The organism is Microbacterium sp. W4I4, assembly GCF_030816235.1.
Classification (GTDB): domain Bacteria; phylum Actinomycetota; class Actinomycetes; order Actinomycetales; family Microbacteriaceae; genus Microbacterium.
On sequence record NZ_JAUSXT010000001.1, the window covers coordinates 57,388 to 285,425 of the forward strand.

The following is a 228,038-nucleotide window of genomic DNA, read 5'->3' on the forward strand; positions in this document are numbered from 1 at the left end:
TCGACCGCGATGACGTCTATCTCACCAACGCCGTCAAGCACTTCCGCTTCGAGCGGCGCGGCAAGCGGCGGATACACGAGAAGCCAGGCGTGGCCCACATCGAGGCATGCAGTCCGTGGCTGGACGCCGAACTCTTCACCGTGCGTCCGAAGGTGGTCGTCGCTCTGGGCGCGACAGCGGCGCGCGCACTGCTGCACCGCACCGTGCGCATCGGCGAGATCCGCGGCACCGTGATCGAGGCCGCCGACAGTCGCGGCATCCCGCTGGTGGTGACGGTGCATCCGTCGAGCCTGTTGCGGCTGCGGGATCGCGCGGAGCGGGAGGCCGCCTTCCGCGCGTTCGTCGACGATCTGGAACGCGCCGTCGAGGTCGCCGGCTGAGGGGCGATGCCGCCCGGCCCGGGCTCAGGCGGCCGGGCCCGGCTCAGGTCGCGGTGAGCGCGCGGCCGGCGTGCACGAGTGCCGCCAGCGCGTCCCTGACTCGGCAGCGCGCGTCGTAGCTGTCGCCGGGCAGAGCGCGGAGTGCGGCGATGTCCTCGGCTGCGAGCCCGTCGCGCGACGCTTCACGGACGAGGTCGTCCTTCGTCGCGGGGTACTCCATATCGGTAATGAAGCGTTCGAGAGCGGAGACTGCGGTCGTCTTCATGTCATTCCTTCCGACGGGGCGGAGGACGGTGGGGCGCTCGGGGCGCCCCACCGTCGGTCACGCGACGATCGACTCCCGGTGCTCGGCGGACTCCACCGCGATCTTGCGCGGCTTCGCGCGCTCGCTCACCGGGATGACCACCGACAGCACGCCGTTCTCGTAGGACGCGCTGATGGCGTCGAGGTCGACGCCGTCGCCGAGCGTGAACTGCCGCAGGAAGGAGCCCGTGCCGCGCTCGCGCGTCAGCCAGCGCGCGCCGTCGCCGGTGTCTGCGGTGCGCTGAGCGCGAAGAGTCAGCTGACTGCCGTCCACGTCGACGTCGATCGATCCGGGGTCCACACCGGGCAGATCGGCATGCAGCACATAGCGCTCTCCATCACGGAAGAGGTCGACCGGCATGAGGCGGGGAGACCGAACGGAATCCAGCACGCTCGCAGCAAAACGATCAAGCTGGCTGATCGGATCGAATGTCATTCCCATGGTGTGCTCCTCTCGTTCGGCCCGAAGAACGGGCTCAGATGTAAGATGCAGGTTATCTGCATCGGTTGGTGTAGATTTGTTATAGATCAAATTGTGGATCTTTGCAACCCGCTGTCACGAGAGGTCTCAGACGTGGTAGAACCCGACAACCGGACTCCGCTCTACGGAATCGCCGTCGCAGCCCAGCTGGTCGACATGCCCGAGGCGACGCTGCGTCTCTTCGAACGCCGCGGCCTGCTCAGTCCGTCCCGCAGTGAGGGAGGAACCCGGCGGTACAGCGAAGGCGACATCCAGCGACTGCGCCGCGTCGGCCGGTTGCGGGACGAGGGAATGAACCTCGCAGGAATCGGCCGCCTGCTCGAGCTGGAGGACGAGAACGCCGGGTTGCGTGTGGAGCTCGCGGCCGAGCGACGAGGACCGGAGTCCTGAACGACACCGCCTCGATCAGTGCTCGCGGAGCATCTTGATCAGCTCATCCTTCTTCTTGTCGGAGTAGCCCTCGATGCCGAGCTCTTTCGCACGATCGCGCAGTTCGTCGACCGTGCGGTCCTCGTAGTCCTCGGCTTCGCCACCGCGGTGGCCGACCGCCGAACGACCGTCGCGGGCGGCCGCGTTGGAGATGCGGGCTGCCTTCTCCTTCGAGTTGCCCTCGTCGCGGAGCTTCTCGTAGAGCTCCTCGTCCTTGAGTTCCGGCTGGTCGGGCATGATTGCCTCCTCGAGTCATCGGATGCCGCGGTCTGCGGCGATCGTGAAGCTACCCGCGATCGCGCTGCACACCAACACCCTTGACACCCGCAATGGGGCGACCTAGCCGCAGCTCAGGCCCAGGAAGCCTCTGAGACGTGCGGCGGATGCACCCCGGCGTCGTATACGCGGACCCATTCCACGTCGACGGCCAACACGGCGAAACCCTCGTCGAGAGCGCGAGAGCCGGGGAAGCGGTCGCTGTACGACTCGCCCAGTCGCCACCGCTCCTCATCGCGGGTGATGCGGGCGCGTCCCTCCAGCTGCACGGTGACGTCCGCCCCCGTGACGGCGACGGCGATGCGCGGCCGCTGCCCGATGTTGGACACCTTGCGCGAGCCTGAAGTCGCATCGAACACCAGGACCCCGTCGTCGGTCGCGGTCAGGCCCACGAAGGCGGCCTGCGGCTCGCCATCGGGTCCCACCGTGGCGACCACCCCGTCGCCGCAGGTGCGGACGAAGTGCGCGACGGCGGACCGGTCTGCGGCATCGATGCTCATGATCCGACGTTACGCGCGTCGCTGGGCGATCGCGAGAGTGGAATCATCCCGCCGGACGGGCCCGCTCCCAGCCGGCGACGTCGCCTGGCACCACGCGGAAGAGCGGATGCGGCGCGGGTTCGGCGACGCGCCAGCGCTCGGCATCCGACGGACTGCGCGCCTGCAGCTTGACGCCCAGATGAGTCCACTCGAGCGCCATCTGGCCGACCGTGACGGTCATGCTCGCGGCGGGAGCAGCGGGTGACAGGATGCGCGAGCGGTCGAAGCGGTAGCCGCGGGTGTCGGCCTCGTCCGCGACGCCGACGAGGTACGCGCCGACCGCCGCGAGCGGATCGGGCTGGGCGCGGAACCGCTCCAGCTGCGGATGCTGCCGGTAGCCGCGCGTGCGCCCGGCCAGCACCGCCTGCGCCAGCAGGGCCTCCCGCCAGCAGGCGACCAGAGCCGCGCGATCCAGGTGCTGCGGATGCAGCGACCAGATCCTCACGCCTGTCGACCCTCGACGGGCTCGGGTTCGGTCTCGGACGCAGCCGCCTCGTCGACCTCGCGACGGCCAAGACTCGGACGACTGAGGCGCGAGGGCCACCAGATGGCGCGACCGATGTCGTGGCTCAATGCCGGCACGAGCAGCGAGCGCACCACGAACGTGTCCAGCAGCACGCCGAAGGCGACGATGAAGGCGATCTGCACCAGGAACAGGATGGGGATCACCGACAGCGCGGCGAACGTCGCGGCCAGCACGAGCCCGGCCGAGGTGATGACCCCGCCCGTCACGGCGAGTCCGCGCAGAATGCCCTCGCGCGTGCCGTGCCGCTTCGACTCCTCGCGCACCCGTGTCATCAGGAAGATGTTGTAGTCGATGCCCAGCGCGACGAGGAACACGAAGCCGAACAGCGGCACGGCAGGATCCGCACCCGGGAACCGGAAGACGCCGTTGAACACCAGCGCCGCGACTCCCAGTGCGGAGCCGAACGACAGCACTGTGGTGAGGATGAGCAGCACCGGTGCGAGAACCGCTCGCAGCAGCAGCATGAGGATCACGAAGATCACCACGAGGATGACCGGGATGATGAGGTTCCGGTCGTGGATCGAGGCCGTGTTGGTGTCGATCGACGTTGCCGTGACACCGCCGACGAGCGCATCCATGTCCTCCAGTTCGCCGCGCAGAGTGTTCACCGTGCTCTCCGCGTCGGCGGAGTCGGCGGCTGAGGCGAGCGTGCCCTGCAGCAGGACGCGTCCGTCGACGACCGTCGGCTCGGGCGCGGGGGTTCCGGGAGGACCGAACGCCTTGACGCCGTCCTCGTCGATGGGCGCGGTGCCCGATGCGGAGTCGGATGCCGTCACCGAGACCGCATCGATGCCGTCGTCGCCGAGCAGCACGTTCGCGGCATCCTGCATCCGCGACTCGTCCACCAGCACGTAGACCGGGCTGCCGGAACCACCCGGGAAGTGGTCGCCGAGCACGGCCTGACCGTCCCGCGCCTCGGACTGGCCGAGCACCAGATCGGACTGCGGGATGCCGCTGGCCTGCAGCTGCACGACACCCGCGGCGGCGATCGCCAGCACCACCGTGGTGGAGATCCAGATCATTCGAGGACGACGGCGCACCAGGCGGGCCAGTCGCGGCCAGGCGCCCCGTCCGTCGAGCGGGTTCTCATCGGCGGCGTGCGCGGGTTCGAACGTCGGGCGGCGCGGCCAGAACACGGCGCGTCCGAAGAGGCCCAGCAATGCCGGGAGCAGTGTGAGCGCGGAGAGCATGGCGAAGACGATGCCGATGGCCGCGACCGGACCGAGCGTGCTGTTGGACTTCAGATCGCTGAGCAGAAGACACAGCAGTCCTGCGATCACCGTCCCTCCTGAGGCGAGGATGGGCTCGAAGGAGCCCTTCCACGCGGCGCGGATCGCCGTCCATCTGTCCTCGGTGAGGCGCAGCTCCTCGCGGTAGCGCGCGACCAGGAGCAGCGAGTAGTCGGTGGCGGCGCCGATCACCAGGATGAACAGGATGCCCTGGGTCTGCCCGCTGAGCAGCAGGATGTCGAGCTTTGCCGCCCACCAGACCACCAGCAGTGCCACGCACAGGGCGAACAGACTGGTGCTGAGCACCACCACCGGCAGCAGCAGCGACCGGTACACGATCACCAGGATCACGAGCACGGCGAGCAGGGCGACCAGCAGCAGGATGCCGTCGATGCCCGCGAAGCCGGCAATGAGGTCGGCGGTGAATCCGGCGGGTCCCGTGATGTGCACGGTGACTCCGTCCGGTACGGCGTCGCGCAGATCGGAGGAGAGCGCGGAGGAGACCTCGCCGACGTCGGCATCCGCGTCGATGGGTACGAACGCCTGCGCCGCGAGACCGTCCTCGGAGACGATCACGGGGGAGGTGTCATCCTTCACGCCCTCCGCGGTGACCGCGTCGTCCAGCGCCGTGCTGAGCTTCTCCTTCAGCGCGTCATCGATGGTCGCATCCGATTCGAAGACGACCACGGCGGGCAGCGAGTCCGCGCCGAGGAAATCGCCGAGCGCCTTCTGCACCTCGGTGGCCTGCGCCGAGTCGGGCAGGTAGGCGGTGCGGTCGTTGGAGGAGACCTCGTCGATCTTGCCGAACAGCGGCCCGCCGAGCCCGGCTCCCGCCAGCCACAGCAGAATCAGCAGGACGGACAGGAGCGTGCGTGGCCAGGTTCGGCGGGTGTTCTCAGTGCGACGCGACATGCTGGCCTTTCCGGAAGAATCTATAGAGAAGCGTATTGCTAGCCAAGCGAGAAAGCAACGAGGCGTGAGTTCGCTATGATGACGACATGGGTGAGGATCAGGACGTCTCGGTGTACGACGTCGACTCCAGCGATCCTCAGCAGATCCTCATCGATCGCACCGGAATGGCTGCTCCTGACATCCGTCAGATCAGCGAGCTGATGGCGGCGCTGGGGCAGCTCCGCGAAGCCGAGGAGCACCTCTCCGAGGCCTCCCGGCGCTACATGCGGCTCAATGAGACCGACATGCGGGCGCTGCACTATCTGATCGTGTGCGCCCACCAGAACTTCATCGCGACCCCGGGCGGCATCTCGCATCATCTGCGAATATCGTCGGCATCGACCACCAAGCTCCTGGACCGACTCGAACGCGGAGGGCACATCATCCGCGCGCCTCACCCGACCGACCGGCGGGCGCTCGCGATCTCCATCACCCCGGAGACGCACCAGGCGGCGATGGAGACGGTGGGACGCCAGCAGGCCAAGCGCTTCTATGCGGCCGCACGCCTCACCCCGGCGGAACGCGATGTCGTCATCCGCTTCGTCCGGGACATGGCGCAGGAGATCGCGCCCGGAGATGAGCCCTGGGCGCAGCCCACGGAGGAGTGACGATCCCGCCCGCCGGCACTCAACCGTGCCTAGAGTGTGGTCATGGACAAGAAGCGACCGGGGGAGCCCGAGCGGCCGGCGGCCGTCGAGGCCGAGGAGGCGCTGCGCGATGCCGACACCGCGGTCGACGCGGCCAAGGCCGAGGCGCGGCGCTGGGGAGGCTCCGACAAGAAGCCCACCGAGCCGAAGGATCGCTTCTGGTGAGTTGGATTCCGGTGACCGAACCCGCCCGTCGGCGTGAACTGCTCACGGCGGCGGTCGGGCGCGCCCATGCCGCGAAGGCGTCGGCGGAGCGCCGCGAACTCGCGGTCCCCGAGACGGATCAGGGCGAGATCTGGACGACCGAGGACGGCGCCACGATCGTCTGGGCGATGCCCGACGAGTACCGGATCGTGCTGGCTGATCTGCTCACGCACGAGACCGACCCCGCGGCGGTGTGGCGCCTGCTCGAGGAGCTCGCGGGAGAGGCCGGCTGGTCGGGGGCCTGGAGTGTCAGCGCCTATGCGGGCCAGGGCAGGGTGGCGGCGCTCGTCGGGGCCGCGCGCGCCACGCGCGTGGCGACGAAGATGCGTGTCGCCGTGGCCGGCGTCCCTGCACCTGAGGGCATCCGGCTGCATCCGATGGGCGACGCGGACTACTCGGCCTTCCGGGCCGTCGCCGACGAGGAGTACGCGCAGGAGCGATTCGATTCGGGCTCGGAGCCGACGATCGAGGCCGCCCGACGCGTCGCGGAGGAGCAGATGTTCGAACTGCTGCCGGAGGGCCCGCGGACACCGGGCCACAGGCTGTGGGTCGTGCGCGATCGCGACGATCGGCGAGCGGGCATGCTGTGGGTGCATTTCGGCGAGGGTGTGGCGTTCATCTACGACATCGCCATGGACGAGGACCGCCGCGGGCAGGGTCTGGGCACGCAGACCCTGCGTGCGGCCGCCGAGGAGACGGCGCGCGCCGGAGCGGACGTGTTGGCGCTGAACGTCTTCGGCAGCAACGAGAACGCGCGACGGCTGTACACACGCGAGGGCTACCGGGAGACCGAGACGATCTGGTCCGTGCCGATCGTGGCGCGCTGACCAGGGCATCCGCGTGTCACCGGAAGTCCCGCGAACGGTGCGCGAGGCCGGTGCGCAGGTCCTCGAAGGCATCCGCCAGCACGTTCGCGACGCCCTCGGGTGAGCGCTCCAGGATGCCGCGGACGATGAGTGCTGGGGAGTCGCGGGCGACCCGCCGGTAGCGGGCCCATACGCCCGTCGTGCAGATCACGTTCACCAGCCCGTGCTCGTCCTCCAGGTTCAGGAAGGTGACGCCGCTGGCCGTGGCCGGCCGCTGCCGGTGGGTGACGACGCCGGCCACCTCGATGCGCCGTCCCTCCTCGTGGCTGCGCAGGTCGGCCGAGGTCAGCACCCCGCGCTCGGTCAGCGCGGCGCGCAGGTGCGCCATCGGGTGGTCGTCGGTGGACACCCCGGTGGCCCAGAGATCCGCGGCCAGCCGTTCGTACCCGCTCTGATCCGCGAACAGCGGCGGCTGCACGGCCACGGCCGTGCCGGGCAGGAAGCGCGCGCGGTCCTCGGCGGCGGCTCCCGCCAGCCAGATCCCCTCGCGCCTGCTCAGGCCCAGGCACTCGAACGCCCCGGCGGTGGCCAGCGCCTCCAGCTGGCTCGCGGTGGCATCCGTGCGCCGCACCAGATCGTGCAGGTCGCGGAACGGCCCCTGCTCGTCCCGTGTGGAGACGATCCGCTCGGCCAGCTTCGCACCGATCCCGCGGATGCCGCTGAGCCCCAGCCGCACGGCGAACCGGCCGTCGCGGCGGTGCGCGGCCGACTCGTCGGGCGCTGTGCGGTCGAACGCGCCCACCGGCGGCTGCGGCACGAGCAGGCAGGAGTCCAGGCCGGTGGGTTCCGTGCCGTCTTCCATCCGCTCCAGGCCGTCCAGGGTTGCGGAGGCGTGCAGGTCCGGTCGCAGCACCTGCACGCCGTGATGGCGGGCGTCGGAGGTGAGCGAGGACGCCGAGTAGAACCCCATCGGCTGAGAGCGCAGCAGCCCCGCCAGGAACGCCGCCGGGTAGTGCAGCTTCAGCCAGGAGCTGGCGTAGACGAGCAGCGCGAAGGACAGCGAGTGCGACTCGGCGAACCCGAAGTTCGAGAACGCCTGGATCTGCGCGTAGATGCGGTCGGACATCTCCTCGCTCAGGCCCTTCTCGCGCATCCCGGTGTACAGGGACTCCCGGATCTTGTCGATCTTCTCCAGCCCGCGCTTGGAGCCCATCGCCCGGCGCAGCAGATCGGCCTCGTCGGCGGTGCAGTCGCCGAGCACCGTCGCCATCTGGATCAGCTGCTCCTGGAAGACCGGGATGCCCAGGGTGCGCTCCAGCACCGGCTCGAGCACCGGATGTGCATAGGTCACCGTGTCCTGGCCCAGCTTGCGCCGCACGAACGGGTGCACCGCCCCGCCCTGGATGGGTCCGGGGCGGATCAGCGCGATCTGGATGGCCAGCTCGTAGAACTCCCGCGGCTGCAGGCGCGGCAGCAGCCCCATCTGCGCGCGGGACTCCACCTGGAACACCCCGATGGAATCGGCCCGGCAGAGCATGTCGTACACCGCGGCCTCCTCCTTGGGGATGCCGTCCAGCGTCCACACCTCGCCCGTCGTCTCTTCGATCAGATCGAAGCAGTGCCGCAGTGCCGACAGCATCCCGAGCCCCAGCAGGTCGAACTTCACCAGGCCCATCCAGGCGGCGTCGTCCTTGTCCCACTGGATGACCGTGCGGTCCTGCATGCGGGCGTGCTCCACCGGCACCACCTCGCCGACCGGCTGGGCGGTGAGCACCATCCCGCCGGAGTGGATGCCGAGGTGCCGCGGCGCCTTCAGCAGCTCGCCCGCGTACGTCAGCACGTCGGCGGGGATGTCATTGCCCTCCGCGGCCTCGATCCCCGCGCCCCAGCCGTCGACCTGCTTCGACCAGGCGTCCTGCTGACCGGGGGAGTGCCCCAGCGCCCTGGCCATGTCGCGCACGGCGTTCTTCGGCCGGTACTGGATGACGTTCGCCACCTGCGCCGCGCGCTCGCGGCCGTAGGTGCGGTAGACCCACTGGATGATCTCCTCACGACGGCTGGAGTCGAAGTCCACATCGATGTCCGGCTCCTCGTTGCGGGTGGTGGCGAGGAAGCGTTCGAACGGCAGGCCGTACAGGATCGGATCGACCGCGGTGATGCCCAGCAGGTAGCAGACCGCGCTCGCCGCGGCCGATCCGCGACCCTGACAGAGGATGCCGCGGCGCCTGGCCTCTTCGACGATGCCGTGCACGATGAGGAAGTAGCCGGGGAAGTCCTTCTCGGCGATGACGTTCAGCTCGCGCTCGATGCGGCGGCGCCCCGCGTCGTCGATGCGCGGGTACTTGGCCGGGACCGCCGCCCAGACCAGCGCGCGCAGATGACTCATCGGCGTCTCGCCCGCCGGCACCTCCTGCTGCGGCAGGGCGGGTTTGGCCCTGCGCAGCGGGAAGGCGCTCTCGGCGGCGATGCGCAGCCCGTTCGAGATCGCGCCGGGATAGCGGCGGAACCGCGCGGTCATCTCGGCGCCGCTGCGCAGGTGCGCGGCGGCATGCACGGGCAGCCAGCCGTCCAGGTCGTCCATGCTGCGGGTGGCCCGCACCGCGGCGATGGCCTCGGCGAGTCCCGCCTTCTCGGGCGTCGCATAGTGCACGTTGCCTGTCGCGACGACCGGCAGGTGCAGTTCTCCGGCGAGGCGTGCGAGAGCGTCGTTGCGGCGACTGTCCAGCGGGTCGCCGTGATCGAGCAGCTCGACGGCCACCCTGTCCTGCCCGAACAGGTCGACCAGCCGGCGCAGCGGCGTGCCGGGATCGCCCTGGTCCAGTCCGCGGCGCACACCGCCCTTGCGGCATCCGGTCAGGATCGTCCAGTGCCCTCCGGCGCTGGCGACCAGATCGTCCAGGTCGTAGCGCGGTCGTCCCTTCTCGCCGCCGCGCAGCTGGGCGCGGGTGATGGCCCCGGCCAGCCGGTGATACCCCTCCACACCGTCCGCCAGCACGAGCAGATGCTCGCCCACCGGGTCGGGAGTGCCCGTGCGGCCCAGCCCCTTCGACAGGCTCAGGCCCTTCGACAGGCTTAGGGACCCATCAGCAGGCTCGCCGAGCGACAGCTCCGCGCCGAAGACGGTCTGCACGCCGGTGAGCTCGGCGGCCTCGGCGAAGCGCGCCGCACCGTAGAAGCCGTCGTGGTCGGTGATCGCCAGTGCCGTCAGCCCCAGACCCTCGGCCTCGGCCAGCAGGTCGTCGGGGGAGGAGGCCCCGTCGAGGAAGGAGTACGACGAGTGCGCGTGCAGCTCGGCGTAGGGCACCGCGTCCTCGGGGCGTACGACGGCGGGCCGGGATGCCGGCGGCCGGTGCCTGCTCAACGGGGTGGGCGTCTCGCGATGCGCGGCGGGCTCGGCGGATGCCGGTATCGGATCCGCCAGTGCTGGATCGGTGGGGGCGCTCAGCGTCCGCGCCAGCTGGGACCAGGGCAGCTTCGGGTTGTCGAAGCCCATCAGCGGTACCGCCCCTCGGCCCACCAGCCGTCATCGGAGTGCAGCACCAGCCAGGCGCGGTGCTGGGCGTCCAGCAGCTGGAAGCGATGTCCCGATCGGCTGCGCGCGGCATCCCAGCGGTGCTCGTGCACGGGCCAGGGGCCGGCCCAGCCGATCACCTCGCTGTCGTCGATGAGAGCGGGCGGATGCGGCATCTCGCCGCGCTCGCCGATGACGACGGCAGCGCCCTCGGCATCCGTCACCCGCACCGGGCGCAGGGGAACGAAGATCTCGGCGGGCAGCGGATCCGGCAGGCTCCCCGGCCAGGGCTGGGCGGGGTCGCGCTCCATGACCGGACGCTCGCCCCACGGCGTCATCACCTGCCGATCGGCGAGCAGACGGCCGCCCGACACAGCGGCGGTCGTGACGGCCATGTGCCCGAGCATCGTCTGCACCCGCGAGACGGCATGGTGCAGGCGCTCATCCGTCCCGGAGCCGAACAGGCCGATCTGGTGATGCGCGGCATCGTCCACCGCCACCGGGACGATGCGCACGGCGACGATCCCACGGAAGGCGTGCGCGGCATCGGCATCCTCCCCGGACTGCGCCGCCCGCGCGGACTCCGCCGCGAGCGCCTCGAGCTGCCAGCGGACCCGGTCGACGAGGTCGCCCTCGTCGAAGCAGGTCGGATGCAGCCAGGTGCGCGAGGACACCGCCCCGTCGTCGTCGGTGAGGTCGATGCGCACCTCGGTGCACACCACGGAGGCGTCGGCGAGGGCGAGCATCACGGCATCCGCCGTCTGCCGCACGGCGAAGGCGATCTGATCGGACTGCCCCAGCGGCGTCTCGAAGGCGGCCTCCCTGGCCAGCTGCGGGTCGGGAGGACGCGGGGTCAGCGGCCGGGAATCCGCGCCGCGGGTGAGGGCGTGCAGACGCGCGCCGTGCTCGCCGAAGCGCTCCCGCACCGCCGTGGTCTCCAGTGCGGCGAACTCGCCGAGCGTGGTGATCCCCAGTCGGCGCAGCAGATCCGCCAGCTCCGGCTCGCCGAGCACCTGCAGGGGCAGCGGGGCCAGGAACGCCCTGGCCTCGCGTGAGGGGATCACCGACCAGGCGTGCTCCGCCGTGGTCGCGCGCGCGGCCAGCTCGGCGGTGAACATCCCGTCGGCGACGCCGATCCGCGTCTCGGCGTACCCGGCCTCGGCGAGGATGCCGCGCAGCGCGGCGGCGGCTCCCTCCTCGCCCCCGTGATAGCGCGAGATGCCGCGGGAGCGGAGCGCGGCGAGCCCCGGACGCAGCAGGTGCACGCCGGGAGCATGCTCCTCGATCAGACGCAGCACGGGCAGGAAGGCCCGCTCATCCTGCGAAGGGTCGTGCGGCAGCATCCGCAGCGACGGCATCCTGCTCTGCGCGAGTCGGCGGCGCTGGCCGACGCGCACGCCGTGCGCCCGTGCGGATTCCGTGCAGGCGGTGACGACCCCGCCGTGCACGAGGGCAGTGGGCGGATGCGGCGGGGCGGCGCCCAGTGCCGCACGCAGCGGCCAATCCGGAAACCACAGCACGTGCATCCGCACGGGTTCTGCGGCATCCACGCTGGCATCCATCACGCCACCGCCCAGCGCGGGTAGGCGGGCTCGGACCCTTCGACGAGCTCAGGGGCCCAATCCTTCGCGGTCACCGGAGCCGCCTCGATCGCTCCGAGCCCACCGGGCAGCTGCACCCGCAGGCTCTGCGGGCGCGGAGTCGACCGGGTCTGGGCGGTGAGCGTCACCGTGCGCTCCGACAGCAGTCCCCAGCCCTCGCCGAGACCCTCCCAGTGCGGATCGTGCAGGCTGATCAGCCCTTCGCTCTGCGGCCAGGTCGACGTGGTCAGCACCGTGCAGCCGCGGTCGCGCAACCGCGCGGCCAGCCTGGCGGCATCCGCATCGCGCACCGACGTGCCGGGATGGACCGCGATCAGCGGCACCACCTCGGCCAGCGCGGAGACCACCGCCAGCCAGCGCTCGGCGGGCGCGGGCACCAGGATCAGCCGCGACAGGTCGATGCCGAAGCCCGCGGCCGCCTCCAGCCCGAGGGTGGGCATGCCCACGGCGGCGCACCAGCTGCCGCGCTGCGAGACGGCGCTCATCAGTGCGAAGATCAGACTCGGCGAGGGGGAGACCGAGTACACCGCTCCGGTCTGCAGGCCGCGCTCGGGCAGCAGATCCTGCAGCACGGGATGCAGCGGCAGCGTCGCATCGTCGCTGCGACGACGCTGCATGCGCCCGATCTCCCGGCGCAGGCGGAGGATGTCCCCCGCCCGCTCATCGGCGGGGGAGAGCGCCGCGATCGTTCCGATCCCCATGCATCCATCCTCGAAGAAATATTCGAATAATTCAAGTCCACTTCGAAGACTAGATCGCACATCCGACATCGAGAGTGCGCGGTGCGGGCTAGGCTGGAAGGATGCAGATCGAGTTCGAGAGCGAGGTCACGCTCTGGGATGCCCGGACGGAATCCTGGTTCTTCGCGACGCTGCCCGAGGAGCTCTCCGGCGAGATCCGCGAGCTGCCCAGTCCGCGGCGCGGCTTCGGCTCGCTGCGGGTGCAGGCGCGGATCGGGCTCACGGTCTGGACGACCTCGATCTTCTTCAGCGGATCCGCGTTCGTGCTGCCGCTGAAGAAGCAGGTGCGCCAGGCGCAGGGGATCGCGGCGGGGGACGTCATCACGGTGGATCTCGACATCCTCGACGTGTGAGGGTCTCTGCGCCCGAGGTTATCCACAGCCCTCCGCGGAAGGTGCGGGCTTTCGCCTAGCCTGCGATCATGACCCTTCACGCCGTCGCCGTGCTGATCGTGCACCTGGCGCTGGTCGCGGTGGGGGTGTGGCTGATCGTCGTCGACGCCCGCACGCACCGGCTGCCGAATCGCATCGTGCTGCCGACGCTCGGCGCCCTGATCGTGCTGGTGATCGTCGAGGCACTGGCGACGGCGGATGCCGGGCGGATGCTGCGCGCCCTTCTGGGAGCGCTCGTCCTCGGGGCCTTCTACGCGGCGATGCACCTGGCGTCCCGGCAGGGGATGGGCGGTGGAGACGTGAAACTCGCCGCCGTGATCGGCCTGGTGCTGGCCTGGCACGGCTGGTGGACCCTGCTGCTGGGGGCGGCTGCGGCCTTCCTGCTCGGGGCGCTCTTCGCACTGGTGCTCATGCTCCTGAAGAAGGCGAACCGGTCCACGCGGATCGCGTTCGGGCCGTGGATGATCCTCGGCGCGGTCCTTGCGATCTCGATGACATGACATCGGACGGCATGCGATCCCGACGGCGTCGACGCGGAGGGCTAGGGTGAGCACATGGCACTCGCACGACTTCACGGCGGCCCGCTCGACGGGCAGATCATTCCGCTCGACGATGAGACGCGGGACTCTCTGATCCTGCCCTACAGCGAGACTCAGCTCAGGTATCGGCGCGAGGGCGACGCGTCGAACACGGGCGCGCACGACGGGCCGACCCAGGTGGCGTTCCGCTTCATCGAGTCCGAGGACGACATCTCGCCGAATGCGAACCAGAACCACGACGGCTGAGCAGGTGGCGACCGATCCCACGGCATCCGGCGACCCGCAGCGCACCTTCGAGGTCGAGCGCAAGTACGACGCCGATGCCGACACGTCTCTGCCGGACTGGGGGAGCGTCCCCGGGGTGACCGCGGTGAGCGAGGGAGAGCCTCGCGAACTGGACGCCCGCTACCTGGACACCGCACAACGGACCCTGGCGCTGAACGGCGTCGCGCTGCGTCGTCGCACGGGCGGACCCGACGCCGGCTGGCACATCAAGGGACCTCGACAGGGCGACGGCCGGCTCGAGCTCGGCTGGCCGCTGGATGACGACGACCGGATGCCGGATGCCGTCGCGGCGACGGTCGCGCAGTGGACCGCCGAGGAGCTGCATCCGATCGCCCGCATCGAGAACTCCCGCACGGCCTACCAGCTGAGCGGCGCGCAGGGCGTGATCGCCGAATTCGTCGACGACCGGGTGCGTGCGACCGACCTGGGCAGCGGCATCCGCCGGGAATGGCGCGAGTGGGAGATGGAGCTGGGGCCCGCGGCCCCGGTCGATGACGCGGGGCGCGAGGAGTTCTTCGCCGCCGTCGAGCGGGCCGTGCTCGCCGCCGGTGGTCGTCCGCCGTCCTCCGGCTCGAAGCTGGCGCGCGCGCTCGGGCTCTGAGCCCGGATCCTCAGGACGCCTCGCAGAACAGGGGTGCTTCGCAGAGCGGACCCCACGGGCGCAAGCCCCTTCCGCCGGAGTGCGGCGGATGGTGGAATGACCGCATGGGCCCCACCGTGCAGCTTCGTTCCCTGCAGACCATCGTCCCCGACGTCCCGCTCGATCAGGAGACCGTGCGCGACGTCTTCGCCGGGCAGCCCGAGCTGAGCAGGCTGGCCAAGCGCCTGGTGACCGCATCGTTCAACGGATCGGGGATCGAGACGCGGCACACGGTGCTCGAGGAGCTCTCGCTGGATGCCGAGACCTCCACGCCGCTGTTCTACGACCGGGCCAGCGGCGAGCTGCTGGCGCCGGGCACCAAGGCGCGCAACGAGATCTACATCCGCGAGGCGGACCGGCTCTTCATCGAGGTCGCCCGTCGTGCGCTCGACGCCGATCCCGACCTCACCGCGGCCGATGTGACGCATGTCGTCACCGTCTCCTGCACGGGCTTCCACGCCCCAGGGCCCGACTTCGAGATCGTGCGGGCACTGGGGATGTCCGATTCCGTGGAGCGCTACCACCTGGGATTCATGGGCTGCTACGCCGCGATGCCGGCGCTGCGCGCCGCCCGGCAGTTCTGCCTCGCCGACCCGGATGCCGTGGTGCTCGTCGTGAGCGTGGAGCTGTGCACGCTGCACCTGCGCTCCGCGGAGGATCCCGACATGATCATCGCCTCGTCGCTGTTCTCCGACGGCGCGGCCGCGGGCCTGGTCACGGCGCGATCCTTCGACTCGGCGGCACCCGCGTTCAGCCTGGACCGCTTCCGCACGGCGATCGCGCTCGAGGGCGAGAAGGACATGGCCTGGACGATCGGCGACAGCGGGTTCGAGATGGTGCTGTCCACGGCCGTTCCGCAGATCATCGGCGAGAGCATCCGCGCCGCGCTGCGCCCGCTGTGGAGCGACGACGACAAGCTGGCAGCCGCGTTCGACGACGACCGTATCGGGGAACCGGTGGCGCACTGGGCCATCCATCCCGGCGGACGCAGCATCCTCGACCGGGTGCAGGAGCGCCTGCGCCTCAGCGACGAGCAGCTGCATCCCGCCCGCGAGATCCTGCGGGAGTACGGCAACATGTCCAGCGCGACGGTGCTGTTCGTGCTGCGTCACATCCTCGAGAGCGCCGAGGCCCGTTCGGGCGACCGGGTCGCGGCGATGGCCTTCGGCCCTGGTCTGACCGCCGAGAGCGCCATGCTCACCGTGCTGACTCCCGGAGCATGATCCCGGATCTGACGGCACGTGCGGTCGGCGCGCGGGAGTTGATGGACGAGCCCGACGCGGATCAGGCCATGCTCGATCGCACCTACGCGCTCTTCCCGCTCGTCAACGCGGTGGTGTCCGGCTGGCGCGGCGTGTACCGGCGCGACATCCGCCCGCTCGCCCGCCGGAGGAGGCTACGCGTGCTCGACATCGGCGCCGGCGGGGGAGACCTGACCCGGTTGATCGCCCGGCGGCTGCACCGGGACGGCTGCGATGCGCAGGTGACGGGGCTGGACGTCGATCCACGCGCGGTCCGCTGGGCGTCCGCGCAGGACGGTCCGCCCGGCCTGCGCTGGCGGTGCGCGTCCACCTCCGATCTGGTCGCGGAGGGTGAGGTCTTCGATCTCGTGATCTCCAACCACGTGCTGCATCACCTGACACCGGGCCTGCTCTCGGACGTGCTGTCCGACTCGCTCCGTCTGCGCGCGCCGGGCGGAGCCGTGCTGCACGGCGACATCGCCCGCAGTCGCACCGCGTACGCGCTGTTCGCGGCGGCGACCCTGCCGCTGGCCCGCACCGTGCTGGCCGGTTCGTTCATCCGGCCGGACGGGCTCACCAGCATCCGTCGCTCCTTCACCGCCGACGAGCTGGCAGTCGCCGCCGGAGACGGCTGGAGCGTCGAACAGCGGATGCCGTCCCGCCTGCTGCTGCGCGCCCGCGACCTGCATCCGGAGAAGAGCGATGCCTGACGCGATCATCGCCGGCGCGGGTCCGGTCGGGCTGCTCCTCGGCTGCCTGCTCGCCGGCCGTGGCGCGGAGGTGCTCATCATCGAGAGGCGACGCGGAGCGGACGAGCGCTCCCGCGCCATCGGCATCCATCCGCCCGGGCTCGCGGCTCTCGATGCCGCGGGGATCGGTGCGGCGGTGCGTGCCGAGGCCGTCGCGCTCGATGGCGGCGAGGTGCACGCCCGAGGGCGGATGCTGGCCGCCGTGCCCTTCGGAGCCGCACGCCCGGTGCTGACCCTGGCGCAGCACCGCACGGACGCCCTGCTGCGTGCCCGGCTGCACGCGCTCGGCGGCACGATCCGGTCCGGCACCGCCGTCGTCGGATTCCGGGACGAGGGCTCCCGCGTGCGCGTGCGCACGACCGACGGGGAGCTGCCGACACCGTTCCTCGTCGTCGCGGACGGCGTGCGCAGCGCACTGCGGCGGGCCGCGGGCGTCGGCTGGATCCGTCGGGGCCGTTCCGCGCACTACGCGATGATCGACATCCCGGATCCGGGGGAGGACCGACTGGCGCGCATCCACTGCGAACCCGGGGGCCTGGTGGAGTCGTTCCCGCTGCCTGCGGGACAGCGTCGATGGGTGATTCGCCGGACGGACGGCGGTGACGCGGTGACGTCTGAGGTCTTCGCCGAGGCGATCCTGGCCCGTACGGACATCGGCATCCGCATCCCGGACGGCCTGGCGCCTACGGCGTTCACCGCCGCGCAGCACCGAGCCGACCACCTGGCTCGGGGGAGGGTCGCTCTGCTCGGCGACGCCGCGCACGAGGTCAGCCCGATCGGCGGGCAGGGCATGAACCTCGGCTGGGCGGATGCCGTGATGCTCGCGCCGCTGCTGATCGACGGTCTGCACGGCACAACGGTCGATCTGCGGGGCTATGCACGTCGTGCATCCGCACGCGCCGCCGGAGCGCAGCGCCGCTCCGCGTTCTACATGGACATGGGCTCGCCCGCGTCACGACCGGCGCAGCGTGCCAGGGAGGTCGCCATCCGCGCGCTCGGATCGGTGCCGCTGCGCGAGCGTGCGGCCGCACTGGTCACCATGGGAGGCCTGTGAGCCGGAACGACGAGAGCCCGGTCCGTGCGGACCGGGCTCTCGTTCTGTGTCTGTCGTATGTCAGAGGCTGAGCGAGCTCACATGTTGATCATGTGGCCGGCGAGGCCGTGGAAGCCCTCCTGCAGCGCCTCCGACAGCGTCGGGTGGGTGTGCACGTTGCGGGCGGCCTCGAGTGCCGTCAGATCCCACTTCTGCGCCAGCGTGAGCTCGGGCAGAAGCTCGGAGACATCCGGTCCGATCAGGTGACCGCCGATGAGCTCCAGGTGCTCGGCATCCGCGATCAGCTTGACGAAGCCGACCGGCTCGCCGAGGCCGTTCGCCTTGCCGTTCGCACTGAACGGGAACTTCGCGACCTTGATCTCGCGTCCCTCGGCCCTGGCCTGCTCCTCGGTGAGACCGAAGCTGGCCACCTGCGGCTGGCAGAACGTGGCGCGCGGCATCATCCGGTAGTCGCCCAGCGTCTGCGTCTCGGCGCCCGCGATGGTCTCGGCGGCGACGACGCCCTGGGCCTCTGCGACGTGCGCCAGCTGCAGCTTGGCGGTCACATCGCCGATGGCGTAGATGCCCTCGACGTTCGTGCGCATGTGGTCGTCGATGTCGATCGCACCGCGCTCGGTGAGCTTCACGCCCGTCTTGTCGAGACCGAAGCCCTCGATGTTCGGCGCGAAGCCGACCGACATGAGCACCTTGCCCGCGTCGAGCTCGCCGGCCTTGCCGTCGCGGGTCTCGTACGTGATGTGCACCGAGGAGCCGTTGTCGGTCACGGTCTTGACCGCGGTCGAGGTGAGGATGTCGACGCCGAGCTTCTTGTACTGGCGCTGGATCTCCTTGGAGACCTCGACGTCCTCGTTCGGCAGCGCACGGTCGAGGAACTCGATGATCGTGACCTTCACGCCGTAGTTCACCAGAACGTACGCGAACTCCATCCCGATGGCACCGGCGCCGACGATCGCGATCGACTCGGGCAGCTCGCGGGCGAGGATCTGCTCCTCGTAGGTGACCACGTTCTCGCTCAGCTGCACGCCCGGCAGCAGACGCACGGCGGAACCCGTGGCGATGATGGCGTTGTCGAAGGTGACCTCTTCGGTCGTGCCGTCCGACTTGGCGACCGAGATGGCCTTGGGTCCCGTGAAGGTTCCGCGACCGTCGTACTCGGTCACCTTGTTCTTCTTCATCAGGAAGTGGATGCCCTTGACGTGGGTCTCCGAGACCTTGCGGCTGCGGTCGAACGCGGCGCCGAAGTCGAAGTGCACATCACCCGAGATGCCGAAGAACTCGGCCTTGTGGGTGAACGTGTGCGCGACCTCCGCGTTCTTGAGGAGCGACTTGGAGGGAATGCACCCGACGTTCAGGCACACACCGCCCCAGTACTTCTCCTCGATGATCGCGGTGGACAGGCCGAGCTGGGCGCTGCGGACGGCGGCGACGTATCCGCCAGGGCCCGCGCCGAGGATGACGACATCGTAATGTGGCATGCGTAAAGCCTATCCTCTGCGCGAGGGCGCGAGCCGTCCGCCGATGACGAAGAACAGGCAGATCGGCCTCCCGAGCACCCGACCCGATCAGATAGGCTGAAGGACCGGAGGAGGGAGAACCGTGACAGATGACAGCACGATCGGCGCCGGAGGCGCGATCCACCGCAGCGGTGAGCAGCGGCACGATGCGACACAGACGTTCGGTCACGAATCGGACCTCTCCTTCGTGCCCTTCGGCGCAGACCTGACCGAGACCGAGAGCGCGGCGATCGCCGCGCTGCCGTCCGGCTCCGCACTCCTGCTGGTTCGCGCCGGCGCACTCGCCGGCGCCCGCTATCTGCTCGACGCGGACGTGACGACGGTGGGTCGTCACCCCGAGGCCGACATCTTCTTCGACGACGTGACGGTGTCGCGTCGTCACGCCGAGATCACGCGATCCGGCTCGGTCTTCGAGATCATCGACCAGCGTTCGCTGAACGGCACCTACGTCGATGGCGAGCGCGTGGACCGCAGCGAGCTGAAGAACGGCTACGAGCTGCGCATCGGCAAGTTCCGGATGAACTTCTTCGCCTCCCCGATCGACCTGGCGAACAACTGATGCCGGCGGCTGGTGCCGCCCGCGAGCGCTCCGCGCCCAAAGGGCTTCTCAGCATCGGGCAGGTCCTCGCCCGTCTCACGCCGGAGTTCCCCCAGTTGACCTCCAGCAAGCTGCGCTTCCTCGAGGTGCAGGGGATCGTCAGCCCGTCGCGCACGGAGTCCGGCTACCGCAAGTTCTCGGCATCCGACCTGGATCGGCTGCGCACCGCGCTCACCCTGCAGCGCGACCACTATCTTCCGCTCAGCGTCATCCGCGAGCAGCTGGACGAGGCCGAGGCGAAGGGGGAGGGCTGGGGCGACATCGCTCCTCCTTCGATCACCCCGCCCCCGCGGCGTCATCGCCGCGACGAACTGATCGCCCGCACCGGCGCCACGCCGCAGCTGCTGAACGACGCGATCAGCGCCGGTCTCATCGCGGCGTCCGAGCATTACTCCGAGCAGGCGTCGTCCCTGCTGGCGGGCCTCGTCACGCTTGCGCGGCACGGCATCGAGCCACGGCACCTGCGGAGCCTCCGTCAGAACGCCGAGCGCGAGGCCGCGCTGATCGAATCCGCGCTGTCCACGCTGCTGCGTCGCACCGATGCCGCATCTCGCGGACGTGCCGCAGAGCTCGCCCCGGAACTGGCCACGCACATCGACGAGGTGCGCAGCCTGATGGTGCGTCAGGCACTGGATCGAGCCCTTTCGTAACGAACGGGTTGCGACACACCTTCCCGACGGTGCGGATGTCATTGCCGGGTCGGGGGTGCTGCTCTAGCGTTGAGGTAATCGTTCAGGGAGAGGACAACGCATGAATGCGGATGAGCTGACAGGCGACCCGCGGTTCGTCACCGAACTCCTCTTCACCGACGGGCTTCCCGCGATGGACGACGAGGTCGGCTATCGCGGTGCGGTGGCCGCGCGCGCGGCAGGCATCACCTACCGCCAACTGGACTACTGGGCGCGCACCGAGCTCGTGGTTCCCACGGTCCGCGGCGCATCCGGCTCTGGATCGCAGCGGCTCTACGGCTTCCGCGACATCCTCGTCCTCAAGCTCGTCAAGCGGCTGCTGGACACCGGCATCTCGCTGCAGCAGATCCGGACCGCTGTCGAGCAGCTGCGCGTCGCAGGCATCCGTGATCTCGCCGGAACGACGCTGATGAGCGATGGCGCATCCGTCTACCTGTGCACCTCGAACGACGAGGTCATCGACCTGGTCAGCCGCGGGCAGGGCGTCTTCGGCATCGCCGTGGGCAAGGTCCTGCGCGAGGTCGAGTCCACGCTCGTCGACTTCGACTCGACTGCACCTGACCCGGTGGACGAGCTCGCGGCGCATCGCTCCAAGCGCACCGCCTGATCCCCACGCCCACTCAAGGCATCGCTTCGCGCTGCCTTGAGCCTCTGGGCGCGGGGCCCCCTGTTGCGGAACCGACCGTAGCCGCGACGCCACTCGAAAGAAGAAGCCGCACCCGAGGGTGCGGCTTTCTCGTCTGTGCATCTCGGCTGTGCGCGACCTCAGGCCTGAGCGCCGGTCTCCGGAACGGCCACGCGGCCGGCGCGGATGATGCGATCCAGCAGGAGGTCGAAATCGGCGGCCAGCTCCTGAGCGGAGTCGCCGGGCCAGATGTGCAGCGGCTTCGCCGCGCCCTGCGCCTGCTGCAGCGAGGTGCGCTCGGGCAGCTGGGGTGCCAGCACCAGCGGGCCGAACATGTCGCGCAGCTCCTTGATGCGGAACTGGTGCTCGATGGACTGCGGGCGCACCCGGTTGACCACGATGCCCAGCGGCTGAAGCCGGGGGGAGAGACCGCGGCGGATCTCCTCGATCGCGCGCAGGGCGCGGTCGGCGGCAGCGACCGAGAACAGTCCGGGCTCGGTGACGACCATGACGCGGTCACTGGCGGCCCAGGCCGTGCGGGTGAGCGCGTTCAGCGACGGGGCGCAGTCGATCAGCACGAGGTCGTACTCGCCCTCGACGGTCGCCAGCGCCTCCTCGAGCTTCCACACGTCGCGCACGCTGGGGTGCGGGCCGTCGAAGTTGATGGCGGACGGGCTGCCGATCAGCAGATCGATGGTGCCCGGGTGCACCTTCGCCCAGCCGCTGCTGGTGATCGCCTGGCGGACGATCTTCTCCTTGGGGTTCTCCAGCACGTCGGCGATGTTCAGCCTGCCGGCGATCTGGATGTCCATGCCGGTGGAGACATCCGACTGCGGGTCGAGATCGACCACGAGGGTGCGGATGCCGCGGGCGAAGGCGGCGGAAGCGAGACCGAGAGTCACGGTCGTCTTCCCGACGCCTCCTTTGAGGGAGCTGACGCTGAGTACGTGCACGTCGTACACGTTACCGTGCCCTAGTCTGAGGGGACACTCAGCCCCCGCCTTGCGCGTTGCTGTTCGGCGCGCAACAACCTCTGAAGAGGTGTGCATGTTCCAGAAGATCCTGGTGGCCAACCGCGGTGAGATCGCGATCCGCGCATTCCGTGCGGCATACGAAGTGGGAGCGCGCACTGTCGCCGTGTTCCCCTACGAGGACCGCGGCTCCCTGCATCGGCTGAAGGCCGACGAGGCCTACGAGATCGGCGAGCGCGGGCACCCCGTGCAGGCCTACCTGGACGTAGAGGGCATCATCAAGGTCGCCCTGGATGCCGGAGCGGACGCGATCTACCCCGGATACGGGTTCCTCTCCGAGAACCCCGATCTGGCGGAGAAGGCCGCGGCGGCCGGGATCACATTCATCGGGCCGCCCTCGCACGTGTTGGAGATGGCGGGCAACAAGGTCGAGGCCAAGAGGCACGCCATCGAGGCCGGCGTGCCCGTGCTGCGCTCGACCGATGCATCCGATGACATCGACGCGCTGGTCGCCCAATCCGATGAGATCGGCTTCCCGCTGTTCGCGAAGGCCGTCGCCGGCGGCGGCGGACGAGGCATGCGCAAGGTCGACACCAAGGGCGATCTCGCTCCCGCGCTGGCCGAGGCGATGCGCGAAGCCGGTGCGGCGTTCGGCGACTCGCGGATGTTCCTCGAGCAGGCGGTGCTGCGGCCCCGGCACATCGAGGTGCAGATCCTCGCCGACGGGCAGGGCGACACCATCCACCTGTACGAGCGGGACTGCTCGGTGCAGCGCCGCCACCAGAAGGTCGTGGAGATCGCGCCCGCGCCGAACCTCGACGAGGGCATCCGCCGGGACATGCACCGGCACGCCATCGCCTTCGCGCGGTCGATCGGCTACCAGAACGCCGGCACGGTGGAGTTCCTGCTCGAGACCGAGGGGCCGCGCACCGGCGAGTTCGTGTTCATCGAGATGAACCCGCGCATCCAGGTCGAGCACACCGTGACCGAGGAGGTCACCGACGTCGACCTCGTACGCGCTCAGATGCAGATCGCCGCGGGCGCCACCCTCGCCGAGCTCGACCTCGAGCAGGACGACATCCGGCTGCGCGGCGCCGCGCTGCAGTGCCGCATCACCACCGAGGACCCGACGCAGGGGTTCCGCCCCGACACCGGCAAGATCACCACCTACCGCTCGCCCGGCGGCGCCGGCATCCGCCTGGACGGCGGCACCACGGCGGCCGGATCCCAGATCAGCCCGTACTTCGACTCGATGCTGTCCAAGCTCATCTGCCGCGGACGCTCCTTCGAGAGCGCCGTGTCGCGTGCGCGCCGAGCGCTCGCGGAGTTCCGCGTGCGCGGCGTCTCGACGAACATCCCGTTCCTGCAGGCCGTGCTGGACGACCCGTCCTTCGCTGCGGGCGACCTGTCGACGTCGTTCATCGACGAGCGGCCCGAGCTGCTGCGCGGGCGCGTGTCGAAGGACCGCGGCTCCAAGATCCTGAACTGGCTCGTCGACGTGACCGTCAACAAGCCGAACGGTGAGAACCCGCTGGTGCTGGATCCGTCTCACAAGCTTCCGCAGCTCGACCTGAGCCTGCCGGCTCCGGACGGCAGCCGGCAGCTGCTGCGCGAGGTCGGCCCGGCGGCGTTCGCGAAGGCCCTGCGCGACCAGGAGGCCCTGGCCGTCACCGAGACGACCTTCCGCGACGCGCACCAGTCGCTGCTCGCGACCCGGGTGCGCACGCGTGATCTGCTCGCCGTCGCACCGTACGTGGCTCGCATGACCCCGCAGCTGCTCTCCGTCGAGGCCTGGGGAGGGGCGACCTACGACGTCGCGCTGCGCTTCCTCGGCGAGGACCCCTGGGAGCGCCTGGCCGCCCTGCGGGAGGCGCTGCCGAACATCAGCATCCAGATGCTGCTGCGCGGGCGCAACACCGTCGGATACACGCCGTACCCGACGCAGGTGACCGACGCGTTCGTCCGCGAGGCCGCAGAGACCGGTGTGGACATCTTCCGCATCTTCGACGCGCTCAACGACGTGTCGCAGATGCGCCCGGCGATCGAGTCCGTGCTCGGCACCGGCACCGCCGTCGCCGAGGCCGCGCTCTGCTACACCGGCGACCTGCTCAACCCGGCCGAGGACCTGTACACGCTGGACTACTACCTGCGCCTGGCCGAGCAGATCGTCGACGCCGGCGCGCACGTGATCGGCATCAAGGACATGGCGGGCCTGCTGCGACCCGCGGCCGCAGCCAAGCTCGTCACGGCGCTGCGCGAGCGCTTCGACCAGCCGGTGCACGTGCACACGCACGACACCGCAGGCGGTCAGCTCGCGACACTGCTCGCCGCCAGTGCGGCGGGGGCGGATGCCGTGGACGTGGCCTCCGCGCCGATGTCGGGCACGACCAGCCAGCCCTCGCTGTCGGCGCTCATCGCCGCCCTCGCGCACACCGAGCGGGACACCGGGCTCGACCTGCAGGCCGCATCCGACCTGGAGCCGTACTGGGAGGCCACGCGCCGGCTGTACCGCCCGTTCGAGTCGGGCCTGCCCAGCCCCACCGGCCGCGTGTACCACCACGAGATCCCCGGCGGTCAGCTGTCCAACCTGCGCCAGCAGGCGATCGCCCTGGGGTTGGCGGATGACTTCGAGCTCATCGAGGACATGTACGCGGCGGCCGACGCGATCCTCGGCCGTGTGCCGAAGGTGACGCCCTCGTCGAAGGTGGTCGGCGACCTCGCCCTGCATCTGGCGGCCGTCAAGGCGGATCCTGCGGACTTCGCGGAGAACCCCGAGCGCTACGACATCCCGGACTCGGTCGTGGGATTCATGGCGGGGGAGCTGGGCGACCTGCCAGGCGGATGGCCGGAGCCGTTCCGCAGCAAGGTGCTTGCGGGACGCGCGTCGAAGGTGGGCATCACGCCGATCACCGACGCCCAGCAGACCGCACTGCGGGGCACCTCCGCGGAGCGCCGAGGCATGCTCAACGAGCTGCTGTTCCCCGCGCCGACCAAGATCTTCCGGCAGGGCCGCGAGGAGTTCGGCGACCTCTCGGTGCTGGACACCGCCGACTACCTCTACGGTCTCGTGCCCGGCGCCGAGCACGCGGTGGAGATCGAGCGCGGCGTGCGGCTGTACGTCGGCCTGGAGGCGATCGGCGAGGTCGATCCGAAGGGCATGCGGACGGTCATGACCACGCTGAACGGCCAGCTGCGGCCGGTGGCCGTGCGCGACAGGTCGATCACCGTCGACGTGCACGAGGTCGAGAAGGCCGACACCTCCAAGCCCGGTCAGATCGCCGCCCCGTTCTCGGGAGCGGTGACCGTGAAGATCGAGGAGGGCGACGTGGTCAAGGCCGGTGACGCCGTCGCATCCATCGAGGCCATGAAGATGGAGGCGGGCATCACGTCACCGGTGGACGGGGTCGTCGAGAGGCTCGCGATCACCGGTACCCAACAGGTCGACGCAGGCGATCTTTTGGTCGTGATACGTCCGGCGCACTAACCTTGGGCGGGCGCATGTGCGCCCGGCTTGGAGTAGTGACTGTGACCTCGAAGAACAACGTGGACCCCGACGGGGACGATTCGCTGGGGGTGCTCGACGACACCACGTCGTCCGACATCTCGGCCATCGGCCTGCTCGGCGGCACCGCGCAGGTCAGTGTTTCGCTGCCCACAGGCGGCGAGGACGACGACCTCGTGGACGATGAGGTCGTCGACGGCGAGATCATCTCTGATCTGATCATCGACACCTCAGCCGTCGCCGACGCCGACACGCTGGCGCGCATTCACCAGGATGCCTCGGAGATCATCATCGAACTGCCTGCGGAGGAACCTCAGCCGGAGACGGTCGAGGAGCCACCCGCCGAGGCAGAACTCGTGGATGAGCCGATCGTCGCGGCGACGTCCATCACGGGCACGCCCGACTCGGGCGTGGTGGATGCCGAGGTGCTGGCGGAGCCGACGGATGCTGCGGACTCGGCGGATGCTGCGGACTCGGCGGATGCAATGGCTGCCGCCGCTGCCGTGGCCGCCGCCCCGGCCGCGAAGAGCAGGCCTGCTGCGAAGGCGAAGACCGCCGCGAAGGCCAAGCCCGTCGTCAAGTCGAAGTCCGCGCCCCGGTCGACGCCCACCGCGAAGACGACGCCGAACCCCGAGACCGGGGCAGCCGCCGAGACAGAGCCTGCTGCGAAGGCAGAGCCTGCTGCGAAGTCTGAGACGGCGATCGTGCCGAAGAAGTCCGAGCGGCCTGCGGAGAGCAAGCCGGTAACAGGGTCGAAGCCGGTCGCAGTGTCGGAGCAGGTCGCGAAGAATGAGCCGGACGCGAAGCGCGAGCCGGTCGCGAAGCGCGAGCCGGTCGTGAAGGAGCCGTCCGCGGCATCCGACGCCCCGTCCAAGGCTGCGGACGCCACGCCGCCGACGCAGACCTCCGCGGAGCCCGTCATCGAGACGCAGGGACTGTCGGACCTCGAATCCGTGGTGGCCGCGGCCAAGGCGGAGCTGCGGCAGGCCATGTCCCCCGCGCCGCCCCGCATCCCAGACGCACCTCGGCCCGCCGCGGCCGAAAGACCAGAGGAGATCCGTCCCGTGGTGACGAACGACCCTGTATCCGCATCGCGCCCCGCGACCGAGCGGCAGACCGCCGAGGCCGCTCGACCCGGACTCGAGCTCACCTCGAAGCGTCTCGACGATCTCGGCGACGGAGGCCGCGAGAGCGCCGATCTGCTCACCGCGGACCGCCTGCTCGACCCCGCGCGGATGTCCAGGCCCGAGCCGGAGGGCACCTGGAGCCACCTGCTCTACACGATCTCGGGCGGGCGCATCAACGTCGGCGACGGGCGCAAGGCGCGCGAGCGCAAGCAGCTCAGCGCACGCATCGCCGCACCCATGCCGGGCAACGCCCGCTTCGTGCCGGTGCTGTCGCGCAAGGGCGGCGTGGGCAAGACCACGATCACGGCGCTGCTCGGAATGGCTCTCGCCGACGCTCGCGACGACCGCGTCATCGCTGTCGACGCCAACCCCGACCGCGGCACCCTCGCCGAGCGCATCGTGGGAAGCCACACGAAGTCCGTCCGCGACCTCGTGCGGGCGCAGCACGACATCCGCGGCTTCCACGACCTCTCCGCGCTCGTGGCGCGCGACGAGACCCGCCTCGACGTGCTCGCGTCGGACTCGGATCCGCGCGTGTCCGAGGCGTTCGGCGACGGCGACTACCGCGACGTCGCCACCGTCGCCGCGCAGTACTACTCGCTCGTCCTCACCGACTCCGGCACGGGCATCGTGCACTCGGTGATGGGCGCCACCCTCGACCTGGCCGACCAGATCGTCATCGTGTCCGGACTGAGCGTCGACGAGGCCCGACTGGCATCCGAGACCCTGACCTGGCTGGAGACCAACGGATACGCGACGCTGGCCCGCGAGGCCATCGTCGTGCTGAACCAGTCCACGCCCGGTGCCCCCCTGGTGCGCCTGAGCGAACTGGAGTCGCACTTCTCCACGCGTGCCAAGCACGTGCTGCGCGTGCCGTACGACCCGCAGATCGCGGGCGGCGGCGCCATCGACTTCGGCAACCTGCAGCCGGCGACCCGGCGTGCGGCGCGCGAGATCGCCGCGACACTGGTCGAGGGACTCCGGGCGAAGGCGGCCTGATGGCCGTCCGCGAGATCCGCCTGTACGGCGACCCCGTGCTCAGGCAGGTGTGCGCCCCCATCGAGAACATCGACGACGGCGTGCGCGCTCTGATCGCCGACCTCATCGACACCGTGCAGCTGCCCGGCCGTGCGGGGGTCGCCGCCAATCAGATCGGCGTCGCCCTGCGCGCGTTCAGCTACAACATCGATGGGGACATCGGCTACGTCATCAACCCCGTGCTGACCGAGGTGCGCGGCGAGAAGCAGCCCACCGGCGAGGGATGCCTCTCGGTGCCCGGGCTGTGGCATGACACTCTGCGTCACCCGTGGGCCCGCGTCGAGGGGATCGACCTCGACGGCGAACCGGTCGTCCTCGAGGGCGACGGGCTGCTCGCCCAGGCGCTCCAGCACGAGACCGATCACCTGGACGGCATGGTGTACCTGGGCCGTCTGGAGGGCGAGACCCGCAAGCTCGCGATGCGCGAAGTCCGCGAGAGCGACTGGTTTTAGCCCTTCGACAGGCTCAGGGACCCAGCCGTTCGACAGGCTCAAGGACCCAGCCGTTCGACAGGCTCAGAGACCCGATGGGTCGCTGAGCCTGTCGAAGCGTCAGCCCAGCGGCGTGGTGGTGGTGTGTGTCGACGCATCGTAGATCGCGGTGACCTCGTCGGCGAAGTCGTCCAGGATCACATTCCGCTTGATCGAGAGCTTGGGCGTCAGGTGCCCGCTGGCCTCGGTCCACTCGATCGGCAGGATCGTGAACTTGCGGATCGACTCGGCGCGCGAGACGCCCTTGTTGGCGCGATCGACCGCGCGCTGCACCTCGTCGCGGACGGCGGCGTTGCGACTGGCATCCGCCAGCGACATGTCGGAGGGCAGTCCGTTGTTCGCCAGCCAGGTCGGCAGCATCTCGGAGTCGAGAGTGACCAGGGCCGAGATGAACGGCTTCTGATCGCCCAGGACGACCACCTGGCCGACGATCGAGTTGGCCCGGATCGGATCCTCGAGCATTGCCGGGGCGACGTTCTTGCCGCCGGCAGTGACGATGATCTCCTTCTTGCGGCCGGTGATCGTCAGGAAGCCCTCGGAGTCGAAGCTGCCGATGTCACCGGTGCGGAACCAGCCGTCGTGGAACGCGGCCGCGGTGGCCTCCGGGTTGTTCCAGTACTCCTTGAAGACGTTGATGCCCCTGACCTCGATCTCGCCGTCCTCGTCGAGGCGGACACCCACGCCGGGCAGCGCGGGGCCGACGGTGCCGATCTTCGACTTGTCGGCGAGGTTCACTGTCGCGGGCGCGGTCGTCTCGGTGAGGCCGTAGCCCTCGAGGATCACGACGCCGAGGCTGTGGAAGAAGTGCCCGAGGCGCGCACCCAGGGGAGCGGACCCCGACACGGCGTAGGCGACGTTGCCGCCCATGGCTGCGCGCAGCTTGCTGTAGACGAGCTTGTCGAACACGGCGAACTTCACCCGCAGGCCGAAAGGAATCTTCCTGCCCTCCTCGAGCAGGGTCGAGTGCTCGACCGCCGCGGCGGCCGCGGCGCGGAAGATCTTGCCCTTGCCGCCTGCCTCGGCCTTCTGCTCGGCGGAGTTGTAGACCTTCTCGAACACGCGCGGCACGGCGAGCAGGAAGGTCGGCTTGAACGAGCCGAGTGCGGGCAGCAGGTTCCTGGTATCGGGCTGGTGACCGGTGCGCACGCCGGCGTGGATGCCGAGGATGGAGATGAACCGGGCGAAGACGTGCGCGGTGGTGATGAACAGCAGCGTCGAAGCGCCGGGCGTCGTGACGACGGCATCGAGCGACTTGGCGGAGTTGCGCGACAGCTCGACGAAGTTGCTGTGCGTCAGCACGCAGCCCTTCGGGCGGCCGGTGGAGCCGGAGGTGTAGATCAGGGTCGCGATGTCCGAACCGACCGCGAGGCTGCGGCGGCGCTGGATCTCGGCATCCTCGACCTCGGCCCCCCGCGCGGTGAGCGTGTCGATGGCACCCAGGTGCATCTGCCAGACCTCGCGCACCAGCGGCAGATCGCCGCGCACCTCGTCCACGCGGGCGAAATGCTCAGGCGATTCCACGATGAGCGCGGTCGCGCCGGAGTCCTCCATGATCCACTGGATCTGCGAGGGGGAGCTGGTCTCGTAGATCGGCACCATCACGGCCCCGGCGTAGAAGAGCGCGAAATCGACCAGCGACCACTCGTAGGTGGTGCGAGCGATGAAGCCGACCTTCTCGCCGGGCTGGATGCCGGCCGCGACGAATCCCTTCGCCAGGGCGATCACCGCCGTCTCGAAGTCCTTGGCCGTGATGTCACGCCAGCCGGAACCCTCCGGAACGGAGAAGAGCGCCAGGTTCGGCGTCTGCTGCACGCGGATGGCGAGCAGATCGGACGTGTTCGCCTCGGGGTCAGCGGGGACGATCGCAGGGACTTCGAACTGGACCACGGCAGCTCCTTCGATACCAGTCGGACGGGTTGCATCGAGTCTAGGTCATGACATCGAGTCGCATGAACAATGGAACTCGGTCGCGAAGGTGCGGCGGCGATAGACTGCCTCACGATGTTCTACTGGCTGATGAAGTACGTCGCGATCGGGCCGCTGGTCAAGGCGATCTTCCGCCCCTGGGTAGTGGGGCGGGACAACATCCCCACCACAGGTGCGGCGATCTTGGCGAGCAATCATCTCTCCTTCGCGGACTCGATCTTCCTTCCGCTCATGATCGATCGTCCGATGTCCTTCCTCGCGAAGAGCGACTACTTCACCGGCCGGGGCCTGAAGGGATGGGCGACGAAGGTGTTCATGAAGGGCACCGGTCAGATCCCCATCGATCGATCCGGGGGCAAGGCCTCCGAGGCGTCGCTGAACACCGGCCTGCAGATCCTCGGTCGTGGTGATCTGCTCGGCATCTATCCCGAGGGCACCCGCAGCCCCGACGGACGCCTCTACCGCGGTCGCACGGGAATCGCACGGATGGCGCTGGAGGCCAAGGTCCCGGTGATCCCCGTGGTGATGGTCGACACCGATACGGCGATGCCGATCGGCAGTCGCGTGCCGAACATCATGCGCGTCGGCGCCGTCATCGGCGAGCCGCTGGACTTCTCGCGCTACGCGGGCATGGAGAACGACCGCTACATCCTGCGTGCGGTCACCGACGAGATCATGATCGCCCTGCAGCGTCTGGGCGCGCAGCAGTACGACGACGTCTACGCCTCCACGGTGAAGGATCGGCTGCCGCAGAAGAGCGCGAAGCGCGCCTGATCGAGGCTCCCCGGCATGCCCGCGGCGGGCCCGTCACGCGGCATCCTGGCGGCGATTCCGGACACTAGGCTGGGTGGATGCCTCACTCGCACCCCGAACTCGACGCATGGCGCTCGCTTCCCATCAAGCAGCAGCCGCAGTGGCCGGACGCCGAGCGGGTGTCCGCAGTGTCAGGGCAGATCGCCGCACTGCCTCCGCTGGTGTTCGCCGGCGAGGTGGACAACCTGCGCACACGGCTCGCTCGCGCGGCATCCGGGAACGCGTTCCTGCTGCAGGGCGGCGACTGCGCCGAGACGTTCGCCGGGGCGACGGCCGACCAGATCCGCAACCGCATCAAGACGGTGCTGCAGATGGCGGTCGTGCTGACCTACGGTGCGTCGATGCCCATCGTGAAGATGGGACGGATGGCCGGGCAGTTCGCCAAGCCGCGCTCCAGCGACAACGAGACGCGCGGCGACGTCACCCTCCCCGCCTACCGGGGCGACATCGTCAACGGCTACGACTTCACCGAGAAGTCCCGTGAGGCCGACCCGGGCCGGCTGCTGCAGGGATACCACACCGCGGCATCCACGCTGAACCTGATCCGCGCGTTCACGCAGGGCGGCTTCGCCGACCTGCGCGAGGTGCACTCCTGGAACCGCGGCTTCGCGCAGAACCCGGCCAACCAGCGCTACGAGCGGATGGCGGCCGAGATCGACCGCGCCATCAAGTTCATGGAAGCGGCCGGCGCCGACTTCGACGAGCTCAAGCGGGTGGAATTCTTCACGGGCCACGAAGGCCTGCTGATGGACTACGAGCGCCCGATGACGCGCATCGACTCGCGCACGGAGACGCCGTACAACACCTCCGCGCACTTCCTGTGGATCGGGGAGCGCACCCGCGACCTCGACGGCGCGCATGTCGACTACTTCTCGCGCATCCGCAATCCCATCGGCGTCAAGCTCGGTCCGACGACGTCGCCCGAGACCGCACTCGCCCTGATCGACAAGCTCGACCCGAACCGCGAGCCCGGACGACTGACCTTCATCACGCGCATGGGCGCCGGCAAGATCCGCGACGCGCTGCCGCCGCTGCTGGAGGCCGTCAAGGACTCCGGTGCGACCCCGCTGTGGGTCACCGACCCGATGCACGGCAACGGCATCACCACGCCCACCGGCTACAAGACGCGTCGCTTCGACGACGTGGTCGACGAGGTGCGCGGATTCTTCGAGGCGCACCGCGCGGTGGGCACGTTCCCCGGCGGCATCCACGTCGAGCTCACCGGCGACGACGTCACCGAATGCCTGGGCGGGTCGGAGCAGATCGACGAGGCCGGCCTCGCGACGCGCTACGAGAGCCTGTGCGACCCGCGCCTGAACCACATGCAGTCGCTGGAACTCGCGTTCCTCGTGGCCGAGGAGCTCGAGAAGCGCTGAGCTGTCGCGGTCTTCCGCGTCAGCCCTTGAGCTGAATGGTCAGCTTCACGGTGCCGCCCCTGGGCAGTGTGCCGTCGCCGGGCTTCTGCGCCACCACGATGGCCATGTCCGCGAACCCCGGTAGATCGCCCCAGCCGGCATAATCGACCTTCAGTCCGACCCCTGTGATCTTGGCCTTGGCCTGGGTGAGGGTCATGTCCACGACGTTCGGCACCTCGATCGGGCGCGGCCCCTTCGACACGGTCAGCTTCACGGTGTCATCGGGGCGCCAGCTGCCACCGCCGGGGCGCTCGGTGGTCTGGGCGATCACGCTGCCCTTGGCGACCGAGTCGCTCCAGTCCTCGGGAGTGTCGCCGTCGACCTTCAGACGGGCGTCCTCGAGGATCTGCTTCGCCTCGTCGAGCGGCTTGCCGACCACGTTCGGCAGCTCACCGAGCGAGACCTGGATCAGCGCGTCGTCGTCTTCGAACAGCTCGCAGCCGTCTCCGCACGCGTACGTGTCGCCGTCTGCGCGCGGGGTGATCCGCACGTTCAGGACGAGACCCTTCTCGAGTGCGGCGAAGTACTCCTCGACGTTCTCGGCGACGTTGACGCCGTTGGCGACGAGAGTCTGCCGCGCCTTCTCCTCGGTGAGGCCGCTGAGCTTTCCCATGGTGTGCTTGGCCGGTCCGGAGGACACGATCAGCGTGACCGTGCTCTCCTTCTCGACGCGCTCGCCCTCGCCGGGGTCGGTGTCGATGACGTCGCCCTTCGGGACGTCGACGGAGGACTTCTCGGTGGAGGTCGAGGTCAGCCCCTCCGCCTTGATGGCGCTCTGCGCATCTGCGAGCGCCATACCGGCGACATGAGGCACGGCGATCAGCGAACCGGGGCCGGAGCCGAACCACCAGCCGACGCCGCCTGCCGCGACGGCCAGCAGCAGCACCAGCGACAGCAGGAGTGCTCCGCGCGCGCGCCGCGTGGCGGTGCGCCGACGCAGACGGGTGCCGTTGTCGGCACCCTCGGAAGCCGCGGGCGCCGTCGGGACGGGCAGAATCGAGGTGCTTCCGGGGAGGATCTTGGTGACCGCGCCCGAGTCGTGGTCGGATGGCGATGCCGTCATCGCGGTGGTGACGGGGGAGACCCCGAGGTCGCGCTCGATCTCGCGGAGCCGGTCGAGCATCTCCTGCGCATTCAGCGGACGGTCGTCCGGGGACTTCTCGGTCGCCCACAGCACCAGTTCGTCGAGCGGCTCGGGGACTCCGGGATTGCGGACGCTGGGACGCGGGACCTGCTCGGTGGCGTGCTGGAAGGCGATCTGCATCGGCTGCTCGCCCTTGTACGGCTGCTCGCCGACGAGCATCTCGTAGAGCATGATGCCCAGCGCGTAGATGTCGCTGCGGGCATCCGCCGTGCCGCGGGTGACCAGCTCGGGGGCGAGGTATGCGATGGTGCCCAGCAGCTGCGCGCCGGTCGCCGTGTTCGCGGTCGTGGCGCGGGCGAGCCCGAAGTCGCCGATCTTGATGCGACCGTCCTCGGCCAGCAGCACGTTCTCGGGCTTCACGTCGCGGTGCACGATCCCCGCGCGGTGCGCGGCGGACAGGCCCGAGAGGATGGCATCCATGATCATCACGGTCTGTGTGACCGTCAGACGCTTCTGCTCGCGCATGAGCTCGCGCAGCGTGATGCCTGGCAGGTACTCCATCACGAGGTACGCGAGCTCGCCGTCCTGCCCCTGATCGAAGACGTTGACGACGTGCGGGTCCGCCAGGCGGGCGGCGGAGCGGGCCTCCTGGATGAACCTGCTCTGGAAGGCGGAGTCGTCGCTCAGATGCGCGTGCATGACCTTCAGCGCGATGCGCCGCTCGAGCCGCATGTCGGTCGCGACGTAGACCGTCGCCATGCCGCCGCGGGCGATGCGCGCCCGCACACGGTACCGACCGTCGACAAGCCGCCCGATGAGAGGGTCGGCCTGCGGAGTGTTCACGGAACGAGTCTATGAATAACCGGCTGTGAGGCCCGGGAACGGCGCACCTCAGGCAGGTTTCGATCCGGTGACGAACCGCGTGTCGCCGTGTTGCCCGTCACCGCAGCGATGCCAGCCAGCTGTGCGCCTGCGTCTCCCACTGGCCGTAGCGATCCGGGTACGCCGAGACCTGCACGGCCTGTGCCGCGTCGGTGAACTTCTTCGACTGCCAGCCGGCGAGGTCCAGCAGACCTCGGCTGGCGGCGCCGTTCGGGTCGCGGGGGCCGCCGTAGAACACGCGGATGCTGCGATCGGCATCCAGGATCTGCGCGGCCGTGCCCCAGCCCTGGGTGGGTCGCTGCTGGAAGAGCCCCAGCGAGTCGCGGTCGCCGTGGTCGAGGTTGCGCATCGAGGATTCGACCATGGCCGTGGCCAGGGCGATCGCTATGCCGCGGTCGGGAACGCCGAGTTCGCGGCCCACGCGGATGATGTGCTGGGCGTGAGCGCGCTGGGTCGCGTCCAGCTTCGCGGAGCGCTGAGCCGGTGCCGGGGGAGCGAGACGCAGCGCCTGCCCGGGGTAGATGATGCTCCCGTTGCCGAGCCCGTTCGCCTGCAGGAGCGCGGCGACGCTCGTGCCGTACTTCTTCGCGATGGCGAACAGCGTGTCGCCGATGGCCACTGTGTGGGACGTCGGCGCGGAGGCAGGAGCAGGGGATGCGGCCGGCGTCGTGGTCTTCGGCACGGAGGCCGTCGCCGGTGCGGCGCCGACCTTCAGCTTCTGCCCGGGGTGGATCATGGCCGAGCCGCCGAGCCCGTTGGCCGCGATGATCTTCGCGACCGTGGTGCGGTACTTGCGGGCGATCGCGTAGACGATGTCGCCGCGCACGACGGTGTGCGTCGTGGTGCCGGCGGTCGGGGCGGACGCGGGCTTCGGGGTCGGCTTCGCCGCGGCGGGAGCCGCCGTCAGACGCAGCGTCTGGCCCGGGTAGATCACCGAGCGCCATCCGAGTCCGTTCCAGGCGAGAACATCCGCAGGGCGCAGTCCATTGCGGATCGCGATGGAGGACACGGTGTCTCCGGGGTTGACGGTATAGGTCGTGCGCGCCGCCGCCGCCAGTCGCACGGGCGCCGCCGTGTGCGGTTGCGCGCCGTTCGGGAGCATCGCGTGGACGGGAGCGGGAATCGTCCCTGCTCGCGCGGGTTCCGCGGCGTCGGCGGGGGCGGCCGTCAGGACGGTTGCCAGTGCGCCGATGACCGCGACCGGGGCCGTCATGTGTGCTGCCCGAGTGCGAGCGGAGTGATTATTCATGTCTTTCCCCCTGTTTTCCCTCAGGACACGCTGACACGGTTGTAAACGGATGTCAACAGAAGTGGCTGGTGTGACTGGAGTTGTTCGAGGGGTCGAAGCGCGCAGACAGCCCGCGCGCACACGCGCGCCGGTGGGGTGAGATAGTTGACGGGTGCCTGAGAACGTCTCCGAGAATTCCGCCTGGTTGACCATCCCCGATCTCGTCGAGGTCCTCGACGAGACCCCAGGTCGGGTGCGCCGACTGCTCGACGAGCACTATCTGATCGGCTCCCGGCGCAACGGGGTCTTCTCGGTGCCGGCGATCTTCATCGTCGACGGGCGTCCGCTGTCGTCGCTGCGCGGCACGGTCATGGCGCTGCAGGACGTCGGGTTCGACGATGACGAGGTCATCGACTGGCTGATGACCGAGGAGGAGAACCTGGGCAGGACGCCGATCGCCGCCCTGCTCGACGGTCACAAGAGCGCCGTTCGGCGCATCGCGCGCACGCTCGCCTGATCATCGATCGACTCCGATCCGCTTCGACTGTCAGGCCGAGCGACTGATCGCCGCCTGCGCCAGCGTTCGCAGGCCGATCGCGGAGGCCTCGTCGATCGCCGCGGATGCCAGTGCCAGCTCCGCCTGATCGGTGCAGTCCGAGATCATGCTCTCGATGCGCTCGACGGACCCCTGTGCTCCTGATCAGCCGCTGCAGCGAGGTGACGGTATCGGGGGACAGCTCGGGATCGCCCAGGGCGGCATCGAGCTCCGCGCGGGTCGAATCCGACAGCTGCTCGCGCGCCACGGCGATCAGCGCGGTGCGCTTGCCCTCGCGCAGATCGTCGCCGGCGGGTTTTCCCGTGACTGCGGGATCACCGAAGACGCCGAGCAGATCGTCGCGCAGCTGGAAGGCCATCCCGACCGGATGGCCGAATGCGCGCAGCGAAGCGAGCAGCGCCTCGTCCGCCCCGGCCAGGGTCGCGCCCAGCAGCAGCGGTTCCATCACGCTGTACCGCGCGGACTTCAGGGATGCCACGCGCAGGGCGCGCTCGAGCAGATCCTCCGGCGGACTGACGCTCCACGCCGATTCCTCGGTGATGTCGAGCATCTGCCCCATGGTCACGTCGCGGCGCATCCGCGCGTACTCGGCACGTGTGGCCGGCGCGTGAGGATGCTCGGAAAGCGCGTCCTCGAGCAGATCGTCGCTCCACGCGACGAGGAGATCGCCGAGCAGCACCGCGGAGGAGCGGCCGAAGGACTCGGCATCCCCATGCCAACCGGCCGAGCGGTGCGCGGCCTCCAGTGCGCGGTGGGCGGCGGGGCGGCCGCGCCGAGTGTCGGAGTTGTCGATCAGGTCGTCGTGCACGAGTGCAGCCGACTGGAAGATCTCCAGCGCCGCGCACAGCCCCCAGAGAGGCTCGAGGTCTGCGTCCTCGTCGGGCGAAGCCGCCTGCCAGCCTGCGTGACAGAAGCGCGCGCGCAGACGTTTGCCCCCGCCGAGGGTGTCCTTCGCGGCATCGACGAAGAGAGTGGATTCTGCTCCGTACTCGGCACTGTCGGCCTGCAGGGCGGTCAGGAAGGCCGCAAGACGTGAGGCGACCGCGTCGCCGACGAAGGAGGAGGGCACGATTCCCAGCCTAGATGCAGGATTCGCGTGGCGTTCGGCTAGCCGGTCGCCCTGAGCGCGGGTAGAGTGGATAGACCGAACCGAGGGGGTTGGACATGCCTCTTTCCGAACAAGAGCAGCGCATGCTCGATGAGATGGAACGCCATCTCCTCCAGCACGATGCCGACGTCGTGAGCGCGCCGTCAGGAGACCGTGCGCTCAGCTACCGCAATCTGATCTACGGCGCCCTGCTGCTGCTCGCCGGAGTCGGCGGCCTGATCGCCGCCGTCGTCGCCAGCGGCGACCTCGGAGCCACCTGGAGCATCGTCATCGGCGTCGTCGCGTTCCTCGCGATGCTCGGCGGCGCGATGCTGGCCTTCACGCCGGTTCGACGCGCCTCGCTGGACGTGCCCCCGGACGCCTCATCAGCCGGGCACAGCACGCGACCGCACGACACCTCTTTCATGGATCGCATGAACGACCGGTGGGATCGTCGACAGGACGAGCGCTGACTCAGCACATGGACTGACACGGCACCTGAACGACACAGACGCGAACTGACACAGATACGAAGCCCGGATGCTCAGCATCCGGGCTTTTTCGTGCTCTGCGGCCACGATCCTCCACTTCCCCTCCACTCTCCCTCCACCCCCGTGATCCGCGTGATCACGGGGGTTTTTCGATTCCATCCCGAGAGATCGCCGAGAATGCGAGCAACTGGTCGTAGGAAAGTGGAGCGGAGTGGAGTAAAGTGGGGCGCACCTCGAGTTGGCCGGACGAAGGGGGGTGATGGCCGATGTTGTTGGGAACGCACACACCGAAGCTCGACGACAAGGGCCGTGTCATCCTCCCCGCGAAGTTCCGTGAGGATCTTGCCGGCGGCATCGTCGTCACTCGAGGACAGGAGCGCTGCCTCTATGTGTTCAGCACGGCGGAGTTCGAGGCGATGCACGACCGCATCCGCCAGGCGCCCCTGAGCAACAAGCAGGCTCGCGACTTCCTGCGACTGTTCCTCTCCGGCGCCAGCGCCGAGATGCCCGACAGTCAGAACCGCATCACGCTTCCCGTTCACCTGCGTCAGTACGCAGGGCTCGAGAAGGAACTCGTGGTCACCGGAGTCGGCGCCCACGCCGAGATCTGGGACGCGTCCGCATGGAACGCGTACCTGGAAGGCAATGAAGAGTCCTACGCAGATCTGGAACAGGAGGTGATTCCCGGATTGTTCTGACCACGGCTGTGATGCCTCGCCGCTCCGCCCCGACACACTTCCCCGGTGCCGGGTCGAGCGGAGAGGAATCAGAGCCGGAGGTCACGGGAAAACGATCATGAGTCTCCGCGACATCCACACCCCGGTGCTCCTCGAGCGCTGCATCGAACTGCTCGCCCCCGCGCTGGTAGCCGACGGTGCCGTGCTCGTCGACGCGACCCTCGGAATGGGAGGGCACTCCGAGGCCTTCCTCGAGAGGTTCCCGAACATCCGCCTGATCGGCCTGGACCGCGACACCGACGCCCTCGGGATCGCGGGGGAGCGCCTCGCGCCATACGCCGACCGCATCAGCCTGGTGCACACCGTCTACGACGAGATCGGCCTGCATGCGCAGGGCGCATCGGCGATCCTCTTCGACCTGGGCGTCTCATCGCTGCAGCTCGACGAGGCCGACCGCGGCTTCGCGTACTCCAAGGACGCACCGCTGGACATGCGGATGGATCAGACCAAGGGGCGCACGGCGGCGACCATCCTCGCCGAGTACAGCGAGGGTCAGCTGCGCCGCATCTTCGAGCGCTACGGCGAGGAGAAGCTCGCCGGCCGCTACGCTCGCTTCATCATCGCGGCGCGCGAGAAGCAGCCGATCGAGCGCTCCGGTGAGCTCGTCGACCTGCTCATCGCCGCCACCCCCGCCGCCGTCCAGCGGGCCGGACATCCCGCGAAGCGCGTGTTCCAGGCGCTGCGCATCGAGGTCAACTCCGAGCTGAGTGTGCTGGCCGACGCCATCCCCTCGGCGATGGACGCGCTCAACGTCGGCGGCCGCATCGCCGTCATGGCCTACCAGTCGTTGGAGGACCGCCTCGTCAAGCAGGCCTTCGCCGCGGCAGCCGCCTCCACGGCTCCGGCGGGCCTCCCCGTCGAGCTGCCAGAGCACGCACCGCGATTCCGGATCCTCACCAAGGGCGCCGAGATGGCAGGAGAAGCCGAGCGTGCGGTCAACCCGCGCGCCATCCCGGTGCGCCTGCGCGCCGCCGAGAAGCTGAGGGAGACGGCATGAGCCTGACCGCCGCGCGCGTCCAGCCGCGCACCGACCCACGTCCGGCGCGGACGCGATGGCTGCGTGCCGTCACCGCCCCGGCAGCACGTAGACGCCCGAAGCTCGCCGGCGCCGTGCTCGCCGTCGGCGGTGCGCTGGCGATCGGCGCAGCCCAGATGGGAATCTCCCTCGCCTCCACCCAGGACGCCTTCGTCCTCGCCGACCTCAACAGTCAGCAGCACGAGCTGAACCTGCAGAAGCAGGCGCTGGACGACGAGCTCGTCGGCCTGAACTCCCCGCAGGCGCTGGCCAGCAAGGCCGCCGACCTGGGTCTGGTCGTGGCGGGGGCCGCCTCGTATCTGCGCCTCAGCGACGGTGCGGTGCTGGGTGCGGGTCACGGCGCGGACTGGATCTCGACCGTCGACCCGAACGGCGCGACCAAGGTCGGCAACTCCCTCATCGCGCCTCCGGTGACTCCTGCTCAGGACACGCCGGCGGCGGATGCCACCGCGCAGACCGCCGAGCCCGCCCTTCCCCCCGCGATCACCGACGGACTGCCGTCGCCGACCACCCGCTGACCCGGACAGGATGGAGCCCGCCCCGTGAGCACTCGAGCAACGCGCGGAACGAGACGGCGCACGGTCGTCGCGCTCGCGGTGATCCTGACCGTCCTGTGCGCCTTCGTCTTCCGGCTGGTCGACATCCAGGTCGTGCACGCCGACGATCACGTCGCCGAGTCGCTGGGCCAGATGAGCAGCTCCTCGACGGTCCCCGGCGCCCGAGGCGACATCGTGGACGCCAACGGGACGGTGCTCGCCCAGGGAGCGTTCGTCTACGACTCGCAGCTGGATCCCAAGCTGATCAACGACTTCGAGACCAAGCCGGCCCTGAAGAAGAAGGCGAAGATGCCCTGGTCGGAGGCCAGCGAGAGGATCGCCGAGATCGTCGGGATGACCGGAGACGAGGTCCGCGCTCTCGTGTCCGCGAAGCTGGCGGCGGATCCGACCAGCCAGTACGCGAAGCTGAAGAACGGCCTGTCGACCGATCAGTACCTCGCCCTGCGCGACCTCAAGCTCGCGTACGTCCACAGCACGGCGCGGCCCGTGCGGGTCTACCCCAACGGCGCCGTCGCGGGAAACCTCGTCGGCTTCCTGAACGGGGCGGGCAAGGCCGAGTACGGTATCGAGCGGATGCAGCAGCAGTGCCTCGCCGCGACGAGCGGCACCAACACGTACAAGCGCGGCCAGGGCGGCGTGCGCATTCCGGGCAGCGAGCGCACCGTGCCGGCCGTCGACGGCGGCACCGTGCAGCTCACGATCGACAGCGATCTCAACTGGTACCTGCAGCAGATGATCGCCGAGGAGGCGCAGCGTCAGGGAGCCATCTCGGGCAGCGTCACCGTGGTCGAAGTGAAGACCGGCAAGATCCGCGCCGCGGCCGAGTACCCCTCGGTGGATCCCAACGACATCAACGCCGTGGATCCCGAGTACTGGCGCTCCCACATCTTCTCCGACGCGCACGAGCCCGGATCGACCTTCAAGGCGGTCACCGCCGCGACCATCATCGACCAGGGCAAGGCCACCTGGTCCTCGCACGTCAGCGCGAAGTCACGCGAGAAGCTCCCCAACGGGCAGGTCATCAACGACGCGTTCCCGCATCCGCAGAACGAATACACCCTCGCAGGTGCGCTGATCGACTCCTCGAACGTGGCGCTGTCGAAGTTCGGCACGATGGTCGACCCTGTGACGCGAGCCGACTACCTCGAGCGGTTCGGCGTCGGCCACAAGACCGCGATCGGGTTCCCCGCCGAGCAGAAGGGTCAGGTCATCGACCCGGCGAAGTGGGACGCGCGGACGCTGTACACCACGACCTTCGGGCAGGCGTTCACCGTCACTCCCGCGCAGCTCGCGGGTGCATACCAGGCGCTCGGCAACAACGGGAAGAAGATCGACCTGTCGCTGGTGGAGTCCTGCACCGACGCGGACGGCACGGTGCACAAGGCGCCGGAGCCTGCGAGCGAGCAGATCATCAAGCCGGGCACGGCCAAGGAGGTACTGCGGATGCTGGAGAACGTCGCCGTGCAGGGCGGCAACGCCCGCGCCATCGAGATCCCCGGATACCGGATCGGCATCAAGACGGGCACCGCAGAGAAGGCCAACGGCCGCGGCGGGTACAAGAAGGGCATCTACTTCACGAGCATGATCGGCATCGCCCCGATCGAGGACCCGCAGTACATCGTGGAGGTCACTCTCGACGAGCCGACTAAGATCAGAAGTTCGGCAGCGAACGCCGTCGCCTTCCAGCAGGCGATGACCCAGGTGCTCAAGACCTACCGCGTCGCGCCGTCCTCGCAGCCGATGGAAGAGCTGCTTCCCAAATTCGACTAGCCGGCGCTGAGCCGCGCATGGAGATGTCACATGATCGCTCTGTCGCTCGCCGAGATCGCCGAGATCCTTCACGGTGAGCTGCGGCTGACCGGTGCGGACACCCCGGAGACTGTGGTGGACGGCTCGGTCGACACGGACTCGCGCGAGATGCGCCCCGGATCGATCTTCGTCGCCAAGCCCGGGGAGGCCACTGACGGACACCGGTTCGTCGGCGCCGCCGTCGAGGCCGGCGCGGTCCTCGCGATCGTCGAGCGTCCGGTGGACGACGCGGTCACGCAGATCGTCGTGGACGACGCCGTCGAGGCCCTCGCCGATCTCGCCCGGGAAGTCGTCGCGCTCGTACGCACGGCAGGAGACCTGCGCATCGTGGGGATCACCGGATCCAACGGCAAGACCACCACGAAGAACTTCCTCGCCCGCATCCTGCAGGACGACGGCGAGACTGTGGCGCCGGTGCGCTCCTACAACAACGAGGTCGGCGCACCGCTGACCATGCTGCGCGTGACCGAGTCGACCCGGTATCTGGTCAGCGAGTTCGGCGCAGCCGGGCCCGGCAGCATCGCCCGTCTCGCAGGGCTGGTCGAGCCGGACGTCTCCGTCGTGCTGATGGTCGGGCTCGCGCACGCCGGAGGATTCGGCGGCATCGAAGGCACCGCACGCGCCAAGTCCGAGCTGGTGCAGGCGGCCCGCCATGGCGGCGCGGCCGTGCTCAACATCGACGATCCGCGGGTCTGGGCCATGCGCGAGATCGCCGCCGAGCGCGATCTGACCGTGGTCTCCTTCGGGCAGGCCGAGGGTGCCGACGTGCGCGCCGAGGAGATCGTCGTGACCGCCTCGGGCACCTCGTGCACCATCGTGCACGACGGACAGCGGCTGGCGCTGCGCCTCCAGGTGCTCGGCGCCCACCACATCGCCAATGCCCTGGCGGCCATCGCCGCCGCGAGCGTGCTCGGCGTCTCGGCATCCGATTCCATCTCCCGTCTGGAGACGGTGCAGATCGCTGAGCGCTGGCGGATGCAGCCGATGGGCAGCGACCGCGTGCGCATCATCAACGACGCCTACAACGCCAGTCCCGACTCGATGGCCGCAGCCCTGCGCACCCTCGCGCAGATCACCGCACCGGGGGAGCGCACCGTCGCCGTCCTCGGCGCGATGAGCGAGCTCGGCGAGGCCGCGGGCGAGGAGCACGACCGCATCGGCCTGCTGGCCGTGCGACTGAACATCCAGCGCATCGTGGTCGTGGGGGCCGAAGCCCGTCGCCTGTACCTGTCGGTCGTCGGCGAGGGATCGTGGGACAGTGAAGCCGTGCATCTGCTCGATCAGGACGCCGCGTTCGAATACCTGAAGACTGAGCTGCGCGACGGCGACCGCGTACTCGTGAAGTCATCCAACTCCGTGGGGCTCCGGCATCTCGGCGATCGTCTGGGAGAATGGTTCTCGTGAGGTCCTTGCTTATGGCGACGGCGATATCGCTCGCCTTCTCGCTCTTCCTGACTCCGGTGTTCCTGAAGGGGTTCCGTCGGATCGGCTGGGGGCAGGTCATCCGCACCCCTGAGGACATCGCCAACCCGAGCCACGAGGCCAAACGCGGCACGCCCACGATGGGCGGCGTGATCTTCATCCTCGGCACGATCGTCGGCTACTTCGCCGGCACGTTCTTCGGCGGCACCACTCCTGCCTTGTCGGCGATCCTGGTGCTGTGGCTCATGGTCGGCTTCGGCGTGGTCGGCTTCATCGACGACTACATGAAGGTGCGCAGCCAGCGCAGCCTCGGTCTGTCCGGCTGGCGCAAGATCGTCGGCCAGCTCGCGGTGCTGATCCCGTTCGGCGTGGTCGCGCTGAACTTCCCGAACTCGCTCGGACAGTATCCGGCCAGCGGCTTCGTCTCCTTCTTCCGCGACATCTCCTGGCTGAACCTGTTCGCCTTCGGAGCCGTGCTCGGCTGGATCCTGTATCTGATCTGGATCTCGGTCATCGGCGTCGCGACCTCCAACAGCGTCAACCTCACCGACGGGCTGGACGGCCTCGCGGCCGGAGCCGGCGTCTTCGTCGTGGGCTCCTACGGCCTGATCGCGTTCTGGCAGTTCAAGCAGTCCTGCGTCGGCGAGGGCATGAACGCGGTGGGCTGCTACGAGGTGCGCGAGCCACTGAACCTCGCGACCGTCGCCGCGGCGTTCGCGGGCGGTCTGATCGGGTTCCTCTGGTGGAACGCGCCGAAGGCGAAGGTCTTCATGGGCGACGTGGGGTCGATGGCCATCGGCGGTGTGGTCACCGCGATGGCGATCCTCACACGCACCGAACTGCTGCTGTTCGTGATCGCCGGCATCTTCGTGCTCTCCTCGGGCTCCGTCATCCTGCAGCGGGCGTACTTCAAGATCACCCGCGGCAAGCGACTATTCCTGATGAGTCCCTTCCACCATCATCTCGAGATGCGCGGGTGGGCCGAGGTGACCATCGTCGTGCGGCTGTGGATCATCGCCGGGCTGCTGGCGGCATCCGCCGTCGGGCTCTTCTACGTGGACTGGTTCGCCCAGGCCTCGAACGGCTGACCCGTGACCACGGATCGCCTTGACACGCTGACCAGCTGGCACGCCGACTGGAGCGGGCTCCGCGTCGCGGTGCTGGGGCTGAGCGTCACCGGCTTCTCCGCCGCGGACACGCTCACCGAGCTCGGCGCCGACGTGCTGGTCCTCTCCGAAGACGCTTCGGAGGAGTACGCCCGTCTCGTGCCCGTCATCGGTGCGCGCCTCGAACTCGGCTCCCTTGCGGAGGTCCCCGACTCGCTGCGCGACTTCGCCCCCGAGGTCATCGTCGCGTCCCCGGGATTCTCACCCTCGCATCCGGTGATCGTCTGGGCGCAGCAGAACGCGATCGCGCTCTGGGGAGACGTCGAGCTCGCCTGGCGGGTACGCGACAAGGTCGTCCGCGCCGACGGCACGCCCGCCGACTGGGTGCTCATCACCGGCACCAACGGCAAGACGACGACCACCCAGATCACGGCCACGCTGCTGAACGCGGGCGGACTGCGCGCGGCCCCGTGCGGCAACATCGGCATCCCCGTGCTGGACGCGGTGCGCGACCCAGGCGGCTTCGATGTGCTCGTGGTCGAGCTCTCCAGCCATCAGCTCTGGTACATCGGACAGTCCGCGCCCGCAGGCCAGCTGGTGCCGTACGCGGCCACCTGCCTCAATCTGGCCGACGACCATCTCGTCTGGCATGGCAGCGCCGAGGAGTACCGCGCGGCCAAGGCGTTCGTGTACCGGCACACCCGCGTCGCCTGCGTCTACAACAAGTCCGACCTCGCCACCCAGCGGATGGTCGAGGAGGCGGACGTCACCGACGGCGCCCGCGCCATCGGGTTCGACCTCGGCACGCCCGGCCCGAGCGACGTGGGCGTCGTGGACGGCATCCTCGTGGACCGCGCCTTCCACGACGACCGCCGGCACAGCGCGCTGGAGCTGACCACCGTCGACGAGCTGCGCTCCGCGGGGCTCGCCGCGCCGCACGTCGTGCAGAACATCCTTGCGGCATCCGCCCTGGCCCGCTCGCTCGGCGTGGAGCCCGCGGCGATCCACGACGCGCTGCAGAGCTTCACGATGGACGCCCACCGCATTCAGATCATCGCCGAACACCGGGGCATCCGGTGGGTCGACGATTCCAAGGCGACCAACCCGCACGCCGCCGCGTCATCGCTGCGCGCCCACCCCGGTGCGATCTGGGTCGTCGGGGGAGATCTGAAGGGCGTCGACCTCAGCGAGCTCGTGTCGGATGCCGGTGCGACGGCCGGCGGCGCGATCGTCATCGGCGTCGACCGGGAGCCCGTGCTGACGGCATTCCGGCGACACGCGCCGCACGTGCCGGTCTTCGAGGTCGTCCCTGGCGACACTGAAGGGGTCATGGACCGCGTCGTGGAGCTGGCGACGGGGATGATCGACGGCGAGGGCACGGTTCTGCTGGCCCCCGCGGCGGCATCCTTCGACCAGTTCTCCAGCTACGCGGACCGGGGAGAGCGCTTCGCCCAGGCGGTGCGCGAATGGATCGGACGGGGGAGCGCGGATGACGCAGACGGCTCACCCACCGCGCACTGACGCCCGCGGTCTCGCGGCACGCGTCTCGCTCGGCAGGCTCTTCGCCCCGCCGTCCACCGAGTTCGTGATGATCGCGTCGACCGCGGTGCTGCTCACGATCTTCGGCGTGGTCATGGTGCTCTCCGCCACCAGCGCGAACCCCACCGCACCGCTGGACGCGGCGCTGAAGCAGGGGGTGTTCGCGCTCATCGGCATCCCGCTGATGATGCTCGTCAGCCGTCTGCCCATCGCGTTCTTCGGCAAGATCGCCTGGCCGGCGCTGATCCTGGCCGTGCTGTTCCAGCTGCTCGTGTTCGTGCCCGGAGTGGGTGTCTCATCGTACGGCAACCGGAACTGGATCAACCTCGCAGGCATCCAGCTGCAGCCGTCGGAGTTCCTCAAGCTCGCCCTCGCCATCTGGATCGCGTTCGTGCTGCTGCGCAAACAGAGCAAGCTCGGCACCTGGCACCAGGTCTTCATCCCCGTCGTACCGGTCTCGATCCTCGCGATCGGCACGGTGATCGCCGGCAACGACCTGGGCACCGTGATGGTGCTCGTGCTCGTCGTGCTGGGCTGCCTGTTCTTCTCCGGAGCCAAGCTGCGGCTGTTCATCCTGCCGCTGCTGCTCGGGCTGGTCGCGGTGCTGGGTTTCGCGCTGACCAGCGAGAACCGGATGAATCGCATCCTGTCTGCCTTCTTCCCCAAGGCCTGCGACCCGACCAATGAGTGCTACCAGGCCGTGCACGGCATGTGGGGGCTCGCCAACGGCGGCTTCTTCGGCGTGGGGCTGGGCAACTCGCAGGAGAAGTACTGGCTGCCCGCCGCCTCGAACGACTACATCTTCGCCATCGTCGGCGAAGAGCTCGGCATGCTCGGCTGCCTGCTCGTGCTGGCACTGTTCGGCGTGTTCGCCGTCGGAGCGTTCCACATCATCCGCAAGACGAATGATCCGTTCGTGCGCATCGCATCCGGCGGCATCGTGGTCTGGATCATCGGCCAGGCGCTGTTCAACATCGGCGTGGTGCTGCGCATCCTGCCCGTGATGGGCGTGCCGCTGCCGTTCATGTCGCAGGGCGGCACGTCCCTGCTGTCGGTGATGATCGCGTGCGGCGTGCTGCTGGCCTTCGCCCGCACCATCCCGGCCGCCGAGAAATCGTCCGCGAAGGCCTCGCCGGCCGCGAAGAGGACCGCTGGACGCCCGAGCGCAGGTCGCAAGGGTAAGGTCGCTCGGTGACCACCTATCTTCTGGCCGGTGGGGGAACCGCCGGCCACGTCAATCCGCTGCTCGCCGTCGCCGACCGTCTGCGCGAGCGCGACGGCGCCGAGGTGCTCGTGCTCGGTACGAAGGAAGGGCTCGAGTCCCGACTCGTGCCCGCCCGCGGCTACGAGCTGCTCGTCGTCGACAAGGTGCCGTTCCCGCGGCGCCCGAACCGCGCGGCCGCGGCCTTCCCGATCCGCTTCGGTCGTGCCGTGTCGCAGGCGCGCGCGCACATCCGCGCGCATGACGTGGACGTCGTCGTCGGCTTCGGCGGCTACGCGTCGGCCCCGGCGTACGTGGCGGCCCGACGCGAGAAGATCCCCTTCGTCGTGCACGAGGCCAACGCCAGGCCCGGCCTGGCCAACGTGCTCGGGGCGCGTCGCGCGGCAGCGGTCGGCGTGGCCTTCGACGGCACTCCGCTGCGCGGCGGCGAGGTCGTCGGCATGCCGCTGCGCCGCGAGGTCATGGAGTTCGACCGTGCGGCCCTGCGCGACGAGGCGGCGGCGGAGTTCGGACTGGATCCCGCGAAGCCCGTGCTGCTGGTCTTCGGCGGGTCACTGGGCGCACTGCGACTGAACAACGCGTTCGCCGATGCCTGGCAGGACGTGCTCGACGCGGGCTGGCAGCTACTGCATGTCACGGGCGAGCGCAGCGACCTGACGGCTCCGGATGCCGAGGGCTACAGCCTGCGCCGCTACGTCGACCGGATGGATCTCGCTTTCGCCCTCGCCGATCTGATCGTCTCGCGCGCCGGCTCCGCGACGGTCAGCGAGATCAGCGCCCTCGGCATGCCCGCGATATACGTGCCGTACTCGGTCGGCAACGGCGAGCAGAGGCTGAACGCCGGCTCCGCGGTGGCCGCGGGGGCGGCGATCCTGCTGGACGACGAGACCTTCGACGGCGACGTGGTGCGCAGGCAGGTCGTGCCCATGCTGGGCGACCGCGAGCGCATCGAGCGGATGACGGATGCCGCGCAGCACGTCGGCACGCGCACCGGCACCGAGAACCTGATCGGCCTCATCGATCGCGCCCTCGCGGAAAAGTAGACTGGTGAAGACATGATCAGACCCGACCTCACGCTCCCCATCCCCGAGACCATCACCTCCGCGCACTTCATCGGCATCGGCGGCTCCGGGATGAGCGGACTCGCCAGGATGTTCCTCGACGCCGGCATCCGCGTCTCCGGATCCGACCGCTCCGACAGCGAAAACCTGCGCGCCCTCGCCGCCGCCGGTGCGACCGTGCACGTCGGCCATGACGCCGCACATCTCGGCGACGCCGACACCGTGATCCACACCGGCGCCATCTGGCCCGAGAACCCTGAATTCGTCACAGCCAAGCAGCGCGGCCTGCACGTCATCCACCGCTCCCAGGCGCTGTTCTGGCTGATCGGCGGTCGCCGACTGGTCTCCATCGCCGGCGCGCACGGCAAGACGTCGTCCACCGGGATGCTGGTGACCGCGCTGCAGGCGCTGGGCGCCGACCCGAACTTCGTCAACGGCGGCGTGATCGAGCAGCTCGGCGTGTCCAGCTCCTCCGGCACGGACGAGCTGTTCGTCATCGAGGCCGACGAGTCCGACGGCACCTTCCTGCTCTACGACACCTCGATCGCCCTGATCACGAACGTCGACCCCGACCACCTGGACTTCTTCGGCTCGGAGGACGCCTTCTACGACGCCTTCGTGCGCTTCGGCGACGAGGCGAGCGAGGCCGTCGTGATCTCCAGCGACGATGCGGGCGCGCAGCGCGTGCACGCCGCACTCAGCCACCGTCGCATCATCACCTTCGGGCGCGCGGCGGATGCGGATCTGCGCGTGGAGGACATCGACACCGCCGGCGGGGTCTCCGCAACGCTCGTGCATGCCGGCGAGTCCGTGCGCATGCAGTTGGCGGTCCCCGGTGCCCACAACGCAATCAACGCCGCGGGCATCGTCGCCGTGCTGATCACCCTCGGGTACGGCCTGACCGACGCCGCGCATGCGGTGGAGGGTTTCGCCGGAACGGTGCGCCGTCTCGAGCTGCACGGCGAGGCGCGCGGCGTGCAGGTCTACGACGACTACTCGCACCACCCGACCGAGGTGCGCGCGGCCCTCGAGGCGATGCGCGGCATCACCGGGTCCGGCCGCCTGATCGCGATCCAGCAGCCGCACACCTACTCGCGCACCCAGCACATGTACCGCGAGTTCGCGGCCGTGCTCGAGGAGCTCGCAGATCACACCGTGATGCTCGACGTCTACGGTGCACGCGAAGATCCGGTGCCCGGCGTGACCGGCGAACTGGTCAGCGGCGCGTTCGCCGACCCCGCCAAGGTGCACTACGTGCCGGACTGGCAGGCGGCCGCCGATCACACCGCCGAGGTCGCCCGCGCCGGCGACGTCGTCGTCACCCTCGGCTGCGGCGACGTCTACCGGATCATCCCGCAGGTGCTCGACTCCCTCCGGCGCACGTCCGAGGACTGAGGATGCGTCGACCGGCACCGCTCCCGGCATCCGCGGAGGAGCCCGAGAAGGCTGAGACGGAGGCTCCCCGCGAGCCCCGGTCGCGGCTGTTCGGCTCGCGCGGGCCCACCGCCGAGGCGGGGCGGGCGGATGCCGATGAGCGGCCTGCCGCGGACGATCACGAGGAGCCCGTCGACGCGCACGCGGAGACCGCCGTCATCGACGACGGCTCCCTGCCGTCCGGGAAGGACGCAGCGACCCCGCTCGTGCGCAGCAGCGACGTGTGGCGCGCCGCGCGCGCCAGGCGCAAGGCGCTGCGCGCGGAGATCCGCCGCTTCACGCAGCGCTCGCGCCGTCGTCGCATCGTGGTGTGGGGTTCAGTCGGTGCCGTCCTGGCGCTCGTCCTGGGCAGCGTCATCGCCGCCTACAGCCCGCTGTTCGCGGTGGAGAAGATCACCGTCGCCGGTGCTCACGCCGTCGATGCGGCGGCCGTGCAGCAGGCGCTCGACGGGCAGATCGGCGCCCCGCTGGCCCTCGTGGACGCGAGTGCGGTCAAGTCCGCGCTGATGAAGTTCCCGATCATCGAGTCCTACGCGCTGGAGGCCCGCCCGCCGCACGACCTGCTCGTGCGGATCGTGGAGCGCACACCCGTCGGCGTCCTCCGATCCGACGCCGGCTACACGCTGGTGGATGCCGCCGGAGTGGTCCTGGCGACCACGCCCGACAAGCCCGAGGGGCAGCCGACCCTGTCCATCAAGGGGGGATCCGATTCGGCGGCCTTCCGCAGCGCGGGGCTGGTCGTGCGGTCGCTGCCCGCGCAGCTGCGCGCCCAGGTCACGAAGGTGACGGCATCCTCGGCGGACGACGTGACGCTCTCGCTGGGGGACGGGAAGACCGTCGTCTGGGGGAGCGAGGACGACTCCGTCGAGAAGGCTCTGGTGCTGGTCGCGCTGATCAGGAACGCCCCCGCATCGCGCACCTTCGACGTCTCCGCTCCGAGCGTTCCCGTCGTCCGCTGAGTCGCTTTCGCCCCCTTGGCGGCGTCGACCGGACGGGTTGTCGCGGAGATCGCCCCGACACGCCGTGTCGCTGCGCGCCCAGGCCTGGCTTGCGCTTACCGTCGATCACGAGAACGCAATACCGGGAAACAGTTTAACCCTCTCGTAGAGGTTGAAGGTTTATCCCTCGTCAGGCTCGAATAACGGAGGCCGGCCATGAGCCAGAACCAGAACTACCTCGCCGTGATCAAGGTCGTCGGCGTCGGCGGTGGCGGCGTCAACGCCGTCAACCGGATGATCGACCTCGGACTCCGCGGAGTCGAGTTCATCGCCGTGAACACCGACGCGCAGGCGCTGCTGATGAGCGACGCCGACGTGAAGCTCGACGTGGGTCGTGAGCTCACCCGAGGACTCGGCGCGGGTGCCGATCCCGAGGTCGGACGCCGCGCCGCCGAGGACCACGCCGAAGAGATCGAACAGGCGCTCACCGGCGCCGACATGGTCTTCGTCACCGCCGGAGAGGGCGGCGGCACCGGAACCGGTGGCGCGCCCGTCGTCGCCCGCATCGCGAAGTCGATCGGCGCCCTGACCATCGGCGTCGTCACCAAGCCGTTCTCCTTCGAGGGTCGTCGTCGCCAGAGCCAGGCAGAGGCCGGCGTCGCGAAGCTCAAGGAGGAGGTGGACACCCTCATCGTCGTGCCGAACGACCGTCTGCTCGAGATCAGCGACCGCGGCATCTCGATGATCGAGGCCTTCGCCACCGCCGACCAGGTGCTCCTCGCCGGTGTGCAGGGCATCACGGACCTCATCACCACCCCCGGCCTCATCAACCTCGACTTCGCCGACGTCAAGTCGGTGATGCAGGGCGCAGGCTCGGCACTGATGGGCATCGGCTCCGCCCGCGGCGCCGACCGTGCGATCAAGGCGGCCGAGCTCGCCGTCGAGTCGCCCCTGCTGGAGGCATCCATCGAGGGCGCGCACGGCGTGCTGCTGTCGATCCAGGGTGGTTCCAACCTGGGCATCTTCGAGATCCACGACGCGGCCGACCTCGTCAAGGAGGCCGCACACCCCGAGGCCAACATCATCTTCGGAACGGTCATCGACGACACCCTCGGCGACGAGGTGCGCGTCACGGTGATCGCGGCAGGCTTCGACGGGGGCTCGCCCTCGACGCGGCTCGAGCCGATGGTCGTCGAGCGCCCCGTGGCCAGCACGCTGCCCGAGGTGCGCCTCGACAGCGCGTCCGAGGACACGAGCACCGAGCAGGCGAAGCCGGTCGCTCCGGCTCCGGCTCCCGTGATGTCGAGCATCGAGCCCGCGTTCAGCGACGACAGCGACCTCGACATCCCCGAGTTCCTGAAGTAAAGGGACTCCGACGAGACCGATGACCTACGAAGACCTGGCCGCACGGCTGTCGGCGATCGACGAGCGGATCGCCGACTCCGCGCGGGCGGCCGGCCGCGATCCGGGTGAGATCACCCGGATCGTGGTCACCAAGTTCCATCCCGCGCAGCTCGTCCGCGACCTGCACGCGCTCGGGGTCGGGGAGGTCGGGGAGAACCGGCAGCAGGAGCTGACGGCGAAACGCGCGGAGCTCACCGACCTGGACCTGCGCTGGCATTTCATCGGGCAGGCGCAGACCAACAAGGCCGCGGCCATCAGGCGCGCCTCCGATGTCGTGCACTCGGTGGACCGCGCACGCCTGGCCGACTCGCTGCACCGCGCGGCGACCGACGATCGCTCCCTCGACGTCCTCGTCCAGGTCAACCTGACCGAGGACGCGGACAGAGGCGGCAGCACGCTGGCGGATGCCGAGGCGCTGGCCGAGCACGTGCTCGGCCTCGACTCGCTGCGCCTGCGCGGCGTGATGGCCGTGGCGCCTCTCGATGAGGACCCCGCATCGGCGTTCACCCGGCTGCGCGAGGTGGCGGATCGCATCCGACTGCTCGCTCCCGACGCCACCTGGATCTCCGCCGGCATGACCGGCGACTTCGCCGAGGCGATCGCCGCCGGCGCGACACACCTGCGGATCGGATCCGCAATCACAGGACCCCGCCCCGAGCGGGGTTAACCTGTGAACCAGACCAACCCGAACCGTTCGAACCGGAGGACACGATGGGTAACCCGCTGAAGAAGACCATGGTGTATCTCGGCCTCGCCGACGAGGAAGAGGTCTTCGAGGAGGACGCCGCTCAGGCTCCTGCTCGCGCACCGCGCGACCGCGTCGAGCGTGAGCGCGAAGAGCACGCCACGGCCCCCGTCACCCCGCTGCGACGCCCCACTGCGGTGCGTCAGCCCACGGCGGGTGCGGTGAACGAGATCCTCACCGTGCACCCCAAGCAGTACCGCGATGCGCAGGTCATCGCCGAGAACTTCCGCGAGGGCGTTCCGGTGATCATCAACCTGTCGCAGATGAGCGATGCGGACGCGCGGCGTCTGATCGACTTCGCGAGCGGTCTCTCGCTGGGGCTCTACGGGCGCATCGAGCGGGTCACCAGCAAGGTGTTCCTGCTCTCGCCTGAGAACATCGCGGTATCCGGCCAGGGCGGCCTCGCTCAGGCGGAGTCCGCCTCGTTCGACTCCTGACCTTGGGTGCTGTACTCAGCGTCATCGGCAGCATCGTAGAGCTGGTGCTGACGCTGTACATCTTCGTGCTCATCGCGCGTCTGGTCCTGGACTACATCCCTCTGTTCAACAGGCAGTGGCGCCCCCGGGGCGCGGGCCTGGTGCTCGCCGAGTTCGCGTACACCCTCACCGACCCGCCGATCCGGTTCTTCCGTCGGGTCGTGCCTCCGCTGCGGTTGGGCACCATTTCGTTGGATTTCGGGTTCGCACTGACCATGATCGTCGTGCTCATCCTGATCACGATCGTGCGCGCTCTGACGTGACCCACCGGACGCGTGCTCATCGCGGCGCACAGACTGGGGGGCTATGCTTGGCTCCCAGGCGCGCGCCCCGGGTACGCGTCGACTGAACACCGTGCCATCGTCTGACGACTGGCCGAAAGAACTCACCGAAAGAGGAGCCACCCATGGCACTTACCCCGGATGACGTCGTCCACAAGGAGTTCCAGCACGTCCGGTTCAAGGACGGCTTCGACCCTGAAGAGGTCGACGACTACCTCGACGAGATCGTCGTCGAATGGCGCAAGACCATCGAGGAGAACAACGAGCTGAAGGCGAAGCTCGCCGCGTTCGAGTCCGGTGAGGGTGCTGCCGCTCCGACCGCCGCAGCTCCCGTGGCCGAGGCTCCCGCAGCCCCTGTCCAGGCGGCTCCCGTCGCCGAGGCATCGGCCACCGGCACCTCTGCCGGCATCATCGAGCTCGCTCAGCGTCTGCACGACGAGCACGTCGCCGAGGGTGAGGCCAAGCGCAAGCAGCTCATCCAGGACGCCGAGTCCGAGGTGGCGCGCATCCGCACCGAGGCCGAGGCCAAGCAGCGCGAGGAATCCGCTCGTCTCGAGCGCGAGCGCAACACGCTCGAGGGCCGCATCACCGAGCTGCGCGAGTTCGAGCGCGATTACCGCGGCAAGCTCCGCGCGATGATCGAGGGCCAGCTGCGCGACCTCGACCAGAAGTCGTCGACGGACGCCACGCCCGTCTCCGCCATCGGCCTGTAGGTCACCGTTGGCAGGACGTCGTCCCCTTCGTCGGTCGGCGGCCGGTGCGATCGTTGCGGTTCTCGCAGCGGTGGTGCTGGCCGCCGATCAGTTTGTGAAGTACCTCACCGTCGAGAACCTGCCGCTGCAGGAGGCCGTCCCGGTGCTGGGGAACTTCCTCCAGCTGTTCTACATCCGCAACTCCGGCGCTGCGTTCTCCATAGGCGCCGGGATGACGTGGATCTTCACGATCGCGCTGACCATCGTCGCCGGTGTCATCATCTGGAAGACGCTGGGCGTGCGCTCCCGGCTCTGGGCGGTCGTGCTCGGCGTTCTGCTCGGCGGAGTGCTGGGCAATCTCACCGACCGGCTGCTGCGTGAGCCCGGGTTCGCGGTCGGTCACGTCGTCGACATGATCTCGATGCCGTGGATGCTGCCCGCGATCTTCAACGTGGCCGACATCTTCATCGTCACGGGGATGATCTCGGTGGCGCTGCTCGTGGTCATCGGGCTGCGGTTGGACGGCACTCGCGAGCGCGACCACGCGGCGGGCGACGCGGTGGCTCCCGAGACGGATGCTGCGACCGCCGCGTCCGCGAACGAGGCCTGAGCGTGCAGAGCCGGAGCCTGCCCGTCCCCGACGGGCTGGAGGGATCACGCGTCGACGCCGCACTGGCGAAGATGCTCGGATTCTCGCGCACGTTCGCGGCCGAGGTCGCTGAGGCGGGCGGAGTGCAGCTGGACGGTGTCCAACTGGGCAAGTCCGACCGACTGCGCGCCGGCGGCTGGCTCGAAGTGAGCTGGACGCCCCGCGAGGAGCCGCGCATCGTGCCCATCGCGGTGCCCGAGCTGGGCATCGTGCACGACGACGACGACATCGTCGTCGTCGACAAGCCCACCGGCGTGGCCGCGCACCCCTCGATCGGCTGGGAGGGCCCCACCGTGGTGGGCGCACTCGCCGCCGCGGGGTTCCGCATCGCGACGAGCGGCGCGCCCGAGCGTCAGGGCGTCGTGCATCGTCTGGACGTGGGTACCAGCGGCCTGATGGTGGTGGCGAAGACCGAGCAGGCCTACACCGCCCTCAAGCGCGCCTTCAAGGAGCGCACGGTCGAGAAGATCTATCACGCGGTCGTGCAGGGCCACCCCGACCCGCTCGCGGGCACCATCGACGCGCCGATCGGACGCCACCCGAACCATCACTGGAAGTTCGCGGTCGTGCCCGACGGCAAGCCCTCTGTCACCCACTACGAGACGCTCGAGGCGTTCCCCGGGGCGTCACTGCTGGAGATCCACCTGGAGACGGGCCGCACGCACCAGATCCGCGTGCACATGGCCGCCCACCGGCATCCGTGCGTCGGCGACCCCCTCTACGGCGCGGATCCGACGCTGTCGGCGAAGCTGGGTCTGACCCGGCAGTGGCTGCATGCGCACCGGCTGGCGTTCACGCACCCCGCGACGGGGGACTGGGTGCAGTTCGAGTCCCCATATCCCGCCGACTTCCGCCATGCGCTGGAGGTCCTCGATCCCGGGCGCGAGTTCGAGGACTGAGTTCGCGCCGCCGGTGCTCAGAGCCGGGCGCTGCGTGCGGCGGTGACCACGCCGGTCAGGGTCAGCTCGAGGAAGGCGATCAGGTCCTCAGGGCGGTGCGTGGGGGGTCGCGTCGACACATCGCCCAGCTCAGCGGCCAGCGCGACGAAAGTCTCCTCGGCGAACGCCACCCAGGACCGCAATGCCAGGCGCAGCGCGGCGCTGTCGGGCTCACCGAGCTCGATCAGCGCCTCACGCAGCCGTTCGGCGTTCGCGGCTCTCGCCTCGTCGACGAGGGCGCGCACGGTCGGGTCGCCGCTGGCGGGTCCGCGGACGAGGGAGAAGAACGTGCCGCGGTGGTCGGCGACGAAGCTCGTGATCCGCACGAGCACATCGTGCACGCGCTCCTCGGGGTCCAGTTCCGGCCGGGGGAGCGTCGCATGCAGCAGTGCATCGCGTGCGGCCTCGACGACGGCGCGCTGCATGCCCTGGCGCGTGTCGAAGTAGTGGAAAATCAGTGCGCGCGACACGCCCCCGCGTGCCGCGAGCACATCGATGGTCAGGTCATCGAGCGAATGGTCGGCGAGGAAGCTCACCCCGGCGGAGATCAGCTGAGCGCGACGTGCGTCCGGAGTGAGGCGGACGCGACGCTCGACGGACATGAGGCGATCCTATCGGCCCGTCGGTATTGACTCGGAGTCAATGAACGGTATTCTGGCTACGCGCCGATGACGACGCGAGCACTGGAGGATCGATGAAGTTCCGTAACCCGAAGAAGCTGATCACGAAGGCCACCGCCACGCACGCGGGCCGGATCACCCTGGCCGCGGTGCCCGTGGGCATCGTCGCCGCCGTCCTGATGGGCGGGGTCGCGCAGGGGCAGGTGCCCGTCTCGTTCGCCGTGTCGGGCAGCCAGTTCCAGATCAGCGCGAGCCTGCTGGACGGCACGGGCTTCTCGCAGTACGCCGGTGTCACGAAGGACACCGAGGGTGGCGAGCACTCGGTCGCCATCGCGAACATCAAGAGCGCCACGCTCGCCGACCTCTGCCAGTCGGTCGTCTCCGAGACGCCTCTCGGCAAGGTGGGCGTGCTGATCAAGGCGGGTGGCGGCGGCAACCCCGCGAGCGCCTCGGACCTGCAGATCGGCATGACGGGACTCGGGGGCGACGCCTCGTTCGGGAACATCCGCATCGGCGTCGACGCCTCGACGGTGAACACCGGCGCGAAGGGGTCGGCGGGCGACTTCGCGCAGGATGCCGACACCGTGACCATCAAGAACCTGCAGCAGACCGCGTGGAGCACCCAGGCATCCGTCTTCACCCTCACGGGCATGACGCTGGAGCTCACGGACGGATCGCAGGGATGCTTCTGAGCGAAGGCGTCATGGCATCCGAAGAGCACACCGTGACCGACGACGGGCAGATCACCGCCCACGGGCAGAAGCCGGAGCGCGCCGAATCGGCGTTCCGGACCTGGCGACGATCCCGCCCGTTCATCGGCGGAGTGCTGCTGGTGATCTCCGGGATCGAGATGTTCTTCTCGGGCCAGCTGGACTTCGGCGAACTGCACATCCAGCTCGGCATCGAAGGTCTGCAGGCGACCATCATCCCGATCCTGCTGGTGCTGCTGGGCATCCTCGCGGTCACCATGCCCGCGCACCACATCTTCTACGGTGTGGTCGCCCTCGCCGTGGCGCTGTACTCCCTGGTGGGGGTCAATCTCGGCGGCTTCATCATCGGCATGCTCCTGGGCTGCGTCGGCGGGATCCTCGTGGTGGCCTGGATGCCGAAGGGGTCACGACGGCGCTCGGCTGCGGCTGACGGCACGGATGAGGATGATTCGGATGCAGAGGGGGCCGACGCGTGAGCCGGCGCCCCACACGCTCCATCACCGCGGTCGCTGCGCTGTGCCTGCTTCTCACACCGCTCATGGTCGGTGCGGCCGCCTCCACCGCGGTGCGCCCGGCGGTGTGCATCCCGCTCCTGTGGTGCCCGAAGCCGTCGCCGACGCCCACGCCGTCGCCGACCACGTCGACTCCCGGCATCCCGCTTCCCGGCATCCCTCTTCCGACGGCCCCGGCGGTTCCCGGAGTGCCGACGCCGAGCGCCCCTGAGACGACGCAGCCCGATGAGACCGCCCCGGATGCGACGCCCGCGCCGGCCGTGCCGGATGAGGGCGCCCCGATCTTCACGAAGACGCCGGCGCAGATGTCCTCGAAGGGACTGTCGTTCACCGGTCTGAAGGGCATCAGCCTGGTGACCGTGCCGACGATCGACGGGGGCAGCATCCGTGCGCTCAAGATCAGCGCCGACACGATCACCATCACCGGCTTCGCGCTCTCCGTGCGTCCTGCCGGCGGTCCGGGCCTCGTCACGGACGCCGACACCATGACTCTGCGAGGGCACGTCTCGGTCTATCTCGGCTCGCTCACAGCGACCGCGCAGAACGGGAAGTCGCTCACCATCGGGGCGGACACACCGCCGTCGCTGGATGATGTGGAGCCCGGGCTGCTGCACGTGGACATGGGCCTGGTCGGCACGATCGCCGACTCGATCTCCTACACGAACACCGATCAGCGCATCGTCGCTGCGAAGTGATGCGACCGGGCCCCGTCAGCTCTTGACGCGTCCGCCGCGGAAGTGCGCGGGATCGTCCTCGGCGAGCGCGAGGGCGATCTTGCGCACGTGCGCATCGTCGACCACATCCATCATCTGGGCGAGGTCGTAGAACCCGACCTCGCTGAGTTCTCCGTCGGCCGGATGCGGCTCTCCCGACACCCAGGTGCAGCGGAAGGCGATGTCGATGTAGTCGACCTGGTCGCCGTTGACGTAAGTGATGCGCGGCAGCTGCTGCACCGATGCCAGCCGGTCGACGGAGACCACGACGCCGGCCTCCTCGAGACACTCCCGAGCCGCGGCGTCCGCCGGCTCCTCGCCGGGCTCGACGATGCCGGCGATCGTCTGCCAGGCTCCGTTGTCGGCCCGCTTGCCGAGCAGAACCTTCTGGTCGCGGAACACCACGGCTGTGGCGCCGACGAGGGGGAGCGGTGCATGCCCGATGTGCTCGCGCAGGGCGATGACGAAGTCCGGAGTGGCCATGAGTCGAGCGTAATCGGCGAGGAGGCGCGGGCCGGATGGCACTCGCCAAGCGCGCACGATTCTGGTTCTCTGAAAGAAAGCGTGAACCGAATCCCCGCGCAGAGGCAATACCCAGTGTGAGCACAGACAGCGAGATCATCGAGCGGTCGATCGAGGATCCGGAGGCGTTCTCCGGCATCTTCGAGCGGCATGTCCGCCCGGTCGGCGGCTACATCCGGCGCCGGCTGGGCGGTGAGTCCGTGGACGACGTCCTCAGCGAGACCTTTCTCGTGGCGTTCCGCAAGCGCTCGTCGTACGATCTCACCGCGCACAGCGCGCTGCCGTGGCTGCTGGGGATCGCGACCAGACTGATCCGCTCGCATCGGGGGATGGAGGCCAGGCACTGGCGGAATGTGCAGGCTTCGGCTGCAGTCAGCGAGGAGCACGATCCGGAGTCGCCCTACGCGGCCTCTGAGCGGCGGCTCGATTCGGCGGCATCGCTGCGTCAGATGGGCCCTCGGATCGCGGCGCTGTCGCCGCGGGACAGGGACACGCTGCTGCTGTACGCCTGGGCGGATCTGACGTATGAGCAGACCGCCGATGCGCTCGGGGTTCCCGTCGGCACGGTGCGCTCCCGTCTGAATCGCGTGCGTCGCAAGCTCGCGCCGGAGGGCGCGCAGACCACACGGCTGACCTGGATGGCGAAGGTGGAGAGATGATCATGGATGTTCTCGAGAGTGTGCGCACCGGCGCACCGGATGCTGAGATCGACGACGCGACGGTCGCGAAGGCCAGACACCGTCTGATGAGCGAGATCTCGGGAAGGGTCTCGGAGACGCGGGCGCCCCGGCGCAGGCGCACGCGGAGCACCGTGCGCTGGACGGTGGGACTGGTCGGTGCAGGCGCGGCGGTCGCCGCCGGCGCGGTCGTGATCACGAACCTGCTCCCGACGGAACCCGGCACCCCCGGCGTGCCGCCCGGGCTGATGCCCCAGCCGGCATCCGCCTCGGAGCTGCTGGAGCAGGCGGCGGATCGTGTCGCATCCAGCGGTGGCGCGGTGCCGGCTGCGGGGCAGTTCCTGCGGATCGAGGAGACGGACTCCTTCCTGCAGTTCTCGATCCCGGATGCCGCGACGGGGGAACTCACGCCGATGGGCAACCGCGCGAACGCGGAGGCCGCGTTCACGACCGAGCACACCACCGCGCTGTACGTACCTGCGGATCGGGAGGACGAATGGGTCTGGGATCTGCGCGACCCGTGGACGGTCGGGCAGACGTGGGGCGAGGACGCCGCGGCGGCGGTGAAGGTCTGGCAGCGGCTGGAACAGGACGGCAGCAGCACCCCGCAGGTATGGCGCCTGCCCGGCGGACGGGATCCGCAGAGCACGGAGACCCCGGATGCGACGCTGGACGGGCGGGAGCTGTTCGAGCAGATGCCCCGCGAGCCGCAGGCGCTGCTGGACTGGTTCCGGGAACGCAGCGGTCTCACCGGCGCCGAGGCGGATGCGGCGGCGGTGTGGAGCATGAGCAGCACGCTCAGCTCGTCGCTGGCGCCCGCCGATCTGCGCGCCGCGATGTTCGACGCACTGGCGCTCGTCAAAGGCATGCAGGTCGATGACCCGGAGGCCGACCAGGTCACCTTCACCTACTCGGCGACCGGCGCCGACTGGGTCAGGACGACGACTTTCACACTCGACACGGAGCGGTCGCTGATCACAGAACTCAGCGACGTCTCCCTGCCCGCGGGTGCTTCGATCGTGCCGGATGACGTGCCGGACGAGCATCGGATCGTGCGGGTGTCGATCGTCGACGAGGCGCCGTGACGGCAGCGGCACCCCTCCCTCGAGTCCCGGCACCGGTCCCCGGTGTCGGGACTGCCTCGTAGACTCGAAGCATGGCATCCGACTCCTTCGTGCACCTGCATGTCCACAGCGAATACTCCATGCTGGACGGTGCCGCGAAGATCTCCGCGATGACCCAGGCCGCGGCCGATTACGGGATGCCGGCGATCGCCGTCACCGACCACGGCAACACCTTCGCGGCCTTCGAGTTCTACAACGCGGCGCGCTCCGCAGGGGTCAAACCCATCATCGGCCTCGAGGCGTACGTCACCCCGGGCACGCACCGCAGCGACAAGTCCCGTGTGGCGTGGGGATCTCCGGATCAGAAGAGCGACGACGTCTCCGGCTCCGGCGCGTACACCCACATGACGATGTGGAGCCAGACGACGCAGGGGATGCACAATCTCTTCCGGCTCAGCTCTCTCTCCAGCCTCGAGGGCTACTACTTCAAGCCGCGCATGGACCGCGAGCTGCTGCAGACCTACGGCCAGGGCCTGATCGCCACCACGGGCTGCCCGTCCGGCGAGATCCAGACGCGCCTGCGCCTCGGCCAGTACGACGCGGCGCGGGCCGCGGCCGCGGAGTTCCAGGACATCTTCGGCAGGGAGAACTACTTCGCCGAGATCATGGACCACGGCCTCTCGATCGAGCGGGCGGGTCATCACCGACCTCATCAAGCTGTCCAAGGATCTGAACATCCCGCTCGTCGCCACCAACGACTCGCACTACACGCACCAGCACGAGGCCGATGCCCACGAGGCGCTGCTGTGCGTCCAGTCCGGCTCGACCATGGACGACCCGAACCGGTTCAAGTTCGACGGCGACGGCTACTACATCAAGACTGCGCAGGAGATGCGCCAGCTCTTCCGCGACCACCCGGAGGCGTGCGACAACACGCTGCTGATCGCCGAGCGCTGCGAGGTCGAGTTCGACACCTCGGCGAACTACATGCCGCGCTTCCCCGTGCCGGACGGCGAGACCGAGGACAGCTGGCTCGTCAAAGAGGTCGAGAAGGGTCTGCACTACCGCTACCCGGCCGGAATCCCCGACGCGGTGCGCAAGCGTGCCGAGTACGAGGTCGGTATCATCTTGCAGATGGGCTTCCCCGGCTACTTCCTCGTCGTCGCCGACTTCATCAACTGGGCCAAGGACAACGGCATCCGCGTCGGACCCGGCCGTGGTTCCGGTGCCGGCTCCATGGTCGCGTACGCGATGAAGATCACCGACCTCGACCCGATCGAGCACGGTCTCATCTTCGAGCGGTTCCTGAACCCGGATCGCGTCTCGATGCCCGACTTCGACGTCGACTTCGATGACCGGCGCCGCGGCGAGGTCATCGACTACGTCACCGACAAGTACGGCTCCGAGCGCGTCGCGCAGATCGTCACCTACGGCACGATCAAGTCGAAGCAGGCGCTGAAGGACGCCGGTCGTGTGCTGGGCTTCCCGTTCAGCATGGGAGACCGGCTCACCAAGGCCATGCCGCCCGCAGTCATGGGCAAGGACATGCCGCTCAGCGGCATGTACGACAGCGCCCACCCGCGGTACAAGGAGGCCAGCGAGTTCCGGGCGTTCATCGACACCGACCCCGAGGCGAAGACGGTCTTCGACCGCGCGCTCGGGCTCGAGGGTCTGAAGCGCCAGTGGGGTGTGCACGCCGCCGGTGTGATCATGTCCTCGCATCCGCTGCTCGACATCGTGCCGATCATGAAGCGCGAGCAGGACGGCCAGATCGTCACGCAGTTCGACTACCCGTCCTGCGAATCGCTCGGCCTGATCAAGATGGACTTCCTGGGGCTGCGCAACCTCACGATCATCTCCGACGCACTGGACAACATCCGCACCAACCGCGGCGAGGAGCTCGACCTCGAGCACCTCGCGCTGGACGACCGCCCGGCGTACGACCTGCTCACCCGGGGCGACACCCTCGGCGTGTTCCAGCTCGACGGCGGGCCCATGCGCTCACTGCTGCGCCTGATGAAGCCGGACAACTTCGAGGACATCTCCGCCGTCATCGCCCTGTACCGGCCGGGCCCGATGGGCGCGAACTCGCACACGAACTACGCACTGCGCAAGAACGGCCTGCAGGAGATCTCGGCGATCCATCCCGAACTCGAGGAACCCCTGCGCGACATCCTGGACGGCTCCTATGGCCTGATCATCTACCAGGAGCAGGTCATGGCCATCGCGCAGAAGGTGGCGGGGTTCAGCCTCGGACAGGCAGACATCCTGCGCCGTGCGATGGGAAAGAAGAAGAAGTCCGAGCTGGACAAGCAGTACGAGGGCTTCCACCAGGGCATGCTCGATCGCGGCTACGGCGAAGCAGCGGTCAAGGCTCTGTGGGACATCCTGCTCCCCTTCTCGGACTACGCGTTCAACAAAGCGCACTCCGCCGCCTACGGCCTCGTCTCGTACTGGACCGCGTACCTGAAGGCGCACTATCCGGCCGAGTACATGGCAGCGCTGCTCACCAGCGTCGGCGACTCCAAGGACAAGATGGCCATCTACCTCAACGAGTGCCGCCGCATGGGCATCAAGGTGCTGCCGCCGGACGTCTCGGAATCGATCAACTTCTTCGCGGCCGTCGGCGAGGACATCCGCTTCGGTCTCGGCGCGGTCCGCAACGTGGGTAGCAACGTGGTCGACGGGATCATCGCCTCGCGCACCGAGGGCCCGTTCACGTCGTTCCACGACTTCCTGAACCGGGTGCCGCTGCACGTCGCCAACAAGCGCACCGTGGAGTCGCTGATCAAGGCGGGCGCATTCGACTCGCTGGGCGACACGCGTCGCGCCCTGATGGAGATCCATGAGGATGCCGCGGAGGCAGCCGTCGATCGCAAGCGGAACGAGGCGCAGGGCGCCATCGGATTCGACTTCGACAGCCTCTACGACGGCACGGAGGAGGCACCGCCGGCGAAGGTGCCAGACCGACCCGAGTGGATCAAGAAGGACAAGCTCGCCTTCGAACGCGAGATGCTCGGACTGTACGTCTCGGATCACCCGCTGGCGGGCCTCGAGGTGCCGCTGGCCAAGCACGCCTCGATCTCGATCAACGACCTGCTCACCTCGGAGGACCTGCAGGACGGCGATCAGGTGACCGTCGCCGGTCTGGTCACCAGCGTCCAGCACCGCGTCGCGAAGGCCAGCGGCAACCCCTACGGCATGATCACCGTCGAGGACTTCAACGGCGAGGTGACCGTCATGTTCATGGGCAAGACGTACACCGAGTTCCAGCACACTCTCCAGCAGGACGCGATCCTGGCCGTGCGGGGTCGCGTGTCGCGTCGAGACGATGGGATGAACCTGCACGCCCAGTCGACTTTCGCCCCGGACATCGGCTCCTTCGATGCCGCCGGCCCCCTCGCTCTGCTGGTCGCGGAGCAGCGGGCGACCGAACGAGTGATGCTCGATCTCGCGGACGTACTGCGTCGGCATGCGGGGGAGACCGAAGTGCTGCTGCGCGTGCATCGCGGGGGATCGGCGAAGGTCTTCGAGGTGCCGATGCCGGTGAAGGTCTCGGCGGATCTGTTCGGCGACCTCAAGTCGCTCCTCGGACCCACCTGCCTGGGCTAGCCGGTTCACGCGACGACACCTCCCACCGTACGTTCCGGCCGAATCGGTAGTATCGGGACTCGCGTGCACGTGCGACAGCGCACACGCGACAGCGACGAAAGGACTGCTCGATGAGCACCGAACAGACGAGCGCCGGCTCGGGCGACGCGCCCGAGCGGAGCATCATCGGCTTCGTGCCCGAGTTGCGCGTCGACGGCGACGCCACCGGAGGCACGGACCCGACGGCAGACGAAGCCTCGAAGACCGACGAATCGTCCGAGTCGACTCGGACGGACTCCGCCGATTCCGACGCGGCCACGGACCCCACCGATTCCGCCATCGACACCGAGTCCGACACCGATTCCGCCGCGGACACCGATTCCGCCATCGACGACGACGCGGTCTACTACGAGGACCAGGTCGAACCGGAGTACGGCATCCTCGGCTTCACGCTTCGCGAACTGGTGATCGTCGGCGCCTGGGCGCTGATGTTCATCGTCTCGTTCTTCCCCGTCTTCGGCGGAGGAGCATCCGTGTGGACCAGCGGAATCGACTGGCTCCTGACGGTCGGCGCCCCGACCGCCGCGGTCTTCCTCGTCGTGCTGCGCCGGTTCTCACCGGAGGGTATCCGGCGTGTCGGGTCGCTGGGCATCGACCAGTTCGCCTCCGTCGCCGCATCGGTAGCCGCGGTGGCCTGGGCCCAGGTGCTCTGGCACCAGGTTTCGGCAAGCGTCTCCTTGGGAGCCTTCCTGGTCGGCTGGGTGCCGATCGTCGCCGTGATCGGCGCACTGGCGCTGGTCGTGGCGACCGTCTTCGCCCCGCTGATCCCGCGTCTGCGCGAGGACTTCGAGGGGCGCCTGGAGACTCTCGCGCACCGCAACGCCGATCCGGTTCGCCCGGTGATCCGCCGCCCTCGACCGACTCCGCCGGCGCCCGCACCTTCTGTCGAAGGGGAACCCGACACGCTCGATCCGACTGCGGACTCCGGTCCCGAGATCGACGCGTCTGCTCCGCAGGCGGAGGCCGCCGCGGTCGTGGAGGATGACACGGACCAGGACGAGGATGCCGACGCCACCCGTGTGATCGACGTGAGCCCGCTGGTCGAGGCCCCGGACTCCGAGGCACGCCAGGAGGGCACCTCCTACACCGATCCGATCGGCGCACTCCACGAGATCTTCGAATCGAACGGGACGGTCGTTCCCGGGTCGAGCGAGGAGGAGGACCACGGGCCCGGCGACACGACTCACTCCCGAGGCGAGGCCGAGGCGCTGCTGCGCCGCAACCGCAGCGAGCACCCTCGCCCGGTGGACCCCGACGCGCAGCCGTTCTGGATCCTCGCGAGCACGGAGCGCGATGTCCTCGACGAGCGCGGCCAGCCGCTGTACCGCATCGGCCCGAGCGCCTGGACCCTGGTCATCGAGGACCGCGACGGCGCCTACGTCGTACGCCATGACGACGGCCGCATCGGCTACCTCCACGACCTCACCGACATCACGAAGGGCTGACACGTGCGCACCATCGATCTCCGAGGCCGCCGTCTCACACCGGCGGACATGCTCGCGGCCGTCCCCAGGGCGACCGCGGCGCGCGCCGAGGCCCTCGCCGCGGCGACGCAGATCGTCGACGACGTCCGCACCCACGGCGTGACAGCCCTGCGCGAGCAGGCGGAGCGCTTCGATCACGTGACGGATCACGCGATCAGGGTGCCGGCCGAGCACCTCGCGGAGGCGGCGGCATCCGTCGACCCCGAGGTGAGCGCGGCGCTCCAGGCTGCGATCGACCGCGTGCGCCGTGGGTCCGCAGCTCAGGTTCCGACCCCGCAGACCACGGAGATCGAGCCCGGTGCGCGCATCACCCAGCGCTGGCAGCCGGTCACCCGCGCGGGCGTCTACATCCCCGGCGGCAAGGCGCCGCTGGCATCCAGCGTCGTCATGAACGTGGTCCCCGCGCAGGTCGCCGGCGTCACGAGCATCGCCCTCGCATCCCCGCCGCAGGCCGGCCACGACGGCCGGGTGCACCCCACCATCCTCGCGGCCGCAGCACTGCTCGGCATCGACGAGGTGTACGCGATCGGCGGCGCCGGTGCCATCGGAGCGCTCGCATACGGCGTGGCGGAACTGGGCCTGGATCCGGTCGACGTCGTCTCAGGGCCGGGCAACAACTACGTCGCCTCCGCGAAGCGCGCGGTCGCCGGCGTCGTGGGCACCGATTCGGAGGCCGGCGCGACCGAGATCCTCGTGGTGGCCGACGCGCACGCCGACGCGGACCTCATCGCCGCGGACCTCATCAGCCAGGCGGAGCACGACGAACAGGCATCCGCCGTGCTCGTCACCGACGATCCCGAGCTCGCCGAGCGGGTCCTCGCCCGTGTCGCAGACCGTGCGTCAGCGACCACCCACGCCGAACGCGTGGCGGCGGCCCTCGCCGGACCGCAGTCCGCGATCATCCTCGTCGAGGACCGGGCGATGGCCGAGGCGTTCAGCAACGCCTACGCTCCCGAGCACCTGGAACTGCACCTGACCGATGCTGCGGATGCCGCGGAGCGCTTCACCAGCGCCGGCGCGGTCTTCGTGGGAGATCAGACGCCCGTGAGCCTCGGCGACTACATGGCGGGCAGCAACCACGTGCTGCCGACCGGGGGACAGGCCCGCTACGCGGCAGGACTCGGTGCCTACACCTTCCTGCGCCCGCAGCAGGTGATCCAGTACGACCACGCGGCCCTCGCCCGTGCGCGCGCCGGGGTCGTCGCGCTCTCGAACGCCGAGATCCTTCCCGCGCACGGCGACGCCGTGCAGGCGCGGTTCGCGTCGCAGGAGACCGGACGTTCAGGTGGCACGGAGGTCGCCGAGTAGGCTGGGCGATCATGCACTGCCCCTTCTGCCGGCATCCGGATTCCCGCGTCATCGATTCGCGCACCAGCGACGACGGTCTCTCGATCCGTCGCCGACGGCAGTGCCCGGAGTGCGGCGGACGCTTCTCGACGACCGAGACCGCGAGTCTCATGGTGATCAAACGTTCCGGGGTGCTCGAGTCGTTCAGCCGCGACAAGGTGATCTCCGGCGTGCGCAAGGCCTGCCAGGGACGTCCCGTCACGGATGCCGATCTGGCGGTCCTCGCCCAGAAGGTCGAGGAGGCCGTGCGGCAGACCGGCGTGTCTCAACTGGACACCAACGAGATCGGTCTGGCGATCCTCGGACCGCTCCGTGAGCTGGACGAGGTCGCGTACCTGCGCTTCGCGAGCGTCTACCAGGAGTTCGACTCGCTGGACGACTTCGAGCGCTCGATCAGCGAGCTGCGCGCGGACCACGCGAAGTCGGGAACGGAATCCGCCGACCGCTAATCTGGTCAGTGATGTATCCCCTCCTCTTTCGCCAGGCCCTCTCGCGCCTCGATCCCGAGTTCGCCCACCACGCCGCGATGGCGGTCATCCGCGTGCTCGGTGTGCCACCGTTCTCGTGGGCGGCGCGGGCGCTCACCGCACCCACGCCCGAGCAGAGCGTGCGGGCGCTGGGTCTGACCTTCCCCTCGCCCTTCGGCGTCGCGGCGGGCTTCGACAAGAACGCCGTGGGCGTGCGCGGACTCGACGCGCTCGGATTCGGGCACATCGAGGTCGGCACGGTCACGGCCATCCCGCAGGAGGGCAACCCGAAGCCGCGGCTGTTCCGACTGGTCGCCGACCGCGCCGTGATCAACCGGATGGGTTTCAACAACGACGGCGCCGAGGCCGCAGCGCGCCGGGTGACGGCGCTGCGCCGCCGTGCACCGCGCGCCGTGATCGGCGTGAACATCGGCAAGAGCCGTGTCGTCGCCGTCGAGGATGCCATCGGCGACTACGTCGCCTCCGCCACCCGCCTCGCCCCCCTCGCCGACTATCTCGCCGTCAACGTCTCCTCACCCAACACGCCCGGTCTTCGCGGACTGCAGGCGGTGGAGACCCTCGCGCCGCTGCTGCGCGCGGTGAAGGACGCCGCCGGCTCGACTCCGCTGCTGGTGAAGATCGCCCCCGACCTGCCGGACGACGAGATCACGGGCATCGCCCGTCTCGCCGTCGAGGAGGGGCTGTCCGGCATCATCACGCACAACACGACGATCTCGCGCGAGGGCCTGCTGACCGACGATGCCGTCGTCGAGGCCGCCGGCGCCGGAGGGCTCTCCGGCGCACCACTGAAGGAGCGGGCGCGCGACGTGCTCGCCGTCGTGAGGGCCGCCGTGCCGGCCGACTTCTGCGTGATCGCCGTGGGCGGCGTGGAGACGGCGGAAGACGTGCAGCGGCTGCTGGACGGCGGCGCGACCCTCGTGCAGGGCTACACGGCGTTCCTGTACCGCGGTCCGCTCTGGGCGCGCCAGATCAACCGCGGCCTGCGGCGGCGCTGAGCATCCGCAGGCCGGAAGTCCCGCAGGGATGCCCGCCGGGGATCAGGCGGGGTACTGACCGCGCTTGACCTGCGGCTTCGGCAGACGCATGAACCGCATCTGCAGCGCCCGCATCGCGGCGTACCAGCCCAGACCGCGCTCGCGCCGCTCGGCTCCGAACTTCGCGGCGGTCTTGCGCTTGACGCGCGCGCTGAGCAGCACCATGTCGAGGATCGCGATCAGCAGGTACGCCCACAGCGCGGCCATCGCCCAGAGCTGGATGTTCGGCACCGGGACGAGGTTCAGCAGGATGACGAGCAGCATGGCGGCCATCAACCACTCGGAGATGTGCCAGCCGGCATCCACGTACTCGCGCACCCAGCGGCGCTGCGGGCCCTTGTCCCGGACGGGGAGGTACTTGTCCTCACCCATCTCCATGCCGATCCGGGCGCGCTGGCGGCGCTCCTGCAGATCCGCCTTGGCCGCGGCGCGCGCCTCCTTGGTGTTGGCGACGAGGGGGCGGCGGTTGGCCGCCTCGCGCTCGGCGCGCGTCGGCGTGGGACGTCCCTTGCCCTCGGCGGGCGTCTCGGGGGCGTCGTCGTTGGCTGCGGGAGTGGGCTTGGGCACGTTCGACCTCAGTTCGGAATCGGGTTCGCCTTAAGATTACTCGCATGACCTCGACTTCACCGTCGGCACAGCCGGCATCCGAATCCGCCGTCCTCGAGGCAGTCGCCCTCGGCATTCCTGCAGCGCTCTCCGATCTCGGCGGACTCGTGCGCATCCCCGGCATCGCCTGGCCCGCATTCGACCAGACCCAGCTGGAGCGCAGCGCCGACGCGATCGCCGGTCTCGTCCGGGACACCGGCGTCTTCGATGACGTGCAGGTGCTGCGTGCGCACGTGGACGACACCGAGGAGCTCGGCCAGCCCGCCGTCCTCGCCACCCGCGCCGCGCGCAACGGGCGGCCCACAATCCTGCTGTACGCGCACCACGACGTGCAGCCACCAGGGGACGACCTGCTCTGGGAGACGCCCCCGTTCGAGCCCACCGTGCGCGACGGACGACTGTACGGACGCGGTGCCGCAGATGACAAGGCCGGGATCATGGCCCACATCGCATCCCTGCGTGCCGTCAGCGAGGTGCTCGGCGACGACTTCGACCTCGGCGTCGCGCTGTTCATCGAGGGGGAGGAGGAGTACGGCTCCCGCTCCTTCGCCCGCTTCCTGCGCGACAACGCGGAAGCGCTGCGCGCCGACGCCATCGTGGTCGCCGATTCCGGGAACCTCGACTCCGAGACCCCCGGGCTGACCGTCTCCCTGCGAGGGAACGCCCGGTTCACCCTGCGCGTGCGCACACTCGAACACGCCTCGCACTCCGGCATGTTCGGGGGAGCGGTGCCGGATGCCGTGATGGCCGCGGTCACCCTGCTCGCCACGCTCTGGGATGCCGACGGCGCGGTCGTCGTCGAAGGGATGACGAGCCGAGCCGGCGAGACCCCCGAGTACACCGACGCGACACTGCGCGACGAAGCCGGTCTGCTGGCCGGCACGATCCCGATCGGTCGCGATGACATCCTCGGGCGCATCTGGAACAAGCCCTCCATCACGATCACCGGCATCGATGCGACCAGCGTCGCCCAGGCATCCAACACGCTGCCCCCCGAGGTCAGTGTGGTCATCAGCGCCCGTGTCGCACCGGGACAGCAGGCGAAGGACGCCTATGCGGCACTGGAGGCGCACCTGCGAGCACACGCCCCGTTCGGCGCCGAGCTCACGTTCAGCGACATCGACCTGGGCGATGGCTTCCTCGTCGACACCGCCGGCTGGGCCGTCGGGATGACACGCGGCGCGATGACGGACGGCTACGGTCGGGAATCCGTCGAGCTCGGCGTGGGCGGCTCCATCCCGTTCATCGCAGACCTCGTCCGCGAGTTCCCCGCGGCGCAGATCCTGGTCACCGGCGTGGAGGACCCGCATTCCCGCGCGCACAGCCCGAACGAATCCCTGCACCTGGAGACGTTCCGCAACGCGGTGCGCACCGAGGCGCTGCTGCTGGCGCGGATGAACGCCCGCGACTCGGATTCCTGAGCGCGACGCCGCGCACACCGGGGGCCGCCCCCATTCGTGTGCGCGGCGGTAGAATCGGCGGTGAGCAGCAGGCCGTGCTGCAGTTCTGCAAGGAGTGACATGAGCGACACCACACTGACCGAAGAGGCCATCGGCGCGCACAGCGTCTCGCTGACGGATGCCGCAGCGCAGAAGGTCAAGAGCCTTCTCGAGCAGGAGGGCCGGGACGACCTGCGTCTTCGCGTCGCCGTCCAGCCGGGCGGATGCTCGGGCCTGATCTACCAGCTCTACTTCGACGAGCGCTTCCTCGAGGGCGATGAGACCGTCGACTTCGACGGTGTCGAGGTCATCGTCGACAACATGAGCGTTCCGTACCTGGACGGCGCCTCGATCGACTTCAAGGACACCATCTCGGAGCAGGGTTTCACGATCGACAACCCCAACGCGGCAGGCAGCTGCGCATGCGGTGACAGCTTCCACTGAGTCGCCCGAGCCTGCGTGGTTGGCATGAATCACGTGTGAGGTTGCCCTAGACTTAGGGTGCTCCTGTCCGAGATCTGAAAGGTGCATCGTGCCCTCGAAACGCCGCCTTCGTTGGGCCGCACTCCCCCTGGGAGTCGCGGCAGCCGTGGCCTTGGCAGGATGTTCTGCCAATGAACTCCACGGCTTCCTCCCCGGCTTCGTGGAGGGCGCCCCCGCGGCGACGAACCAGACCGAGACCGTCGCCGGTCTGTGGGTGACCTCCTGGGTCATCCTGCTGATCGTCGGCATCATCACCTGGGGTCTGATGGGCTGGGCTCTCGTCATGTACCGCCGTCGCGCGGGGCAGACAGGCCTTCCGGTGCAGCTTCGGTACAACATGCCGATCGAGATCCTGTACACGGTCATCCCGCTGCTGCTGGTGCTGGGGCTGTTCTTCTTCACCGCCCGCGATCAGGCTGACATCGAGACGCAGTGGAAGAACCCCGACGTCGAGATCACCGCCATCGCCAAGCAGTGGTCCTGGGACTTCCAGTACGACGGTGAGAAGGCCGACAACTCCGACGCCGTCTGGACCATGGGCGTTCAGGCCGAGGCGGACGCGAACGGCGACATCGATCGCGCGAAGCTCCCCACCCTGGTGCTGCCCGTGGACAAGGACGTGACGATCCACCTGCAGTCCCGCGATGTCATCCACTCGTTCTGGATCATCGACTTCCTGTACAAGAAGGACATGTACATCGGGAAGGACAACACCTGGTCGTTCACCCCGACCCGCGTCGGCGAGTACGACGGCAAGTGCGCTGAGCTCTGCGGCGAGTACCACTCGATGATGCTGTTCAACGTGAAGGTGGTCTCGCAGGACGACTACGACGCCTACCTCCAGACCCTCGAGAACGAGGGCAACACGGGCGACATCAACGACGCCTACGATCGACTCAGTAATCTCCCGGGCACCGGCGCGAGCACCGATGCCGGGGAAGGGGAGTAAGCCATGACGACCACAGCAGATCCCACCACGACGCAGGGTGCACGCCCGACGACGATCCCGCCGCGTCAGGCCGCGCTTCTCACCTCCACCCGTGTGGAGCAGAAGGGCAACATCATCGTCAAGTGGATCACCTCCACCGACCACAAGACGATCGGGTACATGTATCTGATCGCCTCGGTGCTGTTCTTCCTTCTCGGTGGCGTGATGGCGCTCATCATCCGCGCGGAGCTGTTCGCGCCCGGCATGCAGATCGTGCCGACCAAGGAGCAGTACAACCAGCTCTTCACGATGCACGGCACGATCATGCTGCTGATGTTCGCGACGCCGCTGTTCGCCGGCTTCGCCAATGCGATCCTGCCGCTTCAGCTCGGTGCTCCTGACGTCGCGTTCCCGCGACTGAACGCGTTCGCGTTCTGGCTCTTCACTTTCGGCTCGATCATGGCCGTCGCAGGCTTCCTCACCCCGCAGGGTGCGGCGGCGTTCGGGTGGTTCGCCTACCAGCCGCTGGCCAACGCGACGTTCTCCCCGGGTGTCGGTGGAAACCTCTGGATGCTCGGACTGGGCATGTCCGGCTTCGGGACGATCCTGGGTGCGGTGAACTTCATCACCACGGTCATCACGATGCGCGCACCCGGCATGACCATGTGGCGGATGCCGATCTTCTCGTGGAACACGCTGATCACCAGCCTGCTGATCCTGATGGCGTTCCCGGTTCTGGCCGCGGCCATCCTGGCCGCAGCAGCGGACCGCGTCCTCGGCGCTCACGTCTACGACGCGGCCAACGGCGGTGTGCTCCTCTGGCAGCACCTGTTCTGGTTCTTCGGCCACCCCGAGGTGTACATCATCGCGCTGCCGTTCTTCGGCATCGTGTCGGAGATCTTCCCGGTCTTCAGCCGCAAGCCGATCTTCGGGTACAAGACCCTCGTGTACGCCACGATCTCCATCGCGGCGCTGTCGGTCTCTGTGTGGGCTCACCACATGTACGTCACCGGCGGAGTCCTGCTGCCCTTCTTCGCGCTGATGACGATGCTCATCGCGGTTCCGACGGGTGTGAAGATCTTCAACTGGATCGGCACGATGTGGCGAGGCTCGATCACGTTCGAGACGCCGATGGTGTTCTCGCTCGGCTTCCTCGTCTCGTTCGTGTTCGGTGGTCTCACCGGTGTGATCCTGGCAGCCCCGCCGCTGGACTTCCACATCAGCGACACCTACTTCGTCGTGGCGCACTTCCACTACGTCGTCTTCGGCACCGTGGTCTTCGCGATGTTCGCGGGCTTCTACTTCTGGTGGCCGAAGTGGACGGGACGGATGCTCAACGAGCGTCTGGGCTACATCCACTTCTGGATGCTGTTCATCGGCTTCCACATGACCTTCCTCGTCCAGCACTGGCTGGGTGTCGACGGCATGCCGCGTCGTTACGCCGACTATTCGACGTACGACAACTGGGAGTGGGGCAACCAGGTCTCCACCATCGGCGCCATCATCCTGGGTGCATCGATGCTGCCGTTCTTCCTGAACGTCTGGATCACCGCGCGCAAGGCGCCGAAGGTCACCGTCGACGACCCGTGGGGCTACGGGGCATCGCTCGAGTGGGCGACCTCCTGCCCGCCGCCGCGTCACAACTTCACGTCGATCCCGCGCATCCGCAGCGAGCGTCCGGCCTTCGACCTGAACCACCCCGAGGCAGCCGAGCACCCGGTGGCAGCACCAGCCGGCGCCGCAGCCGGAGAGGCGAAGTAAGCCATGCGCAGCAATATCATCCTCTGGTGGATCCTCACGGGCTTCTTCCTGATCACCGCGGCGGCGTACACGGTGTGGAACCTCTTGGACCCGTTCCACGGATACGTGGAGTGGGTGGGCACGGTCGCACTGCTGTTCGGCGCCTTCATGAGCGCCATGATCGGCGTGTACCTTCGCAAGACGTACCGCGCGCAGGGTGGAGAGCTGCCCGAGGACGTCCTGACCGCCGACATCGACGACGGGGATCCTGAGCTCGGTGAGTTCAGCCCCTGGTCCTGGTGGCCGATCATTCTCGCCGGTTCCGCCATGGTGTTCCTTCTCGGGCTCGCAGTCGGTCACTTCCTGCTTCCGATCGGACTGGCGATCTTCATCGTCGCCATCGTCGGCTGGGTGTACGAGTACTACCGCGGACACTTCGCCCGCTGATCGTCTGATCCAGAGAAGGCCCCGGAGCATCAGCTCCGGGGCCTTCTTCGTGCCCTCAGGTCAGGGACGCGTGCGAACGTGGGGGATGCCCACCAGCGGGTCGATCGGACGGCGGTGCACGCCGTCGTGGTCCTCGACGGGGTAGCCCTCGCGCGCCCAGTACTCGAAGCCGCCGATGAGCTCTCGCACCGCGTAGCCGAGCTTCGCGAACTCCAGGGCGCCCTTGGCCCCGGCATTGCATCCCGGGCTCCAGCAGTAGACCACCACCTCTGAGCCGGCGGGGATCTCCACCGGCGCGCGGTCCGCGATCTCCCGGTAGTGCATGTGCACGGCCCCGGAGATGCGTCCCTGTGCCCATGCCTCGTCGGAGCGGACGTCGACGACGGTCACGGTCTCTCCGGCCTTCAGGGCGGCGTACAGGTCGCTCGCATCGGTCTCATGGGCGAGCTTGGCTGCGAAGTAGGCGGTGCGGTCCATGGGTCTCAGGCTACGCCGCCGTCTGCGGCGGGTGACGCAGATGACGGCCCGGACGCAAGCGATGCCGTCATCTGGATCCGCCGGCCGTGCTCGAACAGGCCCAGGCGCTCCTCCACCTCGATGAGACGGCGAAGCGCCTCGGTCTCCGGCGCCGTCTCGGTGAAGCCGCACGATGCGTAGAAGGGCGCGTTCCAGGGCACGTCGGCATACGTGCGCAGGGTCATCTCCGTGTGGCCGCGTTCCGCGGCCGAGGACATCGCCGCCTGCACGAGCATCCGGCCCATCCCGCGTCGAGCGAACCGAGGGAGGACGGACACCTGCTCGAGATGGGCATGCCCGTCGAGCTCCAGGACATGCACGAAGCCGGCTATCGTGCCGCTCGACTCGGCGACCAGCAGGAAGCCAGGCGTGACGAAGCGCTCCGAGGCGGCATCCGGTGCCGGCCAATGCGACGAGCGGAACCTGTCGACGAGAAGACGGTCGGCTGCGCTCTCGATCTCCTCGATGTGCGACGCATCCGCGGCGCGTGCGGGGCGAGTACGGAAGGACACGGTTCCCAGCGTACCGATCCCGTCGAGAAGACTGAGGGCCCCGTCTGCAGCAGACGGGGCCCTCAGCCGGGGGAGTGGCGGTGTTACTCGCCGTCCTTCGACTTCTTCTTGCGCTTGTCCGCCGGCTCCTGAGCGATCACGGAGCTCGGCGTGTTCGGGGTCTCGCCGACGGTCTCGTCGACCGGAGCGAGCTGGTCCTCGGAGGTCACCCCGGCACGTGCGTGCGACTCGAGGATCTCCGCGGTCTCGATCTCGGCGTCGTGCGCCAGCGTGTGCTGCTGGTGCGCGTCGGCCTCCTCGATCTGCGCCTGGGTGAGAGGCTGCAGGCGATCTTCGAAGAACCAGCGCGAGAGAGACGAGCGCAGGTTCTCGTGCCACGGGATGCGGCCCTTGGCGTTCGGGCGCACGACCAGCGGCTGGTAGGTCTCGTAGTCGACGAGCTTCCAGCGGTCGTACACGTCGACGGGCTGGTGCACCTCGATGAACTCGCCACCGGGAAGGCGCACGATGCGGCCCGACTCGTAGCCGTGCAGCACGATCTCGCGGTCCTTCTTCTGCAGCGCGATGCAGATGCGCTTGGTGATGAAGTATCCGAGCACCGGTCCGACGAACAGCAGCGCCTGAAGGGTGTGGATCACGCCCTCCATCGTCAGCATGAAGTGCGTCGCGATGAGGTCCGACGAGGCGGCAGCCCACATGACGGCGTAGAAGACCACGCCGGCGACGCCGATGGCCGTGCGAGTGGCGGCGTTGCGCGGACGGTCGGCGATGTGGTGCTCGCGCTTGTCTCCGGTCACCCAGGCCTCGATGAAGGGGTACAGGGCGACCACGACGATGAACAGTCCGAGCACGGCGACCGGGATCAGGATGCCCAGCGAGAGCGTGAACTGACCCAGCTGCACATCCAGGTGCGGGGGAGCCAGACGCAGCGCGCCGTCCGCGAATCCGATGTACCAGTCGGGCTGCGTACCCGCGGAAACCGGGGACGGGTCGTACGGCCCGTAGTTCCAGATCGGGTTGATCTGGAAGAACGTCGCGATGAGGACGATCGTGCCGAAGGTGATGAACAGGAAGCCGCCCATCTTCGACATGTACACCGGCATCATCGGGTAGCCGACTACGTTGCTGTTCGTGCGGCCGGGGCCCGCGAACTGCGTGTGCTTGTTGATGACCATCAGCATCAGATGCAGCACGATCAGGGCGATCACCAGCAGTGGGAGCAGCAGGATGTGCAGGGTGTACAGGCGTCCGACGATGTCGCTGCCGGGGAACTCGCCGCCGAAGATGATGAACGACGTCCACGTGCCGATCAGCGGGATTCCCTTGACCATGCCGTCGATGATGCGCAGGCCGTTGCCCGAGAGCAGGTCATCGGGCAGCGAGTAGCCGGTGAAGCCCTCGGCCAGAGCCAGGATGAACAGGACGTAGCCGATCACCCAGTTCAGCTCACGCGGCTTGCGGAACGCGCCGGTGAAGTACACGCGGAGCATGTGGATGCCGATGCCGGCGACGAACACCAGAGCGGCCCAGTGATGGATCTGGCGGACCAGGAGACCACCGCGCAGGTCGAAGGAGATGTGCAGGGTCGACTCGAGAGCCGCCGACATCTCGATGCCGCGCATCGGCTCATAGGCGCCCGTGTAGTGCGTGGGCACCATCGATGCCTGGAAGAAGAACGTCAGGAACGTTCCGGACAGGAAGACGACGACGAAGCTCCACAGCGCGATCTCGCCGAGCATGAACGACCAGTGGTCAGGGAAGATCTTCCGACCGAGCTCCTTGACGAAGCCCGAGAGGCTGGTGCGCTCGTCGATGTAGTTGGCCGTGGCGCCGAGGAAGCGGCCGCCGAGCGGCTTCTCCCTCGCCTCTGCGGGCTTGGTGTCCTCGTGAAGAGTTGCGGTGCTCAATGACGCTCCCAGAAGCTCGGGCCGACGGGTTCGGTGAAGTCGCTCTTCGCGACGAGGTAGCCCTCGTCGTCGATGGCGATCGGCAGCTGCGGCAGCGGACGGGCGGCCGGTCCGAAGATGACCTTGGCGTGATCCGTGACGTCGAACTGCGACTGGTGGCAGGGGCACAGCAGGTGGTGCGTCTGCTGCTCGTACAGGGCGACGGGGCAGCCGACGTGGGTGCACACCTTGGAGTACGCGACGATGCCGTTGTACGACCAGTCCTTGCGGTCCTCGGCCTCGATCAGCTGCTCGGGACGCAGACGCATCAGCAGGACGATCGCCTTGGCCTTCTCCTCGAGCAGTCCGCCCTCGTGGCCGAGCTCCTTCAGGCCCTCGGGGATGACGTGCACGGCGGAGCCGAGCGTGACATCGGCGGCGCGGATGGGCGTGCCCTCAGGGTCGTGCACCAGGCGGGTGCCCGCCTTCCACATCGTGTGCTTGAGCAGGGTGACGGGGTCGCCCGCCTCCGGGTTCTCAGGCGTCGCGAACGGAGCGAGGCCGCGGAACAGCGTCACGCCGGGGACGATGGAGGCCACGACGGCAGCGATCATCGAGTTGCGGATCATGACGCGGCGTCCGAAGCCGGACTCCTTGTCGGCCTCGGCGAACGCCTGGACGGCCGCCTCGCGGGTCGCGTCCTTGCCGCGGGTGGGGTGGCGGTACTCGACGAACTCGTGGTCGCTCATGAGCGACTTGGACCAGTGGATAGCGCCGATGCCGATGCTCAGCAGCGCCAGGGCGATGCCCAGGCCGATGAACAGGTTGTTGTAGCGGACATCGATGAGCGAGCCGGACTCGATGGGGAACAGCATGTAGGCAGCGACCGCCCAGATGCTGCCGGCCAGCGACAGGTAGAAGAGCGTGTAGACGGTGCGCGCCGCCGCCCTCTCGGACTTCGGATCCTTGTCCGTCATCCGCTGACGGTGCGGGGGCAGTCCCGGGTCTTGTGCGGGATCGCTGACTGCGACGCCCAGCCCCGGGGAGGGCTGGTAGGCCCTTTCAAGAGCCTGCGTGTCGTCGTCGTGTGCCATGGTGCTCCTCGTACGTAACTCTTCGATGAAAGTGCGTCAGTTGGACTTCGCCGTGATCCACACGGTGAGGGCGACGAGCGCGCCGATTCCGAAGATCCAGATGAACAGGCCCTCAGAGACCGGACCCAGAGAGCCCAGCGTGAAGCCGCCGACCTGCACCTCGTTCTGCTGGAAGACCAGAGCGGCGATGATGTCGCGCTTGTCCGAGGTGCTGAGGTTCATGTCGCCGAAGACCGGCATGTTCTGCGGGCCCGTGACCATGGCCGCGTACATGTGCAGCGCACTGGTCGAGGTCAGAGCCGGGGCGTACTTGCCCTCGGTGAGCGCTCCACCGGCGGCGGCCACGTTGTGGCACATGGCGCAGTTGATGCGGAACAGCTCGGCGCCGTGCGAGAGGCTGACCTCGTCGGACGCGTTGTCGGGGTCCTTCTCGCCATCGGTGATCCAGCCGGCGGGGTACTCCGGTCCCGGAGCGACCGACTGCACGTAGGCCGCCATCGCACGGATCTGCGGCTCGGTGAACTGCGGCTTCTTCTGCGGCGCCTGCGGTCCCTGCATCTGCAGCGGCATGCGGCCGGTGGCCAGCTGGAACTCCACGGAGAGCTCGCCGACGCCGATCAGGCTCGGGCCCTCCTTGGTCCCCTGGAGGTCCATGCCGTGACAGGTGGCGCAGTTCGCGGTGAACAGCTTCTGCCCGTCCGCCGCCGTCAGCTCAGCGGCCGCGGAGGTCTGCGTGTCCGTCGTGGAGGCCATCGCGGCGGATGCTCCCGCGTACACACCGCCGGTGAGCAGCAGGCCCGCGCCGATGATGGCAGCGGCCGCGAAAGGACTGCGACGACCGCGTGAACGGTGCTTCTTCTCTCGTACCATTTCGAAAAACCGCTCCGCTCTTATTTCAGGAAGTAGATGACGAAGAACAGGACCACCCAGACGACGTCGACGAAGTGCCAGTAGTACGACACGACGATCGAGGAGGTCGCCTCCTTGTGGCGGAAGTTCTTCACGGCGTAGGCGCGGCCGATCACGAGCACGAAGGCGATGAGACCGCCGGTGACGTGCAGGGCGTGGAATCCGGTCGTGATGTAGAACGCCGAGGCATACGAGTCGGCCGAGATCGGCAGGCCCTCCGCGACCAGCTGCGCGTACTCCCACACCTGGCCGCTGACGAAGATGGCGCCGAGGATGAAGGTGAGCCAGAACCACTCGACCATGCCCCAGCCGAACAGGCGGCGACGGCCGGCGGAGTTCACCTGGCCGCGCGCGACTCGGTAGGGCTGCAGGTCCTCAGCGGCGAAGACGCCCATCTGGCAGGTGAACGAGGACGCCACCAGGATGAGGGTGTTCACGAGCGCGTAGGGCACGTTGAGCAGTTCGGTGCGGTCGGCCCAGAGCTCCGGTGAGGTGCTGCGAAGGGTGAAGTAGATCGCGAAGAGTCCCGCGAAGAACATCACCTCGCTGCCGAGCCACACGATGGTGCCGACAGCGACCGGATTGGGGCGCTTGATGGTTCTTGCCGCCGGGGCATGCGTCGCTGAGGTGGTCACAAGTCCATTATGGCCGATTCCGCGCGCCGATTCTTGCACCACCGTGGCCCGTTTCGCTGGCCGGACACTTAGGTGCGCCTAAGAATGTCCTGCGAATACGCCGGGATCCGGGGGAATTACGCAGGTCACGCCGGAAGTGCGCGACGACGCTCGCCGGACTGAGTCCTGACATCTTCCATCGGCGCCTCTCCCGCGCGCAATAGGATCGCTGTCATGATGGACTCCCCGACCTGGCCCGATCTGCTCCTCACGCTGCTCGATCGGCAGGATCTGAGCGTGTGGGAGTCGACCTGGGCCATGCGCAAGGTCATGCAGGGCGAGGTGACGCAGGCTCAGCTGGCCGCCTTCCTCGTGGCGCTGCGCGCGAAGGGCGAGACCGTCGACGAGGTCGTGGGATTCCGCGATGCGATCCTCGAGGCCGCCGTGCCCCTTCCGGTGTCCTCCGATGTCCTCGACATCGTCGGCACGGGCGGCGACCGCGTCGGCACGGTCAACGTGTCGACCACGGCGGCGATCATCATCGGCGCGACCGGCATCCCGGTCGTCAAGCACGGGAACCGCGCAGCCAGTTCGTCCTCGGGATCATCGGACGTGCTCGCCGCGCTCGGACTGAACATCTCCCTCGACCCCGCCCGCGTGGCATCCGTGCTGGACAGGACGGGGATCACGTTCGCGTGGGCTGCGGCATTCCACCCCGGGTTCAAGCACGCCGGCGCCGTGCGTTCGGAGCTGGCCGTGCCGACGGTCTTCAACGTCCTCGGTCCGCTGTGCAACCCGGCCCGAGCCGAGGCGAACGCGGTCGGAGTCGCCCGTCTCGACCGCGTGCCGCTGATCACCGGCGTGTTCCGCACCCGCGGCGCCACGGCGCTCGTGTTCCGCGGTGACGACGGTCTGGACGAGCTCACCACGACCGGTCACAGTCGGATCTGGGAGGTCGTGCGCGGCGACATCCACGAACACGACCTCGACCCTCGAGACCTCGGCATCCCGCTCGCCGATCTCGCCGACCTCATCGGCGGCTCGCCCGAGCACAACGCGCGCATCCTGCGCAGGACGCTGGAGGGCGAGAAGGGCGCGGTGCGCGACATCGTGCTGCTGAACGCCGCCGCCGGCATCGTCTCCTACGAGCTTTCGCACGATGCGACCCTCACGCAGCAGCCCATCGTCGAGCGTCTGCGCGTCGCGTACGAGCGTGCCGGCGCGGCCATCGACGACGGTCGCGCGGTCGCCAAGCTCGACGACTGGATCAGCGCCACGCAGGACACGACCGGGGCCTGATCGGCGCTCTCTCATGGATGCCGTCGCCGCGCTGCTGGAGATCGCCGGTCTGCTGGAGCGCGAGCGCGCCTCTCGGTACCGCGCCAAGGCGTTCCGGCAGGCGGCAGCCGTGCTCAGCGGTCTTCCGGAGCAGATCGTGCGGGACCCGTCGCGCCTGCGCGAGCAGAAGGGCATCGGCTCCTCGACGTTCGAGGTGATCCGGCAGGCCCAGCAGGGGCGAGTGCCCGACTACCTGGTCGAGCTGCGCGGTGTCGTGGAGCCCGAGGTGGCATCCGCACTGCGCCCGCTGCTGCGCGGGGATCTGCACAGTCACACCGACTGGTCCGATGGCACGACTTCGATCGAGACGATGGTGCAGGCCGCGCGGGAACTGGGCCACGGATACCTGGCGATCACAGACCACTCGCCGCGCCTGCGCGTGGCGCGGGGGCTGTCCGCCGAGCGGCTGCGCGAGCAGATCCCACTGGTGCGCGCGCAGTCGGGTTCGGGGCTGACGGTGCTCGCCGGCATCGAGGTCGACATCCTGGACGACGGCGGGCTGGATCAGCATCCGGACCTGCTCGCCGAGCTCGACGTCGTGGTGGCCTCCGTGCACTCCAAGCTGCGGATGGACTCGGCGCCGATGACGAGGCGGATGATCGCCGCGGTGTCGGATCCGCACGTGAATGTCCTCGGTCACTGCACGGGGCGACTCGTGCAGGGGGAGCGGGGCACGCGACCGGCATCCGAGTTCGACGCCCGAGTCGTCTTCGCGGCCTGCGCCGAGAACGGCGTCGCGGTGGAGATCAACTCCCGGCCCGAGCGACAGGATCCGCCCGACGATCTCATCGCGATCGCTCTGGAGGAGGGATGCCTGTTCTCCATCGACTCCGACGCGCACGCGCCCGGTCAGCTCTCCCTGCTCGACCATGGCGCGGTGAGAGCAGAAGCCGCCGGCGTGCCCGCGGACCGGATCGTCACCACCTGGGGGACGGACCGCCTGCGCGCGTGGGCGAAGGACTGATCAGGCGACGGATGCCAGCGCTGCGAGCGCCCGCGTCATGGAGGAGCCGAGGTTCCACTTCTCGGCGAGCGCGCCCGCGGCATCCGCTTCGGCCGGGTCCAGCGCGCGCACCCGCGTGCCCGGCGCAGTGATGTCGAGATCCGTCGCGACGCGGACCACGGTGGGTGCGACGTCCAGATAATCAGAAGCTTCGGCGAAGCGGGCGGATGCCGCCGCGCTGAGCTGTCCGCTCGCGGCCGCCTGCCGGATGCCGTCCAGATCGCCGTGCGCCAGCAGCAGCGTCGCCGCGGACTTCTCGCCCACGCCCTTCACTCCGGGCAGCCCGTCGGAGGCGTCGCCGCGCAGGGTGGCGAAGTCGGCGTACTGCGCGGGCAGCACGCCGTACTTGGCGACGAGCGTCGCATCCGTCACCATCTCCAGGTTGCTCATGCCGCGCGCGGTGTAGATGAGGCGCACGTCGCGCGCATCGTCCACGAGCTGGAACAGGTCCCGGTCGCCGGTGACGATGTCCACGGGAAGGGTGGCCTTCGTGGCGAGGGTGCCGATGACGTCGTCGGCCTCGTGCTCGGCCACGCCGATGATCGGGATGCCGACGGCGCCGAGCGCCGCGCGGATCAGCGGGATCTGCTGCGCGAGGGGATCAGGGGTCTCTTCGACATCCGGCCCGCTCTCCACCTCTTCGACCACGCGATGCGCCTTGTAGCTGGGGATGAGGTCCACGCGCCACTGCGGGCGCCAGTCGTCGTCCCAACAGGCGATGATCTCGGTCGGCTGGTACAGCGTGACGAGCTTGGCGATGATGTCGAGCAGACCGCGCACCGCGTTCACGGAGGATCCGTCCGGAGCCTTCACCTTGTCGGGCACTCCGTAGAAGGCGCGGAAGTAGAGGCTGGCGGTGTCGAGCAGCATCAGACGTTCGGTCACGGGCTCAGCCTAGACATCGAAAGCGGGACGGCGGCATCGGAGTCCCGATGGGCGGCGGAATCTGATAATCTGAAGTGTCACTTCTGGGCGAGCATCCGCATGCCTTCGTGACATCGCATTCCAATCCATTCGCCTCGGCACATCCCGGCATGCCGGCAGCCGAGGCCTGAGCTTCCATTTACAAGGACAACCCACTACATGACTAGCGCAACGACCGCCCCGGCCACCAAGCAGGTCGCGATCAACGACATCGGATCTGCTGAGGACTTCCTGGCCGCGGTCGAGAAGACCCTGAAGTTCTTCAACGACGGCGACATCATCGAGGGCACGATCGTCAAGATCGACCGCGATGAGGTTCTGCTCGACGTCGGATACAAGACCGAGGGCGTCATCCCCTCGCGTGAGCTCTCCATCAAGCACGACGTGGACCCCAACGAGGTCGTCGCCGTCGGTGACCTGGTCGAGGCACTCGTTCTCCAGAAGGAGGACAAGGAAGGCCGTCTGATCCTCTCCAAGAAGCGTGCGCAGTACGAGCGCGCCTGGGGAGACGTCGAGAAGATCAAGGAGAACGACGGCGTCGTCACCGGCACCGTCATCGAGGTCGTCAAGGGCGGTCTCATCGTCGACATCGGCCTGCGCGGCTTCCTGCCCGCCTCGCTCATCGAGCTGCGTCGTGTCCGCGACCTCACCCCCTACCTGGGTCAGGAGATCGAGGCGAAGATCCTCGAGCTGGACAAGAACCGCAACAACGTCGTCCTGAGCCGCCGCGCGCTGCTCGAGCAGACGCAGTCGGAGTCGCGCTCGAACTTCCTCAACAACCTGCACAAGGGCCAGGTCCGCAAGGGCCAGGTCTCCTCGATCGTCAACTTCGGTGCGTTCGTCGACCTGGGCGGCGTGGACGGCCTCGTGCACGTCTCCGAGCTGTCCTGGAAGCACATCGAGCACGCCAGCGAGGTCGTCGAGGTCGGCCAGGAGGTCACCGTCGAGATCCTCGAGGTGGACCTGGACCGCGAGCGCGTCTCCCTGTCGCTGAAGGCGACGCAGGAGGACCCGTGGCAGGTCTTCGCCCGTACGCACGCGATCGGCCAGATCGCAGCGGGCAAGGTCACCAAGCTCGTCCCGTTCGGTGCGTTCGTGCGCGTCGCAGACGGCATCGAGGGCCTCGTGCACATCTCGGAGCTCTCCAGCAAGCACGTCGAGCTGGCCGAGCAGGTCGTCTCGGTGGGCGAAGAGGTCTTCGTCAAGGTCATCGACATCGACCTCGAGCGTCGCCGCATCTCGCTGTCGCTCAAGCAGGCCAACGAGGCGGTCGACCCCAACGGCACCGAGTTCGACCCGGCACTGTACGGCATGCTCGCCGAGTACGACGAGAACGGCGAGTACAAGTACCCGGAGGGCTTCGACGCCGAGACCGGTGTCTGGAAGGAAGGCTTCGACACTCAGCGCGAGGCATGGGAGCAGGAGTACGCCGCTGCTCAGGCTCGCTGGGAGGCTCACAAGCTCGCTGTCGCCAAGGCCGCCGAGGCCGAGGCCGCTGCCGGAGACGATTTCGCTGCGGCGCAGTCGTTCACCAGCGACTCGGGTGCAGGCACCCTTGCCGACGACGAGGCTCTCGCGGCTCTGCGCGAGAAGCTCTCGGGCGGCAACGCGTAAGCATCACTGCAGCAGGAACGGGTCGTCGCCTTCGGGCGGCGGCCCGTTCCGCGTCTCCGGGCGAATCGACACTCGGATGACGCGCAGCGGGCGTCCACGGCTCGGTCCCGGGCGCTGCCGGCTCAGAGTCGGGCGATCTCCTGGCGCGGACGCACGGCGATGTCGGTGAGGTGCACGTCGGCGGGCGCGTCGACCACGAACCTCACGACCTCCGCGATGGATTGAGGACGGATGTACCGCTCCGAGTCATAGGCATCCGCGGGCAGCATCGCCCGCAGCATCCGGGTGTCCGTCTGACCGGGCGCGATCGTCACGACCCGGATGCGATACGGCTCCTCATCGATGCGCAGCACATCGGCCAGCCCGCGAAGGGCGTGCTTGGCGGCGGTGTAGACGGCGGACCCCGCCACGGGGCGGGTGCTCGCACCGGACCCCACGAAGACGACCGTTCCCTGCGCGGTGCGCAGCAGAGGCAGCGTCAGACGGGTCAACTCCGCGGGCGCGACGACGTCGACGTCGAAATGCGCGCGCCAGTCAGCCACAGTGGCATTCTCGACGGACAGCGGGCGGGCGATGGCCGCCGCGTGCACGAGCACGTCCAGTCGCGTCAGTCCCGCCGCGAGGCCGGCGATCGCGGACGGATCCGCGAGATCGACGGGTGCGGTCGTGCATCCGGTCTCGGCGTTCAGCGACGCGAGCGCCTGCCCGTCGCGCCCGACGGCGATCACGGTGTGCGTCGAGGACAGCGCCCGGACGATCTCGGACCCCATGCCGCCGGACGCGCCGGTGACGAGAGCGACGGGACGCTGCGCCTCGGGAGGGCGCGTTTCGGTGAGTGCGGTCATGCGGGAATCCTCCTGGGGGAATTGCGCCGGGCGCACTGCAGCACGTCGAGCGCGCTGCGCGCCACACGGTCGGTCTCACGCAGCATGGTCGGGTCGGTGCGCGGCATCGGGCTGATGATCGCGTCGTGCATCGTCTCGTCGATCGGGATGCCGGCGATGTGCACGCGCGCGTCGATGCTCCCATCACGGTGGATGAGGCGCCCACTGGCGGGATCGACGTCGAATCCGCCGGTGGCGGCGGTTCCACCCTCGCGCGTGGGGATGCGGAAGGCGCGCGCCCTCCCGGCATCCGTCAACGACCGCGTCAGCGGGTCGGCGCTGTCGTCGACGTCGTGGAAGTGCATCCACGCGTCCAGTAGCGCTTTCGCGGTGACCTTCGAGCCCCGCACCGTCGGGGACCCGGCCTGGAACGCGCCGTCTTCGACGGCCACGGTGGCCGCGGGGCCGAGGAACCGGACCAGCCCAGCCTCGATCAGCGCCAGCAGCTGACGATTGCGGAACGCGGGCGGACCCGACCCGACCGTGCCGCCGAACGCGTGCAGCAGCCGGAATCCGCTCGCGCGCGACTCCGCATCGAATCCGCCGAACGACCCGATCAGGCTCGTCGGCTGACGCGCGGAGCCGAGCGACCACAGCCCCGCCTTCAGCGGACTGTCCGCGCCGCGCTCCGCTTCCGCCAGATCGGATGCCACGAACTCCCGCACCCATGCGTCGAATGCGTCCGGGGTCGGGAAGACCCGAGGAGCGGGGAACAGCAGTTCCGCGAGTGGGAACCGATCGTCCGGATCGGCGACCACGAGGTCCGCCACCTGCTGCACGGCCCTGACCACCGCATCCAGCGGCCCATCCGGCGGCACGGCGGCCTCCGTGATGGTCCGCTGCGCCTGCTCCCAGGTGACGGTCACGGCATCCGGCCGGATGCGGTGCAGCGTCTCGTAATACGCCAGGAAGGCGTCCTTGATGACGAGCGGCCAGATCCGACGGTCGAAGTCGATGGGGCGGGGCACCGTCGCCCAGTCGACCGCGCGGAGCAGGCGCTGCGGCGAGGCGGGCGGCAACGACCCGTACAGGCTCTTCGCCCGATACGGCAGCCCGCGGTGCGAGGTGACGTGCAGCACCGGTTCCCGCCCAGAGGCGTCGTAGCGCAGGCCGCCCGGCGCGTCGACGTCGGCGATGAAGCGCCCGCCGCGGCCGATGGTGAGGAGGGCCATGGCGTCGAAGAAACCCATGCCGAGCCCGCGCACGATCACCGGCGCGCGGTCGGGGATCCGATCCAGCTGCTGCTCGACCGGATTGTCCGGGCGCACCCAGATCAGTGCGGGATCCGCCGCGGTCGCGCGCAGCAGGCGCTGCTCCTCAGCGGTGTCGCCGCGCGGCATCCACCCGGTCGCGGCGATCACGGCATCCGCGATGAGCGTCGTGCCGTCGCCGAGGATGACCGCATCCGCGCCGTCCTGCTCGCGGATTCCCACCACCCGTGCCAGGTGCGGGACGACGGTGATCGTCGGCGGCAGGGAAGCGAGTGCGTGCGCCAGGCACCAGCGGATGTACTCGCCGTACAGAGCGCGGCTGGGATGCGACTCCGGACGAAGGTCTGCCAGCTCCGCGCGGAACGACTCCGCGACATCCGGGCTGTCCCCGCCGTCGCGCACCAGCAGGCACCACTCGTACAGATTCGGCCCCGGGCGGACCGGCCCCGCCACAGTGCTCGCCTCGTCGGTGAACAGCGTCACGGCGGCGGCGAGCGTGTTCATGCACAGCTCCCGCGTCTGATCCGTGCGCCAGACGCGACCCGCGCCGATCTCGGTGTCGTCGATGAGGTGCACCACGAGCTCGCCGACGCCCTCGAACTCCGCCGCGCTCGCGCCGATGCGCTCCAGGAGCGAGACACCACGCGGCCCCGCGCCCACGATGACGAGCACGGCACGATCGGGGGAGAGCATACCTACAGGTATATCGTCGTCGCCGCGAACGCGGCTCTCGACGCCCCGCGTATGAAGCCGTGTTACGGGCGGATGCCGACCGACCCCCGGAAAGGGGAAACATGGAGCCGGGCGCGGACCGCGCCGATACACGTACCCGGGAGCATTTCATGCACAAGACGTTCAGGTTCGTCGGACTGGCAGCACTGACCGCAGTCGCGCTGGCGGTCACCGCGTGCGCGCCCGCAGATGCCGGTGCGGCCGGTGCGGGGGACGACTCGTCTCCGATCGTCTTCGGTGTGTCGGGGCCCCTGACGGGGAACCAGGCCGAGTACGGCAAGAACTGGCAGGAGGGCTTCGAGATCGCCCTCGACGAGATCAACGATGCCGGCGGTGTGAACGGCCGGCCCATCGAGCTCGACTTCCAGGACAGCCAGGGCGAGGCCAGCCAGGCGACCACCATCGCGCAGCGATTCGTGTCGGACGACTCGGTGCTCGCCGTGATCGGCGACTTCTCCTCGGCGACGTCCATGGTCGCGAGCCCCCTGTACCAGCGCGGCGGCGTGCTGCAGCTGGGCATCACGAACTCGCACCCCGATTTCACCACCACCGGCGACTACATCTTCAGCCCCAGCATCACGCAGGAGGCGGAGGCCGTCGAGATCGAGGACGCCGCGCACGAGCAGGGTTCGAAGATCGCGATATTCAACCTGAACACCGACTGGGGCAACACCGCACTCGAGATCCTCAAGGCTGAGGCGAAGAAGAACGGCGACGAGATCGTCTTCCAGGCTCCGGTGGAGGAGGCATCCACCGACTTCAAGCCGCAGCTCCTCAAGGCGCGCGACGCGAAGCCGGATGTCGTGATCTTCTACACCTACTACTCGACCACCGCGCTGCTCGTGAAGCAGGCGCAGAAGGTGGGCCTCACCGACGTGCCGTTCATCGGCGTCGGATCCAACTACTCGCAGGAGTTCCTCGAGCTGGCGGGCCCCGCCGCCGAGGGCTTCGTCGTGGACACCAGCTTCTACGACGGCTCGACGGAACCCGACGTGCAGAAGTTCGTCACCTCCTACGCGGAGAAGTTCGGTCACAAGCCCAACCTGTTCGCCGCGTACGCCTACGACGGACTGAAGCAGCTGGCCTGGGCCGCCGAGCACGCGAAGAAGCTCGATCGCGCCGGCATCCGTGATGCCCTGCGCGACGGCGAGGAGATCCCCTCGATCATCTACGGACCGTTCGCATACGCGGAGGACCGTCGCGTCGCGGCGCCGCCGTTCTCCTGGCTGACCGTCACGGACGGGGAGTTCACGCTCGCCGCGGAGTAGGCACCGGAGGCTCCGCTCGAACCCCACTGCTCGAAGGAAGTCCTGTGCTCGATCTCTTCTTGGCCGGCCTCATCAACGGCAACGCCTATGCGCTGGTCGCGCTCGGACTGTCGTTGGTGATCGGCGTGGCGAACGTCGTCAACTTCGCGCACGGTTCGCTGTTCGCCATCGGAGCGATGGTGGGCTGGTTCGTCACCTCCGCACTCGGACTGCCGCTGTGGCTGGGGGCGCTCGCCGCGGTCCTCGTCACGGCGGCGATCGGATATCTCATCAACCTCGTCGCAGTGCGCCCCTTCGCAGGCAGAGCGCCCATCGCGGCCGTGCTGTCGACCATCGCCGTGATGATCGTGCTCGACAACCTCACCCAGACGATCTTCGGCCCGCAGGTGCGGCCGTTCGACACCGGTCTGCCCGAGGTGTCGTTCACCGTCGCCGGCGTCTCGTTCGGCATCATCGATTTGATCATCCTCGGAACGACGCTCACGCTGATGGTCGTGCTCGCGCTCGGCCTGCGGTACACGAAGATCGGTCGCGCAGTGCGCGCCACCGCGCAGGACAGGGAGGCCGCGGCGCAGATGGGTGTGCCGGTCGCCCGGGTGCAGTCCCTCGCCTTCATGGTCGCCTCGGGCCTCGGGGGACTCGCCGGCGTACTGGTCGCCGCCTACTTCACCACGATCGCGCCGACGCAGGGGTTCCAGGCCGGTCTCGCCGGAATCGCCGCGGCGACCCTCGGCGGGCTCGGATCGCTCGTCGGAGCCGTCGTCGGCGGGCTGCTGCTGGGCGTGCTGGAGTCGTTCGGCGTCGGCATGTGGGGAGATCCCGCGCGCTCGCTGATCACGTTCGGCGTGCTGCTGCTCGTGCTGTGGATCCGGCCGCAGGGTCTGTTCGGTGCGCGCACCGTCGCCCGCGAGCCGCTCACCGGCACGTTCTTCGCGCAGGCGAAGCCGCTTGCGATGCGACGCTGGCAGGTCGCGGTGCTCATCGTGCTGTCGGTGATCCCCGCGATCCCCGGGCTGCTCGACGGCTACGCCTCGCAGGTCGGCGTGCAGGTGCTCGCATTCGCCATGATCGCCCTGTCGATGACGGTGATCGGCGGCGCTGCCGGGCAGCTCTCGCTCGGGCAGGCGGGCCCGGTCGCGCTCGGCGCGTACTGCGCGGCGCTGCTGACCAAGAACCTGGGCTGGTCGTTCCTGCCGTCCGCGCTCGTCGCCGGTCTGTTCGCGGCGGTGCTGGTCACGCTGCTGGCGGCACCGTCGTGGCGGCTCTCCGGGCACTACCCGGCCATCGCGACGCTGGCGACCGGCGCTGCCATCTCCGCGTTGATCCTCGTGGCCGCCCCCATCACGGGCGGCGGCAGCGGCTTCTCGCTGATCCCGCTCCCGGACGTGTTCGGCATCCAGCTCAGCAGCCCGACCGAGCTGTACGCGCTGGGACTCGGGATGCTGCTCCTGCTGGTCCTGCTCGTGCACCGGCTGGACCGTTCTCACCTCGGCCGGTACTGGCGTGCGACACGGGATGACGAGGTCGCCGCCCGCTCGGCCGGCATCGCGACACCGCAGTACACCTCGCTCGCGTTCGGGATCGGCGGGTTCATCGCGGGCGTCGCGGGCGCGTTCTGGTCGGCCGAGTTCGGATTCCTCGACCCCAAGATCTTCAGCCCGAACCTCTCCTTCCAGATCGTGATCATCGCCGTGCTCGGCAGCATGCTCCGCCCGTTCGGGGCGATCCTCGGCTCGGTGATCATGGTGGGCGGGCTCGAGCTGTTCCGTGCGGCGTCTGAGACCCGGCTGCTCGTCTACGGCATCGTGCTGCTCCTGCTCGTCCGCTTCCGGCCTCAGGGGCTGTGGACGCACCCGCTGCCGTTCGCTGCGCTGTGGCGCCGCCTGCGCGGTGCGCCGGACCGATCCGAGCACCAGGACCCGCCGACCGGCGAGGTGCCCGTGCTCGCGGGCACACTGTCCCCCGCGACGAAGGAGGCCCGCTCATGACGCGCGTGCTCGAGGTGCGGGGACTCAGCCGCTCCTTCGGCGCGGTGCGCGCCGTCGGCGGAACGGACTTCCACGTCGACGAGGGCGAAGTGGTCAGCATCATCGGCCCGAACGGCTCGGGCAAGACGACCACCATCAACCTCCTCACCGGCGAGCTCCGCCCCGATGGCGGCACCGTCCGCTACCGCGGCGAAGACGTCACCGGGCGCAGCGCCGACGTGGTGGCGCGTCGCGGCATCCGGCGCACGTTCCAGAACGGTCGGGTGTTCGCGAACGCCACGGTCGCCGAGAACGTGCTCGTCGGCCAGGTGCCCCTGGTCCGCGCCGCATCGCCCCTGCCCGGACTGCGCGGCATCCCCGTGCTGCGCTGGGTCGCGCTCGTCGCCGAGACCCTGGCCGCGGTCGTGGGCAGCCCCGCGCTGCGCCGGGAGCAGGCGGCCATGGAGGAGCGGGTCGGAGCCCAGCTCGCCCGCTTCGCGACCCGCCTCGGACCGCGCCGCGACCACGCCGCCTGGACCCTGTCGTACGCGAACCGGCGACGCACGGAGATCGCCCGGGCGCTCGCCTCCGAGCCGGGCCTGCTGCTCCTGGACGAGCCGACCGCCGGCATGAACACCGCCGAGACCGCCGAGGTCATGCATCAGCTCCTGGAGCTGAAGGCCCAGGGGCAGACGATGATCCTCGTCGAGCACAAGCTCGACCTCGTCATGACCGTCTCGGATCGCGTGGTCGTCATGGACGGCGGCGTGATCATCGCCGACGGGACGCCGGCCGAGGTGCAGAACGACGAGCGTGTGATCGCGGCGTACCTCGGCAGCCGCCGCGGGCGGACCGCCGCCGATCGAGCCGCGGATGCGGGGGAGGAGACCTCATGACTGAGCCGCTGCTGGACGTGCGCGGTGTGGATGTGCACTACGGCGAGTTCAAGGCCCTGCAGAACGTGAGCTATTCGATCGGGCAGGGCGAGATCGTCTCGCTGCTCGGCGGGAACGCGTGCGGCAAGTCGACGACGATGAAGACGATCCTGCGCCTGGTGAAACCGACTGCCGGTGAGATCCTGTTCGACGGGCGCAGCATCCTGAACGACTCGACGGCCGACGTCATCCGAGGCGGCATCGCGAGCGTTCCCGAGGCGCGTCGGGTGTTCCCGGAGATGACCGTGGAGGACAACCTCCTCGTCGGCGCGCACACGCGACGCGGCTCGACCCGCGCGCTTCGCGAGGATCTGGACGCGCAGTTCCAGCTGTTCCCCCGTCTCGCCGAGCGTCGGCGTCAGGCCGCGGGGACGCTGTCCGGCGGGGAGCAGCAGATGCTCGCATTCGCCCGCGCCCTGATGTCGCGCCCGAAGCTCATCTGCATGGATGAGCCGACCATGGGGCTCGCACCCATCATCGTCGACCAGGTGCTGGACGCCATCCAGCGCATGAACCGGGAGCTCGGCATCGCGGTGTTCATGGTCGAGCAGGCCGCCGAGCTCGCACTGTCGATCGCGCATCGCGGGTACGTGCTCGTCAACGGCGAGGTGCGGATGCAGGGCACCGCAGCCGAGCTGCTCGCCGATCCCCGCATCCGCGAGGCCTACCTGGGCGTCTCGGCCGCCTGATCCCCCTCATCCCGACCCCATCAGACAGGAGCATCCGGATGCCCACCACCGACGTCATAGACACGCTCGTCGGCATCGAGCCGGGCGACCGCCTCGACCAGCTTCGGGCGCGCCGCCCCGAAGCGCGCCAGCACGCCCAGGGCAGCTACGATGCGCTGTTCCGTCCCACGGACGACTCCGACGTCTCCCTGGTCGAGCGCGCAGTCGTCGCCGCGTTCGTCGCGCGTGTGCACGGGGAGTCAGCCGTGAGCGACTTCTACGCCGCCGAGCTGGATCGTCAGACAGCGGATGCCGAGGCAGCCGGATCCCTCATCGCCGCACTGGTTGCGGCGGAGGGCGCACGCGCGGCGGCGCCGGGGCCGTACGGCGCCTTCCACGGCGACATCGCGGGGGAGAGCACGACGGGACCGGAGTACGTCGCCGATGCCGCGCTGAAGGACCAGCTGGGCGGGCGCCTCTCCGCAGCGCTCGAGCACGCGCACCTGCTCGTCTTCCACCCCCGCGACAGTGCCAGAGAGCACCTCGGACGCCTGCTCGCGGCGGGCTGGTCGACCACCGGGATCGTCACCCTGTCGCAGCTGGTGTCGTTCCTCACTTTCCAGATCCGGGTGGTGCACGGTCTGCGCGTGCTGAACGCCGGACTCGCCGCCGAGGAAGGGACCGCACGATGACCGAGGAACTCGCCCCGCAGCCCGAGGTGACGGCGCCGCCCCGCTTCACGCAGCAGCAGCTCGACTGGCTGCCCTGGCTGCAGCCCCTCCCGGAGGACGACTTCACCGATCGGCACTACGAGGCGCTGGTGCAGCGGTCGCGGGTGAGGAACCCTTACTTCCGGCTGCTGGCGCGCGATCCCGACATCCTGCGGGAGCGCACGAAGACCGACCTCGACATCTTCTACAACACCGACGCAGGGTTGCCGCGCGCCGACCGCGAGATCGCGGCCACTGCCGCCTCGCGCGTGAATGGCTGCGTGTACTGCGCCTCGGTGCACTCCGGGTTCGCCTCGCACCACTCCAAGCGCTCCGACGACGTGCAACGTCTGCTCGACGAGGGCGTGACGGCGCGGATCGACCCGCGCTGGGATGCGATCGTGGATGCCGCCGCGGCGCTGACGGCGACGCCCCCGCGTTTCGGCGCCGCGGAACTTTCCGCGCTCGTCGATGCAGGGCTGGACGATCTCGAGGTGCTGGATGCCATCATGGCCGGGTCGTTCTTCAACTGGGCGAATCGGCTGATGCTGTCGATCGGAGAGCCCTCGCTCTGACCGGCGCTCTCCCGACGCCGTCGGCGCTTCGCGGGGCGTGCCAGGATGGACGGATGCCGCTCATCGCCCTCACCGGAGGCATCGCCTCGGGAAAGTCGACCATCGCCGCCCGCCTCGCCGAGCACGGCGCGGAGGTCGTGGACGCCGACAGGATCGTGCGGGAGGTGCAGGCCCCGGGCTCGCCCGTGCTGGCGCGCATCGAGGAGGAGTTCGGCGCGGAGGTGATCGGCGTAGACGGCGCTCTGGACCGCGCCGCTCTGGGCGCCAAGGTCTTCGGTGACGACGAGCGGCTCGCGGTGTTGAACGGCATCGTCCATCCCGCTGTGCGCGCGGAGTCTCAGCGCCGCTTCGACGCGGCGTTCGCGGCTGATCCCGACGCGGTCGTGGTCTACGACGTGCCGCTGCTCGTGGAAGCCCGTGTCGACGATCCGTGGGACCTGATCGTCGTGGCGCACGCGCCGGCATCCGAGCGTCTGCGGCGCCTGGTCGAGTTGCGCGGCATGGACGAGGCGTCGGCGCAGGCGCGGATCGACGCGCAGGTGTCGGACGACAGGCGTCTCGCGATCGCCGACGTCGTGATCGACACGGCCGGCACTCTCGAGACGACCCTCGGCCACGTGGACGAACTGTGGGAGCGGGTCAGTGCGCGCTGACCTCGCGCCTGCGCGCGTGGCGTCGTCGCAGCACGACGACGACGAGAACCACGAAGCCGATCAGGAACAGCACCGCCAGCACGGGGATGACGATCGCGGCCGCGGCGAGCAGGAACGAGGCGCCGTCCTCGACCGTGCTGAGCACGGGAGCGGCCAGCCCGCCGGTGGTGGCGTTGGCGGCCACGCGGGTGGTGGCCTTCGTGACGTGCACGACGAGCGCGACGACGACGCCGATCACGACGGGGACCCACGCGTTCGACGAGAAGAACGAGGCGGGATCATCGACGGCGAGCGTCTGCGCGCTCGCCCCGGCGCCGAAAGCGATGCCGCCGGATGCCGGACGCAGGATGCTTTGGACGACGTCGTTCAGAGAGTCGAGCGCGGGGATCTTGTCGGCGACGATCTCGAGCACGAGCAGCGCCCCGATGATCCACAGTGAGAGGTCGCTGGAGAGCCAGGACCAGCCCCCGGGGAGTTGCACGCCGGGGAGGAAGCGGTCCGCGAGTCCCAGCAGGAACAGTGGCATCCAGGCGTTGAGGCCGGCGGATGCCGCGAGGCTGGTGCCGATGATGAACTCGATCACGGCTCCAGACTAGGGGCATCCGGCCTCGGTGTCCGAGGCTCCGCCTACGCTGGAATCATGCAACCCACGCGCAGCGTCCGTCCGTTCGAGGTGATCAGCGAGTACGAGCCGGCCGGTGATCAGCCCAAGGCGATAGCCGAGCTCGCCGCACGTATCAACGCGGGTGAGACCGACGTCGTGCTGCTCGGTGCGACGGGAACCGGAAAGTCGGCGACCACGGCCTGGCTCATCGAGCAGGTGCAGCGACCGACCCTCGTGCTCGCGCACAACAAGACCCTCGCCGCGCAGCTGGCGAACGAGTTCCGCGAGCTGATGCCGAACAACGCCATCGAGTACTTCGTCTCCTACTACGACTACTACCAGCCAGAGGCGTACGTCCCGCAGACGGACACCTTCATCGAGAAGGATTCCTCGGTCAATGCCGAGGTCGAGCGGCTGCGTCACTCCACGACGAACTCGCTGCTCAGCCGTCGCGACGTCGTGGTGGTCTCGACCGTCTCCTGCATCTACGGACTCGGCGCGCCCGAGGAGTACCTGCGCGCGATGGTGGCGCTGCAGGTGGGGGAGCGGTACGACCGGGACGCGCTGATCCGGCAGTTCATCGCCATGCAGTACAACCGCAACGACGTGGACTTCTCCCGCGGCAATTTCCGTGTGCGGGGCGACACGATCGAGATCATCCCGGTGTACGAGGAGCATGCGATCCGCATCGAGCTGTTCGGCGATGAGATCGAGGCGCTGTACTCCCTGCATCCGCTCACCGGCGAGATCGTCGAGAGGCTCGACTCCGTGCCGATCTTCCCGGCGTCGCACTACGTCGCCGGCACCGACGTCATCCAGCGTTCGATCGGCACGATCGAGGCGGAGCTGGAGCAGCGCCTCGCGGAACTCGAGCGCCAGGGCAAGCTGCTCGAGGCGCAGCGGTTGCGGATGCGCACGACATTCGATCTCGAGATGCTGCAGCAGCTCGGATTCTGCTCCGGCATCGAGAACTATTCGCGGCACATGGACGGTCGCGAGGCGGGGGAGCCGCCCCACACGCTGCTGGACTTCTTCCCCGACGACTTCCTGATGGTGATCGACGAGTCGCACGTGACGGTGCCGCAGATCGGCGCCATGTACGAGGGCGATGCCTCACGCAAGCGCACGCTGGTCGAGCACGGGTTCCGGCTGCCCAGCGCGTTGGACAACCGTCCACTGCGCTGGGACGAGTTCAAGAACCGCGTCGGGCAGACCGTGTACCTGTCGGCGACCCCGGGCAAGTACGAGATGGGCATCGCCGACGGCGTGGTCGAGCAGATCATCCGCCCCACCGGCCTGGTGGACCCCCAGATCATCGTCAAGCCCTCCAAGGGGCAGATCGACGATCTGCTGGAGGAGATCCGGATCCGCGCCGCGCGCGACGAGCGCGTGCTGGTGACCACGCTCACCAAGAAGATGGCCGAGGAGCTGACGGACTTCCTCGGCGAGCACGGCGTGCGCGTGCGCTATCTGCACTCCGACGTGGACACCCTGCGCCGCGTCGAGCTGCTCACTGAGCTGCGCGCCGGTGTGTACGACGTGCTGGTCGGCATCAACCTGCTGCGTGAGGGTCTCGACCTTCCGGAGGTCTCGCTGGTGGCCATCCTGGATGCCGACAAGGAGGGATTCCTCCGCTCGGGAACCTCGCTGATCCAGACGATCGGCCGTGCCGCGCGAAACGTCTCCGGCGAGGTGCACATGTACGCCGACAACATGACGGACTCGATGACCAGGGCGATCGACGAGACCGATCGGCGTCGCGAGAAGCAGGTCGCCTACAACACCGAGCACGGCATCGATCCGCAGCCGCTGCGCAAGCGGATCGCCGACATCACCGAGGTGCTCGCGCGGGAGGCCGCCGACACCGCAGACATGCGGGCAGGGCGGAACAAGTCGGGTCGGGGCAAGTCGCCCACGCCGAACCTCCGACGCACGGGGATCGCGGCCGAGGGCGCCATGCAGCTCGAGGAGACGATCGGAGATCTGTCGGATCAGATGCTCGCGGCCGCCGCGGAGCTCAAGTTCGAGCTCGCGGCCCGGCTGCGCGACGAAGTGCAGGACCTCAAGAAGGAGCTGCGGGCCATGGAGAGGGCCGGCCACGCGTGAGTGCGTGACGGGAGGAATGCGCGATGGATGCTGAGGGGACGGAACTCGCAGATCGGGTGCGGGCGCTGCTGACGTCCGAGCCGAGCCTCGAGGAGAAGCGCATGTTCGGCTCGCGCGCCTTCATGATCAACGGGCGCATCCTGGTCGGTGCGCGAAGCGGGGGAACGCTGCTGGTCCGGCTGACCGAGGAGCACGGTGCCGCGATGCAGACGCGTCCAGGCGCCCGTATCGCGACCATGGGCGGGCGCACTATGGGGCCCAGTTGGCTGGACGTGGATGGTGCAGTGCTCGACGATGACGAGCTGATGTTCTGGATCGATGCCGCTAGGGAAGACAACGCCCCGGTCTGAGCCGGGTTCTCACGGGCACTGCATGAGCGGCTTCGGACCCTCACGGTCGAAGGTGTGCTGATTCATCGGCTTGCCGCAGAGCGGGCATGCCCGCTCTGCGCGCTCCTCGGCGCTGGGCGGGAGCGTGCTCTCGTAGGGGCCCACCGCGGCCGGGCCCGCGAATCTGATCAGCCAGGAGTTGAACCAGGCGTACAGCCCGCCCGCCTGGCGGATGCGGGCGCGCAGCGGGAGGTTCTCGGGCGTGTTCGGCATAACCCTTAGTGTACTAACTATTCGTGTATGCGTATACTCGGGGACGTGTCGACTGATGACGATCTCCTGCTGCTCGAGAACCAGCTGTGCTTCTCGATGGTCACGGCGGCGCGCAATGTCGTCTCGATCTATCGGCCGATCCTTGCGCCCCTGGGGCTGACCCACCCGCAGTACCTGGTGATGCTCGCGCTGTGGGAGCGGTCGCCGCGAGCGCTGCACGACCTGGCGGAGGACCTCGCCCTCGAACCCGCCAGCGCCTCACCACTGGTCAAGAGGCTGGAGCGTGACGGCCTGCTCGAGCGCACCCGCAGCACCGAGGACGAGCGTCGGCTCGAGATCGGCCTCACTGACAAGGGGCGTGCCCTCAGGGCCCGCGCGGTCGACGTCCCGAGGGCCGTGATGGCCAGCCTCGGCATCGACATCCCAACAGTGTCCGCACTGCGCGAGGCGCTCAAGCCGTTCTCCGGCGCCGTACCGGTCGCGTAGCGGATCCGGGGCGCGCGGTCGTCCCCCGCCGGTCGTGCTGCGAGCGAGCGCTTAGGGTGGTTGCATGACCGCGGACGCTGACGACGACACGCGGAAGTCGGCATCCGCTCCGGCGCGCACGCGGTCGTGGATGCCGGCCGGTATCGCGCTCGTCCTGTTCGTCGTGGCGATCCTCGCGGCATCCGTCGCAGGGCGGCCGAGTATCGAGGTGGGACGAAGCGACGCGGCTCCGCTGCCCCTTCCCGGTGCCGAGTCGACCCTGACCGGCACGCCGCCTCCGCCGCCCGGAGGAGAGAGACCCGACAACGCGCTGCTGATCATCGGCATGGTGCTCGCCCTGATCATCGTGAGCCTGCTGGTGATACTGCTGATCTGGACGATCCGCATGCTGATCAGAGCCTGGCGGGACCGCCCGCTGCGCCGACAGCAGGGCATCGAGGTCGACGTCGAGGTGAACGGTGCTGAGCCCGTCGGTGCGGCCGAGCCCGACGCGCCCACTGTCCGGCGGGGGATCGCGGCCGCACGCACCGCCGTCGATGCCCATGCCGACCCGAGCGATGCGATCGTCGCTGCCTGGTTGGGGTTGGAGGAGACCGCGGTCGACTCCGGAATCGGCCGCGCGCTCAGCGAGACGCAGGTGGAGTTCACACTGCGGATGCTGCTGCGCAGGCCCGGCATCGAAGAGCCCGCTCGCGACCTGCTGAGCCTCTACGAGGGCGTGCGATTCGGCGGGCGCGTCGCGGGAGAGCATGACCGCACCGCAGCAGCGCGGGCGCTGGCGCTGATCGAGGCGGGGTGGCGATGAGGATTCTGCGCACGCTGGGTCCGCCGCTCGGCATCGCCGTCCTCTTGGGCATCGCGCTCACGGCAGTGGGCATGCGGGGCGAATACGCCTGGGGCTGGGCCGTGCTCGGCGCGGCGATCATGGTCGCCGTCCGGATGATGATGCCCGATGACCCGCGGGCCGACGCACCGGGGCACGCCGAGGCAGCGGACTACGTCGGCTCCGACGTGTCGCGGCTCGCCTGGGCGATCAGCATCCGCACCGATACCGTCAACGAGGCCGTCACGCGACGCATCCGTGCCACTCTGCGCCGGCGCCTGCTGCGCCACGGCGTCGACGTCGATGACGAACTGCAGGCCGACGCCGTGAATCGGCTGCTCGGAGACGACCTCTGGGCACGGCTGACCAGTCGGCGCACCAGGATCGGCGACCTTCGCGACGCGATCGCCGCCGCGGAGCGCCTGGTGACCAGTCAGACACAGGATTCGACGAAGGAGACGTCATGAACATCCAGGAGATCGCAGAGACCGGTCATCGCATCCGCGCTGCCGTGGCGACGGCGGTCGTAGGAATGGACGATCCCCTCGAGATCGCCCTCGCGACGATCCTCGCCGGCGGCCATGTGCTGTTCGAGGACGTCCCGGGGCTGGGCAAGACCCTGGCCGCTCGCAGCCTGGCATCCGCTCTGGGGTTGTCGTTCCGGCGCCTGCAGTGCACGCCGGACATGCTCCCCGGCGACGTGACCGGCTCGTACGTCTACGCGCCCGACACCGGCGAGTTCGTGTTCCGGCCCGGCCCGATCTTCACCGGTCTGCTGCTGGCCGACGAGATCAACCGCACGACGCCGAAGACGCAGTCGGCCATGCTCGAGGCGATGGCGGAGCGGCAGGTGACCGTCGAGGGCAACAGTTTCGCGCTCGCCCCGCCGTTCCACGTGATCGCCACCGCCAATCCGATCGAATACGAGGGCACCTACGCCCTGCCCGAGGCGCAGTTGGACCGCTTCATGGTGCGCCTGTCGGTGGGCTACCTGGATCAGCAGGGCGAGACGGAGATCCTGCTCGGGCGGGCCCGCCGTCAGCAGGAGGCGACGCAGGTCGAGGCCGTCCTCGCCCCGGGCGAGCTCATCGCCCTGCAGCAGGCTGTGGAGGGCATCCACGTCGACCCCGACGTGGCGGCCTACTGCGTGGCGCTCAGCGCGGCGACCCGCAGCGCCCAGCACATCGCCGTGGGCGCTTCTCCCCGAGGCTCCCAGTCGCTGATGCTGCTCGGTCGGGCGCTGGCCGCGCTGGACGGACGCGAGTACGTGCGTCCCGATGACATCAAGCGGGTGGCGGTCCCCGTGCTCGCGCACCGGCTGACGCTGACACCGCAGGCCTGGGCGCAGGGGATCGAGCCGGCCACGCTGGTGTCGAACCTCGTCCAGACCGTCGCCGTGCCGCCGAGCGTCGCGGCGCTGCGCGGCTGACGCATGAGAACCATGGACATCGCGAGGGGCTCGTCGCGGCGGTCGAGCCCCTCGACCTACCTCGCGATCGTCGGCGCGCTCGGCGCGCTCGTCGTCGGCATCCTGCTCGCCCGTCCCGAGCTGATCGCCGTCGGTCTGCCGTTCGCGCTGTGGGCCGTGCACGCACTGGCCTCACCCGGGGGAGGGACGGTCCATGTGGACATCGCGAAGGTGGAGGACGAGGAGACGGGGCGCCTGAGCGACGACATCGTGATCCGGTCGGACTCCGAGATCGTCGAGGTGGCTGTCATCCAGGCGGAGCGCATCCGGCGCCGGGTCTTCGTGGCCGGCAGTGCGCTGCTGCACTCCCGAGTGCTCCCGCTGCACTCCGGACCCCTGACGAGCGTGGGCGTCGCGGTGCGCGGTCTGGATGCGGATGCCGGATCCCTCGGCGCCCCGCATCCGCGGATCGCCGTCACCCGCACCGTCCAGCCGGTCCTGCGCCGTCTGCCGCGGATGCCGCTGGCCCCGCGTCTGACCGGACTGCACGGTGCGCACGAGGGCAGCCGGCCTGGACAGGGCGGCGACTTCCGCGGCATCAATCCCTTCGCGCCGGGAGACGAACTGCGCCGCGTCGACTGGAAGGCCACCGCCCGTGCGGCCCGCCGCCCCGGGGAGCTTCTCGTGCGGCGGACGAACTCGCTGAGCGACGCCTCGGCGGTCATCGTGATGGACACCGCCGACGACCTGGGCGCGGTCGTCGCCACCTGGGGGAGCCCTGACGCGACCCGGAGCGGCATCACCTCCCTCGACCTCGCTCGCAGCGCGGCCCGATCCCTCGCCGCCGCGACGATCGATCAGGGCGACCGCGTGGCGTTCCACACCCTCGCCCTCGGCGGTCGGACAGTGCGCAGCGGCGGCGGTCGCCGGCACCTCGCCCGCATCGTCGCCGAGATCGCCGCGAGCGGGCGCGCGGGTGATGACGCGCGCTTCCGCCGCACACCGCCCGTGCCGCACGGTTCGATCATCTATGTGCTCTCGACCTTCTTCGATGGCGCGGCCGCCGAGATCGCGATGCGCTGGCGCGCGAGCGGGCATCGCGTGGTCGCCGTCGACACCCTTCCCGACCTTGATCGGAGCAGACTGACCACGGAGCGCAGTCTCGCGCTGGACGTGCTGCTCGCCGAGCGGCAGGACATGCTGCATCAGCTGCGCGAGGCCGCGGTGGAGACCGTGCGCTGGTCCTCGGGGATCGACGGCGCGCTGGCCGCACTCGCCAGGACGGGCGGCACGATCGCGCAGAGCGGAGCCCGGCGATGACCCGCGATGCGCGGCTCGTGATCGGTGCCGCGGTGCCCGGCGCGCTCCTGCCCGTCGCGGCGGCCGCGGTCGCGGGAGGCGCCGCCGCGCTGATCGGGATGCCCACGCTGTGGGTCGCCGTGGCGTCGGCGGCTCCACTCCTCGGCGGCATCGTCCGGATGATCGGCGGCGCCTGGATCGCGGCCGCGCTCCTCGTGATCGGTCTGGTGGCGGCCGACTCCTCGCCGTGGAGCACCGCGACCGTGATCGCCGCCGTGCACCTGCTGCAGGTGCTCGGCTCGCTCATGCTCGTCATCCCGCTGCGGTCCCGGATCGCGGTCCGCGCGCTCACGCCGACCGCCGTGCGCTTCGTGCTCGTCCAGCTGCTCTGCCAGGCGGTCGGCGTGCTCGCCTCGCTGCTGCCGACGCGGTCGGGGCTTCCCCTCGCGGCGATCGCGGGAGCCGTCTCCGCGCTGGTCTTCACCGTCCTCCTGGTACGGATGCTGCGGGCGCGGCGCGGCGGTGCGTTCTCGAAGCCTGACAGCGCTCGGGTCGCCGGCGGCTCCTCAGAGACCTGAGGGGACGGACAGCGCTTCAGCGGACGACGAGGGGATCGCGGGGATGCTGAGCGCGCCCCTTCGTGCGATGAGTTCCGCGATCCGGTCGCGGCATCCACCGCATCCGGTGCCGGCGCGGGTCTTCGCGCTCACGCCCGCCACCGTCTCCGCGCCCTCGTCGACGGCGCCCGCGATGCGCTCCACCGTCACGCCGTTGCACCAGCACACCGTCGCATCCGGCGCGAAGGGGTCACCGGCAAGTGCCTCATCGGCGTCGACGCCGTCGAGCCGGAGCAGTGCACCGCGGTCGGCGGGAAGCTCCGCACCCCGCTCGAACAGGAGGGTGAGCTCCGCTCCGGCCCGAGGCATCCCGACCGCGATGAAACCCTCGAGGATGCCGGCGCGCGTGACCATCTTGACGTAGGTCCCGCGGGCCGGGTCGAGCCACTGCGTCACCTGGCGTTCGTGACCGCAGGCGACCGCGTGCGCGTCCTCGTCCCAGGGCCCGGGGTCGACGTCGCCGCCGGCGACGACATCGACGCGCTCGGCCTTGAGAGTCACCACGGCGGGCCGGGCCTGGAGCGCCGTCGTCCCGTCCTTCTCCTCGCCGGAGAGGCGTGCCGCGAGCGCGTCCGCCTGCCTCCACCCAGGGCCGATGAGACCAGAAGGCGCTCCGGGCACGTAGCCGTCCGCGCGAGCCGAATCGTGAGCGGCAATCTGCGCGCAGTCGCCGATCGCATGGATCGCAGGGTCCGTCCAGCTCGTCAGGTCCGCGTCGACCAGAATGCCCGTCGACGCGGCGAGGCCGGCGGCGACGGCGAGTTCCACGCGTGGTGACGCCCCGACCGAGAGCAGCAGCAGATCGCCGTGCACGAGCTTGCCGTCGGCGCAGACGAGGGCATCGAACCGCGCGACGCCGTCCTCGTCCGTCCGGGTGACGATGCTCTCGGCGACGGAGTGCGCGAGCAGTTCCACCCCGGCCCCGCGCGCCGTGCGCGCCAGCATCCGCCCGCCGTCGTCGTCCAGATTGCGCCCCATCGGGACACCGCCGGTGTGGACGACGACGATGTCCGCTCCCTGCTCGCGCGCGGCAAGGGCGACCTCGAGCCCGAGCACCCCGGCGCCGAGCACCACGATCCTCCGTCGGTCGCGGACGGCGGCCGCGACCGAGGCCGCATCCGCGAGATCGCGCAGCGTCGTGACGCCGCGGGGGAGCGCGTGCTCTCCGCGGTCCAGCCGCTCCGGATGCTGTGCACGCACCAGACGGTGACGTCGAGCCTTCTCGATGCCGTACAGGGTGGGGATGTTCGCACGCGCACCGGTGGCGAGCACGAGGTGATCATAGGGAACGCGGTCGCCGCTGCTGGTGCGGACGACGCGGCCGTGCCGGTCGATCGCGATCCCCGCCTCGCCGAGTCGAACGGATGCTCCGGCTTCGACGGCATCCGCTGCGCCGGGCAGGTCCAGGCGTGCACGAGTGGCTCTGCCGACCGCGTGCTCGGCGATCAGCACGCGGTTGTACACGTCGTCGCGCTCGGCTCCCAGCACCACGAGGTCGACCCTGCCGTCGCGGACGGCGGGGAGCATCGCCTCCACGAACCGGGCTCCGACCGGGCCGAAGCCGATCACCACGACCCTCATCATGCGGGCGCCCCCGCCTTCGCCAGCGTGACGCGGGTGCGTTTGAACTCGGGCATCGCCGAGATCGGGTCGACGACCGCCTCGGTGAGCAGGTTGGCGCGCTGGCCGTCGGGAAAGTGGAACGGCAGGAACACGGTGTCGTGCCGGATGTCGGCGGTGATCTCGGCGCGAGCGCGAACGGCTCCCCGGTCGTTCGAGATCAGGACCTCGTCGTCCTCGCCGACGGCGAGGCCCGCGGCCGTCGCAGGATGCAGCTGCACGGTCAGTTCCGGGCGGGCGTCGACGAGCTCGGGAACGCGTCGTGTCTGCGCGCCGGACTGGTAGTGCTCGAGCAGCCTGCCTGTGATCAGTGTCATCCCGGGGGCGGCGATCGTGTCGCGGGCCGGTGAGACCGCGACGATGCGCGCGCGGCCGTCGTCGTGCGCGAACCTCTGCTCGAAGAGCCGGGCGGTCCCCGTGGATCCGGCGGGGTAGGGCCAGTACGCGGGCGCGCCGGTGTCGAGCAGCGCATGACTGAGACCGGAGTAGTCGGCGATGCCGCCGGCGGACGCGCGAGCGAGTTCGTCGAACACCGCAGCGGGATCCGTCGACCAGTCGCCCGGTGCGGCGAGGCGGCGGGCGAGCTCACTCATGATCCACAGCTCGCTGCGAGCGTCACCCGGAGCCTCGATCGCCTGGCGGCGACGGATCACCCGCCCCTCCAGCGAGGTCATGGTGCCCTCCTCCTCGGCCCATTGGGTGACGGGCAGCACATAATGCGCGAGGGCGGCGGTCTCGGAGAGGAAGAAGTCGCACACGACGAGAAGGTCGAGCGTGGCGAGATCCCGTGCGACGGACGCGGCGTCGGGGGCGGAGACGACGACGTTCGAACCGTGCACGAGCAGGGCCGCGACCTCGTCGCCGAGCATGCCGAGCAGCTCCATCGCGGGGACGCCCGGGCCCGGGATCGTCGATGCGTCGACGCCCCACACCTCGGCGACGTGGCTGCGGGCGTCCGGGTCGGTGATCCTGCGGTAGCCGGGCAGCTGGTCGCACTTCTGCCCGTGCTCCCGGCCGCCCTGCCCGTTGCCCTGCCCGGTGAGGGTGCCGTACCCGCCGCCGACCGTGCCGGGCAGCCCCAGAACGAGCGCGAGATTGATCGCGGCCGTCGCCGTGTCCGTGCCATCGGCGTGCTGCTCGACGCCGCGTCCGGTGAGGATGAAGGTGCGCGGTCGATCGGCGAGGCGTCTGGCGACCTCGCGCAGCCGTGCGGCGGGAACGCCGGTCACGGACTGCACGCGCTCGGGCCACCATGCCCCGACGCTGCGGTGCAGCTCCTCGATCCCGCTGGTGCGGGTCTCGAGATACTCGAGGTCCGCGAGGCCCTCGGCGAGCACCACGTGCGTGAGTCCGAGCAGCAGGATCAGATCCGTACCGGGCGCCGGCTGCACGTGCATCCCGGCGCCGTCCTCGGTGAGGCGGGCCGTCGCGGTCCGGCGCGGATCGACGACGATCAGCCCGCCGGATGCCCTGGCGCCGGAGAGGTGGCCGATCAGGGGCGGCATCGTGGCGGCGACGTTCGAGCCGAGAAGAAGGATCGTGTCCGCGTCGTCGAGGTCGGCGAGGGGGAAGGGCAGGCCCCGGTCGATGCCGAACGCGCGGTTGCCTGCGGCGGCCGCGCTCGACATGCAGAACCGGCCGTTGTAGTCGATGCGGCTCGTGCCCAGTGCGATGCGGGCGAACTTCCCGAGTTGATAGGCCTTCTCATTGGTCAGGCCGCCGCCGCCGAAGACTCCGACCGAGTCGGCGCCGCGCGTCGAGCGCAGCGTGCGCAGGCGCTCGGCGATGTCGTCCAGCGCATCGCCCCAGGGGACCGTCTCGAAGCCGTCCGCCGTGCGCCGCAGGGGAGACGTCACGCGCTCCGGATGCCGGAGCAGCTCCGCCGAGGTCCAGCCCTTCTTGCACAGCCCGCCGCGGTTGGTCGGGAAGTCGCGCGGTGCGACGTCGGCTCCGGCGTCCGTGGGCGTCAGCGTCATCGCGCACTGCAGAGCGCAGTACGGGCAGTGCGTGGCCGTCACAGCCGAGTCCCCGTACGCCGGCCCGCGCGTACGTACACGAGCGCGGTGACGGCGATCATGACGAGGTAGGCGCCGAGGAACCAGCCCAGCCCTGCTGTGTATCCGCCGGTGGTCGCCTTCGACAGGCCGAGCACCTGCGGGACCAGGAAGCCGCCGTAGGCGCCGATGGCGGAGATGACGCCGAGCGCCGCCGCCGCCTTGCGCTGCGATCCGATGTCACCGGAGGTGCGGTGCGCGTCATCGGCCCCCGCACGCCAGGAGAAGACGGTCGGGATCATGCGGTAGGTGGCGCCGTTGCCCATGCCGCTTGCCGTGAAGAGCAGCAGGAAGAGGGCCAGGAAGCCCCAGAATCCGATCAACGGGAGCATGACCATGACGACCGCGGTCAGCGCGGCCATCGCGATGAACGCGCCGAGGGTGATGACCGCTCCGCCGAACCGGTCGGCCAGCTTCCCGCCGTAGGGGCGGGCGAGCGAGCCGCACAGTGCGCCGAGGAAGGCGAGGGACAGTGTCGCGGTGCCGATGTGGAAGGACGAGAACTCCGGGAACTGGTCGACGATGAGCTTGGGGAACACACCGGCGAAGCCGATGAACGAGCCGAACGTGCCGAGGTAGAGGAACGCCAGGATCCACAGATGCGGTTCGCGCAGCGCGGCGGCGGAGGCCGCGAAGTCCGAGCGCGCAGTGGACAGGTTGTTCATGCGCAGCGCGGCCCCGACGACCGCGACGATGATGAGCGGCACCCAGACCCAGCCGGCCGCGGGGAGGGCCAGCGTGCTCGCCGCGCCGATCGTGATGACGATCGGAACGACGAACTGGGCCACTGCGGCGCCGAGGTTGCCGCCCGCGGCGTTCACTCCCAGGGCCCAGCCCTTCTCGCGCTGCGGGTAGAAGAACGTGATGTTGGACATGGAAGAGGCGAAGTTGCCTCCGCCGAGTCCAGCGAGGGCGGCAATGCCCAGCATCACCGGGAACGGCGTCTCGGGGCTGCCGACGCAGAGCGCGAGACCGATCACGGGCAGCAGCAGCAGAGCGGCCGACACGACGGTCCAGTTGCGGCCGCCGAAACGCGCGACCATGAACGTGTACGGGAAGCGCAGCGTCGCTCCGACCAGACTCGGCATCGAGATGAGCCAGAACGTCTGCCCGACATCGAACGCGAATCCCGCCGTCGGCAGCGAGATCACCACGATCGACCACAACTGCCAGACGACGAACCCGAGGAACTCCGCGAAGATCGACCAGCGCAGGTTGCGGCCCGCGATGCGGCGTCCGCCCGACTCCCACTGTCCATGGTCCTCGGCATCCCAGCCGTCGATCCAGCGTCCGGCTCTGAAGGTGAGGGCGCCGACAGCGGCGATCGGAGCCGTGCGCGGTGCTGATGCGGAGTCGATCGCGGTCATGGGTTCTCCGTTGCTCGGATGCCTGCCTGATTGATCCGAGAGTAGGAAGGCGATGTTTCCGGGGTGGTCGCCTGCCGATATCGGCGATGTAACACCGTCCTCACCGGCGCCGGGAGCGAGTGTGAGGGAAGAGCGGGCGGGGCGGCGCCGCGGCGAGGACGTCCGACCCTGACAGCGCTCTCGGCGCCAGTGTCGGTGGCCACTCATAGACTTGACCGGTGCCAATCGTTCCCGTCGCCTCGTCCGGAAAACTCAGTGTCCGCGGTGCCCGCGTGCACAATCTCAAGAACGTCGACATCGACATCCCCCGCGACTCGCTCGTCGTCTTCACGGGACTGTCGGGGTCCGGCAAGTCGAGCCTCGCGTTCGACACGATCTTCGCCGAGGGGCAGCGTCGGTACGTCGAATCGCTGAGCGCCTACGCGCGTCAGTTCCTCGGCCAGGTCGATCGGCCCGATGTCGACTTCATCGAAGGGCTCAGCCCCGCGGTGTCGATCGACCAGAAGTCGACCAACCGCAACCCGCGCTCGACCGTCGGAACGATCACCGAGATCCACGACTACATGCGCCTGCTGTGGGCGCGCATCGGCATCCCGCACTGTCCCGAGTGCGGTGAGCGCATCCAGCGCCAGACCGTCCAGCAGATCGCCGATCAGCTCATGGAGCTGCCCGAGCGCACGCGCTATCAGATCGTCGCTCCTGTCATCACGCAGAAGAAGGGCGAGTTCGCCGACCTGTTCAAGGAGCTCGGCGCCAAGGGCTACTCCCGTGCGATCGTCGACGGCGACCTGATCCAGCTGGCCGAGCCGCCGAAGCTGAAGAAGAGCTACAAGCACGACATCGCGGTCGTGGTCGACCGCCTGGTGGCATCCGACGACATCCTCGGCCGCGTCACCGACTCGGTCGAGACCGCGCTGGGCCTGGCCGGCGGCATCATGCAGGTGAACTTCGTCGACGAGTCCGGCGACGACGCCTGGCAGTCGTTCTCCGAGAAGCTGGCGTGCCCGAACGGGCACCCGATCGCCCTCACCGAGATCGAACCGCGCACCTTCTCGTTCAACGCGCCGTTCGGCGCCTGCCCGGCATGCGCCGGTCTCGGCACCCGCATGTCGGTCGACTCCGACCTGCTTCTGGGCGACGAGGAGCTGTCGATCCGCGAAGGCGCGATCCTGCCGTGGACGACGCAGGGCAAGGGGCTGTTCCAGTACTACGAGCGCCTGCTCGAGGGGCTCGCCCGCGATCTGGACTTCTCCCTGGACACGCCGTGGAACCAGCTGCACTCCGATGTCCGCGAGGCCGTGCTGCGGGGCGACGACTACAAGGTCAGCGTCAAGTGGAAGAACCGCTACGGGCGGGAGATGCGCTACACATCCGGCTTCGAGGGCGTCGTGCCCTACATCGAGCGGCAGTACCTGCAGGCCGAGTCCGACACCCAGCGCGGCCGTTGGGGCGAATACCTCCGCGAGGTGCCATGCCCGGTGTGCGACGGCGCCCGATTGAAGCCCGAGGTGCTCGCCGTGAAGGTGCACGGGCACTCCATCGCCGAGGTCTCGAGCCTGAGCCTGGCCGAAGCCAGCACGTTCATGCACACGCTCGTGCTCACCGACCGCGAGGCGAAGATCGCCGCGCAGGTTCTGCGTGAGATCCGCCTGCGTCTGGAGTTCCTGCTGCAGGTGGGGCTGGCCTACCTGAACCTCGGTCGCTCGGCGGGCTCCCTCTCCGGCGGCGAGGCCCAGCGCATTCGTCTGGCGACCCAGATCGGCTCCGGACTGACCGGTGTGCTGTACGTCCTGGACGAGCCCTCGATCGGGCTGCACCAGCGCGACAACCGCCGTCTGATCGACACGCTCGTGCGGCTGCGCGACCTCGGCAACACGCTGATCGTCGTCGAGCACGACGAGGAGACCATCGAGGCGGCCGACTGGGTCGTCGACATCGGACCCGGCGCCGGCGTCAACGGCGGATCGGTGGTGCACTCCGGGCCGTACTCCGCCCTGCTGGGGGAGACCGAGTCGATGACCGGCGACTACCTGGCGGGTCGGCGCGAGATCGTCACACCGAAGAAGCGTCGCAGGATCGACAAGAAGCGGATGCTGAGCGTCGTCGGCGCCCGCGCCAACAACCTGCAGAACGTCACGGCCGACTTCCCGCTGGGCGTGCTCACCGCGGTCACCGGGGTGAGCGGATCCGGCAAATCGTCCTTGGTGAACGACATCCTGTACCAGGTGCTCGCCGCGCGACTCAACGGAGCGCGCACCGTTCCGGGCAAGCACACCCGCGTCACCGGGCTCGACAACCTCGACAAGGTCGTGCACGTCGACCAGGCGCCCATCGGGCGCACTCCGAGGTCGAACCCGGCCACCTACACGGGAGTGTTCGACCGCATCCGGACCCTGTTCAGCGAGACCCCCGAGGCGAAGGTGCGCGGCTACCTTCCCGGCCGCTTCAGCTTCAACGTCAAGGGCGGACGCTGCGACGCATGCTCCGGCGATGGCACGATCAAGATCGAGATGAACTTCCTGCCCGACGTGTACGTGGACTGCGAGGTCTGCCACGGCAAGCGGTACAACCGCGACACCCTGAGCGTGCACTACAAGGGCAAGAACATCGCCGAGGTGCTCGAGATGCCGATCGCCGAGGCGGCCGAGTTCTTCGAGCCGATCCAGGCGATCCACCGCTACATGAAGACGCTCGTCGACGTCGGCCTCGGCTATGTGCGGCTCGGCCAGGCGGCCACCACCCTCTCCGGGGGCGAGGCGCAGCGCGTCAAGCTCGCCACCGAGCTCCAGCGCCGCAGCAACGGCGGCAGCATCTACGTGCTCGACGAGCCGACCACCGGTCTGCACTTCGAAGACGTCCGCAAGCTGCTCGAGGTGCTGAACGGACTCGTCGACAAGGGCAACACGGTGATCGTCATCGAGCACAACCTCGACGTGATCAAGTCGGCGGACTGGGTGATCGACCTGGGTCCTGAGGGCGGTTCCGGCGGCGGGGAGATCCTGGCGACGGGCACTCCCGAGCACATCGCCGCGGTCGAGGAGAGCCACACCGGCCGCTTCCTCGCCGAGGTGCTGGGCACGTCGACGGCCGGTCGGGCCCGCAAGGCGGGCTGATGGCGGACGTCCTGCCGTACAAGCCGCGCACGGGGGAGATCCCCACCGACCCCGGCGTGTACCGCTTCCGCGATGCCGAGGGGCGCGTGCTGTACGTCGGCAAGGCCAAGAATCTGCGTCAGCGCCTGTCCAACTACTTCGCACCGCTGCGCACGCTGCACGAGCGCACCCGGCGGATGGTCACCACCGCGGCATCCGTGGAATGGACGGTGGTCGCGACCGACGTCGACTCGCTGCAGCTGGAGTACATGTGGATCAAGGAGTTCGATCCGCCCTTCAACGTGCGCTACAAGGACGACAAGTCGTATCCGTTCATGGCGATCACCCTCGCCGATGAGGCGCCCCGAGTGATCGTCACGCGCAATCGGAAGATCCCCGGTGCGCGCTACTTCGGCCCGTACCCGAAGGTGTGGGCCGTGCACGACACCATCGACCTGATGATCAAGGCGTTCCCGATCCGCACCTGCAGCGACGCCAGCTATCGGCGAGCCATGCAGACCGGCAGACCGTGCTTCCCCGGTCAGATCGGCAAATGCGGCGGACCGTGCTCCATGACCGTCACGATCGAGGAGCACCGCGCGATGGTCGACGACTTCATCGCCTTCATGGCGGGCGGCGACGAGCGGTTCACGCGCGACCTGACGAAGCGGATGCAGGCGGCATCCGCAGCCATGGATTATGAGGCCGCCGCGAAGTACCGCGACAAGCTCGCGTCGATCGAGGCGGTGCTCGGCAAGAGCGCACTGGTGCTGCCCGCCGATGAGGATGCCGACCTGTTCGGCGTCGCCGAGGACGAGCTCTCCGCTGCCGTGCACCACTTCGTCATCCGCGGTGGGCGAGTGCGCGGCGTGCGCTCGCTGGCGATCGACAAGGAGCTCGACATCGCGCGCGGCGAGCTGATCGACCAGGTGCTGCAGCGGGTCTACGGCGATTCCACCGACATCCCGCGACGCGTTCTCGTTCCCGTGCTGCCGGAGGACGCCGCCGAGCTCGAGCTGTGGCTGCGGGACCGACGCGGGCGCAGGGTCGAGATCGCCGTGGCGCAGCGCGGTCAGCGCGCCGAGCTGATGCGCACGGCGACCCTGAACGCCCAGCAGGCTCTGCTTCGCCACAAGACGCGGCGCACCAGCGACTACGTGGCCCGCACGCAGGCGCTCACCGACCTGCAGGAGGCGCTCGGCATGTCCGAGGCGCCGCTGCGCATCGAGTGCTTCGACATCTCTCATCTGGGCGGGACGAACGTCGTGGCCTCGATGGTCGTCTTCGAGGACGGGCTGCCGCGCAAGGATCAGTACCGCTCGTTCAACATCGCCGAGACCACCGACGACACCGACTCGATGTACCAGGTGCTCACGCGGCGGCTCGCCCGGGTGGACTCCGCACCGGAGCCGGAGGACGAGGGCGACAGCGAGGTCATGGAGGCCGGCAAGCGCAAGCCGCGCTTCGCCTACAAGCCGCAGCTGCTGATCGTGGACGGCGGTCAGCCCCAGGTGCAGGCGGCCGCGCGCGCACTGCGCGACAGCGGGCGCACCGACATCGCCCTGTGCGGCATCGCGAAGCGGCTGGAGGAGATCTGGCTGCCCGGCGACGACTTCCCGGTGATCCTGCCGCGCACCAGCGAAGCGCTCTACCTCGTCCAGCGCCTGCGCGACGAGGCGCACCGCTTCGCGATCACGCACCAGCGCCGGCGCAGACGGCGCGACATCAACAGCGTGCTGAGCGAGATCCCGGGACTCGGGGAGTCCCGGATCAAGGCGCTGCTGCGCCACTTCGGTTCCGTGACGGCACTGCGCTCGGCAACGGTCGATCAGATCAGCGAGGTCTCCGGAATCGGCCCGACGCTGGCCTCGAGCATCCGCACGCACCTGGTGGGCGAGCAGGCCACCCCGACTGGCTAGGCTGGAGGCCGAGGAAGGGAGTCGACGATGGCGGCGGCAGATGAAGGCCAGTTCCTGATCGTGACGGGAATGTCGGGCGCGGGGCGCACGACGGCCGCGAATGCCCTCGAAGACCTCGGCTGGTACGTCGTCGACAATCTGCCTCCTCAGATCCTTCGCCCTCTGCTCGAGCTCACCGACATGGGCGCGGGCAACATGCCCAAGATCGCCGCTGTCGTCGATGTGCGCGGGCGCAGCCTGTTCGACGACTTCCCGGGCGTGGCCAGGGCGCTGAGCGCCCGCGGGGGAGTGAAGGTGCTCTTCCTGGACGCCTCCGATGATGTGCTGGTGCGTCGTTTCGAGTCCGTGCGCCGCCCGCATCCATTGCAGGGCGACGGCACGCTGCTCGACGGGATCCGCATGGAGCGGGCACGTCTGGCGCCCATCCGGGAGGCGGCCGACCTGCTCATCGACACGTCGGGCCTGAACATCCACCAGCTCGCGATGCAGGTCTCCGACATGTTCAGCGAGGAGGGCGCCGCCCGCCACCGCCTGACCCTGCTCAGCTTCGGGTTCAAATACGGGCTGCCGACGGACGTCGACCACGTCGCCGACATGCGATTCCTCCCCAACCCCTTCTGGAACGAGAAGCTGCGCGATCACACCGGGCAGCAGCAGGACGTGCGGGACTACGTGCTGTCGCGTCCAGGCGCGGCGGAGTTCCTCGACGCCTACGTGCAGATGCTGCGTCCTGTGCTCGAGGGGTATCAGCGCGAGAACAAGAGCCACTCCACCGTCGCGATCGGCTGCACGGGCGGCAAGCACCGTTCCGTCGCGATGGCGGAGGAGATCGCCCGCCGTCTCGCAGATGCACCGGGCGTCGCCGTGAACGTGCGGCATCGAGATCTCGGTCGGGAATGAGCTCCGGCCGCGGCGGTGCAGACGCCGACGGCCTTGTAAGCTGGTTCCTTGCGCCGCGATCCGGCGCGAGGATCGTGAAGGAGTCCCGTGGCATTAACGACCGACGTCAAGTCTGAGCTCGTCGGCATCCGCAACGCACCCCCGACGGTGCGTGTTGCCGAGGTGACGACCATTCTTCGTTTCGCGGGTGGGCTGCACTCCATCGCCGGCCGTGTGGCCGTCGAGGCAGAGGTGGATGCCGAGACTCTCGCCCGCCGGGTCAGCCGCGATCTCGCGGAGATCTACGGCGTGCGGCCGGAGATCGCCCAGGTGAAATCCAGCACCGCGCAGAGCGGCAGCATCAACGACGGCGTCCGCTGGGCGGTGCGCGTCATCGGCGCAGGGGAGACCCTGGCCCGTCAGACCGGACTGCTCGACGCCCGACGTCGTCCCGTGCGCGGCCTTCCCAACCGCCTCACCACCGGTGCGCCGGAGGAGCTCGCCGGCATCTGGCGCGGCGCCTTCCTCGCCGCCGGCTCACTCAGCGAGCCCGGCCGTTCGGCTGTCCTCGAGGTCTCCTGCCCGTCCGCCGAAGCCGCGATGGCCCTCGTGGGCGCCGCCCACCGGCTCGGCGTGGCGGCGAAGGCCCGTGAGGTGCGCGGCATGCAGCGCGTGGTGGTCCGTGAGGGCGAGGCGATCCGCACCATCCTCACCGCGATGGGCGCGCGGCGCACCGCGGTCACCTGGGAGGAGATGCGTCAGCGTCGCGAGGTGCGCGCGGGCGTGAACCGCCTTGTCAACTTCGACGACGCCAACCTCCGCCGCTCCGCCCAGGCGGCTGTGGCGGCCTGCGCCCGGGTCGAGCGCGCACTCGAGATCCTCGCCGACGACGTGCCGGAACACCTGCGCACCGCGGGCAACCTGCGCCTGGCGCATCGCGACGCGAGCCTGGACGAGCTCGGTCACCACGCCGACCCGCCGATGACCAAGGACGCCGTCGCCGGCCGCATCCGTCGCCTTCTCGCGATGGCCGACAAGCGTGCCCAGCAGGAGGGCATCCCGGGCACGGATGCCGCGGTACCCGCCGGACTCGACGACTAGCGATACGTCACGCGCTTCGTCACGCCGGGAAGGATCTCTCGCCCGGGCGGGTTGGCGTCAGTAGGATGTGAAAGGTCTGCTCCGCGACGCATACGGCATCGCGGAGAACGCAAGCGCCGCGGCGCGGCGCGGATTGGATGATATCGACATGGCGACATACACGCTCCCCGAGCTCCCCTACGATTTCGCGGCTCTCGAGCCCCACATCAGCGGCAAGATCATGGAGCTGCACCATGACAAGCACCACGCGGCGTACGTCGCCGGGGCGAACGCCGCGCTCGACGCACTCGCCGAGGCACGCGACAGCGGCAACCTCGCGAACGTGAACAAGCTCGAGAAGGACCTGGCCTTCAACCTCGGCGGCCACGTCAACCACTCGATCTTCTGGACGAACCTCTCCCCGAACGGCGGTGGGCAGCCTGAGGGCGAGCTCAAGACGGCGATCGACGAGTTCTTCGGCTCGTTCGAGAAGTTCCAGGCGCACTTCACCGCCGCGGCCATGGGCATCCAGGGCTCCGGCTGGGCCGTGCTCAGCTGGGACTCGATCGGCTCGCGCCTGATCATCCAGCAGATGTTCGACCAGCACGCCAACACGGCGATGGGCACCATTCCGCTGTTCCAGCTGGACATGTGGGAGCACGCCTTCTACCTGGACTACCTGAACGTGAAGGCCGATTACGTCAAGGCCGCGTGGAACATCGCCAACTGGGAGAACGTCGCGCAGCGGTTTGAAACAGCGCGCGAGAAGACCACCGGTCTGCTGGTACTGTCGTAAAAGATGGGCGTCCTGATGGGCGTTTTGCCCATCAGGACGCCGTTGTCCGCGCAATCCGCGAATTTTACGCACTTCCTTGATTAAGAACCAGGAGACTTTCGTGTCTGTCAAGATCGGTATCAACGGCTTCGGTCGTATCGGGCGAAACTTCCTTCGCGCAGCCCTCGCACAGAACGCTGACCTCGAGATCGTGGCGGTGAACGACCTCACGGACAACGCGGCTCTCGCGCACCTGCTGAAGTACGACTCCGTCGGCGGCCCCCTGGGCGTCGAGGTCTCGCACGAGGGCGACGTCATCACCGTCGCCGGCAAGGCCATCAAGGTCCTCGCGGAGCGCGACCCCGCAGCTCTGCCCTGGGGCGAGCTGGGTGTGGACATCGTCATCGAGTCGACCGGACGCTTCACCAAGGCTTCCGACGCCGGCAAGCACATCGCCGGTGGCGCCAAGAAGGTCATCATCTCGGCACCGGGCACCGACGTCGACGGCACCTTCGTGGTGGGCGTGAACGAGGACACCTACGATGCCGCGACCATGAACATCATCTCGAACGCGTCGTGCACCACGAACTGCCTCGCGCCGCTCGCCAAGGTGTTCAACGACGCCTTCGGCATCGAGCGCGGCTTCATGATGACGGCTCACGCGTACACCGCTGACCAGAACCTCCAGGACGGCCCGCACAGCGACCTCCGTCGCGCCCGCGCCGCGGCGATCAACATCGTCCCCGCATCGACCGGTGCGGCCAAGGCCATCGGCCTGGTCATGCCCGAGCTCAACGGCAAGCTGAGCGGCTCGTCGTACCGCGTGCCGGTTCCCACCGGCTCGATCGTCGACCTGACGATCATCGCCGAGCGCGACGACCTCACCGTCGACGAGATCAACGCCGTGTACCGCGAGGCAGCCGCGAGCGGTCGCCTGCAGGGCATCCTGGAGTACACCGAGGACGAGATCGTGTCGAGCGACATCCAGCTCAACCCGCACTCCTCGGTCTTCGACTCCGGTCTCACCAACGTCAGCGGCAACCTGGTCAAGGTCTCCAGCTGGTACGACAACGAGTGGGGCTACTCGAACCGCCTGGTCGACCTGACCGAGTACGTCGCCGAGCGTCTCTGATCTATGACCCTGCGCACCCTCGACTCGCTGGGGTCGCTTGAAGGCAAGCGCGTCATCGTCCGTTGTGACCTGAACGTCCCCCTTCGGGACGGCGTCATCACGGACGATGGCCGCGTTCGCGCCTCGCTGCCGACTCTGAACGCCCTCATCAATGCCGGCGCACGCGTTGTCGTGTGCTCGCACCTCGGCCGCCCCGATGGTGCGCCCGACCCGCAGTACAGTCTCGAGCCGGTCGCGCAGCGTCTGTCGGAGCTGCTCGGCAAGCCCGTCGCGTTCGCCCGCGACACGGTGGGGGAGTCCGCCCGCTCCGCCGTGGAGGCGACTGAGAACGGCGGGATCGTCGTCCTGGAGAACCTGCGGTTCAACGCGGGTGAGACCGCCAAGGACGATGCCACCCGCGAGGCCTTCGCCGCACAGCTCGCCGAGCTGGGTGATGCGCTGGTCTCCGACGGTTTCGGCGTCGTGCATCGCAAGCAGGCCAGCGTCTACGACCTGGCCGGCATCCTGCCGTCCGCGGCAGGACTGCTGATCGCGACCGAGCTGGACGTGCTGGACCGCCTGACCGAGAAGCCTGAGCAGCCGTACACCGTCGTGCTCGGCGGGTCGAAGGTCAGCGACAAGCTGGGCGTCATCGCGCACCTGCTGCCGCGCGTGGATCGTCTGCTCGTCGGCGGCGGGATGCTGTTCACGTTCCTGGCTGCCGAGGGCCATGCCGTGGCATCGAGCCTGCTCGAGAAGGACCAGCTCGACACCGTCCGCGGCTACATCGCCGAGGCGAAGGAGCGCGGCGTGGAGCTCGTGCTCCCCACCGACGTGGTCGTCGCCTCCGGTTTCGCGGCGGATGCCGATCACGAGACGGTCGCGGCGGATGCCATCGAGCAGAGCTCGTTCGGCGCCTCCGGCATCGGCCTGGACATCGGACCCGACACGGCCGCACGTTTCGCCGAGGCGATCCGCGGCTCGAAGACGGTGTTCTGGAACGGGCCGATGGGCGTGTTCGAGTTCCCCGCTTTCGCCGCGGGGACGAAGACGGTCGCGCAGGCGCTCACCGAGGTCGACGGCCTCAGCGTGGTCGGCGGCGGGGATTCCGCGGCGGCCGTGCGCCAGCTCGGATTCTCTGATGACCGGTTCGGTCACATCTCGACGGGCGGCGGGGCGAGCCTCGAGTTCCTCGAGGGCAAGAAGCTACCTGGACTGGAGGTCCTCGGATGGCAGTGAACTCTGCGGCGAAGCGGCGCACTGCGCTGATCGCGGGCAACTGGAAGATGAATCTCGATCACCTGCAGGCGGTGGCGACGGTGCAGAAGCTGCACTGGACGCTGAAGGACGCCGGTCATGAGGGCGACTCGGTGGAGGTCGCGGTCTTTCCGCCCTTCACCGACATCCGCTCGGTGCAGACGCTGATCGATGCGGACAAGATCCCGTTCGCGCTCGGTTCGCAGGATGTCTCGGCCCACGACTCCGGTGCGTACACCGGGGAGGTCTCGGGTGCGTTCCTGTCGAAGCTGGGTGTGCGCTACGCGATCATCGGCCACTCGGAGCGTCGTGAGTATCACCACGAGGGCGACGAGATCGTGGCCGCGAAGGTGAAGGCCGCGCTCAAGCACGGACTCGTTCCCGTGATCTGCGTGGGGGAGACCGCAGCGGACCTGGAGGAGTTCGGCGCAAGCGCCGTTCCCGTCGGTCAGCTGGAGAAGGCGCTCGAGGGCGTACCGGCTTCGGCCGACATCGTCGTGGCGTACGAGCCCGTCTGGGCCATCGGCTCCGGGCAGGCGGCGACTCCGCAGCAGGCTCAGGACGTCTGCGCGGTGCTCCGCGCTGTCATCGCGAAGTCGCTGGACGAGGATGCTGCTGCACGCACCCGCGTGCTCTACGGCGGATCGGTGAAGTCGGGCAACATCGCCAGCTTCATGCGCGAGCCCGATGTCGACGGCGCCCTGGTGGGTGGCGCGAGCCTCGTCGTCGACGAGTTCGCGGCGATCGTCCGCTTCGAAAAGCACGTCGGAGTGTGAGTCGGACGAGGCGCCCCGGCGCCTCGTCCTATAATCGACACCTAGGCGGGTCTTCTCAGACCCTGGCGAAAGGCTTCATCCCGTGGTGGTTCTCGAGTTTGTCCTGCAGGTCGTGCTGGGTATCAGCAGCGTCCTGCTGACGCTCCTCATCCTTCTTCACAAGGGTCGTGGCGGCGGTCTGTCCGACATGTTCGGCGGTGGCATGAACGCCGCCGTGGGCTCGTCGGGTCTTGCAGAGCGCAACCTGAACCGCTTCACGGTGGTGCTGGCGCTGGTGTGGTTCGTGGCGATCGTCGCACTCGGCCTGATCACGAAGTTCACGGTCATCTGATGGCGACCGGAGGAAACGCGATCCGCGGCACGCGGGTCGGATCAGGCCCCATGGGCGAGCAGGACCACGGATATCACGCAGATCGGGTCGCCGTGTCGTACTGGGACGGGCTCGGGAACGAGACCGTGCGGTACTTCGCCGCCGGACTCCCCGAGGAGGAGATCCCGGACACGATCGATCACCCGCACTCCGGACTTCCGGCTGGTCGCGACCAGCAGAATCCGCCGGCACTGGCCAAGCCCGAGCCCTACAAGACGCACCTCGCGTACGTGAAGGAGCGCCGCACGGACGAAGAGGCGCACCAGCTTCTCGAGGACGCCCTCACTCAGCTGCGCGAGCGCCGCGGCCAGGGCTGAACGCCTCCAGTTTGACAGGAACGCCCCCGGGATCCCCGGGGGCGTTCCTCGTGTCAGGGACGCCTGGACCGGCACCGCGAGGGACGCCTGGACCGGCACCGCGACGGGCAGACGACGAAGGCCCCGCCTCGCGGCAGGGGCCTTCGGTGATTCGGAGGGGCTGACGAGAATCGAACTCGCATCATCTGTTTGGAAGACAGAGGCTTTACCACTAAGCTACAGCCCCGAAAAATGCGCCCCGCTGAGCGAAGCACCTCATAAAGCATAGCGGACGGAGGGAGTGCTCCCGTCCGTTAGACTCGATGAGGCCGTTCCCGTGCGCGCGGGTTCAAGCCGGGGCGTAGCTCAGCTTGGTAGAGCGCCCGCTTTGGGAGCGGGAGGTCGCAGGTTCAAATCCTGTCGCCCCGACCACGGCCCCAGACTTCATGCCGCACAACTCATGCGGAAACAACAAGGAGAACACACCAGTATGGCCAACAGCACCGTCGAGAAGCTGTCCCCGACCCGCGTCAAGCTCAGCATCACGGTCACCCCTGAGGACCTCAAGTCGAGCATCGACCACGCCTATGAGCACATCGCTCAGGACGTGCAGGTCCCCGGCTTCCGCAAGGGCAAGGTTCCCGCTCGTATCATCGACCAGCGCGTCGGCCGCGGTGCGGTCATCGAGCACGCCGCGAACGAGGGTCTGGACCGTTTCTTCCGCGAGGCCGCGACCGAGCACAACCTGCGCATCGTGGGCCGCCCGGCCGCCGACATCACCCAGTGGCCGAACGAGAAGGACTTCTCCGGCGACCTGCTCGTCGACGTCGAGGTCGACGTGCGTCCCGAGATCGAGCTGCCCTCGTTCGAGGACATCACGATCACCGTCGACGCCGTCGAGACCGATGACGCCGCGATCGACACCGAGCTCGACGAACTGCGGGCCCGCTTCGGCACGCTGATCCCCGTCGACCGCCCGGCAGCGAAGGGCGACTTCGTCGAGCTCGACCTCGTCGCCACCATCGCGGATGCCGAGATCGACCGCGCCGACGGCGTGTCGTACGAGGTCGGTTCGGGCGAGCTGCTCGAAGGCATCGACGAGGCCATCGACTCGCTCACCGCCGGTGAGCAGACAACGTTCCGCTCGACCCTCGTCGGCGGCGACCACGCCGGTGAAGAGGCCGAGGTCGCTGTCACCGTCAAGGCGGTCAAGGAGCGCGAGCTCCCCGAGGCCGACGACGACTTCGCTCAGATGGCATCCGAGTTCGACACCATCGCCGAGCTGCGCAGCAGCCTGGCCGAGCGCGTCGCCCAGCAGGGCGTCTTCACGCAGAGCTCCGCCGCGCGCGACCAGCTGCTGGACACGCTCCTCGAGAAGGTGGAGATCCCCGTCCCCGCACAGCTCATCGAGGACGAGGTGCACAACCACCTCGAGAACGAGAACCGTCTCGAGGACGACGTGCACCGCGCCGAGGTCGCCGAGGCCAGCGAGAAGCAGTTCCGCACGCAGGTGCTGCTCGACACGGTCGCCGAGAACGCCGATGTGCAGGTCTCCCAGGAGGAGATGAGCCAGTACATCATCCAGTCGGCTGCGCAGTACGGCATGCCGCCGCAGGAGTTCATCGAGGCGCTGCAGACCTCGGGCCAGCTGCCCGCCCTGGTCGGCGAGATCGCCCGCAACAAGGCGCTCGCATCGGTGCTCGGCAAGGTCAAGGTCGTCGACAGCAACGGCAAGCCCGTCGACCTGTCGGAGTTCATCGGCGACGTCGACGAGGCTGACGAGGCCGAAGAGGCCCCCGCCGAGGAGAAGCCCGCCAAGAAGGTCGCTGCGAAGAAGGCTCCGGCCAAGAAGGCTCCGGCCGCGAAGGCTGCGGACAAGGCCGACGACGCCGAGAAGAAGCCGGCCGCGAAGAAGGCTCCGGCCAAGAAGGCCGCCGCGAAGAAGGACGAGGCCGAGACGGCCGAGTGATCGCGGATCATTCCCGGAGAGGGCGGATGCCGATGGCATCCGCCCTCTCCTTTTTTCTGCGACGACTCCCGCGCCGCCACGCTGATATGCCGACGGCGAACACGGGAGAAGCAGCATCCTGCCGCCGGTAGATTCGTATCACCGACACACGGAAGCAGGAGCTGACATGGCTGAACCCCTGATGGCGACGAGCGTCTTCGACAGGTTGCTGAAGGATCGCATCATCTGGCTGGGCTCTGAGGTGCGCGATGAGAACGCGAATGAGATCTGCGCGAAGATCCTCCTTCTCGCCGCCGAGGATCCCGAGAAGGACATCTACCTCTACATCAACTCACCCGGTGGCTCGATCACCGCGGGCATGGCGATCTACGACACGATGCAGTTCGTGCCGAACGATATCGTCACGGTGGGCATCGGAATGGCCGCGTCCATGGGGCAGCTGCTGCTGACCAGCGGCACCAAGGGCAAGCGCTACATCACCCCGAACGCCCGCGTGCTGCTGCACCAGCCGCACGGCGGCTTCGGCGGCACGTCCAGCGACATCCAGACGCAGGCGCAGCTCATCCTCTCGATGAAGCAGCGTCTCGCCGAGATCACGTCCGGTCAGACCGGCAAGAGCGTGGAGCAGATCAACGAGGACGGCGATCGCGATCGCTGGTTCACGGCGGCTGAAGCCCTCGAGTACGGATTCGTCGACCACATCCGCGAGCACGCCACCGACGTGCACGGCGGCGGCGGAACCGGCGCGGACCACGTGGAAAAGTAAGACAGGACGAGACACATGCACACACCCACTTTCCGCGCCGCCGGGAACCTTCCCTCCAGCCGCTACGTGCTGCCTCAGTTCGAGGAGCGCACCGCCTACGGCTTCAAGCGCCAGGACCCGTACAACAAGCTGTTCGAAGATCGCGTGATCTTCCTCGGCGTGCAGGTCGACGACGCCTCGGCCGACGACGTGATGGCGCAGCTTCTGGTCCTGGAGAGCCAGGACTCCGAGCGCGACATCACCATGTACATCAACTCGCCCGGTGGATCCTTCACCGCCATGACGGCGATCTACGACACTATGCAGTACGTGGCGCCGCAGATCCAGACCGTCGTGCTGGGCCAGGCGGCATCCGCGGCATCCGTGCTGCTCGCCGCCGGTGCACCGGGCAAGCGCCTCGCACTGCCCAACGCCCGCGTGCTCATGCACCAGCCGGCGATGGGCGAGGCTGGTCAGGGACAGGCCTCTGACATCGAGATCCAGGCCCGCGAGATCCTTCGGATGCGCACCTGGCTCGAGGAGACGATGGCCCGTCACACCGGTCAGCCGGTGGAGAAGGTGCACCGCGACATCGATCGCGACAACATCCTCTCCGCCGAGGAGGCTCGGGCGTACGGCATCGTCGACCAGGTGCTGACCTCGCGCAAGCGCATCTCCTGATCTGACGTCGAGACGAGCGGTCCGGACCATGTCCGGGCCGCTCTTCCGCGTCCTGGCCCAACGGATGCGCATCACGACCAGACGGGCTTGCTCATATGCGCACTCGCGTGCGCGCACGTCGGCAGACTCCTAAGCTGGACGCGGAAGGAGGATGCCGTGGATGACGAACTGCTGATGGTCCGTGTCGCCGAGCTCTCGTACGACGAGAACAAGACGCAGGACGAGATCGGCGCGCTTCTCGGCATCTCCCGCTGGAAGGTCGGCCGGCTGCTGGTGCAGGCTCGCGAGCGCGGCATCGTGCGCATCGAGATAGTGCACCCCCGTGCCCGTCGCCTGGGTGCGGAGCGGGCTCTCATCGAGCGCTTCGGCCTGAAGGACGCCATCGTCGTCCCCGCACCGGATGACCCCGGCGCAGTCCTGGAGCGCGTCGCACGTGCGGCGGCGGACATGCTCACCGCACTGCGTCCGGTTCCCCGAACGCTCGCAGTCAGCTGGGGTCGCACTCTGACGGCCATCGCCGATGCGCTGCCCGATGGCTGGGCGCACGGCGTGACCGTCGTGCAGGCCAACGGGGGCGTGAGCCTCAACCGCCGCTCGGGAGGTGCGGCGTCCGTCGCCGTCACCACCGCCCAGCGCGGCTCCGGACAGGCCGTCCTGCTGCCCAGCCCCGCGATCCTGGAGCGCGTCGAGACCAAGCAGGCCATCGAGTCCGATCGCACGGTCGCAGGGATCCTCGACCAGGCGGCCCATGCCGACACGCTGCTGTTCACCGCCGGACCGTGCGATCCGGGATCCGCGCATGTCGAGAACGGCTACCTGACCGTCGACGACATCGCCGAGCTCGCCCGCCGCGGAGCCGTGGGCGACGTGCTCGGCCGCTACATCGATGCGGACGGCAACATCGTCGATCCCCACCTGGACGCCCGCACCGTGGGCGTCTCCCTCGCCCAGGTGCGCTCCGCACCCCGATCCATCTTCGTCAGCGCCGGCGCCGCGAAGCACGACATCGCGCGTACAGTCGTCAGCACCGGGCTGTGCAGCGTTCTGGTGACTGACGAATCCACAGCACGAGCACTCTTGGAGGAGATGTGACGACCACAGAACTGATGCGGCGCAACGCCGTCGACGTGCTGGGCGGTGAGCCCGACGACGCGACCCTGCGCCGATTCCTGCACGGACTTCCCGGCGTCGACGCCGTGGGCCTCGAACAGCGCGCAGCGGGCCTGGGCACCCGCTCGATCAAGACCACCTCGAAGGCGTGGGCGCTCGACAAGATCATCTCGCTGATCGACCTCACCACTCTCGAGGGCTCCGACACCGCGGGCAAGGTGCGATCGCTCGTCGCGAAGGCGAAGACCCCGGATGCCTCCGACCCGACCGCCCCGCTGGTCGCGGCCGTCTGCGTGTACGGCGACATGGTCGGTCACGCCGTCGAGGCGCTGGGTGCCCTCCACGGCGACCCCGATGACGGCCGCATCTCCGTCGCCGCCGTCGCCACCGCGTTCCCGTCCGGTCGCGCCTCGATCGAGGTCAAGCTGGCGGACACGGCGGATGCCGTCGCCGCCGGAGCCGACGAGATCGACATGGTCATCGACCGCGGGGCGTTCCTGGAAGGGCGCTACGGCCTGGTCTTCGACCAGATCGCCCGGGTCAAGGAGGCCTGCCGCCGTGAGGACGGCAGCTACGCCTCGCTCAAGGTCATCATGGAGACCGGAGAGCTGAACACCTACGACAACATCAGGCGCGCGTCCTGGCTGTCGATCCTGGCCGGCGGCGACTTCATCAAGACCTCGACCGGCAAGGTGTCGCCCGCCGCGACCCTGCCCACCACGCTGCTCATGCTCGAGGCCGTGCGCGACTGGCATCGGGCGACGGGAGAGAAGATCGGCGTGAAGCCGGCCGGCGGCATCCGCTCGTCCAAGGACGCGATCAAGTACCTCGTCACCGTCGCCGAGACCGTGGGCGAGGAATGGCTCCAGCCGCACCTGTTCCGCTTCGGCGCATCGAGCCTGCTCAACGACGTGCTCCTGCAGCGCCAGAAGCTCACGACCGGCCACTACTCCGGTCCCGACTACGTGACCATCGACTAGGACCTCTGATATGTCATTCCTGGAATACGCTCCCGCACCGGAGTCGAAGGCGATCCTGAACCTCAAGGACAGCTACGGGCTGTTCATTGACGGCGAATTCGTCGACGGCTCCGGACCCTCGTTCCACACCATCTCGCCCGCGGACGAGAGCCGCATCGCCGAGATCGCCTCGGCATCCGATGAGGATGTCGACCGCGCGGTCGCCGCTGCACGCCGCGCCCACGGCAAGGTGTGGTCGAAGATGAGCGGCCGCGACCGCGGCAAGTACCTGTTCCGCATCGCCCGCCTCGTGCAGGAGCGCGCACGCGAGCTGGCCGTGGCCGAGAGCCTCGACAACGGCAAGCCGATCAAGGAGAGCCGCGACGTGGACGTGCCCCTGGTGGCCGCGTGGTTCTTCTACTACGCGGGCTGGGCCGACAAGCTCGACTACGCCGGCCTCGGCGCGAACCCCAAGGCGCTGGGCGTCGCGGGTCAGATCATCCCCTGGAACTTCCCGCTGCTCATGCTCGCGTGGAAGATCGCCCCGGCTCTCGCCGCAGGCAACACGGTCGTGCTCAAGCCCGCCGAGACCACGCCGCTGACCGCACTGATCTTCGCGGAGATCCTGCAGCAGGCCGACCTGCCCGCCGGTGTCGTGAACATCATCACCGGCGCCGGTGCGTCCGGAGCGACGCTGGTCCGCCACCCCGACGTCGACAAGGTGGCCTTCACCGGCTCCACCGGCGTCGGTCGCGACATCGCGAAGGCGATCGCGGGCACCGACAAGCGCGTCACACTCGAACTCGGCGGCAAGGCGGCGAACATCGTCTTCGATGACGCGCCGATCGACCAGGCCGTCGAGGGCATCGTGAACGGCATCTTCTTCAACCAGGGACATGTGTGCTGCGCGGGCAGCCGCCTGCTGGTGCAGGAATCGATCCACGACGAGGTCATCGACCGGCTCAAGCATCGCCTGTCCACGCTGCGTCTGGGCGACCCGCTGGACAAGAACACCGACATCGGCGCCATCAACTCGGCAGCGCAGCTGGCCCGCATCCGCGAGCTCAGCGACATCGGCGAGGCCGAGGGCGCCGAGCGCTGGACCGCCGACTGCGCCATCCCCGAGAAGGGATTCTGGTTCGCGCCGACCATCTTCACCGGTGTCGAGGCATCGCACCGCATCGCCCGCGACGAGGTGTTCGGCCCGGTGCTGTCGGTGCTGACCTTCCGCACGCCCGCCGAGGCGATCGCGAAGGCCAACAACACGCCGTACGGCCTGTCGGCCGGCATCTGGAGCGACAAGGGCTCCCGCATCCTCGCCGTGGCCGACAAGCTGCGCGCGGGTGTGGTGTGGGCGAACACCTTCAACCGCTTCGACCCGTCGAGCCCGTTCGGCGGGTACAAGGAGTCCGGCTACGGCCGCGAGGGCGGCCGACACGGCCTGACCGCATACCTGAAGGGGGCATCGGCATGAGCCAGCGATTGACTGTTCCGAAGACCTACAAGCTCGCGATCGGCGGGGCGTTCCCCCGCAGCGAGTCCGGCCGCACCTACGAGGTGCTCTCGAAGAAGGGTGCCTTCCTGGCCAACGCCGCCAAGGCGTCGCGCAAGGATGCCAGGGATGCCGTCGTCGCCGCGCGCGCGGCGGTGAAGGGCTGGTCGAGTGCCACGGCGTACAACCGCGGGCAGGTGCTGTACCGCGTCGCGGAGATCCTCGAGGGCCGCCGTGCCCAGTTCATCGATGAGATCGCCCAGCAGGAGGGCGTCAGTGCCGCCGTCGCGGGCGCGCAGGTGGATGCCGCCGTCGACCTGTGGGTCTGGTACGCCGGCTGGTGCGACAAGTACACCCAGCTCGCAGGCAACGCCAACCCGGTCGCCGGCCCCTACTTCAACATCTCCGTGCCGGAGCCGACCGGCGTCGTCGTCGTGGTCGCTCCGCAGGATTCCGCGCTGCTCGGTCTGGTGTCGGTGCTCGCACCGGCGCTGGTCACCGGCAACACGGTCGTGGCCATCGCCAGCGAGCGGTTCCCGCTCTCGGCGATCAGCTTGGCCGAGGTGCTCGCCACCAGCGATGTGCCCGGGGGTGTCGTGAACGTGCTGACCGGCTCGCCGGCCGAGATCGCACCGTGGCTCGCCTCGCACGCCGATGTCAACGCGATCGATCTCGCCGGCGCCGGCGACCTGGACTGGGTCGAGCTGGAGATCGCGGCCGCCGGTACGCTCAAGCGCGTGCTGCGCCCCGGCAAGGTCTCCAACGGTGCCGTCGAGCAGAGCCTGGATCGCATCACGGCGTTCACCGAGACGAAGACCGTGTGGCACACCAAGTCGATGCTCTGACGTGCCTCTGATGCGCGAGGGCCCGGTTCCGCTGATGGCGGACCGGGCCCTTCCTCATGCGCGCCAATACGGCCCGGTGTCGGTGCGGGCGGTTAGGCTCGATTGACGGCATAGGACCCCGCCTGGCCGCTCGCTTCGAGGAGGACGCGCATGGCACGCATCGGTGAGAGCGCTGACCTGTTCAAATGCTCTTTCTGCGGGAAGAGCCAGAAGCAGGTGCAGCAGCTGATCGCCGGCCCCGGCGTGTACATCTGCGACGAGTGCGTCGAGCTGTGCAACGAGATCATCGAGGAGCGGATGGCCGAGGCGGGCGGCGGGCCCGTCGCCGACTTCGAGCTGCCCAAGCCCCGCGAGATCTTCGCCTTCCTCGAGGAATACGTGGTCGGGCAGGACGACGCGAAGCGCTCGCTGTCCGTCGCCGTGTACAACCACTACAAGCGCGTGCGGGCACGCGGCACGATCCAGTCCGCCGAGGAGCGGGCCGAAGAGATCGAGGTCGCCAAGAGCAACATCCTCATGCTCGGCCCGACGGGAACGGGCAAGACCTATCTCGCGCAGACGCTCGCCAAGCGACTCAATGTCCCGTTCGCCGTCGCCGACGCCACCGCACTGACCGAGGCCGGCTATGTCGGCGAGGACGTCGAGAACATCCTGCTGAAGCTGCTGCAGGCGGCCGACTACGACACCAAGCGCGCCGAGACCGGCATCATCTACATCGACGAGATCGACAAGATCGCGCGCAAGGCCGAGAACCCCTCCATCACCCGTGACGTGTCGGGCGAGGGCGTGCAGCAGGCGCTGCTGAAGATCCTTGAGGGAACCGTGGCATCCGTGCCGCCGCAGGGCGGTCGCAAGCACCCGCATCAGGAGTTCCTGCAGATCGACACGACGAATGTGCTGTTCATCGTGGCCGGCGCGTTCGCCGGGCTGGAGGACATCATCTCCGCCCGTGTCGGCAAGCACGGCGTCGGCTTCGGTGCTCCGCTGCACGACAAGGGCAAGGACCTCGACCTGTTCAGCGAGGTGCTCCCCGAGGACCTGCACAAGTTCGGCCTGATCCCGGAGTTCATCGGGCGTCTGCCCGTTGTCACCTCGGTGTCTCCGCTCGACCAGGACGCGCTCATCGAGATCCTCACCGGCCCGCGCAATGCGCTGGTCAAGCAGTATCAGCGCATGTTCGAGATCGACGGCGTGCAGCTCGAGTTCGAAGAGGACGCGCTGCGTTCGATCGCCGACCTCGCCGTGCTGCGCAAGACCGGTGCCCGCGGACTGCGCGCGATCCTCGAGGACGTGCTCGGCCCGATCATGTTCGAGATCCCGTCGGCCGATGACGTCACCAAGGTCGTCGTGACCAAGGCCGCGGTCGATGAGGGCGCCCCGCCCACGATCGTCCTCGCGCGCAAGCGCAAGAGCGCCTGAGTCCACAGGTCGTCGCGGGAGCCCCTCGACGGCGATCTTCGGTCGTGCCAACATGATGCCATGAGCACTGTGCAGCACCGAGGTGCGGAGATGGGCGAGGATTCCAGCGCTGAACCTCTCGCGACACGATTGTTGGCGGCGCTCGTTTCCGCGATGGAGCTGTATTCCGTCGAACTCGGCACCCGCCACGGGCTGTACGAAGCGCTTCGCGATCTTGGACCGATCTCCAGCACTGAGCTGGCACGTGCGTGTCATGTCGATCAGCGATACCTCCGAGAGTGGCTCGAGCAGCAGGCAACCTCAGGGTTGATCGACGTGGCCGCCGCGGGCGATACCTCGACCCGTCGGTACGCGCTCAGTCAGGGACAGGCATCCGTGCTCGTAGACCCGGAGAGCCCATACGCGATGGCCGCGGCTGCGGCGTTCCTGCACGGTCTCGGCAACGCCTTCGACGCCGTCGCCGATGATTTCGTCCACGGCGACGGGGTGAGCTACGCCGCGTTCGGACCCTCGGTCCGGCACGCCATCGCAGCACTGAACCGACCGTCGTTCGCCCGCGACCTCGGAACGTGGGTCGCGGCGATGCCGGACATCGATGTACAGGAGCGCGCACAGCGAACAGTGATCATCGACGCCGGTTGCGGGACGGGATGGTCCACGCTCGCGCTCGCTCGCGAGTTCCCGATGGCGACGGTGATCGGGATGGACCTCGATGAGGAGTCCATCGCCGACGCGGAGACCCGGCTCACCCAGGTCGCCGAAACCGATGCCGCACTCGCGTCAAGGGTGCGATTCGTGCGTGCCGACGCGGGTGACCCCGTCGCACTTCATGCGATCGCACCTGACGGTGCGGCGCTCATCACCGTGTTCGAGGCGCTTCACGACATGAACAGACCAGCCGCCGTGTTGGCGGCGCTGGGGACGGCGCTTGCCGATGGCGGTGCCATTCTCGTCGGCGACGAGAAGGTGGCCGACGAGTTCACGCCGAACGGCGACCAGCTGGAGCGGCTCAATTATGCCTTCAGCGTGCTGCACTGTCTGCCCGCCACGATCGCCGAGGGGCCGGGCGAAGCCAACGGAACAGTGCTTCGACCCGCCACCGTCCGCCGGTGGGCAACGCAGGCCGGACTCAGCCGGGTCACTGATCTCGACATCGAGAACGACCTCTGGCGCTTCTACCGGATAGACCGGGGCTGAGTCGACAGCAGGTCAGTCGTCCAGACCGCGCCTCGTCAGGAGCGGGGCGATCTCGGCATCCCGGCCCCGGAAGTCGCGGTAGGCGTCCAGCGGATCCTTCGAACCACCGACTCCCAGCAGGCGCCGGCGGAAGCGGTCGCCGTTCTCGCGCGTGAGGCCTCCGTTCTCACGGAACCACTCGACGGTGTCGGCGTCGAGCACCTCGCTCCAGATGTACGAGTAGTAGCCGGCGCTGTACCCGCCCGAGAAGACGTGCGCGAAGTAGGTCGACGAGTAGCGGGTCGGCACGAGCGGGTTCGCCAGGCCGATGTCGGCCAGCGCGGATGCTTCGAACCCGGGGACGTCATCGATCGCGGCATCCGGGCCGACGCGGTGCCAGGCCTGGTCTAGCCACGCGGCGGCCAGGTACTCGCTGGTCGCATGCCCCTGGTCGAACGCCTCGGTGGCGCGCAGCCGCTCCACGATGCCGGCATCCAGCGGCTCACCGGTCTCGTGGTGGCGTGCGTAGCTGCTGAGCACCTCGCTCCACAGGATCCACATCTCGTTGACCTGGCTGGGGAACTCCACGAAGTCGCGGAACACGTTCGTGCCGGCGAAGTGCGGGTAGGTGACCCGTGCGAAGAGCCCGTGCAGGGCATGCCCGAACTCGTGGAACAGGGTGGTCACCTCGTCGAGGGTGAGCAGTGTCGGCTGCCCGTCACCGGGCTGCGAGACGTTGAGGTTGTTGACGACGACCGGCAGCGTGCCGCGCAGGGCGGACTGGCTGACGATCGGGTTCATCCACGCTCCGCCGCGCTTGGAGTCGCGGGTGTACAGATCGAGCACGTACAGTCCCACCTCCGACCCGTCTGCGTCGTGCACCTCGAACACCCGCGCGCCCGGGTGATACGCGATCAGGTCCTCGCGTTCGGTGAAGGTCACCCCGTACAGACGGCTCGCCGCGAAGAAGACCCCGTCGCGCAGCACCCGCTCGGCTTCGAACCACGGGCGCAGGGCCGCGGTGTCGATGTCGTAGCGGGCCTGTCGCACCTTCTCGGTGTAGAACGCCCAGTCATGCGCCTGCAGTGCGAACGGCTCCGGCTCGGATGCGTCGACGATCTCCTGCAGCGCCACGCGCTCCTGCTCGGCGTTGCGCGCCGACGGAACAGCCAGGTCGCGCAGCATCCGCTCCACCGCCTCGGGCGTGCCGGCGGTCTCGTCGGCCGTCACGTATGCGGCGTGCGAGGGGTAGCCGAGCAGCGCCGCGCGCTCGGCGCGCAACCGCACGATCTCGGTCAGCACGGCACCGTTGTCGTTGGCGTTCCCGCGCGATCCGCGCGACAGCGACGCCTCGAGGATGCGCCGGCGGCTCTCTCGGACGGTCAGGGAGGCCAGGTACGGGTGGCCGCTGAACAGCGGCAGGCCCACGAGGTGCTTGCCCTCCTCGCCACGATCGGATGCCGCACGGGCGGTCGCACTGAGCTCGCCCGCGGTAAGACCGTCGAGCTCCGTCACATCGTCGAAGATCACCGCGAGCTCGTTCGTGTCGGTGAGCAGGTTCTTCTCGAACGTCGTGCTCAGGGTCGACAGGCGCTTGTTCAGCTCCGTCAGGCGGGCCTTGGACTCCTCATCGAGTGCCGCTCCGGCGTGCGACATCTCGCGGAAGTGCCGCTCGACGAGGTACCGCTGCTCGGCATCCAGGTCCAGCTCGTCGAGCTGAGCGTGCACCTGCTGTACGCGCCAGTACAGCTGCGCGTCCAGCCGGATCGCGTCCTCGTGCGCGGCCATCAGCGGGGCGAGCTGCTCGTCGATCTCCTGGATCTCCGGCGTCGCATCCGCCGAGCTCACCGTGTAGAACGCGTGGGCGACCCGATCCAGCAGCTCACCGCTGCGCTCCAGCGCCACCAGCGTGTTCTCGAACGTCGGCATCGAGCGGACGACGGTGATCGCGCGCACCTCGCGCAGGTGCTCCTCGAACGCCTGCTGGAACGCCGGCAGGTAGTGCTCGGGGCGGATCGCCGCGAAATCGGGCAGTCCGTAGGGGAGCGCGGACGGGGAGAGGAGCGGGTTCGTGGCCATTCCCCGAGCCTAGGACGTGTCCGCGCACACCGCCCTCAGCTGCTCAGGCGCGCCATCACCCGCTGCAGCGACTCGATCACCTGTCGCACCGAGCGGCGGCGCAGATGCTCGGGACGCGCGAGCACGTCGATCGCGCGCAGGGTGTTGACTCCGCGCAGCGGCAGGCGCACGATGTCGCGGTCGTCCACGCTGCGCGAGGTGTAGCGGGGCAGCATTCCGATCGCATCGCCGGTCGCCACGACGGCGGCCACCGCGCCGTAGTCGTTGATCCGGTGCTGCACCTGCGCCGGCTGATTCGCGACGGCGGCGATCGCCCGCAGCACGTCGTCCGGCGAGTAGCCGATGCGGCTGGTCACCCAGCGTTCGCCCGCGACATCGGCGGGGGACAGGGAACGGCGGGAGGCGAGCGGATGCGAGGCCGCGACCGCCACATCCAGGGGCTCGCGCACCAGGGTGAGGCTGCGGATGCCGCTGCTCGGCCACGGCGCGGAGTGATCCATCCGGTGAGCCAGCACCAGGTCGTAGCGTGCCGTCAGCGCGGGGAAGTCGCTCTGCGCGACGTCCTCGTCGGTGAGATGCACGGTCGGGGCCGGCGGTGTCGCGGCGAGCTCCCGCACGAGCGCGCCGAAGAGAGCCTGGCCCACGCTGTGGAAACCGCTGAGCGTGACCGGGCCGGCGGCATCGTGCTCGAAGGCGTCCAGGGCGTTGCGGGCGGCCGCCATCGCGTCGATCGCCTCCGCTCCCGATGCCGCGAGGACCTCGCCGGCGGCGGTGAGCACCAGGGTGCGTCCCTGCTTGCGGGTCAGTGGTGTGCGGAACCCGCGCTGCAGGGCGGCGAGCTGCTGCGAGACGGCCGACGGCGTGACGCGCAGCGCCTCGGCGACGGCGGTCACGCTGCCCAGCGCCCCGAGCTCGCGGAGGATCTGCAGCTGATGGAGTTCCACGTTCCGATCCTATGTGTAAGCGATCTCTACAAGAACTGTGCAGGAAATGACGATTGCTCTACACGGTCGATTGCGGTCAGATCGAATCATGAAGGCACTTTTCAAGCCCGCCGCGGCTGCCGGGCTCGAGCTCGTCGATCGGCCCGATCCGGTCGCCGGCGCGGCTGACGTGATCATCCGGGTGCTCCGCACCGGCATCTGCGGCACGGACCTGCACATCCGCCGCTGGGACGACTGGGCGGCATCCGCGATCTCCGCCCCTCTCATCCCAGGCCATGAGTTCTACGGCGAGGTCGTGGAGATCGGCCCGCTCGTACGCGACATCGCCGTCGGCGACCGGGTCTCGGGGGAAGGGCACATCGTCTGCGGAACCTGCCGCAACTGCCGCGCGGGCCGTCGACAGATGTGCATCCGCACCATCGGGCTGGGGCTGCAGCGCGACGGCGCGTTCGCGGAGTACGTCTGCCTGCCCGCCACCAACGTCTGGGTGCACCACGACGACGTCACCCCCGAGCTGGGCGCGATCTTCGACCCGCTCGGCAACGCCGTGCACACCGCGCTGACCTACCCCCTCATCGGCGAGGACGTGCTGGTCACCGGATGCGGCCCGATCGGCCTGATGGCGATCGCCGTCGCACGGCACGCAGGCGCGCGCTTCATCACCGCGACCGACGTCAGCGCACCTCGGCTGGAGATGGCTCTCACCATGGGAGCCGATCAGATCATCGACGTCTCGCAGCACGACATCCGCGACGCACAGGTCGCCCTGGGCATGCGCGAGGGATTCGACATCGGATTCGAGATGAGCGGGGCGCCGAATGCACTCCCGGCCATGATCGACAACATGAACCACGGCGGCCGCATCGCGATGCTCGGTCTGCCGAGCTCGAGCTTCGGCATCGACTGGGGCAAGCTGGTCACGCACATGCTCACCATCAAGGGCATCTACGGTCGCGAGATGTTCGAGACCTGGAACGCCATGGGGGCGATGCTGCAGACCAGCGTCACGCTGCGCGACGCGATCAGCCGCGTCGTGGCCGACGTCCTTCCGGCGCGCGATTGGGAGAAGGGCTTCGCCGCCGCGGAGTCGGCGGGCACGGGCAAGATCATCCTCGACTGGACAGAACTGTAGAAGGCGGACCCGACATGTACACGACATTCCAGACGCATGTGGCGGACGAGCTCGCCGGCATCGAGTCGGCCGGCCTCACCAAGCACGAGCGGGGCATCCGGGGTCCGCAGAGTGCGGAGATCATCGCCGACGGCGCCGAGGTGCTGAACTTCTGCGCGAACAACTACCTGGGCCTCGCGGATGATCCGCGCATCCTGGACGCCGCGAAGACCGCGTTGGACGCGTGGGGCTACGGCATGGCCAGCGTGCGCTTCATCTGCGGCACGCAGGAGCAGCACCTGCAGCTGGAGCGCCGGCTGTCGGCATTCCTCGGCACCGAGGACGCGATCCTGTACTCCTCGTGCTTCGACGCGAACGGCGGGGTCTTCGAGACCCTGTTCTCGGCAGAGGACGCGATCATCTCGGACGAGCTGAACCACGCGTCGATCATCGACGGCATCCGCCTGTCCAAGGCCCGCCGACTGCGCTACCGCAACCGCGACATGGCCGATCTCGAGCAGCAGCTGAAGGACGCCGCCGACGCGCGCTTCCGCGTGATCGTCACGGACGGCGTGTTCTCGATGGACGGGTACATCGCGCCGCTGCAGGAGATCTGCGATCTCGCCGAGCAGTACGACGCGCTCGTCTTCGTCGACGACTCGCATGCGGTCGGCTTCATCGGCGAGAACGGCCGCGGCACGCCCGAGCTGTGCGGTGTGTCCGATCGGGTGGACATCTACACGGGCACGTTCGGCAAGGCCCTCGGCGGCGCATCCGGCGGGTATGTCGCCTCGCACCGCGACATCGTCGCGCTGCTGCGCCAGCGTTCGCGCCCGTACCTGTTCTCGAACACGCTCGCCCCGTCGATCGTCGCGGGAACCCTCACGGCGCTCGACCTGGTCGAGGGGTCAGCGGACCTGCGTGCCCGACTGCGCGAGAACGCGGCGCTGTTCCGCAGACGGATGACGGAGGAGGGCTTCGACCTGCTGCCGGGGGAGCACCCGATCGTGCCGGTGATGTTCGGCGACGCCGCCCAGACCGCCGAGATCGCGGCGGCCATGCAGAAGCACGGCGTGTACGTGACGGCCTTCAGCTTCCCGGTGGTGCCGAGGGGCCTCGCCCGCATCCGCGTGCAGCTCTCGGCAGCGCACACGGCCGAGCAGGTCGAGCGCTGCGTGGCTGCATTCGTGGCCGCCCGCGCCCTCGTGGACTGACGCCGGTCAGCTGCCCCAGTACCGGCGCCGGATCCGCGCCCAGTCATTGCCGGGCAGGTGCGGATATAGCAGTGACGCTGAGAGGCAGTACTTGCTCACCGAATGAGGACGGATGCCGGCGTGCAGCAGCATCCGGTCCAGCGCTCCAGCGCCGTCGGGTGACTTCGTCTCCACCAGCACCTCTGCCGGCCCCGAGATCCGACGTGCGCCGGACACGCTGTCGAGGTCCTGGTCGATGGTGATCCGGTGGTGCCCGTCGGTCAGGGTCGTGCGCCGGTAATCGGTCTCGAGCACGGGACGCAGCTCGCCGGCACCCATGCCGATGAGCGAGGTCACGTACCGGCGCCCATCCTGATCGAGCAATCCGAGTCGATCCGGATCATGCGGGCGGCGCTGCTTCACGGTCAGACCCCGCAGGCCCTTCGACTTGACCTCCAGGCGGCTGACGCCGGTATCGCAGTACAGCCGGGTGCGCACCTTGAAGCGATTCCTGCGCCGTTGCACGTGCTGCCGGAAGAACGTGAAATCCGGTGTGTCCAGGTACACGGTGCGATAGCGGAACGTGCGCCGGTCGCCGATCTGCAGCACCCTCAGTCCGTCCTCCGGCAGCAGCCGCGCGAGCAGGTCGCGCGGGACGAAGTACTTGCGGTCCACACGGCTCATGAGCGCGGCGGACGAGTCCAGCTCGGTCAGTGAGATCGGTGCGAGGCCCTGCACGACCTTGTCGAACGCGGTCATGCCGATACGTGGTGTCGAGCGGATGCGTCGACCGGTGCCGGTGCGGGTGCCGTTCCCCGTGCCGGCAACGGGGGCCGGGGCGGCGTCGCGAAGGGGGCGGGTGCGGGGACGCGCGCGGGCAGACCCGACTGCGGGGCGGGGGAAGCGGGCGCGGACACGAGCGAGGAGGTCTGCACGTGGTCGGGCCGCAGCGACGTGCTCTTCGCCGCCTGATAGCGGACGTCAACGACGGTCGTCTCGCGCACCAGATCCAGCTCCAGCACCTCGAAGCGCACGGATGCCGTATCGAACGTGTCGCGCAGCACCTGCTCGAGCTCGCCCTCGTCGAGATAGGCGCGATCCAGGGTCACCGTGCGTCGGCGGGCACGACGGGCGGTCCAGCGGCCGTCCACGACGAACATCGCGAGCACGATCAGCCCGGACAGCACCGGAGTGATCCACTCCGGCACGGGCCGGAGCCCGGCGATCAGGCCGAGCACGAGCGACACGAAGTAGTACGCGATCTCCTGCTGGGTGATCTGATCCGAGCGCAGGCGGATGATCGAGAGGATGCCGAAGAGCCCGATGCCCAGACCGATTCCGACCTCCACCGAGCTCAGCGCGATCGTCACCGCGAGCACACCGATGTTGAGTGCGATGTACGACAGCAGCAGGTCGCGCCGCCGGTGCCGTCGGAAGTACAGCACGTAGGCCAGGACGGTTATGGCGATGAGATCGGTGATGATGGCGATGGCCAGAGACATGTGATCCTCCTCAGATCGGCGTTGACATCAACGATTCCGGTTCCGAACGTGAGGAGGATGAGGCCCAGATGAGAGAGTTCACATGTTGGCGCGCAGCCGGTACCCGGCACCGCGCACCGTCTCGAAGCGGTCCGCGCCGAGCTTGCCCCGCAGGTAGCGGATGTACACGTCCACGACGTTGGAGCCGGGGTCGAAGTCGAACTCCCAGACCCTGCTGAGCAGCTGCTGCCGGGTGAGCACCTCGTCGGGGTGGCGCAGGAACGTCTCCAGCAGGGTGAACTCCCGGGTGGTGAGCTCCACGTCGAGGTCTCCGATGCGCGCGCGCCGGGTGCGCAGATCGAGGGTGAGATCCCCGGCCTTGAGCACGGTCGACTCCGTCGCGGAGGGCGCGGTCAGGCGCAGCCGGATGCGAGCCAGCAGCTCATCGAACGCGAACGGCTTGTGCATGTAGTCGTCTGCGCCGCCGGAGAGCCCGGCGACGGTGTCCTCGACAGCATCGCGAGCGGTGAGGATGATGATCGGGATCTCCACCCGCTCGGCACGCAGCCGGCGCAGCACGCTGAATCCATCGAGCCCGGGCAGTCCGATGTCGAGGATCATCAGATCGAACTCGCCCGAGCGGGCGAACTCCACTGCGTCATTGCCGTTCACGACGGTCTCCGACCGGAACCCGTTCGAGCGCAGGCCCTTCACGATGAAGGATGCGATGCGATCCTCGTCCTCGGCGAGCAGGATGCGATTCATGAGGGCTCCTCGACAGGGCGGACCGGCAGGTCGAGCGTGAAGGTGGCTCCGTGCCCAGGCCGGGAGTCGACGCCGACCGTGCCGCCGTGTGCCGCGGCGATGCGGGCGACGATCGCCAGCCCCAGGCCGCTGCCGGGGCGGCGGGCGCCGGACGCGCCGCGCGCGAAGCGCTCGAAGATGTGCGACTGCTCGGCATACGGGACTCCGTCGCCGCCGTCGCGCACCCAGAGCAGCAGGTGCGTCTCGTCGAGCCGCCCGCCGATCGCGATGGGATCGCCGCCGGACGTGTGCTCCACCGCATTCGAGATGAGCTGCAGGAGCGCCTGTGTGAGGCGCTGCCCGTCGGCTTGCACGATGCCCTCGGGGATCGCATCGATCGACCAGGTGCGCTCGGCCAGAGCGGAAGCCTTCGCCAGGGTCTCGACGACCAGATCGGCGACATCGACGACATCCGTCATCAGGAAGTCCGGACGCTCTGCACGCGCGAGCAGGATCAGATCGTCGACGAGGCGGGACATCCGTCGCAGCTCGTCGTCGACCAGCCGCAGCGTCTGCTCGCGTTCGGTCGGGTCCTCGCCCATCAGCTCGAGATGCCCTCGGATGACGGTGATCGGCGTGCGCAGCTCATGACCGGCGTCGTCGAGGAAGCGCCGCTGGCCGTCGAACGCGGACTGCACGCGGTCCAGCATCCCGTTGAAGGTCACCGCCAGCTGGGCGACGTCGTCCGTGCCGACGACGTCGATGCGGCGCGCGAGGTCGCTGCCGTCGATTCCGGCGGCGGTCTCCTGCACCTCACGGATCGGTGTGAGCGCCCGGCCCGCGACGAACCACCCCGCGGCTCCCGCCAGGGCGAGGGCGAACACCGCCGCGACCGCCATCGTCACGATCGTCGACCACACCTCCTGCTCCTCCGGGGCGAGGAACTCGACGACCACCAGCGCCCCCGTGACGGGATCGCCGGTGAACTCGACTGGCATCGCCGCATACATGGCGGCGCCGGCCGACGTCTCGATTCGGCCGGGATGCCGGAGCACGCAGCGCGCTCACGTCGGCGACGAACTCGGCATCCACATCGAGACGCGCGGGGGGTGAGTCCGCGCTGCGGCGATCTGCTTGCGCGTTCACCACGCTGAAGTAGGTCTCATCCTGTTCGGGCACGTTGTGCGACAGGTAAGCGGTGAGCAGCTGCTGGGTGCCGGTGAAGCCCTCGCCGCTGCTCGGGTCCACGCCTGCGGCGAAGGCGTGCAGCTTCGCGGCTTCGTGCTCGAGCTCGCTGACGGCGGATGCTTCGACCCGTGACAGCAGGACTCGGCCGGTCGAGAGCACGATCACGCACAGCGCGAGCGCGACCACCAGAAGAGTCCAGGCGAGGATGCGGGTTCGAACGGTGACGCCGCGGCGACGCTCAGTCGTCATCGTCATCCAGGTCGTCGTCGTCATCGTCGTCATCGTCTCCGGCCGGGGGTGGGGGAGCCGGGGGGACGACGGTGGCCTCGTCGGGGGCCGGTGTCGTCGTGTCGGGGGTAGGGGTGGGGGTGGAGGTTCCGGGTGCGCCGTCGTGCGGGGTGACGACGACGACGGGCCCGAGCTGCGGGTCGGGCGGTGCGAGCACCGCGTCAGCGGCCCACCATCCGCCGACCAGCAGAACGGCGCCGATCGGCACCGCGATGTAAGCCCAGCGTGCCATGACACCAGTCTTGCCGAGATCCGGCGCCGCCGCTGACAGATGAGAGATCTCTCATGCCCTCGCAGGTGCATCCACTTCTTTGCAAAGGAAAACTTGCAAAGAACTCTTTGCAAGAGTATCTTTGCATGCATGACGGAGAACGAGCGGGGACGCACGCTGGAGTCGGGTGCGCTGAAGGCACTCGCGCACCCACTGCGGGTGCGGATCTACGATCTGCTCAGCGAGCGCGGGCCTCAGACGGCCAGCACCCTCGCCCAGCTGATCGGTGAGACCTCAGGTGCCACCAGTTATCACCTGCGAGCTCTGGCCGCGCAGGATCTGATCCGAGAGGTGCCCGATCGCGGCACGGCCCGGGAGCGCTGGTGGGAGCGTCCCAAGGGGCGCATCAATCTGCCTGGTCCGGCCGACGCGACGACCCCCGCGAGCCGGGCCGCGGCGCAGATCGTCACGGCAGAGTTCATGCGGCTGCGTCATCAGGCGCTGATGGACTACCTCAACCGTTCCGAGTCCGAGCAGGCGGAGGGGTGGCAGGACGCCGGCCTCGTCATGACGACGATGCTCGACATCACGCCCGAGCAGATGGCCGAGGTCAGCCGGCAGCTCTCGGAGGTGGTGGATGCCGCGATCGAACGCTACGCCGGCCAGGAGTCCCTGCCCGGTGCCCGACGCGTCACGCTGCGCGCCGATATCTTCGACCTCCCCACCGCGGGACGCCGCACGTCGACCGACAAGGAGTGATCATGACCAGTGCAACGCTTCACCTCGCGGCCCCCACCGCGCTCGAGCGCGGGCTCACGGCCATTGCCGCGACGATCACGCGTTACGTCGACCGCCGCATGGCCCTGCGCGCCGAGCGTCGCGAGATCGCCGTCGATCTGCTTCGCGAGCAGCAGGCGCGCAAGCAGGATCCTCGAGCGCTCGACATCGCGCTGCTGTCGATGGGCTCGCGCTCGCGCTGAGCGGTCTGCCGATGGTCCGCCTCTCGTCAGCGCCCGGCCTGCAGTCGAATCCCCGCCAGCAGGAGGTCGAGGCCTCCGATGAACTGATCGCGGTCGTCGTGGCCGTCGAACTCATCGATGATGTGGTGGACGAACGGAAAGCGATCCGGATCGAGCGCGCGCCACTGCGCCGTCGCGCCGGCCATGTACTCCTCCCGGCTCACGTCCCCCGAGACGACGGCCGCAGGCGGCTCCTGCCCCAGGTCGGCGGCGGTGCCGATCACGTAGCCGACCACGGCTGAGGTCGCGTGGAAGGACTGCCGGGGCGACAGGTCAAGGCGCATCACCTGCTCGCCGATCAACTCGTACAGCTGCAGGGAGTGGACCTGTCTGGTCGTGTCGCGCAGCGCGTAGGCGCCCAACCACGGACGATCAGCGATCGCGTCGAACATGGTCATGCCGATGAGGCGAAGATCATCGATCGGGTCACCGGTGCCGACGCCGTCGACCTCCGTCAGTACGCCGCCCAGCACCGAGTCCGCCGCCAGATCGAGCAGCTCCTCGCGCCCTGAGACGTACCAGTAGACGCTGGCGACACCGCCGCCCAGCCGTGCAGCGAGGGTGCGGAAGGTCAGTCCCTGCGCACCCGACTCGTCGAGGATCGCAACGGCTCCGGCCAGAACGGACTCGAGGGAGTGGGTGGCGCGAGCACGCGATCGCGGACTGCGCGCCCGCGAGGGCGTCTCGGCTGACTGCGGGGACGATGCCATGGCTCCATCCCACCACATGGCGCGACTCGACCGGGAAGCGGCTTGCGAGTTATCGAACATTGTTCTAGTGTATCGAACGGCGTTCGAAACCGAACACTGTTCGATACCGATCCGAGGTACTCATGAGCACCGCACCCGCAGCCCCCACCCGCACCTACATGTCGCTGAAGGCTGCGTGGATACCTCTCGCCGCACTGTGCCTCGCGTTCTTCGTGGAGATGGTCGACAACACGCTGCTCTCGATCGCTCTGCCGACGATCGGGCGCGACCTCGGCGGGGATACGACCGCTCTGCAATGGATCACCGGCGCATACTCGCTCACCTTCGGCGGGCTGCTGCTCACCGCGGGATCGATCGCCGACCGCTTCGGTCGACGCCGGGTGCTGCAGATCGGCCTGGCGCTGTTCGGGCTGATCAGTCTCGCAGTGCTGCTCGTCGGCACGACCGGCGAGCTCATCGCGCTGCGCGCGGCCCTCGGTGTCGCGGCCGCCGCGATGGCGCCGATCACCAACTCCCTCGTGTTCCGGCTCTTCGACGACGACAAGCTCCGCATGCGTGCGATGACGCTGATGATCGTCGTCGGGATGTCGGGATTCGTGCTGGGACCGCTGCTCGGCGGCACGATGCTCGTGCACCTGCCGTGGCAGTGGCTGCTGATCGTCAACGCGCCGATCGCGCTGGTCGCCAGCCTCGGCGTCCACTTCGGTGTGCCGGCCGACAGCGCCGACGGACTCACGAAGGACCGGCTCGATCTGCCGGGTGCGGCGTTCAGCATCCTTACCATCGGCCTTGCGTGCTACGCGCTGACGAGTGGCGTCGAGAACGGCTGGATCTCGCCGATCACGGTCACCGTCGCCGTCGGCGCGGTGGCATCCTGCGGTCTGTTCATCCTCCGGGAGCGCCGCGCGGCATCGCCGATGCTGGACCTGTCGCTGTTCCGCGTCGGCACCGTGCGGGGGGCCGTGATCGCGCAGATCGGCACCTCGGTCGCGATGGCGGGCGTGATGTTCGCGCTCATCCTGCACTTCCAGTACGCATGGGGCTGGTCGCCGCTGCAGGCGGGACTCGCCAACCTGCCGCTCATCGCCACCATGATCCTCGCCACGCCCATCACCGAGCGGCTCATCAGCCGCTTCGGCCACCGCATCGCGTGCCTGTTCGGGGCGGTACTCCTGGCTGCAGGACTCGCGATGATGGCGTGGGCGGTCGAGCAGGACTACCTCGAGATCGCGGTGGCGATGGTGGTCATGACCATCGGCCTGCGCACCGTCATGACGATCTGCGCCGTCGCGCTGGTCGGCGCCATGCCCGAGGATCGCACCTCCATGGGGGCGGCCATGAACGATTCCGCACAGGAGGTCGGCACCAGCGTGGGCACCGCGTTCGTCGGCACGCTGATCGCCGTGCTCGTCACGACGGTCCTGCCGGACGACGCTTGGAGCCCCGAGCTGGTTGCTTCGTTCTTCCACGGCGAGCAGCTCCTGTTCGTCGTGCTCGCCGTGGCGGTGGGGCTCATCTCGAGCATCGGCGCGCTCAGTCTGACGAACGCGCACACCGCGGACGAGCACCCGGCGCCCACCCCTTCCGTCGACGTGGTGATCGACGCGAAGAGGTGAGTGCGCGGGGAGGTCAGCGCGTCGCGCCGACCGGGACCTGGGCCTCCGCCTCGACCGGCTTCGCCCGTCCCGGCAGCACGGTGCAGACGCCCACGGCGACGACGGTGAACCCGACCGCCCACCAGAAGGCGGTGTCGAAGCCGGCGGCGAGGCCGACGAGGTCGGCCGCGCCGCTCGTCGTCGCCTCGAGGATCACGGCGAGGATCGCCGTGCCGAAAGCGCCGCCCAGCTGCTGCGCGAGTCGCGTGATGATGCTCGCATGCGGCACCTGGTCGCGTTCGAGGCCGACGAAGGCGACCGACATCATCGGGATCATCAGGGTTCCCATCCCGAAGCCGCGCACCACCAGTGCCGCCATCAGCCAGACCACGTTCGTGGAGGCATCCGACACGGCGAAGGGGACGGTGGCCAGGCCCATGACGATGAAGCCGACGATCGCGACGGTGCGCGCGCCGAGCGAATCGGTCAGCCGCCCGGCGATCATGCGGCTGAGCAGTGCACCGACGCCCTGAGGGATCAGCAGCAGCGCCGCGGTGAGCACATCCGTGCCCCGGACGATCTGGAAGTAGAGCGGCAGCAGCAGCATCGATCCGTAGAGGGCGGCTCCAGAGAGGAAGAGGATCGCGCCCGAGGTCGCCACCGTCCGGCGCTTCAGCAGCCTGATATCGATCAGCGCCCCAGTGCGCCGCCGCACCTGACTGAACACGAACGCCACTGCCAGCACGACCCCGGCGATGACGGGGATCCACACGTCCAGCCGCGAGAATCCGCCGTCCTGGCTGACGTTGGAGAGCCCGTACAGGATGCCGACGAGCGCCGGCGAGATCAGGACCAGCCCCACCCAGTCCAGTGCCGGACGGCCACGGGGAGTGTCGGAAGGGAGGAATCGCCAGGCGAGCGCGAGCCCGACGAGGCAGAAGGGCACATTCACCCAGAAGATCCAGTGCCAGTCCAGCCAGGTGAGGATGAGCCCGCCGAGGGTCGGGCCGATGATGGGTCCGAGCGCGGCCGGCAGGCTGACCATCGCCATGAGGCGCCCGAGGCTCGCACCGGCGGGAACCTGCTGCACGGCGAGGGTCGCCATGAGCGGCATCATCAGGCCGCCGCCGAAGCCCTGCAGGACGCGGAACGCGATCAGACTGGGCGCGTCCCAGGCCAGGCTGCACGCGATCGAGGCGATCAGGAAGATGGTGAGCGCGATCATCCAGAGGCGTTTTCCGCCGAGCCGGGCCTGGGCCCACCCGACGATCGGGATGGCGACCCCGAGCGCGAGCAGATACGCCGTGGTCACCCACTGGATGGTACTGACCGGCACGTCGAGATCCTTCGCGAGCGTGGCCAGCGCGACGCTCATGATGGTGCCGTCGAAGATGACGGCGAGGCCCCCGGCGACCAGCACCAGAGCGGAGACGATGGCGCTGCGCGGTACCGCGGGCGCTGTGGGGGAAGTCATGCGAACTCCTTCGAATAAGATACAGACGTGTATCTACCGTTGGCGAGTGTACGCGGGCCGGATAAGATACACAAATGGATCTTGAGAAGCCGACGAAACGACGCCGCGGACAGGAACTCGAGAATGCGATCCTCGCCGCAGGCTGGGATCAGCTTGTCGAGGGCGGGTACAACGCGTTCACGATCGACGGGGTCGCCGAACGGGCGGACACCAGTCGCTCGGTGATCTACCGGCGCTGGCCCGATCGTGACGACCTCCTGGAGGCCTCGCTCACGTACGGCCTGAATCAGGGACGAGAGCTGACGCCGCCCGACACCGGGAGCCTGCGCGGCGACATGATCGAGGCGCTGCGCCGCTCCAACCGGCTGCGTGGATCCATCGCACCGCTGATGAGCGTGTTCATGGGCGCCTACTATGCCGACTCCGGCCGCACGTTCGCCGAGGTGCGAGAGCGGGCGCTCGGACCACGCGGCGGCGGTCCGCTCGACATCATCCTGGAGAGGGCCGTCGCTCGGGGGGAGGCCGATGCCGCGAAGCTCACCCCGCGGGTGAGGTCGGTCGCGGTCGACCTGTTCCGCCACGAGATGCTGATCACGGCGGCGCCGCTGTCGGACGAGGTGCTCGATGAGATCGTCGACGACGTGTTCCTGCCGCTGGTGCGACCCGACAGGACGTGACGGGAATTCTGGCTCAGTCGTCGAACGGGCGGGCGACGACCTCGCCGGATGCCGTGAGCAGGACCTCCCACCCGGCATCCAGCTCGGCCAGTGGCCGGCCTTCGAGCCAGGTGAGGGTCCAGTGCCCTGTCAGACCGCGTCCCTCGACATCGGCGATCGCCGGGCGCAGCGCTGCCGGCACGGATGCCGGCGGCTGCGTCCCGGCCGCCCAGCGGGTGCCGAGCTGCATCACTGCTCCACCGGAGCCAGCTCGATCGCCGTGACGGCCAGCTCGTCGCCCTCCACGACGGTGAGCTCCGCGATGCGACCGACTGCCCGCAGATCGTCGGCGGCCGCGCGCAGTGCATCGGCCTTGGCCGGAGGCGCCGCGATCGTCGCGCTGGAAACCGGGGTCTTCTGCGAGGCCTTGGCCTCGGTCTTGGCACGACGGATGCCGATCAGCGCAGCGCTGGCGACGGACAGCACCGCCGGGTCGCCCTCGGAGCCGAGCGGCTCCGGCCAGGAGGCGGTGTGGATCGAGCCGTCCTCGAACCAGGACCACGCCTCCTCGGTCGCGAAGGACACGATCGGGGCCAGCAGGCGCAGCAGGGTCGACAGTGCCAGGCGCAGGGCGAGCGCCGCGGAGGCCTGGCCGACATCCGTCTGGTCGTAGGCGCGCTCCTTGACGAGCTCGAGGTAGTCGTCGCAGAACGTCCAGAAGAACGCCTCGGTGACCTCCAGCGCCTTGGCCTGGTCGTAGTTCTCGTACGCGGCGGTGGCCTCGCGGGTCACGGCGTCCAGCGTCGCGAGCATCGAGGCGTCCAGCGCGTGGGTGATCTGCGCGCCCTCGGGCACGGGGAAGGAGAGCACGAACTTCGCCGCGTTGAGGATCTTGATCGCCAGGCGGCGCCCGATCTTCACCTGGGTGGGGTTCTGCGGGTCGAAGGCCGCATCCATGCCCAGTCGGCTCGATGCCGACCAGTACCGCACGGCATCCGAACCGTGCTTCTCCAGGATGTCGGCGGGGGTGACCACGTTGCCCTTGGACTTGGACATCTTCTTGCGGTCGGGGTCGACGATGAAGCCGGAGATCGCCGCGTTGCTCCACGGTGCGCGCTGGTCCTCCAGCGTCGAGCGGAGCATGGTCGAGAACAGCCAGGTGCGGATGATGTCCTGGCCCTGCGGACGCAGATCGAACGGCGCGACCAGGTTCCAGAGGTCCTTGTCGCGCTGCCAGCCGCCGGCCAGCTGCGGGGTGAGCGAGGAGGTCGCCCAGGTGTCGAAGATGTCCTGCTCGGCCACGAAGCCGCCAGGCACGCCGCGCTGCTCCTCGGTGAAGCCCGCCGGCACGTCGGTCGTCGGGTCGATGGGCAGGATGTCGTGGGCAGGGGTGAGCACGCGGTCGTAGTCGCGCTCACCGTTCTCGTCGAGGCCGTACCAGATCGGGATCGGCACGCCGAAGAAGCGCTGACGCGAGACCAGCCAGTCACCGGTGAGCCCGCCCACCCAGTTCTCGTAGCGCACCCGCATGAAGTCGGGATGCCAGGACATCTGCTTGCCGTTCTCCAGCAGCTGGTCGCGCAGCTCGGCATCGCGGGCGCCGTTGCGGATGTACCACTGGCGGGTGGAGACGATCTCCAGCGGGCGGTCGCCCTTCTCGAAGAACTTCACCGCGTGGTTGAAGGGCTTGCCGACCTCGATGAGCTCGCCCGACTCGCCCAGCAGCTCCACGATGGTCTTGCGGGCGCTGAACACGGTCTTGCCTGCCAGCTGCTCGTAGGCCGCCTTGCCGGCATCCGTCCGGATCGCCTCGGGAGCATCGGTCAGCACGCGGCCGTCCTTGCCGAGGATCGTGCGGTTGGGCAGATCCAGCTCCCGCCACCAGATGATGTCGGTCACGTCGCCGAAGGTGCAGATCATGGCGATGCCCGAGCCCTTGTCCGGCTGGGCGAGGTGGTGCGCGAGCACCGGCACCTCGACGTCGAAGACAGGAGTGCGCACGGTGGTGCCGAACGAGGCCTGGTACCGCTCGTCATCCGGGTGCGCGACCAGTGCCACGCAGGCGGCCAGCAGCTCGGGACGGGTGGTCTCGATGTGGATGTCGCCGGAGCCGTCCGTGCGGTGGAAGGCGAGGCGGTGATACGCAGCCTGCTGCTCGCGGTCTTCGAGCTCGGCCTGCGCGATCGCGGAGCGGAAGTCGATGTCCCACAGCGTCGGGGCCAGCGACTGGTACGCCTCGCCGCGGTCCAGTCCGCGCAGGAACGCCAGCTGGCTCTGCCGGATGGTGTCGTCGGAGATGGTGCGGTAGGTCTGGGTCCAGTCCACGCTGAGCCCCAGCTGGCGGAACAGCGCCTCGAACTGCTTCTCGTCCTCGATGGTCAGTTTCTCGCACAGCTCGATGAAGTTGCGGCGGCTGATGGGCAGCTGGTCGGCCGCCCGGGAGGACTTGTTGTCGCCGCCCTCGAACGGGGGCGTGAACTCGGGGTCGTAGGGGAGCGTGGGGTCGCACCGCACGCCGTAGTAGTTCTGCACGCGACGCTCGGTGGGCAGGCCGTTGTCGTCCCAGCCCATCGGGTAGAAGACGCTCTTGCCGCGCATGCGCTCGAAGCGGGCCTTGATGTCGGTGTGCGTGTACGAGAACACGTGGCCGATGTGCAGGCTGCCGGATGCCGTCGGCGGGGGAGTGTCGATCGAGTAGACGCCCTTGCGGCCGGCCTCTGCGGCGCGGATGCGGTCGAACAGAAACGTGCCCTGCTCCGACCAGCGCTCACCCCACTTCGCTTCAAGGCCTTCGAGGACGGGCTTGTCGGGGATCTGGTTCGATGCGGACGCGGCCATGTCGGTCTCCTTGAGCGATGTGTGCGGCACTGTGTGAGCGTGCCTGAGTGTGGGTTGTCCGAGAAGTCTATCGGCTGCCCCGGCGATCGGTTTTGATCGACCCCGTCCAAGAAACGCCGCTAGCATGGAGTGTTCCCCTGTTCCGCACTTTCGCGAGGTTCCCGAATGCCTTCTCTTCCCGTGCGTCTTCTCCCTCTCGCTGCGCTCGCCGCGGCATCCGCTCTGATTCTCAGCGCCTGTGCCGGTCCCGCATCCGACGGCGCGGCCGACCCTGCCGCGAACACCGATGCTGAGCTCACCTGGGCGATCGAGGGCGCCAACCTCGCCAACGGGCACATGGACCCGCAGACCAGCCAGCTGGACGTGTCGGCGATGGTGCAGCGGCAGGTGCTGGACTCCCTGGTGTTCCAGGAGGCCGACGGCTCTTTCTCGCCGTGGCTGGCCAAGAGCTGGAAGGTCTCCGATGACGGCAGGGCCTACACGTTCGAGCTGCGCGAAGACGTGACCTTCACCGACGGCACCCTGTTCGATGCCGCTGCGGTCAAGGCGAACTTCGACCGCATCGTGGATCCGAAGACCGAGTCCGCGCAGGCGGCCAGCATGCTCGGCGGCGAGCTGTACGCCGGGACGAAGGTCATCGACGACCACACCGTCGAGGTCGACTTCACCCAGCCGTACGCTCCCTTCCTGCAGGCGGCGAGCACCGCCCAGCTGGGCTTCTGGTCGCCGAAGGTGCTGGAGTCCTCGGCCGATCAGCTCAAGGCGGGCGGCCCGGACGTGTCGATCGGCACCGGTCCGTTCGCGCTCAGCGAGTACACCGCCGATCAGGAGCTCGTCTTCACCCGCAACGACGACTACGCATGGGGTCCTGACGGCGCGAAGGCTCCGAAGATCAAGACGCTGCGCGTGGAGATCCTGCCCGAGGCCTCCGTGCGCGCCGGTGTGCTGAGCTCCGGCGAGGCGCAGATCGCGAGCAATCTGCCGCCTAACGCCGTCTCCGGTCTCGGCGATGACATCACGGTCGCCTCGAAGGAGTACCCGGGCCTGCCGTACTCGCTGTTCCTCAACGAGAAGTACGGCGTCTTCGCCGACCAGAAGGTGCGCCAGGCGTTCGAGCTGTCCATCGATGTCGACGCCGCGGTCAAGCAGATCTTCTTCGGCCAGTTCCCGCGCGCGTGGAGCATCCTCGGCCCCACCACTCCCGGCTACGACAAGGCGCTCGAGGGCACGTGGGCGTTCGACGCCGACAAGGCGAACGCCCTGCTGGACGAGGCGGGCTGGACCGAGCGCGGCAAGGACGGCATCCGCGTCAAGGACGGCAAGCGCCTCTCCGCGCGCTGGATCGCCTGGACCCCGATCTCCGACGACCGCACGGCACTGGCCAACGCGATCCAGTCCGACCTGAAGAAGGTCGGCTTCGAGATCGTCCGCGAGAAGCTCGAGCCCGCCGCGTACAACGAGCAGTACGGGCCCAAGACCTACGACCTCACCGACTGGGACTTCTCCGGCGTGGATGCCGACCTGCTGCGCAGCCACCTGGGCACCGACGGCTTCCAGAACGCCTCGCAGGTCAGCGACCCGGCTGTGGACAAGCTGCTGGCCGAGGGCCTGGCGACCAGCGACACGGCCGAGCGCGCCGCGATCTACACGAAGATCCAGCAGTGGAACTCCGAGCACGTGGCCATCGTCCCGCTGTACGTCGCCTCGCAGATCACCGCCTCCGCGAAGGACGTCACGGGCCTGACCTACGACCTGTACGGCCGTCCGCTGTTCTACGACGTGAGTCTCTCCGACTGACATCCTTGTCCACGTGGCACGTCTTCTGAGCAGGGTCGCGGGGATCGCAGCATCCGCCGTCTTCGTGCTGTGGGGTGCCGCGACGCTGGCGTTCCTCGCGTTCCGGGTGATCCCCGGTGACGCCGTGTCGGTGATGCTGGGCCCGCAGGCCCAGGTCAGCGAGCAGGTCAAGGACGGCATCCGCGCGGACCTGGGGTTGGATCGTCCGCCTCTGGAGCAGTACTTCGGCTACCTCGGGGGGCTGCTGCACGGCGATCTCGGCCGCTCGTACCAGCTGCGGCTGCCGGTGACCGAGGTGATCGGACGCCAGCTCGGACCGACCCTGCAGCTGACCGCCGTGGCACTGCTGATCGCCCTCGTCCTGGCGCTCGCCGTGGCGCTGTTCGCGCGTCGCGGTGTCGCGCGGGCGCTGGTGGTCACCGTCGAGCTGATCGTGCTCTCCTCGCCGGTGTTCTGGATCGGACTCCTGCTGCTGGCGGTCTTCGCCTTCGGGTTGGGCTGGTTCCCCGTCGCGGGCTCCCGCAGTCCCGCCACGATCGTGCTGCCCGCGGTGACCCTGGCGCTGCCGGTCGCCGCGCTGATCGGGCAGGTGCTGCGCGACGGCATCGACCAGGCCGAGCGGCAGCCCTTCGCGGAGACCGTGCGAGCCCGCGGTGCCGGTTCTGCACGGGTGGTGCTGCGGCACTCGCTGCGGCACGGAGCGGCGAACACCCTCACGCTCACCGCGTACCTGGTGGGATCCCTGCTGGGCGGTGCGGTGCTCGTCGAGACCGTTTTCGCACGACCAGGGCTCGGCCGGGTCACGTTGGCCGCGATCATCAACCGGGACCTGCCCGTGGTCGCCGGGATCATCATGCTCAGCGCGCTGGTGTTCGTGGTGGTCAATGTGGCGGTCGAGCTGCTGCACCCGCTGCTGGACCCGCGACTGCGCGGGCGGACCGCGTCGTTCGGCGGGGGCATGCCGGCGATGGGGGAGCGACGATGAGGGCGCGCACCGCGGGGATGTGGGTGGCCGCAGCGTTCCTCGCCCTGGTGGCGCTCGCCGCCTTCGCGCCGGGCCTGCTGGCGTCGCAGGACCCGTTGCAGACCGATGTGCGCGCCGCCCTGCAGCCGCCGAGCGCCGCGCACCTGTTCGGCACCGACCAGTCCGGCCGGGATGTGTTCTCGCGCGTGGTGCACGGCGCCGCTCGGTCAGCGGGGATCGGGCTGCTGGCCACCGTGCTGGCCCTCGTGATCGGGCTGATCGTCGGCGCACTGTCCGGCATCGCCCCGCGACCGATCGACACGGCGACGATGCGGGTGACCGACATCCTGCTCGCGTTCCCGGAGTTCCTCGTCGCGCTGATCGTCGTGGCGGTGCTCGGCCCGGGCGGGGTGAACGTCGCGATCGCCGTGACCGTGGCCGCCGTGCCGGTGTACATCCGGCTGGCGCGTATGCAGACCCGCACGCTGCGGATCGCCGAGCACGTCGAGGCGGCGCGCATACTCGGGGTGGGGCGCCTGCGCGCGTTCACGCGGCACGTGGTGCCTGGTGTGTTCGGGGCGCTCAGTGTGCTGGCGACGATCGGGATCGGTTCGGCGATCCTGGCCGCGGCGGGACTGAGCTTCCTGGGCCTGGGACCCGCGGAGCCCGACCCGGAGTGGGGGCTGATGCTCGCGGGTGGACGCAACGTCCTGGGGCAGGCCTGGTGGATCTCGGTGTTCCCAGGGCTGGCGATCACGATGACCGTGATCAGCGCCACCGTCATCGGCCGCACTTTGCGCGCTCGCGCCGACGGGAGTGCGTCATGACCGCCGTCGACGTGCAGGAGCTGCGGGTCGAGATCGCCGGGCGCGCGGTCGTGGACGGCGTCAGCTTCACGGTCGCGCCGGGGGAGTGCGTGGCGATCGTCGGGGAATCCGGCGCGGGCAAGTCGCTCACCGCCCGTGCGCTGCTGGGGCTGCTCCCCGAGAGGGCGGTCGTGTCGGCATCCCGCCTGGAGATCGACGGAGCGGATGCCGCACGGCTGAGCGAGCTCGGCTGGCGCAGACTGCGGGGTCGATCGATCGCCCTGGTGTCCCAAGACGCCCTGGCCGCGCTGGATCCGCTGCGCCGGATCGGACGGGAAGTCGCCGAGCCCATGGAGATCCACGGGCTGCATCCCGGCGGCCGCGACGACCGGGTGCAGGAGCTGCTGACCTCGGTATCGATGCCCGACCCGGTGCGGACCGTGCAGAGTCGACCTCACGAGTTGTCGGGCGGAATGCGCCAGCGCGCACTGATCGCCTCGGCGCTCGCCGGGGAGCCGGCCGTGCTCGTGGCGGATGAGGCGACCACGGCACTGGATGCCACGGTGCAGGCGCGCATCCTCGACCTGCTGCGCTCGATCGCCGACGCGGGCACCGCCGTGGTGTTCATCAGTCATGACTTCGCCGCGGTGCGCCGGGTCGCCGACCGCGTGCTGGTGATGCGCGACGGGGTGATCGTGGAGCAGGGCGCCGTCGATGAGGTCATGCGCGCACCACGCAGCGAATACACCCGGGCGCTGGTCGCCGCCAGCACGGCCGACCTGCGTGCGCCGCGGGAGGGTGGGGCCGTTCCGCTGCTGCAGGCTCGCGGCCTGTCGGTGGCGTTCGATCGCCCCGCCGTCGTCGGAGCGAGCTTCACGCTCTCCTCCGGACGGACGCTGGGAGTCGTGGGGGAATCCGGCTCGGGCAAGACGACGCTGGCTCGGATGCTGGTGGGGGTGCAGCATCCGGATGCAGGGGAGCTGACATGGTCATCACCGCAGCGGGTGCAGCTCGTGCACCAGAACCCGCTCGGAGCCTTCGACCCGCGCTGGACGATCGCCCGCTCTCTGACCGAGGCGCTGCAGGCCGCCGGGGTGCCGCGCGAGGAACGCCCCTCTCGGGTCATCGGGCTGCTCGCCGAGGTCGGGCTGGCACCGGAGCTGGCGGGTCGGCGCGCACGTGAGCTGTCCGGAGGTCAGCGGCAGCGCGCCGCGATCGCCCGCGCGCTCGCCGCGGACCCGACCGTCCTCGTGCTCGACGAGCCGGTCTCCGCTCTCGACCCGACCGTGCGCGGCCAGGTGCTCGCGCTGCTGGATCGGCTGCAACAGGAGCGGGAGCTGACCATGGTGTTCGTCTCGCACGACCTGGCGGTGATCGCCGCGGTGTGCGACGACGTGCTGGTGATGCAGGACGGGGTGATCGTCGAGCAGGGCCCGGTGGCGGACGTGTTCGCCGCTCCCCGGCATCCGTTCACCCGGGAGCTGCTTGCGGCAGCGGGTGCGGATCAGTAGTGATAGCGGCAGGCCGCGATGCGCACCTCGTCGTCGACGAGCCGGTAGACGAGTCGGTGCTCGGCATTGATCCGTCGAGACCAGTAGCCCGAGAAGCCGTGTTTGAGTGGCTCGGGCTTTCCGATCCCCTCGTTGCCGTTGCGGACGATGTCCATGATCAGCTGGTTGATGCGCTTGAGCAGTTTGCGATCCTGAGCCTGCCACCACAGATAGTCGTCCCAGGCTTCGGGGCTGAAGGTGATCTTCATCCCAGGAGATCGCGTACGGAGCCTCCGCCGGATTCGAGCGCATCGATGGATGTGAGAAGTCGGCGGGCATTCGCCGGGCTGCGCAGAAGATACGCCGTCTCCTTGAGTGATTCGTAGTCATCGAGAGAGACGATTACGGCCGGTTCGCGACCCGCGCGCGTGATGACGATCTCCTCGCGGTCGTCGACGACACTGTCCAGAACCTCGGCATACCGGGCTCGGGAGTCGCTGTAGCTCATGGTTCTCATGACCCCTCCTCACGTTGCGTACGTATTATTGTACGTCACTTAGTACCGCTCTGGGTGAGTTCAGTCGCGCAGGGCGATGCCGGCCGCCGCCGCGAATGCCGGCGCGAGCAACTCGGCCTGACGGAAGGTGAGCGTCGTTCCCCTCAGCGAGGCAACGTCGAGGAAGGACAGCGCGTCGAGTCCGCGCAGGTCGACGTGCTCGGCGCGCAGGCCCCGGGTGTCGACCTCATCGGAACGGCTGTCGGTGAAAGCGAGGCGGGTGAGGGTCGCGCCGGGCAGGTCGAGAGCGGTGATCTGGCAGGAGCCGATGCGCACGTCGACGGCCTTCGCCGCTGCGAGGGTGAGGTAATCGATCCGCACGCCGTGCAACTCCAGCTCGCCGATGCGGGCATCGCTGAGATCGAGGGTGCCGATCCGGCCGCCGGAGATGCGCACCCGGCGAAGATTCGCCGACCGTGCAGGCAGATCTGCGATGCGCAGCTCCCGCAGCTCGACATCCATCAGGGTCGCGCCGCGCAGGTCCAGCGTGTCAGCGGTCCCGGTGAGCACGCACTGCTCGAGCGTGGAGTGGGCGAGATCCGCATTGCCGTCGAGCTCGATGCGGGAGGCGATGAGATCCGTGCTGCGCCGCGGCTGCGCGGCATCCAGACGCTCGGGCAGATCGGGTGCGGATACCAGGGGCGGGCGGAGGTCATCACTGCGTCGAGCCATGCGCTCGACTCTAGGCGAGGGCGCTGGCGCGGACGGAAAACGTCGGTGAGGGACGCCGCGCACCGACGTTTTCCATCCGGCTCGACGACTCTCGGATGGAAAGGGCTGGTTCGCCGGGCCGGGGACCTACGGTTTCCATCTTCCGGATGGGCGATGTCATCAGAAGGGCATGGCTGACCAGGAGTGCGGTGTTCGCGGACTGGCGTAGAATGGCGGGACAAGCACTGATCCGGACATCACCGGGGAGCTCTCGGAAGAACGGTCGCAGGACCCAGTAGAACCGAGCGGGGCAGGCCCGTCATCGCCGCAGTGAGAGTGGCAGCGCCGTGAGGCGCGGCACGCGAGGTGGTACCGCGGTCCGCGAGGATCGTCCTCGCAGCAGCATCCACCCACGACACTGCGAGTGCACATGACCTACCCCCGCCCCTCCGTCACTGGGACCGAGTCCTCCTTCGGCCCGGCCGCCGATTCCGTCGTCCCCAGCCCGCGATTCCCCGAGATCGAGACCGAGGTCCTCGACTTCTGGAAGAACGACGACACCTTCCGGGCATCCATCGCGCAGCGCGAGGGCGCCGACGAGTGGGTCTTCTACGACGGCCCTCCGTTCGCGAACGGTCTGCCGCACTACGGGCACCTGCTCACCGGGTACGCCAAGGATGTGTTCCCGCGCTTCCAGACCATGCTCGGCAAGAAGGTCGACCGCGTGTTCGGGTGGGACACGCACGGTCTGCCCGCTGAGCTCGAGGCCATGAAGCAGCTCGGCATCACCGAGAAGAGCGAGATCGAGGCCATGGGCATCGACGTCTTCAACGCGAAGGCGCGCGAGTCGGTGCTGGCCTACACGCACGAGTGGCAGGACTACGTCACCCGTCAGGCGCGCTGGGTGGACTTCGAGCGCGGCTACAAGACGCTGGACCTCGGCTACATGGAGAGCGTGCTGTGGGCGTTCAAGACGCTCTACGACAAGAACCTCGCCTACGAGGGCTACCGGGTGCTGCCGTACTGCTGGCGCGACGAGACCCCGCTGTCGGCGCACGAGCTGCGCATGGACGACGACGTGTACCAGGACCGTCAGGACCCGTCCGTCACGGTCACCTTCCCGCTCACCGGCGCGAAGGCCGAATCCCTCGGACTCACCGCTGTGCGCGCCCTCGCCTGGACGACCACACCGTGGACGCTGCCGACCAACCTCGCCCTCGTCGTCGGACCCGACATCGAGTACGTCGTGCTTCCGGCCGGCCCGAACGGCGCCGCCGACATCGTGGCGGGCGACGACCCCGCCGAGAGCGACGCGCACCGCTACCTGCTGGCCCGCGACCTGCTCGCCGGCTACGCCAAGGACCTCGGCTACGAGTCCGCCGAGGACGCGCTCGCCGCCGTCGACGCGACCCACCGCGGCTCCGAGCTGCAGGACGTCACCTACGACCGACTGTTCGACTACTACGCCGACACCGAGACCTGGGGCACCGAGAAGGCCTGGCGCATCCTCGTCGACGACTACGTCACCACCACCGACGGCACGGGCATCGTGCACCAGGCGCCCGCCTACGGTGAGGATGACCAGCGCGTGAGCAATGCCGCCGGCATCCCGACGATCATCTCGCTCGATGACGGTGGACGGTTCCTCTCGAACGTCACGGACGTCGCCGGTCAGCTCTGGATGGATGCCAACACGCCGCTGATCCGCCTGTTGCGGGGAGCTGGACGGATGCTGCGCGAACAGAGCTACGTGCACTCCTACCCGCACTGCTGGCGGTGCCGGAACCCCCTGATCTACAAGGCCGTCTCGAGCTGGTTCATCCGCGTGACGGACATCAAGGACGACATGCTCGCGAACAACGAGCAGATCACCTGGGTGCCCGAGAACGTCAAGCACGGCCAGTTCGGCAAATGGCTCGAGGGCGCCCGCGACTGGTCGATCAGCCGCAACCGCTACTGGGGCTCGCCGATCCCGATCTGGAAGAGCGACGACCCCGAGTACCCGCGCGTGGACGCCTACGGCTCGCTCGCCGACATGGAGCGCGACTTCGGCACGCTGCCGCGCAATCCCGAGGGCGAGGTCGACCTGCACCGGCCGTACATCGACGAGCTGACCAGGCCGAACCCCGACGACCCCACCGGCAAGAGCACCATGCGCCGCATCGAGGACGTCTTCGACGTGTGGTTCGACTCGGGCTCCATGCCCTACGCGCAGGTGCACTACCCGTTCGAGAACCAGGAGTGGTTCGACTCGCACGCGCCCGCCGACTTCATCGTCGAGTACATCGGGCAGACCCGCGGCTGGTTCTACGTCATGCACGTGCTGTCCACAGCCTTGTTCGACCGTCCCGCGTTCACCGGGGTGAGCTGCCACGGAATCGTGCTCGGCAGCGACGGCTACAAGATGTCGAAGTCGCTGCGCAACTATCCGGACGTCAGCGAGGTGCTCGACCGCGACGGCTCGGATGCCATGCGCTGGTTCCTGATGTCCAGCTCCGTGCTGCGCGGCGGCAACCTCGCCGTGACGGAGGAGGGCATCCGCGCGGGTGTGCGCGAATTCCTGCTGCCGCTGTGGAACTCCTGGTACTTCTTCGCGACGTACGCCAACGCCTCCGACGGCTACGAGGCGACCTGGCGCACGGATTCCACCGATGTGCTGGACCGCTACATCCTCGCCCGTCTCGGCGACCTCGTCCGCGAGGTGCGGGTCGATCTGGAGGGGCTGGATTCCACCACGGCATCCGCTCGCCTGCGCGACTTCGCCGAGGTGCTCACCAACTGGTACATCCGCCGTTCGCGCGACCGGTTCTGGGCGGGCGTCACCGAGGATCCGAAGAGCCGTGAGGCCTTCGACACGCTGTACACGGTGCTGGAGACCGTCGCCCGCGTGGCGGCACCCCTCGTGCCGCTGATCAGCGAGCGCATCTGGCAGGGCCTGACCGGCGGACGCAGCGTGCACCTGACCGACTGGCCGGATGCCGAGCAGTTCCCGGCCGCGGATGACCTTCTCGACGAGATGGGATGGGTCCGCGAGGTAGTGAACCTAGGACAGGCGCTCCGGAAGAGCAAGAAGCTTCGGGTGCGACTCCCGTTGCCGAAGCTGACGATCTACCGGACTCATGGTCCGGACATCAATGCCTATTACGACATCATCCGTGACGAACTCAACGTCAAGCTTGTCGAGGAGTCTGGTTCTGGTCGAGACGGCATCGATTACGACCTACGGCAGACCCTGAGCGTCAATGCACGAGCGGCTGGCCCGCGAATTGGCAAGCAGGTGCAGGATGCCATTCGGGGATCGAAAACCGGGGACTGGAGAGTTCACGGGACTGGTGTCATCGCGGGGAATGTCGAACTCGTGGAGGGAGAGTTCACTATCGAGCTGGAAGCGGCGAAGCCCGATGATGCCGTTGCATTCCTCAGCGGCGACGGCTTCATCGTGCTCGACACCGTCACCACTGCGGAGCTGGAGGCCGAGGGCCTGGCCCGTGATGCCATCCGCGTCGTGCAGGAGGCGCGCAAGAACGCGGGCCTGGATGTCAGCGACCGCATCGTGCTGGCGCTGAACGCCTCGCCGGAGAATGCCGCGGCTCTGCAGCAGCACGCCGAGCTGATCGCGGGGGAGACCCTCTCGATCGGGTTCGCCGTGCAGCCGACCGAGGGGATCGAGGACCTTCTGGCGGACGTCACGAGTCCGGGAGACGGCGTGTTCCGCAGCGGCGCGAAGGCGCTGGGCGCGAACAAGGACGCCGTCATCATCACGATCGACACGACCGCACAGGAGGGAACCGCGTGAACGACGAACAGCGAGCAGACGCCGTCTACGAGGCGCTTCTCGAGCGGGCGGGAGAGCGCTGGGTGCAGCCGCGCAAGGAGCGCACCGCGCGCATCCTGACCCTTCTCGACGACCCGCAGCGCACCTACCGCGTCGTGCACATCACCGGCACGAACGGCAAGACCTCCACTGCCCGGATGATCGAGAGCCTGCTGCGCGCCCATGGGCTGCGCACCGGACTGTTCACCAGCCCGCATCTCAAGCGCTTCACCGAGCGGATCATGATCGACGGTGAGCCCATCGACGATGGTGCGGTCGCCGACGCCTGGGACGAGATCGAGCCGTTCGTCGGCATCGTGGATGCCGAGCTCGAGTCTGCGGGCGACGCCCCGCTGACCTTCTTCGAGCTGCTGACGGTGCTCGCCTTCGTCGCCGCGGCGGACGCGCCCGTCGACGTGCTGGTCCTCGAGGTCGGCATGGGCGGCTCGTGGGATTCCACCAACACCGCCGACGGCGACGTCGCGGGTGTTCGCGCCGATCGCGATGGACCACGCCGACCGCCTGGGCGACACGATCGAGAAGATCGCGGAGGTCAAGGCCGGCATCATCAAGGACGGCGCGGCCGTCGTCTCCGCCGAGCAGAAGCCCGAGGTCGAGGCCGTGCTGCGTCGCGTCGCCGTGGAGAAGGGCGCCACGCTCGCCCTGGAGGGCGATGCCTTCGGCCTGTCGGCGCAGACCCTCGCGGTCGGCGGGCAGCTGATCAGCATCAAGGGGCTCGCCGGACAGTACCCCGACGAGTACCTTCCCCTGTACGGCGCGCATCAGGGCCACAACGCGGCCCTCGCGGTGGCCGCCGTCGAGTCGCTGATCGGGGGTGGAGCGCAGCCCATCGCCTCGGACATCGTGACTGATGGACTGCAGGGCGCCACCTCTCCTGGACGCCTGCAGCTGGTCGGGATCGCACCGACCGTCGTCGTGGATGCCGCGCACAACCCGCATGGTGCGCAATCGCTCGCCCGCGCGCTGGACGACAGCTTCGACTTCGACGAATGGGGTCTGGTGGTCGGGATCTTCGCCGACAAGGACACCGCCGGCATCGTCGATGCTCTGCTGCCCGCGGTCGGCGAGGTCTTCGCGACCTCGCCGGACTCGGATCGGGCGGCGGATGCGGATGCCATCGCCGACCTCGTCGAAGAGCATGGCCGCCGCGCGAGCGTGCACGCCACGCTCGCCGAGGCGGTCGATGCGGCACGGGAGTGGGCGGCATCCTCCGAGCGCCGCGCGGTCGTCATCGCCGGTTCCATCGTGCTCGCCGGAGAAGCCCTCCGACTCTCCGAGGACGAGGACTGGAAGAGCGGATGGCGCGCATGAGCACTCCGCGTGCACGTGCACCGCGCACACTCACCCAGAAGCTCGGATCCATCGTGCTCGGATTCGAATCGATCGTCGTCTTCCTCGCGGGTCTCACGGTCTTCGGGCTGAAGGCGCTGCCCGAGGGCATCCCGCCCTGGTGGGGGATCGTCGGCGGCTCGGTGCTCGCCATCGCGATGATCGCCCTGGCGGGCGCCATTGCGCGTCCCGGAGCGATCGTGGTGGGTTGGGTGCTGCAGGCGCTCGTGCTCGCAGCGGCGTTCCTCGTTCCCGCCATCGCCCTGGTCGCCCTGATTTTCGGAGGCATGTGGGCGTATGCGACCATCGTGGGGGCCCGGGTGGACCGGAGATCTCCCACCGACACCCCCATCGAGCCACACACAGAGAGCGAATGACATGGCCACTGAAGAAACACTCGTCCTCGTCAAGCCGGACGGCGTCGCACGCGGTCTGACCGGCGACATCCTCGCCCGCATCGAGGCGAAGGGGTACGCGCTCGTCGACATCCGTCTGGTCGAGCCCGACCGCGACCGTCTCGCGGCGCACTACGCCGAGCACGAGGGAAAGCCCTTCTACGAGCCGCTGCTCGAGTTCATGATGTCCGGCCCGTCCGTGGCCATCCGTCTGGCGGGCAACCGCGTCATCGAGGGCTTCCGCTCCCTCGCCGGCACCACCGACCCGACCACGGCTGCTCCCGGTACGATCCGGGGCGACCTCGGCCGGGACTGGGGCCTGAAGGTGCAGCAGAACCTCGTGCACGGCTCGGACAGCCCTGAGTCGGCTGCGCGCGAGCTGGGCATCTGGTTCGTCTGAACGCGCTTCGACAGGCTCAGCGACCCATGAACCGTGGGTCCCTGAGCCTGTCGAAGGGCAGGTCTCAGAACAGCAGACCGGCCATCTCGCCGAGGAAGTCGAGTCCGGCCAGCTGGGCCATCGCGATGACGATCGCGTAGGCGAGGATCGTCATGAGCGGCACCCAGGCCATCATCCGTCCCGCCCAGTGCTGCACGCGCGTCGAGCGCGTCAGGGTGCCGTTGCGCAGCAGGTGCACGACGGTGGCGATGAACGTCGGGATCGTCACCGCCCAGGTCACCATGCACCACGGGCACAGCACGGCCAGGCTGTAGATGCTCTGCCCGATCAGCCAGCAGATGAAGGCGAACGCGCCGAGGATGCCGAGACCGAACAGGCCCCAGAACCAGCGCGGGAACCGCACGCCCGCGAGCAGGGCCACGCCCATCACGAGCACGGCCATCCATCCGGCAACGCCGATGATCGGGTTGGGGAACCCGAACGCGGCGCCCTGCCAGGAGCCCAGGTTCTTGTCGCACTGGATGAGCACGCTCACGAAGCAGTTGGTCTGCTCGGACGGATTCTCCAGCAGGAAGAACTTCTCCAGGGTCAGCTGGAAGGCGGCCCACCAGCCCACCAGGCTTGCGATGATCAGCCAGATCCCGTACCCGACGTGCCGTGTGCGCTGCGTGGTCATATGTGGATTATCCCAGCGCCGGCTATGCGCTTGACGGGAGTCCGACGCGCGCGTCGCGACAAGGATGCCACCGGCATCGCCGCAAGGTGCGATAATGGCTCGAGATGACATCGCGAGCGTTCGCGGTCGCATCGTCAAGACTTCGGGGACATACGCCCCACGCGATCTGGCCTTTGAGCAGATCGCACGCCGATTGAGTTCGCGGTTGCAGTATCGCCGCACGAGTTTCCGCGGCACCCAGTGTCCGCGCAGGGAGTAAGCCAGAGATGGCCGTTGATAATGATGACAAGACCACCCCTACCTTCGACACGACGCCGGCGCAGCCGGTAGCAGAGGACTCCGCCGTCGCGGATTCCGTCGTGGACACGCCAGGGATCGAGACCGAGTCGGATGCGGCGGATGCTCCGGCAGACGCGACAGCACCGGCCGACGAGACCTCCCAGGTGTCTGAGGCTCCTGCCGAGGTCGAGCCCGGAGCCCAGGTCGTCCCCGGCTCTGAGGACGCCGAGCAGACCGAAGAGCCTGCTGCAGCGGCGGACGAGCCTGAGGTCGTCGCGGAGCCCGAGACGCCTGCGGAGCCCGAGACGCCTGCGGAGCCCGAGGAGCCGAAGCCGGTGACCGCGGTGAGCCTGGGGCTGATCCCCGAGGTGTTCGTCTCGAAGGTCTCCACTCTGCTGCACTTCCATGCGCCCGAGATCCTCCCGCTTCCGGCATCCACCCGTCGTGACGACGAGGACGACCGCGACGAGGACGACCGCGGCTCCGCCTTCTCGCGCCGCGGCGGCCGTCGCCGTCGCGGATCGGACGGCGACGACACCCGTGAGGAGCCGCGTCAGCGCCAGCGCACGGTCGAGTACATCACCGAACCGAAGGCGATCAAGGGCTCGACCCGTCTCGAGGCGAAGAAGCAGCGCCGACGCGACGGCCGGGATGCCGGCAGGCGTCGCCCCGTCGTCACCGAGGCGGAATTCCTCGCCCGTCGCGAGGCCGTCGACCGGATGATGGTCGTGCGGGCCAAGAACGGCCGCACCCAGATCGGCGTCGTCGAGGACAACGTGCTCGTCGAGCACTACGTCGCCCGCAACCAGGACGCGTCTCTGATCGGCAACGTGTACCTCGGTCGCGTGCAGAACGTGCTTCCCAGCATGGAGGCCGCGTTCGTCGACATCGGACGTGGCCGCAACGCCGTGCTCTACTCCGGCGAGGTCGACTGGGACGGCGTCGAGACCGGCAACCAGCCGCGTCGCATCGAGCTCGCGCTCAAGCCCGGCGACCGTGTGCTGGTGCAGGTCACCAAGGACCCGGTCGGTCACAAGGGCGCCCGCCTGACCAGCCAGATCTCGCTGCCGGGTCGCTACCTCGTGTACGTGCCCGGCGGCTCGATGAACGGCATTTCGCGAAAGCTGCCCGACAACGAGCGCGCACGTCTGAAGCGCATCCTCAAGGAGGTGCTGCCGGAGTCCTCCGGCGTGATCGTCCGCACCGCGGCCGAGGGCGCCACCGAGGAGCAGCTGACCCGCGATGTGCAGCGCCTCACTTCGCAGTGGGAGCACATCCAGAAGCTCGTGAAGTCCGCTCAGGGTGCGACCCTGCTGCACGCCGAGCCCGACCTGCTGGTCAAGATCGTCCGAGACGTCTTCAACGAGGACTTCACCCGGATGATGATCCAGGGCGACGACGAGCACAGCACGATCACCGCCTACCTCGAGAGCGTCGCTCCCGACCTGCTCGAGCGCGTGGAGACGTACACGGATGACGTCGATCCCTTCGATGCGTACCGCATCACCGAGCAGATCGAGAAGGCGCTGGACCGCAAGGTGTGGCTGCCCTCCGGTGGATCGCTGGTCATCGACCGCACCGAGGCCATGACGGTCGTCGACGTCAACACCGGCAAGTTCGTCGGCTCCGGCGGAAACCTCGAGGAGACCGTCACCAAGAACAACCTCGAGGCCGCCGAGGAGATCGTCCGACAGCTGCGTCTGCGCGACATCGGCGGCATCATCGTCGTCGACTTCATCGACATGGTGCTCGAGTCGAACCGCGACCTCGTGCTGCGTCGCCTGATCGAGTGCCTGAGCCGCGACCGCACGAAGCACCAGGTCGCCGAGGTCACCTCGCTGGGACTCGTGCAGATGACGCGCAAGAAGATCGGCCTCGGCCTGCTCGAGACCTTCAGCGAGCCGTGCGAGGTCTGCGCGGGTCGTGGCGTGGTCGTGCACCACGACCCGGTCGCGAAGCACCGTCCAAGCTCCACGAGCAGCCAGGGACGTCGCTCGCGCGGCTCGTCCTCCCCGCAGCAGTCGGGCCAGCAGTCCGCGCCCCAGCAGGCTCCGGCCGGCACAGGCACGCACAGCATCACCGAGGGTGCGAAATCGGCACTGGCCGTGATCGCGGCATCCACCATCGTCCCGGCGACCGGTGAGCACCCCACCGATGCCGCCGATGTTCCCACGGTTCCCGCCCCGGCCCAGGCGCCGGCTGCGGCCGAGCGTCCGAAGAAGTCGCGCAGGAAGCGCGGCGGTGAGCGCAAGGGGCCGCGCAGCGAGGCCGAGCAGCTGCTCGACTCCGTGCTGGACGCGCTTCCCGAGCCCAAGGCTCCCGGTCACGGTCGCAACCGTCGCCGGGTGACGACGGCGATGCTGACCGCTTCGCCGGCGGCGATCAGCGAGTCGTCAGAGCCTGTCTCGGGCTCGGACGCGCAGTCCTGAGGCGATCAGACGCCTGGTGAGCTCCTTGCCTCCGACATGCACCGCACCGGAGGCGACGAGTCTCACCAGCGCGTCCGCAGGCACGTCGTAGTGGTCGAGGTCGAAGGCTCGGCGGGGGATGTCGTTGGCCGCCGCGAAGGCGTGCAGCTCGTCCAGACTCTCATCGCTGATCAGGTGCGACCACAGTCGTCCGTGCGCCGGCCAGGCGGGGTCATCGACGAGAACGGTCATGCTGCGAGCCTACGGCGTGACACGCCCGCGGTCTCGCTTTGCGGCATCGGCTCCCATCCGGTAAAGTTGTCCTTTGGTGCGAGACCCCTGTCGGCTTTTCGAGTCGCAGGAGAAGCCTTGCGTCTGCACCCGTCGCTCGGGCGATGTACGCAAGCGACAGTCTTCCCGTGAGATTCCCGGAGCGATCCGCTCCCCAACGAAACAGGTATGAAGTGGTTTACGCAGTAGTGCGCGCCGGTGGCCGGCAGGAGAAGGTAGAGGTCGGCACGATCGTTCAGCTCGATCGTGTTCAGGCTGCTCAGGGTGAGAAGATCGAGCTTCCCGCCGTGCTTCTCGTCGACGGCACCACGGTGACCACCGACGCCGACAAGCTGGCGAAGGTCACGGTCACGGCAGAGGTCATCGGCAACCTCCGCGGCCCGAAGATCATCATCCAGAAGTTCAAGAACAAGACCGGTTACAAGAAGCGCCAGGGTCACCGTCAGGACCTCACGCGCGTCAAGATCACCGGCATCAAGTAAGCACGGAAGAGGCTCAGACATGGCACATAAGAAGGGCGCGAGCTCGACCCGCAACGGTCGTGACTCCAACGCACAGCGACTCGGAGTGAAGCGCTTCGGCGGCCAGGCCGTCAACGCCGGCGAGATCCTCGTCCGTCAGCGCGGCACCCACTTCCACCCCGGCGCAGGCGTCGGCCGTGGCGGTGACGACACGCTGTTCGCTCTTGAGGCGGGCGCCGTGCAGTTCGGCACCAAGGGCGGCCGCAAGGTCGTCAACATCGTCGCTGCCGCTCAGTAAGCAGCAGTTCTCTCGAGACGGGGCGGGCTTCGGCTCGCCCCGTCTGCGTATCCGCACATCCCTCGGCCGCGCTCAGGCCCCGAACCACCAGGAGCAGCGAAATGGTCACCTTCGTCGACACCGTCACCCTGCATCTGCGTGCGGGCAAGGGCGGCAACGGCTGCGTCTCGGTCCACCGTGAGAAGTTCAAGCCTCTCGGCGGTCCTGACGGCGGCAAGGGCGGCGACGCCGGCGACATCGTGCTGGTCGCCGACCAGCAGGTGACGACACTGCTGTCGTACCATCACTCGCCGCACCGCAGCAGCGGCAACGGCGGCCCCGGCATGGGTGATCACCGGTCGGGTGCTGACGGCGAGACGCTGGAGCTCCCCGTGCCACTGGGCACCGTCGTGAAGACCGAGGACGGCGAGGTCCTGCACGACATGCTCACCCCGGGGGAGCGCTTCGTGGTCGCCGAGGGCGGTCGCGGAGGCCTGGGCAACGCCTCGCTCTCCTCGCCGAAGCGCAAGGCTCCGGGCTTCGCCCTGCTGGGAACACCCGGCGTCGAGACCTCCATCCAACTCGAGTTGAAGACCGTCGCCGATGTGGCGCTGGTGGGCTTCCCCTCTGCGGGCAAGTCCAGCCTGATCGCCGCCATGTCGGCCGCACGCCCGAAGATCGCCGACTACCCCTTCACCACACTGCACCCCAACCTCGGAGTCGTGCAGGCCGGCGAGAGCCGTTACACGGTCGCCGACGTCCCTGGTCTGATCGAGGGCGCCAGCGAGGGCAAGGGGCTCGGGCTGGAGTTCCTGCGTCACGTCGAGCGCTGCAGCGCCCTGCTGCACGTGCTGGACTGCGCGACCCTGGAGCCCGGACGCGACCCGCTGTCCGACCTGGACGTCATCCTCGCCGAGCTCGGCGCCTACGAGGTGCCCGAGGGGCAGACGCCCCTGCTCGAGCGGCCGCAGCTGGTCGCCCTGAACAAGGTGGATGTCCCGGAGGCGCGCGATCTCGCAGAGATGGTGCGCCCTGAGCTCGAGGCGCGCGGCTTCCGCGTGTTCGAGATCTCCGCGACCGCGCGCGAGGGTCTGCGCGCGCTGAGCTTCGCTCTCGGCGAGCTCGTGGACGAGTACCGCAAGGCCGCAGCCGTCGAGGTCCCCGCCGAGCGCATCGTCATCCGCCCGCGGCAGTCCCGCGAGCAGTTCACGATCCGGGTCGAGGGCGGCACCTACGGCAACGTGTACCGCGTTCTCGGCGAGAAGCCGGTGCGCTGGGTGCAGCAGACCGACTTCCAGAACGAAGAGGCCGTCGGGTACCTCGGCGACCGCCTGGAGCGACTCGGCGTCGAGGACGCCCTGCTCAAGGCCGGCGCCGAGCCGGGCTCCACGGTCATGATCGGAACCGGCGACAACAGCGTCGTGTTCGACTGGGAGCCCTCGATCGCATCCACGGCAGAGCTGATGTCCTCGCCGCGAGGCACCGACATCCGCATCGGCGGAAGCAGCCGCCGCACGACCAGCGAGCGCCGCGAGCGCTACTACGAGCGGATGGACGCCAAGGCGGCCGCCCGCGCCGAACTGGAGGAGCAGCGCCTGGCATCCCGCGAGGGCGAGGAGTGACGGCGCTGCATCGCGCGGATCTGGCATCCGCCGCCCGCATCGTCGTCAAGGTCGGATCGTCCTCGATCAGCGGTGAGGCCTCCTGGCGCATCCCGATGATCGTGCAGGCGCTGTCGGCCGCGCATCGCCGCGGTGCGGAGATCATTCTCGTCTCATCGGGGGCGATCGCCACCGGCATCCCGGTGCTCGCGCTCGACTCGCGTCCGACCGACCTCGCGACCCAGCAGGCGGCTGCGGCCGTCGGCCAGAACATGCTGGTGTTCCGCTATCAGGAGGCGCTGCGTCCGTTCCGCATCGTCGCGGGTCAGGTGCTGCTCACGACGGGCGACCTGGAGAACTCGACGTCGCGCAGCAATGCGCGGCGGGCGATGGACCGGATGCTGGCGCTGGGCGTGCTGCCGATCGTCAACGAGAACGACACCGTGGCGACGCAGGAGATCCGCTTCGGCGACAATGACCGACTGGCCGCGCTGGTGGCTCAGCTGCTGCACGCGGACGCGCTGGTGCTGCTCAGCGACGTCGACTCGCTGTACACGAAGCCGCCGACCGACCCGACGGCGGAGCCGATCGACCGCGTGGCGGCCGATGCGGACCTCAGCGGCCTGGAGTTCGGAGCGTCGGTCGTCAACAGCGTGGGCACCGGGGGAGCGGCTACCAAGGTCTCGGCGGCGCGCATGGCAGCTGCCACCGGAATCGGAGTGCTCGTGACCAGCGCCGATCTGGTCGGACGGGCGCTCGAGGGCGCCGCGATCGGCACCTGGTTCGAGCCCGCCGTCACCGACTGATACTCCGAGGTCACGCAGGGCGCCGGCAGCCTCGCGCGCCGATAAACTGACCGGATGAGCACCCCTGTCGTAGATCCGTCCGCCGTGCCCTCCGATTCCGCGGAGAAGCCGGAGGACCGGCTCGTCAGGGCGAAGGACGCGTCACGGTCGATCGCGCAGCTCACCAGCAGCGGGCGCACCGGAGCGCTGCAGGCGATCGCCACCGCGATCGATGCGAACGTCGAGCGGATCGTCGCGGCCAACGTGCTCGACATCGAGCGCGGACGCGAGTCGGGCATCGGCGACGCGCTCATCGACAGACTGCGTCTGGACGACGTGCGCGTGGCTTCCCTGGCATCCGCCGTGCGCGACGTCGCCCTGCTTCCCGACCCGATCGGGCAGGTTCTGGGCGGGCATCGGATGCCGAACGGCGTCACCCTCGAGAAGGTGCGCGTCCCCTTCGGCGTGGTCGGAGCCATCTACGAGGCCCGACCCAACGTCACCGTCGACATCGCCGCGCTCGCACTGCGATCGGGCAACGCCGTGGTCCTGCGCGGAGGCAGTGCCGCCCGTTCGTCCAACACCGTGCTCGTCGAGATCATGCGTTCAGCGCTGGAATCCGTCGGAATCGATCGGGAGGCGATCCAGACCGTCGACGACTTCGGGCGCGACGGGGCGCGGGCGCTCATGCACGGCCGCGGCCTCGTCGATGTGCTCGTGCCGCGCGGCAGCGCTTCGCTCATCGAGACCGTCGTCACCGAGTCCACCGTCCCGGTGATCGAGACGGGAGCCGGCGTCGTGCACATCGTGCTGGACGAGTCGGCACCGGTGGACTGGGCTCGTGACATCGTCGTGAACGCCAAGATCCAGCGTCCGAGCGTCTGCAACGCGGTGGAGACCGTGCTGGTGCTGCGCCAGGCCGCACCCCTGCTCGTCCCCATCGTCGCCAGCGCCCTGCAGAGCGAGGGCGTCGCCATCCACGGTGACGACATGGTCGCCGGTCTCGTCTCGAACGTCATCCCCGCAACGGAGGAGGACTGGTCGACCGAGTACCTCAGCCTGGACATCTCCATGAAGGTCGTCGACACTCTCGACGACGCGCTCGCGCACATCCGCCGGTACAGCACCGGCCACACCGAGTCGATCATCACGACCGATTCCCGCAACGCCGAGCGCTTCCTCGCCGAGGTCGACTCGGCCGTGGTGATGGCCAACGCCTCCACCCGGTTCACGGACGGCGGCGAGTTCGGCTTCGGCGCGGAGGTCGGCATCTCGACGCAGAAGCTGCACGCCCGCGGGCCGATGGGTGTTTCGGAGCTGACCAGCACGAAATGGCTGGCTCGCGGGTCAGGTCAGACGCGGGGTTGAGGACTAGACTGGTGAGGCGTTTGCTTGACCGCTCAGAAACGGAGCCAGAATGAACCTCGTCGCTCAGATCGCGATGGCCGCAGCGGAAGCCGAGCACCACGGCAACGTGGCGGCCGAGACGCTGATCTTCGGACTCCTCGCCGCCGGCGCCTTCGCGCTGCTGGCACTGGTGACGCTGTCGTACCGCAACGTCGCCAACCGCCACTCGGCGAAGGCCGAGGCATACGCCGAGAAGCACGGCAGGGACGGCCACGGCCACTAGGCGCGCATGCAGGATTCCACCTCTCGGGCACCGCGCATCGGCGTGATGGGTGGCACGTTCGACCCCATCCACCACGGTCACCTGGTCGCCGCCAGTGAGGTGGCGCATTCCTTCGATCTCGATGAGGTCGTCTTCGTGCCCACGGGCGAACCGTGGCAGAAGGAGAACGTGTCGCCCGGTGAGCACCGATATCTGATGACGGTCATCGCCACCGCCTCGAACCCCGGCTTCACCGTCAGCCGCGTCGACATCGACCGCGACGGGCCGACGTACACGATCGACACGCTCCGTGATCTGAAGAAGGAGCGTCCCGACGCGGACCTGTTCTTCATCACCGGTGCGGATGCCGTTGCGCAGATTGTCAGCTGGAGGGACCATGATGAACTCTGGGAACTCGCCCATTTCGTCGCCGTCTCCCGACCCGGCCACGTACTGAGCACTGACGGACTGCCCTCGGACAAGGTGAGTCAGCTCGAGGTTCCCGCATTGACGATCTCATCCACCGCTTGTCGGGAGCGGGTCGCGGACGGACAACCGGTCTGGTATCTGGTGCCGGACGGGGTCGTCCAGTACATCGCAAAGCATCATCTGTATCGGAGCAAGGCATGACAACATCGGATCAGGACGGACAGCATCAGCTCACGCGCAAGCAGCTGCGTGAGATCCGCCTGACCGGTTCGACACCGGTCATCACGGAAGCGGAGGCCGCTGCTGCGTCGCAGCCGGCGGCCGTGCTTCCGCGCGCCGCCGAGCCTGTGGAGATCGCTCCCGTTCTCGACATCGAGGCGAAGGAAGCGGATGCCCCGCTGACCCGTCGTCAGATGCGCGCCCTGGAACATGCCCATCCCGTCGCCGACGACAACGACGAGGCCGTCGAGCCCGAGGTCGTGGAGTCCGAGGCTGTCGAGTCAGAGGATCCGGCCGAGGAGCAGCAGCTTCCCGGGGAGCTCGTCTCCGGCGTTCCCGCGTTCGAGCAGGTGCCGGCGACGGCAGAGGTGCCGCGCTTCGATGCCTCAGACGCCGCTGATGACGAGGCCGATGGGGAAGGTTCCGACCCGGAATCCGAGACCGACGTTGCAGCAGAGCCCGAGGTCGAGCCCGGATCCTCCGATCGCGATCAGGTCGCGGCGATCTTCGACGCACCCGTGGAAGACGACGCCCAGTCCGTCGACCCCGCGGCGGCCGAGATCGAATCGGGGGAGTCGGACGACGAGGCGGACGAGCTCGAGGTCGTCACCGCGGAGCGCCCTGTGGTCGGTGCGGCGTTCGGCCTGGGGGTCAAGCCCGAGAAGCCCGTCGGCGCCCTGTTCGACGACCTGCTCGACGGCCGGTCCTCCTCCGGATCTCATCACTCCGCCTCCACCGCCCTGATCTTCACCCCCTCGGCAGGTGCCGGATCCCTCTCGGGGCCCATCGCATCGACCGGTGAGCTGCTGATCACCGGAACCTATTCGCTTCCCGACGGGATCGGCTCACAGGGTCACGCGCACGGCACGGCAGACGGCAGGGATGCCGACGCCGTGCTTCTGGACGGCGAGCTCGCGCCCGCTTCCTCTCCCACGCCGATCGCTGCCAGCTCTGCGATCAGCACATCCAAATCTGCCGGCGAGGTCATCCGACCGCCGGTGCCCGACAAGGGCAACAAACTCATGCTCACTCTGGCGATCGTCGCCGGCGGACTCGCGCTCGCGCTGGCCGCCACGCTGATCATCGCCGCCACCACTGGAGTCTTCGGTTGATGCAATCCCCTGAGAACGCTGTAGAGATGCTTCGGATCGCCGCTGACGCGGCCGATTCGAAGGGCGGCGAGGACCTCGTCGCTCTGAACGTCTCCGAACCGCTGCCGTTGGTCGACGTGTTCCTGCTCGTCACCGGAAACAGCGAGCGCAATGTCGCCGCCATCGCCGATGAGATCGAGGACAAGCTCTTCGAGGCCGGCCACAAGCGCGTGCGCCGTGAGGGCCGCGCCGAGGCCCGCTGGGTCCTGCTGGACTTCGGCGACCTCATCGTGCACGTCTTCCACGCCGAGGAGCGCGTCTACTACGGGCTCGAGCGGCTCTGGAAGGACTGCCCGGTCCTCCCGATCGAGCTCACGGAGCGGGTGGCGGGGGAGTAGCCCCGCTCGACTCGCCGTCGGGGCGACGGGTTCCGACTCCGGCTTCGTCGTTGGTCTCCGAGATGTCGGGGATGGCGGCCTCGTCCGCAGGGTCGACCTGGACCGTGTCGGCAGCGCCGCTGTCGGCGCCTGCGCCGCCGGCGGGGACGTCTTCGACATCCGCATCGTCATCGACTCCTGCGGCCAGCCGGTCGGCGGCCGCACTGTCGACGCGATCCGCGTCGATGTCGGGGTCGAGCACGCGCTCTCCGTCGACCTCGCGTGTCGCGGCCTCGACCTCGGGGTCGGCGTCGGGGTCCTGCGGCAGGAAGTTGGGTGTGGGGTTCGACATGGTCGGCTCCTCTCGTGGCGGATGCTGCGACGCTACGCGCGACGACGATCACCGTGGAGCGGGTTGACGGCAACGGCCGTGCACGCTAGCCGACGGGGATCGGAGTGCGACACTCCCGGCGTCCGGCTCCGATTGGCGATGGCTCGAACGTCCGTAGTATGCTTTACAGGTTGCCGCGACCCCGGTCGGGCAGCAGATGGGCCTGTGGCGCAGTTGGTAGCGCACCTGCATGGCATGCAGGGGGTCAGGGGTTCGAATCCCCTCAGGTCCACCATCGTCTCCGTCCGATCAGGACGCCGTAACAGGCTGCCGAAGGATCGTGCGCAGCTTCTCGGGAGCGGTCCTTCGGGCGTCGCTGAGATAGATCTCGTGGTGCCGTCCGGTCACGCGCAGATCGTTGTGCGGGATGAACGCGCCATGCATGCGCTCCAGGACCGGAGCCTCGTCGTCGTACGGTCCGATGTGCAGCGTCTGCACGCACCGCCCCTCGGACAGCGTCTCCACGCGGATGTCGTCGAGGCGAGCCGGTCGGCTCTTCGCGACGGCCCGGTCGACGGCTTCGCGGACGTGCGCGTCGTCGAGCCAGTCCGGAACCAGGAGCATCATCGTCCAGTCCCATTGCGACTTGTCACGCGCGACGGTGAAGCTGTCCATGTCCTCCGCCCACCACAGTCCCTCCAGCGGCGGGACCACGTAGTCGCGTCCCAGCTCCGTCTTGCTGAGGAACTTGAGCCTGTATGCGACGGGATATAGGGCGGCGAGCGCGTCCGAGTACGACGGCGAGGTGTTCGGGTCGCCATGCCCGTCGATCATCAGGTACTGAAGATCCGGAACGTCGACGACACGGAAATCGTCCCGCGGCGCCCGGTAGCAGTCGAGGGACCTCTTGAAGTCGACCTTCGCGGTCATCCTGCACCCGCCATGCTCTGCGACACCGTTGCCTCCACCGCGCTCCGCGAGCCAGCGTAGTGCGAGACCGCGTCGTACTGCATGATGGAACGACGATGAGGTATGCAGCGAGGCGAGCCGGACGCCATGTCGGCAGGCTGTCGCTGATCGCACTCATCGTGGCCCTGGTCGTCGTCGGCATCGGCGGGATCGACGCGGTCGCCGAGCGGATGCTGGCCACGGGTGCGAACCGCATGCTGACCGACGCCGAGCCGCAGGCCCGTACGGCCCTGCTCTTCGCCGACGGCGCCGCTGACGTCGACGCGCAGGATGCCCGGATGCGCGCGGACATCGCGACCGCGTTCGCCGACGTCGACACGGTCGTCTCCCGCACGAGCACGATCGACCTCACCCTGGGAGTGGGGTCGAAGGCGCAGCCCACCGACGGTTTCTCGGCCATCCGGCTGCTCGACGACCCCCGCATCTCCGATCTCGCCGACCTCACCGGGGGCTCCTGGCCGCAGGAGCAGGGACAGATCGCCCTGCCGGATGCAGCGATGCAGCGACTGCATATCGGCATCGGCGACGACGTCCTGCTCGCCGACGGCACCGCCTCCACCCTCGTGGGAACCTGGACCGCGAAGGACACGGCCGACCCCGCCTGGCACGGCGATCCCGCTGTCGCCTCGGGTGAGGACGACGGCACAGTCGGCCCCGCCGTGGTCGTGACCGGTGCGCTGGCGGAGCGAGGGGATGCAGCCACGGCCATCTGGGAGATCCGTCCGGTCGACCTGCGGATCGCCGACATCCCGCTGCTGCAGCAGGCGATGACGACGCTGCGCGGGCTTCCGCTGCAGATCGACCCGCACAATCAGCACGGCACCCGCGTCCTCGGGACGCTGGAAGACACCCTGCATCGTCAGACCGCGGCCATCACCGCCACACGCGGTCTGCTGGTCGCTCCGCTGCTGGTCATCGCTCTGCTGGGCGCCCTCGTGCTCGGCGTCGTCCTGAGCACGCTGTCGGCTGCCCGTGGTGAGGAGATCGCCCTGCTGCGCGCTCGGGGAGCATCCGTGCGGCGCCTCACGAGGACGGCCATGGCGGAGACCGCGCTGCTGGCCGCAGCGGGCGCAGTGGTCGCACTCCTGCTTCTCGCGATCTTCGTCGGCGTCAGCGCGCTCGCACTCGTGACCGCCGCGGCGGCCGTGGTGTTCTCGATCCTCGTCGCGGCGGTGTCCACGCTCCGCAGCGCGGGCGGTGCGGATGCCGTGCGCCCAGGTGCGCAGCGCAGCGACGCCTCGCGTTCGCTCACGATGCTGCTCGTTCCGGCCGGGATCGCCGTCGGACTGGCGGCGCTGTCCGGCTGGCAGCTGTTCAGCACCGGTTCCGTCCTCCGGGCGGATGGTTCACCCGAACCGCTCGCATCCGTCGCGCCCGCGCTGCTGCTGATCGCGGCCTGCGCCCTCGCCCCGGTGGCGGCCGCACCCCTGGCCGCGCTGGCCGAGCGGCTGCTGCGTCGCACCAGGGGGATCGCGCCGATCCTGCCGGTGCGGCAGATCGCCCGGCGGATGTCCGGAACAGCGATCGCGATCGTGTGCCTCGCCCTCGCCGCCGCCTCCGTCGCGTTCGCGGTGACGGCTCCGGTGTCCGCGGATGCTGCCGAGCAGCGCACCCGTGACGCCGTCCTCGGTGCGGATGTGCGGATGATCTCCGATGGCGCACTGGATGTGACGGCTGACGTCGCCTCGACCTGGGCCGGGGTGACACGGGCCTCCGAGGTGCTGCGCGCACCGCTCACCGTGGGTTCGGAGAAGGCCGTCTTCCTCGCCGGAGTGCCGGGCGTGCCCGACGCCGCCCGCACTGCTCAGCCGGTCGCCGGGGACAGCATCCCCGCGACGGTCACGCGCAGCCTGGCGGACCGTCTCGGCGCGAAGGTGGGGACGGTGTTCACCGCACAGATCCGCTTCGTCCTCCACCCGGTGGACATCCGGGTCTCGACGATCGTCGACACGCTGCCCGGCGTGGGCGACGGATGGGCCGTCGCCGCGGGGGCCGAGGAGCTGAGCATCGTCGAGGTGCAGCTCACGGCCAACGAGCTCTGGCTCGACAGTCGCGATCCCGCCGCCACGGCGAGCCGGCTGCGCGCGCAGGTGACGCACCCCGTGCGCATCCTGACCGCACCGCAGGTGAGCGCCGCACCGGTGACCTCCGTCGCACCCGCCGTTCTGACCGCCGGCGCCCTCTTGGCCGCGGTGCTGGGCGCCATCGGGTTCCTCGCCGCGTCGACGACGGCATCCGCGGCGCGCCGCGACGAGCGGCGGGTGCTGCTCGCGCTCGGACTGCGCGACTCGCGTGAGCGCGCTCTGCGCATGGGCGAGACGGTGGCCGTCGGCGTGTATGCCGTGCTGGCCGGCGCCGCACTGGGCGCCATCGTGGCGTCGAGCGTGCTGCCCATCGTCCTGGGGGCGGGCGCATGAGCGGTCTGACACGGTTGTTCCGCGGTCCGGCCACGACTCCGGGGCTCTCCCTGCTGCTGGTCGTGGTGATCGCGGCGCTGTCCTACCTCGGAGTCGCCGCCCCGCAGCTCCTGTCGATCGGACGCACCGCGACGATCCACCGCGCCGTGGATGCGCTGTCCGACGCGTCCAGCTGGCCGGCCGTGACGGCGCCGGGCCTGCCCGTCTCCGGTGCGACGTCGGATGCCGATGCGGGCGTCTGGGGTGGAGTCCTCGCCGCGCTGGAGCAGAAACGGCAGGAGCAACCCGAGCCGCTGCGCAGCCTGCTGGGCACGCCACGGATCGCGATGACACTCGGCCCGGCGGCCTCGATCGACGAGGATCCCCACCGCGTCACTGCCGTGCCGCTGAACAAGGTCGGACTCGTCTCCGATCCAGGCCTGCTGCACCGGTCCGAACTGCTGCAGGGCAGCCTCCCGCGCCTGACCGAGCCGTCTGCCGGCATCGAGATCGCGCTCACCCAGAACGTCGCCGATCAGCTGAGCTGGCCGTTGGGATCCGAGCGCCGCTGGGGCGGAGCCCGGCTCACCCTGACGGGCATCCTCGCGCCGACGGACGTCGACCGCGGCGACTGGAGCTTCGTCCCCGGATCGACGTCACCCGTGATCGAGGTCGACGGCAGCGGCAACCGCATCCTCGTCGCGGCGGCCTTCATGCACGCGGACGAGGCCGCGAAGCTCGCCGACCACGTCGCCGACTTCAAGGTGACGTCCTGGATGCCGATCGACACCCGAGGCATCGATGACGACACGGGGGAGAGGACCGCCGAGCAGCTGCGGCTGCTGGCGGCCGATCCCGTCATCATCCCGATGCGCGACTCCCCGTTCTTCCCCAGCGGACTGCAGTACCGCTCCCTGCTCTCGCAGTCGATCGACGAGGGGATCGGACGCGCGGATGCCATGACGCCGGTCGTCACCGTCGCCGCGGTCGGCCCGATCGTCGTCGCGCTGGTCGTTCTCGCCCTGCTGAGCCGTCTGATCGCCGTCCGCAGGGTGGAGGCCACCCGCGTGCTCCGGGCGCGCGGAGCATCCGCCCCCCGCCTCGTCGCCCTGCTGGGAGGGGAAGGTGCCGTTCTGGGCGTGCTCGGCGCCGCGATCGGCGCGGGAGCGGCCGCGGCTGTGACGGGCTGGGCCGGTGCGTGGGCGCTGGTGATCCCCGCGGTGCTGGCCGCCGTCCCCGCAGCCTCCCTGCCCTGGGGTGCGCTGACCGAGGCCGAGCGCAGCGGACGTGCGGATCTGGGAGAGAAGACCGGCGGGGCGGGTGGCCGCCGGATGCTGCTCGAGGTCCTGACCCTGGTCGTGACGGCCGTGCTCGTCGTGATCGTGCTGACGCGCGGCGGTGGCGGCGGTGCCGACCCCCTGCTGCTGGCGCTGCTCGTACTGATCGGCATCTCCGGCAGCATCCTGACCCTGCGCCTGCTGCCTGTGCTGCTGCGGATCGCGGAACGACGTGGAGGGCGGCGGGCCTCCCTCGCGTCGCTGCTCGGGCCGGCGCGCGCCCGTCGCGACACGGTCGTGCGCACGGCGCCGGTTCTCGGGCTCGTGATCGGGCTGGGAGTGGCCGTCTTCGCCGTCGGATTTTCCGCCACCGTCATCGACGGCATCGACCGCGCCGCCGCCGTCGGGGTCGGCGCCGACCTGCGCGTGGACTCCCCGTACATCCGGGCCGCGGCGGCCGAACAGGCCGGCTCGATCGACGGGGTGACCGCCACAGCCGGTCGCGGCGGCGGCTCGACGATGTCGATCTCCGCGGGATCGAGAACCGCACAGGTGCGGGTCTACACGGTCGACCGGGACGCGTTCGTCGCCGTCCAACGCGGTGTGCCGGGCGCGATCCCGCTGCCGGTCGGCCTCTCCGGGCCCGCGGACGCGGCGGTGCCCGTGGTGGTCTCCCAGACGGTGCTCGACCTGCTGGGGACTCAGGATTCCGACGACCCGCAGATCACGCTCGCCAGACAGCCGGTCCACATCGTCGGGAGTGCGCCGTCGCAGATCCCCTTCGGCACGGCCGAGCAGTGGCTGATCGTCGACGACGCCAACGCGGAAGCACTCGGTGTGCGGGACATCACGCTGCAGCAGCTGTACTTCGCGCTCTCGCCCGATGCCGACCCGACGGCCGTGGGCAAGGCCGCCGCAGACGCGCTCGGCGGGGACGTCACCGTCCAGATACCCGCACAGGTCGCCGCCACCCGCGCCGCGGACCCATCGTTCGAGGTCGTGCGGGACACCCTGCTCGCGGCGAGCGGCCTCGTGGCGGTTCTGCTGGCACTGGGAGTCCTCGCGACCCTGCTGCTCGGTGCTCCCTCCCGGTCGCGCATGCTGGCGATCCTGCGGACACTGGGCCACGCGCCGCGCGGCGCGGGCGGACTGGTGGCGTGGGAGATCGCACCGGCGCTGCTGCTGTCGCTGCCGTTCGGAACAGGCGTCGGCATCGCCATGGCCGAGCTGGTGATCCCGCAGCTGGACCTGCGGGCCTTCGTCGGCGGAGCGGTGCAGCCGCCTGTGGTCCTGGGTGGTGTGTGGCTGCTGATCGCGGTCGCGGCATTCGCACTCATCGCCGCGGTCGCGATCCTCGTCGCCGTGCTGCTGGCTTCGCGTCTCGGAATGGCGAGTGCGATCCGTGCGGATGAGCGGGGAACATGATGCTCTCAGGAGAGGATGGCTGACATGGCGGACGGAGCGATCGTGTGCGAGGGGCTCGTGCGCATCTTCACCGCGCAGGGTGTGGAGGTGCAGGCGCTGCAGGGGCTGGAGCTGCGGGTGGCCACGGGCGAGATGGTCGCGGTCGTGGGCGCATCCGGCTCGGGCAAGAGCACGCTGCTGGGCATCCTCGCCGGGCTCGACCGGCCCAGCGCCGGATCCGCACGGGTGGCCGGACATGACCTGGTGACCATGAGGGGTGCGGAGCGACTGAGATACCGTCGCAGCAGCGTGGGGTTCGTGTGGCAGCAGTCCTCCCGCAACCTGCTGCCGTACCTGTCGGCCAGGGAGAACATCGCCATGGTGCACGATGTCGCCGGCGTCGTGCCGCGCTCCGAACGCGCCGCAGCCGGCGACGACCTGCTGGAGCTGCTGGATGCCGCCGACGTGACCGATCGGCGCCCGGCGGAGATGTCCGGCGGCGAGCGCCAGCGTGTGGCGATCGCGGTCGCCCTCGCCAATCGGCCCCGGGTGCTGCTGGCGGACGAGCCGACCGGGGAACTCGACGATCAGACCAGCGCGGAGGTGCTCGCGGCGATGGAGACCGTGAACCGCGAGCGCGGGGTGACGACACTCATCGTCACGCACGACACCGGCGTCACCGAGCACGTCGAGCGGACCGTGCGCATCCGCGACGGCCGCACCGCCACCGAGACGCTGCGCAGAACGGACACCGACGATGCGGGGCGTTCGGTGCGCACCGCCCAGGAGTACGCCGTGCTCGATCGCGCGGGGCGGATGCAGCTGCCCGCGGACTTCGTCTCGGCGCTGGAGCTGCGCGAGCGGGTGCGCCTCAGTCTCGAGCCGGATCATGTGCGCGTCGCGCCCGGGCACGATCAGCAGATCCCGCCCGATGCCGGCGAGTCGACCGAGGGAGCGTCATGACCGCCGTGCTGCGTGCCGAATCCCTGTCCCGGGTGTTCCGCAGTGCGGGTGGTGATGTCGTCGCGGTGCGCGATGCGGACCTCGCCGTCGAGTCAGGTGAACTGGTGGCCGTCGCGGGACGCTCGGGTGCGGGCAAGACCACCCTGCTCACGATGCTGGGCGGTCTGGACGCGCCCACCGAGGGCAGGGTCCTCGTCGACGGTGCGGACCTCGCGGCGCCCTCGACCGACGTCGACGCGCTGCGCGGGTCGCGGATCGCATCGATCTTCCAGACGGCCGGGCTGATCCCCGTGCTCTCGGCGGCCGAGAACGTGGAGGTGCCGCTGCGCATCCGTCGCGTCGATCCTGCCGAGCGCGACCGCCGTGTCGCTCAGGCGCTGCGCGATGTCGGCCTCGAGGACCATGCACGGCAGCGTCCGGGGGAGCTGTCCGGTGGGCAGCAGCAGCGGGTGGGCATCGCGCGCGCACTGGTGATGGCGCCGGGGATCCTGCTCGCCGATGAGCCGACCGCGCAGCTCGACAGCGAGACGGGGGCGCAGATCATGGATCTCATCGCGCAGCTCGTGCATCACCGCGGTACGGCGGCTGTGGTGGCCACGCACGACGTGGCGATGCTCGCGCGCGCCGATCGCGTGCTCGAGATCCACGACGGCGTGCTGCGCGAACGCGTCGACTGAGCGCGACCTGTTCGACGGAGCCGTCAGGAGAAGACGCTCACCCCGTACAGCGCGAACACGAACAGGTGCACGGCCCCGTGCAGGGGCGTCAGACGGCGTGCGCTGAAGGTCGCCAGCGTCAGCAGCAGCGTCAGGCCGAGCAGCAGCAGATCCACCGGGGTCTCCGCGAGCAGCACGGGGCGGCCGGTGAGCAGGCCGATGGTCAGCACCGCGGGAATCGTCAGCCCCGCCGTCGACACCAGCGCGCCATGGCAGAGATTGCTCGCTCGCTGCATCTCGCCGAGCGCCGCCGCGCGGACGGTCGTGATCGCCTCGGGCAGGAAGACGATCAACGCGATCAGGATGCCCGAAAGCGCCACCGGCGCACCGGCACGCGCCAGAGCATCGTCGAGCAGCGTCGCCATGTCGTGCGAGAGCAGCACGATCGGCAGCACCATCGCGATCAGCAGCAGGGAGCGGGCGATCAGCTCGGTGCGATGCCGGCGCAGCACCGCGGTGAGCGACGGGGGAGTGATACCGACAGCGGATGCCGTGGGCCCGGCATCCGCGATCTCCTGGAAGTCCGCGCGCTGCGCGCCCATCTGCCGCACCAGGAAGAACACGTACAGTCCGACGGTCAGGACGATCATCATGATCGCCTGAGGTGCGGTGTAGGCGCCGTCCGCGCCGATCAGCGCGGGGAGCGCGAACGCGACGGACAGCAGCACGATCAGCATCCCCAGATACAGCGAGACGCCGGTGCGATTCGCCCGCAGACGCGGGTGACGCGACCCTCCCACCAGCAGGGCGACGCCGATCACGAGGTTCAGGATGATCATCGACACGGCCATCACCGAATCGCGGGCGATCGTGGCGTGCTCGCCGGGGCCGAGCATCACGGCCGCGATGAGGATCACCTCGATGGCCGCGATCGACAGGGTGAGCACGAGCGTGCCGTACGGGTCGCCGAGGCGGTGCGCGAGGTGCTCGGCCTCGATCACCACCCCGAAGGCGCTGATGACGATCACCGCGACGATGCCGCCGAGGACCAGCCACAGCAGCCAGGTCGGCAGCGGACCTGCCAGCAGCGGACGGACTGCCGCCAGGAGCAGGAAAGCGCCCCAGCCCAGGAGAAGGCGGATGACCGCGGTCGGGGTGAGGACGGATCGGAGGAGCTCGGAGGTGCGCACGGCTGATGCCGAATCTGCGGGGCCGTCCCTGCGTGTGATCTCTCCGTCGGGTCGTCCCGGCGGTCGCTTCGCCTCCAGCATACGGAACATCCGCGCGCCGTTGCGCGTTGTCGGTGGGTGTGAGCATCCTCGAGAGCGTCGTCATCGGAGCGGGTCAGGCCGGCCTCTCCGCGTCGTACCATCTGAAGCGCCTCGGCATCGAGCACGTGGTCCTGGACGCGAACCAGCACGCAGGCGGCGCCTGGCAGCACCGCTGGGACGCGCTCACGATGCTCGACGTCCACGGGGTCGCGGAGCTGCCGGACGGCGCTCCGCCGGCGCGTTCCACGCTGCGCGCCAATCAGGCGGTACCTGCGACCTTCGCCGAGTACGAGCGCGCCCATGACCTGCCCGTCCTCCGCCCGGTCTCGGTCTCACGGGTCTCGGACGAGGGCGGCTCTCTGGTCGTGCACGCGGATGCCGGGCGGTGGCGCACCCGCACACTGGTGAACGCCACCGGCACCTGGACCTCGCCGTTCCTGCCGCACTACCCGGGCATGGAGACCTTCCTCGGCGAGCAGCTGCACACGATCGACTACCCCGGTCCTGAGCACTTCCGCGGCAAGCGCGTGCTCGTCGTCGGTGGCGGAGCATCCGCCGTGCAGTTCCTCGGCGCGCTCGCACCGATCACCGACACGCTCTGGGCGACCCGCCGACCGCCGGTGTGGCGCACCGACGACTTCACGCCCGAAGCGGGTGCTGCCGCGGTCGCACTGGTCGAGCAGCGCGTCGCGCAGGGTCTGCCGCCGGAGAGCGTCGTCAGCGTCACCGGACTCATGCTGCGCCCGCAGGAGCGCGAAGCGGAGCGACTCGGAGCCTACGCCGCGCGTCGACCGATGTTCGAGCGGATCGAGCCCGACGGCGTGCGCTGGTCCGACGGGGCTTTCGAGCCGGTCGACGTGATCCTCTGGGCCACCGGCTTCCGTCCGGCGATCGGGCACCTCGCTCCGCTGCACCTGCGCAGCCCGCACGGCGGCATCCAGCTCGACCGGAACGGCCGCGGAACCACCGTGGTCATCGATCCGCGCGTCCAGCTGGTCGGCTACGGTCCCTCGGCGAGCACGATCGGCGCCAACCGCGCCGGGCGCTCGGCTGCCAAGGGCGTGCAGCGCGTGCTCACGGCGATCGCCGAGCGGGCACCCAGCGAGACAGCGGGTGCGCTGGCGTAGCGTTGCAGGCATGCGCCGAGCACTTCTGGGGATCGTGGCGGCCGCGCTGGCGGTCGTGCTCGCCGGCTGCGCGCCGGCGAGCGGCCACGAGGCGTCGTCGTCGTCCCCGGCGCGCTCGAACCCGACGTCGACTCCCAGCCCCACACCCACGGTCGATCCCGTGATCGCCGCCGTCGAGCGCATGAGCGTCACCGAGCAGGCGGCCTCCGTCGTCATGGGGCATATCGACGGCACGGACCCGGCGGCGCTGCGCGCCTACATGGCATCCGGACCCGACGCGGCACTGCTGGGCGGCTTCATCCTGATGGGCGGGAACATCTCCGGCGATGCGGCACAGGTCAAGGCGGTCACCGACGCGCTCACCGCGGACGCGGCCCTGCCGCCACTGATCGCGATCGACCAGGAGGGCGGAACGGTGTCCCGACTGCCCTGGGATCGGATGCCGGGCGGGCGCGCACTGCAGGCCGACGACGCGGCGCACACCCAGGAGGTCTTCGCGCAGCGCGCGCAGCTGGTCGCCGACACGGGCGCAAACCTCAACTTCGGGATCATCGCGGATGTGCCCCGCGGCCCGTCGTCGTTCATCGCCTCGCGGGCGCTCGGCGTCGATGCGGAATCCGCGTCGATGCGGGTGACCGCGGCCGTGAAGGGCGAGCGGGGGATCGTGCTGTCCACGCTGAAGCATTTCCCCGGTCATGGGGCTGCGCCCGGAGACTCCCACCACCTGATCCCGACCACGACGGAGACGCTCGACCAGTGGCGCGCCGACGATGCCGGGCCGTTCATCGCGGGAGTCGATGCGGGTGCGGAGGCTCTCATGTTCGGACACCTCGCCTACACCGCCGTCGACGCCGCCCCCGCCTCACTGTCCGCGCGCTGGCACGCCATCGCCCGCGACGAGCTCGGGTTCGACGGCCTGATGATCACCGACGACCTGGGCATGCTGAGCTCCTCGGGCGTCGACGCCTACCGGAATCCGGTCGCCAACGCGGTCACGGCCATCGCGGCCGGCAACGACATGGTGCTCATGATCGCCGGCTCCACCGCGACCACCGCATCGGAGATGGCCACCGGGATCGCGCGGGCCGTCACCGACGGAACCCTTCCCGCGGCTCGGCTGAAGGACGCCGCCGAGCACGTGATGGCGCTGCGATTGCAGCTCGCCGCGCACACCACGACAGCGCCGTAGCGCTCAGCCCAGCCAGGCCTGCAGCAGCCGCTCGCGCAGTGCGGTCCCGCGCTCGGCGAACTCCCTCTGACGGCGCACGTACTCCGCCTTGCCCTCGGCCGTCTCGATGCGCACCGGCTGCACGCCCCAGTCCGAGAGATCGTAGGGTGCGGCCTCCATGTCGAGCAGACGGATGTCGCGGGCCAGTTCGAACGTGTCCAGCAGCAGCTCGCCGGGGACCATCGGCCCCAGCTTCACCGCCCACCGGTACAGATCCATGCCGGCGTGCAGACAGCCCGGCTGCTCCAGATCCGGTTGCGATTCGCGGGTCAGCGGCAGTCGGTTGCGCGGCACGGCGTCGTCGGTGAAGAAGCGGAAGGCGTCGAAGTGCGTGCAGCGCAGGTCATTCGACTCGACCACGGCATCCGTGCCGTCCTGGCCCAGTCGCAGCGGTGCCGGATGCCGATGCGCGTCCGCGCGGTACACCATGGCCCATTCGTGCAGCCCGAAGCATCCGAACTGTCCCGGACGCGACGCCGTTCGGCGCAGCATCCGCTCCACCAATCCGGCGAGCTGCGACTTCTCGGCCTGGAACCGCGCCGCGTCGGGAAAGACGGCGTCGCCCGAACCGGCGGGGGAGTACCACCGCCACTCGCTGCGCTCGGGCGCGTGCTCGAGGATCACCCCGGCTCCCGGATGCCAACGGCGCAGCAGAGCCGGCTTGTAGGCGTAGTACGTGAACAGGAAATCCCACACCGGATGCTTCTCGCCGCGCGCGGCGCGCTCGCGATGAGCCGCCGTCAGCGCATCCGCGCGTGCCTCATGCTGCTGCGCGCGCTCGACCCACTGGTCGCGGGGAAGAGGAGCGATGTGCACCAGACGAGGATACGCGGGTGGGAGACTCAGGGAGCTTTCGGCGACGCGGCGTACGATTGTCGCCGACCCGAGGAGCCCTTCGTCATGCCCGAATCCCTGCAGCGCACGCCGATCTTCGTGGACGCCGCAGGACGTCGTCTGCGATGGGTGCGCACTCTGCTGTGGTCCGTCATCATCGTCGCCGCCATCTACGTCCTGCTCGCGTTCAGCGCACTGCTGGGCGGACCGCGCATCGACGCGCCCTTCCTGCCTCAGCCGATCGTCGCGGATGCCCCGGCCCCGAGTCAGGGCCTCGACGCGCCCGCACCGGCGACCTCCACTCCGGCCTCCGACGCGCCCGGCTCGACGCAGCGCTCCGCGGACCCGAGTGACCCCCCGACCCCCGTTCAGACGGCCCCGGCCCGCTCGACGCCCCTGCCATCGACTCCCGCCGTGGAGCCGGCGCCGCAGCCTACACAGACGACACCGGGGCGCAGCAGCGATGCGAGTGGGACCGTGCGCGACACCAACCCCGGCGCCGCACACCGCGTCGAACCCACCGGAGCCCCCGTCCGTCCGTGATGCGACGAGCGTCGATTCCGCGGAGCACGCCGAAGGCGGGCGCCGTCGGCGTGCGCGCGCACTGGGTGACCCTCGTCGCCGTGCTGCTGGCCATCTCCGCCGCGCTGGTCGTGCAGGGTTACACCCATCACCTCACCAGCACAGGCGGAGACATCAGGCCGGCGTCGGCCGCAGCTCCCGCGCCCGAAGCCGCGCGCGATGGCGGGCCGGTCATCGACCCGCGCGACGGCATCGACGCGGTCACCCCCGCGTCGCGCACCGTGGCACTGACCTTCGACGACGGTCCGGATCCGGAATGGACCCCGCGCATCCTCGAGGTGCTGGCGGAGCATCACGTGCACGCGACGTTCTTCGTGGTCGGGACGGCGGCGGCCGAGCATCCCGACCTCCTGCGGCGGATCCTCGCCGAGGGGCACGAACTCGGCACGCACACTCTCACCCATGCGGACCTCACCGACGCGCCCGACTGGCGCTCGAATCTCGAGATGGCCGGCGCCCAGAGCGCGATCGCAGGCGCGACGGGCAGGACGACCTCGCTGTTCCGCCCTCCCTACAGTTCGACGCCGGACGCCCTGGACGCCGCCACGTGGCACGTGGTGCAGAAGGCGGGGGAGGCCGGATACCTGAGTGTGCTGTCGACGCTGGACAGTCGGGACTGGGCTCGCCCCGGGGTCGCCCGCATCGTCCAGAACGCGACCCCTCCCGATGACGCCGGTCAGGTCCTGCTCATGCACGACGGCGGCGGCGACCGCTCCGAGACGGTCGCGGCGCTCGACCGGGTGCTCACCCAGTACGAGAACGACGGGATCACAGCCACCACGCTGAGCGCCGCCACCGGGCTGAGTGATTCCACGGGCGCGAGTGATTCCAAGGGCGCGAGTGATACCAAGGGCGCGAGCGATACCGGAGGCGCGAGCGGGGTGATGCGGCCCGCGACGACCGCCGAGCACTGGAGCGGCATGGCCCTCATCGCGACGCTGTGGGGCAGCAGCGTCGTGATCGCGCTGATCGAGATCGCGCTCGTCCTCAGCGGAGTGGTGATGCTCGCGCGTGCCGTGCTCGTGCTTGTGGCGGCGCGTCGGCATCGCCGCCACGCACGCGACGCGTCGCGGAGGAGGGTGTGGCTTCCCGATGGCACCGTGTCCGTCATCGTGCCCGCGCACAATGAGGCGGCCGGGATCGAGGCCGCCGTCCGTTCGATCGCCGCATCCCGGCATCCGGTCGAGATCATCGTCGTCGACGACGGCTCCACCGACGGCACCGCCGACATCGTCGAGCGCCTCGGGCTGGACCACGTGCGCGTGATCCGCCAGTCCAACGGCGGCAAGCCCTCGGCACTGAACACCGGGATCGCCGCCGCGCGCGGCGAGATCATCGTCATGGTCGACGGGGACACCGTGTTCGAGCAGGAGACGATCGAACGCCTTCTGCAGCCGTTCGTCGACCCCGCCGTCGGGGCCGTCTCCGGAAACACGAAGGTGGCCAACCGCGGAGGCGTGCTGGGCGCGTGGCAGCACATCGAGTACGTCGTCGGATTCAACCTCGATCGCCGGCTCTTCGATGTGGCCGAGTGCATGCCCACCGTGCCCGGAGCGATCGGCGCGTTCCGGGCCGACACGCTGCGACGTGTGGGCGGTGTGAGCGATGACACGCTCGCCGAGGACACCGACCTCACCATGGCGATCTGCCGGGACGGCTGGCGCGTCGTGTACCAGGAGGACGCGCGCGCCTGGACCGAGGCGCCCGCCTCACTCGGGGCCCTGTGGCGACAGCGCTACCGGTGGTGCTACGGCACCCTGCAGGCGATGTGGAAGCACCGCGGGGCGGTGCTTCAGGGCGGTGCGGCCGGCAAGCTCGGGCGGCGCGGCCTCGGATACCTGCTGGTGCTGCAGGTGATCCTGCCCCTGTTCGCCCCCGTGGTCGACGTGTTCGCCGTGTACGGGCTGCTCTTCCTGGATCCGCTGCGGATCCTGGCGCTGTGGCTCGCGTTCCTCGGGTTGCAGCTGGGCATGGCGGTGTACGCGTTCCGGATGGACGGCGAATCGCTGAAGCCGTTGTGGACTCTGCCGCTGCAGCAGGTCGTCTACCGCCAGATGATGTATCTCGTGGTGATCCAGTCGGTCTTCACCGCTCTCGCCGGCACGCGTCTTCGCTGGCATCGGATGCAGCGCTACGGCACCCTCACGGTACCGCCGGTCGCCGCCTCGCACTGACGAATGCAAATGTACCTTGACGGGTACGTAAGCATGTGGGTACATTCGCTGCATGGACGCACTGCTGCACGCGCTGGCCGACGGCAATCGGCGAACGGTGCTGGACATCCTGCGAGATCGTCCGGCGACTGCCGGCGAACTGGCCGAGGCCCTTCCGATCGCCCGGCCGGGAGTCTCCCGGCATCTCCGGGTGCTGCGGGAGGCGGGGCTGGTCGAGGTGCAGCATGACGCCCAGCGTCGCATCTACCACCTGCGCCCGGAGGCTCTGGTCGAAGTGGACGACTGGCTGGGGACCTATCGCGCGCTGTGGCAGCACCGCCTCGACGCGCTGCACACCGAGATCGCACGAGGAAGAAGGGAACGATCATGAACATCAAAGGAACGATGCGCACCCTGGAGGACGGGCGCGGCGCCGTCCGCGTCGAAGACGTCTACGACACCGACATCGACGATGTGTGGGAAGCGTGCACCATGCCGGAACGGCTCGTGCGCTGGATCGCGGAGGTCTCCGGTGACCTGAGGGTCGGTGGCGGCTTCCACGCGCTGTTCACCAGCACGGCCGACGGGGAAGGCACGGTGGAGGTCTGCGATGCGCCGCATCACCTGCTGCTGCACATGGGTGCGGACACCGATGAGCCCACGCAGATCGAGGCCTGGCTGACCGTGGAGGGCGATCGCACCCGACTGGTCGTGGAGGAGCGCGGCCTTCCGGCCGACAAGCTGCACTTCTACGGCGCGGGCTGGCAGGTGCACCTGGAGGATCTCGGTCGATGCCTCGTCAGCGGTGCGAGCGTCCATCCCGACGGCTGGTCGGCGCAGGCGCCCTCGCCGGCGTGGGACGAGAGCTGGACGGCGCTGACACCGGCCTACGAAAGCATCGGCGGCTCTGCCCACGTCGAGGGCTGAGCTTGCCCTCGCTCGCGGATCAGCTCGGGTCGATGAGGCCGACTTCGCCGAGGCGGTCGCGCAGGCCTGCACCGTCCTCCGCGCTCACCCACGGCACATCCTCGGCGATGTGCTCCGCCGAGGCTCGTCCGCCGGCCAGCACGGCTTCCGCGGGCAGCAGCCGGCGGATGGCGACGCCGGCGACGGACCCGGGATGCTCGCTCAGGAACTGCGAGTAGATCGCCTCGTCATGCTGACCGTCGTCGCCGATCAGCAGCCAGCGCACCTCGGGGAACTGCTCGGCCAGGCGGCGCAGGTTGCTGAGCTTGTGCTCGCGCCCGCTGCGGAACCAGCGATCGTGCGTGGGCCCCCAGTCGGTGAGCAGCATGGCGCCGGCGGGGAACAGGTTGCGGCTCAGGAAGCGGCGCAGCGTCGGCGCGATGTTCCATGCGCCGGTGGACAGGTAGACCACCGGAGCGCCGGGGTGGTCGCGGCGCAGCTGCTCCAAGAGCACAGCCATCCCCGGTACGGGGGTTCGGGCGTGCTCGTCGACCACGAAGGAGTTCCACGCGGCGATGAAGGGTCGGGGCAGAGCGGTCACCATGACGGTGTCGTCGACGTCGCACACCACGCCGAAGTGCTCGCCGTCGGCGACCACGAACACGGTCGCCTCGACGGGCTCGAGCCCCTCGACCGACATCGTGAACGTCTGCCAACCGGGTTCCAGGTCGGCTGCGATGACGGTGTCGACGACGCCGCCCCGGTCGGCGACCACATCGTGGGTGCGGCCCCCGATGTGGATCTGGACCGAGGCGAAGCTGACCGGGATGCTGACGAACGACCGCCAGCCGCGCACACCGGCGCCCTCGGTGCGGGATCGCTTCAGCGGCGGCACGATCAGCACACGGCCGACCACACGCACCCATCCGGTTCCCGCATACCCAGGGAAGGGGACGACGGTCGCCGAACGCCCGCGTCGGCGGGCGCGGCGCTCGCGCCAGACGTGGAAGCGGTGCTCGAGACGAGCGAACCAGTGGATCTTGGCCGCTGAGGCTGGGGACATCAGGTCCAGTCTTTCACGCTTCTCCACTCTTTCAGTCGTCACTCTTTCAGCCGTCGGAGTGCGGCTCATCCGACATGTGGCGCTCCTCGCGCCTGGCGATGATCTTCTTCACCAGCAGCAGCACGACGAGCAGGATCACGATGATGCCCACGAAGACGTAGCCGGCATAGTGCACGCGCTGCGAGAGCTCCTTGTAGCTGCCGGCGGCGCCGGCGGCGAGGCCGACGTAGATCGACGCCCACAGCACGCAGGCGGGCAGCGTCCAGGCGATGAAGCGGCGGTAGGCGTAGCCGCTCATGCCGACGGTGAGCGGCACGAGCGAGTGCAGCACGGGCAGGAAGCGCGACAGGAAGATCGCGATGCCGCCGCGGCGCAGCAGATAGCGCTCCGAGCGCGCCCAGTGCTCCTCGCCGATCCGTCGTCCCAGCCAGGACGCGCGGATGTGCGGGCCGGCCCAGCGCCCCAGCCAGAATCCCAGCGATTCGCCGATCAGGGCGCCGATGACGACGGTCACACCGAGCGCGACGCCCTGCCCCCAGGAGGTGACGCCGATCGCCGCGACGAGCACGATCGTGTCGCCGGGAACGACGAGACCGATCAGAATGCTGGTCTCGAGCATGATGGCCAGACCCGCCAGAGCCGTGCGCAAGACCGGATCGACGGACTGGACCGTCTCGATCGCCCAGAGCACGAAGTCGTTCACCCCACGAGCGTAAAGCCTCGGCAGTGGTCCTACGCTGTGAACGTGCCCGCACCTCGACCCCGCTCTGCCGTTTCCCTCGAGGCGCTGCCCCTGGAAGGCACCGCCGATTCTGAGACGCTCTTCGTCCGTCTTCTCGCCGATGAGCCCGCTTCGTTCTGGCTGGATGCCGGTGCGCAGGCGCGCGAGGGATGGAGCATTCTGGGCTGCGGGCGGATCGAGACCGATCCGGGCGCGGTGCGCGCGGTGAACCTGACCGGCACCAGCGCAAGCCACGACGACATCCCGTTCACCGGCGGCTGGGTGGGGTGGCTGGATTACGAATCCGGTGCGGCCGCTCTCGGCGCCCCGACTGCGGATGCCGCGACGGGCGGCGCCTGGATCGCGGCCACGCGCGCGATCGCGGTCGATCACCGGAGCGGGCGCGTGTTCGTCCTCGCCGAGCGCTCCGACCTCGCCGCATGGCATGCCGAGGTGAGCGCAGCCATCGACCGCACTCCGCCTTCACCGCCCGCCCCGATCTCAGCAGACCGCGAGGCCATCGCTCGTCACGGCGTGCGGGGGTATCTGCGGATGATCCAGGACTGCCGTGACGCCATCGAGCGCGGTGACGCCTATCAGCTGTGTCTGACGACCCGCTTCTCGGTGGACCGCCCCGCCGACCCGATCGAGGCGTATCGGCGCCTGCGCACGGCCACGCCCGCGCATCACGGCGGGTATCTGCGGATCGGGGAGCAGCACCTGCTCAGCGCCAGCCCCGAGCGGTTCCTCACGGTCGCGGACGGCACGGCATCCACCAGTCCGATCAAGGGAACCCGTCCCCGCGGCGTCGACGACGTCGAGGACGCCCGGCTCGCCGAAGAGCTGCGGACGGATGTCAAGGAGCGCGCGGAGAACGTGATGATCGTCGATCTCATGCGCAACGATCTCTCCCGCATCGGCGTTCCGGGCACGGTGCGGGTGGAGCGGCTGTGGGAGGTGGAGTCCTATCCGGCCGTGCACCAGCTGGTGAGCACGGTGAGTGTGCGTCTGCAGGACGGGGTCTGCTTCGGTGATCTGTCGGATGCGACCTTCCCCGCCGGCAGCATGACCGGCGCGCCCAAGCTGTCGGCGACCGGCATCCTGCACGGGCTCGAGCGCGGCCCGCGCGGGGTCTACTCCGGATGCTTCGGGCACGTGGGGCTCGACGGCCGGGTGGACCTGGCGATGATCATCCGCTCGATCGTCGTCACACCCGATGGCGCCTACGTGGGTGCAGGGGGCGGGATCACGTGGCTGTCGCGCGCCGAGGCCGAGGTCGTCGAGGTCGCCACCAAGGCGCGCGCCCCGCTGGCCGCCCTCGGTGCGCGGGTGCCCGCGGAGTGGGCCGCGGTCACCGACACGCGATAACCTGGAGGGGCCCGATATCCGGGCCGTCCCGCACCGTCAGATTGGCTGTTCCTTGTCAGAGCATTCGTCAGAGTCCCACGCACTGTCTTCTGAGGCGACACCCGCTGAGGCGATGTCCGCGCACGACATCCAGGGCAAGTGGCAGAAGTACTGGGCCGAGAACGAGACGTTCCGCGCCGGCGGCGCGGATGACGACCGCCCGCGCAAGTACATCCTCGGCATGTTCCCGTACCCCTCCGGCGACCTGCACATGGGGCACGCGATCAACTACCTGTATCCCGACATCGTGGCGCGGTACTGGCGTCACCGCGGGCACAACGTGCTCAACCCGATCGGCTGGGACTCGTTCGGCCTGCCCGCCGAGAACGCGGCCATCAAGCGCGGTGCGGACCCGCGCGAGTGGACCTACAAGAACATCGACCAGCACAAGGCCGGCTTCCGCGGCTACGGCATGTCGTACGACTGGTCGCGCGTGCTGCACACCTCCGATCCGGAGTACTACCGCTGGAACCAGTGGCTGTTCCTGAAGCTGCACGAGCGCGGCCTGGCATACCGCAGGAAGAGCGCCGTGAACTGGTGCCCGAACGACCAGACGGTGCTCGCCAACGAGCAGGTCGTCGACGGCCGTTGCGAGCGCTGCGGCGCCGAGGTCGTGAAGAAGAAGCTCACCCAGTGGTACTTCAAGATCACCGACTACGCCGACCGGCTGCTGGATGACCTGGACGGCCTCGAGGGGCACTGGCCGCACAAGGTGCTGCAGATGCAGCGCAACTGGATCGGCCGCTCCATCGGCGCGGACGTCGACTTCCACATCGAGGGCCGTGAGGCCCCGGTGACCGTGTTCTCCACGCGTCCCGACACCCTGCACGGCGCCACGTTCTTCGTGGTCGCCCCCGACGCCGACCTGGCCGCGGAGCTGGCATCCGGGGCTTCGGCCGAGGTGCGCGCGCGCTTCCAGGACTACCTGGAGACGGTGCAGAAGCAGACCGAGATCGAGCGGCAGTCCACCGACCGGCCCAAGACCGGCGTGTTCCTCGAGCGCTACGCCATCAACCCCGTCAACGGCGAGAAGCTGCCGATCTGGGCCGCCGATTACGTGCTGGCCGACTACGGCCACGGCGCGGTGATGGCCGTGCCCGCGCACGACCAGCGCGACCTGGACTTCGCTCGCGCCTTCGATCTGCCGGTGAGGATCGTGGTGGACACGACCGTCGACGGCGGCGCGAACGAGGGCGGCGACCTGGCCGAGCTGGATCCCGCCGTCACCGGTACGGCGCTGGTCGGCAACGGCCGGATGACCGGCTCCGGCGAGCTGGACGGTCTCGACAAGGTCGCCGCGATCGCGGCGACCATCGAGCGCATGGAGGCCGCCGGCACCGGTCGCGCGGCGAAGAACTTCCGCCTGCGCGACTGGCTGATCTCCCGTCAGCGCTTCTGGGGCACCCCGATCCCGATGCTGCACCTGCAGGACGGTTCGGTCGTTCCGGTGGCCGAGGACCGCCTGCCGGTCACTCTGCCGAGCGTGGAGGGACTGGATCTGCGTCCCAAGGGCACGTCGCCGCTGGGAGCGGCCGAGTCGTGGGTGCGCACGGTGGACTCGGCATCCGGCGAGCCGGCGCTGCGCGACACCGACACCATGGACACGTTCGTGGACAGCTCCTGGTACTTCCTGCGCTTCCTCTCGCCGAACAGCGATCAGTTCGCGTTCGACCCCGAAGAGGCCAAGCGCTGGGCGCCGGTGGACGGCTACTTCGGCGGCGTCGAGCACGCGATCCTGCACCTGCTGTACGCGCGGTTCATCACCAAGGTCCTGCACGACATGGGCCTGATCGACTTCGACGAGCCGTTCACCAACCTGGTCAACCAGGGCATGGTGATCATGGACGGCGCGAAGATGTCCAAGAGCAAGGGCAACCTCGTCGAACTGTCCGACCTGCTCGGCCGGTACGGGGCGGACGCCCTGCGCCTGGGCCTGGCATTCGCAGGCCCGGTGGAGGACGACAAGGAGTGGAACGGCGTGTCCATCTCGGGTGCGCACAAGTTCCTCTCCCGCGTGCTGCGCGTCGGCGACGAGACGTCCGGCCCGGTGGGTGCGGATGCCGCCACCGGAGATGCCGGACTCCGCCGCATCACGCACCGACTGCTCGCGGATGCGCCCGGACTGCTGGAGCAGACCAAGTTCAACGTGCTGGTCGCCCGTCTGATGGAGCTGGTCAACGGCATCCGCAAGACCATCGACACCGGTGCCGGCGCGGCGGATCCCGCCGTGCGCGAGGCCGCCGAGACCGTCGCACTGATGCTGGAGCCGATCACCCCGCACACCGCGGAGGAGCTGTGGGCGCGGCTCGGACACGAGCCGTCCGTCAGCGCCGTTCCGTGGCCGGATGCCGACCCCGCGCTGCTCGTTCAGGACACCGTCACCACGGCCGTGCAGGTGGGCGGCAAGGTGCGCGCGACGATCGACGTGCCCGCCGACATCTCGGATGCCGAGCTGGAGGCCGCGGCCCGTGCCGACGAGCGCGTGCAGCGGGCCCTGGAGGGCAAGGAGATCGTGCGGGTGATCGTGCGCGCTCCGAAGATCGTGAACTTCGCCGTCAAGGGCTGAGACCCCTGGATCAAGAGAACTCCTGCACATCCCCGCGATGTGCAGGAGTTCTCCACATCCGCCGGGAAGCGCCGTTCGAGCGTCGCAGCGGATGCGTAGCGTGACGGAGTGCCCGCCTCGGAACCGACAGACGCCCCGTCGCGTCCGCGTCTGCGGCTCGGGATCGGCGCGGCCATCACCCTCGGGCTCGTGGTGCTCTCCGCGGCCGTCGGCTGGGGGATCCTGCGCGGGCAGGCCGCCCCGATGGACGCCATCGCGCTCGATGACGGCAGCGACAGCAGCGAGGTGACGGTCGATTCCGGCGGCGGACTGTACGTGCACGTGCTCGGCGAGGTCGCGCACCCCGGGCTGTACATCCTCGATCCGGATGCGCGCCTGGTCGACGCCCTGGCCGCGGCCGGCGGCACGCTGGAGACCGCCGACCTGAAGGCGGTGAACCTCGCCCGTCCGCTCAGCGACGGGGAGCAGGTGGTCGTTCCCGGGCAGGGCGAGGAGACGGCGGCGGGTGTCACTGGCGCCTCCGCGGTCGGCGCGGACGGCACGATCGACCTGAACGCCGCGACGCTGGCCGACCTGGAGACGCTTCCGCGGATCGGACCGGCTCTCGCGCAGCGCATCATCGACTGGCGTGAGGAGAACGGCCGGTTCCGCGCTGTCGAGGACCTCATGGCCGTGCCTGGCATCGGGGAGAAGCTGCTCGCGGGCCTCCAGGGCAAGGTGCGGGTGTGAAGGACCTGCGCACGAGCCTGCTGGCGGTCATCCTCTGGGCGTCCGCGCTGCTGTGCATCCAGCTGCCGATGATCGCCCTGCCGATGGCGGGCGCATGCGGCACCGGAGCGGTGCTGGCACTGGTCGCCTGCCGCGTGACGCGGGCGAGCGGCCTGCGGATGAACGGGCTGGTCGTGCTGACCCTGCTGTGCTGCTGCGCCGTCGGGCTGAGCGTCGCCGCGGCCCAGCCGCAGCGCGCGGTGCTCGGCGAGTCCGACGGGCGGGCTGTGGCGGCGATCGTGACGGTGTCGTCCTCGACATCCGTGGGTTCCGACGGACGCCTCTGGTTCGATGCGCAGACGATTCGGTTCGGCGCGCCGGGAGACATGGATCCGATCAGTGCGTCCGTGCGGATCGGAGTGGACCCCGTGGACGGCGTGGACCTGGGCGCCGTGGTGGAGGTGAGCGGGCAGGCCAAGGGAACCGAGCCCTCCGAGCAGGCTGGCCTGGTGATCTTCGCCACCGACGCGGAGGTCGTGTCGCCGGCATCCGGGATCTTCGCGATCGCGGCGAGCACGCGGGCGGAGTTCGTCGCCCGTGCCACCCGGCTGCCCGAGCCGGGCGCCGGCTTGCTGCCCGGCCTGGCGGTCGGCGACACCAGGGCGGTCTCCGAGCAGCTGAACGCGGCGATGCTGGCATCCGGGCTCAGTCACCTGACGGCGGTCAGCGGAGCGAACTGCATGATCGTCGTCGCGGCCGTGTTCTGGCTCGTCTCCCTCGCGGGCGGAAGCCGATTGCTGCGGGTGGCGCTGTCGCTGCTCGCGCTGGGCGCGTTCGTCGTGCTCGTCACTCCGGAGGCGAGCGTCGTGCGCGCGGCGGTGATGGCGGCGCTGGCGATGCTGAGCGTGCTGCTGGGGCGCCCCAGCGCAGGGCTGGCGATGCTCTCGCTGGCCGTGTGCGGCCTGCTGATCGCCGATCCCTGGTTCGCCGCCTCACCAGGCTTCGCGCTGTCGGCCGCCGCGACAGCGGCGCTGCTGGTGCTGTCCCGACCGCTGCTGCGGGGTCTGGGGCGATGGATGCCGGTGCCGCTCGCGCTCGCACTGTCGGTGCCGCTGGCGGCTCAGGTGGTGTGCGGGCCGATCATCGCGCTGTTCTCGGAGCAGCAGTCGCTCGTCGGCGTCGCCGCGAACCTCATCGCCGCGCCGGCCGCACCGATCGCCACGGTGATCGGGCTGCTGGCCTGTCTGACCTCGGCGGTGCCGGCGGTGGCCGATCTGCTGGCCGCGGCGGCCTGGCTGCCCGCCGCGTGGATCGACATGACGGCGACCGTCAGCGCCGGGCTTCCCGGCGCCACGATCGCCGTGGTCGCGGGCCCGGTCGCGGCGATGCTCGTCGGTGTGATCAGCACGGCCGCCACCGTCGTGCTCGTCTGGCCGCGGTCGCGGAGGCTGCGGACGGCCTCCGTGGTCGTCCTGGTCGTCGCTCTGGGGCTCGGCGGGTCTCGGATGCTCCTGGACGGTCCGCTGGCGAGGCTGACGAGTCCGGGGGAGTGGACCATCGCGATGTGCGACATCGGACAGGGGGATGCCGTGCTCATCCGCTCCGCCGACCGGATCGCACTCATCGACACCGGGCCCGATCCGGACGCGCTGCGGTCGTGCCTCGCTCAGACCGGAGTCTCCCGCATCGATCTGCTGGTGCTCACCCACTTCGACCTGGACCACGTCGGCGGTACTTCCGCCGTGGTCGGCAGAGTCGGCACCGTGCTGCACGGACCGGTCGCCGAGGACGACGAGCACCGGATGCTGGCCGACCTCGCCGGTGCGGGCGCGACTGTGCGGGATGCGAGCATCGGCATGTCCGGCAGCCTCGGGGAGGCGCGCTGGAAGGTGCTCTGGCCCGAAGCGGACCCGGTGGTCTTCCCATCCGGGAACGATGCGAGCGTGGTGCTGGAGATCGCAGGCGGCGGGATCCCCCGAGCCCTGCTGCTCGGAGACCTGGGTGCGGTGTCCCAGCGGATGCTGCTCGCGTCGGGCCGGGTGCGCGGAACGTACGCGGTCGTGAAGGTCGCCCATCACGGCAGCGGTGACCAGGAGCCGGAGCTGTATGCCGAGGTGCGCGCGCCGGTCGCGCTGATCGGGGTCGGCGCGGACAACGACTACGGGCATCCGCGGGCCGAGACGCTGGCGTTCCTGGATGCCGTGGGCTCCCGTGCACTGCGCACCGACCTGCGCGGGCTCATCCTGGTCGGCGCGCGGAAGGACGAGCTGCTGGTCTGGTCGGCGAAGTCGCCGCCGGACGGCGGATGAGATCCCCATGGCACCGCAGGGATGTCGGCGCCGCCGGTAGGCTGGATCCATGGCCGCCCCTCGTTCCTCCTCCCGCGGATCCGGCGCGCGCGGCGGTGCTGCGGTGAAGGGCGCGAAGATCCCCCAGGTTCCGTGGCGCGAGCCGCGACCCGCGCCGATCGTGCTGGTCTCAGGGCCGGAAGAGGTGCTCGCCGAGCGGGCGGTCGCCGGTGTCCGCGAGTACCTGCGCGCGGAGGATCCCTCCCTCGAGGTCAGCGACATCCGCGCCGACGACTACGCCGCGGGCACCCTGCTCGGGCTCACTTCGCCCTCGCTTTTCGGCGAGCCGCGGCTGGTGCGGGTCTCGGGCGTGGAGAAATGCTCCGACGCGTTCCTGCAGGAGGCCGTGAAGTACATCGAGCACCCGCAGGAGGGCGCCACCGTCATCCTCCGGCACACCGGAGCCAGCGTGCGAGGGAAGAAGCTCCTCGACGCCGTGCGCGCCGGCACCGGCGACGGAATCGAGATCCCCTGCGCCGCCGTCAAGCGCGACGGCGACCGCGTGGACTTCGCGGCGGGGGAGTTCAAGGCGGCGCGCAAGCGCATCGCGCCCACGGCGCTGCGGGCGCTCGTCTCCGCGTTCGCGGATGACCTCACCGAGCTCGCCGCGGCGTGCCAGCAGCTGATCGGAGACGTCGAGGGAGACATCACCGACGACATCGTCACCAAGTACTACGGCGGTCGGGTCGAGGTGTCCGCGTTCGTGGTCGCCGACACCGCCATCGCCGGACGCTACGGCGAGGCGCTGATCGCGCTCCGCCACGCACTGGCATCCGGGGCGGACCCGGTGCCGATGGTCGCGGCGTTCGCGATGAAGCTGCGCACCATGGCGCGAGTCGCCGGCAACCGCGAGCCGAGCCGCCAGCTCGCCCAGCGCCTTGGCATGAAGGACTGGCAGGTCGATCGTGCGCGTCGCGACCTCAACGGCTGGAACGAGCGCTCGCTCGGCATGGCGATCCAGGCCACGGCTCGCGCGGATGCCGAGGTCAAGGGCGCCGCGCGCGACCCGATCTTCGCGCTGGAGCGGATGGTCGCCGTCATCGCGACCCGTGAGCCCTTCGGTGCACCCACGGGTTCCTGAGCACGCGGAACCCGCGCACGGACACGAAGAAGGCCCGCCCCGGAACGGGACGGGCCTTTCTCAAGCGATCGGAGCTCAGAGAGCGGCGACCTGCTTGGCGATCGACGACTTGCGGTTGCTCGCCTGGTTCTTGTGGACGACGCCCTTGCTGACGGCCTTGTCGAGCTTGACCGATGCGACCTTGAGGGCGGCCTCAGCGGCGGCCTTGTCGCCGGCGCCGATGGCCTCGCGGGTCTTGCGAACGACGGTCCGCAGCTCGCTCTTGACGGCCTTGTTGCGCTCCTGAGCCTTCAGGTTGGTCTTGTTGCGCTTGATCTGCGACTTGATGTTTGCCACGTGTGAACGCTTTCTGTCTGGATGATTATCGGATGCTGCAGACGAGAGAGGGCGCCGACAGCGGTCGTGAAGGACGAACCCACACGCAAGCCAAGAGTCAATGTTACCAGCACTCGGCCCCGGCGCCGAACGGAGGAGGTTCGCGAGCCTCGCGTCGGACGACCCGCACGGGATCCGGTCGCACAGAACGCGGTACTGGGTGCAGAATCGACGGTACCCGGACGACGACGTCAAGGAGAACGATGACCTCCCCGCACACTGCCCTCAGCGATGCACCTCGCCTGCGCTGGTCCACCGCCACGGCGGCCTTCCAGATCGAGGGGTCGCGCACCGCCGACGGCCGCGGTCGCTCGATCTGGGACGACTTCGTCGACCGGCCGGATGCCGTCATCGATGCGAGCACGGCCGACCCTGCCTGTGACAGCTACCGGCGCACCGCCGACGACATCGAGCTCGTGGCAGGCCTCGGTGTGGACCGGTACCGCTTCTCGATCCCCTGGGTGCGGATCCAACCCGGCGGCACCGGTCCCGCGAACCAGGCCGCCCTGGATCATTACTCTCGCCTGGTCGACGGACTGCTGGAGCGCGGCGTGACACCGTTTCCCACGCTGTACCACTGGGAGCTGCCCAGCGAGATCGAGGCCGCGGGCGGCTGGCTCGAGCGAGACACCGCAGAGCGCTTCGCCGACTACACGGCCCTCGTCGCCGATCGGCTGGGGGACCGGGTTCGCGGCTGGTACACGCTGAACGAACCCGCCATGACCACGCTGCAGGGTTACGGCACCGGCGAGCTGGCACCGGGGCAGCAGCTGCTGTTCGGCGCGCTGCCCACCGTGCACCACCAGCTGCTCGCCCACGGCAGGGCCTCGGCCGCGCTGCGCGCGGCCGGCGCCACCCAGGTCGGGCTCACCAACAACCACACCCGGGTCCTGCCCGCCAGCTCATCGGATGCCGATCTGATGGCGGCGTTCCTGTACGACACGATCCACAACAGGATGTTCTCCGAACCGCTGCTCGCCGGCGCCTATCCCGACATCGAAGCGCTCGGGCTGCCGCCGCTCCCGGTGCGGGACGGCGACCTGCAGCTGATCTCGGCGTCCCTGGACTTCTACGGAGTCAACTTCTACAACCCGACCACCGTCGCGGCGCCGCCCGAGGACAGCCCGCTGCCCTTCGAGTTGCAGCCGACGCCGGATGCGCCCATCACCGGATTCGGATGGCCGATCGTCCCCGATGCACTGCGCGATCTGCTCCTGGACCTCGCTCACCGGCATCCGGAGATGCCGCCGATCATCATCGGCGAGAACGGCGCCTCCTTCCCGGAGCCTGGCACGGCGACGAGGGTGCAGGACGACGACCGCATCGCGTATCTGAGCGCGCACATCGGCGCCGTGCAGCAGGCGATCGCACAGGGCGTGCGGGTCGAGGAGTACACGATCTGGTCTCTGATGGACAACTTCGAGTGGGCGGACGGCTACACCCAGCGCTTCGGCCTGGTGCATGTCGACTTCGATTCCGGCATCCGCACGCCCAAGGCCTCGTACGACTGGTACCGCGACCTGATCCGCGCCTCTCGCACCGATGACTCGCGCACTGATGACGGAGCCCGTCGATGACCGGCACCACTCGCAGGGGCGCCGGTTGGATGACGCTGTTCACCCTCGCCTGGCTCGCCATCTGGACGGTGCAGCTCACACCCGTCCAACTCCTGCTGCCTCTGCAGCTGGACACTCCGCAGGACGACTGGATCCGCGGCGTGGTCTCCTCGGGCCTGGTGCTCGGCGTCGGCGGTCTCGCCGGCATCGTCGCAGGTCCCCTCGTCGGCGCGATCTCCGACCGCTCGCGCTCCACGCGGGGGAGACGCCGCCCGTGGGCTCTGGTCGGCGTCTGGATCGCGGCCGTGTTCCTCGTGCTGACCGGTTTCGCGGACGGGCCGTGGCTGGTGGGTGCCTGCTGGGTGGGCGTGTCGATCGGAGTCTCCGTGGCATCCGCGGCATTCACGGCGCTGATCGCCGACCAGCTGCCGCCTTCTCAGCGCGGAGCCGCCTCCTCGGCCGTGGGTTCCAGCCAGGCGGTCGGGATCGTCATGGGCGTCGGGCTGGTCGTCCTGCTGGGGCTGAGCGTGCTCGCGGGCTATCTGCTCCTCGCGGCAGTGATCGCCGTCGTCGGCACCGTGACCGCCCTCCTGCTTCCGGACCCGCCCGCCGCCGCATCCGATCTGCCGCCGCGCACGCGGGTGCGGCTGGCGTCGCTGCGCGACCGGGACTTCGCCTGGATGCTCTCCGGGCGTCTGGTCGCCAACATCGGCAACGCGCTGGGCACGGCCCTGTTCCTGTTCTTCCTGCTGCACGGCCTGAACCAGCCCCACGCGCAGGCTCAGGACAATCTGCTCCTGCTCATCGTCGTGTACACGGTGTTCGTCGTGATCGCCTCGGTGTTCACCGGCATCCTCTCCGATCGCACCGGACGTCGTCGCGGCCTGACCGTCGCGGCGACCTTCGTGCAGGCCGCATCCGGGGTGGCCATCGTCGTCGTGCCGACCTTCGAGATGACCATGGTCGCGGCGGCTCTGATGGGACTCGGCTACGGCGCCTTCTCCACCGTCGGTCTGGCTTTCGCCACCGACCTGCTTCCCGACGAGCAGGACCACGCACAGGATCTGGGCATCGTCAACGTCACGGCGGCGCTGGGGCAGCTCATCGGGCCCATGCTCGGTGCGGCGCTGGTCGCGCTGGTCGGCGGATTCTGGCTGGTGTTCCTGATGGCGGCCGTGCTCTCGGTCGCCGGTGGGCTCATGACCGGGCTTGCACGACAGCCAGAGCCAGTCCCAGCACCGCATTGAACGCCTGCGGTCGCATGGCGGTCACCAGATGCGTCGTCCGCGGCACGAGGATCAGCTCCGCCTGCGGAGCCAGTCGACGGAACAGCCGCTCATTCACGCGCAACTGGTCGAACTGACCGTTCACGAACCACAGCGGGATGTCGATGCGTGCGACCGCCGCGGCGATGTCCAGTGCGGCGAGACTGCGCAGTGCGGCATCCTGTGCGTCCAGCGCATATCCGCCCGCTCCGAAGTCGGTGCGCGTGTCGAGGGGGATCGTCGCCGCCAGCACCCGGTCGCTGAGCCAGCGCCCACGACCCGGAAGCGAGTCCATCGCCCCGGCGAGCAGGCGGTAGGCCCGCAGAGCGGCGCCGCGGGGGAGGGCGCTGCACGACGCCGCCACCAGGCCCGCCACAGGCGGCGGCTCCGCTCCACCCGTGTACGCGAGCGAGAGCAGCCCGCCCATCGAGTGCCCGACCAGGAGCACGGGCCCAGCCTCTGCCGCCGCACGGACGGCCGCGTCGATCGTGTGCAGCGCCTCGTGCAGCGTGAAGTCCTCGTCCATCCGCGTGCCGTGCCCGGGCAGATCAACGGCCGTCGCGGGTACGCCCGCCGCGTCCAGATGGGCGAGCTGCGCGCGCCACATCGTGGCGGAGGTGCGGATGCCGTGCACCAGGACGACTTGAACGGTCACCCTCACAGCATAGAAAGGGCGGGCAGCATAGAAAAAGCGGGGCCGGTGGATGAACCACCGACCCCGCTCACTTCGACAGGCTCATTGACCCATGCGGGTCGCTCAGCCGATCAGACGGGAATTACTTCTCCCAGCCCACGTTCTCCACCGGCGTCACACCGAAGAGGTCGAGACCCACGTAGGGCTCGGGGGTCAGGTTGGCCAGACCCTTCTTGGCCGCGGAGATCGACGGACCGTTGTAGAGCGGGATCAGGCCCCACTCCTTGTAGATCTCGGCCTCGAGCTTCATCGCGGCCTCGGTCTGCTTGACCGGGTCGCTGATGGACTCGACCTGGTCGTGGATCATCTGGTCGGTCTCGGCGTTCTGCACACCGGAGAGGTTCAGGCCCTGGTCCTGACCGTAGAGCTGGAAGAACCAGGCGGCGCCGAACGGGTCGGACGAGGTGAAGCGGAGACCCGCGATGTCCCAGTTCTTGCCGTTGTAGTCCTCGGCGAACTTGTTGGAGGGACGGACATCGATCTTGACCTCGATGCCGATCTCCTTCTCCGACTTCTGGATCGACTGCGCGAGCGCCGCCTGCGTCGGGTCATCGCTGAAGATCGGGTAGACCGCGGACAGCTTGACGCCGTCCTTCTCGCGGATGCCGTCGGAGCCCTTCGCCCAGCCGGCGTCGTCGAGGATCTTGTTGGCAGCCTTGACGTCGTACTTCCAACCGGCCTTCTCGAGGGAGTTGGCGTAGCCCGGCTGGAACGAGAACAGCGTCAGCGAACCCGCGGGGTCCTCCGAGTAGTCCAGGCCGTTCCAGGCGATCTTCTTCTGCTGCTCGATGTTGATGGCCATGAAGAAGGCCTGGCGGACCTCGACGTCCTTGAACTGGGGCTTCTCAGCGTCCAGCTCGAGGATCGTGTTCGCGGTCTGCTGGGCGCGGTGGATCGTGATGTCCTTCATGTCCGCGACCTGCGCGAGGCGGTCCTTCGTTCCGACGCCCACCGTGTCGATCTCGCCGTTCTTGAAGGCGTTGATCGAGGCCTGAGCATCCATGCCCTTGAAGGTGACCTCGTCGAGCATGGGCTTGTCGCCCCACCACTTGTCGTTCGGCTTGAACGAGACGAAGTCGGTGTTCGCGTCGAACTTGTCGATCGTGTACGGGCCTGCACCCCACTCGGCGTGCGGGTCGTTCAGCATCGCCTTGTTGAAGGTCTCGGGGTCAGCGAGCTTCGGGTGGATGACGCCGCCGTTGAACGGCATCTGCGGCCAGGCGAACTCGCTCTTGAAGGTGACGATCGCGGTCTTGGGCGTGTCGCCCTGCTCGACCTTCTCGATCTCCTTGTAGCCGTCGATCGCGTTGGGGTTGAAGCCCTCGTCGTTCGAGCGGTTGGCCTTCCACGTGGCGTCGATGGCAGTCCAGTCCATCGGGGTGCCGTCGTTCCAGGTCGCCTTGTCGGTGAACGTGAAGGTCAGGACCGTCTTGCCGTCCTTCACCTCGTCCTTCCACTCGTCGAGGTAGTTGTCGTTCTTGTACAGCGTGCCGTCCGGCTGCATCAGGATGATCTGCGGCATGTACCAGGCTGCGATGCGGGCGGTGTCAGCGCTGGCGTCACCATTGAACGCGTTCAGCTGCTCCGGGACCTCGTTGATCGGGAAGTTGACCTTGCCGCCCTGCTTGAGGTTCTCGCGCGGCTGCGGGTTGTAGTCCGCGGCCTGGGTCTCGGGGGCCTTGTCGCCGCCCTTGTCGCCGCCGTCACCGGTGTTTCCGGTATTGGCTGCGCACCCGCTCAGTGCGAGTGCGAAAGCGCCGGTCACTGCCAGCGCTCCCATCAGCTTGTGCTGCTTCATGGTGCTCCTTTCGCCTTTCGGCGTGTCATAAGGGGAGATTAGTTCGCCTGACGCCGGATTCATCGCGTGGATGAGTGAATCCCGCCTAACCGTTATCGGACGGTGATCCGATGGTTACCTTGCCGAAATAACGGTTGCGATTCAGACGGTCGCGGGACGTGTGCTCATGGTCTCCGGATCGAACACGACGCGCTGACGCGTGCGCTCGATATCCGGGTCCGGCACGGGGATCGCGGACAGCAGCGCCTGCGTGTACGGGTGCTGCGGGTTGTCGAAGACCTCGTCGACATCGCCGTACTCCACGAACTCGCCGAGATACATGACAGCGACGCGGTCGGCGATGTGACGGATGACGGAGAGGTCGTGCGCGACGAACAGGTACGACAGTCCGAGCTTGACCTTGAGTTCGTCGAGCAGGTTGATCACGCCGGCCTGGATCGACACGTCCAGTGCGGACACGGGCTCGTCGAGCACGACGATCTTCGGGTTGGTCGACAGGGCGCGGGCGATGCCGATGCGCTGGCGCTGACCACCCGAGAACGCGCCGGGGAAGCGGTCGCGGTGCGCGGGATTCAGACCCACCAGGTCCATCAGCTCCTGCACGCGCGCGTGGATCTCGTCTCGCGACATGCCGATGGCCTGCATCGGCTCGGCGATGATGTCCGTGACGGTCATGCGCGGGTCCAGCGCCCCCATCGGGTCCTGGAACACGATCTGGATGTCGTGGCGCAGTTCGCGCTCGAGCTTCCTGTTGTGCAGTCCGTTGACGCTCGTCCCGGCGATGATGATGTCGCCGTCGGCCTGCTTCTCGAAGTTCATGATCTCGAGCAGCGTGGTCGTCTTGCCGGAGCCGGACTCTCCCACGATGGCCATGGTCTCGCCCTGGCGGACGTCGAAGCTGATGCCCTTGACGGCCTGGACCTCGCCCACCTTGCGCTTGAGGAACGCGCCCTTCAGCAGCGGGAAGGTCTTGACCATGTTGCGGACCTCGAGGGTCACGGGGCGCTCCTCGCGGGGGGTGCGGGTGAGCTCGCTCTCGTGCACGGGGACCGGCGGGTACACCGGAAGGCCGCCGATGAGGCCCTCGTCGTCGATCTGGTCGGCGCGGATGCAGGCGGCCTCGTGGAACTCGCCGGCGGTGGCCTCCACCGGAACCAGATCGGGCTCGCGCTTCCAGCAGGCCTCGATGGCGATCGGGCAGCGCGAGGCGAACGGGCAGGCATCCGGCAGATCGATCAGCAGCGGCGGGTTGCCCTTGATCGGGATCAGCGGCTCCTTCTCCGCCTTGTCCACACGGGGGATGGCACCCAGCAGGCCGATCGAGTACGGCATCCGGGTGTTGTGGAACAGCTCGTGCGCTGCGGCGTGCTCGACCGGCTTGCCCGCGTACATGACCATGACGTCGTCGGCGGTGCGCGCGACCACACCCATGTCGTGCGTGATCATGATCACGGCGGCGCCGGTCTCGTCCTGCGCCTTCTCGATCAGGTCGAGGACCTGCGCCTGAATGGTGACGTCGAGCGCGGTGGTGGGCTCGTCGCAGATGATCAGGCGCGGGTTGTTGGCCATGGCGATGGCGATCACGACGCGCTGGCGCATTCCGCCGGAGAACTCGTGCGGGAACGACTTCATCCGCCGTTCCGGGTTGGAGATCCCGACGACCGTGAGCAGCTCGAGCGAGCGGTCCCAGGCCTCCTTCTTCGAGAGCCCGCGGTGCACGGTGAGCGCCTCGACCAGCTGGTCGCCGATGGTGAACACCGGGGTGAGGGAGGTCAGCGGGTCCTGGAAGACCATGGCCATGCCGTTGCCGCGGATCATCGACATCTGCTTGTCGGACTGGCCGAGCAGCTCCTTGCCCTCGAACTGGACGGAGCCGGTGACCTTCGCGTTCTCGTCGAGCAGGCCCATGATGGCCAGCGACGTGACGGACTTGCCGGAGCCCGACTCGCCGACGATGCCGAGCGTCTTGCCGGCCTCGAGGTCGAAGGAGACCCCGCGCACGGCGTCGACGCGGCCGGCCTCCGAGGCGAAGCTGACCTTGAGGTCGCGGACGGAGAGGACGGTCTTCGAATCTGGTGTGCTCATGCGCGGCCTCCAGCCGCCGAGGTGGGATCGAGGGCGTCGCGCAGTCCGTCGGCGACCAGCGCCATCGAGACGGTCAGCAGCGTCAGAGCGAGTGCAGGGAAGTAGAAGAGCCAGGGCGCGCTCGTGACACTGGCTGCGCCGTATCCGATCAGCGAGCCGAGCGAGACGTCCGGCAGCTTCACGCCGAAGCCGATGAACGACAGGCCGGTCTCGGTCATGACGGCTCCGACGACGCCGAGCGTGAAGTTGATCACGAGGAGCGAGCCGATGTTCGGGACGAGGTGCCGCAGCACGATGCGCATTCCCGAGACGCCCATGTAGCGGGCTGCATCGATGTACTCGCGCTCGCGCAAGGACAGTGCCAACGTCCAGATGACACGGGCGGGGAAGAACCAGCTCACGAAGATCATGGCGAGCGAGATCACGCGCCAGTCGCCACCGGCGTCGTTGGACACCAGGGCGAGGATCAGGAAGGTCGGCACGACCATGAGGAAGTGGATGATGATCAGCGTGATCTGCTCGACCCGGCCCCGGAAGTACGCGGCCGCCGTTCCGACGATGGCAGAGAGCGCCGTCACCCCGACGGAGACGGTCAGGGCGATCATCAGCGAGCGCTGCAGACCGACGGCGGTCAGCGTCCAGTTGTCGTTGCCGCCGGCGTTGGTGCCGAACCAGTGCTCGGGAGACGGGCCGGTGCTGAGGTTCAGGAAGTCCTGATCGTCGAGCTTGTAGGGCGTCAGGAGCGGGACCACGACGGAGTAGATCGCCATCAGGATGAAGATGATCACGCCGGCGACGGCCGGCTTGTTGCGCATGAAGCGACGCGTGTACAGCGTCCACTTGCTGAGCTGCTTGGTGGGGATGCGCTCTGCAGTCGTGTCGGGGCCGACAGGCGGCTGCACCGTGGGATCGATCATTTCGGTGCTCATATCAGCTCACCCTCACTCGCGGGTCGAGGACCACGACGGCGATGTCGGCGAGCAGAGCGCCGACGGCCGTCAGCACGGCACCGAAGGCGGCGACGGCAACCACGCCGTGCACGTCGTTTCCGTTGATGGTGGTCAGGAAGTAGCGGCCCATGCCCTGCCAGGCGAAGATCGTCTCGGTCAGGATCGCGCCGGTGAAGATCCCGGGGATCGAGAAGGCGACCTGCGTGGCGACCGGGATGAGCGAGGTCCGCAGCGCGTGCCGGCGGACGGCCTGCTGCTTGGTCAGTCCCTTGGCGCGCGCCGTGCGCACGTAGTCGGCGCTGATGTTGTCGAGCAGCAGGGTGCGCTGCAGGAAGTGGTACTGCGCGTATCCGATGATCACCAGGGCGATGGTGGGCAGGATCAGATGCTGCAGTGCGTCGATGATCACCGGGAAGAACCCGGTCACCCCCTCGGTCGAGGAGCCGGTCACGTAGAAGACGCGGGTGCCGACCCAGTTGTTGAAGTTGATCGCGAGGATCACCACCGCGAGACCGGCGACGATGATGTTGACGTTCATGGTGACGATCGACACGCCCTGCCAGATGCGGTCCCCGAGCCTGTACTGGCGGGATGCGGTGTAGACGCCGATCCAGATTCCCAGCAGCGTGGCGATGATCGTGGCGCCGAGCACGAGCTCCGCGCTGATCCACATGCGGAACGCGACCTGCTCGTTGACCGATCCGCCCGTCGGGCTCATGCCCCAGTCCCACCGGGTGATGATGCCCGAGAACCAGGTCCACCAGCGGTCCATCAGCGGAACGCTCGCGTCGAGGTTGCGTGGCCGCAGCAGATTCTCGATCTGCTCGGGGCTCATCGGGGGTTTGCGGCCGACGTAGTTGCTGTGCGGGTCGAGGAACGACCACGCCAGGAAGTACGTGACGTTGGTCGCGACCACGATCATCAGCAGCCAGCCAAGGGTCCGGCGCACGAGATACTTGATCAAGGTGGTGATTCTTTCTCTTCTACAGCACGCGCGGGATCTGCCGACGCAACGCTGGGTCGGGATGACATTCAAGCATCATCCGCGCGATAACGCACACCGACAGCGCGGCAGGCTGTGATGCAGTCCTGTGGTCCTCACGCCCCGGTCAGGGTGTGTTCGGGCAACTTCGGGAGACTATCACCGCTGGCGTCGAATGCGGGATTTGGGCACCCGGCTCGTAGACTTGCGGGAACCCTTCCGGCCGCCTCAAGGACCACATGTCACCCCGCGCAATCACCCCGCTGTCGCCGTCTGCGACGCCCGCCACGCAGATCCGCAACTTCTGCATCATCGCCCACATCGACCACGGCAAGTCGACGCTGGCCGATCGGATGCTGCAGATCACCGGCGTCGTCTCCGACCGTGACATGCGTGCGCAGTACCTGGACAGGATGGACATCGAACGCGAGCGCGGCATCACCATCAAGAGCCAGGCCGTGCGGATGCCGTGGCAGGTGGCCGCAGACCCCGCGGCAGGCGCCCAGACCTATGCATTGAACATGATCGACACCCCGGGCCACGTCGACTTCACCTATGAGGTGTCCCGCTCGCTGGCGGCCTGCGAGGGAGCAATCCTGCTGGTGGACGCCGCGCAGGGCATCGAGGCGCAGACGCTCGCGAACCTCTATCTCGCACTCGAGAACGACCTCACCATCATCCCGGTCCTGAACAAGATCGATCTGCCGGCGGCGGACCCCGACAAGTTCGCCAAGGAGCTCGCCGACCTGATCGGCGGTCGTCCCGAGGACGTCATGCGGGTGTCCGGCAAGACCGGGGTCGGCGTGGAGGAGCTGCTCGATCGCATCGTGCAGGAGATCCCCGCGCCGGTCGGCGACCCCGACGCCCCGGCACGCGCCATGATCTTCGACTCCGTCTACGACTCCTATCGCGGCGTGGTCACCTATGTGCGCATGATCGACGGCAAGCTGTCGCCGCGCGAGCGCATCCAGATGATGTCGACGCAGGCGACCCACGACCTGCTCGAGATCGGCGTGTCCAGCCCCGAGCCGATCCCATCAGACGGTCTCGGCATCGGCGAGGTGGGCTACCTGATCACGGGTGTGAAGGACGTCCGGCAGTCCAAGGTCGGCGACACCGTCACGACGGCGCGCCGTGCGGCAACCGAGGCGCTTCCCGGCTACACGGATCCCAAGCCGATGGTCTTCTCGGGCATCTACCCGATCGACGGCAGCGACTACGGCGACCTGCGCGAGGCCCTCGACAAACTGAAGCTCTCGGACGCCTCGCTGCAGTACGAGCCGGAGACGTCCGTCGCTCTCGGCTTCGGCTTCCGATGCGGCTTCCTCGGCCTGCTGCACCTGGAGATCATCACCGAGCGGCTCTCGCGCGAGTTCGGGCTGGACCTCATCACCACCGCGCCCAGCGTGATCTACGAGGTCACCACCGACACGGGCGAGACCGTCGTCGTCACCAACCCGAGCGAGTACCCCGACGGACGCGTGGCATCGGTCGCGGAGCCCATGGTCAAGGCAGCGATCCTGCTGCCCAAGGACTACGTCGGCACCGTGATGGAGCTGTGCCAGTCGCGCCGCGGATCGCTGCTGGGCATGGAGTACTTCAGCGAAGAGCGCGTGGAGCTGCGCTACATGATGCCGCTCGGCGAGATCGTGTTCGACTTCTTCGATCACCTCAAGTCCAAGACCCAGGGCTACGCGTCTCTGGACTACGAGCCCGCCGGGGTGCAGACGGCCGACCTGGTCAAGGTCGACGTGCTGCTGCAAGGCGACAAGGTCGACGCGTTCAGCGCGATCGTGCACCGCGAGAAGGCGTACGCGTACGGCACGCTCATGACCGAGCGGCTGCGCAAGCTCATCCCTCGGCAGAACTTCGAGGTGCCGATCCAGGCGGCCATCGGTGCGCGGATCATCGCCCGCGAGACCATCCGCGCGCTCCGCAAGGACGTGCTCGCCAAGTGCTACGGCGGCGACATCAGCCGCAAGCGCAAGCTGCTCGAGAAGCAGAAGGAGGGCAAGAAGCGCATGAAGATGGTCGGCCGCGTCGAGGTGCCGCAGGAGGCGTTCATCGCCGCACTGTCCGGCGACGTCGAAGGCAAGGACAAGAAGTAGGCAACACGACCGCTGTCGTGAGACGTCTTCCAGGCGAGTCACGTAGGCTGGAACTCATGCGTCGCGGGACATTCCGAGAAGGCACGGTCGACTATGCCGCGGTCGGGGCCACTCATGCCCCCGACCTCATGCAGTATCCGCCGGAGCACAGCGTTCCCGCCGAGGACTCGTGGCGGATCGGCAGCGGTGAGGATCGTTTCCGCACCGCCGCAGAGGCTCTGCTGTCGTGGACCGCGCAGCGCGCGGCCGGACTCAGCCTGAGCGATGTGCGCCCCGAGTCCGGCGCCGCCTACACAGGCGTCAGCTTCGACGCCGAAGGCACGCCGATCGCCCCGAACCGCACCCAGCTCGAGCAGCGCTTCGACGCCGAGGGGACGCCGTTCGCGGCCCCCGGCATGACGCTGAAGCTGCGCGGGCGCGTCAAGGGTATGCGGGCGGATGCCGAGCTGCGGGTGATCTCGGTCACCGAGGAGCGCCGGCGGGTCGGCTTCGTGCTGGGCACCCTCGGCGGCTCTGTGGTGAGCGGTGAGGAGTCCTTCGACATCGAGTGGCGCGAGGACACCGACGAGGTCTGGTTCACCGTGCGCGCCTTCGACGCACCGGCAGCCGTGCTGTACCACCTGCCCGGCATGGTGCGTCGGCGCAGGCGTGAGCTCTTCGCCCGCTATCTGCGTGCGATCTCGCCGCTGTATGCGACGCCGATCTGATGGCGGGCCCGCTTCCCCTGGGAGATCCTGCACCGGCTGACGGCCTGCTGCCCTCGAACCTGGACATCGACGCGACGGTGCCCTTCTCCGCCTACCTGCACGTGCCGTTCTGCCGGGTGCGCTGCGGGTACTGCGACTTCAACACCTACACCGCGACCGAGCTGCGCGGTGCACGCCAGGATCAGTACGCCGACACGCTGATCCGCGAGATCGAGCTGGCGCGGGGCGTGCTCGACGCGGCCGGTGCGCTGCGTCCCATGGATACCGTGTTCTTCGGCGGCGGCACGCCGACCCTGCTGCCCGCCGGCGACCTCGCACGCATGCTGCACGCGGCATCCGACGCCTTCGGCATCCGCGACGGCGCCGAGGTGACCGTCGAGGCGAACCCCGACACGGTCACACCCGAGGTGGTGGAGACTCTGCTGCAGGCCGGGGTGAACCGACTCTCGATCGGAATGCAGTCGGCCGTGCCGCACGTGCTCGCAGCGCTGGACCGCACGCACCGGCCCGAGAACGTCGACACCGCTGTGGCGGCCGCACGCGCCGCGGGTCTCGATGTCAGCGTCGACCTCATCTACGGCGCCCCGGGGGAGTCGCTGGCCGACTGGGAGCAGTCCCTGGACATCGCCCTGGCCCTGGAGCCCGACCACATCTCCGCCTACGCCCTCATCATCGAAGACGGCACCAAGCTCGCCAGGCAGATCCGCCGAGGCGAGGTCGCGGCACCGGATGACGACCTGCAGGCGGACATGTACGAGACCGCTGATCAGCGGCTCGCCGCGGCAGGCTTCGACTGGTACGAGGTCAGCAACTGGGCGCGCCGCCCTTCGCCCGGCTCAGGGACCCGACTGCATCAGTCACGCCACAACATGGCGTACTGGCGCGGCTCGGACTGGTGGGGCTTCGGCCCGGGAGCGCACAGCCACGTCGCCGGCCTGCGCTGGTGGAACGTCAAGCATCCCGCCGCCTACGCGCAGCGGCTCGACACGGGAGATTCGCCCGCCGCCGGCCGGGAGCGGCCCGACGCCCAGGCGCGCACCCTGGAGCGGGTGCTCCTGCAGAGCAGGCTCGCCGAAGGACTTCCGATCGCCGACATCGCCGAACCGTATCGCGTCCGGGTCGCCGAGTTGATATCGGACGGGCTGATCGACGCTGCCTCCGCGCTGCGCGACAAGCACGTGCGGCTCACGCTGCGCGGACGGCTGCTGGCCGATGCCGTCGTGCGGGCTCTGACCGAGTAGCCGCGGCCGGCCAGGGACTGGTTCAGGCAAGCGGGGTAGGATTGGCACTCGGAAGGTCGGAGTGCCAGCGGGGAGGGATCATGGTCACAGAGCGAGGACTCGAGGTTCTCCGCGCGATCGTGCAGGACTACGTCGCCACGCACGAGCCCGTGGGCAGCAAGTCGATCGTCGAGCGGCACGCGTTCGGCGTCTCCGCCGCCACGATCCGCAACGACATGGCGCTGCTCGAGGACGAGGACCTCATCGAGGCGCCGCACACCTCTTCCGGGCGCGTGCCGACCGACAAGGGCTATCGCGTCTTCGTGAACCACCTCGCGCAGGTGCGTCCGCTCTCCACCGGGCAGCGCAGCGCGATCGAGTCGTTCCTCACCGACCCCGCCGACCTCGATGACCTGATGGCGCGCACGGTGCGCGTGCTGACCCAGCTGACCGGCCAGGTCGCCCTGGCGCAATACCCCTCGTTCGCCCGCGCCAGCATCACGCACATCGAGCTGGTGGCTCTCGCCCCGAACCGGATGCTGGTCGTGCTGGTGACCGATGCCGGCGGCGTCTCCCAGCGCATCGCACCCCTGCCGATCGACATCGACGAAGCGGATGTCGCGGTGCTGCGGGCGCAGCTCGCAGCCCTCATCACCGGCAGAGCCGTCGGGGAGGCATCCGATCGGATCCGCTCCGTCCTCGGTCCGGATCAGGTCGCGACCGGTCCGCGTCTGCACCCGGCGCTGCTCGTGCTGACCGGGGTGATCGCGGAGGAGCTCGCCGAGTTCCGTCAGGAGCGACTCGTGATGGCGGGTGCTGCGACGCTCGCCCGCCGGGAGCAGGACTTCCGCGGCAGCATCCACCCTCTGCTGGAGGCGATCGAGGAGCAGGTGACCCTGCTGCGGCTGATGAGCGAGATGGTGACCGACGAGCACGGACTCGCGACCAGCATCGGCACGGAGAACGCCTCGTTCGGACTGGGTGAGGCATCCTTCGTCGCCAGCAACTACGCCGCACCCAGCGGCACCGCACGCGTCGGAGTGATGGGCCCGACGCGCATGGACTACCCGAGCAACCTCGCGGCGGCCCGCGCCGTGGCGCGCTACCTGTCGCGCATTCTCGAGGAAGACGGAACCGGGCGCTGATGCGCCGGGTCGAACACATTCACGCACACGCAGAAAGGTGATCGTGGCGGATCATTACGAAGTACTCGGAGTCTCTCGTGAGGCATCGCAGGACGAGATCAAGAAGGCCTACCGCAAGCTCGCGCGGCAGCTGCACCCGGATGTGAACCCGGGGGAGGACGCCTCCGAGAAGTTCAAGCTCGTCACGCACGCCTACGACGTGCTCAGCAACGACGAGTCCCGTCGTCGCTATGACATGGGCGGCGATGACAACGGCGGCTTCGGGGGCGGCGGCTTCGGCGGATTCGGGGACATCTTCGAGACGTTCTTCGGCGCGGCCGGCGGCGGTGGCCGATCGGCCCGCCCGCGCTCGCGTCGAGAGCGCGGCGAAGACGCCCTGGTGCGCCTCGACCTGGAACTCGGCGACGTGGTCTTCGGCGTGCACCGGGACATCGAGGTCGACACGGCAGTTCTCTGCGAGACCTGCAACGGCAGCTGCTGCCAGCCGGGCACCTCGCCGGTCACCTGCGACGTCTGCGGCGGCTCCGGGCACGTCCAGCGCCAGGTGCGCAGCCTGCTGGGCAACGTCATCACCACCCAGCCCTGCGGCAGCTGCGAGGGATTCGGCACGCGGATCGAGTCCCCGTGCGGCGCCTGCGCCGGTCAGGGGCGGGTGCGCACGCGTCGCACCGTCGAGCTCGACATCCCCGCGGGTGTCGAGACGGGCCTGCGTCTGCAGCTGCCCGGATCCGGTGCGGTCGGACGCGCCGGCGGCCCGAACGGCGACCTGTACATCGAGGTCACCGTTGCTCCGCATCCGGTCTTCAGCCGCGAGGGCGACGACCTGCTGGCCACTCTCGAAGTGTCGATGACGGATGCCATCCTCGGCACCACCACGACGATCGAGGGCCTCGACGGGCCGGTCGATCTCGAACTGCGCACCGGAGTGCAGTCCGGGGACGTGCTGACGATCGGCGGACGCGGGATCACCCCGCTGCGCGGCAGCCAGCGCGGTGACCTGCGGGTGGGTGTGCAGGTCCTGACACCGACGCGCCTGGACTCCGCTCAGCGCAAACTGATCGAGGAGTTCGCGAAGAAGACGAAGGCGCCTGAGCCGAAGCTGGCCCAGTTCCAGCAGGGCCTGTTCTCCAAGCTGCGCGACCGCTTCCGCAGCCACTGAGCCCACACCACTGCCCGGACCCGATCGGAGCCGACATGGCCCTGCACTTCATCGTTCCCGACTGCACGGACACCCAGATCGGCGACATCATCTCGCTCACCGGCGCCGAGGCGAAGCATGCCTCGGTCGTGCGGCGGGTTCGGGTGGGGGAGACCATCACGCTCGGCGACGGGAAGGGCACCTGGCTGGAGGGAGCCGTCGAAGACGTGTCGCCCTCGCGCGTGACGGTGCGGATCGGAACCCGCAGCACGCAGGAGGTTCCGGCGTCGCGGCTGCTGCTCGCCCAAGCGCTGGCGAAGGGCGATCGCGACGAGCTGGCCGTTCAGGCAGCCTGCGAACTCGGCGTCGATGAGGTCATCCCGTGGCAGGCGGCGCGCAGCGTGTCGCGCTGGGAGGGTCCGAAGGCCGTGAAGGGTCGCGAGCGCTGGGCGAGCATCATCCGCGAGGCCGCCAAGCAGGCCCATCGCGCCTGGGTTCCCGAGGTCGCGGCGGTGGAGAGCACTGCGCAACTCGCGAAGAGGGCAGCGGATGCCAGGATCCTGGTGCTCGACCCGTGGACGACCACGCGCCTGACCGCGATCGAGTCCGACGGGCGCGACATCGTGCTCGTCGTCGGACCCGAGGGCGGCATCGCACCCGAGGAGCTGGAGCGGCTGGAGGCCGCGGGCGCGGAGCGCGTCAAGCTCGGAGACACGGTTCTGCGCACCTCGACGGCGGGGCCGGCCGCGATCGCGGTGCTCTCCGGCATCCTCGACCGCTGGTGAACAGCCCTCATCAGGACCAGGGTTCATCAGCATCCGTGCTCAGTAGACTGAACGTCATGACAGAGCCCTCGATCTTCACCCGCATCCTGAACGGGGAGATCCCCGGCGAGCTCGTCGCGCAGACCGAACGCGTCTTCGCCGTCCGCGACATCAACCCGCAGGCACCCCTGCATCTGCTCGTCATCCCGAAGACCGAGCAGTACCGCGACGTGACCGAGCTCGCGGCGGGGGACCCCGCGCTGCTGGCCGAGATGGTCGACGTCGCCCAGCAACTCGCCACCGAGCACGCCAACGGCGAGTATCGCCTGATCTTCAACAAGGGCGCCAGTGCCGCGCAGTCCGTCTTCCACGTGCACGCTCACGTGCTGGGGAACATCGAGGAGGGCAAGCTCGTTGGCTTCTGACACGGCATCCCCCTCCGACAGCGGCACCGCCGCGCAGTTCCCCGCCCAACCCGAGCGAACCGAGCGCATCTACGCCGACGGTGTGGCCATGGTGCAGCTGCTCGGTCCGCAGGATCGACTGCTGCGCATGCTGGAGAAGCAGCATCCACGAGTCCAGGTGATGGTCCGAGGCAATGAGATCAATCTCGGCGGTTCGGCAGCAGACGTCGCCGATGCCAAGAAGCTTGTCGAGGAGTTGCTGGAGATGACGAGAGCCGGACATGACCTGGTGCCGAGCGACGTGGAGCATTCCGCCCGCATCCTGCGCCGTGAGGAGGGGCCGCGCCCGAGCGAGGTGCTCGGCGAGGCCATTCTGTCCACGCGCGGCCGCGTGATCAGGCCGAAGACCCTCGGGCAGAAGGAGTACGTCGACGCGATCGAGGAGAACACGATCGTGTTCGGCATCGGTCCCGCCGGAACGGGCAAGACGTACCTCGCCATGGCGAAGGCCGTGCAGGCGCTGCAGCGAAAAGAGGTGCAGCGCATCATCCTCACGCGACCCGCCGTGGAGGCGGGGGAGCGCCTGGGCTTCCTGCCCGGATCGCTGACGGACAAGATCGACCCGTACCTGCGCCCGCTCTACGACGCACTGAACGAGATGATGGATCCCGAGATCGTGCCGCGCCTGATGGCGGCGGGAACCATCGAGGTCGCGCCCCTCGCGTACATGCGCGGTCGCACTCTGAACGACTCCTTCGTCGTGCTCGACGAGGCGCAGAACACCACTCCCGAGCAGATGAAGATGTTCCTCACCCGCCTCGGCTTCGGCACACGGATGGTCGTCACGGGCGACATCACGCAGGTCGACCTTCCGACGGCCGCGTCGGGACTTCGACTCGTGACGCGGGTGCTCGACGACATCGACGACATCCACTTCTCGCGACTCACCAGCGACGACGTCGTGCGCCATTCGCTGGTCGGCCGCATCGTCGACGCCTATACGGAATACGACGAGCGGCGCACCGCCTCCCGCGCGGAGCGCGAGCAGGCACATGAGTTCGCGAACCGCGCCGAGCGGCGCACGGGCGCACGCCCGAACCCGAGAGACAACAAGCTGAGAGACCGCAAGCCGAGACGGGGCCTGGAATGATCGAGATCAACAACGAGTCGGCGATCGAAGTCGACGAGACCGTTCTGCAGCGTCTCACGGACTACAACCTCGCCCAGCTGCACGTCAGCCCTGACGCCGAGGTGGCGATCGTGCTGGTGGACGAGGGCGCGATGGAGTCGCTGCACGTGCAGTGGATGGACGAGCCCGGCCCGACCGACGTGCTGAGCTTCCCGATGGACGAGCTGCGTCCAGGCAGCCCCGACCGCCCGACCCCTGCCGGGCTGCTCGGCGACATCGTACTGTGCCCGCAGGTCGCTGAATCGCAGGCGCAGACCGCCGGTCACACACTGATGGACGAGCTCATCCTGCTCACCACGCACGGGCTGCTTCACCTGCTGGGCTTCGACCACGCCGAACCCGACGAGGAGCGTGAGATGTTCGGGCTGCAGAAGACCCTGATCGAGGGCTTCGCGCGGGCTGAACGGCACCGATGACCCCGGTCTTCCTTCTCGCCGTCGCGGTCCTGATGGTCGCGTTCGGCGGCGTGATGGCGGCGGTCGACGCGGCGTTCTCGGTCAGTTCGACCTCCGATCTGGAGGAGCTGGCGGAGACGGGGCGCGGTGCCCCGGCACTGCGCCGGATCGCCGCTGATCCCGATCCGCACGTCAACGCGGTCGCGTTCATGCGCGTGCTCTCCGAGACCACCGCCGCTGTGCTCGTCACCGTCGCGCTGGACTCGCTGCTGCCCAGCATCTGGTGGGCGATGCTCGCCGCTGTCGTGCTGATGACGGGAATCACGTTCGTGCTGGTCGGCGCCAGTCCGCGCTCCTACGGCCGGCTGCACGCCGCCGGCATCCTGCGGTTCTGGGCCCCCACCGTGCGCGGCGTCCGCATCCTCCTCGGCCCGCTCGCGCAAGCGCTGGTGCGTGCCGGGCGCCGGGTCACTCCGGGCGGCGGACGCAGCAGCTTCGCGTCCGAGGAGCAGCTGTTGAGCATGGTGGACGAGGCCGCATCGCACGACCTCATCGAGGCGGACGATCGCGATCTGATCCACTCGGTCTTCGACTTCACGGACCAGTTCGTACGCGCCGTGATGGTGCCGCGCACTGAGATCCTGACGGTGGATGCCGCGGCCACGACCACCGAGGCGATGGACCTGTTCCTGAGCAGCGGTGTGTCGCGCATGCCTGTCGTCGACGACGATGCGGACGACATCGTGGGTGTGCTGTACCTGAAGGACCTGGTGCAGTTCGCCTACCGCGACGAGAGCTCCTGGCGCGGGGCGCCGGTCAGGCCGATCGCCCGACCCGCCATCTTCGTGCCCGAGTCGATGCGCGCCGAGACGCTGCTGCAGCAGATGAAGCGCGACGCGGTGCACGTGTGCATCGTGATCGACGAGCACGGCGGCATCTCGGGTCTGGTCACCCTCGAGGACCTCATCGAGGAGCTCGTGGGAGAGATCGCCGACGAGTACGACCGCGGTCCGGCCGAAGTGGTGGACCTGGGTGCAGGACGGTACCGGGTGAACTCCCGGCTGCCGCTGGAGGACGTCGGCGACCTTTTCGGCCTGGAGGTCGAGGACGAGGACGTCGACTCGATCGGCGGACTGCTCGGCAAGGCGCTCGGGCAGATCCCCCAGCCGGGTGCGATGGTGTCCGTGCAGGGCCTCGTGCTCACCGGCGGCGCATCGCGCGGCAGAGGACGAGGCATCGCGACGGTGTTCGTGGAGCGCGCCCCGGAGGGGCATGATGAGGACGGCGATCGTGACGGAGGACAGCGGAATGACTGAGAACAGCGACCGGACTGAGCAGGCCGGAGACGGCGGACAGACCCGCAGCGGATTCGTGACGTTCGTGGGAAGGCCGAACGTCGGCAAGTCCACGCTGACGAACGCGCTGGTCGGCGAGAAGATCGCGATCACCAGCGAGAAGCCGCAGACCACGCGGCGGGCGATCCGCGGCATCCTGAACCGCCCGGACGGGCAGCTCGTGATCGTGGACACCCCCGGCATCCACCGTCCGCGAACCCTGCTCGGCGAGCGACTCAACGACCTGGTGGAGCAGGTTCTCGGCGATGTCGACGTGATCGGCTTCTGCGTGCCGGCGACCGAGAAGGTCGGGCCAGGAGATCGCCGGATCGCGGCGTCGCTGGACGGCTACGGCCGCGCCAAGAAGATCGCGATCGTCACCAAGACGGATGCCGCCGACAAGGACCAGATCATGGAGCGCCTCATGGAGGTCGACTCGCTGCGTGAGGACTGGGCCGCGGTCATCCCGCTCTCGGCACTGGGTGATGGGGTGATGGGAAGCGACCAGCTGGATGTCCTCGCCGACGAGATACTCAGGCTGCTGCCGAGGGGCCCTCGACTGTATGACGACGGGATCGTCACCGACGAGTCCGAGGAGGACCGCATCGCGGAGATCATCCGCGAGGCGTCGCTGGAGGGCGTGCGCGACGAGCTGCCGCACTCGATCGCCGTGGTCGTGGACGATATCGCACCGCGCGAGGACAGCGACCTCACCGACGTGTACGCCTCGATCGTCGTCGAGCGCGACAGTCAGAAGGCGATCATCATCGGTCACAAGGGCTCGCGGCTGAGCAAGGTCGGCGCCGTCGCGCGCGCGGACATCGAGAAGCTGCTCGGCACCCGCGTATTCCTCAAACTGCATGTGAAGGTCGCCAAGGAATGGCAGCGCGACCCCAAGCAGCTGGGACGTCTGGGGTTCTGAGGATGGCCCGGCACTGGATCGCACCGGACTTCGGTTCGCCCGACACCTGGTGCTTCGAGGAGTACGACGTATCGGCGCCGGGTCCCGGCGAGGTCACGATCCGCGTGCTCGCAGCCGGTGTGAATCCCGCGGATGCGAAGCACGTCGCCGCGCCGCGCCCCGGCATCGAGATGCCCGTGCCGATCGGGTACGAGATCTCCGGTGTGCTCGCGGCGATCGGGCCCGGCACCGAGATCGTCACGGGGTCGGCGTCCGTCGGCGACGAGGTCATCGCCTTCCGGGTGCGCGGCGGCTACGCGACGGAGATCACGGTTCCGGCGCAGAAGGTGCTGCGCAAACCGGCCGCTCTCACGCATCCCGAGGCTGCCAACCTCCTCCTGGCCGGTACGACCGCGGCCGAGATGCTCCACGTCGTGCGTGCCGAGCCTGGGGAGACTCTGCTGCTCCACGGAGCGTCCGGTGCGGTGGGCGTCAGCGTGCTGCAGCAGGCCGCGCTGCGCGGCATCCGGGTGATCGGCACCGCCTCGCCTTCGCGATTCGACGAGGTGCGCCGGTTCGGCGGCATTCCCGTCGCACATGGTGACGGACTCGCCGACCGCGTCGCAGCGGCACTCGACGCCGCGGGCGCCGAGCGCATCGATGCGGCGCTGGACGGCGTGGGCACCGACGAGGCGATCGACGTGTCGCAGGCATTCGTCGCCGACCCGTCGCGCATCGTGACGATCGCCGCTCCCGCCGCCGCGGCCGTGCACGGCTTCCATGCGATCGCCGGCTCCATGCCGGAGAGCGCTCGTTTCCGCGACGGCGTCCGCGAGCATCTGGTCGAGCTGGCCGAACGCGGTGCGCTCGTCGTGCCCGTGGCCCGTGTGTACCCGCTGGATCAGGCGCCGCAGGCGCTCGCGCTGCTGGCATCCGGGCATCCGGGCGGCAAGGTCGCGCTCGTCCCCTGACGGGCCGCGGCGGTCATCGCGTGAGCAATCTGCCAACCGGGGTGTTAGCATCGGGGTATGCCTCTGGGCGGAATGCTTCTTCTTAGCTGCCGCGACGAGTCCTGAACATCGGGCCTCTCTCGTCGCGGCGCTTGTGTTGGCCTGAACACACTTTCTGACGAAGAGAAGCCCCAATCATGAAGAACTCCCAGAAGCCGTCTGCGATGCCGGTGCACAAGTACCGCCCCTTCCACGAGCAGATCAGCGTCGACCTTCCCGACCGCACCTGGCCCTCGAAGCGCATCACCGAAGCACCGCGCTGGTGCGCGGTCGACCTGCGCGACGGGAACCAGGCACTCATCGATCCGATGTCGCCCGAGCGCAAACGCGTCATGTTCGAGCTGCTCGTCAGCATGGGCTACAAGGAGATCGAGGTCGGTTTCCCCTCGGCGAGCCAGACCGACTTCGACTTCGTGCGCCAGCTGATCGAGGAGAACCTGATCCCCGACGACGTCACGATCCAGGTGCTGACGCAGTGCCGCGAGCACCTCATCGAGCGCACCTACGAGTCGATCCGCGGCGCCAAGCAGGCGATCGTGCACTTCTACAACTCCACCAGCGTGCTGCAGCGCGAAGTGGTGTTCCGCTCCGACCGCGAGGGCGTCAAGCAGATCGCCCTCGAGGGCGCACGCCTGTGCCGTGAGTTCGAGAAGCGCATCCCCGACACCGAGGTCTACTACGAGTACTCGCCGGAGAGCTACACCGGCACCGAGCTGGAGTACGCGCTCGAGGTGTGCAACGCCGTGATCGAGGTGCTCGAGCCGACTCCGGACCGCAAGGTGATCATCAACCTGCCCGCGACGGTCGAGATGGCCACCCCCAATGTCTACGCCGACTCGATCGAGTGGATGAGCCGACGCCTCGCGCACCGCGAGAACGTGATCCTGTCGCTGCACCCGCACAACGACCGCGGCACAGCCATCGCCGCCTCGGAGCTCGGCTACCTGGCCGGCGCGGACCGCATCGAAGGCTGCCTGTTCGGCAACGGCGAGCGGACCGGCAACGTCGACCTGGTCGCGCTGGGCATCAACATGTTCACGCAGGGCATCGACCCGCAGATCGACTTCAGCGACATCGACCAGGTCAAGCGCACGGTCGAGTACTGCAACCAGCTGCCCGTGCCCGAGCGCAGCCCATGGGCCGGCGACCTCGTGTTCACCGCGTTCAGCGGCTCGCACCAGGACGCCATCAAGAAGGGCTTCGAGTCGATGGCTGCGAAGGCAGAGGCGCAGGGCGTCACTGTCGACGACATCGAATGGGGCGTGCCCTACCTGCCGATCGATCCGAAGGACCTGGGCCGGTCGTACGAGGCGGTCATCCGCGTCAAACTCGCAGTCCGGCAAGGGCGGAGTCGCCTACCTGCTGAAGACCGACCACGCACTGGATCTGCCCCGCAAGCTGCAGATCGAGTTCTCGGGCGTGGTGCAGGCGAAGACGGATGCCGAGGGCGGCGAGGTCACCAGCGACCAGATCTGGTCGATCTTCAACGACGAGTACCTGCCGGCGGATGACGCCGAGGCCAAGTGGGGTCGTTTCGAACTTCTGGGAACCCAGACGCGCAGCGACATGTCCGGCGAGGTCTCACTGGACGTCGTGCTGCGCGACGGCGACGAGCGGGTGGCCACGGCGGGCACAGGCAACGGGCCGATCGCCGCGTTCATCGAGATCCTCCGCGAGCGGGGCTTCGCGGTCTCGCTGTACGACTACGTCGAGCACACCATGTCCAGCGGGGGCGACGCGCAGGCGGCCGCCTACGTGGAGCTGCAGGTCGACGAGCACCGGCTGTGGGGCGTCGGCATCGACGGCGACATCTCGACCGCGTCGCTGAAGGCGATCGTGTCGTGCGTGAACCGCTCGATCCGCACGCGTGCGGGCGAGCTCGCCGCGGTCTGAGTGCTTCGACGGGCTCAGCAGCCGATGGGTCGCTGAGCCTGTCGAAGCGTCACGGCTTGATGATCGGGATCATCCCGGTCTCCGTCGCGACCTTGCGGCGGTGCAGTCGGCGCTGCTCGGGCAGCGAGACGTCGTAGATCACGGCCAGCACGCGGATCACGGCGGTCAGGGCGATCCCGGCTATGGCGGCCACGGCGATGCTGAGGCCGAAGGCGTGCATGATGACGATCAGAGTGCAACCAGCGCCCGCTGCGACCGCGTACAGCGAGCCGACGTGCATGATCGCGACGGGCAGACCCATGAGCATGTCCCGCAGCGCTCCGCCGCCGACCGCCGCGCACACGCCGATGAAGACGGCGGGAACGGGTGGGATGCCGAAGGCGATGGCCTTGCTGACACCGAAGGCGCCGAACATGCCGATGACGACGGCGTCCAGACCCACGATGAGGGTGTTGAGGCGGTTGAAGACCCCGGCCAGCAGCATCCCGAGCAGTGCGGCGCCCACGGCCGTGACCAGGTACCAGTCGCTCTGCAGGGTGGCCGGGGGCTGACCGATCAGCAGGTCACGGATGAGGCCGCCGCCCATGCCGATCATGATGCCGATGATCGCGACGCCGAGCCAGTCCAAGCGGCGCTGGCCCTGGAATCCGGCGGCGAACATGGCACCCTGGATGCCGCCGAGGCCGACGCCGAGGAGATCGGCCCAGAGGGGGATGGTGAAGAGCGGTTCCGTCACCCGTCCATTCTGCTGTGTGCGGGGGATAATCGTTGAGTGCCGACCTATCGAGACGAAGCGGTGATCCTGCGCACCCACAAACTGGGTGAGGCTGATCGGATCGTCACGATGCTCTCGCGCCGCAACGGCAAGATCCGAGCGGTGGCGAAGGGTGTGCGCCGCACGTCGTCGAAGTTCGGGTCGCGGCTCGAGCCGTTCATGGTCGCCGATGTGCAGCTGTATCAGGGGCGATCGCTGGACATCGTGCAGCAGGCGGAGTCGCTGGGCACCTACGGCGCCGACATCGCGGCCGACTACGAGCGGTTCACGGCGGCCAGTGCCATGGTGGAGACCGCGGATCGACTCAACGAATCCGAGGCCACGTCGGATCAGTATCTGCTGCTGGTCGGAGGTCTGCGCTCGCTCTCACGTGGCGAGCACGCCGCGCGCAGCATCCTGGATTCGTACCTGCTGCGAGTGATGGCGCTCTCGGGCTGGGCGCCGGCGCTCGAGGACTGCGCACGCTGCGGCGTGCCCGGCCCGCACGCGCACTTCGGCGCGCAGTTGGGCGGCGCGGTGTGCACGGACTGCGCACCCGCCGGCAGCCCGCGGATCTCCGCCTCCACCCTGGGACTGCTGCGAGCTCTGATGGCCGGCGACTGGGAGCTGATCGATGCGGCCGCGCCGGGAGATCTGGCGGCGGCATCCGGCACCGTCGCCGCATACGCGCAGTGGCATCTGGAGCGCGGCATCCGATCCCTCGAGCACGTTGTCGCGCCTGCGCGACTCGCGCCCTTCCACGGACAAGGATCACGGTGACCCCGAAGCCCTACACGCACAAGGATGCGGTGCCGTTCCGCCCGCTGGACTGGACCGGTGCTCATCCGCCGACCTTCCCGGCCGTGCCGAATCATGTCGCGATCGTGATGGACGGCAACGGGCGCTGGGCGAACCGGCAGGGGCTCACGCGAATTCAGGGGCACAAGGCCGGCGAAGAGGTGCTGCTCGACGTCGTGGCAGGCGCCATCCAGGCGGGTGTGAAGCACCTGTCGGTGTACGCGTTCTCCACGGAGAACTGGGCGCGCTCGCCCGAAGAGGTGCGCTTCCTGATGGGTTACAACCGCGACGTGCTGCACAGACGCCGCGACCAGCTCAACGAGTGGGGCGTGCGGGTGCGGTGGGCCGGCCGCAAGCCGCGGCTGTGGGGCTCGGTGATCAAGGAGCTGCAGTTCGCCGAGCAGCTCACGCGCGGCAACGACGTGCTGACGCTGACGATGTGCGTCAACTACGGCGGTCGGGTCGAGCTGGTGGACGCCATGCGGGCCATCGCCGAGGATGTCAAAGCCGGTCGCATGAAGCCAGGCGCGATCACGGAGAAGCAGATCCGCAAGCACCTCTACGTGCCGGACATGCCGGATGTGGACCTGTTCCTGCGCAGCTCGGGGGAGCAGCGCACCTCGAACTTCCTGCTCTGGCAGTCGGCGTACGCCGAGATGGTGTTCCTCGACACGCTGTGGCCGGACTTCTCGCGCGAGGAGCTGTGGCGCGCGATCGGGATCTACCTGTCGAGGGATCGTCGCTTCGGGGGCGCTGTGGATGCCCCGGACGAGTCGTCCTGACCGGCATCCGGTCCTGTGCGGGCTGGCGGCCCGCCCGATCCACTGAGGTGGTCCCGTTCTGCTGACCGATCTCGAGGATCAGTCAGCAGATCGTTCGTTCGTCGGCTGATCGGGCTGTCGCAGGCTGGTTGCGAGCCAGCGCTCGGCCTGGCGCGGGTGGCTCAGTCGCACGACGGTGAGGTGCGGGAACTCGATCTCGTGGGCCGGCATCCGCTCGCGCCAGCGGTGCAGGGTCTTGGCCTGCCAGCGGAGCACGTTCTCTTCGGGGTCGGTGGTGGTCGCGAGCTTCCACAGGGTGGGTTCGCGGTTGCCGTTCCAGAGTTCGCGGCGCAGGATGCTGCGTGCGAGGGTGCGGCGCCACAGACGTGCCCGCACGATGCGGTCCGGGTAGTCCAGCCAGACCACGAGCTGTGCGCGTGGTGGGAGCAGGTCGTTCACGCCGCGAGCGGTGTACTGCCATTCGCTGACCCACGTGTCGGTGGCGGCGAAGGCGCGCACGTCGTCGAGGAATTCGGGGCGGGGGACCCAGCCGGGCCCGTGGTGCAGGGCGTCGAGCTCGTAGCAGGGGATGCCCAGGGCATCGGCTATCCGTGCGGCGAATGTCGTCTTGCCCGATCCGGAGACGCCTGCGACGAGCACGCGGGTCGGCCGGAGGGGCAGCGGATCGTGGGCGTCGAGCACTGAGAAAGGGTATCCCAGTGGTAGACGAGCCTGCGGTGCCTCAGCAGCCGGGTGCGGTGGGGTTTTCGGTGCAGGTGTGGGCGACGAGGGCGGTGTGTGCTTCGTAGATGTGGATGTGTTGGGTGGTGCCGGGGATGGTGAGGGTGCCGGTGATGGGGATCCAGCCGGTGCCGAGGTCGATTTCGGCGGTGTAGGTGGTGTCGGTGTGGGCTGTGTAGGTGCCGCGTTCGGTGTAGGTGTGGCTGGTGTCGGTGGGGGTGAATTGGGGGAGGTGGAGGTCTTCCCAGGTGTTGCCGCTGGTGGTGGATGTGCGGGTGGTGGTGTCGCCGTAGTGGAAGGTGAAGGTTTTGGGTGTGAAGCGTGCGGTGAGGGGGTAGCCGAAGAGGGTTCCGTTGCGGGTGTGGGTGGTGGCGGTGGTGGTGAAGTTGGTGGGGAGTCCTGCGACGCCGAGGTTGTTGGGTTCGCCGGTGAGTGTGGCGGGTGCGGGGGCGAAGCTGGCGAGGTCGGTGATGGAGAACGCGGGCGTGGCGGGTGTGCTGCCGTCTTCGGTCGGTTCTACGTCCTTGGGTGTCAGGCGGAGGCATTCGTCGAGGCTGGTCCACTCGACGCACCGGTTGTCGAACGGATGCGTCGGCTTCGGCGGCTTCGGGGTGAAATCGAGATTCACCACTGGACTGGTGGCACCCTGATGAGCTTCCGGATTTGTTCGACCCGGCGTACCCGGTATTTTCTGCGTACCGGCCAGGTTCAAGCGCTCGTTCTTGAGATCCTGTCGGAGCGAGTCAAGGAGCGAGCCGAGCTCGTCGCCCTCTCCGGCGAGTGCGGGGGAGGCCGACAGCAAGCATGCGGCAATGATTGCCGATGCTATGACTCCTAAACCAGGTCGCCCGCGGTTCAACATGTGAACTCCGAAGTTGGCTCCTTGCTGGACATGATCTGCAGGCCCGTTGAAGTTCCTGCGGGGACGAAGAGGACTTTTCTTCCATGCCGCGCGGCCCGGTTGGCCGGGAGAGCAGATTCACCGTCAGGCGTGATCAAGTCGACATCACCAGTATCGAGGCAGAGCTGCGCGATGATCTCATCTGCCGAATTCGACACAGGCGTGAAGGAGTCGAAAGTGCTGACACCGGTCTTCTTCAGATTCTCGGCGTGGTACAGCGTCAGGCTTTCTTTCTCCGGGGCGAGAGCGGTGCCCGTCAACCATTGATATACGGGTTCAAAGGACTTGGGATCTGCCGTGTCTACGGCATTCACTGCGTCCGTGTACGCCCGGTACGTCTCTTCCGCCGCAGCGAATGCTTCTTCGTCTGATGCGAACAGCGCGGTCTTGGTCGGCTTGGGTTCCGGCTCGGGGGTGCAGGCGGCCAGCATCCCGAGCGCGAGCAGACCGGCGGACAGCGCACCGACGGCGCGGAGGGACGAGGTCGCGAAAGTCACCCGGACACGGTAGCCCGAATGGCTCAGTTCCCGCTGGAGTTATCCACAGCGGTGGTCAGAAGGGTGCGTGGGCGTCGGCTGGAGTGGTCCAGTCGATGTCTGCCCCAGGTTGTGGGGGATGCGCGATGGGTTCTGGCCCGCTGGGCACGAACATGACCCGCCTGGGTGGCCGATCAACGTGGGTTCGGCCGGTGGGGCTGGTCCATCTGAGGGTCCAGTCGGGGAGCTGTCGGGCGGTCCAGCGGTGCTGGTCGGGGATCGACGGATGCTTCAGTGCGTGGTGGGTTTTGCAGAGGTGGGCGAGATTGTCCAGACTGGTCGAACCGCCGAGGGCATGGTCGAGGGTGTGGTCGGCTTCGCAGCGGTGCACAGGCATGCGGCAGCCGGGGAACCGGCAGTGCTGGTCTCGGGCTTGCAGGAACCTGCGCATCCCGGCGGTGGGGGTGTAGGTGTCGGTTTCGGTGACCATGCCGGTGGGGTCGAGGAACAGACGCGTCCAGCCGGTGTTCCTCCCCGCGAGGGCCCGGGCGATGTCGGGGTGCAACTCTCCGTGCCCGTCGAGCTGGGCGGGGTGGTCGTCCAATCCGGCGAGGGTGGTGGCGTTGACGGTGACCTGGATGGTCGCGGTGACATTCGACAAGCCCGGACCCTGGACCTCGGACGGGTCAGCGCCCAGGAGCAGGTCGGTGAGCAGGTCGGCGCGGATCTGGTCGGTCGTGCGCTCATCCGAGGGGATCTGGATGACCTTCGGGCCGGCGGCGAGCATCCGGTCTACATGCTCCCAGTACGCGTCGAGGTCCTCCTCGAACGGGTCACTCGTGAACGTCCCACCGCTCCCGAAGATCACGCCACCATCCCAGACCTCCGCGGCTTCCGCCTCCCAGGCGTCGTCGTCGACCGGGAGCATCGGAGCACGGTCGTCCGTGTTGTGCTTCTGCACGCGGGCCAACCGGGTGAGCCTGTCCAGGATCCCGATGGCGAGATGCTCCGGCAGCACCGCCTGCAGCAGCGCAAGGCCGTCACCCACTGACCGCACCGTCACCGTGCGCTCTGCCCCGGCTGCCTTGTTCCGTTCGGTCAGGCTCAGCCCCGCGATGGCCGCGGCGACCTCGCGGACATGGGCACGGGTACGCGCCGGGGCTTCGGTCTCCGCGAATGCGAGAGCCGCGGTCTCGAACGCTACGAGCATGCTCTCCTCGATCACGCCGTCGCGGATCGCCGCACGGACAGGTGCTGCCGCGCGCACGATCTCCCGCACATGCGCGGCCGTCACCCGGCCGGCCCGGAACGTGTCCCGCAGGGCGGGGAAGTCCTGGTCCAGGAACCGTGCGTCGGCGAACGCCTGCGACACGCTGCCGGTCGCGATCCGTCCCGCCGCGGAGAACTCCGCGATCATCGACCGCTCGATCGCATCCCGATGCACCGGCTGCGCCACGACATCCGCATCCATCAACCGGGCCCGCTGCGCGAGCAGGTCCGCGGAACGGGCTTCCAGCATGGCGATCTGACGACGCGTCTCGACCCACTCCTCCAGCAGCGCGGACTGCGCTTCCAGGTGGGTGATCGTGTCGGTGGACATGCCTCCAGTATAGAACAAAGCTTCGACATCGGGAAGGGTTGTGGAGAAGTATTTTGCCTGGTGATCCGGGCGTTTCGTCTCACTGTGCCTGCTCAGTGACCGGGTTCAGCGACCGGAGCGCGCACGCCCGTCGCGTGGGGCGATCTCGACCGCGTCCGAGGCGACGAGGTCGTTCAGGTGCCGCGTGATGCTCGCTCGGAGTGCGTCGTGCCGTTCGCCGAGTGCGGTGGCCGGATCACTCCAACTGGTGGGGTCGTAGAGCCAGACGGGGAGACGGACCAGTTCCGACGTCTCCCACTCGTAGCGCGGCCAGACATGGGCGTGGACGAACGTGTCGGCGTTGCCGAGCACCTCGATGTTGGTGCGCCGGAACGACGGGTCGGCTTCGCGGCATGCGCGTTCCACCGCCGTGGCGAGCAGGTCGGCGTCGGCGAGGAACCTGACACGTTCTGCCCTCGGCATATCCGCCAGAGACTTCGCATTCGGATCACGCCCGAGAAGCACGCAGTAGCCCGGCAGGAACTGCACGTCGCCGATGACGGCATAGCCGCTGTCCAACTCGGCGATGACCGTGGGGTTCTCGCCGCGTGCCGCTGAGCCGATCCGATCCTCGCGCCAGTCCATTCCACGACGATATCGGTGCCGCGGAATACCCCGGCACATCGTGCAGTTGCACGTGTTGTGAGCGAACCCATCTCGATAGACATCTGGTCCGACATCGCCTGCCCGTGGTGCTACATCGGCAAGCGCAATCTCGAGACGGGATTGGCGGCTGTCGCCGGTGACGAGGATGCGCCGCAGGTGACCATCACCTTCCACTCGTTCGAGCTCTCGCCCGACACCCCGGTCGACTTCGACGGCGACGAGATCGACTTCCTCGCCGGGCACAAGGGAATGCCGCGCGAGCAGGTCGTCGAGATGCTCGACAACGTCACGAACGTCGCCAAGAACGCCGGTCTCGAGTACCGCTTCGACATGCTCAAGCACACCAACACGGTCAAGGCGCACGAGCTGCTGCATCACGCGAAGGAGCAGGGGCTCCAGCACGAGATGGAGGAGCGGCTGATGTCCGCCTACTTCACCGAGGGCAAGCACGTCGGCCGGATCGACGATCTCGTCGAGCTCGCCGTCGAGATCGGTCTGGATGCCGATGCCGCCCGCGACGCCCTCGACAGCGCCAAGCACCTGCCCGACGTACGCCAGGACCAGGTCCAGGCCCGCGCCTACGGCATCCAGGGCGTTCCGTTCTTCGTCATCGACGGACAGTACGGCATCAGCGGCGCGCAGCCGCCGGCCGCCTTCGAGAACGTCATCCGCGACGTCTGGGCGGAGAAGAGCGCGGCGAAGTCTGACGTGACCGCAGGCTGAGGCCCGCTACGCGTAGGGATGCGGCGGACTCAGTCCGCCGCATCCGGCTCAATGGGAGAGCGCATCCTCGATCGCGGAGACGACCTCGGCGGAGTCCGGAAGCTGCTTGGGGCGGAAGCGCTGTACCGAGCCGTCGCGTCCGACGAGGAACTTCTCGAAGTTCCACTCCACCCGGCCGCCCTTGCCCTTGGCATCCGTCGTCTGCTTGAGAGCCTTGTAGAGCTCGTGTGCGCTGCGCCCGTTGACCTTGACCTTGTCGTTCACCGGGAAGGTGACACCGTAGGTCGTGGAGCAGAACTCCAGGATCTGCTCCATCGACCCCGGCTCCTGACCCATGAACTGGTTGCAGGGGAATCCGAGCACGGTGAACCCGCGATCGGCGTAGGTACGCTGCAGCTGCTCGAGCTGCTCGTACTGGGGAGTCAGCCCGCACTTGGAGGCGACATTGACCACCAGGACCACATCCGAGCCGAAGTCGTCGAGTGTCTTCACCGAGCCTTCGGCGTCGGAGAACGGGATCTGTCGGATGGTCGAATCGGTCATATCCCCAGCCTAGATCTGCTGGGTCCGGGCAGGGCCGAGGTCTGGGAGAATGGAAGGGATATGACTCTCGCCACTGACACAGCACCTCTCGCAGGGACTGCTCCCGCACTCCGCATCGGTCCGATCGACCTCGACGTGCCCGTCGTCCTCGCACCCATGGCGGGGATCACGAACACGGCGTTCCGGAGACTGTGCCGCGAATACGGGGCGGGGCTCTACGTCAGCGAGATGATCACCTCGCGCGCCCTTGTCGAGCGCAACGCCATCACGATGCGCCTCATCCAGCACCACGAGAGCGAGACGCTGCGCTCCATCCAGCTGTACGGCGTGGATCCGGCCACGATCGCCGAGGCGGTGCGCATCATCGTCTCCGAGGACCGCGCAGACCACATCGATCTGAACTTCGGCTGCCCGGTGCCCAAGGTCACCCGCAAGGGCGGGGGAGCGGCGCTGCCGTGGAAGATCGGCCTGTTCTCCGACATCGTCGACCGCGCCGTGAAGGCTGCCGGTGACGTGCCGCTGACCGTCAAGATGCGCAAGGGCATCAATCAGGACCATCTGACCTTCCTCGACGCCGGCCGCGCCGCCGAAGATGCCGGTGCGGCAGCCGTCGCACTGCACGCGCGTACCGCTTCGGAGTACTACTCGGGTCACGCCGACTGGAGCGCCATCGGTGAGCTCAAGCAGGCCGTCACCAGCATCCCGGTTCTCGGCAACGGCGACATCTGGTCGGCGGACGACGCCGTGCGGATGATGTCGGAGACCGGTGCCGACGGGGTCGTCGTGGGCCGCGGATGCCTGGGGCGCCCGTGGCTGTTCGGCGAGCTCTCGGATGCCCTGGGCCAGGGTGTCGAGACCAAGCCGAAGGTCGACGCGACCCTGCAGTTCGTGACTCAGGCGTTCCGCAGGCACGC

At 68.9% G+C, this 228,038-nt stretch carries 215 protein-coding genes, 3 tRNA genes and 3 pseudogenes (2 of these 221 only partly in view); 152 read left to right on the top strand and 69 right to left on the bottom strand.

Annotated elements, in window-relative coordinates:
• Positions 1–380: the 3' portion of a UdgX family uracil-DNA binding protein gene (locus tag QF046_RS00295; RefSeq protein WP_307365021.1), read on the top strand. 259 nt of this gene lie to the left of the window's left edge; 380 of the gene's 639 nt are visible here — the last part of the coding sequence; its start codon lies beyond the left edge, outside the window; it ends in the stop codon at positions 378–380.
• Between the two features lie 43 nt (positions 381–423).
• Here QF046_RS00295 and QF046_RS00300 read toward each other — a convergent pair whose 3' ends face one another.
• Complete coding sequence (locus tag QF046_RS00300) at positions 424–645, bottom strand: DUF2795 domain-containing protein (protein ID WP_307365023.1); 222 nt, start codon at positions 643–645, stop codon at positions 424–426.
• Positions 646–702: 57 nt separating this feature from the next.
• Positions 703–1,125, bottom strand: coding sequence for an Hsp20/alpha crystallin family protein (locus QF046_RS00305; protein WP_307365025.1), 423 nt, complete (start codon positions 1,123–1,125; stop codon positions 703–705).
• A 132-nt stretch (positions 1,126–1,257) separates the two neighbouring features.
• Here QF046_RS00305 and QF046_RS00310 point away from each other — a divergent pair, with 132 nt between their 5' ends.
• Entirely contained in the window at positions 1,258–1,554 is a 297-nt protein-coding gene (locus QF046_RS00310; protein WP_307365027.1) for a MerR family transcriptional regulator, read from the top strand.
• 15 nt (positions 1,555–1,569) lie between these two features.
• On the opposite strand, the gene QF046_RS00315 is transcribed toward QF046_RS00310, so the two are convergent.
• From QF046_RS00315 to QF046_RS00330, 4 genes are all read right to left on the bottom strand, one after another.
• Entirely contained in the window at positions 1,570–1,830 is a 261-nt protein-coding gene (locus tag QF046_RS00315; protein ID WP_307365029.1) for a Rho termination factor N-terminal domain-containing protein, read from the bottom strand.
• Positions 1,831–1,943: 113 nt separating this feature from the next.
• A complete protein-coding gene (locus tag QF046_RS00320) occupies positions 1,944–2,369 on the bottom strand; it encodes a pyridoxamine 5'-phosphate oxidase family protein (RefSeq protein WP_307365031.1) in 426 nt (141 codons plus the stop codon).
• Positions 2,370–2,412: 43 nt separating this feature from the next.
• A complete protein-coding gene (locus QF046_RS00325; protein WP_307365033.1) occupies positions 2,413–2,853 on the bottom strand; it encodes a pyrimidine dimer DNA glycosylase/endonuclease V in 441 nt (146 codons plus the stop codon).
• The gene (locus tag QF046_RS00330) at positions 2,850–5,075 is read right to left on the bottom strand and encodes an efflux RND transporter permease subunit (RefSeq protein WP_307365036.1); all 2,226 of its coding nucleotides are present in this window, start codon (positions 5,073–5,075) and stop codon (positions 2,850–2,852) included. The genes QF046_RS00325 and QF046_RS00330 overlap by 4 nt, the downstream gene beginning before the upstream one ends.
• A gap of 86 nt (positions 5,076–5,161) precedes the next feature.
• Here QF046_RS00330 and QF046_RS00335 point away from each other — a divergent pair, with 86 nt between their 5' ends.
• Genes QF046_RS00335 through QF046_RS00345 form a run of 3 tightly spaced genes read left to right on the top strand, consistent with a single transcriptional unit; the run spans position 5,162 to position 6,792 of the window.
• Positions 5,162–5,722: a MarR family winged helix-turn-helix transcriptional regulator gene (locus tag QF046_RS00335; RefSeq protein WP_307365038.1), complete on the top strand. Its 561-nt coding sequence runs from the start codon at positions 5,162–5,164 to the stop codon at positions 5,720–5,722.
• Positions 5,723–5,764: 42 nt separating this feature from the next.
• Positions 5,765–5,926, top strand: a complete 162-nt coding sequence (locus QF046_RS00340) for a hypothetical protein (protein ID WP_307365040.1) — start codon at positions 5,765–5,767, stop codon at positions 5,924–5,926.
• A complete protein-coding gene (locus tag QF046_RS00345) occupies positions 5,923–6,792 on the top strand; it encodes a GNAT family N-acetyltransferase (protein ID WP_307365042.1) in 870 nt (289 codons plus the stop codon). Before QF046_RS00340 ends, QF046_RS00345 begins: the two co-directional genes overlap by 4 nt.
• 16 nt (positions 6,793–6,808) lie before the next feature.
• Here QF046_RS00345 and QF046_RS00350 read toward each other — a convergent pair whose 3' ends face one another.
• Genes QF046_RS00350 through QF046_RS00360 form a run of 3 tightly spaced genes read right to left on the bottom strand, consistent with a single transcriptional unit; the run spans position 6,809 to position 12,584 of the window.
• A complete protein-coding gene (locus QF046_RS00350) occupies positions 6,809–10,264 on the bottom strand; it encodes an error-prone DNA polymerase (RefSeq protein ID WP_307365043.1) in 3,456 nt (1,151 codons plus the stop codon).
• Positions 10,264–11,832, bottom strand: coding sequence for a DNA polymerase Y family protein (locus QF046_RS00355; protein WP_307365045.1), 1,569 nt, complete (start codon positions 11,830–11,832; stop codon positions 10,264–10,266). Before QF046_RS00355 ends, QF046_RS00350 begins: the two co-directional genes overlap by 1 nt.
• Positions 11,833–11,843: 11 nt before the next feature.
• The gene (locus tag QF046_RS00360) at positions 11,844–12,584 is read right to left on the bottom strand and encodes a hypothetical protein (RefSeq protein ID WP_307365048.1); all 741 of its coding nucleotides are present in this window, start codon (positions 12,582–12,584) and stop codon (positions 11,844–11,846) included.
• Between the two features lie 101 nt (positions 12,585–12,685).
• Here QF046_RS00360 and QF046_RS00365 point away from each other — a divergent pair, with 101 nt between their 5' ends.
• From QF046_RS00365 to QF046_RS00395, 7 genes are all read left to right on the top strand, one after another.
• Positions 12,686–12,976, top strand: coding sequence for a DUF1905 domain-containing protein (locus QF046_RS00365; RefSeq protein ID WP_307365050.1), 291 nt, complete (start codon positions 12,686–12,688; stop codon positions 12,974–12,976).
• Positions 12,977–13,044: 68 nt separating this feature from the next.
• Entirely contained in the window at positions 13,045–13,515 is a 471-nt protein-coding gene (locus QF046_RS00370) for an A24 family peptidase (protein WP_307365052.1), read from the top strand.
• Between the two features lie 54 nt (positions 13,516–13,569).
• A complete protein-coding gene (locus QF046_RS00375; RefSeq protein WP_307365054.1) occupies positions 13,570–13,800 on the top strand; it encodes a response regulator in 231 nt (76 codons plus the stop codon).
• A gap of 4 nt (positions 13,801–13,804) precedes the next feature.
• Positions 13,805–14,440: a CYTH domain-containing protein gene (locus QF046_RS00380; protein ID WP_307365056.1), complete on the top strand. Its 636-nt coding sequence runs from the start codon at positions 13,805–13,807 to the stop codon at positions 14,438–14,440.
• A gap of 104 nt (positions 14,441–14,544) precedes the next feature.
• Complete coding sequence (locus tag QF046_RS00385) at positions 14,545–15,702, top strand: type III polyketide synthase (RefSeq protein ID WP_307365058.1); 1,158 nt, start codon at positions 14,545–14,547, stop codon at positions 15,700–15,702.
• Positions 15,699–16,430, top strand: a complete 732-nt coding sequence (locus QF046_RS00390; protein WP_307365060.1) for a methyltransferase domain-containing protein — start codon at positions 15,699–15,701, stop codon at positions 16,428–16,430. The genes QF046_RS00385 and QF046_RS00390 overlap by 4 nt, the downstream gene beginning before the upstream one ends.
• The gene (locus QF046_RS00395; protein ID WP_307365063.1) at positions 16,423–17,523 is read left to right on the top strand and encodes an NAD(P)/FAD-dependent oxidoreductase; all 1,101 of its coding nucleotides are present in this window, start codon (positions 16,423–16,425) and stop codon (positions 17,521–17,523) included. The genes QF046_RS00390 and QF046_RS00395 overlap by 8 nt, the downstream gene beginning before the upstream one ends.
• A gap of 77 nt (positions 17,524–17,600) precedes the next feature.
• Here the strand turns inward: QF046_RS00395 and lpdA are convergent, their stop codons facing one another.
• The gene (gene lpdA, locus QF046_RS00400) at positions 17,601–18,998 is read right to left on the bottom strand and encodes a dihydrolipoyl dehydrogenase (protein ID WP_307365065.1); all 1,398 of its coding nucleotides are present in this window, start codon (positions 18,996–18,998) and stop codon (positions 17,601–17,603) included.
• 139 nt (positions 18,999–19,137) lie between these two features.
• Between lpdA and QF046_RS00405 the strand changes: the two genes are divergently transcribed.
• From QF046_RS00405 to QF046_RS00415, 3 genes are all read left to right on the top strand, one after another.
• On the top strand, positions 19,138–19,596 hold the full coding sequence (locus tag QF046_RS00405; protein WP_373425745.1) for an FHA domain-containing protein: 459 nt from the start codon (positions 19,138–19,140) through the stop codon (positions 19,594–19,596).
• The gene (locus QF046_RS00410; RefSeq protein WP_307365069.1) at positions 19,596–20,285 is read left to right on the top strand and encodes a MerR family transcriptional regulator; all 690 of its coding nucleotides are present in this window, start codon (positions 19,596–19,598) and stop codon (positions 20,283–20,285) included. Before QF046_RS00405 ends, QF046_RS00410 begins: the two co-directional genes overlap by 1 nt.
• Positions 20,286–20,385: 100 nt before the next feature.
• The gene (locus QF046_RS00415; protein ID WP_307365071.1) at positions 20,386–20,931 is read left to right on the top strand and encodes a MerR family transcriptional regulator; all 546 of its coding nucleotides are present in this window, start codon (positions 20,386–20,388) and stop codon (positions 20,929–20,931) included.
• Positions 20,932–21,089: 158 nt separating this feature from the next.
• On the opposite strand, the gene QF046_RS00420 is transcribed toward QF046_RS00415, so the two are convergent.
• A complete protein-coding gene (locus tag QF046_RS00420; protein WP_307365073.1) occupies positions 21,090–21,902 on the bottom strand; it encodes a ParA family protein in 813 nt (270 codons plus the stop codon).
• 94 nt (positions 21,903–21,996) lie between these two features.
• Between QF046_RS00420 and QF046_RS00425 the strand changes: the two genes are divergently transcribed.
• The 3 genes from QF046_RS00425 to def are packed head-to-tail and all read left to right on the top strand — an operon-like array spanning position 21,997 to position 28,039.
• Complete coding sequence (locus QF046_RS00425) at positions 21,997–25,404, top strand: pyruvate carboxylase (protein WP_307365075.1); 3,408 nt, start codon at positions 21,997–21,999, stop codon at positions 25,402–25,404.
• A gap of 41 nt (positions 25,405–25,445) precedes the next feature.
• Entirely contained in the window at positions 25,446–27,548 is a 2,103-nt protein-coding gene (locus QF046_RS00430; protein WP_307365076.1) for a MinD/ParA family protein, read from the top strand.
• On the top strand, positions 27,548–28,039 hold the full coding sequence (def, locus tag QF046_RS00435; RefSeq protein WP_307365078.1) for a peptide deformylase: 492 nt from the start codon (positions 27,548–27,550) through the stop codon (positions 28,037–28,039). Before QF046_RS00430 ends, def begins: the two co-directional genes overlap by 1 nt.
• A 99-nt stretch (positions 28,040–28,138) precedes the next feature.
• Here the strand turns inward: def and QF046_RS00440 are convergent, their stop codons facing one another.
• A complete protein-coding gene (locus QF046_RS00440; protein ID WP_307365080.1) occupies positions 28,139–29,965 on the bottom strand; it encodes a long-chain fatty acid--CoA ligase in 1,827 nt (608 codons plus the stop codon).
• A 114-nt stretch (positions 29,966–30,079) separates the two neighbouring features.
• Between QF046_RS00440 and QF046_RS00445 the strand changes: the two genes are divergently transcribed.
• Both QF046_RS00445 and QF046_RS00450 read left to right on the top strand, forming a co-directional pair.
• Positions 30,080–30,778 carry a 1-acyl-sn-glycerol-3-phosphate acyltransferase gene (locus QF046_RS00445; RefSeq protein ID WP_307365084.1) on the top strand — a complete coding sequence of 233 codons (699 nt, stop codon included), beginning with the start codon at positions 30,080–30,082 and terminating at the stop codon, positions 30,776–30,778.
• 77 nt (positions 30,779–30,855) lie between these two features.
• The gene (locus tag QF046_RS00450) at positions 30,856–32,193 is read left to right on the top strand and encodes a class II 3-deoxy-7-phosphoheptulonate synthase (protein ID WP_307365086.1); all 1,338 of its coding nucleotides are present in this window, start codon (positions 30,856–30,858) and stop codon (positions 32,191–32,193) included.
• Positions 32,194–32,212: 19 nt separating this feature from the next.
• On the opposite strand, the gene pknB is transcribed toward QF046_RS00450, so the two are convergent.
• On the bottom strand, positions 32,213–34,159 hold the full coding sequence (pknB, locus tag QF046_RS00455; RefSeq protein ID WP_307365087.1) for a Stk1 family PASTA domain-containing Ser/Thr kinase: 1,947 nt from the start codon (positions 34,157–34,159) through the stop codon (positions 32,213–32,215).
• A gap of 97 nt (positions 34,160–34,256) precedes the next feature.
• Positions 34,257–35,411 carry a LysM peptidoglycan-binding domain-containing protein gene (locus QF046_RS00460; RefSeq protein ID WP_307365089.1) on the bottom strand — a complete coding sequence of 385 codons (1,155 nt, stop codon included), beginning with the start codon at positions 35,409–35,411 and terminating at the stop codon, positions 34,257–34,259.
• A 187-nt stretch (positions 35,412–35,598) separates the two neighbouring features.
• On the opposite strand from QF046_RS00460, the gene QF046_RS00465 reads away from it, so the two are divergent.
• Positions 35,599–35,943: an Rv2175c family DNA-binding protein gene (locus QF046_RS00465; RefSeq protein WP_307365092.1), complete on the top strand. Its 345-nt coding sequence runs from the start codon at positions 35,599–35,601 to the stop codon at positions 35,941–35,943.
• Here the strand turns inward: QF046_RS00465 and QF046_RS00470 are convergent.
• Positions 35,834–37,051: a polyprenyl synthetase family protein gene (locus QF046_RS00470; RefSeq protein WP_307365094.1), complete on the bottom strand. Its 1,218-nt coding sequence runs from the start codon at positions 37,049–37,051 to the stop codon at positions 35,834–35,836. The two genes, QF046_RS00465 and QF046_RS00470, sit on opposite strands and share 110 nt — an antisense overlap.
• Positions 37,052–37,146: 95 nt before the next feature.
• On the opposite strand from QF046_RS00470, the gene QF046_RS00475 reads away from it, so the two are divergent.
• The 19 genes from QF046_RS00475 (at position 37,147) to QF046_RS00565 (ending at position 55,567) form a co-directional block, all read left to right on the top strand.
• Positions 37,147–37,542 (top strand): DUF3040 domain-containing protein, encoded by a 396-nt coding sequence (locus QF046_RS00475; protein WP_307365095.1) that lies wholly within the window; start codon positions 37,147–37,149, stop codon positions 37,540–37,542.
• Positions 37,543–37,826: 284 nt separating this feature from the next.
• On the top strand, positions 37,827–38,258 hold the full coding sequence (gene mraZ / locus QF046_RS00480; RefSeq protein ID WP_307365099.1) for a division/cell wall cluster transcriptional repressor MraZ: 432 nt from the start codon (positions 37,827–37,829) through the stop codon (positions 38,256–38,258).
• Positions 38,259–38,355: 97 nt separating this feature from the next.
• Positions 38,356–39,294: a 16S rRNA (cytosine(1402)-N(4))-methyltransferase RsmH gene (rsmH, locus tag QF046_RS00485; protein WP_307365101.1), complete on the top strand. Its 939-nt coding sequence runs from the start codon at positions 38,356–38,358 to the stop codon at positions 39,292–39,294.
• Positions 39,291–39,851, top strand: a complete 561-nt coding sequence (locus QF046_RS00490; protein ID WP_307365103.1) for a hypothetical protein — start codon at positions 39,291–39,293, stop codon at positions 39,849–39,851. Before rsmH ends, QF046_RS00490 begins: the two co-directional genes overlap by 4 nt.
• Positions 39,852–39,875: 24 nt before the next feature.
• Positions 39,876–41,660: a penicillin-binding protein 2 gene (locus tag QF046_RS00495; protein WP_307365105.1), complete on the top strand. Its 1,785-nt coding sequence runs from the start codon at positions 39,876–39,878 to the stop codon at positions 41,658–41,660.
• 30 nt (positions 41,661–41,690) lie between these two features.
• Positions 41,691–43,103 carry a UDP-N-acetylmuramoyl-tripeptide--D-alanyl-D-alanine ligase gene (gene murF, locus QF046_RS00500; protein WP_307365108.1) on the top strand — a complete coding sequence of 471 codons (1,413 nt, stop codon included), beginning with the start codon at positions 41,691–41,693 and terminating at the stop codon, positions 43,101–43,103.
• A complete protein-coding gene (gene mraY, locus QF046_RS00505) occupies positions 43,100–44,209 on the top strand; it encodes a phospho-N-acetylmuramoyl-pentapeptide-transferase (RefSeq protein WP_307365109.1) in 1,110 nt (369 codons plus the stop codon). Before murF ends, mraY begins: the two co-directional genes overlap by 4 nt.
• A gap of 3 nt (positions 44,210–44,212) precedes the next feature.
• Complete coding sequence (gene murD / locus QF046_RS00510; RefSeq protein ID WP_307365111.1) at positions 44,213–45,748, top strand: UDP-N-acetylmuramoyl-L-alanine--D-glutamate ligase; 1,536 nt, start codon at positions 44,213–44,215, stop codon at positions 45,746–45,748.
• A complete protein-coding gene (locus QF046_RS00515) occupies positions 45,717–46,961 on the top strand; it encodes a putative peptidoglycan glycosyltransferase FtsW (RefSeq protein ID WP_307365113.1) in 1,245 nt (414 codons plus the stop codon). Before murD ends, QF046_RS00515 begins: the two co-directional genes overlap by 32 nt.
• Positions 46,958–48,031: an undecaprenyldiphospho-muramoylpentapeptide beta-N-acetylglucosaminyltransferase gene (gene murG, locus QF046_RS00520; RefSeq protein ID WP_307365115.1), complete on the top strand. Its 1,074-nt coding sequence runs from the start codon at positions 46,958–46,960 to the stop codon at positions 48,029–48,031. The genes QF046_RS00515 and murG overlap by 4 nt, the downstream gene beginning before the upstream one ends.
• A gap of 12 nt (positions 48,032–48,043) precedes the next feature.
• Positions 48,044–49,444 (top strand): UDP-N-acetylmuramate--L-alanine ligase, encoded by a 1,401-nt coding sequence (gene murC / locus QF046_RS00525; protein WP_307365117.1) that lies wholly within the window; start codon positions 48,044–48,046, stop codon positions 49,442–49,444.
• 2 nt (positions 49,445–49,446) lie between these two features.
• Complete coding sequence (locus QF046_RS00530; RefSeq protein WP_307365119.1) at positions 49,447–50,442, top strand: FtsQ-type POTRA domain-containing protein; 996 nt, start codon at positions 49,447–49,449, stop codon at positions 50,440–50,442.
• A 195-nt stretch (positions 50,443–50,637) separates the two neighbouring features.
• Positions 50,638–51,786, top strand: coding sequence for a cell division protein FtsZ (gene ftsZ, locus QF046_RS00535; RefSeq protein ID WP_307365121.1), 1,149 nt, complete (start codon positions 50,638–50,640; stop codon positions 51,784–51,786).
• Positions 51,787–51,805: 19 nt separating this feature from the next.
• A complete protein-coding gene (locus QF046_RS00540; protein WP_307365124.1) occupies positions 51,806–52,492 on the top strand; it encodes a YggS family pyridoxal phosphate-dependent enzyme in 687 nt (228 codons plus the stop codon).
• A 44-nt stretch (positions 52,493–52,536) separates the two neighbouring features.
• On the top strand, positions 52,537–53,007 hold the full coding sequence (locus QF046_RS00545) for a cell division protein SepF (protein WP_307365126.1): 471 nt from the start codon (positions 52,537–52,539) through the stop codon (positions 53,005–53,007).
• Positions 53,008–53,009: 2 nt separating this feature from the next.
• Positions 53,010–53,309, top strand: coding sequence for a YggT family protein (locus QF046_RS00550; protein ID WP_307365128.1), 300 nt, complete (start codon positions 53,010–53,012; stop codon positions 53,307–53,309).
• A 143-nt stretch (positions 53,310–53,452) separates the two neighbouring features.
• Positions 53,453–54,040, top strand: a complete 588-nt coding sequence (locus tag QF046_RS00555) for a DivIVA domain-containing protein (RefSeq protein ID WP_307365130.1) — start codon at positions 53,453–53,455, stop codon at positions 54,038–54,040.
• Between the two features lie 94 nt (positions 54,041–54,134).
• Entirely contained in the window at positions 54,135–54,629 is a 495-nt protein-coding gene (lspA, locus tag QF046_RS00560; protein ID WP_373425639.1) for a signal peptidase II, read from the top strand.
• Positions 54,630–54,631: 2 nt separating this feature from the next.
• Positions 54,632–55,567 (top strand): RluA family pseudouridine synthase, encoded by a 936-nt coding sequence (locus tag QF046_RS00565; protein ID WP_307365132.1) that lies wholly within the window; start codon positions 54,632–54,634, stop codon positions 55,565–55,567.
• Between the two features lie 17 nt (positions 55,568–55,584).
• Here QF046_RS00565 and QF046_RS00570 read toward each other — a convergent pair whose 3' ends face one another.
• Positions 55,585–56,208, bottom strand: a complete 624-nt coding sequence (locus QF046_RS00570) for a TetR/AcrR family transcriptional regulator (RefSeq protein WP_307365134.1) — start codon at positions 56,206–56,208, stop codon at positions 55,585–55,587.
• Positions 56,209–56,300: 92 nt separating this feature from the next.
• Here QF046_RS00570 and QF046_RS00575 point away from each other — a divergent pair, with 92 nt between their 5' ends.
• The 3 genes from QF046_RS00575 to QF046_RS00585 are packed head-to-tail and all read left to right on the top strand — an operon-like array spanning position 56,301 to position 58,143.
• Positions 56,301–56,918 (top strand): DUF6230 family protein, encoded by a 618-nt coding sequence (locus QF046_RS00575; protein WP_307365136.1) that lies wholly within the window; start codon positions 56,301–56,303, stop codon positions 56,916–56,918.
• Positions 56,909–57,412 carry a DUF6114 domain-containing protein gene (locus QF046_RS00580; protein ID WP_307365139.1) on the top strand — a complete coding sequence of 168 codons (504 nt, stop codon included), beginning with the start codon at positions 56,909–56,911 and terminating at the stop codon, positions 57,410–57,412. The genes QF046_RS00575 and QF046_RS00580 overlap by 10 nt, the downstream gene beginning before the upstream one ends.
• Positions 57,409–58,143 (top strand): hypothetical protein, encoded by a 735-nt coding sequence (locus QF046_RS00585; RefSeq protein WP_307365141.1) that lies wholly within the window; start codon positions 57,409–57,411, stop codon positions 58,141–58,143. Before QF046_RS00580 ends, QF046_RS00585 begins: the two co-directional genes overlap by 4 nt.
• Positions 58,144–58,158: 15 nt before the next feature.
• Here the strand turns inward: QF046_RS00585 and QF046_RS00590 are convergent, their stop codons facing one another.
• Positions 58,159–58,644, bottom strand: coding sequence for an NUDIX domain-containing protein (locus QF046_RS00590; protein ID WP_307365143.1), 486 nt, complete (start codon positions 58,642–58,644; stop codon positions 58,159–58,161).
• 116 nt (positions 58,645–58,760) lie between these two features.
• Here QF046_RS00590 and QF046_RS00595 point away from each other — a divergent pair, with 116 nt between their 5' ends.
• The 7 genes and pseudogenes from QF046_RS00595 (at position 58,761) to QF046_RS00625 (ending at position 68,389) form a co-directional block, all read left to right on the top strand.
• Positions 58,761–59,342 (top strand): RNA polymerase sigma factor, encoded by a 582-nt coding sequence (locus tag QF046_RS00595; RefSeq protein WP_307365145.1) that lies wholly within the window; start codon positions 58,761–58,763, stop codon positions 59,340–59,342.
• A gap of 2 nt (positions 59,343–59,344) precedes the next feature.
• Positions 59,345–60,445, top strand: a complete 1,101-nt coding sequence (locus QF046_RS00600; protein ID WP_307365147.1) for a hypothetical protein — start codon at positions 59,345–59,347, stop codon at positions 60,443–60,445.
• Positions 60,446–60,516: 71 nt separating this feature from the next.
• Positions 60,517–64,036: pseudogene (dnaE, locus tag QF046_RS00605) on the top strand (DNA polymerase III subunit alpha).
• Between the two features lie 110 nt (positions 64,037–64,146).
• A complete protein-coding gene (locus tag QF046_RS00610; protein WP_307365149.1) occupies positions 64,147–65,520 on the top strand; it encodes a hypothetical protein in 1,374 nt (457 codons plus the stop codon).
• A 3-nt stretch (positions 65,521–65,523) separates the two neighbouring features.
• Complete coding sequence (gene hisD, locus QF046_RS00615) at positions 65,524–66,867, top strand: histidinol dehydrogenase (protein WP_307365151.1); 1,344 nt, start codon at positions 65,524–65,526, stop codon at positions 66,865–66,867.
• 11 nt (positions 66,868–66,878) lie between these two features.
• A complete protein-coding gene (gene nrdR / locus QF046_RS00620) occupies positions 66,879–67,355 on the top strand; it encodes a transcriptional regulator NrdR (protein ID WP_307365153.1) in 477 nt (158 codons plus the stop codon).
• 11 nt (positions 67,356–67,366) lie between these two features.
• Positions 67,367–68,389 (top strand): quinone-dependent dihydroorotate dehydrogenase, encoded by a 1,023-nt coding sequence (locus QF046_RS00625; protein ID WP_307372605.1) that lies wholly within the window; start codon positions 67,367–67,369, stop codon positions 68,387–68,389.
• 42 nt (positions 68,390–68,431) lie between these two features.
• Here the strand turns inward: QF046_RS00625 and QF046_RS00630 are convergent, their stop codons facing one another.
• Positions 68,432–68,995 (bottom strand): DUF3043 domain-containing protein, encoded by a 564-nt coding sequence (locus QF046_RS00630; protein WP_307365157.1) that lies wholly within the window; start codon positions 68,993–68,995, stop codon positions 68,432–68,434.
• Between the two features lie 44 nt (positions 68,996–69,039).
• Between QF046_RS00630 and QF046_RS00635 the strand changes: the two genes are divergently transcribed.
• The 5 genes from QF046_RS00635 (at position 69,040) to QF046_RS00655 (ending at position 74,071) form a co-directional block, all read left to right on the top strand.
• Entirely contained in the window at positions 69,040–70,455 is a 1,416-nt protein-coding gene (locus tag QF046_RS00635; RefSeq protein ID WP_307365158.1) for a dipeptidase, read from the top strand.
• A gap of 99 nt (positions 70,456–70,554) precedes the next feature.
• A complete protein-coding gene (gene erpA, locus QF046_RS00640; protein ID WP_307365161.1) occupies positions 70,555–70,917 on the top strand; it encodes an iron-sulfur cluster insertion protein ErpA in 363 nt (120 codons plus the stop codon).
• An 88-nt stretch (positions 70,918–71,005) separates the two neighbouring features.
• On the top strand, positions 71,006–71,905 hold the full coding sequence (coxB, locus tag QF046_RS00645; protein ID WP_307365164.1) for a cytochrome c oxidase subunit II: 900 nt from the start codon (positions 71,006–71,008) through the stop codon (positions 71,903–71,905).
• A 3-nt stretch (positions 71,906–71,908) separates the two neighbouring features.
• Positions 71,909–73,645, top strand: coding sequence for a cytochrome c oxidase subunit I (ctaD, locus tag QF046_RS00650; RefSeq protein WP_307365166.1), 1,737 nt, complete (start codon positions 71,909–71,911; stop codon positions 73,643–73,645).
• Positions 73,646–73,648: 3 nt separating this feature from the next.
• A complete protein-coding gene (locus QF046_RS00655; RefSeq protein WP_307365168.1) occupies positions 73,649–74,071 on the top strand; it encodes a cytochrome c oxidase subunit 4 in 423 nt (140 codons plus the stop codon).
• 60 nt (positions 74,072–74,131) lie between these two features.
• Here QF046_RS00655 and QF046_RS00660 read toward each other — a convergent pair whose 3' ends face one another.
• From QF046_RS00660 to QF046_RS00685, 6 genes are all read right to left on the bottom strand, one after another.
• Positions 74,132–74,548 (bottom strand): rhodanese-like domain-containing protein, encoded by a 417-nt coding sequence (locus QF046_RS00660; protein WP_307365170.1) that lies wholly within the window; start codon positions 74,546–74,548, stop codon positions 74,132–74,134.
• A gap of 5 nt (positions 74,549–74,553) precedes the next feature.
• A complete protein-coding gene (locus QF046_RS00665; RefSeq protein ID WP_307365173.1) occupies positions 74,554–75,099 on the bottom strand; it encodes a GNAT family N-acetyltransferase in 546 nt (181 codons plus the stop codon).
• Between the two features lie 83 nt (positions 75,100–75,182).
• Positions 75,183–77,006: a cytochrome bc complex cytochrome b subunit gene (locus QF046_RS00670; RefSeq protein ID WP_307365176.1), complete on the bottom strand. Its 1,824-nt coding sequence runs from the start codon at positions 77,004–77,006 to the stop codon at positions 75,183–75,185.
• Positions 77,003–78,079, bottom strand: coding sequence for a ubiquinol-cytochrome c reductase iron-sulfur subunit (locus tag QF046_RS00675; protein WP_307365178.1), 1,077 nt, complete (start codon positions 78,077–78,079; stop codon positions 77,003–77,005). The genes QF046_RS00670 and QF046_RS00675 overlap by 4 nt, the downstream gene beginning before the upstream one ends.
• Positions 78,080–78,115: 36 nt before the next feature.
• Positions 78,116–78,949: a cytochrome c gene (locus QF046_RS00680; RefSeq protein ID WP_307365180.1), complete on the bottom strand. Its 834-nt coding sequence runs from the start codon at positions 78,947–78,949 to the stop codon at positions 78,116–78,118.
• A gap of 20 nt (positions 78,950–78,969) precedes the next feature.
• Positions 78,970–79,527 (bottom strand): heme-copper oxidase subunit III, encoded by a 558-nt coding sequence (locus tag QF046_RS00685; RefSeq protein ID WP_307372607.1) that lies wholly within the window; start codon positions 79,525–79,527, stop codon positions 78,970–78,972.
• Between the two features lie 309 nt (positions 79,528–79,836).
• Here QF046_RS00685 and trpD point away from each other — a divergent pair, with 309 nt between their 5' ends.
• A complete protein-coding gene (gene trpD, locus QF046_RS00690) occupies positions 79,837–80,901 on the top strand; it encodes an anthranilate phosphoribosyltransferase (RefSeq protein ID WP_307365182.1) in 1,065 nt (354 codons plus the stop codon).
• Between the two features lie 13 nt (positions 80,902–80,914).
• Positions 80,915–81,904: a PHP domain-containing protein gene (locus tag QF046_RS00695; protein ID WP_307365184.1), complete on the top strand. Its 990-nt coding sequence runs from the start codon at positions 80,915–80,917 to the stop codon at positions 81,902–81,904.
• Here the strand turns inward: QF046_RS00695 and QF046_RS00700 are convergent, their stop codons facing one another.
• Positions 81,905–82,828, bottom strand: a complete 924-nt coding sequence (locus QF046_RS00700; RefSeq protein ID WP_307365187.1) for a 5'-3' exonuclease — start codon at positions 82,826–82,828, stop codon at positions 81,905–81,907. It abuts the gene before it with no gap.
• A gap of 198 nt (positions 82,829–83,026) precedes the next feature.
• Between QF046_RS00700 and rpsA the strand changes: the two genes are divergently transcribed.
• Positions 83,027–84,481: a 30S ribosomal protein S1 gene (gene rpsA / locus QF046_RS00705; protein ID WP_307365189.1), complete on the top strand. Its 1,455-nt coding sequence runs from the start codon at positions 83,027–83,029 to the stop codon at positions 84,479–84,481.
• 122 nt (positions 84,482–84,603) lie between these two features.
• Here rpsA and QF046_RS00710 read toward each other — a convergent pair whose 3' ends face one another.
• Entirely contained in the window at positions 84,604–85,326 is a 723-nt protein-coding gene (locus tag QF046_RS00710; RefSeq protein WP_307365191.1) for an SDR family oxidoreductase, read from the bottom strand.
• A complete protein-coding gene (locus QF046_RS00715) occupies positions 85,323–87,269 on the bottom strand; it encodes an FAD/NAD(P)-binding domain-containing protein (protein ID WP_307365193.1) in 1,947 nt (648 codons plus the stop codon). Before QF046_RS00715 ends, QF046_RS00710 begins: the two co-directional genes overlap by 4 nt.
• Positions 87,270–87,418: 149 nt before the next feature.
• On the opposite strand from QF046_RS00715, the gene QF046_RS00720 reads away from it, so the two are divergent.
• The 7 genes from QF046_RS00720 to coaE are packed head-to-tail and all read left to right on the top strand — an operon-like array spanning position 87,419 to position 94,084.
• A complete protein-coding gene (locus QF046_RS00720; RefSeq protein ID WP_307365195.1) occupies positions 87,419–88,576 on the top strand; it encodes an ABC transporter substrate-binding protein in 1,158 nt (385 codons plus the stop codon).
• A gap of 44 nt (positions 88,577–88,620) precedes the next feature.
• Positions 88,621–90,564 carry an ABC transporter permease gene (locus QF046_RS00725; RefSeq protein WP_307365197.1) on the top strand — a complete coding sequence of 648 codons (1,944 nt, stop codon included), beginning with the start codon at positions 88,621–88,623 and terminating at the stop codon, positions 90,562–90,564.
• Positions 90,561–91,439 (top strand): ABC transporter ATP-binding protein, encoded by an 879-nt coding sequence (locus tag QF046_RS00730; RefSeq protein WP_307365199.1) that lies wholly within the window; start codon positions 90,561–90,563, stop codon positions 91,437–91,439. The genes QF046_RS00725 and QF046_RS00730 overlap by 4 nt, the downstream gene beginning before the upstream one ends.
• Positions 91,436–92,167, top strand: a complete 732-nt coding sequence (locus tag QF046_RS00735) for an ABC transporter ATP-binding protein (RefSeq protein WP_307365201.1) — start codon at positions 91,436–91,438, stop codon at positions 92,165–92,167. Before QF046_RS00730 ends, QF046_RS00735 begins: the two co-directional genes overlap by 4 nt.
• A gap of 38 nt (positions 92,168–92,205) precedes the next feature.
• Positions 92,206–92,838 carry a CMD domain protein gene (locus QF046_RS00740; RefSeq protein ID WP_307365204.1) on the top strand — a complete coding sequence of 211 codons (633 nt, stop codon included), beginning with the start codon at positions 92,206–92,208 and terminating at the stop codon, positions 92,836–92,838.
• Positions 92,835–93,431 (top strand): alkylhydroperoxidase domain protein, encoded by a 597-nt coding sequence (locus QF046_RS00745; protein ID WP_307365206.1) that lies wholly within the window; start codon positions 92,835–92,837, stop codon positions 93,429–93,431. The genes QF046_RS00740 and QF046_RS00745 overlap by 4 nt, the downstream gene beginning before the upstream one ends.
• 53 nt (positions 93,432–93,484) lie before the next feature.
• Positions 93,485–94,084 (top strand): dephospho-CoA kinase, encoded by a 600-nt coding sequence (gene coaE, locus QF046_RS00750; RefSeq protein ID WP_307365209.1) that lies wholly within the window; start codon positions 93,485–93,487, stop codon positions 94,082–94,084.
• Here the strand turns inward: coaE and QF046_RS00755 are convergent.
• Positions 94,071–94,667 (bottom strand): DUF4126 domain-containing protein, encoded by a 597-nt coding sequence (locus tag QF046_RS00755; RefSeq protein ID WP_307365212.1) that lies wholly within the window; start codon positions 94,665–94,667, stop codon positions 94,071–94,073. The two genes, coaE and QF046_RS00755, sit on opposite strands and share 14 nt — an antisense overlap.
• Before the next feature lie 57 nt (positions 94,668–94,724).
• Here QF046_RS00755 and uvrB point away from each other — a divergent pair, with 57 nt between their 5' ends.
• Both uvrB and QF046_RS00765 read left to right on the top strand, forming a co-directional pair.
• On the top strand, positions 94,725–96,794 hold the full coding sequence (gene uvrB / locus QF046_RS00760) for an excinuclease ABC subunit UvrB (protein ID WP_307365214.1): 2,070 nt from the start codon (positions 94,725–94,727) through the stop codon (positions 96,792–96,794).
• 23 nt (positions 96,795–96,817) lie between these two features.
• On the top strand, positions 96,818–97,144 hold the full coding sequence (locus QF046_RS00765) for a TfoX/Sxy family protein (RefSeq protein ID WP_307365216.1): 327 nt from the start codon (positions 96,818–96,820) through the stop codon (positions 97,142–97,144).
• A 9-nt stretch (positions 97,145–97,153) separates the two neighbouring features.
• Here QF046_RS00765 and QF046_RS00770 read toward each other — a convergent pair whose 3' ends face one another.
• Entirely contained in the window at positions 97,154–97,396 is a 243-nt protein-coding gene (locus QF046_RS00770) for a hypothetical protein (protein WP_307365218.1), read from the bottom strand.
• Positions 97,397–97,441: 45 nt separating this feature from the next.
• On the opposite strand from QF046_RS00770, the gene QF046_RS00775 reads away from it, so the two are divergent.
• From QF046_RS00775 to QF046_RS00800, 6 genes are all read left to right on the top strand, one after another.
• Positions 97,442–97,882, top strand: coding sequence for a MarR family winged helix-turn-helix transcriptional regulator (locus QF046_RS00775; RefSeq protein WP_307365220.1), 441 nt, complete (start codon positions 97,442–97,444; stop codon positions 97,880–97,882).
• Between the two features lie 64 nt (positions 97,883–97,946).
• Positions 97,947–98,687, top strand: a complete 741-nt coding sequence (locus QF046_RS00780) for a DUF4129 domain-containing protein (protein WP_307365223.1) — start codon at positions 97,947–97,949, stop codon at positions 98,685–98,687.
• Entirely contained in the window at positions 98,684–99,172 is a 489-nt protein-coding gene (locus QF046_RS00785; protein ID WP_307365226.1) for a hypothetical protein, read from the top strand. Before QF046_RS00780 ends, QF046_RS00785 begins: the two co-directional genes overlap by 4 nt.
• Positions 99,169–100,134, top strand: a complete 966-nt coding sequence (locus tag QF046_RS00790) for a MoxR family ATPase (protein ID WP_307365228.1) — start codon at positions 99,169–99,171, stop codon at positions 100,132–100,134. The genes QF046_RS00785 and QF046_RS00790 overlap by 4 nt, the downstream gene beginning before the upstream one ends.
• Positions 100,135–100,137: 3 nt before the next feature.
• Positions 100,138–101,433, top strand: coding sequence for a DUF58 domain-containing protein (locus tag QF046_RS00795; RefSeq protein WP_307365230.1), 1,296 nt, complete (start codon positions 100,138–100,140; stop codon positions 101,431–101,433).
• Positions 101,430–101,990 carry a hypothetical protein gene (locus QF046_RS00800; protein WP_307365232.1) on the top strand — a complete coding sequence of 187 codons (561 nt, stop codon included), beginning with the start codon at positions 101,430–101,432 and terminating at the stop codon, positions 101,988–101,990. Before QF046_RS00795 ends, QF046_RS00800 begins: the two co-directional genes overlap by 4 nt.
• Here the strand turns inward: QF046_RS00800 and QF046_RS00805 are convergent.
• The 3 genes from QF046_RS00805 to QF046_RS00815 are packed head-to-tail and all read right to left on the bottom strand — an operon-like array spanning position 101,979 to position 107,070.
• The gene (locus tag QF046_RS00805; protein WP_307365233.1) at positions 101,979–103,613 is read right to left on the bottom strand and encodes an FAD-dependent oxidoreductase; all 1,635 of its coding nucleotides are present in this window, start codon (positions 103,611–103,613) and stop codon (positions 101,979–101,981) included. The two genes, QF046_RS00800 and QF046_RS00805, sit on opposite strands and share 12 nt — an antisense overlap.
• Positions 103,610–105,625, bottom strand: a complete 2,016-nt coding sequence (locus QF046_RS00810; protein WP_307365235.1) for a molybdopterin oxidoreductase family protein — start codon at positions 105,623–105,625, stop codon at positions 103,610–103,612. Before QF046_RS00810 ends, QF046_RS00805 begins: the two co-directional genes overlap by 4 nt.
• A gap of 38 nt (positions 105,626–105,663) precedes the next feature.
• A complete protein-coding gene (locus tag QF046_RS00815; protein ID WP_307365237.1) occupies positions 105,664–107,070 on the bottom strand; it encodes an MFS transporter in 1,407 nt (468 codons plus the stop codon).
• 218 nt (positions 107,071–107,288) lie between these two features.
• Here QF046_RS00815 and uvrA point away from each other — a divergent pair, with 218 nt between their 5' ends.
• From uvrA to QF046_RS00865, 10 genes are all read left to right on the top strand, one after another.
• On the top strand, positions 107,289–110,183 hold the full coding sequence (gene uvrA / locus QF046_RS00820; protein ID WP_307365239.1) for an excinuclease ABC subunit UvrA: 2,895 nt from the start codon (positions 107,289–107,291) through the stop codon (positions 110,181–110,183).
• Positions 110,183–112,081, top strand: a complete 1,899-nt coding sequence (uvrC, locus tag QF046_RS00825) for an excinuclease ABC subunit UvrC (RefSeq protein ID WP_307365241.1) — start codon at positions 110,183–110,185, stop codon at positions 112,079–112,081. The genes uvrA and uvrC overlap by 1 nt, the downstream gene beginning before the upstream one ends.
• A gap of 27 nt (positions 112,082–112,108) precedes the next feature.
• The gene (gene rapZ, locus QF046_RS00830; RefSeq protein ID WP_307365243.1) at positions 112,109–112,981 is read left to right on the top strand and encodes an RNase adapter RapZ; all 873 of its coding nucleotides are present in this window, start codon (positions 112,109–112,111) and stop codon (positions 112,979–112,981) included.
• A gap of 87 nt (positions 112,982–113,068) precedes the next feature.
• Positions 113,069–114,061, top strand: coding sequence for a DNA-binding protein WhiA (gene whiA, locus QF046_RS00835; protein WP_307365244.1), 993 nt, complete (start codon positions 113,069–113,071; stop codon positions 114,059–114,061).
• A gap of 148 nt (positions 114,062–114,209) precedes the next feature.
• Positions 114,210–114,836: a superoxide dismutase gene (locus QF046_RS00840; RefSeq protein WP_307365246.1), complete on the top strand. Its 627-nt coding sequence runs from the start codon at positions 114,210–114,212 to the stop codon at positions 114,834–114,836.
• Between the two features lie 100 nt (positions 114,837–114,936).
• Positions 114,937–115,947, top strand: coding sequence for a type I glyceraldehyde-3-phosphate dehydrogenase (gene gap / locus QF046_RS00845; protein WP_307365248.1), 1,011 nt, complete (start codon positions 114,937–114,939; stop codon positions 115,945–115,947).
• Between the two features lie 3 nt (positions 115,948–115,950).
• Positions 115,951–117,165, top strand: coding sequence for a phosphoglycerate kinase (gene pgk / locus QF046_RS00850; RefSeq protein WP_307365251.1), 1,215 nt, complete (start codon positions 115,951–115,953; stop codon positions 117,163–117,165).
• Positions 117,156–117,959, top strand: coding sequence for a triose-phosphate isomerase (gene tpiA, locus QF046_RS00855; protein ID WP_307365253.1), 804 nt, complete (start codon positions 117,156–117,158; stop codon positions 117,957–117,959). Before pgk ends, tpiA begins: the two co-directional genes overlap by 10 nt.
• Positions 117,960–118,041: 82 nt before the next feature.
• Positions 118,042–118,290, top strand: coding sequence for a preprotein translocase subunit SecG (secG, locus tag QF046_RS00860; RefSeq protein ID WP_307365255.1), 249 nt, complete (start codon positions 118,042–118,044; stop codon positions 118,288–118,290).
• Positions 118,290–118,646 (top strand): RNA polymerase-binding protein RbpA, encoded by a 357-nt coding sequence (locus QF046_RS00865; protein ID WP_307365258.1) that lies wholly within the window; start codon positions 118,290–118,292, stop codon positions 118,644–118,646. The genes secG and QF046_RS00865 overlap by 1 nt, the downstream gene beginning before the upstream one ends.
• A gap of 155 nt (positions 118,647–118,801) precedes the next feature.
• Here the strand turns inward: QF046_RS00865 and QF046_RS00870 are convergent.
• Positions 118,802–118,872: transfer RNA gene (locus tag QF046_RS00870), tRNA-Gly, on the bottom strand.
• 108 nt (positions 118,873–118,980) lie between these two features.
• Between QF046_RS00870 and QF046_RS00875 the strand changes: the two genes are divergently transcribed.
• The 10 genes from QF046_RS00875 (at position 118,981) to QF046_RS00920 (ending at position 129,042) form a co-directional block, all read left to right on the top strand.
• Positions 118,981–119,057: transfer RNA gene (locus QF046_RS00875), tRNA-Pro, on the top strand.
• A 58-nt stretch (positions 119,058–119,115) separates the two neighbouring features.
• Positions 119,116–120,594, top strand: coding sequence for a trigger factor (tig, locus tag QF046_RS00880; RefSeq protein WP_307365259.1), 1,479 nt, complete (start codon positions 119,116–119,118; stop codon positions 120,592–120,594).
• 118 nt (positions 120,595–120,712) lie between these two features.
• On the top strand, positions 120,713–121,360 hold the full coding sequence (locus QF046_RS00885) for an ATP-dependent Clp protease proteolytic subunit (RefSeq protein WP_307372609.1): 648 nt from the start codon (positions 120,713–120,715) through the stop codon (positions 121,358–121,360).
• 15 nt (positions 121,361–121,375) lie between these two features.
• Positions 121,376–122,020, top strand: a complete 645-nt coding sequence (locus tag QF046_RS00890) for an ATP-dependent Clp protease proteolytic subunit (protein ID WP_307365261.1) — start codon at positions 121,376–121,378, stop codon at positions 122,018–122,020.
• 156 nt (positions 122,021–122,176) lie between these two features.
• Positions 122,177–123,112 carry a sugar-binding transcriptional regulator gene (locus QF046_RS00895; protein WP_307365263.1) on the top strand — a complete coding sequence of 312 codons (936 nt, stop codon included), beginning with the start codon at positions 122,177–122,179 and terminating at the stop codon, positions 123,110–123,112.
• Positions 123,113–123,126: 14 nt separating this feature from the next.
• Positions 123,127–124,110, top strand: coding sequence for a deoxyribose-phosphate aldolase (gene deoC / locus QF046_RS00900; RefSeq protein ID WP_307372611.1), 984 nt, complete (start codon positions 123,127–123,129; stop codon positions 124,108–124,110).
• A 10-nt stretch (positions 124,111–124,120) separates the two neighbouring features.
• The gene (locus tag QF046_RS00905) at positions 124,121–125,563 is read left to right on the top strand and encodes an aldehyde dehydrogenase family protein (RefSeq protein ID WP_307365266.1); all 1,443 of its coding nucleotides are present in this window, start codon (positions 124,121–124,123) and stop codon (positions 125,561–125,563) included.
• Positions 125,560–126,426 carry an aldehyde dehydrogenase family protein gene (locus QF046_RS00910; protein WP_307365269.1) on the top strand — a complete coding sequence of 289 codons (867 nt, stop codon included), beginning with the start codon at positions 125,560–125,562 and terminating at the stop codon, positions 126,424–126,426. The genes QF046_RS00905 and QF046_RS00910 overlap by 4 nt, the downstream gene beginning before the upstream one ends.
• A 150-nt stretch (positions 126,427–126,576) precedes the next feature.
• Complete coding sequence (gene clpX, locus QF046_RS00915; protein ID WP_307365271.1) at positions 126,577–127,845, top strand: ATP-dependent Clp protease ATP-binding subunit ClpX; 1,269 nt, start codon at positions 126,577–126,579, stop codon at positions 127,843–127,845.
• Between the two features lie 60 nt (positions 127,846–127,905).
• On the top strand, positions 127,906–129,042 hold the full coding sequence (locus QF046_RS00920; RefSeq protein WP_307365273.1) for a trans-aconitate 2-methyltransferase: 1,137 nt from the start codon (positions 127,906–127,908) through the stop codon (positions 129,040–129,042).
• 12 nt (positions 129,043–129,054) lie between these two features.
• On the opposite strand, the gene QF046_RS00925 is transcribed toward QF046_RS00920, so the two are convergent.
• Together QF046_RS00925 and QF046_RS00930 are read right to left on the bottom strand one after the other, a co-directional pair.
• Positions 129,055–131,100, bottom strand: a complete 2,046-nt coding sequence (locus QF046_RS00925) for a M3 family metallopeptidase (RefSeq protein WP_307365275.1) — start codon at positions 131,098–131,100, stop codon at positions 129,055–129,057.
• Positions 131,101–131,135: 35 nt separating this feature from the next.
• Positions 131,136–132,044, bottom strand: a complete 909-nt coding sequence (locus QF046_RS00930; protein ID WP_307365277.1) for a LysR family transcriptional regulator — start codon at positions 132,042–132,044, stop codon at positions 131,136–131,138.
• 88 nt (positions 132,045–132,132) lie between these two features.
• Between QF046_RS00930 and tdh the strand changes: the two genes are divergently transcribed.
• Together tdh and QF046_RS00940 are read left to right on the top strand one after the other, a co-directional pair.
• A complete protein-coding gene (gene tdh, locus QF046_RS00935) occupies positions 132,133–133,176 on the top strand; it encodes an L-threonine 3-dehydrogenase (RefSeq protein WP_307365279.1) in 1,044 nt (347 codons plus the stop codon).
• 14 nt (positions 133,177–133,190) lie between these two features.
• A complete protein-coding gene (locus QF046_RS00940; protein ID WP_307365281.1) occupies positions 133,191–134,369 on the top strand; it encodes a glycine C-acetyltransferase in 1,179 nt (392 codons plus the stop codon).
• Between the two features lie 6 nt (positions 134,370–134,375).
• Here QF046_RS00940 and QF046_RS00945 read toward each other — a convergent pair whose 3' ends face one another.
• The 6 genes from QF046_RS00945 to QF046_RS00970 form a co-directional block, all read right to left on the bottom strand.
• Entirely contained in the window at positions 134,376–135,107 is a 732-nt protein-coding gene (locus QF046_RS00945) for a polyphosphate polymerase domain-containing protein (RefSeq protein ID WP_307365283.1), read from the bottom strand.
• Positions 135,104–135,850 carry a DUF4956 domain-containing protein gene (locus QF046_RS00950; RefSeq protein ID WP_307365286.1) on the bottom strand — a complete coding sequence of 249 codons (747 nt, stop codon included), beginning with the start codon at positions 135,848–135,850 and terminating at the stop codon, positions 135,104–135,106. Before QF046_RS00950 ends, QF046_RS00945 begins: the two co-directional genes overlap by 4 nt.
• 78 nt (positions 135,851–135,928) lie before the next feature.
• Positions 135,929–136,594 carry a response regulator transcription factor gene (locus QF046_RS00955; RefSeq protein ID WP_307365288.1) on the bottom strand — a complete coding sequence of 222 codons (666 nt, stop codon included), beginning with the start codon at positions 136,592–136,594 and terminating at the stop codon, positions 135,929–135,931.
• Positions 136,591–137,472: a cell wall metabolism sensor histidine kinase WalK gene (locus QF046_RS00960; protein ID WP_307372613.1), complete on the bottom strand. Its 882-nt coding sequence runs from the start codon at positions 137,470–137,472 to the stop codon at positions 136,591–136,593. Before QF046_RS00960 ends, QF046_RS00955 begins: the two co-directional genes overlap by 4 nt.
• Entirely contained in the window at positions 137,387–138,034 is a 648-nt protein-coding gene (locus QF046_RS00965; RefSeq protein WP_307365290.1) for a hypothetical protein, read from the bottom strand. The genes QF046_RS00960 and QF046_RS00965 overlap by 86 nt, the downstream gene beginning before the upstream one ends.
• Positions 138,000–138,281, bottom strand: a complete 282-nt coding sequence (locus tag QF046_RS00970) for a hypothetical protein (RefSeq protein WP_307365292.1) — start codon at positions 138,279–138,281, stop codon at positions 138,000–138,002. The genes QF046_RS00965 and QF046_RS00970 overlap by 35 nt, the downstream gene beginning before the upstream one ends.
• Before the next feature lie 129 nt (positions 138,282–138,410).
• Between QF046_RS00970 and QF046_RS00975 the strand changes: the two genes are divergently transcribed.
• Both QF046_RS00975 and QF046_RS00980 read left to right on the top strand, forming a co-directional pair.
• The gene (locus tag QF046_RS00975) at positions 138,411–139,019 is read left to right on the top strand and encodes a transcriptional regulator (RefSeq protein WP_307365293.1); all 609 of its coding nucleotides are present in this window, start codon (positions 138,411–138,413) and stop codon (positions 139,017–139,019) included.
• A gap of 2 nt (positions 139,020–139,021) precedes the next feature.
• Complete coding sequence (locus tag QF046_RS00980) at positions 139,022–139,240, top strand: hypothetical protein (RefSeq protein ID WP_307365294.1); 219 nt, start codon at positions 139,022–139,024, stop codon at positions 139,238–139,240.
• 26 nt (positions 139,241–139,266) lie between these two features.
• Here the strand turns inward: QF046_RS00980 and QF046_RS00985 are convergent, their stop codons facing one another.
• Positions 139,267–139,989, bottom strand: coding sequence for a TetR/AcrR family transcriptional regulator (locus QF046_RS00985; protein WP_307365295.1), 723 nt, complete (start codon positions 139,987–139,989; stop codon positions 139,267–139,269).
• A 122-nt stretch (positions 139,990–140,111) separates the two neighbouring features.
• Between QF046_RS00985 and QF046_RS00990 the strand changes: the two genes are divergently transcribed.
• Positions 140,112–141,605: an MFS transporter gene (locus QF046_RS00990; RefSeq protein WP_307365297.1), complete on the top strand. Its 1,494-nt coding sequence runs from the start codon at positions 140,112–140,114 to the stop codon at positions 141,603–141,605.
• Positions 141,606–141,618: 13 nt separating this feature from the next.
• Here the strand turns inward: QF046_RS00990 and QF046_RS00995 are convergent, their stop codons facing one another.
• Positions 141,619–143,058 (bottom strand): MDR family MFS transporter, encoded by a 1,440-nt coding sequence (locus tag QF046_RS00995; protein WP_307365298.1) that lies wholly within the window; start codon positions 143,056–143,058, stop codon positions 141,619–141,621.
• Between the two features lie 74 nt (positions 143,059–143,132).
• Here QF046_RS00995 and QF046_RS01000 point away from each other — a divergent pair, with 74 nt between their 5' ends.
• Positions 143,133–143,735, top strand: coding sequence for a TetR/AcrR family transcriptional regulator (locus QF046_RS01000; protein ID WP_307365299.1), 603 nt, complete (start codon positions 143,133–143,135; stop codon positions 143,733–143,735).
• A 13-nt stretch (positions 143,736–143,748) separates the two neighbouring features.
• Here the strand turns inward: QF046_RS01000 and QF046_RS01005 are convergent, their stop codons facing one another.
• Together QF046_RS01005 and valS are read right to left on the bottom strand one after the other, a co-directional pair.
• Positions 143,749–143,964: a hypothetical protein gene (locus QF046_RS01005; RefSeq protein ID WP_307365300.1), complete on the bottom strand. Its 216-nt coding sequence runs from the start codon at positions 143,962–143,964 to the stop codon at positions 143,749–143,751.
• Positions 143,964–146,552, bottom strand: coding sequence for a valine--tRNA ligase (gene valS, locus QF046_RS01010; RefSeq protein WP_307365302.1), 2,589 nt, complete (start codon positions 146,550–146,552; stop codon positions 143,964–143,966). Before valS ends, QF046_RS01005 begins: the two co-directional genes overlap by 1 nt.
• A 165-nt stretch (positions 146,553–146,717) precedes the next feature.
• Here valS and QF046_RS01015 point away from each other — a divergent pair, with 165 nt between their 5' ends.
• From QF046_RS01015 to QF046_RS01030, 4 genes are read left to right on the top strand one after another with little or no spacing between them, the layout of a single operon-like run.
• Complete coding sequence (locus QF046_RS01015) at positions 146,718–148,349, top strand: ABC transporter substrate-binding protein (RefSeq protein ID WP_307365303.1); 1,632 nt, start codon at positions 146,718–146,720, stop codon at positions 148,347–148,349.
• Between the two features lie 13 nt (positions 148,350–148,362).
• Positions 148,363–149,334, top strand: a complete 972-nt coding sequence (locus QF046_RS01020; RefSeq protein WP_307365306.1) for an ABC transporter permease — start codon at positions 148,363–148,365, stop codon at positions 149,332–149,334.
• Positions 149,331–150,140 carry an ABC transporter permease gene (locus tag QF046_RS01025; protein WP_307365308.1) on the top strand — a complete coding sequence of 270 codons (810 nt, stop codon included), beginning with the start codon at positions 149,331–149,333 and terminating at the stop codon, positions 150,138–150,140. The genes QF046_RS01020 and QF046_RS01025 overlap by 4 nt, the downstream gene beginning before the upstream one ends.
• The gene (locus QF046_RS01030; protein ID WP_307365311.1) at positions 150,137–151,630 is read left to right on the top strand and encodes an ABC transporter ATP-binding protein; all 1,494 of its coding nucleotides are present in this window, start codon (positions 150,137–150,139) and stop codon (positions 151,628–151,630) included. The genes QF046_RS01025 and QF046_RS01030 overlap by 4 nt, the downstream gene beginning before the upstream one ends.
• On the opposite strand, the gene QF046_RS01035 is transcribed toward QF046_RS01030, so the two are convergent.
• The 3 genes from QF046_RS01035 to QF046_RS01045 are packed head-to-tail and all read right to left on the bottom strand — an operon-like array spanning position 151,624 to position 152,837.
• On the bottom strand, positions 151,624–151,878 hold the full coding sequence (locus QF046_RS01035; RefSeq protein WP_307365313.1) for a Txe/YoeB family addiction module toxin: 255 nt from the start codon (positions 151,876–151,878) through the stop codon (positions 151,624–151,626). The genes QF046_RS01030 and QF046_RS01035 overlap by 7 nt on opposite strands.
• On the bottom strand, positions 151,875–152,126 hold the full coding sequence (locus QF046_RS01040; RefSeq protein ID WP_307365316.1) for a type II toxin-antitoxin system Phd/YefM family antitoxin: 252 nt from the start codon (positions 152,124–152,126) through the stop codon (positions 151,875–151,877). The genes QF046_RS01035 and QF046_RS01040 overlap by 4 nt, the downstream gene beginning before the upstream one ends.
• Before the next feature lie 60 nt (positions 152,127–152,186).
• Positions 152,187–152,837, bottom strand: a complete 651-nt coding sequence (locus QF046_RS01045) for a pentapeptide repeat-containing protein (RefSeq protein ID WP_307365318.1) — start codon at positions 152,835–152,837, stop codon at positions 152,187–152,189.
• Between the two features lie 409 nt (positions 152,838–153,246).
• Between QF046_RS01045 and ileS the strand changes: the two genes are divergently transcribed.
• The 4 genes and pseudogenes from ileS to ndk all read left to right on the top strand — a co-directional run bounded on the left by ileS (position 153,247) and on the right by ndk (position 158,775).
• Positions 153,247–156,612 carry an isoleucine--tRNA ligase gene (ileS, locus tag QF046_RS01050; protein ID WP_307365320.1) on the top strand — a complete coding sequence of 1,122 codons (3,366 nt, stop codon included), beginning with the start codon at positions 153,247–153,249 and terminating at the stop codon, positions 156,610–156,612.
• Positions 156,609–157,962 (top strand): annotated as a pseudogene (locus QF046_RS01055) (folylpolyglutamate synthase/dihydrofolate synthase family protein). The gene ileS and the pseudogene QF046_RS01055 overlap by 4 nt, the downstream one beginning before the upstream one ends.
• Complete coding sequence (locus QF046_RS01060) at positions 157,959–158,357, top strand: DUF4233 domain-containing protein (RefSeq protein WP_307365322.1); 399 nt, start codon at positions 157,959–157,961, stop codon at positions 158,355–158,357. Before QF046_RS01055 ends, QF046_RS01060 begins: the two are co-directional and overlap by 4 nt.
• Before the next feature lies 1 nt (position 158,358).
• Entirely contained in the window at positions 158,359–158,775 is a 417-nt protein-coding gene (gene ndk, locus QF046_RS01065) for a nucleoside-diphosphate kinase (RefSeq protein ID WP_307365324.1), read from the top strand.
• 64 nt (positions 158,776–158,839) lie between these two features.
• Here the strand turns inward: ndk and QF046_RS01070 are convergent, their stop codons facing one another.
• Positions 158,840–159,451, bottom strand: coding sequence for a vitamin K epoxide reductase family protein (locus tag QF046_RS01070; protein WP_307365326.1), 612 nt, complete (start codon positions 159,449–159,451; stop codon positions 158,840–158,842).
• A gap of 266 nt (positions 159,452–159,717) precedes the next feature.
• Between QF046_RS01070 and QF046_RS01075 the strand changes: the two genes are divergently transcribed.
• The gene (locus QF046_RS01075; protein WP_307365327.1) at positions 159,718–162,159 is read left to right on the top strand and encodes an Rne/Rng family ribonuclease; all 2,442 of its coding nucleotides are present in this window, start codon (positions 159,718–159,720) and stop codon (positions 162,157–162,159) included.
• Here QF046_RS01075 and QF046_RS01080 read toward each other — a convergent pair.
• Complete coding sequence (locus QF046_RS01080; protein WP_307365329.1) at positions 162,124–162,390, bottom strand: DUF4031 domain-containing protein; 267 nt, start codon at positions 162,388–162,390, stop codon at positions 162,124–162,126. The two genes, QF046_RS01075 and QF046_RS01080, sit on opposite strands and share 36 nt — an antisense overlap.
• Before the next feature lie 212 nt (positions 162,391–162,602).
• On the opposite strand from QF046_RS01080, the gene rplU reads away from it, so the two are divergent.
• From rplU to rsfS, 9 genes are all read left to right on the top strand, one after another.
• Positions 162,603–162,911, top strand: a complete 309-nt coding sequence (rplU, locus tag QF046_RS01085) for a 50S ribosomal protein L21 (RefSeq protein ID WP_307365331.1) — start codon at positions 162,603–162,605, stop codon at positions 162,909–162,911.
• Between the two features lie 19 nt (positions 162,912–162,930).
• Positions 162,931–163,188: a 50S ribosomal protein L27 gene (gene rpmA / locus QF046_RS01090; protein WP_307365333.1), complete on the top strand. Its 258-nt coding sequence runs from the start codon at positions 162,931–162,933 to the stop codon at positions 163,186–163,188.
• 101 nt (positions 163,189–163,289) lie between these two features.
• Positions 163,290–164,789 (top strand): GTPase ObgE, encoded by a 1,500-nt coding sequence (gene obgE / locus QF046_RS01095; RefSeq protein WP_307365335.1) that lies wholly within the window; start codon positions 163,290–163,292, stop codon positions 164,787–164,789.
• Positions 164,786–165,574 (top strand): glutamate 5-kinase, encoded by a 789-nt coding sequence (gene proB / locus QF046_RS01100; protein WP_307365337.1) that lies wholly within the window; start codon positions 164,786–164,788, stop codon positions 165,572–165,574. Before obgE ends, proB begins: the two co-directional genes overlap by 4 nt.
• A gap of 54 nt (positions 165,575–165,628) precedes the next feature.
• A complete protein-coding gene (locus QF046_RS01105) occupies positions 165,629–166,921 on the top strand; it encodes a glutamate-5-semialdehyde dehydrogenase (RefSeq protein WP_307365339.1) in 1,293 nt (430 codons plus the stop codon).
• A gap of 49 nt (positions 166,922–166,970) precedes the next feature.
• Complete coding sequence (locus QF046_RS01110; protein WP_307365341.1) at positions 166,971–167,183, top strand: hypothetical protein; 213 nt, start codon at positions 166,971–166,973, stop codon at positions 167,181–167,183.
• Between the two features lie 6 nt (positions 167,184–167,189).
• Entirely contained in the window at positions 167,190–167,792 is a 603-nt protein-coding gene (nadD, locus tag QF046_RS01115; RefSeq protein WP_307365343.1) for a nicotinate-nucleotide adenylyltransferase, read from the top strand.
• On the top strand, positions 167,789–168,922 hold the full coding sequence (locus QF046_RS01120; protein WP_307365345.1) for a hypothetical protein: 1,134 nt from the start codon (positions 167,789–167,791) through the stop codon (positions 168,920–168,922). The genes nadD and QF046_RS01120 overlap by 4 nt, the downstream gene beginning before the upstream one ends.
• Positions 168,922–169,299: a ribosome silencing factor gene (rsfS, locus tag QF046_RS01125; protein WP_307365347.1), complete on the top strand. Its 378-nt coding sequence runs from the start codon at positions 168,922–168,924 to the stop codon at positions 169,297–169,299. The genes QF046_RS01120 and rsfS overlap by 1 nt, the downstream gene beginning before the upstream one ends.
• Here the strand turns inward: rsfS and QF046_RS01130 are convergent.
• On the bottom strand, positions 169,274–169,630 hold the full coding sequence (locus QF046_RS01130; RefSeq protein WP_307365349.1) for a hypothetical protein: 357 nt from the start codon (positions 169,628–169,630) through the stop codon (positions 169,274–169,276). The two genes, rsfS and QF046_RS01130, sit on opposite strands and share 26 nt — an antisense overlap.
• A 198-nt stretch (positions 169,631–169,828) precedes the next feature.
• Between QF046_RS01130 and QF046_RS01135 the strand changes: the two genes are divergently transcribed.
• Positions 169,829–169,904: transfer RNA gene (locus tag QF046_RS01135), tRNA-Ala, on the top strand.
• Positions 169,905–169,918: 14 nt separating this feature from the next.
• Here QF046_RS01135 and QF046_RS01140 read toward each other — a convergent pair.
• A complete protein-coding gene (locus tag QF046_RS01140; RefSeq protein ID WP_307365351.1) occupies positions 169,919–170,539 on the bottom strand; it encodes a GyrI-like domain-containing protein in 621 nt (206 codons plus the stop codon).
• A gap of 95 nt (positions 170,540–170,634) precedes the next feature.
• On the opposite strand from QF046_RS01140, the gene QF046_RS01145 reads away from it, so the two are divergent.
• From QF046_RS01145 to QF046_RS01160, 4 genes are read left to right on the top strand one after another with little or no spacing between them, the layout of a single operon-like run.
• Complete coding sequence (locus QF046_RS01145; protein ID WP_307365353.1) at positions 170,635–172,995, top strand: FtsX-like permease family protein; 2,361 nt, start codon at positions 170,635–170,637, stop codon at positions 172,993–172,995.
• Positions 172,992–175,676 carry an FtsX-like permease family protein gene (locus QF046_RS01150; protein ID WP_307365355.1) on the top strand — a complete coding sequence of 895 codons (2,685 nt, stop codon included), beginning with the start codon at positions 172,992–172,994 and terminating at the stop codon, positions 175,674–175,676. The genes QF046_RS01145 and QF046_RS01150 overlap by 4 nt, the downstream gene beginning before the upstream one ends.
• A 24-nt stretch (positions 175,677–175,700) precedes the next feature.
• Entirely contained in the window at positions 175,701–176,618 is a 918-nt protein-coding gene (locus QF046_RS01155; protein ID WP_307365357.1) for an ABC transporter ATP-binding protein, read from the top strand.
• Positions 176,615–177,295 carry an ABC transporter ATP-binding protein gene (locus QF046_RS01160; RefSeq protein WP_307365358.1) on the top strand — a complete coding sequence of 227 codons (681 nt, stop codon included), beginning with the start codon at positions 176,615–176,617 and terminating at the stop codon, positions 177,293–177,295. Before QF046_RS01155 ends, QF046_RS01160 begins: the two co-directional genes overlap by 4 nt.
• A gap of 23 nt (positions 177,296–177,318) precedes the next feature.
• On the opposite strand, the gene QF046_RS01165 is transcribed toward QF046_RS01160, so the two are convergent.
• Positions 177,319–178,464 carry a calcium:proton antiporter gene (locus tag QF046_RS01165; RefSeq protein ID WP_307365361.1) on the bottom strand — a complete coding sequence of 382 codons (1,146 nt, stop codon included), beginning with the start codon at positions 178,462–178,464 and terminating at the stop codon, positions 177,319–177,321.
• Between the two features lie 119 nt (positions 178,465–178,583).
• Here QF046_RS01165 and QF046_RS01170 point away from each other — a divergent pair, with 119 nt between their 5' ends.
• Both QF046_RS01170 and QF046_RS01175 read left to right on the top strand, forming a co-directional pair.
• Positions 178,584–179,672 carry an NAD(P)-binding domain-containing protein gene (locus QF046_RS01170; RefSeq protein ID WP_307365364.1) on the top strand — a complete coding sequence of 363 codons (1,089 nt, stop codon included), beginning with the start codon at positions 178,584–178,586 and terminating at the stop codon, positions 179,670–179,672.
• Between the two features lie 10 nt (positions 179,673–179,682).
• Positions 179,683–180,861: a glycoside hydrolase family 3 N-terminal domain-containing protein gene (locus QF046_RS01175; protein WP_307365366.1), complete on the top strand. Its 1,179-nt coding sequence runs from the start codon at positions 179,683–179,685 to the stop codon at positions 180,859–180,861.
• Positions 180,862–180,864: 3 nt separating this feature from the next.
• On the opposite strand, the gene QF046_RS01180 is transcribed toward QF046_RS01175, so the two are convergent.
• The gene (locus tag QF046_RS01180; protein WP_307365367.1) at positions 180,865–181,716 is read right to left on the bottom strand and encodes a 3-methyladenine DNA glycosylase; all 852 of its coding nucleotides are present in this window, start codon (positions 181,714–181,716) and stop codon (positions 180,865–180,867) included.
• Positions 181,717–181,800: 84 nt separating this feature from the next.
• Between QF046_RS01180 and QF046_RS01185 the strand changes: the two genes are divergently transcribed.
• Genes QF046_RS01185 through QF046_RS01200 form a run of 4 tightly spaced genes read left to right on the top strand, consistent with a single transcriptional unit; the run spans position 181,801 to position 185,396 of the window.
• Complete coding sequence (locus QF046_RS01185) at positions 181,801–182,277, top strand: hypothetical protein (protein WP_307365369.1); 477 nt, start codon at positions 181,801–181,803, stop codon at positions 182,275–182,277.
• Positions 182,277–184,490, top strand: a complete 2,214-nt coding sequence (locus QF046_RS01190; RefSeq protein WP_307372615.1) for a bifunctional polysaccharide deacetylase/glycosyltransferase family 2 protein — start codon at positions 182,277–182,279, stop codon at positions 184,488–184,490. The genes QF046_RS01185 and QF046_RS01190 overlap by 1 nt, the downstream gene beginning before the upstream one ends.
• Before the next feature lie 52 nt (positions 184,491–184,542).
• Positions 184,543–184,860 carry a helix-turn-helix transcriptional regulator gene (locus QF046_RS01195; protein WP_307365372.1) on the top strand — a complete coding sequence of 106 codons (318 nt, stop codon included), beginning with the start codon at positions 184,543–184,545 and terminating at the stop codon, positions 184,858–184,860.
• A complete protein-coding gene (locus QF046_RS01200) occupies positions 184,857–185,396 on the top strand; it encodes an SRPBCC domain-containing protein (RefSeq protein WP_307365374.1) in 540 nt (179 codons plus the stop codon). Before QF046_RS01195 ends, QF046_RS01200 begins: the two co-directional genes overlap by 4 nt.
• A 19-nt stretch (positions 185,397–185,415) precedes the next feature.
• Here QF046_RS01200 and QF046_RS01205 read toward each other — a convergent pair whose 3' ends face one another.
• Both QF046_RS01205 and QF046_RS01210 read right to left on the bottom strand, forming a co-directional pair.
• Positions 185,416–186,438: an App1 family protein gene (locus QF046_RS01205; protein ID WP_307365376.1), complete on the bottom strand. Its 1,023-nt coding sequence runs from the start codon at positions 186,436–186,438 to the stop codon at positions 185,416–185,418.
• A 46-nt stretch (positions 186,439–186,484) separates the two neighbouring features.
• Positions 186,485–187,141, bottom strand: coding sequence for a DedA family protein (locus QF046_RS01210; protein WP_307365378.1), 657 nt, complete (start codon positions 187,139–187,141; stop codon positions 186,485–186,487).
• A gap of 42 nt (positions 187,142–187,183) precedes the next feature.
• Here QF046_RS01210 and QF046_RS01215 point away from each other — a divergent pair, with 42 nt between their 5' ends.
• From QF046_RS01215 to holA, 5 genes are all read left to right on the top strand, one after another.
• Positions 187,184–188,527, top strand: coding sequence for an anthranilate synthase component I family protein (locus tag QF046_RS01215; RefSeq protein WP_307365380.1), 1,344 nt, complete (start codon positions 187,184–187,186; stop codon positions 188,525–188,527).
• 112 nt (positions 188,528–188,639) lie between these two features.
• On the top strand, positions 188,640–191,132 hold the full coding sequence (gene leuS / locus QF046_RS01220) for a leucine--tRNA ligase (RefSeq protein ID WP_307365382.1): 2,493 nt from the start codon (positions 188,640–188,642) through the stop codon (positions 191,130–191,132).
• A gap of 108 nt (positions 191,133–191,240) precedes the next feature.
• The gene (locus QF046_RS01225) at positions 191,241–191,861 is read left to right on the top strand and encodes a helix-hairpin-helix domain-containing protein (RefSeq protein ID WP_307365384.1); all 621 of its coding nucleotides are present in this window, start codon (positions 191,241–191,243) and stop codon (positions 191,859–191,861) included.
• Positions 191,858–194,149: a ComEC/Rec2 family competence protein gene (locus tag QF046_RS01230; RefSeq protein WP_307365387.1), complete on the top strand. Its 2,292-nt coding sequence runs from the start codon at positions 191,858–191,860 to the stop codon at positions 194,147–194,149. Before QF046_RS01225 ends, QF046_RS01230 begins: the two co-directional genes overlap by 4 nt.
• A 49-nt stretch (positions 194,150–194,198) precedes the next feature.
• Entirely contained in the window at positions 194,199–195,269 is a 1,071-nt protein-coding gene (gene holA, locus QF046_RS01235) for a DNA polymerase III subunit delta (protein ID WP_307365389.1), read from the top strand.
• A gap of 75 nt (positions 195,270–195,344) precedes the next feature.
• Here holA and rpsT read toward each other — a convergent pair whose 3' ends face one another.
• Positions 195,345–195,605 (bottom strand): 30S ribosomal protein S20, encoded by a 261-nt coding sequence (gene rpsT / locus QF046_RS01240; RefSeq protein ID WP_307365392.1) that lies wholly within the window; start codon positions 195,603–195,605, stop codon positions 195,345–195,347.
• A 242-nt stretch (positions 195,606–195,847) separates the two neighbouring features.
• Between rpsT and QF046_RS01245 the strand changes: the two genes are divergently transcribed.
• On the top strand, positions 195,848–197,221 hold the full coding sequence (locus QF046_RS01245; protein ID WP_307365394.1) for a GH1 family beta-glucosidase: 1,374 nt from the start codon (positions 195,848–195,850) through the stop codon (positions 197,219–197,221).
• A complete protein-coding gene (locus tag QF046_RS01250; protein WP_307365397.1) occupies positions 197,218–198,447 on the top strand; it encodes an MFS transporter in 1,230 nt (409 codons plus the stop codon). The genes QF046_RS01245 and QF046_RS01250 overlap by 4 nt, the downstream gene beginning before the upstream one ends.
• On the opposite strand, the gene QF046_RS01255 is transcribed toward QF046_RS01250, so the two are convergent.
• The 5 genes from QF046_RS01255 to QF046_RS01275 form a co-directional block, all read right to left on the bottom strand.
• The gene (locus QF046_RS01255; protein ID WP_307365399.1) at positions 198,398–199,120 is read right to left on the bottom strand and encodes an alpha/beta fold hydrolase; all 723 of its coding nucleotides are present in this window, start codon (positions 199,118–199,120) and stop codon (positions 198,398–198,400) included. The two genes, QF046_RS01250 and QF046_RS01255, sit on opposite strands and share 50 nt — an antisense overlap.
• Positions 199,121–199,241: 121 nt before the next feature.
• Positions 199,242–200,957: an ABC transporter family substrate-binding protein gene (locus QF046_RS01260; protein ID WP_307365401.1), complete on the bottom strand. Its 1,716-nt coding sequence runs from the start codon at positions 200,955–200,957 to the stop codon at positions 199,242–199,244.
• 141 nt (positions 200,958–201,098) lie between these two features.
• Positions 201,099–203,042, bottom strand: a complete 1,944-nt coding sequence (locus QF046_RS01265; protein ID WP_307365402.1) for an ABC transporter ATP-binding protein — start codon at positions 203,040–203,042, stop codon at positions 201,099–201,101.
• Positions 203,039–203,971, bottom strand: a complete 933-nt coding sequence (locus tag QF046_RS01270; protein ID WP_307365405.1) for an ABC transporter permease — start codon at positions 203,969–203,971, stop codon at positions 203,039–203,041. Before QF046_RS01270 ends, QF046_RS01265 begins: the two co-directional genes overlap by 4 nt.
• 1 nt (position 203,972) lies before the next feature.
• Positions 203,973–204,956, bottom strand: a complete 984-nt coding sequence (locus tag QF046_RS01275; RefSeq protein WP_307365407.1) for an ABC transporter permease — start codon at positions 204,954–204,956, stop codon at positions 203,973–203,975.
• A gap of 257 nt (positions 204,957–205,213) precedes the next feature.
• Here QF046_RS01275 and lepA point away from each other — a divergent pair, with 257 nt between their 5' ends.
• The 13 genes and pseudogenes from lepA to leuA all read left to right on the top strand — a co-directional run bounded on the left by lepA (position 205,214) and on the right by leuA (position 219,182).
• The gene (gene lepA, locus QF046_RS01280) at positions 205,214–207,082 is read left to right on the top strand and encodes a translation elongation factor 4 (protein ID WP_307365410.1); all 1,869 of its coding nucleotides are present in this window, start codon (positions 205,214–205,216) and stop codon (positions 207,080–207,082) included.
• A 56-nt stretch (positions 207,083–207,138) separates the two neighbouring features.
• Complete coding sequence (locus tag QF046_RS01285; RefSeq protein WP_307365412.1) at positions 207,139–207,789, top strand: DUF1990 family protein; 651 nt, start codon at positions 207,139–207,141, stop codon at positions 207,787–207,789.
• Positions 207,789–209,030: a radical SAM family heme chaperone HemW gene (hemW, locus tag QF046_RS01290; protein ID WP_307365414.1), complete on the top strand. Its 1,242-nt coding sequence runs from the start codon at positions 207,789–207,791 to the stop codon at positions 209,028–209,030. The genes QF046_RS01285 and hemW overlap by 1 nt, the downstream gene beginning before the upstream one ends.
• Positions 209,031–209,110: 80 nt before the next feature.
• Positions 209,111–210,154 carry a heat-inducible transcriptional repressor HrcA gene (hrcA, locus tag QF046_RS01295; RefSeq protein WP_307365416.1) on the top strand — a complete coding sequence of 348 codons (1,044 nt, stop codon included), beginning with the start codon at positions 209,111–209,113 and terminating at the stop codon, positions 210,152–210,154.
• 43 nt (positions 210,155–210,197) lie between these two features.
• Entirely contained in the window at positions 210,198–211,313 is a 1,116-nt protein-coding gene (gene dnaJ / locus QF046_RS01300) for a molecular chaperone DnaJ (protein ID WP_307365418.1), read from the top strand.
• A gap of 35 nt (positions 211,314–211,348) precedes the next feature.
• A complete protein-coding gene (locus tag QF046_RS01305; protein WP_307365420.1) occupies positions 211,349–212,077 on the top strand; it encodes a 16S rRNA (uracil(1498)-N(3))-methyltransferase in 729 nt (242 codons plus the stop codon).
• 56 nt (positions 212,078–212,133) lie between these two features.
• Entirely contained in the window at positions 212,134–212,481 is a 348-nt protein-coding gene (locus tag QF046_RS01310) for an HIT domain-containing protein (RefSeq protein ID WP_307365422.1), read from the top strand.
• Between the two features lie 88 nt (positions 212,482–212,569).
• Positions 212,570–213,610 (top strand): PhoH family protein, encoded by a 1,041-nt coding sequence (locus QF046_RS01315; RefSeq protein ID WP_307372618.1) that lies wholly within the window; start codon positions 212,570–212,572, stop codon positions 213,608–213,610.
• The gene (gene ybeY / locus QF046_RS01320; protein ID WP_307365423.1) at positions 213,607–214,065 is read left to right on the top strand and encodes an rRNA maturation RNase YbeY; all 459 of its coding nucleotides are present in this window, start codon (positions 213,607–213,609) and stop codon (positions 214,063–214,065) included. The genes QF046_RS01315 and ybeY overlap by 4 nt, the downstream gene beginning before the upstream one ends.
• The gene (locus QF046_RS01325; RefSeq protein WP_307365426.1) at positions 214,062–215,360 is read left to right on the top strand and encodes a hemolysin family protein; all 1,299 of its coding nucleotides are present in this window, start codon (positions 214,062–214,064) and stop codon (positions 215,358–215,360) included. The genes ybeY and QF046_RS01325 overlap by 4 nt, the downstream gene beginning before the upstream one ends.
• Positions 215,353–216,300 carry a GTPase Era gene (gene era / locus QF046_RS01330; protein WP_307365428.1) on the top strand — a complete coding sequence of 316 codons (948 nt, stop codon included), beginning with the start codon at positions 215,353–215,355 and terminating at the stop codon, positions 216,298–216,300. The genes QF046_RS01325 and era overlap by 8 nt, the downstream gene beginning before the upstream one ends.
• Positions 216,301–216,302: 2 nt before the next feature.
• Positions 216,303–217,250, top strand: a complete 948-nt coding sequence (locus QF046_RS01335; RefSeq protein ID WP_307365431.1) for an NADP-dependent oxidoreductase — start codon at positions 216,303–216,305, stop codon at positions 217,248–217,250.
• 176 nt (positions 217,251–217,426) lie between these two features.
• Positions 217,427–219,182 (top strand): annotated as a pseudogene (gene leuA, locus QF046_RS01340) (2-isopropylmalate synthase).
• A gap of 49 nt (positions 219,183–219,231) precedes the next feature.
• On the opposite strand, the gene QF046_RS01345 reads toward leuA, so the two are convergent.
• A complete protein-coding gene (locus QF046_RS01345; protein WP_307365433.1) occupies positions 219,232–219,918 on the bottom strand; it encodes a trimeric intracellular cation channel family protein in 687 nt (228 codons plus the stop codon).
• 36 nt (positions 219,919–219,954) lie between these two features.
• Here QF046_RS01345 and recO point away from each other — a divergent pair, with 36 nt between their 5' ends.
• Positions 219,955–220,716 (top strand): DNA repair protein RecO, encoded by a 762-nt coding sequence (recO, locus tag QF046_RS01350; protein WP_307365435.1) that lies wholly within the window; start codon positions 219,955–219,957, stop codon positions 220,714–220,716.
• Entirely contained in the window at positions 220,713–221,516 is an 804-nt protein-coding gene (locus QF046_RS01355) for an isoprenyl transferase (RefSeq protein ID WP_307365437.1), read from the top strand. The genes recO and QF046_RS01355 overlap by 4 nt, the downstream gene beginning before the upstream one ends.
• A gap of 78 nt (positions 221,517–221,594) precedes the next feature.
• Here QF046_RS01355 and QF046_RS01360 read toward each other — a convergent pair whose 3' ends face one another.
• The 5 genes from QF046_RS01360 to QF046_RS01380 all read right to left on the bottom strand — a co-directional run bounded on the left by QF046_RS01360 (position 221,595) and on the right by QF046_RS01380 (position 225,837).
• Positions 221,595–222,197 carry an AAA family ATPase gene (locus QF046_RS01360; RefSeq protein ID WP_307365439.1) on the bottom strand — a complete coding sequence of 201 codons (603 nt, stop codon included), beginning with the start codon at positions 222,195–222,197 and terminating at the stop codon, positions 221,595–221,597.
• Positions 222,198–222,237: 40 nt separating this feature from the next.
• Positions 222,238–223,038 carry a hypothetical protein gene (locus QF046_RS01365; protein WP_307365440.1) on the bottom strand — a complete coding sequence of 267 codons (801 nt, stop codon included), beginning with the start codon at positions 223,036–223,038 and terminating at the stop codon, positions 222,238–222,240.
• 53 nt (positions 223,039–223,091) lie between these two features.
• On the bottom strand, positions 223,092–223,634 hold the full coding sequence (locus QF046_RS01370) for a hypothetical protein (RefSeq protein ID WP_307365442.1): 543 nt from the start codon (positions 223,632–223,634) through the stop codon (positions 223,092–223,094).
• Positions 223,635–223,689: 55 nt separating this feature from the next.
• Positions 223,690–225,213: an HNH endonuclease signature motif containing protein gene (locus tag QF046_RS01375; protein WP_307365445.1), complete on the bottom strand. Its 1,524-nt coding sequence runs from the start codon at positions 225,211–225,213 to the stop codon at positions 223,690–223,692.
• Positions 225,214–225,318: 105 nt separating this feature from the next.
• Positions 225,319–225,837: an HIT family protein gene (locus tag QF046_RS01380; protein ID WP_307365447.1), complete on the bottom strand. Its 519-nt coding sequence runs from the start codon at positions 225,835–225,837 to the stop codon at positions 225,319–225,321.
• Positions 225,838–225,894: 57 nt separating this feature from the next.
• Here QF046_RS01380 and QF046_RS01385 point away from each other — a divergent pair, with 57 nt between their 5' ends.
• Positions 225,895–226,581, top strand: a complete 687-nt coding sequence (locus tag QF046_RS01385; protein WP_307365449.1) for a DsbA family protein — start codon at positions 225,895–225,897, stop codon at positions 226,579–226,581.
• A gap of 48 nt (positions 226,582–226,629) precedes the next feature.
• Here QF046_RS01385 and QF046_RS01390 read toward each other — a convergent pair whose 3' ends face one another.
• Entirely contained in the window at positions 226,630–227,124 is a 495-nt protein-coding gene (locus QF046_RS01390) for a glutathione peroxidase (RefSeq protein WP_307365451.1), read from the bottom strand.
• A gap of 60 nt (positions 227,125–227,184) precedes the next feature.
• Here QF046_RS01390 and dusB point away from each other — a divergent pair, with 60 nt between their 5' ends.
• A protein-coding gene (gene dusB / locus QF046_RS01395; RefSeq protein WP_307365453.1) for a tRNA dihydrouridine synthase DusB crosses the window boundary here: on the top strand, positions 227,185–228,038 show its 5' portion. It continues 325 nt past the right edge of the window; the window shows 854 of its 1,179 coding nt (coding positions 1–854); its start codon is at positions 227,185–227,187; the stop codon falls past the right edge of the window.

Excerpts from the sequence above, each read along its gene's own strand:
- QF046_RS00300 (WP_307365023.1), bottom strand. The coding sequence starts at position 645 with ATGAAGACGACCGCAGTCTCCGCTCTCGAACGCTTCATTACCGATATG.
- QF046_RS00305 (WP_307365025.1), bottom strand. The coding sequence starts at position 1,125 with ATGGGAATGACATTCGATCCGATCAGCCAGCTTGATCGTTTTGCTGCG.
- QF046_RS00315 (WP_307365029.1), bottom strand. The coding sequence starts at position 1,830 with ATGCCCGACCAGCCGGAACTCAAGGACGAGGAGCTCTACGAGAAGCTC.
- QF046_RS00320 (WP_307365031.1), bottom strand. The coding sequence starts at position 2,369 with ATGAGCATCGATGCCGCAGACCGGTCCGCCGTCGCGCACTTCGTCCGC.
- QF046_RS00330 (WP_307365036.1), bottom strand. The coding sequence starts at position 5,075 with ATGTCGCGTCGCACTGAGAACACCCGCCGAACCTGGCCACGCACGCTC.
- QF046_RS00335 (WP_307365038.1), top strand. The coding sequence starts at position 5,162 with ATGGGTGAGGATCAGGACGTCTCGGTGTACGACGTCGACTCCAGCGAT.
- QF046_RS00340 (WP_307365040.1), top strand. The coding sequence starts at position 5,765 with ATGGACAAGAAGCGACCGGGGGAGCCCGAGCGGCCGGCGGCCGTCGAG.
- QF046_RS00350 (WP_307365043.1), bottom strand. The coding sequence starts at position 10,264 with ATGGGCTTCGACAACCCGAAGCTGCCCTGGTCCCAGCTGGCGCGGACG.
- QF046_RS00360 (WP_307365048.1), bottom strand. The coding sequence starts at position 12,584 with ATGGGGATCGGAACGATCGCGGCGCTCTCCCCCGCCGATGAGCGGGCG.
- QF046_RS00365 (WP_307365050.1), top strand. The coding sequence starts at position 12,686 with ATGCAGATCGAGTTCGAGAGCGAGGTCACGCTCTGGGATGCCCGGACG.
- QF046_RS00370 (WP_307365052.1), top strand. The coding sequence starts at position 13,045 with ATGACCCTTCACGCCGTCGCCGTGCTGATCGTGCACCTGGCGCTGGTC.
- QF046_RS00375 (WP_307365054.1), top strand. The coding sequence starts at position 13,570 with ATGGCACTCGCACGACTTCACGGCGGCCCGCTCGACGGGCAGATCATT.
- QF046_RS00385 (WP_307365058.1), top strand. The coding sequence starts at position 14,545 with ATGGGCCCCACCGTGCAGCTTCGTTCCCTGCAGACCATCGTCCCCGAC.
- QF046_RS00390 (WP_307365060.1), top strand. The coding sequence starts at position 15,699 with ATGATCCCGGATCTGACGGCACGTGCGGTCGGCGCGCGGGAGTTGATG.
- QF046_RS00395 (WP_307365063.1), top strand. The coding sequence starts at position 16,423 with ATGCCTGACGCGATCATCGCCGGCGCGGGTCCGGTCGGGCTGCTCCTC.
- lpdA (WP_307365065.1), bottom strand. The coding sequence starts at position 18,998 with ATGCCACATTACGATGTCGTCATCCTCGGCGCGGGCCCTGGCGGATAC.
- QF046_RS00410 (WP_307365069.1), top strand. The coding sequence starts at position 19,596 with ATGCCGGCGGCTGGTGCCGCCCGCGAGCGCTCCGCGCCCAAAGGGCTT.
- QF046_RS00415 (WP_307365071.1), top strand. The coding sequence starts at position 20,386 with ATGAATGCGGATGAGCTGACAGGCGACCCGCGGTTCGTCACCGAACTC.
- QF046_RS00425 (WP_307365075.1), top strand. The coding sequence starts at position 21,997 with ATGTTCCAGAAGATCCTGGTGGCCAACCGCGGTGAGATCGCGATCCGC.
- def (WP_307365078.1), top strand. The coding sequence starts at position 27,548 with ATGGCCGTCCGCGAGATCCGCCTGTACGGCGACCCCGTGCTCAGGCAG.
- QF046_RS00445 (WP_307365084.1), top strand. The coding sequence starts at position 30,080 with ATGTTCTACTGGCTGATGAAGTACGTCGCGATCGGGCCGCTGGTCAAG.
- QF046_RS00450 (WP_307365086.1), top strand. The coding sequence starts at position 30,856 with ATGCCTCACTCGCACCCCGAACTCGACGCATGGCGCTCGCTTCCCATC.
- QF046_RS00460 (WP_307365089.1), bottom strand. The coding sequence starts at position 35,411 with ATGACGGCCCCGGTCGCGGTCATCGGCGCACTGGCAACCGTCCTGACG.
- QF046_RS00475 (WP_307365095.1), top strand. The coding sequence starts at position 37,147 with ATGCCTCTTTCCGAACAAGAGCAGCGCATGCTCGATGAGATGGAACGC.
- mraZ (WP_307365099.1), top strand. The coding sequence starts at position 37,827 with ATGTTGTTGGGAACGCACACACCGAAGCTCGACGACAAGGGCCGTGTC.
- rsmH (WP_307365101.1), top strand. The coding sequence starts at position 38,356 with ATGAGTCTCCGCGACATCCACACCCCGGTGCTCCTCGAGCGCTGCATC.
- QF046_RS00490 (WP_307365103.1), top strand. The coding sequence starts at position 39,291 with ATGAGCCTGACCGCCGCGCGCGTCCAGCCGCGCACCGACCCACGTCCG.
- murF (WP_307365108.1), top strand. The coding sequence starts at position 41,691 with ATGATCGCTCTGTCGCTCGCCGAGATCGCCGAGATCCTTCACGGTGAG.
- QF046_RS00515 (WP_307365113.1), top strand. The coding sequence starts at position 45,717 with ATGACGCAGACGGCTCACCCACCGCGCACTGACGCCCGCGGTCTCGCG.
- murC (WP_307365117.1), top strand. The coding sequence starts at position 48,044 with ATGATCAGACCCGACCTCACGCTCCCCATCCCCGAGACCATCACCTCC.
- QF046_RS00530 (WP_307365119.1), top strand. The coding sequence starts at position 49,447 with ATGCGTCGACCGGCACCGCTCCCGGCATCCGCGGAGGAGCCCGAGAAG.
- ftsZ (WP_307365121.1), top strand. The coding sequence starts at position 50,638 with ATGAGCCAGAACCAGAACTACCTCGCCGTGATCAAGGTCGTCGGCGTC.
- QF046_RS00540 (WP_307365124.1), top strand. The coding sequence starts at position 51,806 with ATGACCTACGAAGACCTGGCCGCACGGCTGTCGGCGATCGACGAGCGG.
- QF046_RS00545 (WP_307365126.1), top strand. The coding sequence starts at position 52,537 with ATGGGTAACCCGCTGAAGAAGACCATGGTGTATCTCGGCCTCGCCGAC.
- QF046_RS00555 (WP_307365130.1), top strand. The coding sequence starts at position 53,453 with ATGGCACTTACCCCGGATGACGTCGTCCACAAGGAGTTCCAGCACGTC.
- QF046_RS00570 (WP_307365134.1), bottom strand. The coding sequence starts at position 56,208 with ATGTCCGTCGAGCGTCGCGTCCGCCTCACTCCGGACGCACGTCGCGCT.
- QF046_RS00575 (WP_307365136.1), top strand. The coding sequence starts at position 56,301 with ATGAAGTTCCGTAACCCGAAGAAGCTGATCACGAAGGCCACCGCCACG.
- QF046_RS00580 (WP_307365139.1), top strand. The coding sequence starts at position 56,909 with ATGCTTCTGAGCGAAGGCGTCATGGCATCCGAAGAGCACACCGTGACC.
- QF046_RS00590 (WP_307365143.1), bottom strand. The coding sequence starts at position 58,644 with ATGGCCACTCCGGACTTCGTCATCGCCCTGCGCGAGCACATCGGGCAT.
- QF046_RS00600 (WP_307365147.1), top strand. The coding sequence starts at position 59,345 with ATGGATGTTCTCGAGAGTGTGCGCACCGGCGCACCGGATGCTGAGATC.
- QF046_RS00610 (WP_307365149.1), top strand. The coding sequence starts at position 64,147 with ATGAGCACCGAACAGACGAGCGCCGGCTCGGGCGACGCGCCCGAGCGG.
- nrdR (WP_307365153.1), top strand. The coding sequence starts at position 66,879 with ATGCACTGCCCCTTCTGCCGGCATCCGGATTCCCGCGTCATCGATTCG.
- QF046_RS00625 (WP_307372605.1), top strand. The coding sequence starts at position 67,367 with ATGTATCCCCTCCTCTTTCGCCAGGCCCTCTCGCGCCTCGATCCCGAG.
- QF046_RS00635 (WP_307365158.1), top strand. The coding sequence starts at position 69,040 with ATGACCTCGACTTCACCGTCGGCACAGCCGGCATCCGAATCCGCCGTC.
- erpA (WP_307365161.1), top strand. The coding sequence starts at position 70,555 with ATGAGCGACACCACACTGACCGAAGAGGCCATCGGCGCGCACAGCGTC.
- ctaD (WP_307365166.1), top strand. The coding sequence starts at position 71,909 with ATGACGACCACAGCAGATCCCACCACGACGCAGGGTGCACGCCCGACG.
- QF046_RS00655 (WP_307365168.1), top strand. The coding sequence starts at position 73,649 with ATGCGCAGCAATATCATCCTCTGGTGGATCCTCACGGGCTTCTTCCTG.
- QF046_RS00660 (WP_307365170.1), bottom strand. The coding sequence starts at position 74,548 with ATGGACCGCACCGCCTACTTCGCAGCCAAGCTCGCCCATGAGACCGAT.
- QF046_RS00675 (WP_307365178.1), bottom strand. The coding sequence starts at position 78,079 with ATGGCACACGACGACGACACGCAGGCTCTTGAAAGGGCCTACCAGCCC.
- QF046_RS00680 (WP_307365180.1), bottom strand. The coding sequence starts at position 78,949 with ATGGTACGAGAGAAGAAGCACCGTTCACGCGGTCGTCGCAGTCCTTTC.
- QF046_RS00685 (WP_307372607.1), bottom strand. The coding sequence starts at position 79,527 with ATGTTCTTCGCGGGACTCTTCGCGATCTACTTCACCCTTCGCAGCACC.
- trpD (WP_307365182.1), top strand. The coding sequence starts at position 79,837 with ATGATGGACTCCCCGACCTGGCCCGATCTGCTCCTCACGCTGCTCGAT.
- QF046_RS00695 (WP_307365184.1), top strand. The coding sequence starts at position 80,915 with ATGGATGCCGTCGCCGCGCTGCTGGAGATCGCCGGTCTGCTGGAGCGC.
- rpsA (WP_307365189.1), top strand. The coding sequence starts at position 83,027 with ATGACTAGCGCAACGACCGCCCCGGCCACCAAGCAGGTCGCGATCAAC.
- QF046_RS00710 (WP_307365191.1), bottom strand. The coding sequence starts at position 85,326 with ATGACCGCACTCACCGAAACGCGCCCTCCCGAGGCGCAGCGTCCCGTC.
- QF046_RS00715 (WP_307365193.1), bottom strand. The coding sequence starts at position 87,269 with ATGCTCTCCCCCGATCGTGCCGTGCTCGTCATCGTGGGCGCGGGGCCG.
- QF046_RS00720 (WP_307365195.1), top strand. The coding sequence starts at position 87,419 with ATGCACAAGACGTTCAGGTTCGTCGGACTGGCAGCACTGACCGCAGTC.
- QF046_RS00730 (WP_307365199.1), top strand. The coding sequence starts at position 90,561 with ATGACGCGCGTGCTCGAGGTGCGGGGACTCAGCCGCTCCTTCGGCGCG.
- QF046_RS00735 (WP_307365201.1), top strand. The coding sequence starts at position 91,436 with ATGACTGAGCCGCTGCTGGACGTGCGCGGTGTGGATGTGCACTACGGC.
- QF046_RS00740 (WP_307365204.1), top strand. The coding sequence starts at position 92,206 with ATGCCCACCACCGACGTCATAGACACGCTCGTCGGCATCGAGCCGGGC.
- QF046_RS00745 (WP_307365206.1), top strand. The coding sequence starts at position 92,835 with ATGACCGAGGAACTCGCCCCGCAGCCCGAGGTGACGGCGCCGCCCCGC.
- coaE (WP_307365209.1), top strand. The coding sequence starts at position 93,485 with ATGCCGCTCATCGCCCTCACCGGAGGCATCGCCTCGGGAAAGTCGACC.
- uvrB (WP_307365214.1), top strand. The coding sequence starts at position 94,725 with ATGCAACCCACGCGCAGCGTCCGTCCGTTCGAGGTGATCAGCGAGTAC.
- QF046_RS00765 (WP_307365216.1), top strand. The coding sequence starts at position 96,818 with ATGGATGCTGAGGGGACGGAACTCGCAGATCGGGTGCGGGCGCTGCTG.
- QF046_RS00770 (WP_307365218.1), bottom strand. The coding sequence starts at position 97,396 with ATGCCGAACACGCCCGAGAACCTCCCGCTGCGCGCCCGCATCCGCCAG.
- QF046_RS00780 (WP_307365223.1), top strand. The coding sequence starts at position 97,947 with ATGACCGCGGACGCTGACGACGACACGCGGAAGTCGGCATCCGCTCCG.
- QF046_RS00785 (WP_307365226.1), top strand. The coding sequence starts at position 98,684 with ATGAGGATTCTGCGCACGCTGGGTCCGCCGCTCGGCATCGCCGTCCTC.
- QF046_RS00790 (WP_307365228.1), top strand. The coding sequence starts at position 99,169 with ATGAACATCCAGGAGATCGCAGAGACCGGTCATCGCATCCGCGCTGCC.
- QF046_RS00795 (WP_307365230.1), top strand. The coding sequence starts at position 100,138 with ATGAGAACCATGGACATCGCGAGGGGCTCGTCGCGGCGGTCGAGCCCC.
- QF046_RS00800 (WP_307365232.1), top strand. The coding sequence starts at position 101,430 with ATGACCCGCGATGCGCGGCTCGTGATCGGTGCCGCGGTGCCCGGCGCG.
- QF046_RS00805 (WP_307365233.1), bottom strand. The coding sequence starts at position 103,613 with ATGATGAGGGTCGTGGTGATCGGCTTCGGCCCGGTCGGAGCCCGGTTC.
- QF046_RS00810 (WP_307365235.1), bottom strand. The coding sequence starts at position 105,625 with ATGACGCTGACGCCCACGGACGCCGGAGCCGACGTCGCACCGCGCGAC.
- QF046_RS00815 (WP_307365237.1), bottom strand. The coding sequence starts at position 107,070 with ATGACCGCGATCGACTCCGCATCAGCACCGCGCACGGCTCCGATCGCC.
- uvrC (WP_307365241.1), top strand. The coding sequence starts at position 110,183 with ATGGCGGACGTCCTGCCGTACAAGCCGCGCACGGGGGAGATCCCCACC.
- rapZ (WP_307365243.1), top strand. The coding sequence starts at position 112,109 with ATGGCGGCGGCAGATGAAGGCCAGTTCCTGATCGTGACGGGAATGTCG.
- QF046_RS00840 (WP_307365246.1), top strand. The coding sequence starts at position 114,210 with ATGGCGACATACACGCTCCCCGAGCTCCCCTACGATTTCGCGGCTCTC.
- pgk (WP_307365251.1), top strand. The coding sequence starts at position 115,951 with ATGACCCTGCGCACCCTCGACTCGCTGGGGTCGCTTGAAGGCAAGCGC.
- tpiA (WP_307365253.1), top strand. The coding sequence starts at position 117,156 with ATGGCAGTGAACTCTGCGGCGAAGCGGCGCACTGCGCTGATCGCGGGC.
- QF046_RS00865 (WP_307365258.1), top strand. The coding sequence starts at position 118,290 with ATGGCGACCGGAGGAAACGCGATCCGCGGCACGCGGGTCGGATCAGGC.
- tig (WP_307365259.1), top strand. The coding sequence starts at position 119,116 with ATGGCCAACAGCACCGTCGAGAAGCTGTCCCCGACCCGCGTCAAGCTC.
- QF046_RS00890 (WP_307365261.1), top strand. The coding sequence starts at position 121,376 with ATGCACACACCCACTTTCCGCGCCGCCGGGAACCTTCCCTCCAGCCGC.
- deoC (WP_307372611.1), top strand. The coding sequence starts at position 123,127 with ATGCGGCGCAACGCCGTCGACGTGCTGGGCGGTGAGCCCGACGACGCG.
- QF046_RS00905 (WP_307365266.1), top strand. The coding sequence starts at position 124,121 with ATGTCATTCCTGGAATACGCTCCCGCACCGGAGTCGAAGGCGATCCTG.
- QF046_RS00910 (WP_307365269.1), top strand. The coding sequence starts at position 125,560 with ATGAGCCAGCGATTGACTGTTCCGAAGACCTACAAGCTCGCGATCGGC.
- clpX (WP_307365271.1), top strand. The coding sequence starts at position 126,577 with ATGGCACGCATCGGTGAGAGCGCTGACCTGTTCAAATGCTCTTTCTGC.
- QF046_RS00920 (WP_307365273.1), top strand. The coding sequence starts at position 127,906 with ATGAGCACTGTGCAGCACCGAGGTGCGGAGATGGGCGAGGATTCCAGC.
- QF046_RS00925 (WP_307365275.1), bottom strand. The coding sequence starts at position 131,100 with ATGGCCACGAACCCGCTCCTCTCCCCGTCCGCGCTCCCCTACGGACTG.
- tdh (WP_307365279.1), top strand. The coding sequence starts at position 132,133 with ATGAAGGCACTTTTCAAGCCCGCCGCGGCTGCCGGGCTCGAGCTCGTC.
- QF046_RS00940 (WP_307365281.1), top strand. The coding sequence starts at position 133,191 with ATGTACACGACATTCCAGACGCATGTGGCGGACGAGCTCGCCGGCATC.
- QF046_RS00945 (WP_307365283.1), bottom strand. The coding sequence starts at position 135,107 with ATGACCGCGTTCGACAAGGTCGTGCAGGGCCTCGCACCGATCTCACTG.
- QF046_RS00950 (WP_307365286.1), bottom strand. The coding sequence starts at position 135,850 with ATGTCTCTGGCCATCGCCATCATCACCGATCTCATCGCCATAACCGTC.
- QF046_RS00955 (WP_307365288.1), bottom strand. The coding sequence starts at position 136,594 with ATGAATCGCATCCTGCTCGCCGAGGACGAGGATCGCATCGCATCCTTC.
- QF046_RS00960 (WP_307372613.1), bottom strand. The coding sequence starts at position 137,472 with ATGGCGGTCGCGGCGGTGTTCGCCCTCGCCCTGGCGGGAGCCGCGGGG.
- QF046_RS00965 (WP_307365290.1), bottom strand. The coding sequence starts at position 138,034 with ATGACGACGACGACCTGGATGACGATGACGACTGAGCGTCGCCGCGGC.
- QF046_RS00970 (WP_307365292.1), bottom strand. The coding sequence starts at position 138,281 with ATGGCACGCTGGGCTTACATCGCGGTGCCGATCGGCGCCGTTCTGCTG.
- QF046_RS00975 (WP_307365293.1), top strand. The coding sequence starts at position 138,411 with ATGACGGAGAACGAGCGGGGACGCACGCTGGAGTCGGGTGCGCTGAAG.
- QF046_RS00980 (WP_307365294.1), top strand. The coding sequence starts at position 139,022 with ATGACCAGTGCAACGCTTCACCTCGCGGCCCCCACCGCGCTCGAGCGC.
- QF046_RS00985 (WP_307365295.1), bottom strand. The coding sequence starts at position 139,989 with ATGGCATCGTCCCCGCAGTCAGCCGAGACGCCCTCGCGGGCGCGCAGT.
- QF046_RS00990 (WP_307365297.1), top strand. The coding sequence starts at position 140,112 with ATGAGCACCGCACCCGCAGCCCCCACCCGCACCTACATGTCGCTGAAG.
- QF046_RS00995 (WP_307365298.1), bottom strand. The coding sequence starts at position 143,058 with ATGACTTCCCCCACAGCGCCCGCGGTACCGCGCAGCGCCATCGTCTCC.
- QF046_RS01000 (WP_307365299.1), top strand. The coding sequence starts at position 143,133 with ATGGATCTTGAGAAGCCGACGAAACGACGCCGCGGACAGGAACTCGAG.
- QF046_RS01005 (WP_307365300.1), bottom strand. The coding sequence starts at position 143,964 with ATGCAGCTCGGCACCCGCTGGGCGGCCGGGACGCAGCCGCCGGCATCC.
- valS (WP_307365302.1), bottom strand. The coding sequence starts at position 146,552 with ATGGCCGCGTCCGCATCGAACCAGATCCCCGACAAGCCCGTCCTCGAA.
- QF046_RS01015 (WP_307365303.1), top strand. The coding sequence starts at position 146,718 with ATGCCTTCTCTTCCCGTGCGTCTTCTCCCTCTCGCTGCGCTCGCCGCG.
- QF046_RS01025 (WP_307365308.1), top strand. The coding sequence starts at position 149,331 with ATGAGGGCGCGCACCGCGGGGATGTGGGTGGCCGCAGCGTTCCTCGCC.
- QF046_RS01030 (WP_307365311.1), top strand. The coding sequence starts at position 150,137 with ATGACCGCCGTCGACGTGCAGGAGCTGCGGGTCGAGATCGCCGGGCGC.
- QF046_RS01035 (WP_307365313.1), bottom strand. The coding sequence starts at position 151,878 with ATGAAGATCACCTTCAGCCCCGAAGCCTGGGACGACTATCTGTGGTGG.
- QF046_RS01040 (WP_307365316.1), bottom strand. The coding sequence starts at position 152,126 with ATGAGAACCATGAGCTACAGCGACTCCCGAGCCCGGTATGCCGAGGTT.
- QF046_RS01045 (WP_307365318.1), bottom strand. The coding sequence starts at position 152,837 with ATGGCTCGACGCAGTGATGACCTCCGCCCGCCCCTGGTATCCGCACCC.
- ileS (WP_307365320.1), top strand. The coding sequence starts at position 153,247 with ATGACCTACCCCCGCCCCTCCGTCACTGGGACCGAGTCCTCCTTCGGC.
- QF046_RS01060 (WP_307365322.1), top strand. The coding sequence starts at position 157,959 with ATGAGCACTCCGCGTGCACGTGCACCGCGCACACTCACCCAGAAGCTC.
- ndk (WP_307365324.1), top strand. The coding sequence starts at position 158,359 with ATGGCCACTGAAGAAACACTCGTCCTCGTCAAGCCGGACGGCGTCGCA.
- QF046_RS01070 (WP_307365326.1), bottom strand. The coding sequence starts at position 159,451 with ATGACCACGCAGCGCACACGGCACGTCGGGTACGGGATCTGGCTGATC.
- QF046_RS01075 (WP_307365327.1), top strand. The coding sequence starts at position 159,718 with ATGGCCGTTGATAATGATGACAAGACCACCCCTACCTTCGACACGACG.
- QF046_RS01080 (WP_307365329.1), bottom strand. The coding sequence starts at position 162,390 with ATGACCGTTCTCGTCGATGACCCCGCCTGGCCGGCGCACGGACGACTG.
- rpmA (WP_307365333.1), top strand. The coding sequence starts at position 162,931 with ATGGCACATAAGAAGGGCGCGAGCTCGACCCGCAACGGTCGTGACTCC.
- obgE (WP_307365335.1), top strand. The coding sequence starts at position 163,290 with ATGGTCACCTTCGTCGACACCGTCACCCTGCATCTGCGTGCGGGCAAG.
- QF046_RS01105 (WP_307365339.1), top strand. The coding sequence starts at position 165,629 with ATGAGCACCCCTGTCGTAGATCCGTCCGCCGTGCCCTCCGATTCCGCG.
- QF046_RS01110 (WP_307365341.1), top strand. The coding sequence starts at position 166,971 with ATGAACCTCGTCGCTCAGATCGCGATGGCCGCAGCGGAAGCCGAGCAC.
- nadD (WP_307365343.1), top strand. The coding sequence starts at position 167,190 with ATGCAGGATTCCACCTCTCGGGCACCGCGCATCGGCGTGATGGGTGGC.
- QF046_RS01120 (WP_307365345.1), top strand. The coding sequence starts at position 167,789 with ATGACAACATCGGATCAGGACGGACAGCATCAGCTCACGCGCAAGCAG.
- rsfS (WP_307365347.1), top strand. The coding sequence starts at position 168,922 with ATGCAATCCCCTGAGAACGCTGTAGAGATGCTTCGGATCGCCGCTGAC.
- QF046_RS01130 (WP_307365349.1), bottom strand. The coding sequence starts at position 169,630 with ATGTCGAACCCCACACCCAACTTCCTGCCGCAGGACCCCGACGCCGAC.
- QF046_RS01140 (WP_307365351.1), bottom strand. The coding sequence starts at position 170,539 with ATGACCGCGAAGGTCGACTTCAAGAGGTCCCTCGACTGCTACCGGGCG.
- QF046_RS01145 (WP_307365353.1), top strand. The coding sequence starts at position 170,635 with ATGAGGTATGCAGCGAGGCGAGCCGGACGCCATGTCGGCAGGCTGTCG.
- QF046_RS01150 (WP_307365355.1), top strand. The coding sequence starts at position 172,992 with ATGAGCGGTCTGACACGGTTGTTCCGCGGTCCGGCCACGACTCCGGGG.
- QF046_RS01155 (WP_307365357.1), top strand. The coding sequence starts at position 175,701 with ATGGCGGACGGAGCGATCGTGTGCGAGGGGCTCGTGCGCATCTTCACC.
- QF046_RS01160 (WP_307365358.1), top strand. The coding sequence starts at position 176,615 with ATGACCGCCGTGCTGCGTGCCGAATCCCTGTCCCGGGTGTTCCGCAGT.
- QF046_RS01175 (WP_307365366.1), top strand. The coding sequence starts at position 179,683 with ATGCGCCGAGCACTTCTGGGGATCGTGGCGGCCGCGCTGGCGGTCGTG.
- QF046_RS01185 (WP_307365369.1), top strand. The coding sequence starts at position 181,801 with ATGCCCGAATCCCTGCAGCGCACGCCGATCTTCGTGGACGCCGCAGGA.
- QF046_RS01190 (WP_307372615.1), top strand. The coding sequence starts at position 182,277 with ATGCGACGAGCGTCGATTCCGCGGAGCACGCCGAAGGCGGGCGCCGTC.
- QF046_RS01195 (WP_307365372.1), top strand. The coding sequence starts at position 184,543 with ATGGACGCACTGCTGCACGCGCTGGCCGACGGCAATCGGCGAACGGTG.
- QF046_RS01200 (WP_307365374.1), top strand. The coding sequence starts at position 184,857 with ATGAACATCAAAGGAACGATGCGCACCCTGGAGGACGGGCGCGGCGCC.
- QF046_RS01205 (WP_307365376.1), bottom strand. The coding sequence starts at position 186,438 with ATGTCCCCAGCCTCAGCGGCCAAGATCCACTGGTTCGCTCGTCTCGAG.
- leuS (WP_307365382.1), top strand. The coding sequence starts at position 188,640 with ATGTCCGCGCACGACATCCAGGGCAAGTGGCAGAAGTACTGGGCCGAG.
- holA (WP_307365389.1), top strand. The coding sequence starts at position 194,199 with ATGGCCGCCCCTCGTTCCTCCTCCCGCGGATCCGGCGCGCGCGGCGGT.
- QF046_RS01245 (WP_307365394.1), top strand. The coding sequence starts at position 195,848 with ATGACCTCCCCGCACACTGCCCTCAGCGATGCACCTCGCCTGCGCTGG.
- QF046_RS01250 (WP_307365397.1), top strand. The coding sequence starts at position 197,218 with ATGACCGGCACCACTCGCAGGGGCGCCGGTTGGATGACGCTGTTCACC.
- QF046_RS01260 (WP_307365401.1), bottom strand. The coding sequence starts at position 200,957 with ATGAAGCAGCACAAGCTGATGGGAGCGCTGGCAGTGACCGGCGCTTTC.
- QF046_RS01265 (WP_307365402.1), bottom strand. The coding sequence starts at position 203,042 with ATGAGCACACCAGATTCGAAGACCGTCCTCTCCGTCCGCGACCTCAAG.
- QF046_RS01270 (WP_307365405.1), bottom strand. The coding sequence starts at position 203,971 with ATGAGCACCGAAATGATCGATCCCACGGTGCAGCCGCCTGTCGGCCCC.
- lepA (WP_307365410.1), top strand. The coding sequence starts at position 205,214 with ATGTCACCCCGCGCAATCACCCCGCTGTCGCCGTCTGCGACGCCCGCC.
- QF046_RS01285 (WP_307365412.1), top strand. The coding sequence starts at position 207,139 with ATGCGTCGCGGGACATTCCGAGAAGGCACGGTCGACTATGCCGCGGTC.
- hemW (WP_307365414.1), top strand. The coding sequence starts at position 207,789 with ATGGCGGGCCCGCTTCCCCTGGGAGATCCTGCACCGGCTGACGGCCTG.
- hrcA (WP_307365416.1), top strand. The coding sequence starts at position 209,111 with ATGGTCACAGAGCGAGGACTCGAGGTTCTCCGCGCGATCGTGCAGGAC.
- QF046_RS01305 (WP_307365420.1), top strand. The coding sequence starts at position 211,349 with ATGGCCCTGCACTTCATCGTTCCCGACTGCACGGACACCCAGATCGGC.
- QF046_RS01310 (WP_307365422.1), top strand. The coding sequence starts at position 212,134 with ATGACAGAGCCCTCGATCTTCACCCGCATCCTGAACGGGGAGATCCCC.
- QF046_RS01315 (WP_307372618.1), top strand. The coding sequence starts at position 212,570 with ATGGTGCAGCTGCTCGGTCCGCAGGATCGACTGCTGCGCATGCTGGAG.
- ybeY (WP_307365423.1), top strand. The coding sequence starts at position 213,607 with ATGATCGAGATCAACAACGAGTCGGCGATCGAAGTCGACGAGACCGTT.
- QF046_RS01325 (WP_307365426.1), top strand. The coding sequence starts at position 214,062 with ATGACCCCGGTCTTCCTTCTCGCCGTCGCGGTCCTGATGGTCGCGTTC.
- era (WP_307365428.1), top strand. The coding sequence starts at position 215,353 with ATGACTGAGAACAGCGACCGGACTGAGCAGGCCGGAGACGGCGGACAG.
- QF046_RS01335 (WP_307365431.1), top strand. The coding sequence starts at position 216,303 with ATGGCCCGGCACTGGATCGCACCGGACTTCGGTTCGCCCGACACCTGG.
- QF046_RS01375 (WP_307365445.1), bottom strand. The coding sequence starts at position 225,213 with ATGTCCACCGACACGATCACCCACCTGGAAGCGCAGTCCGCGCTGCTG.
- QF046_RS01380 (WP_307365447.1), bottom strand. The coding sequence starts at position 225,837 with ATGGACTGGCGCGAGGATCGGATCGGCTCAGCGGCACGCGGCGAGAAC.
- QF046_RS01390 (WP_307365451.1), bottom strand. The coding sequence starts at position 227,124 with ATGACCGATTCGACCATCCGACAGATCCCGTTCTCCGACGCCGAAGGC.